Raw genomic sequence first — 222,405 nt, 5'->3', positions numbered from 1 at the left:
CCGCGCCGCCGAATGGACCCCCCGCATGGACGAAACCACCCGCGAACGCGAATACAAGGACTGGCTCAAAGCAGTCCAGCGCACCATGGGCTGGATCGAAGACAAGGAGTAGCGGCGATGACTCTCCCGCAGACCGTCCCGGCGGCGATACCCGCACTCGGGACGCACCCGACTGCCGGCCACACCCTCGGCCGCGCGGAGACCCGGGATCTGCTCGCCCGGGCCACGTACGACCTCCTGGTCATCGGCGGCGGGATCCTGGGCACCTCGGTGGCCTGGCACGCCGCCCAGTCGGGACTGCGGGTGGCGATGGTGGACGCCGGCGACTTCGCCGGCGCCACCTCGTCCGCGTCCTCCAAGCTCGTCCACGGCGGCATCCGCTACCTGCAGAACGGCGCGGTGAAGCTGGTGGCCGAGAACCACCACGAGCGCCGGGTGCTGGCCCGCGACGTAGCGCCGCACCTGGTCAACCCGCTCCCCTTCTACCTGCCTCTCTACAAGGGCGGCCCGCACGGCGCCGCCAAGCTCGGCGCCGGCGTCTTCGCCTACTCCGCGCTCTCCGGGTTCCGCGACGGCGTGGGCCACCTCATCACCCCCGGCCGGGCGGCAAGGGACGTCCCCGCGCTGCGCACCGAAGGTCTGAAGGCGGTCGCGGTCTTCGGCGACCACCAGATGAACGACTCGCGGATGGCGGTCATGACGGTACGGGCCGCCGTCGGCGCCGGCGCCGTCGTCCTCAACCACGCCGAGGTCACCGGGCTGCGCTTCACCCACGGCCAGGTGACGGGCGCGGATCTGCGGGACCGGCTGAGCGGCGACGAGTTCGGCGTCGACGCCCGGCTGGTGCTCAACGCCACCGGGCCGTGGGTGGACCACCTGCGGCGCCTGGAGGACGCCGCCGCGGCCCCGTCCATCCGGCTCTCCAAGGGCGCGCACATCGTGCTCAAGCGGCGGTCGCCGTGGCGCGCGGCGATGTCGACGTGGGTGGACAAGTACCGCGTCACCTTCGCGCTGCCGTGGGAGGACCAACTGCTGCTGGGCACCACGGACGAGCCGTACGAGGGCGATCCCGCCGCCGTGCACCCGACCGACGCCGACATCGCGCAGATCATCGACGAGGCGTCGCTTTCCGTGCGCGACGACGACCTGTCGCCCGACCTCGTGACGTACGCCTACGCCGGGCTGCGGGTGCTGCCCGGCGGTCCCGGGGGTACGGAGCAGGCCAGGCGGGAGACGGTGGTCACCGAGGGCACCGGCGGGATGCTGTCGGTGGCGGGGGGGAAGTGGACGACGTACCGGCACATCGGCCGGATGGTGCTCCGCAAGCTCGCCAAGGAGCACGGCGGGGCGATCGCCGAGGACATGCAGCCGGTGAAGTCCCTGGTACGGCGCACGCCGCTGCCCGGCGTGGCGAACCCCAACGCGGTCGCGCACCGGCTGCTCGTCGACCGCGACCCGGGCCACCGCATGGCCCCGGACACCGCTCGCCAGCTGGCCACGCACTACGGCTCGCTGTCGTTCGACATCGCCCGTCTGGCCAACGAGAACCCGGACCTGGGCGAGCGCATCCACCCCGACGGGCCCGAGATCTGGGCGCAGGTGGTCTACGCCCGCGACCACGAGTGGGCCGAGACGGAGGACGACGTGCTGCGCCGCCGCACGACGGTGACGATCCGCGGCCTGGACACCGCCGACGTACGGGCCAGGGTGCGGGAACTCCTCGCGCGCAAGCGGGGCTGAGCGCCCCGCCGCGGGCCGGAAGTCCGGAGGGGAGAGGCACCATGGGGGCGCCCCTCCCCTCCCCCGTTTCCGCCTCCCGCCGGACTCCCGCCGGATTCGCCGCCCTCCCCCGCTCCGCTCACCCGGGTCGCAGGCATAATGGAAGCACGCAGACATCGGATGTCTGTGTCAGGGAGGGCGCAAGATGGCGGTCACGGACGAGGCGATCGAGAAGATCAAAGGAATGATCGTCTCCGGCAAGCTGCGGCCGGGCGACCGGCTGCCCAAGGAGAGCGAGCTGGCGGCCGAGCTCGGCCTGTCCCGCAACTCGCTCCGTGAGGCGGTGCGCGCGCTCGCGCTGATACGCATCCTGGACGTACGGCAGGGCGACGGCACGTACGTCACGAGCCTCGACTCCCAGCTGCTGCTGGAGGCGATGAGCTTCGTCGTCGACTTCCACCGCGACGACACGGTGCTGGAGCTGCTCGCCGTACGCCGCATCCTGGAGCCCGCCGCCACCGCGCTGGCCTGCGCCGGCATCGGGGACCCCGAGCTGGACGCGCTGGAGGCGGAGCTGGCGGAGCTGGGCCACGACCCGTCCGTGGAGGAACTGGTCCGCGCCGACCTGGAGTTCCACCGCCGCATCGTGCAGGCGTCGGGGAACTCCGTGCTCAGCTCGCTGCTGGAGGGGCTGTCGGGGCCGACGGCCCGCGCCCGCATCTGGCGAGGTCTCACGCAGGAGGACGCGGTACGGCGCACGCTCACCGAGCACCGGGCGATCCTCGACGCGATGCGCAGCCGGGACGCGGAGGCGGCCAGGTCGTGGGCGACGGTGCACATCGCGAGCGTGGAGCAGTGGCTGCGCCGGACGCTGTGACCCGGGGGCCCGGACGGGAAGGGCCGGACCGCGGCCGCCTGCCGCGCCCGGCCGCCCGGCCTCAGTCCCCGAGGTAGAGCCGGCGGGCGTTGCCGCCGAAGAACGCCTCCCGCTCCGCCGCCGTCAGGTCCGCCACCGCCTCCTCGGCCAGTTCGACGACCCGCCCGTAGTCCGCCGCCAGCGTGCACACCGGCCAGTCCGAGCCGAAGAGGATCCGGCCGGGCCCGAAGACGTCGATCACGTGCCGGGCGTACGGCAGCACGTCCGCCGGCCGCCAGTGCTCCCAGTCCGCCTGCGTGACCAGGCCGGACAGCTTGCAGCTCACGTTGGGCAGCCGGGCCAGCCCCGCGACCAGGTCCGCCCACGGCTGCCACTCCCCCGCCGCGATCTGCGGCTTGCCCGCGTGGTCGAGGACGAACCGGGTATGCGGCACCGCGCGGGCCGCGGCGATCGCCGCCGGCAGCTCGCGCTCCGTCACCAGCAGGTCGTACACGAGGCCAGCCTCGCCCACGAGCCCCAGCGCCCGCAGCACGTCGGGGCGCTCCAGCCACCGCGGGTCGGGCTCCTCCTCTGCCTGGTGGCGCACCGCCCCGAGGCGCGGCGGCGTGCGGCGCAGGGTGTCCGCGTCCAGTCCGGGCGCGGTCAGGTCGAGCCAGCCGCAGACCAGCGCCACCGGCGGGTCCGGCTCCTCGCACAGCTCCAGCGTCTCCTCGTACGACGACGAGCTCTGGACCAGCACCGTGGCGTCGATGCGGTGCTCCGCCAGATGGGGCGCGAGGTCGGCCAGGGTGAACGTGCGCCGCAGCGGGTCGGCCCAGGAGCCGTCCATCCACGGCTGCGGGCGGCGGCTGATGTCCCACAGATGGTGGTGGGCGTCGATGCGCGGCATGGGCTCAGCCTCCGGTGGCCGCGGGCAGCGGCAGGTCGGCGTCGAGCAGCCCGAGTTCGACGAGCGCGAGCCAGAGCGCGTCGGGGATGTCGTACGCGAACATCTCCGCGTTCTCCCGGACGTCCCGGGTGCGGGAGGCGCCCGGGACGACGGAGACCACCGCCGGGTGCGCGAACGGGTAGCGCAGCGCCGCCGCCTTCAGCGGCACCCCGAACTCGCCGCACACCTCGGCGATTCCGCGCGCTCGCTCCACCACCTCGGCCGGCGCCTCGCCATAGTGGAACCGCCCGCCGGGCCGCGGGTCGGCGAGCAGCCCGGTGTTGTAGACACCGCCGACGACGACGGAGGTGCCGCGCCGCTCGCAGACGGGCAGCAGGTCGTCGTACGCGCTCCGCTCCAGCAGCGTCCAGCGGCCGGCGCAGAGCACCACGTCGACGTCGAGGTCGGCGACGAGCCGGCCCAGGTGGTCGCTGAAGTTCATGCCGAAGCCGATGGCGCCGACGACCTTCTCCGCCTTCAGCTCCGCGAGCGCCGCGAAGGCCGTCTCGTACACCTGCGGCAGGTGGTTCTCGACGTCGTGGAGGTACGCGATCTCCACCCGGTCGAGCCCCAGCCGCTCCAGGGACGACTCCAGCGTCGCCCTGATCCCGTCCCGGCTCAGGTCCCACACCCGGCCGCGGGCCGGGGTATCGACGAAGTCGTGGGCGGGCTCGGTCTCCCCCGGGCCGAGGGGCCGCAGCCGCCGGCCGACCTTGGTGGACACGGTGTACGAGTCCCGCGGCCGGCCCGCGAGCGCACGGCCGAGGCGCTCCTCCGACAGCCCGACGCCGTAGTGGGGCGCGGTGTCGAAGTAGCCGTAGCCGTGCGCGAACGCGGTCTCGACGATCTCGGCCGCGGTGGCGTCCGGCATCGCCCGGTAGAGGTTGCCGAGGTTGGCGCAGCCGAGGCCGAGCCTGGGTATGGGGGGCATCCGCCGCCTCTCAGTCCTGTTTCTCGCCGCTGACGAACCGGGAAATGACCAGGGCCACGATGATGATCGCGCCGTTGAGGAACTTCGTCCACTCCGCCGGCACGCCCGCGAGGGTCATCACGTTGATGACGAGCTGGAGCGTCAGCACACCGGTCAGCGCGCCGAAGAGGGTGCCGCGCCCGCCGCGCAGGCTGATGCCGCCGATGACCGCCGCGGCGAACACCTGGAAGATCATGTCCTTGCCCTGGCCGGCGGAGACCGAGCCGTAGTGGCCGGTGTAGAGCACGCCGGCGAAGGCCGCGAGCATGCCGCCGATGGCCAGCACGATCCAGGTGATGCGGTCGACGCGGATGCCCGCGGCGCGCGCCGCCTCGGGGTTGCCGCCGATGGCGTACAGCGCGCGCCCGTGCCGCAGGTAGCCGAGCATCAGCCCGCCGACGGCGTAGAGGCCGAGGCAGACGTAGACGGCGGCGGGCACGCCGAGCCAGCTCTCCTTGCCGAGGTAGGCGAAGGACTCGGGCACCTCGATGATGGACTTGCCGCCCGTGATGCCCTCGTGCAGGCCGCGCAGCATGACCAGCATGCCGAGCGTGGCGATGAAGCCGTTGACTCTGAGCTTCAGGATGAGGAAGCCGTTGAAGAGCCCGATGACGGCGCCGACGAGGAGGCAGAGGAAGATCGACGTGCCGGACGGCAGCAGTTCGATGCCGGTGAACCGGCCGCCCTCCGCGGGCAGGACGAGCCAGAGCGCGATCACCGGCGCGACGCCGATCGTCGACTCCAGCGAGAGATCCATCCGGCCGCTGATGAGGATGAGGGCCTGGGCGAGGACCAGCAGCCCGAGTTCGGTGGACTGCTGGACGACGCCGATGAGGTTGTCGGAGGTGAGGAAGGCGGGCGAGACGATGAAGCCGATCACGCCGAGCACGAAGATGACGGGTACGAGCGAGAAGTCGCGCCAGCGGCCGAGGTCGATCTCCACCCCGCCGAGCTGCAACTGCGGCTTCTTCTCCAAAGCCGCTCCGCCCTCGGCCGCGCCGGCCGGCGGTGCTGTCGACGTAGGCCGTGTCATGCTTGCTGCCCCTTTTCCGGCTGATCCCGCTGGTCGGGTTCAACTGACTGGTCTGGCTGTGCGTGCTGGTCCTGCTGTACGTGCGGGTCCTGCTGGTCCGTGCCGGTGCCGTGGTCCTGCTGCGGGTCGCGGGCCCCCGGTTCGATGCCCTCCATGGCGGCGACCAGTTCCCGGTCGGTCCAGCCGCCGCCGAACTCCGCGATCACCCGCCCGTGGAAGAGCGCGAGCACGCGGTCGCAGACGCGCAGGTCGTCCAGTTCGTCGGAGACGATGACGGCGCCGCTGCCGCCGTCGGCCACCCGCCGGACGACGCCCAGCAGGGCGTCCTTGGACTTCACGTCCACCCCCGCGGTCGGCTTGATCGCCACGAGCACGCCGGGGTCCCGGGCGAGCGCGCGGGCGATCACGACCTTCTGCTGGTTGCCCCCGGAGAGCCCGTCGACGTCCTGTGCGGGACCCGAGGTCTTGATGTCCAGCGACTCGATCATGCGCTGCGCGAACCGGCGGGTGCGCGAGGGCAGCACGGTGCCGTACGGGCCCAGTTGGTCGGCGACGGTGAGCGTGGCGTTCTCCGCGACGCTGCGCCCGGGCACCAGGCCCTGCACGTGCCGGTCCTCCGGTACGTACCCGATGCCGGCCTCCAGCGCGTGCGGCACGCTGCCGGTGCGCACGGCGGTCCCGCGCACCTCGACCCGGCCGCCGTCCGGCGCCCGCATGCCGACGAGGGTCTCGCCGATCACCGTGTTGCCGCTGGCGGCGGCGCCGGCCAGGCCGACGACCTCCCCGGCGCGCACGGCCAGGTCCAGCGGCTCGTACGCACCGGCCACGGCCAGCGCGTGCGCCCGCAGCACGGGCTCGGCGCCGCTCGCCGCCGTCGCCTGCCGCGGCAGCGCGGCGGGACCCCCGGCGCCCGCGGGCGCGCCCTCGCCCGTCATCGCCGCGACCAGGTCCTCCTTCGGCAGCCCGGAGACCGGCGCGGTGAGGATGTGCCGGGCGTCGCGGAAGACGGTGACGGTGTCGCAGAGTTCGTAGACCTCCTGGAGGTGATGGGAGATGAAGAGGAAGGCGACGCCCTGCCGCTGCAGTTCGCGCAGCTTGCCGAAGAGCCGGTCGATGCCGCCGGCGTCGAGCCGGGCGGTCGGTTCGTCGAGGATGATCAGCCGGGCGCCGAAGCTGAGGGCTCTCGCGATTTCCACGAATTGCCGCTGTTCGACGCCGAGATCCTTCGCCCGCGCCGAGGGGTCCACCTCCACGCCGTACGCCGCCAGCAGTTCGCGGGCGCGCGAGCGCAGCCGGCGCCAGTTGATGGCGCCGCCGCCGGTGTAGCGGTTGAGGAAGAGGTTCTCGGCGACCGTGAGGTCCGGGACGATCATGAGCTTCTGGTAGACGCAGGCGACCTTCGCCCGCCACGCCGCCGTATCGCCGAACGGCGGCGCGGGCGCGCCGGAGAAGGTCACGGTGCCGGCGTCGGGCCGCTCCATGCCGGTGAGCACGGAGACGAGGGTGGACTTCCCGGCGCCGTTGCGGCCGACGAGGGCGTGCGCCTCGCCGGCCGCGACCTCCAGGTGCACGCCGTCGAGCGCGAGCGTGGGGCCGAAGCGTTTGACGACGCCGTCGGCGCGTACAGCGGGGCGGGGCGCCGCGGGCACCGCTCAGCCCTGCTTCTCGAGCTGGTTGGCCCACAGCTCGGGGGCGTCGACGTTCTCCTTGGTGACCAGCGGGGCCGGCAACTGGTCCTCCAGGCCGTTCGGGATCTTGACGATCTCCGAGCCGTGGTCGGTCTTGCCCGGCTTGAACTCCTTGCCCTTCAGCGCCTGCTGGGCGTAGAAGAGCGCGTACTCGGCGTAGAGGTCGGCGGGCTGGGAGACGGTGGCGTCGATCTTCCCGGAGCGGATGGCGTCCAGCTCCTCGGGGATGCCGTCGTTGGAGACGATCGTGATGTGGCCGTCCTCCCCGGCGGGCTTGAGCTTCCCCTTCTGCTCCAGCAGCGCGAGGGTGGGCTGCAGGAAGGCACCGCCGGCCTGCATGTAGATGCCGTCGATCGACTTCTCCTTGGCCAGGACGCTCTGCAGCTTGGCGGAGGCGACGTCGCCCTTCCACTCGGTGGGCAGCTCGAAGACCTGCATGTCGGGGTACTTCTCGTCCATGCACTTCTTGAACGCCACCGAGCGGTCGCGGCCGTTGATGGAGGCCAGGTCGCCCTGGAACTCCACGACCTTGCCCTTGCCCTTCAACTGCTCGCCCAGGTACTCGCATGCCTTGATGCCGTACGCCTCGTTGTCGGCCCGTACGACCATGTAGACGTCGCCCTTGTCGGGGCGGGTGTCGACGCTGACGACGGGGATGTCCTCCTCCGCCAGCCGCTCCAGCGTGGAGGCCACGGCGCCGGTGTCCTGCGGCGCCATGATGACGGCGTCGGCGCCCTGGTCGGTGAACGCCTGCACGTTGGCGACCAGCTTGCCGATGTCGTTCTGCGAGTTGGTGATCGGCAGGGCGTCGACCACGCCGTCCGAGACGCCCTTGTTCAGGTACTGGTGGTAGGAGTTCCAGAAGTCGGTGTCGGTGCGCGGCATGTCGATGCCGACCTGGCCGTCGGCTCCGGCCGCGTCGTTGCCGCGGTTGCAGGCGGTGAGCGGGGCGAGGGCGAGGAGTGTGGTGCAGGCCGCGACGGCCGTCGTGCGGAGGCTGCGAGTCAGCATGGGAGTCCCGTCCCGTCGTTCGTCTCGGGTATGCGGCTGGGGGGTTCGGCTCGGGCCGCGGCGGGCCGGGGAGCCGGCCGTGCGGCGTGGGGTGCGGTGTGCGGTGCGTCGCGCATGGAGCTCAGCTCCCCTGGGCCCGCCCGGCCACGGCGCGCCAGACGGGGCCGTCCGGGTAGCGGTGCGCGGCCAGCGACTCGGGGAGCATGCGCGCGGAGAAGCCGGGGGCCTCGGGTGCGCGGTAGCGGCCGTCGAGGACGACGGCCGGGTCGGCGAAGTGCTCGTGCAGGTGGTCGACGTACTCGATGACGCGGTCCTCGCGGGTGCCGGAGACGGCGACATAGTCGAACATGGCCAGGTGCTGCACCAGTTCGCAGAGGCCGACGCCGCCGGCGTGCGGGCAGACCGGCACGCCGTGCTTGGCGGCGAGCAGCAGGATGGCCAGGTTCTCGTTGACGCCGGCCACCCGGGCGGCGTCGATCTGCACGAAGTCGACGGCGCCGGCCTGGAGCAGTTGCTTGAACATCACGCGGTTGGCGACGTGTTCGCCGGTGGCCACCTTCACCGGCTGCCCGGCGCGGACGGCGGCGTGGCCGAGCACGTCGTCGGGGCTGGTGGGCTCCTCGATCCAGTGCGGCGCGTACGGGGCCAGGGCGGTCATCCAGCGCACGGCGTCGGCGACGTCCCAGCGCTGGTTGGCGTCCACGGCGATGCGCACGTCGGGGCCGACGGCCTCGCGGGCGAGCCGCATGCGGCGTACGTCCGCGTCGAGGTCACCGCCGACCTTCAGCTTGATCTGGCCGAAGCCCTCGGCGACGGCTGCCTTGGAGAGCTGGATGAGCTTCTCGTCGGAGTAGCCGAGCCAGCCGGGGGTGGTGGTGTACGCGGGGTAGCCCTCGGCGCGCAGCAGCGCGGCCCGCTCGGCGCGGCCGGGCTCGGCGGCGCGGAGCAGGGCCAGCGCCTCGTCGGGGGTGAGGGCGTCGGAGAGGTAGCGGAAGTCGACGAGGGACACCAGCTCCTCGGGAGACATGCGGGACAGGAACTCCCAGACCGGCAGCCCCGCCAGCCCGGCGGCCAGGTCCCAGGCGGCGTTGACCACGGCGCCCGCGGCCATGTGGATCACGCCCTTCTCGGGGCCGAGCCAGCGCAGTTGGGAGTCGTGGGTGAGGGTGTTGCAGAGCTCGGCCAGCTCGGCGGCGGTACGCGGCGCGGGGCGGCCGACGACGTAGGGCGCGAGGGAGCGGATGGCCGCGGCGGTGACGTCGTTGCCGCGGCCGATGGTGAAGCAGAAGCCGTGCCCCTCGACGCCGGGGTGGTCGGTGCGGATGACGACGTACGCGGCGGAGTAGTCCGGGTCGGGGTGCATGGCATCCGACCCGTCGAGCTCCAGTGAGGTGGGGAAGCGGATGTCGGAGACGTCCACATCGGTGACAGTCGGTCGCATGCAGGCTTCCCTCGCGTCTGGAACATCGGATCTTTCAGCAGTCATCCGATGTATATCCGGGTGGGCTTGCCAACGTCCAGAGGCCGTGAGTGATTATCCGTACTGACGCGCTGCCAACCCTCCTCAAGGTGCACACCTCGGATGAATCGGTACTCGTCCCGCACGGGATACGGCGCGCCGACGGGGAAGCCTTAGGCTGGGGGCCGCATGTTCCGGAGCACGTGGCCACAGGGGCCGGCACAGGGGAAGGAGGCGCTGGGTGATCGAGCTGGAGGGGCTGCCCGAGCTGGTCGATCCGGTGATGATCTGCGCCTTCGAGGGCTGGAACGACGCCGGTGACGCCGCCTCCTCGGCGGTCGGCCATCTCGACCGGGAGTGGAAGGGCGAGGTCTTCGCGTCACTGGACGCGGAGGACTACTACGACTTCCAGGTCAACCGCCCCACCGTCACCCTCCACAGCGGCGTACGGAAGGTCACCTGGCCCACCACGCAGTTGTCCGCGGTGCGGATCGCGGACGCCGACGGGAAGGGCAACCCGCGGGACCTGGTGCTCGTCCGCGGCATCGAGCCCAGCATGCGCTGGCGCTCGTTCTGCAACGAGATCCTGGGCTTCGCCCACGAGTTGGGCGTCGAGCTGGTCGTCCTGCTCGGCGCACTCCTCGGCGACACGCCGCACACCCGGCCCGTACCGGTGACGGGGGTGACCTCGGACCCGGAGCTGGCGGTGTCGATGGATCTGGAGGAGACCCGCTACGAGGGTCCGACCGGGATCGTCGGCATCCTCCAGGAGGCGTGCACGCACGCGGGCGTGCCGACCGCGAGCCTCTGGGCCGCCGTCCCGCACTACGTCTCCCAGCCGCCCAACCCGAAGGCTACCCTGGCGCTGCTCAACCGGCTCGACGACCTGATCGGCGTGCGCATCCCGCTGGGCGAACTGCCCGAGGACGCGCGGGCCTGGCAGTTGGGCGTGGACCAACTGGCCGCGGAGGACAGCGAGGTCGCGGAGTACGTGCAGACGCTGGAGGAGGCGCGCGACACCGCGGAGCTGCCGGAGGCGTCGGGCGAGGCGATCGCCCGCGAGTTCGAGCGCTATCTGCGCCGCCGGGACCCGGGCGCCGGACCGTATCTGCGCGACCTCTCCGGGCCGCAGCCCCTCGCCGACCTCACGGAGCGGGAGGAGTCCCGGGCGCCGGAGGAGCGCGACGGGGACCGCGAGGACGACGGCGGTACGGAGAAGGCGGAGGGCGCCGCGGAGCCGGAGGAGGACGGCGCCGAGAAGGATTCCGGGACCGCCGGGGACGACGGCGAGAAGGGCTCCGGGACGGCCGGGGAGGGCGGGGACACCGGAGACACCGTGGCCGCGGAGGACCCGGACGGCACGGACCGCAGCACCGGCGACGACACCTCCGGCGATGGCGACGCAGACGCCGGGACCGACGACGGCGAGGGCCCCGGCCGCGACGGCGAGGGCGAGGGCGAGGCCGGCGGCAAGGACTGACGCCGCCCCGCCCGCCCCGCTACAGCGCCACGCCCAGCAGCGCGTCCACCGCCCGCGAGACCACGCCCGGCGCCCCCGTGTCCGTACCGCCCCCGGCGCGCTGCAGCGCCGCCCAGCGGTCCACGGCGGCCAGCGCCGCGGGCGAGTCCAGGTCCTCCGCCAGCGCGGCGCGGACCTCCTCCACGAGCCCCTCCGCGGGCGGTCCCTCCGGCCTGGAGACGGCGTCCCGCCAGCGCGCCAGCCGCCGCTCCGCCTCCTCAAGACCGTGGGCGGTCCACTCCCAGTCGGTGCGGTAGTGGTGGGCGAGGAGCGCGAGCCGTACGGCCACGGGGTCGACGCCGTCGCGGCGCACCTGGGAGACGAAGACCAGGTTGCCCTTGGACTTCGACATCTTCTCGCCGTCGAGGGCGACGAGCCCGGAGTGCACGTACGCCTTGGCGAAGGGGAACTCGCCGGTGAGCACCTGCGCGTGGGACGCGCCCATCTCGTGGTGCGGGAAGATCAGGTCGCTGCCGCCGCCCTGCACGTCGAAGGTCATGCCGAGGTGGTCGAGAGAGATGGCGACGCACTCGATGTGCCAGCCGGGCCGGCCGCGGCCGAGGGAACCGCCGTCCCAGCTCGGCTCGCCCTCGCGGGCGGCACTCCAGAGCAGCGGGTCGAGGGGGTTCTTCTTGCCCGGCCGGTCGGGGTCGCCGCCGCGCTCGGCGGACAGCTCCCGCATGGTGGCCGCGTCGAGCCCGGAGACGGCGCCGAAGCGGGGGTCGGACTCGACCGAGAAGTAGATGTCGCCGTCCAGCTCGTACGCCGCGCCGGCGTCGCGCAGTTGCTCCACGAGGGGCACGATCCGCGGTATCGCCTCCACCGCGCCGACGAACTCGCGCGGCGGCAGGTTCCGCAGGGCCGTCATGTCGTCGCGGAACAGGTCGGTCTCGCGGTCGGCGAGCAGGGTCCAGTCCTCGCCCGTCTCGGCGGCCCGGACGAGCAGCGGGTCGTCGACGTCCGTGACGTTCTGGACGTAGTGGACCTCCCGCTTGTTGTCCAGCCAGACGCGCTGCACGAGGTCGAACGCGGTGTACGTGGCCGCGTGCCCCATGTGGGTGGCGTCGTAGGGGGTGATGCCGCAGACGTAGATGCGGGCCTCCGGGCCGGGATCGAGGGTGACGAGCCCTCCGGTCGCGGTGTCGTGGAGGCGGAGGTCGCGGCCGGTGCCGGGGAGCACCGGGACCTCGGGGGCAGGCCAGGCATGCATGTAAACGAGCGTAACCGCCGGTTGCCTGGTGAAACGACCGGGGCGGCGCCAGCCCGCGGTTTCGGACAGCGGTGGGAGGGTTCGTACGGAATATGCCCGCGCGGGCGCCGGCGCGCGGACCGGCGGATCAGACCGGCGGCCAGGGGATGGCCGGCCACTCGCCGCTGGGCTCCGGGTGCCGTCCCGAGGCCAGCAGCGCGGCAATTCGGGCCCGCAGCGCGGCCACCTCCGCCGCCGTGATCAGCGGTGCCAGCCGGGCGGCCAGCGGGCCCTCGGGGGCGAGCCCGGCCGCGAGCCGGTGCAGCACGGCGACGGCCTCGGCGGGCAGCGGCTCGCCGGCCCAGCCCCAGAGCAGGGTGCGCAGCTTGTCGTCGGTGTGGAACGTCACACCGTGGTCGATGGCGTAGAGCCGGCCGCCGGCGGCGGGCAGCAGGTGGCCGCCCTTGCGGTCGCCGTTGTTGATCACGGCGTCGAGCACGGCGAGGCGGCGCAGCCGGACGTCGTCGGCGTGCACCAGCAGCGCGGGGCGGCCCTCGCCGGTCTCGGCGTAGCCCACGGCCTTCCAGCCGGGTCCCGGCTCGTCACCCTCGACGAGGGCGAGCAGGTCCGTGCCGCCGGGCGCCGCCCCCGCCGTGCCGCCCTGGCCGTCCTGCCCGTCCGTCCCGTCCTGTGCGTCCGTCCCGTCCTGTGCGTCCGTCGCGTGCCGCTCGTCCGCGGCCGGGATCCAGAGCTGGCACATGCCCTCGCCGAAGGGCCCGTCCCGCAGCACCGTCGGCGGCACCAGGCCCCAGCCGGTGGCCTCCGAGACCTCGTAGGCCGCGGCCTCGCGCTGCGCCAGCGTGCCGTCAGGGAAGTCCCACAGCGGCCGCTCCCCCGCGACCGGCTTGTACACGCACTCCGCCGTCCGCCCGGCGTGGGCGACGGTGCAGAACAGGACCGCGTTCGACGCACCGCGGATGCGCCCGGCGACGGTCAGCTCGCCGCCGGTGAGCAGCGCGCGGGCCTCGTCGGACGCCAGGGCGAGCGGGCTCACTCCCCCCGGCGGTATCCGTTCTGGCGCGGACATACGTGTCCCTCCGGGTCGAGCGGCAGGCTGCACAGCGGGCAGGGCGGCCGGCCGGCGTTCACCACGTCGTTGGCCCGCTTGGCGAAGGCGCGCGCCATCTGCCCGGTGAGGCGTACGCGCAGCATCGGCGGGCCGTTCTCGTCGTCCTGGAGCAGCGCCTCCTCGGCCGCGGCCAGGTCCTCGTCGGAGTCGGCGTCCAACTCGACGAGGGCCTGCGCCTCGACGACCATCCGCTCGCTCTCCGCGTCCCACGCCAGCGCCATCGTGCCGACCCGGAACTCCTCCTCGATGGGGGCGTCCAGGGGCGCGGTGTCGGTCAGCTCGGCGGGGGCGACGGCCGGCACGTCGCTCGTGCCGCCGCTGCGCCGTACCACCTCGTCAAGAAGCTCGTCGATCCGCTGGGCCAGCGCGGACACCTGCGCCTTCTCCAGTGCAACGCTGGTCGTACGGCCGGACTTGGACGCCTGCAGGAAAAAGGTGCGGCGCCCCGGCAGCCCGACCGTGCCGGCCACGAAGCGGTCCGGCGGGTCGTAGAAGTACACCTCACGCGGCACGTGCTGCTCCGATTGCTCGACTTCTGAACGGGAACCGCTGCGGGCCCGATCCGACCACCCTACTGCGCGAGCTGATCACCGGGGATCAACCGGCTCCGGCACCGCCGCCCACCTCCGCGGCCGACGCGTCCGCCGCGTCCTCCCGCGCCCCCTCCGCCCCCGGCTCCGCCGCGGGAGGCGGCGGCGCGAGGCCGTCGAGCGAGCCGGTGTCGCCGAGCCGCAGCACGAAGGGGCGCAGGGGCGTGTACCGGATCGCGGTGACGGAGGCGGGGCCCACGGCGATGCGCTGGAAGAGGTCCAGGTGCATCCCGAGGGCGTCCGCCACCACGGACTTGATGACGTCGCCGTGGCTGCACATCACGTACAGCGCCTCCGGGCCGTGCTCGGCGAGCACGGTGGCGTTCCAGTCCCGTACCGCCTCGACGGCGCGCGCCTGCATCGCGCGCATCGTCTCGCCGCCGGGGAAGACCGCCGCCGACGGGTGCTGCTGCACGGTGGCCATCAGCGGGTCGTCCGCCAGCTCGGCGAGCTTGCCGCCGGTCCACTCGCCGTAGTCGCACTCCGTCAGCCGCTCGTCGACGTGCACCGGCAGCTCCGGGCGGGCGGCCAGCAGCGGCTTGAGGGTCTCGCGGCAGCGTTCGAGCGGGCTGGTGACCACGGCGGCGGGCGTCAGGGCGGCCAGCCGGGCGGGCAGCGCGGCGGCCTGCGCCGTGCCGCGTTCGTCCAGCCCGACACCCGGGCCGCGGCCGGCGAGCACGCCGTCCACGTTCGCCGTGGACCGGGCGTGCCGGAGCAGGAGGAGGGTGGGCATGGCAGCCAGCGTACGTCCTGCGCGACAGGCGGCACGGTTCGGGAAAGAATGACGGTGTGATCGTCGACTGCGCGCTCTACCGGCACGGCCGGCGCGTGCCCGCGCCCGGAGACGTCGCGGCCGTGCTGGCGCAGGCGCGCGCCGGCGAGGACACGTTCTGCTGGATCGGGCTCTTCGAACCGTCGCGCCAGGAGTTCGACGAGCTGACCCGCGGGCTCGGTCTGCACCCGCTCGCGGCGGAGGACGCGGTCACCGCGCACCAGCGGCCGAAGCTGGAGGTGTACGACGCGGCGCTGTTCTTCGTGCTCAAGCCCGTGCTCTACGACGACAGCACCGACACCATCACCGTCAGCGAGATCAGCACCTTCGTCGGCGACTCCTTCGTGGTCACCGTCCGGCACGGCGAGGCGAACCCCCTCGGCCGGGTACGGGCCCGGCTGGAGGGGCAGCCCGAGGTGCTGGCGCACGGGCCGACGGCGGTGGTGTACGCGGTGTGCGACGCCGTCGTGGACAACTACCTCGACGTCGCGGACGACTTCCACACCGACCTGGAGGAGCTGGAGGCCGAGGTCTTCCAGCCCGGCGGCCGCGACCCCGGTCGCTCGGCGGGGCGGATCTACGACTTCAAGCGGCAGGCGCTGGAGTTCCGCCGCACCACCGGCCCGCTGGCCGACCCGATCGCCCGGCTGGCGGGCGCCGGGCTGCCGTTCGTCAACGAGCGGGCACGGCCGTTCTTCCGCGACGTCGGCGACCATCTCATGCGCGTCAACGAGCATCTGGAGACCATCGACCGGCTGCTGTCCGACATCCTCGCCGCGCACCTCGCGCGGGTGGGGGTGCAGCAGAACGACGACATGCGGAAGATCTCCGCGTACGCCGCCATGGCCGCGGCGCCGACCGTCATCGGCAGCATCTACGGGATGAACTTCGACCACATGCCGGAGCTGCACTGGACACTCGGGTATCCGGCGGTGCTGCTGGTGATGGTGTCCGTGGTGCTGTTGCTCTACGTGTTCTTCCGCCGGCGCGGCTGGCTGGGCAACGGCGGGCGCTGAGGGCCGCGGGCCCCTGGCGGGTGGCGCTCGCGGGTGCCGTTCGCGCCGGGCGCCGTTCGCGTCAGGCGAATTCGGCCGTGGTGCGCGGCGGCGGCCCGCCGAGGGCGTCGCGGAACTCCGGCATCCGCAGCCTCACCATCCGCCGCCAGCCGCCGGCGCGTTCGTACGCGTACACCGCGTCGATGCCCGCGGACAGCAGTGCGCGCCTGGCCCGCGACCACTTCAGGATCCGCCCCATGTGCGCCATCACCGCGTGGCTCACGTCCCGGTACACCCGGATCTCCGCGAGCGCCGCGTCGCGCAGCGCGGCCTGCACGCGGCGGCCGTGGCCGTGCGCGGCCATGGCGAGCAGTTCCTCGTGGCAGTACGCGAGGTGGTTGTCCTCGTCGTAGGAGATCATCCGTACCGCGCGGCCGATGTCCGGGTGGTCGCCGAAGTACTTGAGGAGCATCCGCATCTGGTCCGACGCCCGCTGCTCGGTGACCCTGCTGTGCGCGAGGTACGTGATGAGGTCGGCCTCGGTGAGCTGCCCGTCCCGGCGGAGCCGGTCGTGGGCGAGGCCGATGCCGATGCCCTCCAGCAGCATCGTGTAGTCGGTCTCGGCGGGGACGGCCACCGGCTCCAGGCCGCGCTTCTTCAGCAGGGCGTTGAAGATGCGGCCGTGCTTGTCCTCGTCGGCGCCGTGCCGGGCCACCTTGGGGGCCAGCTTCCGGTACGAGTCGGGGATGAGGGCGGAGATGCGGGCGTTCTCCCAGCCGCCCTGGGCCTCCCCGGCGGCGGCGATGGAGCAGAACAGCCGGAAGGTGTCGTCGTTGTCGAGGATCTCCTGGTACAGGTCCTTGGCCGAGAGCATGTCACCGTCGCCTTTCACTGCCGGAATACACCCGTATCCGAGTGAATGACGCGGATGCGTATGACGCAACACCCGCGGTGCGCACCATCCGCCATGCGGGCGATCCGTAACCGATCCGGTGACGACGCGTTGGTCGAGGTGACAGCCGTGGTGGGGACACCCGAGCCCTCACCACGGCCGTTGTACAGGGGAGAGGGCCCGGCACGCAGGGCCGGAGCCGTGAGGACTCAGGCGAGGCCGGCGCGCTCCAGCGCCTCCACTCCGGCGCGCACGCCCGCGATGCGCTCCTCCCGCGTGAACCCGGACGGCGCCAGCGACAGCGACGTCACCCCCGCCTCGGCGTACGCCCGCATCCGGTCCGCGATCCGCTCCACGGGACCGAGCAGCGTGGTGGCGTCGATCAGCTCCTGCGGCACGGCGGCGGCCGCGCCGGCCTTGTCGCCGGCGAGGTAGGCGGCCTGGATCTCGGCCGCCTCGCGCTCGTACCCCATACGGCCGGCGAGGCGGTTGTAGAAGTTCTGCTTGGCGCTGCCCATGCCGCCGACGTACAGGGCGGTGTACGGGCGGAAGACGTCGGCGAGCGCGGCGATGTCGTCACCCAGGGCCATCGGGACCGTGGGCACGATGTCGAAGCCGTCCAGCTCCTTGCCGGCCTTCGCCCGCCCGGCACGCACGTGGCGCAGGGTGGTCTCCTCGGCGTGCTCGGGCGAGTAGAAGACGAGCAGGGCGCCCTCGGCGATCTCGCCGGTCTGCTCCAGGTTCTTCGGGCCGATGGCGGCGATGTAGACGGGGATGTGCTCGCGGACGGGGTGCACGGTCAGCTTGATCGGCTTCCCTGCGCCGCCGGGCAGCGGCAGAGTCCAGTGCTCGCCCGCGTACGACAGCCGCTCGCGCGACAGCGCCTTGCGCACGATCTCCACGTACTCGCGGGTGCGGGCGAGCGGCTTGCCGAACTCCACCCCGTACCAGCCCTCGGAGACCTGCGGCCCGGAGACGCCGATCCCGAGGCGGAAGCGGCCCTCGGTGAGCGAGTCGAGGGTGGCGGCGGTCATCGCGGTCATGGCGGGGGCGCGGGCCGGGATCTGGAAGATCGCGGAGCCCACGTCGATCCGCTCGGTCTTGGCGGCGACCCAGCTCAGCACGGTGGCCGCGTCGGAGCCGTACGCCTCGGCGGCCCAGCACACGTCGTAGCCGAGGCGGTCCGCCTCCTGCGCGACGGCGAGGTTGTCGGCGTCCATGCCGGCGCCCCAGTAGCCGAGGTTGATCCCGAGCCGCATGCGGGCCTCCCTGCTCTCCGGCGCCTCGCGCCGAGGTTTCGTACCGGTGGGTAATATATCTGTGCGACTCTAGCGCGCCGGTCCCCGCCGCCGCAGCGCGCCCGCCCCAGTAATCTCAACGCCCATGGAGCACAGGCAACTCGGCCGCACGGGCCTTCGCGTCTCCCGCATGGGACTGGGCACCCTCACCTGGGGGCGGGACACCGGGGAGCCGGAGGCGGCCGGGCTGCTGAAGACGTTCTGGGAGGCCGGCGGGACGCTCGTCGACACCGCCGACGTGTACGCGGACGGCGGCGCCGAGCACCTGCTGGGACGCCTGCTGCGGGACCTCGTGCCGAGGCGGGACATCGTCGTCGCCACCAAAGCGGGCAGCGTGCCCGACCCCGAGCGCCGCTTCGACACCTCCAGGCGGCACCTGCTGGGCGCGCTCGACGCCTCGCTGGAACGGCTGGGCACCGACTACGTCGACCTGTGGCAGGTGCACGCCTTCGACCCGTACACGCCGATGGACGAGACCCTCCAGGCCCTCGACTCCGCCATAGCGAGCGGCCGGGCCCGCTACGCGGGCGTGAGCAACTTCAGCGGCTGGCAGCTCGCCAAGGCCGCGACCTGGCAGCTCGCCGGGGCCGGCGGCGGCGCGGGCGCGGCGGGCGGCCGGACGCGGCTGGCGTCGACGCAGATGGAGTACTCGCTGCTGCAGCGCGGGGTGGAGCGGGAGGTGCTGCCGGCGGCCCTGGACCTGGGCGTGGGCCTGCTGCCGTCGTCGCCTCTCGGCCGGGGGGTCCTGACCGGCAAGTACCGCGACGCCACGCCGGCGGGGTCGCGGCTGGCCTCGGAGCACCTGGCGCCGTTCGTCGCGCCGTACCTGGACGAGGAGGCGAGCCGGGTGGTCGACGCGGTGACCACGGCGGCGGACGGTCTCGCGGTGACGCCGCTGGAGGTGTCGCTCGCGTGGGTACGGGACCGGCCGGGGGTGGCGGCGCCGCTGGTGGGGGCGCGCAACGCCGAGCAGTTGTCGGCGGCGTTGTCGGTGGAGGGTCTTACGCTTCCTGACGAGATCTGCCAGGCGCTGGACGACGTGTCGGCGCCCGTGCACCGCTATCCCGATCAGGACTGGAGCACGCTGTGAACGACGCACCGGAGGCCGCGGAGACGGCGGCGGGGGGCGGTACGGAGCCGGGGGCTGCGGGGGACGGCGGCGGGGGCGCGGAGACCGGCGCGAGCGCCGGGAGCGACGCGGGTACCGGGGCCGACGCGAGCACGGCGGGCGGCGGGTCCGGCGAGGGCGGTGGCGAGGAGCGGCCCAGGCGGGCCGCCGCGGCCGTCGAGAGCGGGACGGCGCTGACCGGGAAGGCGGCGGAGCTGCTGGCCGCCGTGCGGGCCGTGGAGCGGGGCGAGCGGGACGCCGCCGCGTTCTTCCCCGCGCCCGCGCGGGCGCCCAGGCCCCGGCCCGTACGGAGCGCTGAGCCGCCGGCCGGGGCCGGGACGGCGCCGGAGGCCGGTGCAGGGGCCGGGGGCGAGCAGGGGGAGCCGGTGCGGCCGCGGGAGCCGAGCGCCGAGGCGGTCGCCGCCGTACGGCAGGTGCTCGCCGGCGCGGGCGCCCCGGAGGATCCCGCGGCGCGGGTCGCGGGGCAGTTCGGCGAAGGCGCGGCGGAGTTGCTGCGTGCGGACCCGTGGCAGTTGCTCGCGGTGCCGGGCGTACGGCCGTCGCAGGCCGACGAGTTCGCGCGGGGGCTGCTGGAGTCCGCGGAGCCCGGCGACGAGCGCCGGGTGGAGGCGCTGGTGGGCTGGCTGCTGGCGCAGGCGGCCCTCAGGGGGCACACCGCGCTGGAGTTCCCGGCGCTGGCGCAGGCCCTGTCGGGGTACGGGGTGCCGGACGCCGAGGAGGCGCTGCGCGAGGCGGCGGCCAGGGGCGGCGTGCTCGTCTTCGAAGAGCGCGAGGAGCCGTCCGCCGCGGCCCCCGTACCGGAGGGCGGGGAGGACGGCGAGGAGGAGGTCCCCGTACGGCTGCTGCTCGGCCTGGAGCGCTACGCGATGGCGGAGGAGGGCCTGGCGGACGGCCTGTCCCGGCTCGTCAGCACGTTCACGCCGCCACCGGGTCCGGCGGAGGAGGACGCCGGCGCGCAGGGTGAGGACGCCGCCGTCCGCGTCGCGGACGCGGGCGCGTGGGAGGCCGCGGCCGCCGCCGCGCCGTCGCCCTCCGCCGCGGAGCTGATCCGCGCCGCCGCGGGCAGCGGACTCGTGCTGCACAGCGGCGGCGAGGCCGCCCGCGCGGAGCCCGCGGCGCTGGTCGCCGCGGCCCGCGCCCTGGGGCTGCGCGCGTACGCGGCGGCCCACACCGACGACGGCCGCGCCCGCCTGGCCGGCCTGCTCGCCGCGGCGGCCACCGGACCGGAGGCCGCCGCCGGGGAAGGCCGCTCCGGCCCCGGGGCGGAGGACCCGGCGTCCGGCGGAGCCGTGACCGTGCGCGGGCTGCTCGCCGGCCGGGAGGGCCCGGGCCGCGACCCGGACGGCCTGCTCGCCGTCGACGTGCTGGCCGTACTGGACGCGCCGCAGCTCGACGCCGAGGCCGCCGCCGCCCTCGTCGAGGCGCTGCCGGACGGCGTGCGGCTGGTGCTCAGCGGCGACCCCGGGCTGCTGGAGTCCGCGGGCCCCGGCCGGGTCTACGCCGATGTGGCCGCCGCGCGCGTCTGCCCGCGGGTGACGTCCCGCACCCCCGACCCGGGACCGATCGGCGAGCTGGTCTCCGGCGTCGGCGCCGGCGAGCTGCAGGCCGTCGCGGCGCCGGGCAAGGAGGTCGTGATCGTCCCGGTGCAGGACCCCGGCGAGGCGGTCCACCGCACGGTGCAGCTCGTCGCCGACTCCGTACCGCGCGCCCTCGGGGTACCCGCCGCGGACACGCAGGTGATCGCCGTGGGGCACGGCGGCGCCGCGGGCACCCGGGTGCTGAACGCGGCGCTGAAGGAACGGCTGAACCCCGGCCCGGGGGCGTTCGGCGGCTTCGACGCGGGCGACCGCGTCGTCTACGTCCCCGCCCCCGGCACCGCCGTGCCGGGACTGGTCACCTCCGGTGACGACGCGGGGCTGCACCTCGACTGCGGCGGCACCGCCGTCGTCGTCCGTCCCGACCGGGTCGCCGAGGCCGTACGGCACGGCTGGGCGCTCACCGCGCACCAGGCGGCGGGGCGGCGCTGGCCCGCCGCGGTGGTCGTGGTGCCCGGGGACGCGGAGGCGGCACTGAGCCGCGCCTGGGCGTACACGGCGTTCAGCCGCGGCGAGCGGCACCTGTCCGTCGTGCACGGCGCGGGCCCCGTGCTGGCCCGGCGCCTCGCGGAGGTGCCGGCCCCGCGGCGTACGACACGGCTGCGCGGCCTGCTCGGCGCCCAGACGCGGGCCTGACCGCAGGACCCGGCACGAAGCCGCGCGAGGCGGCACGAGGCCGCCCGGAGGGCGTCAGGCTGCGCCGGCACGGAAGGCCCGGCGCGTCCGCGCCGGGCCCCGCGGAACGGCGCTCAGCGGCCCGTGTCCACCCGCTCCAGCTCGTCGTCGCCGTCGTCCAGGTCGTCGAGGGCGTCGAGGGCGTCGACCACCCGGTCGTCCCCGCGTCCCCCGGTGTCGTCGTCCTCGATGTCCGCCTCGTCGTCTGCGTCGAAGTCCAGCTCGTCCTCGAACGACGCGCTGACGTCGAAGCGGCAGATGACCAGCTCGGGGTCGGCCTGGTCGAACGGCGCCGACAGCCACTCCCCCGGCTCCGCCGGCTCCTCCGCCGCCGCCACCCACACCGCGGAGTCACCCTCGGAGAGGCCGAACTCCCGGTGCCGCGAGGCGATCTCGTCCGGTTCGAACTCGCCGAAGAGCACGCCGACCGCCGCCGTAAGGCTGCTGCCCACGGCTTCCCGGTCACCGGTCTCGTCCCCGCCCGCGACGTCCGGGTCGAGGTCGGCGATGCGCTGTGCCTGGGCCAGCAGCCGGTGCGGCTCCGCCACGGTGTAGTCCCGGCGCATGAGGACGCTGAGCGCCCCCGGCTCGTCGGGCCCGGTGTAGGCGGGCAGCGTGTCGCTGCTGGGGATCTCGAAGGGGGTCACCTCGTCGTGGACCTCGTACAACACCTCGTCGTACGCCTCGGCTGCCGCTGCCAGCTCCTCGAAGGCGGCATAGACGGCAGAGCCCTCCTCGCCCGACCGGCGCTCGACCGCTTCGAGGTGGCGGTCGATCGCGGCTTTCAGCACCGACGCGGCGGCGCGTACCTCGGCAGCCGTAGGCTGCGCAGCATCAGACATAGTGCAGACGCTATCCGGAGCGAGGCACTTTCCGCACAATGGATGCGATGCCGGAATACGAGTTTCGTGATGTCTATGTGCCGCGGGGAGTCTCACGGGCCGCCGCGGCGAGGCTTCTGACCGACCAAGCCGAGTACGGGCACTGGGAGTTGCACCGGCTCCGGCTGTATCCCGACGGCAGTCGCAGGGCGCGGCTGCGGCGCCGGATCATCAGACAGGTGCGAGCGACGTGGTGACGCCCGCGGGGGCGTATCCCTCGCGTGGACGACCCGCTGACCTGCGGTTTCCACGCGCCCACGGGGCCGGCACCGGATGGTGCCGGACGGTGGCGGAGACGATGAGGACGGCAAGGGGGCGGGTCCGGTTGCCCGGACCCGCCCGCGGCCGTCGACTACTTGATCAAGAATCCGGCGCGATCAGGCCGCCTGCCTGATCGGGCTGCCCGCGTGATCAGGCCGCGGCCGCGCGGGCGCGGCGGTAGAGCACCGCGCCGCCGAGCAGCAGACCGCCGCTGAGCGGGATGAGGGCCCCCACCGGGATCTCGGAGCCGGTCTCCGCGAGCTGCTCCGTCTCCGGGGCGGGCGCGCCGGCCTGCGTCTCGTGGTTCGGCGGGGTGTGGCTCCGGTCCGTGGGCTCGTCGGGACGGTCCGGGGTGACGGGCTGCTCGGGGGTGTCCGGCACGTCGGGACGGTCCGGCTCCTCCGGCGTCGTCGGCGGCTCCTCGGGCTTGGGCGGCTTCGGGGTGTCGGGGACCGCGCCGTTGCCGCACTCGTTGCCGAAGGCGGCGTTGCCGACCCCGACGACGTTGGCGGAGTTGCCGCACGCGTTCACCGGCACGTCCACGGGCGCTTGCGCCGTGTTGCCGGACAGCACGCCCGGGGACTGCGACGACTGGCCCTGGGCCTGGGCCCCGCCGCCGGTGGCGTGGCCGCCGGTCTTCGTGCCTCCGCCGTCGTTGACACACGTGTTGCCGAACGCGGGGTTGAGCAGCCCGCCGGCGTTCACCGTGTTGCCGCACACGTTCACCGGAACGTTCACGGGCGCCTGCACCGTGTTACCGGAGCCGACGCCCGGGGAGTTCGTCGCTGCGCCCTCGGCGCCCGCGTCCGCCTGTGCGGCGGTGGCGCCTGCGGCGACCAGCATGCCGCCTGCGGCGGCGATGGTGAACAGGCCCTTCCTTGCGACATGTCGCATGGGTCTTTCCTGCCTTCTGAGCTCTGAGTACGCGAGCAGGCGGGCCGTCCCCGTCCCGCTCGTCCAAAAGCCCGTCCAGCCCCGGAGCACTGCAGCGCACTCCGGGGCCGTACGGTCGCACCCTTACGGGAGGTTCAACGTCACTTGTTGATGCAGGTGTTGCCGAACGCCGGGTTCAGCAGACCGACGACGTTCACGGTGTTGCCGCAGGCGTTCACGGGGATGTGAATCGGAGCCTGGACGACGTTGCCGGACAGCACGCCCGGGGACTGCACGGCAGCGCCCTGGGCACCTGCGTCGGCAGCGGCGACGCCGGCACCCGCCAGCATCAGACCGCCCGTGGCGGCCGCCGCGGCGACAACCTTCTTGATCATTCTTCCTCCTCGTTGACGGTGCGGCCCCAGCAGCGGACCGCACCCAATGCAACGACGAGGTAGGTGCCGGGCTACGCGCTTATCGTGCCATTCACCCTTTTCAGTCCGATTGACACAGGTGGCCGATTCGACGGCTTGTACCACCCGCTCGCACCGCGCCTCCGCCGCGGAGAAAGTCCAGCTCAGCAGGCGTCGAGAAACCGGTCCAGCACCCGGACGCCGAACTGCAGACCCGCGACCGGGACCCGCTCGTCGACCCCGTGGAACATCCCGGCGAAGTCCAGCTCCGGCGGCAACTGCAGCGGCGCGAAGCCGAAGCAGCGGATGCCGAGGTCGTCGAAGGACTTGGCGTCGGTACCGCCGGAGAGGCAGTACGGCACGGCGCGGGCGATCGGGTCCTCCGCCTTCAGGGCCGTCGCCATGGCCTCGACCAGCGCCCCGTCGAAGGTGGTCTCCAGCGCCTTGTCGGCGTGCACGTCCTCGCGCTTCACGCGCGGGCCGAGGATGCGGTCGAGGTCGGCGAGGAACTCCTCCTCGTACCCCGGCAGGAAGCGGCCGTCGACGTGCGCCGTGGCCTGCCCGGGGATCACGTTCACCTTGTAGCCCGAGCCGAGCATGGTGGGGTTGGCGGTGTTGCGGAGGGTGGCGCCGATGATCTTCGCGATGCCGCCGAGCCTGGCGAGGGTGGCGTCCATGTCCTCGGGGTCCAGCTCGACGCCGAGGGCGTCGCCGAGCTCGTCGAGGAAGCCGCGTACGGACTTGGTCAGCCGCACCGGGAACTCGTGCCGCCCCAGCCGGGCCACCGCCTCGGACAGCTCGGTGATGGCGTTGTCACGGTTGGTCATCGAGCCGTGCCCGGCCGTCCCGTCGACCGTCAGGCGCATCCAGTGCATGCCCTTCTGCGCGGTCTCGATGAGATACAGCCGCACGTCCTCGTTCACGGTGAAGGAGAAGCCGCCGACCTCGCCGATGGCCTCGGTCACGCCCTCGAACAGCTCCGGCTTCGTGTCCACGAGGTGCCTGGCCCCGTAGAGCCCGCCGGCCTCCTCATCGGCGAGGAAGGCGAGCACGACGTCGCGCGGGGGCTTGCGCCCGGTGCGCAGCCGCTCGCGCACGACGGCGAGGGTCATGGCGTCCATGTCCTTCATGTCCACCGCCCCACGCCCCCAGACGCAGCCGTCGGCGACCTCGCCGGAGAAGGGGTCGTGGGTCCAGTCGGCGGCGTTGGCCGGCACGACGTCGAGGTGCCCGTGGATGAGCAGCGCCGGCCGCGAGGAGTCCTCGCCCTCGATCCGCGCCACGGTCGACGCCCGCCCGGGGTGCGACTCGAAGATCTCCGGCTCGAGACCCACCTCGGCCAGCTTCTCCGCCACGTACTCCGCGGCCGCCCGCTCCCCCGGTCCGGAGTGGTCGCCGTAGTTGCTGGTGTCTATCCGGATCAGCTCGCGGCAGAGGTCGACGACCTCGCTCTCCGCGCGCTCGACGGTGCCGCCACGGGCGTTCTCCGGCTGGCTCACGATGCCTCCCTGGCACGTTCGGGGTCCACGCCCCATCCTGCCCCGCCGGACCCCCCGGCCCAACCCGCGGGGTGATCGCGGGCCCCCGCGGGTTTGCTAGGGTGTACCGCGTCGCGGCGGGCTCCGCCCGCGCGGCTTCCACCGGTCCAGGTGGCGGAATGGCAGACGCGCTAGCTTGAGGTGCTAGTGCCCGTATTAGGGCGTGGGGGTTCAAGTCCCCCCCTGGACACGAACCTTATCCCCAACTGGTGTGGCTCAAGCTTGGCCTCCACCCGCACCAGTTGACGTGGGGGTTGATAGATCAACTTCAGGCCGAGGTCCTGGTAGACCTCGGCTTTCGCTTCCGGCTCGACCGGGGTCAAACGGCCCAGGCGTCGCTGGCGCCGGCGGTAGGGCTCGCGACCGCCGGACCAGGGCCTCGAACGCCTCGTTGATCGCAGCGGGCCGCATGCCGTGGCCGGTGCGCGGGCCGGTGAGGGTGACCGGGGCGAAGTCGCAGTCGGCGGCGCCGGGAACCTCCGCCCGCTCGACCGCCCAGTCGTCGAACAACCGCACCACGAGCGGATCGCAGGGCAGCTGGCGGCTGCGGCGGGCCTTCCCTGCGGCCCGGTTGGGGTTGGTCCGCTTGATCACGTGCAGGTGCGTGCCCTCGACCTGGCATCCGGCCCGGCGGCCCGGGATCAGGCGCACATCGGCCAGCCGCAGCCCGGCGATCTCGCCGCGGCGCATGCCCACCCGCACCGCGAGCGCGACGATGAGGCGGTCCCGCGCGTTCAGGCACGCCGTCAGCAACCCGGCGGCCTCCGCCTCCGTCGCGTTCGTCACCGTGCTCTCCGCCCGCGGAACCCGGTGCCGCGAGCTCATCCGCAGCCGCAGCCCGGGGGCATCCCCGCGTACTTCATCGGGCAGATCGCGGTCATCGACCACCCGGTAGAGCGCATCCAGCGTGGTCGCCGGCAGCACCTTGAGGCTCACCAGGTGCTTGGAGAACTCCCGCACGGCGGCCAGCACGGTGTTGATTCCGCGATGGGCCGCGCACCACCGGCGCCCAGCCCCGGCAGCACGAGCGGGTTCTCCGGGTCGAAGTAGCGCGGCCACAGCACGAACCGTCCCAGGTAGCCGGCCGCTGCTTCGACTCCGAGCCGCGCGGTCGCGCACCAGGTCAAGACCAGCCCGATCGCGCCGGCGTTGGTCTCGGTCGTCCCCCCGGCGCCGCCCTGCGCGACGTGAGGGAACAGCAGCTCGTCGGCTTCGCGCACCCGCAGCTCGTCGCAGTCCAGCACCGTGTGGTAACGCTCCCCCGTCGGGAGCTGCACGCGGAACCGCCGGTACGGGCGGCGCCAGGCGGCTCGCCGACCGGCGGCGGTGACCAGCGCATCCCGTCCCGCGCCAGACCGGCACCTGCCTCCACACCCACGCTTCGTCCCTGCCCTCACCGGCTCCTCCACGAGCGGAGCAGGACGGTAGCGGGCACACCCGAGACGGCCCAAACGACGTGCGCGACAACCTGCCGGAAGGCGTCGCGCACACCCTCCCAGACCCGAAGGAGCGATAGTGCACGACACTTCACGAGACCCGACGAAACCCGTGAAGAGGGCCGACGTAGCCCTCGCCCCCGGCGGCCGACGCCATCGGATGCGGACAATGTTCGTCGACCGCGGATGCCGTTGCGCCGTAACGGTGTGGTGCGGGTGTCTCTGTGGGGGACGCAGCCACCCTTCGGTCAGGCGTAGGTGTCGTTCTCCTCCCGGGCCTTGACCGCGGCATCAGTGAGGTGGTCGAGGAGGTCGTGCAGGGCGGCCAGGGTCGGCTCATCCGTGAGCCTGCCATCGGTGATCTTCCTCGTGGCGATCGGAATGCGCAGGTCCTGTGGGATCACCTGGGCACCCATCACGGTGAGGGTCTGCGACAGCCAGGAGCGGGCGTTGTCGCCGCCGGTGATCGCGGTGGATGCGCTGACCAGGGCCACCGGCTTGGCCGCGATCTCGCCGCCGCCGACCAACCACTCCAGCGCGTTCTTCAGCACGCCGGAGGTGCCATGGGCGTACTCGGGGCTCACGATGAGTACGCCGTCGGACAAGCCCACCGCGGAGCGTAGGTCCGCGACGATTCCGGGCAGCGCGGTCTGCTCGACGTCCGCGTTGAAGAAGGGCAGACGGCCCAGGTCCGGCCAGACGACGAGTTCCCGCGGGGAGACGGTCATGTCGACCGCTGTGCGCAGCACGGACGCGTTGAACGACCCGGAGCGCAGACTGCCGCAGAGACCGAGGATCCTCACGCCGATCAGCCTGCGTTCCTGAAGGTCACCGGGAGGGAGGAAAGGGCCCGGGAGACGGTGGACGGGCGGTAGGAGGGCTCCCCGTCCAGGGCCAGCCCGGGCAGTTTCGCGAACACCAGCGGTACGGCGATGCGCGCCTCCAGACGGGCCAGCGGCGCCCCCAGGCAGTGGTGGATGCCGTGGCCGAAGGCGAGGTGCGAGCGCTCGCCGCGGGTCACGTCGAACAGCTCCCCGTCCGGGTAGCGGTCCGGGTCCCGGTCGGCGGCGGCCACGCTCAGCGCCACCGCCTCGCCCGCCGGGATGGTGACGTCCCCGACGGTGACCGGCTTGCGGGTGAAGCGCCAGATGGCGTTCTGGATGGGGCCGTCCCAGCGCAGCACCTCTTCCACCGCTTCCGCCCAGCGGTCGGGCTCCCGCTGGAGCAGGGCGAGTTGGCGGGGGTGGCGCAGCAGCGCCAGGACGGTGCTGCCGAGCAGGTTGACGGTGGTCTCGTGGCCGGCGGAGAGCAGCAGTGCCAGCATCGAGACGAGTTCGTCTTCGCTGAGCCTGTCGTCCTCGTCGCGGGCGCTGACGAGCGCCGAGGTCAGGTCGTCGCCGGCCTCGGTGCGCTTGCGCGCCACAAGGGTGCGCAGTGTGTCGTGGACCTCCTGGAAGGCGGCCATGGCCGCGTCCCGGCTGTCCTCGTCGTTGCTCATCACCGCTTCCACCGCGTGCCGCAGCCGCTCCCCGTCCTCGGCGGGCACGTCCAGCAGCTGCCGGATGACCTCCATCGGCAGCAGTGCGGCGAACTCGGTGGTGAGGTCGGCGCGCCCGGAGTCCTCGCCGCGCCGCCGCAGCAGGCCGTCGAGCAGCCCGGTCGCGGTCGCCTCGATGCTCGGAGCGAGGGCCTCTATGCGGCGCGGCGTGAATGCCTTGGAGATCAGGGCCTTGAGCCGGGTATGGCGGGGCGGGTCCGAGACCAGCATGTGGTCGCCCATCCCGATCACCACGTCACCGGTGATCGGGACTCGCTGCTCCTGGAAGGCCGTCCAGGTGCCGGCCATGTCCTTGGAGTAGGAGTCGTTGTCGAGGAAGGCGCGGCGGCAGTCGTCGTACGAGGTGAGCAGCCATGCCTCGACGCCGCCGGGCAGGGTCACCCGGTGCGCCCGGCCCTCCTCGCGCAGCCCGGCGTACGCCGGGTAGGGGTTGGCGACGAACTCGGGGGTGAACAGGGCGTCGGCTGCGTGCGGACAAGCGGTCATGAACGGTCCATTCGGGAGGCGGGGGTCGGCGCGGGCGGGGTCACCAGGTGACGGGGAGCTCACGGACCCCGTAGAGCACCATGTCGTGACGGAAGGGCAGTTCGTCGAGGGAGCGGGTCGGGCGCAGCCCGGGCAGCCGCCGGAACAGGCCGCCGAAGACCTCGGTGAGTTCGACGCGGGCGAGCGTCGCTCCCACGCACTTGTGGAAGCCGTGGCCGAAGGCGAGGTGCTTGCTGTTGTTCACCCGGCGGATGTCGAACCTGTCGGCTTCCTCGAAGACGTCCTCGTCGCGGTTGGCCGCGTTCAGCATCACCAGGACGCCGTCCCCCGCCCGGATCTGCTGGCCGCCGACGACTACGTCCTCGGTGACGCCGCGCGGCAGCCCCGCGTGGTTGATGGACAGGTACCGCAGCATCTCCTCGACCGCGCCCGGCAGCAGCGTGTCGTCGCGCCGCAATGCCTCCAGTTGATCGGGGTGTTCGAAGAGGGTGACCGTGCCGATGCCGATGATCTGGGCCATGGTGTCGTAGCCGCCGAGCAGCAGCAGGGCGGCCATGCCGACGAGTTCCTCGTGGGTGAGGCCGCCGTCGGCGGACCGGGCGACCATGCGGCCGAACAGGTCCTCGGACGGCTCCTTCTCCTTGGCGGTGACCAGCCGGTCGAAGTAGCCCATCAGCTCGCCCGCCGCCTGCACCGCCTGCTCGGGGGTGCTGGAGCGGTCCAGTACGGTGTCGGTAAGCGACACGAACAGCACGTGGTCCTCGAAGGGGACGCCGAGGATCTCGCAGATCGTCATGGCGGCCATGGGCAGCGCGAACTCCCGGACCAGGTCGCCCGACGTGCGGTCGTCGGCAGTCATGCGGTCGACCAGGCCGTCGAGGATGCGGCGCATCGTGGGCCGCAGCGCCTCCATCTGGTTGATCAGGAACTCGCGGGTCACGGTACGGCGCAGTCGTCCGTGGTCCGGCGGGTCGGCCTGCATGAAGAAGCCCTGCGGTGGGGGCACGTCCCCGGTGACGTAGGTGGGGAAGCCCGGCGTGCGGGGGTCCGAGCTGAAGGCTCGGTCGGTCAGCACGGCCCGTACGTCCTCGTAACGGGTGACGACCCAGGCGGTGTCCCCGCGGGGAGTGCGCACCTGGAAGACCGGGCGTTCGGCACTGAGTGCACGGTACTGGGGCGGCGGGTCGAGGGGGTGCTCGCGTGGCATGGGGAAGTCGGGCAGGACAGCGGTCATCGCGGCTACTCCTGGCGTGGTGGCGGGATGTGCGGGGACAGGCGGCTCACCGCGCGGCGATAAGCGGCATGAGGGCATCGGCCAGCGGGGCGAGGGAGGTGTTGTCCCACATGATGGTCGCCTCCACCTCGATGCCGTAGTGGTCCTCGATCTCGGCGGAAAGGCCGAAGAGGTACACCGAGTCCAGGCCGTAGTCGTTGAGCGGGACGTCGGGGTCGATCTCCGCCGCCGGGCGTCCGGTCTGGGCCGCCACCCGGTCGCGGAGCCAGTCGATGACCTCGGCGACGGCCGACTGCGAGGTCTCGGTGGTGAGTTCGGACATGGTTCCTCCTGGGCGGTTCAGGCCCCGGTGGGGCGGCAGTCGAGGTCGAAGGTGAGGCCGGCGTCGAGGCGCCGGAGGAGTTCCGCGTGCAGCGGCTCGGCGAGGTGGCGCGGCAGGGGCTCGCGGTGGTGGTCCAGGTGGGCGCCGAGCCGGTGCAGCAGGGCGAGCGGGACGGCCGGGTTCGCGGCGCCGGGCGCGGTCTCCTTCGGGCAGCACCACCAAGTGTTCAGGCACGCAGACGCGGCCAGGACACCGGTCCAGCGAGTGGTGAGACCGAAGGCGTACGGGGGCGCGTCGGGCCCGATGAGGGTGGGGGCGAGACCGGCCGCGTCCTGGGTCAGCGCCGCCAGCTCCGCGCACCAGGCGCTGCCGGAGGCGGCGAGCGGGTCGTCCGCTGCCGCGGCGCCGGCGGCCGTGACGAGCGAACGGGCCAGTGGATCGCGGCCGCCGGCCGAGACCGCGAGGTCGCCGAAGGACAGGCCGGGCAGCGGCCGGTCGGCGCGGAAGGTGTCCGCGGGCAGCGCGGCGGCGGTATCGGAGCGCCAGCCGCGGCGCGCGGTGAGCGGCAGCTGCGGGAGCAGCGCGGACAGGCAGGAGACCCGAGAGGCGTGTCCGAACGCCGACGGCTGCACGTCCCGTAGCAGCTTCTGGAAGAGCGGCTGTTCACCGTCGCGCAGGTAGAACTGCGAGCCGAGCAGCTCCGACAGGCGGCTCACGGCGCGGATCAGGACCGTCGGCACGAGGGCCTTGACGGCGCTCGCGTAGACGCCCGCCTGGGCCGGCGCGGTGTGGGCGGCCCGGGCGGCGACCATGGTGAAGGTGTCCGTCAGCAGCAGGTCGGCGAAGACCTCCGTGAGGATCGACCGGGACAGCGGCAGATCCGCCGCGCGGGCGCCGTAGAGTGCGCGTCCGCGGCTGCCGCGCAGGGCGGTGCGCAGGGCGGTGTCGAGCAGGCCGATCGTCATGCCGGGCAGGGCGATGCGGGTGAGCTGGAACGAGCGCAGGGCGGTCTCCACGCCCTGCCCCGGGTGCCCGACGACGCTGTCGTCGGGCACCGGGCAGTCGGTGAACTCGACGCCGCCGAGTTGCACGCCGCGCATGCCTACGGTGGCGAACCGGTCCAGGTACCGTACGGCGCCGGCGGGCAGGTCCTCTGCGTCCAGGAGCAGCTGGGAGTGGCTGCGGCCGCCCTGGGCCGGGTCGGTGCGGGCGAAGAGCACCATGGTCTCGGCCCGCCGCAGGTTGGCCACGACCTCCTTGCGCCCGTTCAGGCGCAGCCGCCCGTCGGGTCCGGGAAGGGCGGTGAGGCCGGCCCGGGTGAGGTCGTTGCCGTGGTCGAGCTCGTGGTACGCGCAGGCCGCCCGGGCGCCGGACAGCAGCCGCCGGGCGAGGCGGGCGCGCTGTCCGGCGCTGCCGGCCGTCCACACGTTGACGGCGGCCATGAAGGAGCCGGCGCCGTAGCCGAGGCCCAGGCACGGGTCGCGCCGGTAGACGGTCCGCATGACGCGGACGAGGTCGTCGAGGCGGCCGAGCCGCCCGCCCAGCTCGACGGGGACGAAGTGGGCGTTCAGCCCGTACGCGGTCAGCAGTTCCTCACCGGCCCGGAGCATCTCGCCTCGTTCGTCGGCGGCCAGGACCGCGGCGCGGCCGGCCGGGTTCGCCGGGTCGCCGGCGTCCCCGAAGAACCTCTCCAGCCTGTCGGCGTCCCCGCCGCCGGCCGTCCCCGCCGCCGGCCGTGGTACGGGCTCGCCCACCGTGTTCGCCTCGGTCATGCGATCAGCTCCCCCGTCGGCTCGGCGAGTACCGCCACCGCCGGTTCGTACGCCTCCTGCGGCGCCTCGTGGCCCGGCCGCAGCAGTTCCAGGGCCCGTTCGAGGGCGGCGGTCAGGAGGGTGGCGCGCCGCGGGTCCCCGGGGTCCGCGAGCAGAAGGTGGGCAGCCGCGGCACCCGCGTAGCAGCGTTCGTAGCGGCGGGCCGCCCCGAACGCCTCGGGGGGTGCGTCGCGGCCTGCGGGCCGCAGGGCCGCCATGGCGTCCGCGACCGCCGCCGTCTCCTCGGCCAGCGCCCCGGCCAGGTCGCGGACCCGCCCCGGCAGGGTGCCCGCGGCGGCGAGCGCGGCGATCCGGCCGGCGACGGCGGGCAGCGCTTGCACCACGCTGCAGCCGGTACGGCTCACCAGCCGCAGCGCCCCGAAGTCCAGCGGGGGGACCGGACCGGCGGAGACGGCGGACGCGAGCCCCGCGCCGTCGTGCTCGCCGCTGGCGATCCGCCGGGCGAGCACGGGGAACTGGCCGATCAGCGCAGAGCGGTTCACCGCGGTGCTGCCGTCGAAGACGGCCACGACGCGATGGTCCCGCTCCAGCTTCTGGAAGCGGCCGTGCTCGTGGTGGCCGGTCAGGAAGCCGCGGGCGCCGAGGAGTTCGGCGAGGTCGTCGACGGCGAGCTGGACGATATCCGGCACGCCGGCCTTGACGACCGCCGACACCACGCTCATCTCACCGGTCAGGCAGTGCACGGAGCGCGCCGCCAGCAGCGAGGCGGCGTCGGCAAGCACGAGGGAGGCCGCGGCCCGCCCGAGCACCCGGCGGGCCAGCGGGAGCCGCAGCAGGGTGGTGCCGTACAGGGCGCGCCCGGCCGCGAACGCGTGGGCCAGCCGCAGCGCGTGCTCACCGGCGCCCAGCGACAGGGAGGTGCACACGGTCCTGGTCAGCTGGAGGGAGCGCAGCACGACGTCCAGGCCCTCACCGACCCGGCCGGTCAGGGCGTCTTCTGGTACGTACGCGCCCTCGAAGCGGACGCCGCTGATGTCAGCGCCCCGGATGCCGTGCGTGGGCTCCTTGGGCAGGGGCCGCCAACTGCCCGGCGCAAGCACCTCCTTGTCGACGAGGAACAGGCTGAACCCGCGCGGCCCGCCCGCGGGCGCCGTACGGGCCAGCACCGAGACGAACCGGCCGCGGGTGGCGTTGTTGACCGGCCACTTGGCGCCGTCGAGCCGCCAGCCCCCGTCCGGCGCGGGCTCGGCCGTCAGCTCGCCGGCCAGCAGGTCGCTGCCGTGCCCGGGCTCGGTCAGCCCCCAGGACACCACCGCGCCGTCCAGGACCCGGGCGGCGAGAACCCGCCGCTGGCCGTCCCGGCCCGCCACCCAGGTCGGCACCGAGCCCAGGAAGGTCTTGCCGTGTGCGACGGCGACGGTCACGTCCCGGCGGGCCACAGTGCGCAGCGCCGCGATGAGCTCCGGCAGGCCGCCGGGCGCGCCGCCCAGCCCGGCCGGCACGTAGGCGCGGGCGATGCCGCAGGCATCGAGGACCGCGGCGGCCTCGGTGGGGAACTCCTCCCGGTCGTCCAGCCGGGCGATGGCCGCCGGGTGGAACGGCCCGTCGGCCGCAGCCTCCATGGCCCTCTCCAGGCGGCCCGGCAGGCCGGTGGGCCAGTCAGCCGCGCCGCCGCTCACGCGCCCTCCCCGCTCACCAGCGCGCCCACCGCCGCCTCCAGATGAGTGTGGACGGGGGTGAGGGCGCCGTCGAGGAACAGCCGCCGCATCTCGGCGCGCTGCACCTTGCCGCTGGTCGTCTTGCGGACGGCACCCGGCCTGAGCAGGACCAGGCCGGCCGTGCGCACCCCGAACTCCTGGTAGACCGTGGTGCGCATGTCCCGGGCCAGCGCCTGGTACTGCTCGTCGGTGAACCGGCCGCGGACCTCGTGCAGCACGACGACCTCCTCCTGCGGTACGGACACGGTGAACGCGGTGCCGGCCAGCGTGGCGAGCGCGGGGTGCCGCAGCCGCAGTGCGTGCTCGACGTCCTGCGGGTAGAGGTTGCGGCCGTGCACGATCAGCAGGTCCTTGCTGCGCCCGGTCACATAGATCTCACCGTCCTGCAGGGCGCCCAGGTCGCCCGTGCGCAGGAAGGGGCCGGCGCCGTCCGCGGTACGGGCGCCGAAGGTCTCCTCGGTGGCATCCGGGCGGCCCCAGTAGCCCGTGGCCACGCTGGGACCGCGCAGCCATATCTCGCCCGTGGTGCCGTCGGGCAGCACCGTGCCGCCCTCGTCCACGATCTGTACCTCGAAGTCCGGTACGTCCCCGCAGCCCACCAGCTCGCGGACCGGCCCGCTGGGCAGCGGGGGCTGCAGGACGTGCTTCTCCAGGGCGTCGGAGTCGACGGCGGTGATCCGGGGCGGCCGGCCGGCCAGGCCGGACACGTACACGGTCGCCTCGGCCATCCCGTAGCAGGGGGCGAGGGCCTCGGCGCGGAACCCGGCAGGGGCGAAGCGGTCGGCGAAGTCGCGCACGGTGGACGGCTGGATCGGCTCCGAGCCGTTGGCCGCGAACCGCCACCCGGACAGGTCGAGCTGTTCCAGCTGGGCGTCGGTCACCCGGCGCACGCACAGCTCGTAGGCGAAGTTGGGCGCGGCCGAATACCCGAGGTCGTAGCGGTCGATGAGGTTGAGCCACTGGTGGGGGCGTTTGAGGAACGCCATCGGCGACATCAGCGCACAGCTGCTGCCGAGGAACAGGCTGGGCAGCAGCTGCCCCATCAGGCCCATGTCATGGTAAAGCGGTATCCACCCGCCGAAGTTGGTCTCTTCGGTCAGCCCGAGGGCGCGGCGCAGGCTGTCGGCGTTGTGCAGCAGGTTTCCGTGGTCGACCATGACGCCCTTGGGGTCGCCGGTGGACCCGGAGGTGTACTGGAGCATGACGAGGTCGCGGTGGGCGGCCGCGGGGTCGCGCCAGCGGTCGGCGGCGCCGAAGTACGCGCCGTCGCTTGCCGCCACGGTGAAGTCGAGGCCCTCGGCCTCGAGCCAGCGGCGAGCCTCGTCGACCTGCCCGGTGTCGGTGAGCGCCACGCTCACCCCGGCGTCCAGCGCGATGCCGGTGACCCTGCGCTGCTGGTACTGGAACTGACCCGGCATCGGCGAGGGCACCGCGATGGTGCCCGCGTACACGCAGCCCAGGAAGGCGGTGACGAAGGGCAGGCCCGGCGGGTGCAGCAGCAGGACGCGGTCGCCCGGCGCGCAGCGTTCCTGTAGCCAGGAGGCCACCCGGCGGGCCTCCGCGTCGAGCGCCGCGTAGTCGAGGGTGCGGGCGCCGTCGGCCGCGTCGTGGTCGTGGACGAAGGTGACCGCGGCGCGGCCGGGCCGTTCGCCGGCGTGGCGGCGCAGCAGGTGAACGGCGCTGGGCTCGTCCGGCAGCAGGGGTTCGGTCACGGGGCTTTCCTCTCCGCGGTCCTCTCCGCACGCGCGGGCAGGAAGTGGGTGGCTTCGAAGTGGTCGAGGTAGCGGCTGACGAGTTCGAGCCCGGGCGGCAGGCAGGTGATGCCCGAGCCGGTCAGCGCCGCCCGCAGGTTGGCGGTGCCGAAGACGGGTCGGCTGCCCCGGTAGCCCAGGTCCTCGGCCGGCTGGTCGGAGCCGAACAGGGGGAGGAAACGGGCGAGTTCGTTCTGCTCGCCGCTTTCGACGGCCCGGGTCAGTTCGGCGTACCAGTCGGCGTACGAGAGCCTGCGCAGCGGGTACCCGCACTCGTCGAGCAGGTCGACCAGCCGGTCCCAGGCGAGCGGACGGCCGCCCGGCAGGTTGAAGGCGGTGCCGTGGCCCTGTCCGCCGAGTGCGACGTGTGCGACCGCCGCGGCGCAGAAGTCGACCGGGGTCATCTCCAGGAACACGTCGAACTCCAGGGCCGCGCCGAGCTGGACGCACCCCTTGAGAGTGGCGTTGAGGAACGTGTCCTCGGCGCAGGCGCCGGTGGTCTGGGCGCCGGTGATCTGGCCGGGCCGGTAGACGCAGGTGGGCAGGCCCCGTTCGTGGGCCTGCGCCATCATGCGGTCGCCCACCCACTTGGTCTGCCGGTATCCGCCGACCACACCCTCGGGGCCGGTCGCCGCATCCTCCGGCCAGCGGTGCTCGCCGGGGCGGCCCGGATACACCGCGAGGGAGGAGATGTAGTGCACCGGCTTGATCAGGTGCCGGGCGGCGAGCCGCAGTACCTCCTGGGTGCCTAGCACGTTGACCGGCTTGAGCCGCCGGTACGGCAGCGCGTAGCTGGACCATGCGCCGTTGTGGACGATCATCTGCACGTCGCGGGCGAGGCGCCGGTATGTACCGTGGTCGAGGCCGAAGTACGGCCGGGCGAGGTCGCCGGGCACCCCGGTGAACCGGCTCTCGTCGCCGTCGCGCCACACCCCGTACCGCTCCATCGCCGTCCGGACCCGCCCCGCCGCTTGCCGCGGCGTGTCCGCGCGCACCAGGACGTACAGGTGGGCGCCGGACCGGTCGAGCAGCTCCCGCATCAGGAACGCCCCGGTGTAACCGGTTCCGCCGGTGAGCAGGACTGTGGTGTACGGCGCCGGGGCCGGTGGGGCGGCGTCGTCCGCCGGGGCGATGTCGGCGGGCAGGACGGCCTCCGCCGCCAGGTCCGTGCCGGAGATCGACCGCGGGTGCCGGCCGCCGTCCACTGTGGGCGCGGGGCCGTCCTGGGCACCGATGTGGCGGGCGAGACGTCCCAGGGTCGGGTGGTCGAACAGGCTGCGCAGGCTCACCTGGAGCCCGGTCGCCGCGCGCAGCCGGGCCGCCGTCTGGGCCGCTGCGAGGGAGTCGCCGCCGAGTTCGAAGAAGTTGTCCTTCTGGCCGACGCGGCCGACACCGAGCAGATCGGCCCAGATGTCGGCGAGCAGGATCTCCAGGGGCGTCTGCGGCGCGACGTAGGCGGTGCCGGCGCTCTCGCCGTCGGACACCGCGGGCAGCCGGCCGCGGTCTACCTTGCCGTTGGGCAGCTTGGGCAGCTCGGGCAGGACGACGAAGCGGGACGGGACCATCGCCTCCGGCAGCTGGTCGGCGGCGAACTCCCGCAGCCGGGTGCGGAAGGCGGCCCAGGCCGTCTGGGCCAGCGGATCGTTGGCCAGGGGCGGGGTGGGTGCGTTCACGGTCCCTACTGCTTCCTCGGCGGCCGGTCCGCCGGGTCGGATGCGGTCCGTCGCGGTGCGTGCCGTGCCTCGGCCCGGGGCTCGAAGACGACGTCGAACTCCCCGGTGCCGCCGGGCCGGGACGGCAGCAGCCGGACGGTACGGCCGTGCCGGTCGGCCAGCTCCGCGAGGTCCTCGGGGGCGACACCCTGGTCGGCCGATGCCTCCCACAGCGCGCGTTCCAGCCCCCACGCGGTCTGGTCCGGGGCCTGCCCGCGGCGCAGCAGGGACAGCGCGGCGAGGGGGCGTACCAGGCGTTCGTCGGGCAGACCGGTGACGGTCAGGGCCCGGTTCGCGGCGGTGCCCGCCAGCAGTTCCGCGAGGGCGCAGGGGCCGGGAAGGTCTGTCCACGGCAGCCGTTTGCCGTCGGTGTCGTCCGGGGCCCGGCGGGGGCCGTACAGCGTCACGTCCCAGCGGAAGCGGGTCAGCTCGTTGGCGTGGCGGCCGCGCTTGAGCTCGATGCGCAGGCCGAGTCCGGCGGCTGCGGCGAAGTCCTCGAAGAAGCCGGGGGTCAGGCACAGTTCGCGTTCCTCGGCGAGCGCGCGGGCCGAGGCGGCGGCCACCTCCCGGGCCGGGGCCAGCGGCGGCGCCAGGCGCAGCTGGGTGTCCGCGTGGAAGGCGGGCAGCAGCGCCAGGTCCCGGACGTCGCCGACGAAGACGGCGCCCTCGGGGCCGGCGACCCGGACCGCCTCGGTGAGGACGCGGCGCAGGTAGTCCGGGCCCGGGAAGTACTGCACGACGGAGTTGAACAGCACCAGGTCGGCGTCGGCGTCGGGCAGTTCGGCGAGGAGCGTGGCCTCGGCCTGGCGCAGGGTCACGTGCCCCGGCAGCGCCCCGTCCCGGGCGACCGAAGCGGCCGCGGCTGCCAGGGCCGACGGGGAGAGGTCGAGCCCCAGGTATGAGCCGGCGCCGGGGGCGAGACGGCGCAGGTACAGGCCGACGCCGACGCCGACGTCCACGATCCTGGCCCCGCCCGGCCTGTCCGCTCCGCCGATCCGGCGGATGCGGTCGACGGTGTGTCCGAGCCATTCCCGCATCTCGTGCACGGGTATGGGCCGCTTGGTGTAGCTGCTCAGCCAGCCGGCGAAGTCACTCGTGTCCTCCGTACCGGAGCCGGCGGGGCTCTGCTCGGCAGCCGGGTCACCGTTCTCAGCATCCGTGCCGGTGGTGTCGTCGGTGCCGGCCGGGCCGTCCGTGCGGGGGCTGTACGCGCCCTCCCACACGTCCCGCCAGCGGTCCACGTGCGCACGCTCGCCGTCGCCGTCCCCGGTACGAGCGGCCAGGGCCACGTAGGCGACGAGTTCCGCCCCGCCGCCCGCGGGCTGCGTGGCGACGACGGCGACCGAGGCGGCCTCCGGGTGGCGGGAGAGGACGCTCTCCACCTCGTCCGGCTCCACCCGGTGTCCGAGGATCTTCACCTGGCGGTCGATCCGGCCGAGGAACTCCAGCAGCCCGTCGGCCCGCCACCGCACCCGGTCCCCGGTGCGGTACCAGCGGCCTTCCACCGTCGCGACGAACCGTTCGGCGGTCAGCTCGGGCCGGTCCAGGTATCCTACCGCGACGCCGTCGCCGCCGATCCACAGCTCGCCGGCGACGCCGACGGGAGCCTCGCGGCCCTCCCCGGCGGCCACCCGTACGGTCGTGTTGGCGATCGGCCGGCCGATCGGCAACGCCGTAGCGTGGAGGTCCCGTTCGCGGTCGAGTTCGTGGACAGTCGACCAGATGGTCGTCTCGGTCGGGCCGTACATGTTGAACACCCGGACCGAGGGCAGCGCCGTCAGCAGCCGCCGGGCCAGCCCGGAGGGGAACGCCTCGCCGCCCACCAGCAGGGCTCGCAGCGGCAGCAGCGCGGCCAGCGCCGCCGGTTCGGCCGCCACCGCCGCGAGGAACGACGGGGTCGCCTGCACCAGGGTGACGGCGTGGCGGCCGAGGAGGTCTGGCAGGGAGTCCTCGCCGTCGGCGGGGGTGAGCCGTTCGATCATCCGCTCGCCGCCGACGACGACGGTTGCGCCGCGGGTCAGCGGCCACAGCAGTTCGAGCACGGAGATGTCGAACGAGATGCTGGTGAGCGCGAGGACGACGTCCTCACCGCCGAGCCCGATCCGCCGGTCCATGCCAGCGAAGAAGTTGGCGACGTTGCGGTGCAGCAGCACCGTCCCTTTGGGGCGGCCGGTCGAGCCGGAGGTGTAGATGACGTACACCGGGTCGTGAGCGCGGGGGCCCTCGTCCAGCGGCCCGGCGGGCCGGGCGGCGATGAGCTCCGCGTCCCGGTCGAGCCGTACGACGGTGCAGGCGGCCGGGTCCTCCGCCCCGCCGGCCTCGGAGACCAGGCCGTCCAGGGCGGCGTCCGCGGCGATGTAGCGGAGCCTGTCGGCGGGGAACCCCGGGTCCATGGGGACGTACGCGGCGCCCGTGCGGGCGATGGCGAGCAGGGTGACGACGAGGTCGGCCGAGCGCCCTATGCTCACGCCGATCCGGCTGCCGCGCCGGGCGCCGCCCGCCCGCAGGTGGTGGGCGAGCCGGGCGGCGCGCTCGTCGAGTTCGGCGTAGCTGAGGCGTTCTCGACCGTCGACGAGTGCGGTGGCCCGCGGAGCGGCGGCGATCTGCCGGTCGATCAGCCCGCTGACGGTCGCGCCGGTGTCGTAGGGCACCGCCGTGTCGTTCCAGCCGTCCACCAGGGCCTGTTCGTCCGTGCTGCGCAGTTCCGCGACCGGGGGCGCGGAGGGGTCGGCGGCGAGCGCGTCCAGGGCACGCCGGTAGTAACCCGCCAGGCGGTCGCAGAAGTCGGGATCCAGCAGGGAGGTGTCACAGTCCAGCCAGAGCCGCAGCCGGCCGCCGGCCGGGTCGACCAGGAAGTTCACGGCGAGCGGGAAGTCGGTTTCGGCGATGCCGAAGCCGTCCTGGATCGCCGACTCGGAGCCCCACCGCTGGTGGAAGTCCATGAAGTTGACGTACGAGTCCAGCGCGAGGTCCGGGTGGTCGCGCAGGACGCGGGCGTAGGGGTAGCGGCGGTGCGGCAGCGTGCGCTGCTCGTGCGCGTGGACACGGTGCGCCAGGTCCAGCCAGGAACCGCCGGACACGGTCAGACGCATCGGCAGCGTGTTGAGGAACACGCCGATCGCCTGGTCCCCGCCGTATACCTCCAGCCGGCCGTGGGCGACGACACCGGTGAGGATCTCGTCGCCCGGTGCCACCGTGTTCAGCACGACGGCGTGGGCGGCGGCCAGCAGGGACTTCGCGGGGAGCCCGGCGGCCCGTGCCGCTTCGGCGATGCGGGCGCCGGTCGACTGCTTCAGCGGCACGTCGAACCGTCGGTGCCGGGCGCCGGGCGGGTGGCCCGTGGTGCGGGTGGGCAGCGGTGCGGGTTCGGCTCCCGCCAGTTCCTCCGCCCAGAAGGCGCGGTGCTCCGGCTGCTCCGCCGCCCGCTGTTCCGCGGCGACGAACTCCCGGAAGGTGGAGGGGATCTCGGGCAGGAACAGGTCTTCGTGGGCGAGCGCGGCCCGGTAGCGGGCGACGATCTCGTCGAGCATCGCCGCGTCGCTCCAGCCGTCCAGCACCACATGGTGTTCGACCACGCCCAGTTGGAATGATCCCTCGTCCAGCGGGTGAGCGGTGAAGGCCAGCAGAGGGGCAGCGGTCAGATCGAAGTCGTGGTGCTTGGCCGCGTCGGCCCACTCGGCGAGCCGGGCGTCGCGTTCCCCGGCGCCCGCGCCGCGCAGCGCCCCGTCGACGGTGAGGGGGACCCGTACGTCACGGTGCACCAGTTGGAGCGGTTCGCCGAAGCCGGTCAGGTGGAAGGAGCTGCGCAGCGCCGGGTGCCGCCGGACCGTGGCGTCCAGGGCGGCGCGCAGTGGCCGCTCGTCGAAGGGCAGTCCGACGCGGATGCTGGTGACCACCCGGTAGACGGAGGAGTTCTCCTCGTACGCGGCGTGGAACACCATGCCGGACTGCATGCTGCTGAGCGGGTGGGCGTCGTCCAGGCCCTCGGGCAGCCGGTCCCGGTCGGCCGCGGACAGCAGCGAGAAGGGCCGGGTGCCGGGGACGGCCGGGGCGTGCGGCCGGGTGCGGCGGGCCAGGGCGCGTACGGTCGGCGCGTCGTACAGGTCCGGCAGGTCGAAGGTGTGCCCGGCGTGTTCCAGGGCGGTCCGCAGCCGGATGCTGAGCAGGGAATCGCCGCCCAGGGCGAAGAAGGAAGTGTCGACGTCGACGCGGGGGGTGCCGAGCACCGCCGCGAAGGCGTCGTGGACCCGCTGCTCGCTCTCGTCACGTGGTCCGGCCCGATCCGCCGCTGCGGACGGGCCGGTGCCGCCGGGGGAGGGGCAGGGGGCGGGAAGCGCGCGCCGGTCCACCTTGCCGTTGGGGGACAGGGGGAGGGCGTCGAGCAGCACGATCGCGGACGGCACCATGTACTCGGGCAGCCGCGCGGTCAGGGCCGCCGTCAGCTCCTCCGCACCGGTACCGGGGGCCACGGCGTGGGCGAGCAGCCGGTGCTGCCCGTCGGTCTGCCGGGGCGCGGTGACGACGGCCTGTTCGACCCCGGGCAGGGCCAGCAGCGCCGACTCGACCTCGCCCGGCTCGATGCGGAAGCCGCGGATCTTCACCTGGTGGTCGATCCGGCCGCGGTACTCGACCGTGCCGTCCTCGTGCAGCACGGCGAGGTCGCCGGTGCGGTAGAGCACGCCGCCGCCCGGCGTGTACGGGTCGTCGACGAAGCGCTCCGCGGTCTGCGCGGGCCGGTTGAGGTAGCCGGCGGCAACCTGGACGCCGCCGATGTGGAGCTCTCCGGGCAGGCCGAACGGCAGCAACTCGCCGCCCGGGTCGAGGACGTACAGGCTGGTGTTGGCGACGGCGCGGCCGATCGGCACCGGACCTTCCGCGTGCCGCTCGGTGCATCTGAGGTGGGTGACGTCGACGGCGGCCTCGGTCGGCCCGTAGAGGTTGTACAGGCCGGGGGCGCCGGCCGAGGGTCCGTACACGGCGAAGAACCGGGCCACGGTCTCCGGCCGCAGCGCCTCGCCGCTGCACACCACGCGGCGCAGCCCCGTCAGTCCGGCCGCGCCGGGCTCGGCCAGGAAGAGGTCGAGCATCGGCGGCACGAAGTGCAGGGTGGTCACACCGTGGTCCCGTACGGAGGCGGCGACGGCCCGGGGGTCGCGGTGGGCGCCGGGGGCGAGAAGGTGCAGCCGGGCACCGGCAAGCAGGGGCCAGAAGAACTCCCAGACCGACACGTCGAAGGTGAACGGCGTCTTCTGCAGCACGCACTCTCCGGCTTCGAGGGCGTACTCCTCCTGCATCCACAGCAGGCGGTTGACCACGCCGCGGTGGGCTATGGGGACGCCCTTGGGGGTGCCGGTCGAGCCCGACGTGTAGATGACGTACGCGATGTCGGCGGCGCTACCGGTGGGCAGCGGGTCGCCGCCGGATGGCAGGGCGGGCAGCACCTCGTCGACGGCGACAACCCGTATACCGGCACCGGGCGCTCCGTCGGCGAGCCGTGCGATGGTCAGGACGGTGGTGACGGCCGCGTCCTCGATCTGGAAGGCGACGCGCGCCGCGGGCAGTTCGGGATCCAGCGGCAGATAGGCACCACCGGCCATGAGGACGGCGAGCAAGGAGACGACCAGGTGCACCGAGCGCTCCTGGTATACGCCGACGACCGTTCCAGGTGCCACGTCGCGCTCGCCCAGGTGGTGGGCCAGCCGACGGGCGTGGTCGACCAGTTGGCGGTAGGTCAGCGTCGTCGTGCCGTCGGTGACGGCCACGGCGTCGGGGGTGCGACGGGCCTGGGACTCGATCAGTTCGTGCAGCCGGGTGTCCAGGGGGTAGTCGCGCCGGTACGGGGCACCCGCGGCGAGTACGGCGCGGCGCTCTTCGTCGTCGGTCAACGGCAGTCGTCCCACCTGCAGGTCCGGGTCGGCGAGCGCCGTGCGCAGCAGGGTGAGCAGCCGACGGGTGTGGGCCGCGGGGGCGCCGGGCGGGTGCAACTCGGGGTTGGCGTCGGCGTTCAGCCGTACCCGGGTGGCGCGGGCGTCGGAGAAGACGTCGAAGCGCAGGTCGTCGACCGGGCCGGAGGACAGGTGGTGCGCGGTGCTCGGCATGTCCCCGAAGAAGACCTCGGCGTCGAAGGTGACCACGTTGACGGTGGTTCCGGCGAGCGGCTCGCGGCGTCCTTCGGGGAACAGCTCCCGGTGCAGCCACTCGCCGCGGAAGCGCTGGTGGCGCAGGGCGAGGCCGAGTTCCCGCGACGCCCCGGCGGCCAGTTCGGCGAAGGAGGCGGAGCGGGGCACCGGGATACGTACGGGCAGTTCGTTCGTGAACATGGCCGGGGTGCCGAGTGCCCCGCTGCTGGGGCGCGCGGGCAGCGGCACCCGCAGCAGCGTTTCCTCGGTGCCGGTCAGCCTGCCCTGGTAGGCGGCCACGGCCGCCACGAACAGCGCGGAGGGACGGACCCCCAGCCGCCGGGCGGCGTCCCGCAGCAGCGCGGTGTCGGCCGGTACAAGATCGGTGGTGCGGCGCAGCAGCCCGCCTGCTGCGCCGGTGCGCCGGTCGCCCAGGCTCACAGGGGCAGGGCGGTCGGCGAACCGGTCGAGCCAGTAGGCACGGTCGCGTACGAAGGCGGGCGTGTCCGGGTAGGCCCCGTCCGCAGCGACCAGGTCGCGCAGCGGCAGGGGGCGCGCGGCGGGTGGTGCGGCGCCGGAGGCGAGCGCGGTGTACACCGCGGCGATGCGCCGGACATGGACTGTGTGGCCGAGTCCGTCCATGACCACGTGGTGGTAGCGCAGGTAGAACAACGAGCTGTCCGCGGACTCCCGGATGAGCACGTGCCGGATCAGCGGGTCGGCCGTCAGCTCCACCGGCCGGGAGAGGTCCTCGCGCATCCAGCCCTCGGCCGCGGCCCGGGGGTCCTCGGTAGCCGTGAGGTCCAGCACGTCGAGGGCGTGAGCTTCGGCCGGGGGCAGTACGGTCTGGCCGGGACTGCCGTCGTCCTCCAGCCGCACGCGCAGCGCATCGGCCTCGCCGAGTGCGACCGCGACAGCCTGGCTGAGCAACCCGGCGTCGACAGGACCGTGGATCTCCAGATAGCTGGCGCAGTTGTACCGCGGGTTCGCTGGGCTCAGCTGCTGTGCGGCCCACACGCCTGACTGCGCGGCCGTCAATGGAAGCATGTCGATCGTGACTCTTCCCCCGTAGTAATCGCTCTGAGGCTGGCTGACGCGCCTCGGGCCGTTCAAAGCTGCCAAAAGATCTGCGAATCATCTACTACTTGTTCGAGTAGTTGACGAGTGCGAGGAGGCTGGGGTAAATCGCTGCGACGGATCCGGAATCCGTCCAGCATCGGGAATCAGGTCCGGAGTTGGCCCTCTGTCAGTTAATGTCGGTCGCCGTACCACGCACCCAGGGGGAGAAATGGAGCTGCACGGCCGTGTCTATGAACTAAGCGTCATGTATGGACGGTTGCACCGGATGCGGCATGAGCAGAGTGGACTGATTCTGCTCAATGGCCCGAAGGGCTGCGGAAAGACCGTTTTGTTGGATCGCATTACGGACACTGCGCGGCGGGCCGGCTTCGACGTCGTGAACGGCCGCATGGCGCACCGCAAGAAGTTGCTATTGGCAGCTTCTTTTGGTTTTCTGGCGTTCTCCAGTCCGGACCAGCCGGACAACCCCGCGTCCGGGCCGGACCTGCTGGAAGAAGCCCTCGGTGCGGAGCTGCCGGCGCACGGTCGGACCGCGGCCCGGCCCGTGCTCGTCGCCCTGGACGATGTGTCCTGGGGTGATCCCCACGTCCAGGCCGCGCTGCGCGGGCTGCCCGCCGCGTTGCCGACCCGTCCGGTGCTGTGGCTGTTGTCGGGCACCGGAGGTCCCGCCCCGCATGTGCCGATCCAGCACCCGGACGCGGTCGGCCTCGCTCTCGGTCCGCTGAACGGCCGAGACGCGCTGCGGATGGCAGCGGAGCGGCTCGGTGGAGCACCAGACGAATTGATACAACGCCTGGTCGCGGCCTGCGGCGGGCATCCCGCGCTGCTGGGGGCGGTGCTGGATGAACTGGTCGCCGACGGCGGTTGCCGCGTATGCGGCCGGGTTGCCGCCCTGGTGCCGGCAATGCTTCCGCCACGGGTCGTGACCGCTCTGCTGCGCACGGACCCCCGACTGTCCGGCCCGGCCCGGGACCTCCTCCACGCGGTCGCGGCCAGGAGGCTCCCGCCGCGGATGAGTGAACTGCTGCGCCTCCCGGCCAGTCAGGCAGTCTCCACGCTGGCTTCCGCGCAGGAGGCGACGGAGGCCGGCGTGCTCGTCCTCGACGGCGACCGACTGCACTTCCGCCACCCCCTGCTCCAGCAGGCCGCCGAGCTGCTGCACTACGAGCGGCCGGCCGCACGGGCGGGCGAACTGCTGAGCCCCACCGAGGAGGCCGTCACGCGGCTCGTCGCCGCAGGCCTAACGAACCGTCAGATAGCGTCCCGAATCAATCTGTCACCGCACACCGTCAACTTCCACCTCCGGAAGATCTTCCAGAAGCTCGGCGTCTCCTCGCGCGTCGAACTGGTGGGGGCCCGTCTCCACCTGCTAGACCCCGCGTCCGACGCCGGCCACCCACCCCCCGCCCCCGAGAGCAGGCCCGCGCATGCAGGATGACAAGACAGTCGCCGTAACCGACCGGGGCAAGACGGCGGACCCCCCCGCGGGCGGCAGTGACGGCCCGCCGCCGCTGCCGCCCGCCCAGGTCAGGGCAATGATCCTGGTCGCGATGGCTGCCACGTTCATGGCGATGATGGACTCCTACATCGTCAACGTTGCCATCCCGTCCATCCGCTCGGACCTCGGCGCCTCGGTCTCCGCCGCCGAGATGACCGTCGGCGGCTACATCCTGGTCTACGGGCTGTTCCTGGTCACTGGCGGCCGCCTCGGCGACATCGTGGGCTACAAGCGGATGTTCCTCGCCGGCCTCGGGCTGTTCACCGTCGCCTCGCTGTGCTGCGGCGTCGCGCCCAGCCCCGAGACCCTCATAGCGTTCCGCTGCTTCCAGGGCTTCGCGGCGGCCCTGTTCTTCCCTCAGATCCTCTCCATCATCCAGACCTCCTTCGAGGGGGCCCGGCGCGACCGGGCCCTCGCCTTGTTCGGCGCTACCATTGGGCTGGCCGCGATCACCGGCCAGTTGATCGGCGGCGTCCTGGTCCACCTCGACCTCTTCGGCTGGGGCTGGCGGCCGATTTTCCTGGTCAACCTGCCGCTTGGCCTGGCCGCCATCGCCGGTGCCGCGCTGACCATGCCCGGCGTCCGCAGCCCTCAGCGGCCCCGGCTGGACCTGCCGGGCGTCGGCCTGCTCACGCTGGCCCTGCTGCTGCTCTCCTTCCCGCTGGCTGAGGGCCGTACGGCCGGCTGGCCCCTGTGGAGCTACGCGATGCTGGTGGCGTCCGTGCCGTGCTTCGTCGCGTTCGGCTGGTGGCAGCGCCGGCTGTCCGACGGCGGCGGCCAGCCCTTGATCAGCCCGCCCCTGCTGCGGCTGCGCGCGTACCGCTCCGGCAACGCGCTGTTCTTCGCGTTCTTCGCCTGCAACGCCGGGCTGTTCTTCGTCCTCGCCGTACAGTTGCAGAGTGGACTCGGCTACTCGGCCCTGGAGTCCGGCCTGCTGTTCGCCCCGCTGGGCATCGCGTTCACAGCCACCTCCATGGCCTTGCCCAGGATCATGCCGCGGCTCGGTCTGCACGTCCTGACCGCCGGATACGGCCTCAACGCACTCGGCTACCTGCTCCTGCTCCTCACCACGCTGGCCGTCGGCGACTCGCTGTCGGGCCCGATCCTGATCCCCGCCCTCGTCATCATCGGGGTGGGACAGGGCCTGGGCGTCAGCCCGCTGCTCGGCGCCGCGCTCACCGGCGTACCGCCGCAGGAGGCCGGCAGTGCGGCGGGCGTGCTGGAGACCGTGGGCCAGCTCGGCATGTCCCTCGGCATCACCCTGGTGGGCCTGGTCTACTTCAGCACCCTCGGCGACGGGATGTCGCAGCACGAGTACGTGCACGCGTTCACCGTGACGCTGGTGCTCAATCTGGCGCTGTCCCTGCTCGCCCTGGCGTTCGTGCCCCCGCTGCGCAAGACCGCGGCCGCAGCCCAGGCGGCCCACTGAGCCGCCGTGTCCCGCCGCCGACTCGTCGACCGCTTCTCCGGGGAAGGAAGTAAGGAATCCTGTCGAGGGTCTGATCGGCGAGCTCAGAATCCTGGCGGCGCATCGCCACCCGCTACAACAAGACCCTCGACGGTTCCTTTACTCCGCCGGTGACCAGGGAGCGGAGCGCACGTGCGCGATGCTGCGGCGGTCACGGCCCTCCGGAGGCCCGCCGGCCGCCTTGCCCACGGCGACTATGGAGACGATCACCCAACCCGGATTCGGGTCAAGCTCCTTGGTGAGCCCTTCCAGGTCGAAGGCCCGGAACTGGTGCGCAGCCAGCCCCATGGCCTGGGCCTGAACAGTCATGTGGGCGACGGCCTGGCCGAGGTCGTAGTCCGCGAACTCGGAGTAGAGCAGCTGCGTGTCATCCACGTACCGGCGTGCAAGCGTGACGACGAGCAGGCCCGCATCCGTCGCCCAGCGGGCCGAGCTCGGCGCAAGGTGAGGGAGCACCCGGTCGTGCTCCGGCTCACGCGGCCTGCCGGTGAAGAAGGCCCACGGCTGAGAGTTCCCCGCCGACGGCGCCCACCGTGCGGCTTCCAGCAGCAGCCCGAGGGCTTGGTCGTCGACAACCGCCGACGGATCGAACCGGTAGGGGCTGAAACGCCCGGCAAGCAGTGGGTGTATGCCGCTGGCGGGTTCCTGGGGATGTTGCATGGTGTATTGGCCTGGGAGGTTGTGAACGCGGCTGATGGGAGGTTTGTCGCCGAGTGCGGTTGGCTGCGGTGGCGGTTGTAGGTGTGCAGCCATTTTGGCAGTACTCGGCGGCGTTCGGTCTCGGTTCGGTGGGTGGGTGTGCAGGCCCATTCGTCGAGCAGGGTGCGGTGGCCCTCGGGGAGTATCGGAACGGAGAACAGCGGTAGCGAAATGATCTCGGTTCCGGTTTGGTGGCGTTCCCGCGGTTGCGTGCAGGGCGCCCGTGGCAGTCAGCGGGTGTGGATCGTCACGTCCAGGCGGTCCTCCGTCCTCGGGAGACTGGTGAAGTAGTCGTAGTTGCCGCCCTGGTCACCGTGGCAGCTTTCGGCGCCGCCCTTGTGTATGCCGTAGGCGATCCGCTTGCCACCGCTCGGCCGGTACCACCCGCCGCCGCTGTCACCCGGGCAGGCGTCGTGGCCCACGACGCGTATGTAGCCGTTGCCGACGACGCCGTCGATCGTGCCGCAGTCGCTGCCGTTCTCCGGGTTGTGCTGGGCGGACAGGCACACGATCTGCCCGTTCTGGATGCCGGACTCGCTCGTCAGCCGGCCGGTCACGGGGTCCGGATCGTCGTGGTCGCCGGGATTGTAGAGCCAGCCCAGCGGCGAACTCAGCCAGTGGGTGTTCTCCACCCGGGCCCTGGCCACGTCGGTCCCGGAGTCATTGTCGAAGACCACCCGGTCGAAGTTCCCGATCGTCCAGTTGCTGTGCTTGAGCCGCTCACCCTTCTCGCCGCAGTGACCCGCGGTGATCGCGAACTTCCGCTTCGGGTGATCGTTCTCGTAGGCCGTGAAACCCAGCGAGCAACCCACGTCGGGACTCTTCACCGAGATGCCGCCGCGCAGCGGCTTGCTGCGGTCGGCCCGCGAATTGCAGACCTCGTCGACGATCGGAAGCCCTGACGGATCGGTGGTGCTGCGCGGCCTGATCTGAAAGGTGTCCGGCACCGCCATGGTCTCGTTGCGTGCGGCCTTGAGATCGGCGGGTGCCAGGCCGGCCACCACCCGGTTCGCCTCCACGTCCACGGCCGCGTCGCCCTTGGCGGCCCCGCCCAGCGCGCGGTGCTCACCGGCGCGCGCCTGCTCGGCCTCGGCGGTGAGCCGCGCGTAGCTGTAATCCACCTGGTGCACCTCTGCCTTGACGCCGCTGTCCACGGCGAGCGCGGCGAAGCGGTCGGCCGCCTCGGCTGTGGTCGCCTGCAGGTGCTGGGTGTCGGTCGCCCCGTCGTACCAGGAGCCTCCGAACGTACCGGCATTGTCCCTGGCCAGTCGGGTGATGAGGGCGACCCGCCCGTCCTCGGCCTGGATGCGACGCCATGCCTCCTCGTCGCTCACCCCGGGGAATCTCTCCTGGAACGCCCGGACGGCACCGGGATTTCCTGCGGCGGCCGGGCTGTCGGCGGCGCCCGCCCCGGTGATGTCACCGCTGCCGGCCTCCCAGATGACCGCACTGGCCGGTGTCAGGTAGAACATGGCTCCGGCGGATGCCACGCCCGCCACCAGTGCGAGCGTCGTCCGCCGTCTGCCCCGTCCCTTAGCCATAGTGCCCCCTCGCTTCTTCCTATTTCTTCTGCCGGTACGGACGGAGAACACGGCTGGTCCTGCCGCATATCGAGCGGGACCGGCGCCGGGGGCCGTCCCCGGACATGGACGTGCGGCCGACGATCAGGTGTGGCTGTCGATCCACTTCTCGTACTCCGGCACGGCCACCCCCACGTCGGGATCGGTGGCGCACTCTCCGTCGCCCAGGCCGCGACTGACCACGCCGACGAGTTCCCAGCGGCCACCGGTCTTCTGCAGCCCGGGTGACCCGGAATCGCCGCTGCACAGGCCGGCCTCTGGCTCCGGGCTGTTGCAGAAGTCGCCCTCGGCGATGTCCCACTCCGTGCCGCCCATGCAGTCGGAGTCCGCCGTCACGGTGGTGTCGAGCTGGTTGAGGTAGCGGGGCGAGATCTCGTTGCCGAAGTACGGGTCCCCCCAGCCGTACCAGCGCAGGGCGCTTCCGGGCGCGCCCACCTCGTTCGCGATCCGGACCGGCTCCTGGTCCACCGGCCGGGCGAGTTTGAGCAGCGCGAGGTCCCCCTTCTGCAGCTCGGACCCGCTGAACCAGTCGGGGTGAACCTCGATCTCGTCGACGCCCACGAAAGTGCCACCGCTGAGCCGGTCGTTGGACCCGACCCTGGCGTGGAAGTTCTCGGGCGCGGTGACGGCGCCGGTGTCGCGGTCACTGACGCAGTGGGCGGCGGTGAGCACGTACCGCTCATCTATGAGGGAGCCGCCACAGCGGAAGGTGAACTCGCCGCTGTCCCGCAGCATCTCGATCGCCGTGATGAACGGCACGGGCCCGGTGGCCTCGGTGCCCCCGACGATCGCGCCGGCGGTCCCGTGGAAGGCGGCCAGCAGTCCGACGGAGAGCGCGGCCGAGGCCCCGCCCCGTATCAGTGCCCGCCGGCCTCGTACGGGAGATACCTGGCTCATATGGATTCCCTCGTGTGGCTTGGCTGTGAGTGTGTGCAGCGTGCCGCACCCACCTGGTGTGGCACCTTGAAGAAACCTGACCAACCCGTCCGGCTGAACAACGGCGGGCGGAAGATCCTCCGGAGCCTCGACAGCGACAGCACCCGATCTGCGTCACGGCCGTTGTCGAGGATCACCAGATCCCGCGCCGACCGGTCAGCAGGCTGCGGAACAGCCCTGCACGCGTCTGTGCCCCCAGCGCAGTGCCAACGCGGTCCTCCCCACCCCGGCCACGGGTTAGCCGTGGGCGGCTTGTCGTTTCGCCGTGCGGTGTGCCGCGGTGTCTTCGGGGGAGGCCGTCCATGGCCCGGCGGGCGAAGGCCAGGAGATCCCGGGCTTTCCCGCCCGTGATCGGCCTGCGCGAGTTGCTCCAGCGCCTCAGCGCAGGCCGACGGGAGCGGCGGCGGTGGAGTTCGACACGGGGTGATCTGCGCGTCGTCGTCAGCTTGCGGCCGGTGTCCTGGCGTCCGCAGAGCCGTGCTCCGGGGCGTAGAGCTGATCCGTCGCCGCAGCCGGGGGGTGAGCGTCGGCGCCCGGCACGTCGTTCACCGAGACCCGGCCTCCGGGCAGGACCAGGGCGACCAGCGCGGCCAGTACGTAGAGTCCGATCACGGTGAGCAGGCCGCCGATGACCGCGTCGGTCGGTGGCTTGCCTCCCTCGAGCATGGCGAAGTAGACGGTCGCGACGATCGCGATGCCGGTGGCGACACCGACCTGGATGGAGGTGTTCATCATCGAAGAGGCCGCACCCGAGGCCGTCTTCGGGATCTTGGCAAGCACGATGGTCATGAGCGTGCCGGCGACCATCGCCAGGCCCAGACCCGCCACGACCATGCCGGGTGCCAGGTGCCACCACTCCAGCGAGCCGGCGTAGCGGTCCACAGCCGCTGCGGTGAGCGCCATGCCGACGGTGATCACAGTGCAGCCGAGCAGCACCACCAGCCGGCCGAGGGCCATCAGCTTCGGCGCCACGGCCGAACCGATGCCGACGCCGGCGGTGAACGTTGCCAGGGCGACCGCTGTACGCAGCGGGGAGTACCCCTCGCCCTGCTGGAGATGGACGGTGAGCACGAGTTGGTAGGCCATGCCGGAGAAGAACAGCACGGCCACCAGGAGTCCGCCGACCGCGCCACGGTGCCGGAACAACTCGGGGTCGATGACCGGCGAGCCACCACGCCGCTTGACCCGGCCCTCGTAGCGGACGAACAGCCACAGCACCGGCGGCGACGCAGCCATCAGGACGAAGACCCACCACGGCCAGTCCAGCTCCCGCCCCTGCACCAGGGGGAACAGCAGCAAGAGCAGGCCAAGGGTCGCGATCAGGCTGCCGGGCACGTCGACGCTCTCACGCTGCGCACCGTGCGACTCACGGGTCAGGAACGCCGCCGCCACGAAGGCGGCGATTCCCAGCGGCACGTTGATGAAGAAGACGGGCCGCCAGTCCAGGCCGAACAGGTCGGCCTCCAGAAGCACCCCGCCGAGTACCGGGCCGCCGATGCCGCCGACGGCGAAGGTCATCCCGTAGACCGACATGGCCTTCGGCTGCTCCGCCCGCGGAAAGTCGCCCTGCAGCATGGCCAGCACCTGGGGCACCATCATCGCGGCCGCGGCACCCTGGAAGAAGCGTGAGGCGATGAGCATCTCGGGGTTCACGGACAGGCCCGCGAGGGTGGAGGTGACCACGAAGCCGGCCAGTCCGGTCAGGAGCCGCCGCCTGCCGAACCGGGGCTACACGCTGGCGTTCGCCGCGGCCACTATTTTGCCTTCGCGGGTATGTCAATGTCCGTCTGGGGCGAGGTCGTGGCGGCCGTCGTCGCCGGGTGGTTCACCGCGCAAGCCGCCGGTGGAGCAAGGCCGGGACCGGGCCGCCCGCGAGTGCTTCAGATCGGATGCCGAGGACGGCCCCGGTCAGTCCCGGACGGCACGCACCGACGCCTGCGGTGGATCACCGCAGGCGCTCCGAGGCACCCTGGGGACCACCGGACAGGTGCCGGCGTGAGTCCGGCGGGAGCGAACGAGCGCTGCTCACCGCTCGGCCGGGTGGACGTCGACACCGTCCCCCGCGGCGATCAGCCCCGCGTAGCCGTTGACTTGCTGCGGAGCGATGCCCGGCACGTTGCCGAGGACCCGACCGGTGCGGGCGTCCCGCACCACCAGTCCCTCCCCCGCCTTGAGGTACAGGCGGTCCTCGTACGAGGCCGAGACCCTGCCCTCCCACTTCCCGTGCCGGAGCCGCCACAGAACCTCTCCGCTGGTGGCGTCCAGGCCGATCGCCCCGCCTCGCTCCTCGTCTCCTTCGTCCCCCTCGCCGTTCGAAGCGAGAACCACCGTCGTGCCGCCTTCGCCCTCCCAGCAGGACATGCCGCTGACCAGGCCGTCGTCACGGGTGTGGGTGACGTCGCCGCTGTCCATCTCGATCAGGAGCGGACCCCGGTCGTCGTCGAAGTCCTCGACGGCCAGCCACGGGCCGCAGGGGGCGATCGAGGCGTACTTCGAGATGTCCTCGCTCCAGGTGTGCGCGCCGTCGGTCAGCACCGCCCCCAGCAGGCGTATCCCGCCGCCGTCCGGGAAGGACATGCCCGCCAGGTCGTCGCCGGAGCCCGCCATGGCCAGGAATTCGTCCTCCTCCCAGACGAGTTCCGGACCGTCGAGGTCGATTCCCAGCGAGCCCAGCACGCGATCTGCCTTTGCCACCTGGACGACTGCCGTGCCGTCATGGGCGTGGAGCACCGGAGCAGAAAGCCCCTCGGCGTTCTCTCCCGCCAGGACGCCCGGCTCGACGAGAAGACCCCACAACCGCTCGCCCGTCTCGGCGTTCGCCGCCAGGATCTCCACCGCCGGGTCCTGCCGCTCCCCCTTGACGGGGACCGCGGCCACGACCGCCGGGGTACCGCCTATGCGGGTGAGCAGCGGTCGCGGAAGCCTGCGCTGGGCACCCTGCTTCTCCAGCTCTGCGGCCCGGTCCTCATCCCGCCGCCCGGCTGACTCCGGCCACGCCTCGTGCAGCGGCTGCCGCCGAGGTTTCAGGCGCGTGGTCTCGTCCCCGGTGGCCAGGTCGACCAGGGTCAGGCCCGTCTCGCCCGCGACCCACGCGTTCTGCCGGTGCAGCGCGACGGGCGGGTGCCGCACCGGTCCGGTTTCGAGGGAGAAGGCAGCCTCGGTCGCGAACGCCGTGGCGGGGGGCGGCTCCTCGGCTTCGCCGGAGGTATCGGACGACTGCGGGGGGTTGCGGCGCTCGTGGCCGTCCCCGTCGCCACCACCGCATCCGGCAGCTATCAGGGACAGCAGCGCAACAGCGGCCAGGGCACGGAAGGAGATTGCCGTACGTGTGCTCATGGGGGTTCGTCTCTCCCTCATACGTGTGCTCGTGCCACGGCGCCGAGACGGCTGGTCGGCCACGGCCAAGACCGGCAAGCGTAGTAAGCATCGCCGGACAGAACCTTGATGAAATCTGACAGGGCCGGTGGGCGGCCCATCGGCGGTGGTGACCTTCTCATTTCCGGTTGCCGGGGAGCCGCCCCGGCAGCGGACGTGGGTCGGATCTGCCGGGAGCGCGTGATCAATACGCTATCGGCACCCGCTGGTGCGGAACCTTGACGAATTCCGACCCGGAGTCACCCGGCGGCGGACGGAATTGACCACCACACGCAGATCTGATCACCGCCCGTTCCGTTCCGCCGATTCAGCGCGCAGATCGGAAATGTTCTTGGCGGCCTGTGTCAGATTCTTCTCGGGGACCCGACCCCGCCGAGTTTTTCGTGCCGTTCCGGTCACGTGTGCCTCCTTTCGACGAAACGACGATGTCCCGGTCTTCACCGCCCATCGTTCCCGCCGCGTCTTGACGGACCCGCTGCCCAAACCTTGACGGCTCCCGCCATGGTTCTGGGGTGGCACCGGCCGCGGCTTCGTTCTCAGGTCATGAATCCCGCCTCCCGGTACGCGCGTGCCGTGCCGGGATGGAGCGGGGCCGGACGTTGCGCCAGGCGGTGGCGGGGTTGAAGAGGGCCAGCGAGGGATGTGGCGGGCGGGTGGTCGCGGGCGCCGAGGAGCAGGCGGGTGAGGGCGTACGCCGTGCCGGGAGCCAGGTCGGCGGCGACGACGAGGACCGTCTCATCTGCTCCGCCCACAGTCCGCGCAACCCGGCCAGCGGGGTACCGCGCCACAACGCGGCGGCCTCGCCGAGCAGTTCTGCCGACCGCACGGGGTCGCCCGTCTGCTTTTGCCGGGCCTGGCGGACCAGACTCCGGGCGCGGTGCAGATCCGCGTTCGCGTCGTCGGGGGTCAGCACGTACCCGCCGTTGTCCCGGCGGATCTCCGGCGCCGGTGTGCTGCCCTCTGCCGCCTGCCGCAGCGGGCGGCGCAGCCGCGAGACGTAGGTGCAGACGGCGTCGCGCATGTCGTTCGTGGGCTCGTCGCGCCACACCCGCGCGATCAGTGTCTCCACCGGCACCAGCCGCCCCGGGGTCATCGCGAGCACGGCCATGACGCACCGCTGCCGGGGCGGCCCGAGGGAGTAGCGGCGGTCGTCGCCGCCACGCAGTTCGACCGGTCCCAGCAGTCGCAGGTCGGGCATCCCCGGTCAGCCTTCTTCTCGCACACGGGCGTGCGTCCCGCGCTCCTCGGCCGGCGGTCGCTCCGGTTCCCGCTCTTCGGAATCGGGGTGCCGGCCGGCCGGCTGATACTCCACACCACCACACCAGATGCGGCGGATGTTCCGGGTGGCGCGGATGTCGGCCAGCGGATCGCCGTCGACGAGGACCAAGTCGGCCCGTAGCCCCGCCTCGACGGAACCGCGGTCGGTGAGGCCGAACGCCCGAGCCGCCAGTCCCGTCGCCGCGCGGAGCGCCTCGGCGGCACTCAGCCCGGCGTCGACAAGCAGCTCCAGCTCGTGGTGGAGGCTGGTGCCGCCCTCGGGATTGAACGGCACTCCGGCGGTGTCGTTGGTATCGGTGCCTGCGACGACGGGAACCCCGGCCTGCTGGAGCAGAGCGACGCTGCGGGAGATGCCCGCGAAGGCCCCCGGCCGGCCGATGCCCGCCGCGATGCCCTCCATCATGGTGAGGGTGGGCACCACGATGCAGCCCTCGGCCGCGAGGCGGTCCACGACCGGGCGATCCAGCGGCGCGCCGAGCGGGAGGTGGGTGACGATGTCCGCGCCGGCGTCGAGAGCCTGGAGGACGGCATCCCGGGACGTCGCGTGCACCACGACCCGGACGTTGCGGGCGTGCGCCGCGCGGACGAGCGCCGTGACGGTCGGCTGGTCCGGACCGCCGTCGCCCGGGTCGGCGATGATCTTGATGTAGTCGCTGCCCTCGGCCAGCCGCGCGGCGACGAACGGCTCGGCTTGGCCGGGATGGGTCACCACCGCGTCGGCCGGCATCGTGGGGATACGTGCGTGCAGACCGCCGGGCCCGATCGCCGGGATGCCCGCGCTGAGCACGTCGGCCCCGCGCGGCGTGTCCCGCAGTGCGGCCATCCGTTGCGCGGGGTAACTCGACATGTCCAGGGCCGTGGTGACGCCGTACGCGCAGAGCCTCTCCGGAGTCTGGCGGCCGCCGAGGTGGACGTGCGCATCGATCAGGCCCGGCAGCAGCACGCATCCGTCGGCTGTCACGACGTCGCCGCCGGAAGGGTCGGTGTCGTCGTCGGTGCCGATCACGCCGTCGGCGATGACGACATTGCGTGGTTCGGACAGCCGTCGGCCGTCGAAGACCCGTACGCCGGTGATGGTGGCTCGATCCGTCATGACCTTCTTACCTTTTTCTGCCTCGGCGCTTGCGTGTGCGTGGGGGTGGGTGGTGGGGATGGTCTGGAGGGGTGGCGCATGCGGAAGGACCACCACAAGGCGGTGAGCGCCGTGAGTCCGGTGAGGAAGGCGGCATAGCCGATGCCGCTTCGGCCCGCCAGTCCGTAGCCGAGCGAGCCGACGAATCCGCCGGCGCTGATGCCCAGGTAGATGGTGCTCTGGTGCAGACCGAGGACGACGGGGGCCGACTCCGGCGCGGTGGCGACGACCCGGATCTGCTGCGGAACGTTCACCATCCAGTGCAGCATCGCCCAGGCACCGATGCTCAGCAGCGCCGGCGGCATGGCGACCGCTGCCAGCGGGACCACCAGCACCGCCACGACCAGTCCTGGAGCCACCACCGCGATCGTCCGGTCAGGGCCGAAGCGGTCAGCCAGCCGCCCGGCGAGCAGGTTGCCGGCCACGGCGCCGGCACCGAAGACGAGCAGCGCCGGGAACAGACGGTCCGGGTCGCCTCCGGTGGCTTCCAGGAGTACCTGGTCGATGAAGTTGTAGACCGTCCAACTCGCCGTCAGGCACAGCCAGGTCGCCAGCAGCGTGGCCAGCACCTGCCGGTCGCGCAGCGGTGCGACGCGCGCGGCGAGCGGTACCGCGGGGGAGCCTCCGAATGCCGGCAGCAGCCGGATCGCGGCCATGGGCAGCACTGCGGCCAGGGAGAGAAGGCCGAGCACGAGCCGCCAACCGGTCTCGCCGCCCAACCAAGCGCCGAGCGGAAGGCCGAGCACGAGCGCCGTCGTCAGCCCGCCCACCACCACGGCCACGGCACGTCCTTGCCGGTCGCCGGGAGCCAGGCGGCGTGCGACCGCGAGCGCGTTGGCGGTGTACACCCCGGCGCCCACGCCGGCGAGCACGCGCGCCGCGACCGCACCCGGGAAGTTCGCCGCGACCGCGGTCAGGCCGTTGCCGGCGCCGAACACGGCCAGCGCCACGAACAGCAGTTGCCGTGGCGGCCGATGCCCGGCCAGCGCGGTGAGCACCGGGCCGCCGAGCGCGTAGGCGAGCGCGTACACCACGACGAGCTGCGCGGCGGCCGTCCGGCTGACGTCCAGGTCCGCGCCGATGCGTCCGAGCAGGGGCGCGATCACGAACGTCGAGACCCCGACAACGAAGTTGCCGGAGGCGAGCACCAACAACTTCGCCTTCACGGGACCTCCCTCGCCGGCACAGCCGGTGACCACCGCCAGGACAGTTGAATACTTCAACTACCTCGCCAGCCTACCCGACTGGTTGAAAGCTTCAACTGTTACTCTTCAGGTCATGAGCGGCACACGGTGGCTGGACGACGATCAGCAGCGCTCCTGGCGCTCCTACGTGGAAGGATCGGCGCTCCTGGTGGACGTGCGCGACCGGCGGCTGCGCAGCCGTCACCACCTCTCGCTGGCCGACTTCGAGATCCTGATGCGGCTCTCCGAAGCCCCCGGGGGCCGTATGCGCATGGCCGAACTCGCCGAGCTCTCCTACTACTCGCGCAGCCGGCTCTCGCACACGGTCTCCCGACTGGAGGCCCGCGGGCTCGTCCGGCGAGGCGACGACGCGGACGACAAGCGCGGCGTGGTCGCGTCGCTGACCGGAGCCGGGCAGGCGCTGCTGGTCGAGGCCGCCAAGGACAACGTCGAGACGGTGCGCGAGCACTTCGTCGACCTGCTCAGCCCGGCCGACCTGGAGACGATCGGCCGGGCGTTCCGGACCGTAGCGGCCAAGATCCACGAGTCCGCCGGGGAGCAGGCCGGACGATCCGCGAGCCCGCGTGGCCAGGCCACGCCCGGGACGGAGTAGCCGCCGCCGGGGACTGCGCGGCGGCCCGTGTGCCGTCGGGGTCCGCGGGGCCCTCTCCCTCCTGCCTCTCGACGGGCTTCGCAGCGTCGAGCGCGGCGGCGAGACCGGTCGCGGACTTGCCGCTCAACTTCTTCTCGATCGAGGGGCCGTCCGCGCCCTCGTCCGCATGCTCGGCCTTCTGGGCGGTCGTCTCGGCGCCCTCGGACTCGCCCTTTCCGATCCACCCGTCGTCGTACGGGAGCACGGCGTTCTCGTCCAGGCCATTCCATTTCCCGGGGACGGTCTCGCCGTCGACGGTGACCGCAGGCTCCCACGGGATGGCCATGAGGTAATGGTGCCCGACCTCGATACGCGGCTGTCCCTCCACCGCCATCGGGACCTTCCCGTTCTCGTCGAACGCCCAGCCCGCCGCCGGCCAGGCGAACCCGGCTTCCGGCGCCGGCCTGGCAGCGCCGGAGCGGGAGCACACCGTGTCCTCGACCTCAAGGGCGACCTCGCGCGGGATGTCACCCGCACCCATCTCCACCTCGTCCTCGTTCGCCGGGAGTTCTGTCTCCGCGGTGGCGGTGACGACCACGACATGGTCGGCGGGCACGAGACAGGACAGCACACACCGGCGACGGCGGCCGCGACCGACGAGAGAGCATTCTTCGCATGGCCGGCCAAGACCGGCAGACGTCGCGGATCGCGAGCCCGTCGGGCCCGATGAGGTCGTGGGGCTCCGGGGCTGCGGCACACCCTCACGGGGACCGTCAGGAGGTGGTTGCCGGGTGCGGGTCGCCGAGGTAGGGGAACCGGTCCAGGGTGTCGGTGTGCGGCGTCAGGCCGGTGGGCGGCGCCTCGTTCTTGGTGAGGAACGCGACGCGGATATCGATGACGTCTTCCGTGAATGTCCGGCCATTGGGATACGCAGCGGGCATGGAGGGGTTGAAGTGCAGCACGTCGGGCAGCAGGCCGTGCTCGTCGAGCGCGACGATCGCCTCCTGGCGCGAGTAGCCGCCGGTGTGGCCGAGCAGGTGGACGAACTGGTCCGTCCACCTGGCCCGGTCGTTGACCGGCTCGCTGGCGTTGTACTCCTCCTTCGTGTCGTCGGTGTTGAAGAAGCTGCTCATTGACGGGTGTCCGGCGCGGTCCGCGTGAACGAGTTCACCGTCGCGCAGGACGCTGCACCGGCCCCAGATGTGCAGCTCGTGATCGGGGGCCAGTTGTGCGGTCGGCAGTTCGATGGCCATGGAGAAGACGTTGGCCCTGGCGTTGGAGTCGACGCCGGTCCACGGGGATTTTCCGCCCAGATGCGGCGCGGTGAAATTCCGCTTGCCGGTGGTGTCGAACAGGTTCTTGATTCCATCGAAGTCGAAGAAGAAGGCGTCACTGCGGCTGCCGGCAGCCACCTTGTAGTCGCCGCTGCTGACCACATTGGCCTGAGGGCCGAAGGAGACGGCGGCGTCCGACACGATCTTGGTGCCGACCGCCTCGGGCCTGCGGGACTCCGCACCGGTTGCCATGAAGACGCTGTATGTCTGCGAGCCGTCGGATGTCGGCGGGCTGAAGACCCAGCTGAAAGCGTGGTCGGTCAGGTAGTCGCCGTCGTTGTCAATGTTCAGGCGGTACACAGCGTCGGGGTGCATGGCGTCTGCCTGGGGATTGGCGTTGAGGATGAGAACAGTCCTGGTCGGATCGCCGGGTGCCCCGAAGGCGTAGAGGTCGCACAGATCGAGGCGCTGGTCGCCGAGTGGTGGCCCGAGGCTGAGGCCGGTGAAGTGGTTGGACATGTCAGGCCCTCACATTGTCTGCCCGTCGGAAACCGCTAGAGCCCTCGAACGGCCGTTCTGGGACCGTGAGGTGCACCCACACCTGGGGTGCATTCACGCTATCCGCCAGAGCAGTCCGGCCGTCGAAAGCGAAGGTGCGGCAGTCAATCAACACCCGAACGGCTCACCGGCAAGGACCTGCACTGCGCGGACCTGACCAGTGCTCACCTGCTTGGCGCAATTCAGAATCGGCGCCCGGCGAGGAATACGATCCCGCTGGACAGGACGCGACGGGCAAGAGGGCATCCGCACGGCTCTGCGCTACGCGCGGCAGGCGCCCCCTCACCCGGGCCGGCCCCGCTCTGCCGGTTCCATGACGATCCTGATAGGTGCGATTGCCCCGGCGCAGTGCCGGAGCGTCCGGGTCCTCCCCCGCCGTGTGCCGCTACACCCGGCGCAGCCGGGAGACATAGGTGTACAGCACATCACGCGCGGCGTCGGTCGGCTCGTCGCGCCAGACGTTCCTGATCAGCGTCTCCACCATGACCGGCCGCCCCGCAGACATCGCCAGCACGGCCAGCACGCACCGTTGCCGCGGTGGCCCCAGCGCGTACTGCCGGCCGTCCGCCCCGCGCGGTTCCACCGGGCCCAGCAGCCGCAGTTCGGTCACTTCGTCGCTCCTCCGTTGCTCTGCCACCGCTCGTCGGGCTACGGCAGCGCGCCTGTCCGGCGCTCCCCGTACGAACCGCAAGAAGCCACCCTGGTGATGCCGGGGAGGCGCGTCGCGCCTCTGGCCGCGCGACGCCGTCCTCCGCAGGGGTCAGTCCCTTCTGGGGCGGTCGGGTGGGCGGGGGCTCCGGGGCCTTCTGCGCCGCGCACGATCACAGAGGACACGGTCATCTCCTCAAAGGATGTCGATCTCACCGGCGAGTGTGGGGGGCAAGAAGTCACCAACGTGGTCTCATGGCGATCCGGCCTCCGGCAGTGGTCTGGTTGCCTGGCCTGGCGTTTCACAGAAGGGGATGGAGTGTAGCCGGTCACGGGGCGGTCCGCGACGGCTTCACGGACGTCACCCCGCTACCGTACGACGGTGCCGCGGCCGGTCTTCCCGGCGCGTCATTTGGTCCGGTGGATTGCGTCGTCTTTGGTCCTGGAGGGCTCGCCGCGGCCCGTTCCAAGGTGGGCTCATGAAAGACGCGGTCGAAGCCACGTCCGGCGTACTCGGGCAGCCGGGACCGCTGGACATCGGCACCCCGGCGGGTGCCCGGCTCCTCATCGAAGCCGTCGAGCTGGTCGCGCATCACGCTGAGGCGGTCGCCGAGGGACCGGTGGCGCCCGCAGAGCCGGACAGCGGACGGATCCGCGACTGGCTCGCCGGCCACGACTTCAGCGGACCCCGCCCGGCGGGTGAGGTGCTCGCGGAGGTGACCGCCGCGCTGCGACGCTGGGGAGTACACGCCACGCACCCGCGCTATCTGGGCCTGTTCGTCCCCACGCCCACGTGGTGGGGCGTCGCCGGCGAGCTGGTCGCCGCCGGCGTCAACCCGCAGCTCGCCGCATACGAACACGCCCCGGCCGCCGTCGAGATCGAACGGCACGTCCTGCGCTTCCTCGCCGGCCGCCTGGGCCTGCCGTCCGCCGCGGACGGCAGCTTCACCACGGGCGGCGCGGAAGCCAACCTCACCGCCGTCGTCGTCGCCCTGACCCGGCACTTCCCCGCCTACCCGAACGCCGGACTCACCGCCCTGCGGGGTCAGCCGGTGCTCTACGCCTCAGCCGAGAGCCACCTCGCCTGGCTGAAGATCGCGCAGATGACCGGGCTCGGCCGGCGCGCTGTGCGACTCGTTCCTGTCGACTCCGCGGGACGGATGGACATCGCCCGGCTCCGCATGCTCTACGACGGGGACGTCGCGGCAGGACGGACACCGTTCCTGCTCGTCGGCACCGCCGGCACCACCGGCGGCGGCGCCGTGGACCCGCTGCCGGAACTGGCACGGCTCGCCGCCGCCTGGGGCCTGCACTTCCATGTGGACGCGGCCTGGGCCGGGGCGGCGGCGCTGTCCGACCGGCTGCGTCCCCTCCTCGCGGGCGTGGAGCGGGCCGACAGCGTCACCGTCGACGCGCACAAGTGGCTCTCCGCTCCCATGGGCGCGGGCCTCTTCCTCACCGCGCACCCCGGTGCCCTGGCCGAGAGCTTCCGGGTGAGCACCGGGTACATGCCCCCGGACAGCGACACGGCGCCGGACCCGTACCGCACCGGTGTGCAGTGGTCGCGCCGGTTCGCGGGGCTGAAGGTGTTCCTTGCGCTGGCCGCGGCGGGCCGGGGGGCCTTCGCCCGGCAGGTGGAACGCGACACCGAGCTGGGGAACCTGCTCGCCCGGCGGCTGGCGGAGGACGGCTGGCCACGGATCAACGACTCCCCGCTGCCGGTGGTCTGCGTCGCCGATCCCGGCGCCGAGGCGCACGGCCCCGACCGCAGCGACGCGTGGCACGCGGCGGTGGTCGCCCACGTCGTACGCGGCGGGCGGGCGTGGATCAGCCGCGTACGTCTCGACGGCCGACCCGCGATCCGGCTGTGCGTCACCAGCCACCGCACGCGCGCCCACGACATCGAGACCGCTGTGGCCGCACTCGGCGAGGCCCGCGCGGCCACGCCGTACTAGCGGCCCCTCTCTCTTTGGTCAAGGGGATAGGTGTCTGGAACGATGTGCGCCCGTGCATGCCGGTGATCAGGTTGCGGGGGTGAGGAGTTCGAGACGGCGCGTCCGGGCTCCGTGGCCACGGGTTCCTGCGGAACGGCTTGACGCTTTGCTCTCGGGTCTCAACCCGGCTCACCCGCACGCCTTCCCGGCCATCAGCCAGAGGGTGCGTGCTTGTGCAAGGCCGCACTGGCACGGAACCGAAGTCTTCCGCAACGGTCCCTGTCCTCCTCCGTAGCGCCGTCGCCGCAGCAGCAGTGCCGGGCCAGCCAGCTCAGATCCTGCGGATCGAGCCAGAGAGGAAGACGACCTCGTGCGGCTTCGGCCTGCGGATCAGTGGGCTCTGGGGCGTTCACGGGCCCGACTCTACGTGCCGATCCCGACGAGGGCGCCGATGTGTCAGAGAGAAGCTGCAACAGGATCGTCAGAACGACGGCGAATAGCACGGCGGCGACCGTACCTGCGATGGCGAACTGGACCGGATGTGCCTCGTACCAGGGCACCATGCCGGGGTAGACCGGGGAGAGTCGGGGCGACCCGCAACTGGTCGGCGGCCCTCGGGATCGACTTTCACGAGGTGCGCATCGAAACCAACGCGCACAGCGTGACCTTACGCACCGGGCGGCGCAACGGATTCGCGCATCCGTACCGGCATGGGCACGCGGTGGGTCCGTTGGTCCGGGCCGACCCCCTTGTGGTGCCGCTCGATCTCGGTGAAGAGAACGTCGACGGCCTTTCGGCCGAGTTCGTAGTGCTGCAGTGCCACCGTGGTGAGTTTGGGCCGGATCCATGTGGCGATGGGATGGTCGTCGAAGGAGATCACGGAGACGTCTGCGGGCACCTTCAGACCGTGGTCGTCCAGGGCCTGGTACGCACCGAGCGCGATCCGGTCGTTGAGGCAGATCAGGGCACGCGGATGTACGTGGCCGAGCAGTTCCCTGGTGGCTTCGTAGCCGTGCTCGGGCTGCCAGTCGGCGCAGACCCGACCGCTGGCGAGCTCGACCTTCGCCCGGCTGAGGACCTCGCGGATACCGGTGAGCCGTTCGACGCCGGCGAGCGCTTCCGGCGGTACGTCGCGCACCCGGGGACCGGCACCGATGACGTGTATTCCGTCGCGGTGGCCGGCGTCGAGCAGGACTCGCGCGGCGGCGCGGCCGGCCTCGACCTCGTCCGGCAGGACCGACGGCAGCGTGGACGCCTGTTCTGCAACGGCGTTGAGCAGGACCGCAGGACTGCTGGCAAGCCCTTCGGGGACCTGCACGGCCCGCGTGAACATCGAGGCCAGGATGATGCCGTCCACCTGGCGGTCCTGCATCGCCTGGAGCAGCCCGCCTTCGAGGTCGGTCTCGCCCTCGGTCTCACCGATGAACAGCATCACGCCGCGCTCCCGCGCGGCTTCGAGCGCCCCCTTGATCATGTCGCCGGCGAGCCGTGAGGTCGCGACGGTGTCGGAGACGAAGCCGATCGTCCGGCTCTTACCGGTACGCAGGCCGACGGAGACGATGTTGGGCCGGTACTGCAGTTCGTCGGCGGCCTTGAGGACCTTCTGCTCGACCCCCTCGGAGATACGCAATTCGCGGCCCCGCCCGGAGAGGACGAGCGACGCCGTGGTTGGCGATACACCGGCCCGCCTGGCGACATCGGCCAGCGTGACGCGTCCTGGACTCACCGAGAGACCTCCCCCGCATTGACCCGGTACAGAAGCTTGACACGGGACGGCGCACGCCATGACACTAACCGCGCTAATCCGATTTAGCAACCAGCCGCGAGACGCCGATCGCCTTCGATCCTCCCGACATCCCGCCCGCCTCCGGGGCGTCCCCTGTCCAGAGCCGGAGGCACCTCCACCCTTCTACGAGGGAGACGCCATGTCGCGTCGTACGAGCCGCAGTCACACCGCACTTGGACTGGTCGCGCTGACGGGCGCCCTGCTCGCTGCTGCCTGCAGCGGGCCGGGAGACGACAGCGGTCCCGAGCAGACCGAAACGAAAGACGCCGTGGCGGGTGCCCCCTCCTGCGGCGACGAACCGATCACGATGCAGGGCTACTTCGAGACCGGATTCCCGATGCCGAAGGCGCTCACCGACGAGTTCACGAAGCAGTATCCGAATGTCAGGTGGAACATCCGTGAGGACCAGTTCGCGGTGATCACGCAGAACGCGCCGCGGCTCCTTGCCGAGAACCCGCCGGACCTGATGCGGCTCCCGCAGCTTTCCGAGCTGGTGAAGGACGACCTGCTGAAGGACCTCGACGGGTATGCGAAAGCCTTCGGCTGGGACAAGTGGCCCGAGGGCCAGTTGGAGCAACTGCGCCTCGGCCCCGGCGGGCGCCCGCGGGGAGAGGGGCCGCTCTACGGGATGGGCCTCAACTTCAGCATGACCGGGGTGTTCTACAACGAGAAGCTGGCCGAGCGGATCGGGATGACGTCCCCGCCGACCTCGCTCGCCGAGTTCGACGGTGCGCTCGAGAAGGCCGAGAAGGCCGGCGTGACACCGATCGTGCAGTTCAACGGCGGCGCCACCGGCGGTTTCGCGTTCCCCCTCCAGAACCTGATGGCGGCCTACGGCGATCCCGGCCCCATCAACGAATGGATCTTCCAGAAGGAAGGCGCCACGATCGATACACCGCCGAACCGCGATGCGGCACGGCACTTGGAGAAATGGGTTGAAGCAGGCTATTTCGACCCCGACGGCAACGCGATGGACTACGCGAAGATGATGAGCAAGTTCATCGCCGGTGACGGACTGTTCATGTTCAACGGCGACTGGGAGTCCGGCAACCTGGACAAGCAGATGAAGGGCGACGCGGGCTTCTTCCTCTTCCCTCCGGCGGCCGAGGGCGGGAAACCTGCCACGATGTCGGCGCCGCTGACCTTCGGCATCGGGAAGAACGCAAAGAACGCCGACTGCGCGGCGTTCTTCCTCGACTGGGTGGCGACCGACGACAAGGCCCGCGCCATCGCCGTGGACGTCGGCGGCTCGCACCCGATGGGCCTGCCCGATGCCTCCATGCCGGAGACGGAGAAGGGGACGGTCACCGCAGAGACCCTGGCGGCGGGGGCTGAGATCGCCGCAGCCGACGGTGCGATGGACTTCATCGCCAACGCCACGGGCTCCATCTACGCCGAGAGCTGGACCCCGCAGTTGCAGAAGCTCGCCGCGGGTGAGGTGACCTCCCGGCAGTTGCTGGAGGCGGTCCAGAGCGACTACGAGCGACAGGTCGAGGACTGACGCCGATGGCACGCGCGATCCCCGGCCGTGCGATCGGGATGGCGAAGACTGCGACGGCGGCGAAGACGAACGGCAGGGCCGTCCGCCGGCCGCGGCACCGCTCCCGGCAGAAGGCTGCGTGGCTGTTCACCGCGCCGGCCCTGGTGGCCTACGCGGTCTTCGTCCTGTACCCGATGGGCCTGACGATGCAGTACTCGCTGTACGACTGGGACGGCGTCGGACCGTCCACCTGGGTCGGGCTCGACAACTACGCGCAGGTCTTCACCGATCCCGAGCTGCTCGACACGATTCTCCACGCATTCGAGTTGATCCTCTACTTCTGCGCGGTCCCGGTGGTCTTGGGTCTGGCGATCGCGAACACCATCCGCGGTATCGCGACGACGCGCCTCGCGCTGGCCGCCAGGACCGTGCTCTTCGTCCCCCAGGTCATCCCGCTGGTAGCCGCGGGTATCACCTGGAGCTGGCTGCTGGCCTCGGACGGTCTGGTCAACCAGGTGCTGTCCGCGGTGGGACTCGGCGGCGTCACCCGTGCGTGGCTGGGCGACTTCGGCACCGCGCTCCCAGCGGTGGGCGTGATCGGTGCCTGGGTCCTGCTGGGTCTCTGCACGCTGCTGCTCCTCGCCGGAATGAGCAAGATCGACCCGACGCTGTACGAAGCCGCGCGGATCGACGGCGCGGGACCGCTGCGGGAGTTCTTCTCGATCACCGTACCGAGCCTCCGGCAGGAGATCGGCGTCTGCGTCACCGTCACGGTCATCGCGGCCCTGGCCAGCTTCGACATCATCTACATCTCCACGCAGGGCGGCCCGGGCAACTCGACGATGGTTCCCGGCCTGCAGATCTACCGGCTGGCGTTCTTCAGCCGGGAGGTGGGCCTGGCCTCCGCCCTGGCCGTGGTGCTGATGGTGCTGGTGCTGGCGTGCGTGCTGCCCATCCAACGACTCACACGGGAGGCCCGGTGATCGTCGGGCGTCGCGAGGTCTGGACCGGAAGGCTGTTCCTCGTCTTGCTGATGACGGTGACCGTCGTCCCGTTCATCAGCCTCTTTGTCACCGCCCTGCACCCCGCCGGGAGCTACCCGCAGGGACTGCAGTGGCCGAGCGACCCGCAGTGGGGCAACTTCGCGGAGGCGTTCCGGCTCTCGAACATGGGCGAGCTGCTGAAGTCGAGCGCGCTCATCGTGGTCGGTGTGGTGCCTGTCGCCGTGGTGCTGGCGACGATGGCGGGCTTCGCCATCGGCCACCTCAGGATGGTGGGAGCCCGCGCGGTCTTCCTTCTGTTCGTGTTCGGCCTCACCCTCCCCTACGAGGGCATCATCACCCCGCTGTACTACCTGGTCCGCGACATGGGCATGCTCAACACCAGGTGGGCGATCATCCTGCCGCTCATCGGGCTCTTCATGCCGTTCGCGATCTTCTGGATGCGGGCGCACTTCATCAACGTCCCCGACGAGCTCTCCGAGGCGGCCGAGATCGACGGCGCCAACGTGTGGCAGTTGTTCTGGCGCATCCATGTCCCCCTGGCCATGCCGGCGATCTCGTCGCTCGCGATCCTGCTGTTCCTGTGGACCTGGAACCAGTTCCTGCTCGCCATCGTGCTCGTGGACGATCCGACCAGCCGGACCATGGCCGGCGCGCTCGGAGCCTTCCAGGGCCAGTGGGGGACCAACATCCCCCTCCTGTGCGCGGGATCGCTGCTCATCCTGGCACCCACACTGATCATCTTTCTGATCTTCCAGCGTCGTTTCGTAGCAGCCCTGCTGCAGGGCTCGGTGAAGGGTTGAACCAGCCAGTGGTAAGCATCATGGAGACGAACGCGACCGCGGAGCCGCGCGAACCGGCTGCGGCACAGGCCCCGGCTGCCGGGGTGGGTGAGAGGTGAGCGGGACCCGGCCCACCCGATGGACCCGCCACCATCTCGACGCGCTCGTCGAGTCCCCGGCGACCACCGCACCACCTGCCCCCGCGGCGCCGCGGCCCCGCGTGTTGCCGCACCACGACATCTGGGACGCGTGGCCGCTGCAGCAATCCGACGGCGCTCCGGCCGTCGTCCACGGCGCCGGGCTCTGGATGGCGCTCTCCGCCCCGGCCGCGGGACATCCGGAGCATCGCCACGACCACGCCCGCATCCGGCTCCTGGCCAGGTCGGATGAGCGCTGGGACGACCTCGGGCACGTGTTCGCCGCCGGCACGTCCCTCGGCAGCCGCGAATGGTCAGGCTCCGCGGTCATCCGGCCAGACGGCACGGTGTCGGTCTTCTACACCGCGGCGGGCCGGGCCGGAGAATCCCGCCCGACCTTCCGCCAGCGAATCGTCGAAGCACGGCCGGAACTGCTTACCGGCGGGCAGGCCGTCGAACTCGAGCAGGGCGTCGAGCATCGCGAAGTCCTGCGTTCCGACGGCCGCTCCTACGAGCCGGCGGACGAGTTCGACGGCGGTCCGGGGCGGATCAGGGCCTTCCGCGACCCCAGTTGGTTTCGCGACCCCGCAGACGGGCGCGAATATCTCCTCGTCGCCGCCTCCGTACCCGGGCCCGAGGGCTTCATGGGTGCGGTCGCCATCGCCCGAGCAGCCTCCGGTGGCTGGGCCCTGCTCCCGCCCCTGCTGGTCGCGGACGGCGTCAACCACGAGATCGAACGCCCGCACGTCGTGGTCCACCGGTCGCGGTACTACCTCTTCTTCTGCACCACCCGCCGGTCGTTCCACCCCGCGGGCTCCGCGCCGACAGGTCTCTACGGCTTCGTCGCTCCCACACTGTGGGGCCCTTACGAACCTCTCAACCGGTCCGGTCTGGTCATCCAGAACCCTTCCGCACAACCCGACCAGGCCTACGCCTGGCTCGTCCTCTCCTCGCTCCGGGTGACGAGCTTCCTGAACTACCGGTCCGCCAACGGCAAGGATCCTGCCCAAGCGGGGCCCGACGAAGCACGGGCCGGTTTCGGCGGGACCTTCGCGCCGATGCTCGATCTCGCCCTTGAGGGGACCAGCACCCGTGTCCTCCGTGCGCCGCGCGAGGAGGAATGGACCGCGGGCGACCAGCCCCACCCGGCGTCCTGAGAGCCGGCCGGCCGCGGCGGAAGCGGAGCCGATGGCTGCCCGACCCGGAACCCGCCGCGGAGCACGAGGGGTTGGGGTTGTGGACCGAATCAGGTCCCCGGCCCGCCCGGCTACGTTTCCCCAAAGTGCATGTGGCGCCGGGATCCGGGAGCGAAGTCGGAGAGGCCGCGGCAATGACGGATGGGCCGAGCGCCGCGCCTATACGGTTGAGGGTTGTCAGAGGAGTGCTGGGAGCGGTCGGCGGCCTGATGGTGGCCACCTGGTGAATCTTCTCCGGTGTGTGGAGGGCAGAGTACGTATCCTGCATGCAGGGCCCGGCGCTTGTGGGCTGCGTGATGGTGCTGGCGGGCCCCGTCTGCATTGTCGTCGCCGTAGAGCGCCTGCTCGATGTGTCCGTCCCGCACAGCGCACGTGTCTGGAACTACCGACGGCTGGGCTGTACGCCGACAAGATGCCGGGGTCCGGCTACGACAGGCGTGGTGCCGCCGGCGGCTTCGACACCGGCGCCGACGGGACCCGGGCCGACAGGGCCCGGGCCGACTTGCCCCGGGCCGCCGCGGACACCGGCTCGGGCCCGGGGCCGGCCAGGCCGATCGCCGCCGGGGCGGGTGCCCTCGCGGCGGCCACCGGGGATCTGTCAACAAACAGACAAAGAGGTCAGTAGTGCGCTCCGGTTTCAGGGAGCCCGTCCGGGGAACCCGGGCCGAGATCGGCCTCCGGCACCGCACAGCGAAGGGACACCCATGACGTACCACCCGAACGGTCAGCGCTCCGCCGCGCAGCAGGCGCTGCACACCGTCGCCGAGAACGGTCCGGACCAGGAAGCGCTGCACACGCTCGCCGAGAGCCGGGTGCTGCTGCCCGACCCGGAACCCGCCGAGGAGCCCCCAGGGCAGGCGCAGGCGCTGAGCCTGCCGGTGGTGGAGCAGGGCGACGGCACCCGGCTGGTGCCGGTCTTCACCTCTCCCGACCGCCTGGAGCAGGTCTTCCCCGAGATCGAGCGCTACAACGCGGTCGAGCTCGGCGACCTCGCCCGCGGCTGGCCCGCGGACGGCCCGTCGCTGGTCGTCGATGCGGGCACGCCGGAAGAGATGGCCCTGACGGCCGAGGGTGTGCGGGAGCTGCTGGGCAAGGCCTGAACGGGGACTTCGGCGTACGCCACCCGTGGGGCACCGGATTGAGCATGCGCCCCGCGGGGCATTCGGCGTGGGTCATGTCGTCATCGAGGAGGTCGCCATGCCCGTCGCCACGTTCTGCCTGGTCGCGGTGGACTGCCCGGACCCGCTCCGGCTGGCCCGGTTCTACCGGGGACTGCTCGGGGGCGAGGTGAGTTCGCGCGGCGACGACTGGTACGACCTCCTCGCGCCGGACGGCACCCGGCTCGCCTTCCAGCGCGCGCCCGGACTGCGCCCGCCGAACTGGCCAAGAGCGGACGACAACTCGCAGCAACTGCACCTGGATCTGCGGGTCACCGACATCGAGGCGGCCGAACGGCACGCGCTGGAGCTGGGCGCCCGGCCGCTGGACACCGACGACGACGGGGGCAGGCGCGACTTCCGCGTGTACGCGGATCCGGCGGGGCACCCGTTCTGCTTCGTCTCCGGGTCGTAGGCGCCGGCACCGTGCGCGGGCGCGGCACACGGTCCGGCCCCGCCGCTCGGCCGAGGACCGAGGGCCGGGGCCGGACCGTTCCGCTCGCCGCCGATGCGCTGCCGCTCCCCGTCATACGGGCCGGGCGGCCTCCGCGTCGACGAGGTTGCGGGCCGCCGCCGCGATCGCCTCCGCGTCGATGCCCGCCGCCGAGAGCTGCTGCGCTCCCGTCGCCGAGCCAGGCATGGTCCGTACCGCCAGCCGGGCGAGCCGCGGGACGGCGCGGCCGTCGGCGAACGCCTCGGCCACCGCGTCACCCAGGCCGCCCTCCGGGCGGTGGTCCTCGACGGTGAGGATCCGGCCGGTCAGCTCCGCCGCCGCGCGCAGGGCGACGACGTCGATTGGCTTGACGGAGTACAGGTCGAGCACGTGCGCCCCGATGCCCTCCGCGGCCAGCAACTCGGCGGCGACCAGCGCCTCGTGCACGGTGACCCCGGCCGCGGCGATGGTCACGCTGTCACCGGGCGTGGCGCGGAGCAGCTTGCTGCCGCCGATCGGGAAGTCCTCGTCGGGTCCGTAGAGGACGGGCCGGGCGCCGCGCATGGTGCGCAGGTAGCGCACGCCGGTCAGCTCCTCGCCCGCCATGGCGGCGACGAGCCGCGCGGTCTGGTTGGCGTCGCAGGGGTGCAGCACCGTGCTGCCGTGCACGGCGCGGAACATCGCCAGGTCCTCCAGGCCCATCTGCGACGGGCCGTCCTCGCCGATGGCGACGCCGGCGTGCGAGCCGACCAGGCTGAGGTTCGCCCGGCTGACCGCCGCCATGCGCACGAAGTCGTGGGCGCGGGTGAAGAACGCCGCGAAGGTCGCGGCGAACGGCATCCAGCCGCACGCCTGCATGCCGACGCCCGCCGCGACAAGTTGCTGCTCGGCGATGTAGCACTCGAAGTACCGGTCGGGGTGCTCCTTGGCGAAGAGCTCGGTGCGGGTGGAGTCCCCGACCTCGCCGTCCAGGGCGACGACGTCCGGCCGCGCCGTGCCGAGCGCCGCCAGCGCCTGCCCGTACGCGTCCCGCGTGGCCACCGGGTCCCCCACGTCGTACCGCGGCAGCAACGGACGCGGCGCCGCCGCGCGCGGCGGCGCGACGGCGGGCGGCGGGGTGTGCGGCTCGACGCGCAGGTCGCCGGTGCCGCCCAGTTCGGCGATCGCCGCCTCGGGGTCCGGCAGGGGCTTGCCGTGCATGCCCTCCCGGTTCGCCACGGAGGCGACTCCGCTGCCCTTCACCGTACGGGCGAGTACGACCGTCGGCCGGTCGGCCACGTCCGCGGCCTCGCTGTAGGCGGCATCCACGGCGGCGACGTCGTGCCCGTCGACCTCGATGGTGTGCCAGCCGAACGCCCGCGCCCGGCGGGCGTACGCGTCGAGGTCCCAGCCGTGCCGGGTGGGCCCGCGCTGGCCGAGCCGGTTCACGTCGACGATCACGGTGAGGTTGCCCAGATGCTCGTATCCGGCGTGCTCGAACGCCTCCCAGACCGAGCCCTCGGACAGCTCGCTGTCGCCGCACAGCACCCACACCCGGTACGGCAGGTGCGCGAGCCGCTTGCCCGCCAGCGCCATGCCGACGCCGATGGGCGGTCCCTGCCCGAGCGATCCGGTGGCCACGTCGACCCACGGCAGCATGGGCGTCGGATGCCCCTCCAGCCGGCTGCCCAGCTTCCTGAACGTCAGCAGTTCCTCGTCGTCGACGGCGCCGACCGCCTTGAACGCCGCGTACAGCAGCGGCGAGGCATGCCCCTTGGACAGGACCAGGTGGTCCGCGCCGGGGTGGTCCGGGCGGTCGACGTCGTAGCGGAGATGCCTCGCGAGCAGCACGGCCATCAGGTCGGCCGCGGACATCGACGAGGTCGGGTGGCCGGATCCGGCGGCGGCAGCGGCCCGTATCGCGTCGACGCGCAACTGGCGACCGAGTGCGAGGGAGAGGTCCGGATCCACATCGACGGAGGTCATGTCGTGCTCCTTGTCCGAGCGGTGTGTGCTGTCCCGGCCCGCGGGCACGGCGGCGCGCCAGTCCGGTCACGTACGCGCCGTGCCCGGGTCGGACATTCCGGGTACCACGCCGCGGCGGGTCCTAACGGCCGCTCTCGCGCCGGCGCCGGACGGGCCACCGTGGGTGGCGGTGGGGTCGCCGAGCGCGATCCGGCGGCGGGGCTTCGGCGGGGCCGGCGACCGTTCGTGCGGTGTGCCGTACCGGCGTATTCTGGAACAGGCCGTAGGAGCCCTGTTTGCATCAGACGGCGTCGGGCAGGCGGCCCGCGTGCTTCGGATCAGGGGCACGCCGCAAGAGTTCACGGTCACCCTGCCGCCGCCGTCGCTCCCCTCAATCGAACGCGCACGACCCGTCCGAGGGAGGCCCCCGTGGCACACGTCCGGACAAGGAGAAAGCACCCGCACCACGACGCACCCGACACCTCCGCGCAGTTCCGCCGGCTGGCCGGGATGCCCGAGGGGCCGGACAAGAAGGCCCTGCGGCAGGAGGTCGTCCGCGCATGGATGCCGATGGCCGCGCGGCTGGCCCGCCAGTTCAGGAACCGCGGCGAGGCGCTGGAGGACCTGGAGCAGGTCGCGCACCTCGGCCTGGTGAAGGCGGTGAGGCGGTACGACGCGGGACGCAGCAGTGCCTTCGAGAGCTTCGCCGTGCCGACGATCGTCGGTGAACTGAAGCGCCACTTCCGTGACCACATGTGGGGCGTCCACGTGCCCCGCCGGGTCCAGGAGCTGCGCAACCGCGTCCGCAGCGCGGGGCTGGCGCTGGCCGTCACGGCAGACGACCGGTTCCCGGCGATCGCGGACATCGCCGAGGCGGCGGAGCTGACCGAGGAGGAGGTGCGTACGGGCCTGGAGGCGTGGGAGAGCTACGCCACGCTCTCCCTCGACGCCGCCCTGCCCGGCGCCGGGGACGGCTACTCGCTCCTGGACACGTTCGGCAGCACCGAGCCCGGCTTCGACCAGGCCGTGGACCGCGAGGCCGTGCGACCGCACCTGAGCCGGCTGCCGGAGCGCGAGCGCGAGATCCTCTATCTGCGCTTCTTCTGCGACATGACGCAGCGCGGCATCGCCGAACACCTCGGCATCTCGCAGATGCACGTCTCCCGGCTGATCAGCCACTCGTGCGCGCGCGTCTGCGAGCGCGTGGAGGCCGACCAGGCGGCCGCGGGCCGGACGCCCGCCCCGGATCCGCTCGGCTCCGCCACCGCCGCGTAGCACCGCCCGGCGGCGGTAGCGAGGTGGGGCGGCCCTGGTCACGTACGGCCGGTCGATCGCCTCCTCACCGCGCCACCTTCCCGCCGCCGGGTGGAGGGAAGGCGACCGGGTAGTCCTCGCCCGCGTCGGCCGACCGGCTCACCGCCTCCCAGGCGGCGGCCGCCCCGGTACGCAACTGCGCGTCTTCTACCAGACCGACCCCGAGCTCTCCCACTCCGTCGTGGTGCAGCCGCGGCTGACCGACATCCTCTCCGCGCTGCTCACCGGCTACGCGGACCGTGGCGGCCGTTGAGAGACTGCTCGCCTCCCCCGGGAGCGCACCCGCCTGTTCAGAGCGGGCAGTCACCCCCGGCTGCCCGGAAGGAGCCGGAAACCCGTGCAAGCCATCACCGTCCGCGACCGTGACGCCGGCCCGGCAGGGATGACCCTGACCGGCCTGCCCCCTCCGCACGCCGCCGAGAACGACGTCATCGTGAAGGTGTACGCGGCCGGGTTCACCCCAGGCCGGCGCACCCCCGGGAAGACGATCATCCGGGTCGCCGACGACGACTGATCCTCGTCACCGTCCTCAGGCAGGCCCCAGGGGCCGCCCCGGCGCGAGGTCAGGGCTTGCGGCCCACCGCGCAGACCCGCCAGGGCGCGACCGGGCGGTTCTGGCCGACGGCCGCGTCCTCGGGGCGCCACTGGGCGCAGGGGACGACGCCCGGTTCGAGGATCTCCAGGCCGTCGAAGTAGCCGGCGACGTCGGCGTGGGTGCGGAGCGTCTGCGGGTCCACGCTCGCCTCGTTCCACATCTGCAGAACGCCGTCCACCTCGCTGCTCACGCCCTTGACGGGGTGGGCGAGCGCCAGATAGCTGCCGGCGGGGACGGCCGCGACGAACCGGCGCACGACCTCGCGCGCCTCCGCGTCGTCGACGACGAACTGCACGATCCCCAGCATCATCACGGCGACGGGCCGACCGAAGTCCAGGGTCTTCGCCGCCTGTTCGAGGATGGCCGCCACCTCGCGCACGTCGGCGTCGACGTAGTTGGTGGCGCCCTCCGGGCCGCTGGTGAGCAGCGCCTCGGCGTACCGCAGGACGAGCGGGTCGTTGTCGACGTAGACGACGCGGGACTCCGGCGCCACGTCCTGCGCGACCTCGTGGGTGTTGTGGTTGGTGGGAAGTCCGGCGCCGAGGTCGAGGAACTGGCGGATCCCGGCGTCGGCGGCGAAGTGACGCACCGACCGCGTCAGGAAGCCGCGGTCGGCCCGCGCGGCCTCCACGACGTCGGTCACGACCTCCGCCATCTGATCGCCGACTTCACGGTCGACCTCGTAGTTGTTCTTGCCGCCCAGCCAGTAGTCCCAGACGCGCGCCGAGTGCGGCCGCTGCTGGTCCAGTGACCTGGTTCCGTCGGGTAAGTGCTGCTCGGACATGATCGGCGCTCCTCGTGCGTTCGAATTCGGGCCGGACCCGCACCAGTGTGCCGTGGGAGCCGGTCCCCGTCCGGCACTCGGTCCAGGGAGCCGGATCCGGCGCGAACCCTGCCGTCTGCCGCGCCGCGCGGCGTCCGTGCGTCACCTGGTGAGGCGGGCGGGGTGGTCGATGCGGGTGAGCTTGTGCGGGTTGCGTACGACGTAGATCCGGGTGATCTTCCCGTCCGCCAGCTCCAGGCTCACCGCCGCCGGCTCCCCGTCGAACTCGACCCGGCCCGCGGGGGCGCCGTTGAACCAGACGGCGGCCGTCGCCAGCGCCGCCCGGTTCGCCGTCGCGAGCAGCTTCGCCACCGTGTGCGCGCCCCGGATCGGCGTCAGCGCCGCGGCCACGATCCCGCCGCCGTCCGCGACCAGGACCACGTCGGGCGCCATGACCGCCAGCAGCTCCTGCAGTTCACCGGTGTGCAGCGCTGCCAGGAAACGCTCCACCACCTCCCGCTGCTCGGACGGGCTGACCCGCACCCGCGGCCGGCGGGCCGCCACGTGCCCGCGGGCCCGCCGGGCGATCTGCCGCACGGTGGCCGCCGGCTTCCCGACGGCCTCGGCGATCTCGCCGTACGGCATGTCGAAGACCTCGCGGAGCACGAACACCGCCCGCTCGGTGGGCCCGAGCGTCTCCAGCACGGTGAGCATCGCCATCGACACGCTCTCCGCGAGCACGACGTCCTCGGCCACGTCGTGCGTGGTCAGCAGCGGCTCCGGCAGCCACTCGCCGACGTAGTCCTCGCGCCGCCGCGCCAGCGTCCGCAGCCGGTTGAGGGACTGCCGGGTGACGGTCCGTACGAGGTACGCCCGCGCGTCCCGCACCTCCGACCGGTCGGCGGCGGCCCACCGCAGCCAGGACTCCTGGAGGACGTCCTCCGCGTCCGCCGCCGAGCCGAGGATCTCGTAGGCGACGGTGAAGAGCAGGCTGCGGTGGGTGACGAACGGGTCGTCGGGCGCCGTGGTCATGCCCGGCCGGCGGCTTCCGTGCGGCCGGCCAGCGGGATCTCGCACGACTCGGAGAAACCCTGCGAGGTGACGCCGTGGGCGGTGTTCGCCCGTGTCGACAGATTGACGAACCCGACGAACGCGGTCAGCTCCACGAGTCCCGCGGCGCCGAGCTGCGCCAGCAGGCTCGCGGCCTGCGCGTCGGTGACGGCGGTCGGCGTCACCGACATCGCCTCCGCGTACGCCATCACCTCGCGCTCCAGCGGCGAGAACACGTCCGAGTCCCGCCACCGCGGCACCTGGCTGGCCTTGGCCGGATCCAGATCCTCGTTCCGCGCCTGGAAGTAGCCGACGTCGAGGCACCAACTGCACCCGACGAGGGCGGCGACCGCCATGTGGGCGAACGACTTCAGGCTCGCGTCGACGGCGCGCCAGGAGGCCGCCTTCGCGGCGAACTCCAGATTGTCGACGGCCACGTCGGGGTGGTTGAACAGCACCTCCACGGGCTCGGGCAACGCGCCGAACTGCTTCACCATGGCCTCCCGCATCTCGCCGGGAAGCTCCGCCCTGGGAACACGCAACGTCACGATCTCTCCTCACTCAAACGATCCGGTCCCCATCCAGACACCGCCCACCTCCCGGGCGTGACACCCGCGGGACGGGCCGGTGCTCGGGTCCGGCCGTCCGAGCTCAGTTCTGCTCGGCGACGACAGCGTCGTGCAGCCGCGCCGCGGCCGTATCCAAGAGCTTCGCGGTCAGTTCATCATCAGGTGCCACCAGCGGTCGGACGGCGGGGCCTTGCCCCCGTCGTCCAGGTACTCCTTCTCCGTCTCCACCGGACCCACGTCCCAGTCGCGGCCGAAGTCCGACTTTCGCGGCAGGGCCTGCCTGATGCCCTGCTTGCTCAGCGGCTCGGCCCGGTCCTCGTCCTGAGCCGCGGGGGAGGACGGGCGCGAATCCTCCTCCGCGCCGGGACCGTCATCGCCTGCTCCGCCGCAAGCCGTCACCAGCAGCACCACCGCTGCCGCTGCCGCTCGAACGCCCCCGTACGCGGCGAAGTCCCCACCCGTCCGCACCTTCCGCCCATGTCCGAAAAGCCATGAACATATCACCGCGGGCCCGGCAGGGGCGTGCCGGAAAAGCGGCTCAGGGGTCCGGTTCGGATTCCAGGTCCGTCACCTTCGCCGCCGCCCTGTCGGCCGCTCTGCGGGATTCGCGGGTGGCCCGGGTCGTGGCGGTCAGGGTGCGGCGGGCGTGGGTGAGGGCTTCGCGGGCGTCGGATTCGGCCCTCTCGGCGCTGCGCAGTTGCTCCGTCAGGTCGGCGACGCGGGCGGTGGCCTCTTCGAGGCGGGATTCCGCCCTGTCCCGCTGCAATTCGTCGCGGCGCAGGGCCTTGTCCTGATCGCGGGCCTCCCGCTCGGCGGCCTTGGCTTCTCTGCGGGCCCGGGTCAGCTCCTCGGCGCGGGCCTTCGCCGGGTCCTCGACGAGCTTGAGATGGCGCTTGCGGGCCGGGCGGCGGGAGGAGGTGGGCGCGGGGGCGGTGGTCGCGGTGCCCGGGAAGCCGGGGCGGGTGGTGAGGGGCTTGGCGAGGCGGCCCGCGGCCCACTCGCGGGCCGCGTCCGGGTCGGCGAGGACGGCGTGAAGGGTCGTCTCCACCTCGTGCTGGACGGCGTCGCCGACCGGCTGGCCGGCCTCGGCCGCGAGCCGGCGGGCCTCGCGGGCGAGTTCGGCGACCAGCGCGTTGCGCTGCCGGGTCAGTTCGCGCAGTCGGTCTCCCGCGAGCCGGTCCTGGGCCGCGCGCAGCCCCTCGCCGAGCCGCTGCAGCGCGTCGACCTGGTCGGGCGCCGAGCGGACCAGCAGGTTGCCGGCCCAGGCGGCGAGCGTCGGCTTGCGCAGGGCGGCGATCTGCCTGGCGAGCGCCGGTTCCTTGGCCGTACGCGCCGCGGCGACGTGCCGACCGCGGGCGGCGACGAACTCGCCCGGCGGCAGCCCGTACAGCTCGTCCGCGACGCTCTCCAGGTCCATCGGTCCCATTCTCCTCCCGGTTCACCCGCGATGCTTCTAAAGGAACCTTTCTAAAGGTACCTTTAGATGCATGCCGGACCGCATCGACCTCACCGACGCCCGCGCCCTGCGCGCCTACGCCCACCCCACCCGGATGGAGCTGGTCGGCCTGCTCCGCCGGCACGGGCCGCTCACCGCCACCCGGGCCGCGGAGCTGACGGGGGAGTCCGTCGCCGGGTGTTCGTACCATCTGCGGATGCTCGCCAAGTACGGGCTCGTCGAGCAGAGCGGCGGCGGGCGGGGGCGGGAGAAGCCGTGGCGGGCCACGGCGCGTACGACGCACTGGGAGGCCGCGTACGACGACCCGGCCGCGACGGAGGCCGTCGGGGACCTGACGATGGCGCAGGTCGACGCGTACGTGCGGAAGCTGGGCGCCGCGCTCGCCGTCCGCCACCGGCTGCCGCGCGCGTGGCAGGCGGCGGAGTACTCCGGGGACTGGAGCCTCTACCTCACGCCCGAGGAGCTGACCGGGCTGACGGAGGAGATGACCCGGCTGCTCTCGCGCTACGACGACCGCTTCGCGGACCCGGCGCGGCGCCCGGAGGGGGCGAGGCTGGTGAGCCTGCTGCGCCTGGCCTTCGTCGACCCGCCAACCGGGCCGGACACAGAGGACACCGCAGACACGGCAGACACGGCAGACACGGCAGACACGCCTCCCCCGCCCGCCCCGGAGCACCGCCCCGGGCCCCCGCACCCCTCGTCGTGAGCCGCCCCGCCCTCCCCGGGCTGCTCCGCGACCGCCCCTTCCGCCGCTACTGGGCCGCCCAGAGCGTCTCCCTCCTCGGCGACGAGGTCCACCGCATCGCCCTCCCCCTCGCCACCGTGTCGCCGTCGCAGCACCAGCTCGGCCACCGCGTCCCGCAGGGTGAGGATCTCCGCCATGCCACCCTTCATCCCGGGTGTGCGTCCTGCGCACGAGCGTTCGTCAACGCCGGGCCGGGTCTGGGGCCAGCCGGCCGCGTATGTCAACGGCCCGGCACCCGGGGCCCGCGCGGCGTGCGGGGGCGCGCGGCGTGCGGGGGCGCGCGGCGCCACTACGCTGATCGACGATGTTCAGTCCCGAGGGCCCGACCCTTCTCGAGCTGACCGTGCAGGCGATGTCCTCCACGGAACGCGGCTACGACCTGCTGGCGCCGAAATTCGACAGCTCCCCGTTCCGCACCCCCGACCGCGTGCTGGACGCGTTCGCCGCCGCCGTCGAGCCGCTGGGGCCGTTCGTGCACGGCCTCGACGTCTGCACCGGGACGGGCGCGGGCGCGGGGACGCTGCGCCGGCTGTGCAAAGAGCGGGTCGTCGGCGTCGACTTCAGCGCCGGAATGCTCGCCGAGGCGCGGCGCGCGTACGCGGACGCCGCAGACCCGCCCTCGATGCGCTGGGTGCGTGCGGACACCCTGGCGCTGCCTTTCGCGCCCGCCTTCGACCTCGCCGTGAGCTTCGGCGCCTTCGGCCACTTCCTGCCCCGCGAGCGCCCGGCGCTCTTCTCACAGGTCTTCCGGTCGCTGCGCCCCGGCGGATACTTCGCCTTCCCCGTCCCCGCGCCGCAGCCGGTCGGGTCCCGGGGGTACTGGGCGCTGTGGGGGTTCGACACCGCGATGCGGGTCAGGAACGCGCTGTGGCGCCCGCGGTTCGTCATGTACTACCGCACGTTCCGCCTGCCGGACGTGCTGGCGGACCTGGAGCGCACCGGGTTCACCGTGGCGACGGCCGCGCTGGAGGATCTGGGGCGGCGGCCTGACGGCAGTCCGCGCGCCCGTGCGGTCTTCGCGCGGCGCCCCTGACCCGTCCGGACGGCTCGTACGGCCCGACCGGCCGACGGGAGTAACGGCCGTGTTCCAGAGGCATATTCAACTTTGACAATCGCTTTCCCTGTACACGTTGACTCCTTCGATGCGAGACTGAAGGGCGCGACCTGATCATCCCTGGGAGCCCGATGCACGCGCCAAGCATGTCGGAGACGAACTCTCTGCCGGCCCCGTCCCGAGGCGGCCCCACCGTCCGCCGCATCATCCTCGGCAACAACCTGCGACGGCTGCGCGAGCAGCGCGGCATCACCTTCCAGGCCGCGGCGCGCACCATCGGCGCCTCGCAGCCCAAGCTGAGCCGGCTGGAGCTGGGCCGGGGCGGCTGCAAGGAACACGACATCGCCGCCCTGCTGACGCTCTACGGGGTGGAGGACGAGGCCGAGCGCGAGCACTACCTCGCGCTGGCCCGCGGGGCCAACACCACCGGCTGGTGGCACCAGTACAGCGACGTGACGCCCGCCTGGATGGAGACGTTCCTCGGCCTTGAGGAAGCCGCCTCGCTGATCCGCTCCTACCAGGCCCAGCGGATCCCGGGCCTGCTGCAGACCGCCGACTACGCGCGGGCGTTCGCCCAGGTCGCGTACCCGAACGCGGACGAGGCGGCCATAGAGCGCCACGTCGACCTGCGGCTGCGCAGGCAGCAGATCCTGGGCCACGCCGACCGGCCGGCGCGCTACTGGGTGGTCCTCGACGAGGCAGCGCTGCGCCGCCCGCTCGGGGGGCGCACGGTGATGCGCGCGCAGATCAAGCACCTGCTGGGGATCCTGGGGCTGTCGAACATCACGGTCCAGGTCGCCCGCCTCGCCACCGGCCGCTTCGCGGCCGTGGTCAGCCCGCTGACGATCCTGCGCTTCGCGGAGCCGGACCTGCCGGACGTGGCGTACATCGAGCAACTGACCAGCGCCCTCTACCTCGACAAGCGCAACGATGTCGAGCGGTACCTGCTGACGATGGACGGGCTCTGCGCGGCGGCGGAGAAGCAGGAGTCGAGCCAGGAGATGCTGGAGCAGTTGCTCGCCGAGTACTGACGCCGGCGCCCGGGGATCAGGCGGCGGGCGCGCCGAACCACCGCGGCAGGTGGTCGAGGAGGCCGGCCTGGTCCTCACCGGCCCAGGCGACGTGTCCGTCGGGGCGGAGCAGCACGGCGGGGACGTCCAGTTCCGCTGCGGCGTCGACGACGTGGTCCACGCGGTCCGCCCATCCCGCGACGGAGAGACGGCCGGTCCGGTCGAGCAGGAGGCCGCGGCCGGCGCGCGTCAGCTCGTACAGCCGGCCCTCGCTCAGCGGCATGTCCCGTAGCCGGCGGCCCAGCAGTTCGTGGCCCGGGCCGAAGTCGTAGCGGATGCCGATCGCCATGACCCTCTCGATCAGATACCGGTGGACCTCCCCGAAGTCCATGAGATCGGCCATCAGCCGGCGCACGGCCTGCGGCCCCGGCTCGGTGGACATCAGCTCCATCTGCGCCCGGGTGAAGTCCAGTACCCCGGCGGCCACCGGGTGGCGCTCGGCGTGATAGCTCTCCAGCAGCCCTTCAGGGGCCCAGCCGGCGAGCGCCGCGGCGAGCTTCCAGCCGAGGTTGAACGCGTCCTGAACGCCGAGGTTCAGCCCCTGCCCGCCCACCGGCGGGTGGACGTGCGCCGCGTCACCGGCCAGCAGCACCCGGCCCACCCGGTACCGCTCGGCGAGTCTGGTGGCGTCGCCGAAGCGGGAGAGCCAGCGCGGGGAGTGCACACCGAAGTCGGTGCCGGCGACGGCGCGCAGCTGCGCCCTGAACTCGTCGAAGGCGGGCGGCACCGAGCGGTCCTCGGCCACCCCCGCGGCCGGCACGCCGACGCGGTACGCCCCGTCCGGCAGCGGCATGAGGCCGAACCGGAGCTGCGTCCTGCGGACTTCTGCCATCACGGCGGTCACCGTCTCCGGCGACGCGGTCAGCTCCATCTCGCCGAGCAGGGTGTCGACCCGGCTGGGCTCGCCGGGGAAGCCGACGCCGAGAAGCTTGCGCACCGTGCTGCGGCCGCCGTCGCAGCCGACGAGGTAGCGGGCGCGCAGCGGTTCCGATCCGGCCACCTCCACGGTCACGCCGTCCCCGTCCTGGCTCAGCCCGGTCACCTCACGGCCGCGGCGGATCTCGGCGCCCGCCTCGGCGGCGTGCTCCTCCAGCAGCCGGTCGGTGAGGGTCTGCAGGAGGCCGAGGACGTACGCGTGCGCGCTGTCCAGGCGATCCGGCGCGGGCTTGGCGATGCCGGCGAAGAAGCCGCCGACCGGGTAGCGCGTGCCCAGCGCGAGGAACTTCTCCAGCAGGCCGCGCTGGTCCAGCACCTCGATGCTGCGCGCGTGCAGCCCCAGCGCCCGCACGACCTTCGTCGGCTCCCGCTCCTTCTCCAGCACCACCACGCGCACGCCGTGCAGCCGGAGTTCGGCCGCCAGCATCAGCCCGGTCGGGCCGCCCCCGGCGATGATCACGTCGCTCATGAATCTCCCGTTTCCGCAGGTCCTGGCTTCGGCGGAGATTCTGCAACAAACCGTGGGGCTTGCCGCAAGCCCCGGGGTGCGCTATACGTTGAGAGTGGCAAGGAGCGCATGCTCCTTGCCGTTCGCCGTTTCCGGCACCTTCGCGTACGTGCCGGGCGGCGGCGGCCGGCGCTCAGATGACCTCCATGACCTCCGAGAGCGGGCGGCGCGGCGTCGTCGGGCCGCGGGGCCCGTAGCCGATGCGCAGCACCATCTGGACCTGGCCGACGTCGGTCAGCGGGTCACGGACGAGCGCGCGCAGGTCGGACCACTCCAGCGCCTCACTCGTCAGCGAGACCGCGAGCCCGGCGCGGGTGGCCGTCAGCAGCACCCGCTCCAGCGCCTGGCCCGCACGCAGCCACTCGGCCGGGCTGTCGTGCGCGGTGCCGAGCAGGGCGATGTTCGGCACGCTCTCGAAGGGGGCGCTGGTCCGGCCGGGCGGCTCGGTGCGGCCGGCGAAGTCGCGCATCGGGGCGGTGCCGCCCCGGCGCCGGGGGCCGTACGCGTAGCCGGGGACGCCCTCGTCCGCGGTGTCCGGCCACGGGTGCGTCCAGCGGGCCAGCTCCTCGGCACGGTCGGGCGTCTCGGCGTCGCGTACCTCGGCGTCCTGCACCAGCTCCAGCAGGGACGCCGCATGCCAGGCGTCGGGGAACACCAGCTTCGCGCCCTCGGTACGCGCCGCCTCGACGAGGTCAGCCAGATCGGCGGGCGGTACGGGCCTCTCCGCGAACGGCCAGCGGCTGGAGTGCCGGCGGGGGATCTGCTCGGCCAGTGCGGCGAGCGCCGCGTCGGTCTCCTCGCCGGGCTCCGCGCCGGTGAGCCGGACGGAGGCGAGCAGCAGCGGCTCGTGCTCGGCCGGGAGCAGCTCGGTCCTGGTCCGCCAGCCGGCGGCGGCCGCGGCGGCCCGCAGGTTGCACAGGGCCGCGCCGCAGCCGACGTGGAGGGAGCGCCGCTCGGGGTCGGCGGCGGGCATGGCGCGCTCCATGTCGGCGCGCATCTCGACGGTGCGGTGGCCGAGGTGGCAGCGGAAATGCCACGGCTGTGCGTTGTGCATGGAGGGCGCGGCGGTCGCGGCGTGTACGAGTTCCGCGGCCCCGGTGGCGTCCAGTGCTCGCGCGGCCATGCTCACCAGCGTAGGGCCGCGGCCCGCGGCTCACGAGTCGAGCGGCGGCGGCCCCGCGGGGACCGCCCGGCGGACGGGCGGCGGCCCACGGGCGCGGCCGTCCGGTCCCCCGCGCCGGCCCGGTCCGCGGCCGCCGTGCGGCGGGCGGCCCCGGCGCCTCAGTCCCCCCGCGCTCCCTCCAGCGCCCCGAGCAGCGCCCGGGTGCACACCTCCCGGACCTCCGCCCGCGACGGCTCCCCGCGCTCCAGCCAGTCCAGGACCGCCGCCGTGACGAACGCCAGCCAGCCGTGCACCGCCAGCCGCAGCGCCGCGGGGGCGGGCCCGTCGATCAGCCCGGCGGCGGCCTGGGCGTCGAGCACCGCGACGATCCGGCGCTCCTGCTCGGCGAGGAGCTGCTCGTGGATCTCGTGGATCTCCCGGTCCCCGGTGGCCGAGGCGCGGTGGAAGGCGCGCAGGCCGCGCGCGTGCTCCTCGGCGTAGCGCAGGTACGCCTCCAGCCCCTGCTGCACCTGCCGGCCGACGGGGGTGTCCGGGTCCGGCTCGGTCATGCGCAGCAGGTGCTCGCCCTCGTGCCGGATGACGGCCGCGTAGAACTGCCGCTTGGTCGGGAAGTAGTGGTAGAGCAGCCCGCGCGAGACGCCGGCGCGCTCAGCGACCGCCTCGATCCAGACGTCGTCGAAGGGCCGCTCGGCGAAGAGTTCGGCGCCGATCCGCAGCAACTGCCGGCGCCGCTCCTCGGTGCCCATGCGGGTGCGCGGGCGCCCCGTCTGCGTACCCCGAGCGCCGGAACGAGCCATCGCGCCACCTTACTTGACACCGGTTCAGCACTGCCGCACGCTGCTTACTGAATCGAGTTCAATAAGGGAGGGCACGATGGCGACGCCGTTCTTACGCACCCGTCCCGCACCCTGGCCGGAGCTGAGCCGCATCCCCCGCCCCCGCCACCGGCTGCCGGTGGTGGGCGACGTCTTCGGCCTCGACCCCGGCACGCCCGTACAGGACTCGCTGCGGCTGGCCCGGGAGCTGGGGCCGATCTTCCGGCGCAAGATCTTCGGGCTGGAGATCGTGGTGGTCTCCGGCGCGGACCTGGTCGCCGAGTTGGCGGACGAGTCGCGGTTCACCAAGCGCGTCGTGCTCGCGGTCTACAACCTGCGCGAGGTGGGCGGCGACGGCCTCTTCACCGCGCACAGCCACGAGCCCAACTGGCAGCTCGGCCACGACATCCTCGCGCCCGCCTTCACCCGCGAGGCCATGGAGCGCTACCACCCGGTGATGCTCGCGATGGCCTCCCGGCTCACCGCCGCCTGGGACGCGCACGCCGCCGCGGGCACCGCGGCCGACGTCTCCGCCGACATGACCAAGCTGACCCTGGAGACCATCGCCCACACCGGCTTCGGCTACGACTTCGGCTCCTTCGAGCGCACCGAGCAGCACCCCTTCGTCGCCGCCATGGTCCGCTCCCTGCGCCACGCCCAGGGCGCCGACGTGCCCCGGCCGTTCAGCCCGGTGAAGAACCGCGTTCCCGGCCGCGGCAGCGCCGACGCCGCGTATCTCACCTCCGTCGTCGACCGGGTCGTACGGGAGCGCACCGCGCGCGCGGACCCGGAGGCGCAGGACCTGCTCGGGCTGATGCTCCACACCCGCCATCCGCGCACCGGGGAGCGGCTGTCGCCGGAGAACATCCGGCACCAGATACTGACGTTCCTGGTCGCCGGGCACGAGACGACCTCGGGCGCGCTCTCCTTCGCGCTGTACTACCTCTCCCGTCACCCCGAGGTGACGGCCCGGGCCCGCGCCGAGGTGGACCGGGTGTGGGGGCCGGCCGGGGATCCGTCGTACCGGCAGGTGAGCAAGCTGCGCTACGTGCGCCGGGTGCTGGACGAGTCGCTGCGGATGTGGCCCACGGCGCCCGCGTTCACCCGCGCCGCCCGTACGGACACGATGCTGGGCGGCGTCCACCCGATGCGGGCCGGCGCGTGGGCCCTGGTCCTGATCCCGGCCCTGCACCGCGACCCGGCGGTCTGGGGCGAGGACGCCGACCGCTTCGACCCGGACCGCTTCCTGCCTGAGCGGGTACGGGCCCGGCCCGGGCACGTCTTCAAGCCCTTCGGCACCGGCGAGCGGGCGTGCATCGGGCGGCAGTTCGCGCTGCACGAGGCGACGCTCGTACTGGGGCTGCTGCTGCGCAGGTACGAGCTGCGCGCCGACCCCGGCTACCGGCTGGACATAGCCGAGCGGCTGACGCTGATGCCGCGCGGGTTCACGCTGGCGCCGGTGCGGCGCCGGCCCGCCGCGCCCCGGGCGGCGCCGGGCACCGCGGCGGAGCCGGCGGGATCACCGGGCTGACGCGCCCGACGACTCGCCCGCGGAGACGCGCTCGTGGTCCTCTTCCTCGTCGATGCCGCCGGGCAGCGGCGGGGCGGTGCTCGGCTCCCCGGACTCGGTGCCGGGCCCCTCGGACGGGCCCTCGGTGGTCGGCCCGGGACTGCCCGTGGGCTCGGCGCTGGGGCTGCGGGAGCCGCTGGGCGACGGCGGGTTGAAGTGGTCCCGCGGCGGCTGCGGCAGCTTCCGGTCCTCGCCGGGCCGCGCGCCGACGGGCCGCTCGAACCACAGGTCGGTGTTGACGTCCACGATGACGAGCCTGGACAGCGCCTGCTGCGCCGGGGTGACCACGACGGTCCGCGACGGCCGGTAGCCGCGCCAGCCCGTGCCACCGTAGCGGTCGTTGCCGCTCAGCTTCTCCGGCGCCGTCAGCGGGCTGCCGCTCGCGCACCGCACCCGCGGTACCCCCTTGTCGTCGACCATCACCGCGGTGCCTGCCTGGAGCACCGACTGGAACGGGCTCGCCTCGCCGTCCGCGAAGCCGTGGCCCGTGAGGCGGGTGTCGGAGCGCAGCAGCACGGAGGTGAGTTCGCGCAGGAAGCCCGGCAGATCCCCCTCGTCGACCCGCAGGGTGCGGGCGAACGCCGCCTGCTTGCCGGCGTCGCGGCCGAGGAAGGCGATCTGCTTGTCGACGTCGCAGCTCGCGACGTTCCGTACGCCGCCGTAGAGCCCGGCCTTCCCGCCCGGCACCGACTGGTGCCTGCTCGGCTCCGCCGGCGGCGGGCTGTCGGGCGTCGCGGCGGTGCGGGAGGGCGACGGCGCGGCGCCGTCGGGCGTCGCGGTGCTCGGGGTGAACGGGTCATGCCCGCGGTCGGCGACGGGCTGCAGCACCAGCTCCGCCGCCGCGTCGGCGGCGGAGGCGCTGCCGCCCTGCCCGGGCAGGGCGCAGGACGCGGCGGTGACCGAGAGGACGAGGACGGTGGCCGCGGCGCCGGCGAGGTGCGCGGAGCGCGGCAGCCGCGAGAGCCGCGGCGTGGGGCGCGCGGGGCGCGGGGCACGGCGCGGCGGCAGCGGTGCACGGCGCGCGGAACGCAGACGGGGCACGTGGGTCTCCCTCTCGGGGGCCGGGTGGACACCTTCCGAGGCCATTGTCTGAATTGTTACCAAGGTGTGCGCAAGCTGAGAGCCGCCATCGGCGCGACGCCGCCCGCGCGCCGCGTGCCGGGGCGCCGCCGGTACCGTTGAGGTGGGAGAACAGCCGATCGGCGACCGCCGCGAGCGGAGGGAGCATCGCGCATGACCGAACGCAAGCCCCCGGGTGTGAGCTTCGAGTCCTGGATCGACCGGCAGATCCGGGAGGCGGCCGAGCGCGGCGAGTTCGACGACCTCCCGGGCAAGGGCAAGCCGCTCGCGGATCTCGACCGGCCGTACGACGAGCTGTGGTGGGTCAAGGCGAAGATGGCGCGCGAGCAGTTGTCCGCGCTGCCGCCCTCCCTCGCCGTCCGCAAGGAGGCCGAGGCCGCGCTCGCCGCCGTGACCAGGGCGCGGAGCGAGCGGGAGGTGCGCGAAATCGTCGCGGAGGTCAACGAGAAGATCCGCGCGGCGCACCGCGCGCCCGCCGTCGGCCCGCCGCTGAGGCTCGCCCCGCTGGACGCCGACACGCTGGTACGCGAGTGGCGTGAGGGGCGCGAGGGACGCAAGTAGGGCCTCCGGAGCGACCGGAAGCTGAGCCTCCGCGAGCCCTCAACGCGCGTGGGAGCGTCGATCGTTGGTGGTAGGGTCCCCCTCGAAACGTCAAGCCGTACGCAAGCGCACGGGGTAGACGCAGTCCGGGGGGAACTGATCCGTAGGTCACCCCTGCGCGGCCATTCGCCGTCCCGACCAGACGGCGCGGCAGTCGGACGCCCGGCCATACCCCGGATACGGGCGTCTCGCACCGCTTCCGGCCCGGCTTCCGCCACGGCGGACCCGGCAGCCGGACCCGTCCACCCCCGCCGGGTGAAGCGGCCCCGGGACACTGCGTGCCCGCCCCGCCACCGCCTCCGGACGGCGCTGCTCATCGGCACCAGTCGTCCGAGAGGGGGGAGCCGGTTGACCACCCGACGGCAGTTCCTCGCGGCCGCGGCCGGGGGCGCCGGCGGCGCGGCCCTGACCCCCGCCCCGCTCGCCGCCGCGCCGGGCAGCCCGCGCGGCGACCGCCCCAACATCGTGCTGATCGTCGCCGACGACCTCGGCTACGGCGAGCTGGGCTCGTACGGTCAGCGGCTCATCCGCACCCCCCACCTGGACCGGCTCGCGGACGAGGGACTGCGGTTCACCGCCGCGTACGCCTCCGCGCCGGTCTGCGCGCCGTCGCGCGCCTCGCTGCTGACCGGCCTGCACAGCGGCCGGGCCCGGGTGAGGGAGAACCCGATGCGCGGCATCCAGCCCTCCATCGGCGACGCCGACACCACGGTCGCCGAGCTGCTGCAGGCCCGCGGCTACCGCACGGCGTGCATCGGGAAGTGGGGCTTCGGCCCCGAGGAGCCGGACCAGCACAGCCACCCCAACTACCGGGGCTTCGAGGAGTTCTACGGCTATCTGACGCACCGGCACGCGCACTACTACTTCCCGCAGTACCTCTGGCACAACAGCCGCCGCGTCCCGCTCGCGGGCAACGGGGAGGGCGGGCGCGGGACGTACGCGCCCGAGCAGTTCTCCCGGCGCGCCCTGCAGTTCATCCGCAGCCACGCCGAGGAGCCGTTCTTCCTCTACCTCTCCCCCAACGTGCCGCACGCCCCGAGCACCGTGCCGGACACCGGCGAGTACAGCGACACGGACTGGAAGCCGGAGGACAAGGGGCACGCCGCGCAGGTCGCCAACTTCGACCGGATGGTCGGCCAGGTGATCGAGGAGCTGTACGCGCGCCGCATCGCCGAGGACACCGTGGTGATCGTCACCAGCGACAACGGCCGGCACGAGGAGGGCGGCGTGACGCCGGCGCTCTTCCAGCGCGAGCAGGGGCTGCGCGGCTACAAGCGGAATCTGTACGAGGGCGGCATCCGGGTGCCGTTCATCGCCTGGTCCCCGTACCGCATCCGGCGGGGCGTCGTGAACCGGCCGACGCCCCACATAGACCTGCTGCCCACCCTCGCCGAGCTGGGCGGCGCCCCCGCGCCCCGGGACGTCGACGGGCTCTCCCTCGCCCCGCTGCTCACCGGCACCGGGCCCGCGCCCCGGCACGAGTTCCTGTACTGGTACCGCAACGAGCGGGCCTCCACGCCCCTGGCCCGCGCCGCCGACCACGACCGGATCGGCCGGATCTCCGAGGCGGTGCGCGCCGGCGACTGGAAGGCGGTGCGCTTCGCACCCGGCAAGGACCGCAGGGCCCCGGCCGACCGCTGGCAGGTGGAGCTGTACAACCTGGCGGACGATCCCGCCGAGTCCGTCGACCGGGTCGCGGACCGGCCGGACATCGCCGCCCGGCTGGTGCAGGTCATGCGGCGGGAGTGGCGCGACACGTACGACCGCGAGCCCTTCGGCGTACGCATCGCCGCCCCGCCCTACGCCGAGCCCGGCCGGGTGCTGACCGTCACCGCCACCCTGCACAACGGGTCCGGCAGCCCGTGGACCGAGCCGCGGGTGCAGTTGCAGGTCCCGGAGGGCTGGAAGGTGCGCGCCGCGACCCGCAGGCCGCGCGGCCGGCTCGCGCCGGGCGCCGAGGTGGTCACCCGCTGGCGGGTGACGCCGCCGAAGGGCGCCCCCGCGGGCCGCTGGGAGCTGCGCGCGCGGGCCGCCGCGCGGTGCGCGGGCGCGCCGCTGACGTACCGCACGCGGCAGGCGCTGCTCACCCCGCCGGCGAAGGGCGGCTACTTCGGCGACCTGCCCTGGCTGACCTGAGGAGCCCGTGCCGTACGGACCGGGCGGCGCCCGGCGCGTACGGCACGGAGGGCCGCGCGGTCAGGGGCGGGGGATGTTGCGGAGGTTGGAGCGGGCCAGGTCGAGCATCGTGCCGACGCCGCCCTCCAGCACCGTGCGCCCGGCGGCCAGCGCGAAGCCGCGCACCTGCTCCAGCGTGATCCGCGACGGGATCGAGAGCGCGTTGGAGTCGGTGATGAGCTCGACCAGCGCGGGGCCCTTCGCCGCCAGCGCCTCCCGCAGCGCGCCCTCGATCTCCCCGGGCTTCTCCACCCGCCAGGCGGGGATGCCGACGCCCCGGGCGATGGCGGAGAAGTCGACCTTGCTGTGGTCGGTGCCGTACGCGGGCAGGCCGTCGACCAGCATCTCCAGCTTGACCATGCCGAGCGAGGAATTGTTGAACAACACGGTCTTGACGGGCAGGTCGTGCTGCTTGACGGTGATCAGCTCGCCGAGCAGCATGCCGAGGCCGCCGTCGCCGGAGAGCGAGATGACCTGGCGGTCGCGGTCGGCGCTGGCGGCGCCGATGGCGTGCGGCAGGGCGTTGGCCATGGAGCCGTGGGTGAAGGAACCGATGACGCGGCGGCGGCCGTTGGGCGTGAGGTAGCGGGCGGCCCAGACGTTGTTCATGCCGGTGTCGACGGTGAACACGGCGTCGTCCGCGGCGAGCGTGTCCAGCAGCCGGGCGGCGTACTCGGGGTGGATCGGGACGTGCTTGTCGACGTTCGAGGTGTACGCCTCGACGACCTTGGTCAGCGACCGCTCGTGCTTGCGCAGGGTGGCGTCGAGGTAGCGGCGCTCGCGCTTCTCGCGCAGCAGCGGCTGCACCGCGTCCAGGGTGGAGGCGACGTCGCCGTGCACGGCGACCTCCAGCGGCGTACGGCGGCCGAGGCGGGTGGCGTCGATGTCGATCTGGACGGTCTTGCCCTGCGGCAGAAAGGCGTCGTACGGGAAGTCGGTGCCGAGCATCACGACGAGGTCGGCGTCCTGGAGCGCGTCGTAGCAGGCGCCGTAGCCGAGGAGGCCGATCATGCCGACGTCGTACGGGTTGTCGTACTGGATCCACTCCTTGCCGCGCAGCGTGTGCCCGACGGGCGCCTTGACGGTCTCGGCGAGCCGCATCACCTTCGCGTGCGCCCCGCGGACGCCCGCGCCGGCGAAGAGGGCGACGCGGTCGGCGCCGTTGAGGGCGTCCGCCAGCTCGCGCACGGTCTGCGGGTCGGGGACGATGGCGGCCGGGCGGGCGCAGGGGACGGTGTGCCCCGTGGGTTTGGCGGCCGGCTTGTCGGCGATGTCGCCGGGCAGGACGAGCACCGCGACCTCGTTGGCGCCGACGGCGTGCTGGGCGGCGATCCGGGCGATGCGGGGCATCTGCTCGGGCTGGGAGATCAACTGGCAGTAGCCGGACGCCTGGTCGAAGAGCTTCTCCGGGTGGGTCTCCTGGAAGTAGCCGCTGCCGATCTGGGTGGACGGGATGTGCGAGGCGATGGCGAGGACGGGGGCGCCGCTGCGCTGGGCGTCGAACAGGCCCTGGATGAGGTGGGTGTTGCCGGGGCCGCAGGAGCCGGCGCAGGCGGCGAGCTCCCCGGTGACCTGCGCTTCGGCGGCGGCGGCAAAGGCACCGGCCTCCTCGTTCTGCACGTGGATCCACTCGATGACGCCGTCGCTGCGGCGGATGGCGTCGACGAGCGGGTTGAGGCTGTCGCCGACGACGCCGTAGATGCGCTTCACGCCGTACTGGAGCAGGACCTCCACGAGTTGGTCGGCAACCTTGGCACTGCTCATCGCGCTCTCCTCGCGTCGGCTCCGCGTCGTCCGGGACAACGTGTTCGATCGTAAGCGATCACCGTGGAAGTGGGCGGATGGGACGTCACGGGGCATCCTGGCCGCGGAGCAGGCGCGCGGGCTATAGTCCGAAACTAGCATCGCTAGTTTTGATGAGGAGGCCCGCCGTGCGCACCGTCCACTTCGCCGCCGCCCGCCGCACGCCGATCGGGAAGCTGCGCGGCTCGCTGTCCGCCGTACGCCCCGACGACCTCGCCGCGGGGGTGATCCGCGGGCTCCTCGACGGCGTTCCCGCGCTCGACCCGGCCCGTATCGACGACGTCTACTGGGGCGCCGCCAACCAGGCGGGCGAGGACAACCGCAACGTCGCCCGCATGGCCGCCCTCCTGGCCGGCCTGCCCGAGTCGGTCCCCGGCGCCACCCTCAACCGTCTCTGCGCCTCCGGCCTGGAGGCCGTCACCACCGCGGCCCGCGCCATCGCCGCGGGCGAGGCGGACGTGGTGCTGGCCGGCGGCTCGGAGTCGATGAGCCGCGCGCCGTTCGTGCTGCCCCGGCCGGACGAGGCGCTGCCGCGGGCGATGGCGACGGCCGACACCCGGCTGGGCTGGCGGCTGGTCAACCCGCGGATGCGGGACCTGCACGGGCTGCTCGCGATGGGCGAGACCGCGGAGGAGGTCGCCGGGAAATACGGGGTGGGGCGGGCGCGGCAGGACGAGTTCGCGCTGCGCAGCCACCGGCGGGCCGCGGCGGCGCGGGCGGCGGGCCACTTCGACGCGGAGCTGCTGCCGGTCGTACGGCCCGAAGGCGCCGCTCCGGTGACGGCGGACGAGTGCATCCGGGAGGACACCTCGGCCGCGCAACTGGCGAAGCTGAAGCCGGTGTTCCGGGAGGGCGGCAGCGTGACCGCGGGCAACTCCTCCCCGATGAACGACGGGGCCGCGGCGCTGCTGCTGGTGAGCGAGGAGGCGCTGGCGGAACTGGGCCTGGAATCCCTCGGCCGGTACGCGGCCGGCGCCTCGGCCGGCGTCCACCCCGACGTCATGGGCATCGGCCCGGTGCCGGCGACCCGCAAGGCGCTCGACCGGCTGGGCTGGTCGGTGGCGGACGTGGAGACGGCCGAGCTGAACGAGGCGTTCGCGGCGCAGTCGCTGGCGTGCGTGGACGAGCTGGGACTGGACCCGGAGACGGTCAACCCGGACGGCGGGGCCATCGCGCTGGGCCACCCGCTGGGCTGTTCGGGTGCGCGGATCCTGACGACGCTGCTGCACCGGATGGCGCGTACGGGCGCGCGGCGGGGGCTGGCGACGATGTGCGTCGGGGTGGGGCAGGGCTCGGCGGTGCTGGTGGAACGGGCCTGAGACCGGCCCCGCGCCGCGCGGGGCGCTACTCCCCCACGCCCTTGGCCGCCCAGGTCTCCCAGCCCGACGGCGGGTTCCCGAGCACGGCCGCCCGGCGCCGTGACGCCGCCTCCTCGTCGGTGTGCAGCGCGTGCGCAAGCCGGCCGGTGCCCTCCCCCGACTCGGCGAGCGCGCGGATCACCGCGTCCCGCGTGCCCTCGACCCGGGGCGCGATGTGCTCCAGGTCGCGCAGGGCGGAGTACCAGTCGCCCGGGATGGGCGCGGGGCGGCCGGCGTCGCGGGAGTTGACGCCCGTACGGAGCATGCCGAGGGCCCACAGGCAACTGTCGACGATCTCCGCCAGCAGCCGCACCTCGCGGGTGAGCACCCTGGTCTCCTCGGGAGTCAGCCGGACCGTGAACTCCAGTCCGTCGTCCCCTTCCGGCGCGCGGTAGACGACCGTCATCCTGACCCCCTAGCGGCATGCCCGGGCAGTGCGGTGGCTGCACTCTATGCACCGCCGACGTGCCCCGGGAAGCCGCAGGGCACGGCTGACGCACAATGGCTCCCATGGATCTCCGCATCTTCACAGAACCGCAGCAGGGCGCCTCGTACGACACCCTCCTGACCGTGGCCCGCGCCACCGAGGACCTCGGCTTCGACGCCTTCTTCCGCTCCGACCACTATCTGAAGATGGGCGACGTGAGCGGCCTGCCCGGGCCGACGGACGCCTGGGTGACGCTGGCGGGCCTGGCCCGCGAGACCCGCCGGATCCGGCTCGGCACGCTGATGACCGCCGCCACGTTCCGGCTGCCGGGGCCGCTGGCCATCCAGGTGGCGCAGGTGGACCAGATGTCCGGCGGGCGGGTCGAGATGGGCATCGGGGCGGGGTGGTTCGAGGACGAGCACGCCGCGTACGGGATCCCGTTCCCGAAGGAGAAGTTCGCCCGGCTGGAGGAGCAGCTCGCGATCGTGACGGGGCTGTGGGGCACGCCGACCGGCGAGACCTTCAGCTACTCCGGCACGCACTACGAGCTGCGGGACTCCCCCGCGCTGCCGAAGCCGGTGCAGGCGCCGCTGCCGGTGCTGATCGGCGGCATGGGCCCGAAGCGCACCCCGGCGCTGGCGGCCCGCTACGCGGCGGAGTTCAACGTGCCGTTCAGCTCGGCGGCGGACACCGAGCGGCAGTTCGCCCGGGTCCGCGAGGCGGCCGAGGCCGCCGGCCGGTCGCCGTCCGACCTGGTCTACTCCAACGCGCTCGTCGCCTGCGTCGGCAAGGACGACGCGGAGGTGGCGCGCCGGGCGGCGGCCATCGGCAGGGAGGTGCCGGAGCTGAAGGAGAACGGCCTGGCCGGCACCCCTGCGGAGGTGGTCGAGAAGCTCGGCCGCTACGCCGCGGCCGGCTCGCAGCGCTTCTACCTCCAGATCCTCGACCTGTCCGACCTGGACCACCTGGAGCTGATCGCCGCCGAGGTGCTGGCGCAGGTGTCGTGACCCGGGGGCGGCGGCCAGGACCGTGAAACCCCTGGCGGGCGGCGGCGGGCGGAGCAGCCGCCGCCGCTCCGGGAGGGGCCGCGGCCCGCGTGGTTCGGCCGGGCGGTGGAGCGCTGCCGCGCGCTCGTGCTCGACGGGAATCCGAACCCGCTCGACGTGCTCCACTCCCCGCCGCCGAGCGCCGCACGCCGCCCGGCGCGGAACCGCGCGAGCCCAGCCCGGCGTTCCCGTCCCGGCAGGTCCACCGCACGTTCGGCCGCTCTGCGTACCGCCGGCTCGCCCCGGGCCCGCGCACGCCGCGAGCGTACCGGCGAGCCCGCGGGCCCGCTCCCGGAGTTCCGGGACCGGCCCGCGTGGAGTCCCCGGCTCGCCCCGGTCCGCCACCGCGGCCTCCCCACTTCATGACCCCCGGCCCGCCCAGCGCCGTGGCCGCACTCCCGACGCCCGGCTCGGGCGGGGTTGACACCGCATAACGCTTGCCGCCGACCTCTTGACCTTCCTCCCGGCCAACTTCTATGTTCACCGGCAAGAGGTAGAACGTAGGACCTCCCACGACCCCGCCTTTCCCCGGGACAGGGACAGGCGCGGCGCCATCTCCTTGTTTTCCCCTCCTGGAGGCACCGTGAGCGACGTATCACCAGAGCCGGGCGTCGACCGCCGGCGAGTGTTGCAGTACGGCGGGGCGCTGAGCGCCTTCGGCGTCATGGCGCCGGCGCTGGCCGCCTGCTCGGGAGGTCCGGACTCGACCTCGGACACCGGCGGGGGCGGCGGCGGGGACTCCGTCACCGCCGTCATCGGGTACGGCAACGACCAGAGCTGGGACCCCACGCTGACCGCGTCCGCGTTCTCCGTGGCGGCCAACCACCACATCTTCGAGGGGCTGCTCGACACCGACCCCATCACCCGCGAGCCCTACCCCGCGCTGGCGACCGAACTGCCCGCCGACACCGGCGCCGGCACCTGGTCGTTCACCCTGCGCTCCGGGGCCACCTGGCACGACGGCAAGCCGGTCACCGCCGACGACGTGGTGTTCACCTTCGACCGGATACTCGACACCGAGACCCAGACCCTCGCCCACGGGTTCTTCGCCGGCTGGCTGAAGGAGGTGAAGAAGACCGGGGACGACACCGTCGACCTGGTGCTCGCCTTCCCCTTCCCGGACGGGCTGTCCCGGCTCACCCTGGCGAAGATCCTCCCCAAGCACATCCTCGGCAAGTCCGGCGCCTGGAAGGACCTCGACACCGGCCTGCCCGAGGTCACCGTGGGCTCGGGCCCGTACAGGATGACGGCCAACCAGCCGCTGTCGAACACCTCCTTCGAGGCGTACGCGGACTACAACGGCCCGCGCAAGGCGAACTTCAAGAAGATGAACTGGCTGTCCATCGTGGACGCCGCCCCCCGGGTCGCGAAGATCTCCGGCGGGAGCGCCGGCGCGCAGATCTCCGACAACATCCCGTACGCCAACGTGAAGCAGTTGGAGCAGGACGGCCTCACCGTCGAGGGCGGGGCCGGCATGAACCACATGTTCCTGCTCTTCAACACCGAGCGGGCGCCCTTCGACGACGTACGCGTGCGCCAGGCGCTGCACTACGCCATCGACACCGACAAGATGATCGAGGCGGGCCTGAAGGGCTACGGCAAGGCCGCCAGCTCCTTCCTCGACGAGGGCAACCCCACGTACCGCAAGGCCAAGACCGTCTACGGCCACGACCCGGACAAGGCCAAGGCGCTGCTGGAGGACGCCGGGGTCAGCGGGCTGAAGGTGACGCTCATGGCGTCGACCGTGAGCTGGATCGCGGACTGCATCCCGACCATCAAGGAGTCCTGGGACGCCATCGGCGTGGAGACCACGCTCGAACCGCAGGAGACCTCCGCCCTCTTCACCAAGCTGGACCAGAAGGCGAACTACCAGGTCGTCGCCTCCGCCTCGAACCCCAACCAGCTCGGCATCGACGCGGATCTCATCCTCCGCTACAACTACACGGCCGAGAACGTCTGGATGGACTACGCCCGCTGGTCCCAGGCGTCCGAGGCCAAGCAGTTGTTCCGGCTCATGGACGCGGCCACGCGCGAGCCGGACCAGGAGAAGAAGAAGCAGATGACGCAGGAGTACCTGGACGTCATCGCGGAGAACGCGGTCATCTACCCCGTGGTCCACACCGAGCTGGTCACCGCCTGGGACGACGGCAAGATCACCGGGATCCAGCCGCAGCCCTACCCCGGCATCAACCTCCTCAAGGCCAAGCCCGCGTAGGGCGGGGCCGCCACGGTCGGTCAAGGCCAGGGTCCGTCTTCACTCTCCCGTCTGCGGCTGGGGGTACCGCCCACGCGCGCGCAGCACGCTGTGGGGGAGGAGCCTGGCACGCACGCTCGCCGCGTTGTCGGGATCGACCGAAGAGGCCCGCTATGCGGACGCCCCTCCGCCTTGCGATCGCACGCACCACCCCCTACGCCCGGGGGGCGTGGGCGGTGCCCCCTGCGCCGCCCGCCCCACGGGCGAACGACGCGAGATCGAAGACAGACCCTAGGAGCTCACGTACGTGGCCCAGATCGCCAGGATGCTGCTACGCCGCATCGCCCTGCTCGTCCCGCTGATGCTCGGGATCGTGCTGTTCGTCTTCCTCGTCATGCGCTTCTCGGACATCGACCCGGCGGTGGCGAACTTCCAGGGTGCCAACCCCACCGAGCAGCAGCTCGAGGAGTACCGCGAGGAGCACGGGCTCAACGACCCCCTGCCCGTCCGCTACGCCGCCTTCGTCGGCGACCTGCTCAAGGGCGACATGGGGCTCAGCGCGCTCAACGGTCGGCCGGTCATCGACCAGGTGACCACCGCGCTGCCCCTGACCATGCAGCTCACCTTCCTCGGGCTCGTCCTCGCGATAGTGCTGTCGGTGCTCTTCGGGGTCACGGCCGCGATCTACCGCGACCGCATCCCGGACCAGGTGATCCGCATCGTCTCGCTGATCGGCGTCGCCGCGCCCGCCTTCTGGGTGGCGCTGCTGCTGATCCAGTACCTGGCGGTGGACTGGGGGTGGTTCCCCTCCGGGGGGTACGTCAATCCGGGCGACTCCTTCACGGGCTGGCTCAAGACCATGACGCTGCCGGCCATCGCGCTGTCGCTGCACGTCGCCGCGCAGCTCACCCGCATCGTCCGCACCGCGGTGGTGGAGGAGCTGGACAAGGACTACGTGCGCACGGCGATCGGCAGCGGACTGCCGCCGGTCGTCGTGGTCGGTCGCAACGTGCTGCGCAACGCCCTGGTCAACCCGCTGACCGTGCTCGGCCTCCGGGTGGGCTACCTGCTCGGCGGCGCCGTCGTGATCGAGACGATCTTCTCGCTGCCCGGCATGGGCACGTTGATGATCAATGCGGTGAAGAACGGCGATCCCGCGGTCGTGCAGGGCGTGGTGCTGACCGTCGCCGTCGCCTTCGTCGTCGTCAACCTCGTCATCGACATCCTCTACCTGCTGGTCAACCCCCGACTGAGGAGTGCCGCCTGATGCTCGCCACCCTCGGGGGCCGCCAGAAGCTCGCGGAGCGGCTGTCCCGGCCCGGCCTGCGGCTCCGCGGGCTCAGCCGGCTGCCCTGGACGTCCCGGATCTCGCTGGGCCTGCTCACCCTGGTGGTGCTGGTCGCGGTCTTCGCGCCGCTGCTCGCCCCGCACGACCCGCTGGACCAGCAGGCGCAGGCCGGCGGCACCGGACACCCGTCCGCCGACCACTGGATGGGGCAGGACAGCCTCGGCCGCGACATCCTCAGCCGGCTGATGTACGGGGCCCGCTGGTCGCTGATCATCGGGCTGGGCGCCACGCTGCTCGCGCTGGTCGCCGGGGCCGTGCTCGGGGCGATCGCCGCCACCTCCCGCAAGGCGGTGGACGAGTTCGTCATGCGCTGCCTGGACATCGTCATGGCGTTCCCGGGGATCGCGCTGGCCGCGGTGCTCGTCGCCGTCTTCGGCGGCAGCATCCCGGTGCTGGTGTGCGCCATCGCGTTCCTCTACGTGCCGCCGATCGCGCGGGTCGTCCGGGCCAACGTGCTGGACCAGTACGGCGAGGACTACGTGACCGCGGAACGGGTCATCGGGGCCCGTACGCCGCACATCATCGTCAAGCACGTCGCCATCAACTGCGCCGCGCCGATCCTGGTGTTCTGCACCGTGCAGGTCGCCGAGGCGATCGTCTTCGAGGCGTCGCTGTCCTTCATCGGCGCGGGCGTCCGCCCGCCGGACCCGTCCTGGGGCAGCGTCATCGCGGACGGCAAGAACATGGTGCTGCTCGGCGGCTGGTGGGCCACGGTCTTCCCGGGCCTGCTGATGCTGCTGACCGTGCTGGCGCTCAACATCCTCTCCGAGGGTATCTCGGACGCCTGGGCGGCGCCCGCCTCCCGGCGGTCCGAGAGCGTGGCGGTCAAGGAGGCCGGCGCCGAGGACCGGATCGAGGCCGCCGCGCCCGGCACCGGCAAGGTGCTGGAGCTGCCGGGTCTCGCCGAGGCCGCGCGCAGGCTGCGCGAACGGGCCCGGCCGCTGCCCGGCGGCGAGCCGGTGCTGGCGGTGAGGGACCTGGCCATCGGCTTCGACCAGCGGCACGCGGGCGTGGACATCGTCGACGGCATCAGCTTCGACGTCAGGCCCGGCGAAGTCCTCGGCCTCGTCGGCGAGTCGGGCTGCGGCAAGTCGCTGACCGCGCTGACCGTGATGGGCCTGGAGCCGGCCGGCGCGCGGGTGCGCGGCAGCGTCGTCTTCGACGGCCGGGAGCTGGTCGGCCTGCCGATGCGGATACGCCGCAAGCTGCTCGGCCACGAGATGGCGATGATCTACCAGGACGCGCTCAGCTCGCTCAACCCGGCGATGACGATCCGCGCCCAGCTCAAGCAGTTGATCCGGCGCGGCGGCACGCGCACCGCGACCGAACTGCTGGAGCTGGTGGGCCTGGACCCGGAACGTACGCTGCGCAGCTATCCGCACGAGCTGTCCGGCGGGCAGCGGCAGCGGGTGCTCATCGCCATGGCGCTGTCGCGCAACCCGAAGCTCATCGTCGCCGACGAGCCGACGACCGCGCTCGACGTCACGGTCCAGGCGCAGGTCATCGAGCTGCTGCTGCGGCTGCGCGAGGAGCTGGGCTTCGCGCTCATCCTGGTCAGCCACGACCTGGCGCTGATCTCCGACGTCACCGACCGGGTGGTCGTCATGTACGGGGGGCAGATCGTCGAGACCGGCGTCACCGCCGACCTCGTCGAGGCGCCCTCCCACCACTACACCCGCGGGCTGCTGGGCTCGGTGCTGTCGCTGGAGTCGGCCCAGGAGCGGCTGACGCAGATCCGCGGCGTCGTACCCTCCCCGGCCGACTTCCCGGCCGGCTGCCGGTTCGCCGACCGCTGCCCGATGGCGAGCGGCCGGTGTCTGGACACCGCGCCGGAACTGGTCGGCGAGGAACGCAAGCACGAGGTGGCGTGCCACCACCCGGCGGTCGAGCCGGCGGTCGCCGCCGTGGGCGAGGCGGAGAAGGAGGCGCTGCGATGAGCGCAAAGGACAGCGGCGGCCCGGGGTCGATCGGCGAGCTGGCCGGCGAGCCGCTGGTCGAGGGCGATGGGCTGGTCGAGGGCGGCGGTGCGCCGCCGGCGCTCGTCACCGTACGGAACGCGCATGTGGTGCACCGGGCGCGCACGGGCGGCCTGTTCGCCCGCGACCGGGTGTACGCGCTGACCGGCGCGGACCTGACGATCGCCGCGGGCGAGACGGTCGGCGTGGTCGGCGAGTCCGGCTGCGGCAAGTCGACGCTGGCGAAGGTGCTGGTCGGGGTGGAGGAACCGACGGCGGGCACGGTGGAGTTCCGGGGCCGCGACATCTGGAAGATGGACGGCGGCGAGCGGCGTACGGCCATCGGCACCGGCGCGGGCATGATCTTCCAGGACCCGTCGACCGCCCTCAACCGGCGGCTGCCGATCCGGCAGATCCTCCGTGATCCGCTCGACGTGCACCACCGCGGCACGGCCGCCCAGCGCACCGAGCGGGTCCGGGAGCTGATGGCCCTCGTCGGCCTGCCGCCGGTGCTCGCGGACGCGCTGCCGGGCCAGTTGTCCGGCGGCCAGCGGCAGCGGGTGGCGATCGCCCGGGCACTGGCGCTGGAGCCGGACCTGGTGGTGGCCGACGAGCCGACGTCCGCACTGGACGTGTCCGTACGGGCGCAGATCCTCAACCTGCTGCTGGACCTGAAGGAGCGGCTGAACCTGGCGCTGGTGTTCGTCTCGCACGACATCCAGACGGTGCGGCGGATGAGCGACCGCGTCATCACCATGTACCTGGGCAGGATCGTGGAGGAGGCGCCGGCCGTCGCGCTGGGCTCCGGCGGCGACTCCCCGGCGGAACACAGCACGGACACCGCCCGGCACCCCTACACGCGGGCGCTGTTCTCGGCGACGCCGGGGCTCCTCGACCCCATCGACCCGATCCCGCTCGCCGGCCCCGTGCCGTCGGCGACCCGGCCGCCGAGCGGCTGCCCGTTCCGTACCCGGTGCTGGAAGGCCACGGCGGAGTGCGCCGCGGCCATGCCGGAGGTCACGCAGGCGGCGCAGTCCCACCGGTTCCGCTGCCACCACCCGGTGGCCGCCGGGGAGAGCACCCGTGATCTCGTGATCCAAGCGAAGGAGAGCGCATGACCCGTCCCACCCACCTGACCGGCGTCGTACCGCCCGTCTGCACCCCCCTGACGCCGGACGCCGAGGTGGACACCGCCTCGCTGATCAGGCTGGTGGACTTCCTCGTGGCGGGGGGCGTCGACGGGCTCTTCGTGCTCGGCTCGTCCTCGGAGGCCGCCTACCTCAGGGACGAGCAGCGCAGGGCCGTGGTGGACACGGTGGTACGGCACGTCGGCGGCCAACTGCCCGTACTCGCCGGCGCGATCGACATGACGACGCCGCGCGTGCTCGACCACGCCCGCAGCGCGCTCGACGCCGGCGCGGACGCGCTCGTCGTCACCGCGCCGTTCTACACCCGCACCCACCCGGCGGAGATCGACCGGCACTTCCGCGAGGTCGCCGGCCGCACCGGCGCGCCGGTCTACGCCTACGACCTGCCGGTGTCCGTGCACACCAAGCTCGGCCACGACCTGGTGCTCCGGCTCGCCGCCGACGGGGTGCTGGCCGGGCTGAAGGACTCCAGCGGCGACGAGACGGGGCTGCGCCGCGTCATCGTCGGCGTCCGGGACAAGGTCGCGGGCTTCTCCGCGCTGACGGGCTCCGAGACGATGGTGGACAGCGCGCTGGCGATGGGCGCCCACGGCGTCGTCCCGGGCCTGGGCAACGTCGACCCGCACGGCTACGTGCGGCTGTTCCGCAGCGCGCGGGAGGGCGACTGGGAGTCGGCCAGGACCGAACAGGAGCGGCTGCTCGCCCTCTTCGGGATGGTCAGGAGCGGCGACCCGGCGCGGATGGGCATGAGCTCGTCGGCGCTCGGGGCGTTCAAGGCGGCCCTGCATCTGCGCGGGGTCATCGACTGCCCGGCGACGATGCTGCCGCAGATCCCGCTGGACACCGAGGAGGTACGGCGGGTGGAGAAGCACCTCGCCGCGGCGGGGCTGCGCTGACGGGGCTCCGGTGCCGTACGCCGGCGGGAGGGGCGGGCCAGGGGATGGCCCGGCGCCCTCCCGCCGGTTTTCTGCTCCCCCCGGCGGCGACCGGCCGGCCGCCAGGCACCGCCGGTCGCCGCCGGGGGCGTCAGCCGCCCAGGCCCTGTCTGGCACATAGCGCCGTCCGCCCTCTGGGCGGGCTCCCCCACAGCGCGCAAGCGCGCGTGGGCGGTACCCCCAGACGCAGGCGGGATTTGTCAGACAAGGCCGAGGTTCCGCAGGTCCAGGCGGCGGAACTCGATGGTCTCGTACGACCCGGCCGCGCCCGTCTCGTACAGGACCCCGATCGTCTGGCCGTTGACCTGCACCAGGTCCGAGTACGCCGCCGGCTGCTGCGACAGCGTCGTCACCTTGGTGAAGTTGCGCCCGGCGTCGTCGCTGCGCCAGACCGCCAGCTTCTCGCGCTTGGCGGGGTTCGAGGGCCCGGAGAAGAGCAGCGGCGCGTGCCGGCCCACGGGCTGGAGCACGCTCGCCTGGACGACCGGCACCTCGTCGAGGTCCGGCTGCACCCGGTACGGCCGGTCGAGGGTCGCGCCGCCGTCGCTGGAGTAGGCGTCGAGGCGGTTGCCGGGAGAAGTGCCGTTCTGGTCGCGGGTGCTGAAGTACAGGCGGCCGTCGGGCAGTTCGGCGGCGATGTTCTCGTTGCTGTTGATCTCGCCCTCGTACTCGTCGTCGACGAAGCCCATCTTCCAGGAGCGGCCGCCGTCGTCGCTGTAGATGGCGTGGGCGCCGTAGTACCGGGCCTCCTGCCCGGTGTCCGCGGAGCCGGCCGGCGGGGCGGTGGAGTGGTTCGAGGGGATGACGAGCCGGCCGCGGTTCGGCCCCTGCTTGAGGGCGACGGCGTGGCCGGGACCGGTCGCGTACCAGCGCCACTGCGGCAGCTTGACGTCGGCGGTGATCTCCCGCGGCGCGTCGAACGTGCGGCCGTCGTCGGTGGAGCGCTGCACGAAGACCCGCCGGCTCTGCTCGGCGGTGACCTCGCCGCGCATGATCTGCGCCTCGGTGACCTTACCGCTGTTGTACGAGGTGACGAGCACCAGGTCGCCGGTCTCCGGGTCGACGACGGGCGCCGGGTTGCCGCGGGTGTCGCCGCCGCCCGCGGCGACGACGGACATCGGGCCCCAGGTGCAGCCGCCGTCCTCGGAGCGGCGGACGACGACGTCGATGTTGCCGGTGTCCCCGGCGCCGCCGACGCGGCCCTCGGCGAAGGCGAGGAGGGAGCCGCCGCGGGTCTTCACGGTGGCGGGGATGCGGTACGTGTCGTAGCCGCCCTCGCCGGATCTGTAGGGGACGGAGGACGTGCAGCGGGCCTGGCCGGACGCCGTGGCCCCGGCGTCGGCCGCCGCCGTGCCGGGGCCCGCGGCCAGGGTGCCGAGCAGGGCGGTCGCGGAGAGGAAGAGGAGGCTTGTCGAGGTGCGCATGCGGCGACTCCGAAGTCATGGGACGTAGGAGGTGGGATGTCCGATCGCAAAACGTAGAGGGCGCGGCGGCCCGAGGCAAGACCCCGGACGCCGGGAAAGATCGCACCAACGCACGGGAGTCCAGGTGTTCGTGTGCGATCGTGAGCGGGAATCGAGCCTGTTGGACAGGGGAAACGGGCCCCGGGAGGCGCGGACACCGAGCGGGCGGAACGGGCAGGCGGAGGAGGCCGGGTGGCGAGCACGGGCGAGATACGGCGGGCGCGGTACGCCGTCGCGGCGGTGTTCGCCGCGCACGGCGCGGTCACCGGCAGCTTCGCCACCCGGGTCCCCTGGGTGCAGGACCACGCCGGGATCAGCGCCGGGCAGCTCGGTCTCGCGCTCGCCATGCCCGCCCTCGGTGCCGCCAGCGCGATGCCGCTCGCCGGCCGGATCAGCCACACCTTCGGCGCCCGCCGCGCGCTGCGCGGGCTGATGGTCATGTGGTGTCTCGCGCTGGTGCTGCCGGCCCTCGCGCCCGGGCTCGCGACGCTCTGCGCGGGCCTGTTCGTGTACGGCGCGACCGCCGGCATGGCGGATGTCGCGATGAACGCGCTCGGCGTCGACGTGGAACAGCGGCTCGGCCGCTCGATCATGTCCGGGCTGCACGGCATGTGGAGCGGCGGCGCGCTCGCGGGCTCCGCGGCCGGCACCGTCGCCGCGCACACCGAGCTGGACGGCCGGGTCCACTTCGCGCTCACCGCCGCCGTCCTCACCGCGGTCTCGGCCGTCGCCTGCCGCTGGGTGCTGGAGCCCGTCGCGCACGCCGACGAGGAGCCGCCGCCGCACTTCGCGCTGCCACCGCGCTCGGCGCTGCTCATCGGCGCGGTCGGGTTCTGCGCGGTGTTCGCCGAGGGCGCCAGCCTGGACTGGTCGGCGGTCTACCTGCGCGACGAGATGGGCTCCTCCCCCGGCCTCGCCGCCGCGTGCACCACGGGCTTCGCGCTGACGATGGCGGTGGCCCGGCTGGTGGGCGACGCGGTCGTCGAACGCCTCGGCCCGGTGCGCACGGTGCGCGCGGGCGGGATGCTGGCGACGCTCGGCGGGGTGCTCATCGTCACCTCGTCCGCCGCGGCGCAGGCGATGGCCGGGTTCGGGCTGCTGGGGCTGGGCATCGCGGTCGTCGTGCCGGTGGTCTTCGCGGCGGCGGCCCGGTCCGCCCACGCGCCGAGCCAGGCGATCGCGGGGGTGGCGACGATCATGTACGCCTCCGGGCTGATCGCCCCGGCGGCGATCGGGCAGGTCGCCGACGCGACGTCGCTGACCGTGTCGTTCGGGCTGGTGACCGTGCTGGCCACCGGGCTCATCGCGGGCGCGGGGCTGCTGCGCGGGCAGCGCTCAAAGACGCGGGCCAAGGCGCCCGGCGCCGTACCGGATCCGGCGCCCGCGCCGGGCACGGACATGTAGGCGGGTGGCCGAGCCCGTACGGGCCCTCAGCCCACCGCCTTCGCCGCCGCGCGGCCCGCGGCCCGGCCGGAGAAGAGGCACCCGCCGAGGAACGTGCCCTCCAGCGCGCGGTACCCGTGGACGCCGCCCCCGCCGAAGCCGGCGGCCTCCCCGGCCGCGTACACGCCCGGCAGCGGCTCCCCGCCCTCGGCGAGCACCCGCGAGGACAGGTCCGTCTCCAGCCCGCCGAGGGACTTGCGGGTGAGGATGTTCAGCCGTACGGCGATGAGGGGGCCGTTCTTCGGGTCCAGGAAGCGGTGCGGGGAGGCGGCGCGGATGAGCTTGTCGCCGAGGAAGTTGCGGGCGCCGCGGAGGGCGGTGATCTGCATGTCCTTCGTGTAGGCGTTGTCGATCTCGCGGTCGCGGGCGGTGAGCGTGCGGCGCAGCGCCTCCTCGTCGATGAGCTTGTCGCCGGTCAGCTCGTTCATCCTGCGGACCAGGGTGGCGAGGTCGCGTTCGACGATGAAGTCGACGCCGTTGTCCATGAACGCCTGCACGGGCGCGGGCGCCCCGGAGCCGGCCCGGCCCAGCACGTCGCGGACGCTCTTGCCGGTCAGGTCCGGGTTCTGCTCGCTGCCGGAGAGCGTGAACTCCTTCTCGATGACCTTCTGGCTGAGGACGAACCAGGTGTAGCCGTGGCCCGACTTCATGATGTGCTCCAGCGTGCCGAGCGTGTCGAAGCCCGGGAACAGCGGCACCGGCAGCCGGCGGCCGGTCGCGTCCAGCCACAGCGACGAGGGTCCCGGCAGGATCCGGATGCCGTGCCGGGCCCAGATGGGGTTCCAGTTCTCGATGCCCTCGGTGTAGTGCCACATCCGGTCGCGGTTGATGAGCCGGCCGCCCGCCGCCCCGGCGACGTCGAGCAGCAGCCCGTCGACGTGCGCGGGGACGCCGGAGAGCAGCTTCTCCGGCGGGGTGCCGAGCCGCTCCGGCCAGTGGGCGCGGACGAGGTCGTGGTTGCCGCCGATGCCGCCGGAGGTGATGATCACCGCCTGGGCGCGCAGCTCGAAGGTGTCGGCCACCTCCCGGCCGCTCGCGGTGCCGCGCGGGGCGTCGCTGGGTTCGAGGATGTCGCCGGTGACGGTGTCGACGGCGCCGCCGCTGCGGGCCAGCCCGGTGACGCGGTGCCGGAAGCGCATGTCGACGCGGCCGAGTTCCGCGGCCTCGCGCACCCGCCGCTCGAAGGGGGCGACGACGCCGGGCCCCGTGCCCCAGGTGATGTGGAAGCGGGGTACGGAGTTGCCGTGGCCCTCCGCGTCGTAGCCGCCGCGCTCGGCCCAGCCGACGACCGGGAAGAACGACATGCCCTGGGCGCGCAGCCAGGCGCGCTTCTCGCCGCTGGCGAAGTCGACGTACGCCTCGGCCCACTTGCGCGGCCAGTGGTCCTCGGCGCGGTCGAAGCCCGCGGTGCCGAGCCAGTCCTGCCAGGCCAGCTCGCGGCTGTCGCGGATGCGCAGCCGGCGCTGCTCGGGCGAGCCGACGAAGAACAGGCCGCCGAAGGACCAGTGCGCCTGGCCGCCGAGAGCCTGTTCCGGCTCCTGGTCCAGCAGGATGACCTTGCGTCCCGCGTCGGCCAGCTCCGCGGTCGCGGCGAGTCCTGCGAGCCCCGCTCCGATCACGATGACGTCGGCGTCGTAGACCATGGCTGCCGCCCCTCCGAAGGTTACCGGTCGGTTCAGATCCTGTTGACCGGGCGCCCGCCCGTCAACCGCCGGACGCCGGCCACTTTCCCCGCCCGCGGGCGGGGCGGGTCGGCCGCGGGGTGCGCGGGGGCGTTCGGTTAGGGTCGAGGCCGTGAGCGACCCGGAACGTCCGTCCGCCGTGCGGTTGTGGTTCTCGCCCCGGCGGCTGCGTGCCGAGGGCCGCACCCCGGACTACCGCTTCTCGCTCGCCAACGAGCGGACGTTCCTCGCCTGGGTGCGGACCGCGCTGGCGCTCGTCGGCGGCGGCATCGCCGCGGACCAGTTCCTCACCGAGATGTCCCGCCCCTTCCGTACGGCCATCGCCGCCGTGCTGCTCGCGGGCGGGGCGGTGTGCGCGGTTCGCGCCGTCAACCACTGGATCCGCTGCGAGCGCGCGATGCGCCGCGGCGAGGACCTGCCGGAGTCCCGCTTCCCCGGACTGCTCGCCGTGGGCACGGCGGTGGCGGCGGCGGTGCTGATCGTCGTGGTGCTGGTCGGGGCCGGGCGGTGAGCGGCGCCCGGGACCCCGGGGCGCAGCCGGAGCGGACGCGCCTCGCGTGGCGGCGTACGACGCTGGCGTTCGCGGTCGTGGTGGTGCTGGAGCTGCGTCGGGTGGTCGTCGAGGGGGGCTCCGCGGGCGGGTACGCGGGGCTGTCGCTGGCGCTGTGCACGTGGCTGGTGTTCCTGGCGGTGGGCCAGCGGCGGATAAAACAACTGGCCGCCGCCGCACCGGCGGCGATGGCGCCGGGCCTGGCGCTGGGCGCGGGCCTGTGCCTGGTGGCGTCCGCGACGTCCGCGGCCGTGCTGCTCATCTGACGCCGCCGTGGCCGCCGTCCGCACGCTCCCGTCCGAACGCCCCGCGTCCGCTTCCGGGTCGCCGACGGGCCGCCGTCCCCGCCCGCGCCCGGTCCTAAGCTCGCAGGCGGCACCGCGGTGCGGGCAGGAGTTGTCGTGAGGGGGGCATGCGCATGGGCGTCACCGTGCCGCTGATCGTCGTGATGGGGGTGTCCGGCTGCGGCAAGACCACGGTGGGCCGGGAGCTGGCCGAGCGGCTGAACGTGCCGTACGCGGACGGCGCCGACATCGGCCGGGAGGCCGGCCTCTCCCCCGCCCTCGGCGAGCCGTCCGACGAGGCCGTCGCCGGCTGGCTCCGCAGACGGGCCGCGAGCGGCGGCGTCGTCAGCAGGCCCGCGCTGCGCCGCCGCGACCGCGACCGGCTCGCGGCGGCCGTGCCGGGGCTGTACTTCCTCCATCTGGACGGCTCGCGGCACCTCGTCGGCGCCCGGCTGGCCGAGCGCAAGGAGCTGTTCGTGCCGCACGACGTCCTGGACGCCCAGTTCGCCGCGCTCGAACCGCTGGCGCCCGACGAGCACGGGGCGGCGGTCGGCATCGACGGCACCCCGGCGCAGATCGTGGACCGCGCGGTCGACGCCGCGCGCACGCCGTACAGCGTGCAGCTCGCCACCGGCGTGCACGCCTACATCCAGCCGGACGGCGGCTGGTGCCTGAGCAACGCGGGCTTCGTCAGCGACGGCACGACGACGCTGCTCGTCGACACCGCCGCCACCGAGCCCCGGGCGAAGCTGCTGCGGGAGGCGGTCCTGGCCAGCGGGGCGCCCGACCCGGCGCTCGTGGTCAACACCCACCACCACGGCGACCACACGTACGGCAACAGCGTCTTCGCCCCCGCCACGGTCGTCGGCCACGCCGCGTGCCGGCAGCAGGTGCTCGCGGCGGGGCGCCATCTGGAGCTGCTGTGGCCGGAGGTGGAGTACGGGGACGTGCGGCTGACGGCGCCGGGCATGACGTACACGGAGTCGATGACGCTGACCGCGGGCGGCACGGAGGTCCGGCTGCTGCACCCGGGCCCCGCGCACACGGTCGGCGACACGGTGGTGTGGCTGCCGGAGCAGCGGGTCGTGTTCGCCGGGGACATAGCACTCTGCGGCGGTACGCCGTTCGTCGCGTTCGGCTCGCTCGGGGGGTCGCTGCGGGCGCTGGAGCACCTGCGGTCGCTGGGCGCGGAGACGGTGGTGCCGGGGCACGGTCCGGTGACGGACGCGGGCGTGTTCGACGCGGTGGAGCGGTATCTGCGGTACGTCGGCGAGCTTGCCGCGCAGGGGCGCGCGGCGGGCCGGACGCCGCTGGAGACGGCGCGGGCCGCGGACCCGGAGGCGTTCGCGGAACTGCGGGAGCCGGAGCGGCTGGTGGCGAACCTGCACCGGGCGTACAGCGAGCTGGCGGGCGAGCCGGAGGGCCGGCCGCTGGACGCGGCGGCGTACTTCGCGGACATGGCGGCGCTGAACGGCGGCAAGATGATGCCCTGTCACGCGTAGCGCCTGCGGCGCGCGCGGCGGGGCGGCGGCGACGCGGGACGGTACGGGATCCGGCGGGAGCCGGGGCCGGGTACGTCACGCCGCGGTGGGCGCGGCCCGGTGGGCTCGGGACGCACGGTCCCGGCTTCGGCGCGAGTGCCGGCTCGGCGCGTAGCGCCGCGCGTGCCCGCGGCCGGCGCTCCGCGCGTCCCGTTCACCGGGCCTGGACGCCATACCGACCGGTCGGCATTATGGGGGCCGGGTCCGCGCCGCCGGGTCCGCCGCCGACCGCCGCCCCCGGAGGGACCCGCATGAGCGACGACCACCCGCCCGGCCTCGACCCCGACGCGCTGCGCCGGCACCTCGACGCGCAGCTCCCCGGGCTCGTCCGCGGCGGGCTCCGCGCCCGGCTCGTCGAGGGCGGCAGGTCCAATCTCACGTACGACGTCACCGACGGCACCGGCCGCTGGGTCGTCCGACGCCCCCCGCTCGGCCATGTCCTCGCCACCGCCCACGACATGGCCCGCGAGCACCGCGTGCTCACCGCCCTGCACCCCACCCCCGTCCCCGTACCGCGGACCCTGCTCCTCTGTACCGACGAGACCGTGCTCGGCGCCCCCTTCTACGTCATGGAATACGTCCCCGGCACCGTCTACCGCACCGCGGGGCAACTCGCGCCGCTCGGCCCCGCGCGCACCCGCGCCGTGGTCGAAGGACTCGTCGACACCCTGGTCCGCCTCCACGAGGTCGACCCGGCCGAAGCCGGCCTGGCCGGCTTCGGCCGTCCCGACGGCTTCCTGGAACGCCAGCTCCGCCGCTGGGGCAAGCAGCTCGACGCCTCCCGCAGCCGCGAGCTGCCCGGCATCGACGAGCTGCACGACGCCCTCGCCCGCGACCTGCCGCCCGCCGCCGCACCCGCCGTCGTCCACGGCGACTACCGCCTCGACAACGTCCTCGTCGACGCCGCCGGCACCGTGACCGCCGTCCTGGACTGGGAGATGTCGACGCTCGGCGACCCGCTCACGGACCTCGGCCTGCTCGCCATGTACAGCGCCCCCGCCGGCGCCGACTCCCCCATCGCCACCACCGCGGACGCCCCGGGGCACCCGGCCGCCGCCAAGATCGTCGCCCGCTACGCCGCGCGGTCCGGCCGCGACGTCTCCCGCGTCGCGTGGTACACGGCCTTCGCGTACTTCAAGCTCGCCGTGATCCTGGAGGGCATCCACTACCGCTTCACGCTCGGCCAGACCGTCGGCGCCGGCTTCGACCGCATCGGCGAACTCGTGCCCCGCTTCATCGCGGGCGGCCGCACCACTCTGCAGGAAGGCTGACCGGCCATGGACTTCGCACCCGACGCGCGCACCGAGGAACTGCGCGAGCGCCTGCTCGCGTTCATGACCGAGCACGTCCTCCCCGCCGAGCCCGTCGCCGCCGCGCAGCTCGCCGGGGAAGACGACCCGTGGGCGCACCCGCCCGTCGTGGCCGAGCTGCGTGCCGAAGCGCGCAGGCGCGGGCTGTGGAACCTCTTCCTCCCCGACACCGTGTACGGGGCGGGCCTGACGAACCTGCAGTACGCGCCGCTCGCCGAGATCACCGGCCGCAGCCCGCACCTGGCGCCGCTGGCCCTCAACTGCAGCGCGCCGGACACCGGGAACATGGAGCTGCTGGCCCAGTTCGCCACCCCGGAGCAGCGCGCGCGGTGGCTGGAGCCGCTGCTGGAGGGGCGTATCCGCTCGGCGTTCGCGATGACCGAGCCGGCCGTCGCCTCCTCCGACGCCACGAACATCGAGACCAGGATCGAGCGGGACGGCGACTCGTACGTCCTCGACGGCCGCAAGTGGTACATCTCCGGGGCGATGAACCCCGACTGCGCCGTGTTCATCGTCATGGGCAAGACCGACCCGCACGGCACCGATCTCCGCCGCCAGCAGTCCATGGTCCTCGTCCCGCGCGACACCCCCGGCCTCACCGTCCGCCGGACCATGCGCGTCTACGGCTTCGAGGACCGTCTGCACGGCGGCCACGCCGAGATCGTGCTCGACGGCGTACGGGTCCCGGCGGCGAACCTCGTCGGCGAGGAAGGCGGCGGCTTCGCCATCGCGCAGGCGCGGCTGGGTCCCGGCCGCATCCACCACTGCATGCGGCTGATCGGCATGGCGGAGCGGGCGATCGAGCTGATGTGCCGGCGGGCGGTGGAGCGTTCGGCGTTCGGCAAGGAGCTGGCGCGGCAGGGCGTGGTGCAGACGTGGATCGCGGACGCGCGGGTGGCGGTGGAGCAGTTGCGGCTGCTGGTGCTGAAGACCGCGTGGCTGATGGACACGGTCGGCAACCGCGGCGCGCACACCGAGATCCAGGCCATCAAGATCGCCGTGCCGCGGGAGGTCACCGGCATCCTGGACCGCGCCGTCCAGTTGCACGGCGCGGCGGGCGTCAGTCAGGACACGCCGCTGGCCGAGCTGTGGGCGTCGGCGCGCACGCTGCGGCTGGCGGACGGGCCCGACGAGGTGCACCAGCGGTCGCTGGCCCGGCGCGAGCTGCGGAAGTACGCGCGGGGCGGGTGAGCGTGCGCCGTACGGGCGGGGGCGCGCGGCTTGGTACGGCCGCGGCCTTCCGGGGCTCCGGCGTTACGGCCGCAGAGCGCGCATGAGCAGTTCCGCCATCCGGTCGCCGATCTCCCGGGCCGACATCGGCCCGTCCGGGCGGTACCAACTGCCCAGGTGGTGCAGCGCGCCGAAGTGGTAGTCGACCACCAGGTCGGCCGGGGTGGCGGTGGAGAACACGCCGCCGGCCTGGCCCTCCTCGATCAGGCCGCGGAAGCGCTCGTGGTAGCGGCGCCGCTCGGCCCGTACCTCCTTGTACTTCTCCGGGCTCAGCATGTGCATCGAGCGGAAGAAGATGAGGGCGTCCTCGTGGTGGTCGACGGTGGTGACGACCACGTCCGCCGCCGCCTCCCGCAGCCGCTGCTCGACCGGGGCGTCCAGCGCCGCGAAGTGGTCGAGACGCTGCTGCTGGAGCCGCAGGAGGCGGCCGTAGATCTCGTGCAGGAGATCGTCCTTGGAGCCGAAGTAGTGGTAGAGGGCGCCCTTGGTGACGCCCGCGGCCTCGACGAGCTCCTGCACGGAGGTGCGGTCGAACCCCCGCTCCGCGAAGAGCCTCGTGGCGGCGGCGAGCAGCCGCTCCGGCACCGTCCCGATGTTCCCGCCCGTCGTCGTCGCCATGTCCTCGCCCTTCGTCGTCCCGGCCTCCAGTGTCGGTCCCGGCACCCCGGCCCGTCCCGGGCTCCCGGAAGGCCCCCGGCCCGCCCGGGTCAGTCCCGGCCCTCCTCCAGTGTCCGCTGCAGCTTGTTCATGCCGCTCAGCCAGCGGTCCGGGTCGGTGGCGCGCAGCGCGCTGTAACCGGCGACCTCGGGGTGCGGCAGGATCAGGAAGCGGTCCTCGGCGATGCCGGCCAGCACGGCGTCGGCGACCTGCTCCGGCTCGATCGCGCCGGGGGCGAGCACGAGGTCGCCCGCCGCGCCGGTGGCGCGGAGCATGTCGGTGCGTACGCCCTGGGGGCAGACCGCGTGCACGGAGATGCCGCGGTGGCGGTACGTCAGCGAGAGCCACTCGGCGAAGGCGAGCGCGGCGTGCTTGGTGACGGCGTACGGGGCGGCGGCGACCATCGACAGCAGGCCGGCGGCCGAGACGGTGGCGACGAACCGGCCCCCGCCGCGCTCCAGCCACTCCGGCACCAGTTCGCGTGCGGCGCGCACGTGGGCCATGACGTTGACGTCCCAGGCGGCGGACCACTCGTCGTCCGGGGTCTCGGGGCCGCCGCCGGTGGCGAGGCCGGCGTTGGCGCAGAAGAGGTCGATGCCGCCGAGCGCCGCGCGGGCGGCGGGTACGGCGTCGGAGGCGTCGCCGGGCAGCGCGACGCCGCCGATCTCGGCGGCGACGGCGCGGGCCCCGGCCTCGTCCAGGTCGTTGACGGCGACGCGGGCACCCTCGGCGGCGAGCCGCCGCGCCAGTGCGGCGCCGATGCCGGCGGCGCCTCCGGTGACCACTGCCCGCGCGTCCCGCACGCTGCCCACGGTGCCCGCCTCCCCACGGTTGCCGGTACCGCGCAGACTAACCGGTCGGTATGCCGAGGGGGAAGGTCGCGGGTGCGCGCCGCCCCCGGTACGGGGCCGTTGACACGGCCCCGTACCGCGACGATGCTAAGCAGTCGCTTAGACGATCCCGACGCACCCGCGCCCGCCCCGGGAGGCACGCCATGGCAGAGCCCCGCACGTTCACCTCGGTCGACGAGCTGAAGGGCGCGGTGGGCGAGGAGTTGGGGTACACGGACTGGGTGGAGATCGACCAGCGGCGCGTCGACCTGTTCGCCGAGGCGACCGGGGACCACCAGTGGATCCACGTCGACCCGGAACGGGCGGCGGCGGGCCCGTTCGGCGGGACCATCGCGCACGGCTACCTCACGCTCTCGCTGCTGCCGCTCTTCGGCCCGCAGCTCATCGACGTCACGGGCGTGCGCATGGGCGTCAACTACGGCACGAACAAGGTGCGTTTCCCCGCGCCCGTGCCCGTGGGCTCCCGGCTGCGGGCGTCCGCGACGATCACGGACGTCGCCGAGGTCACGGACGGCGTGCAGCTCGCCGTGCGGTACACGGTCGAGCGCGAGGGCGGCGGGAAGCCGGTGTGCGTCGCGGAATCGGTGGTCCGCTACTCCTTCTGACCGCTCCTCCGACCGATCCGCTCCGGCCGGCTACTTCCGGGCGCTCCGCTTCGCGGCAGGCGGCGCGGCCGGTGCCGCGACCATCCGGCCGACCAGGTCCGCGTAGAGCGCCGCCAGCTCTTCCGGCGGCCTGCTGCCCGACGCGCTGAACCACCGGGCCACGTCCACGCACAGCGACAGCACGGCCAGCGCCGTCCCCGGCACGTCGGCCACCGCGAACTCGCCGTCCCGTACGCCGTCCTCGATGATCCCCCGCACCAGCCTGTCGATGTCCCGCCGCAGCGCGACGATCTCCGCGTAGTGCTCCTCGCCGAGCGCCGCCAGTTCGTACTGCACCACGCGCGCCGTCGTGTGGTGCTCCGCGTGCCAGCGCGCGAAGGCCCGTACGGCGCGCGCCAGCCGCTCCCCTGCCGGGCCCCCGGACTCCGCCGCCGCGGCGATGATCGCCCGCGCCCGCTCGTGGCCGACCCGGCTGATCCGGAAGAGCAGCTCTTCCTTGGTCTTGAAGTGGATGTACAGCGCGGCAGGGCTCATCCCGGCGCGGCCGGCGATGTCGCGGGTGGTGGTGGCGTGGTAGCCGCGCTCCGCGAAGGCCTCGACGCCCGCGGTGAGCAGCCGCTGCGCCGCCTCCGGCTCGACGCCGCCCCAGGCCGCGGGGTCCTGGACGTCCTGCATGCTCGCTCTCCGCTCTCCCGGGTGCAGCGGAGAACACCCTACCGCCGACGCTGAGCAAGCGCTTAGGGCCGTACGGGCCGGGAGTGACACCCCGCGCCCGGCCGCGGCGGACCCGCGGACGCGGCCCGTGACCTCGCGGTTAGCGCTGCTAGTTTCCGCTGCACGCGCCCTAAAATGTGCCGCATGGCCCGCCCCCGCAAGCCCCTGCTGAGCCGCGAGCGCATCGTCACGGCGGCCCTCGCCCTCGTCGACGCCGAGGGGCTGCAGGCCGTGTCCACCCGGCGGCTCGCGGCCGAGCTGGGGGTGAGCGGCCCCTCGCTCTACAACCACTTCACGACGAAGGACGAACTGCTGGACGCCGCCGTCGACGCCGTGGTCGCCGAAGTCGACCTGTCGATGTTCGCGGACGGCCTGCCGTGGCCCGAGGCGCTGCTGGCCTGGGCGAGGTCGTACCGGGCGGCGCTGGCCGCGCACCCCAACATCGTGCCCGTGCTCGCCCAGGGCCCCGGCCGCAGGCCGGCGGCGCTGCGGCTGGCGGACGCCGTCTTCGGCGGCATGGTCGACGCCGGCTGGCCGCCGGCGCAGGCCACCCGGGTCGGCGCGCTCATGCGCTACTACGTGGCCGGATCCGCGCTCGGCTCGTTCGCGGGCGGCTTCGTCGCCGACCCGGCGGCGTACGACCCGGCGGACTACCCGCACCTCGGCCGGGCGCACCTCCTGGCGGAGCACCGCCAGGAGGTGGACGAGGGCGCGTTCGAGACCGGGCTGCGGGCGCTCGTGGACGGGCTGAAATTGCAGTTCGCCCAGCTCAGCGGGGAGCCGTCGGCGTGACGCGGGCTCGGCGCGGGGGTGCCGCCCGGCGGGCCGCGGGCGGGGCTATGATCCCGCAATGGCCGACCTGGTACGCGTGATCTACCGCAAGTACGACGGCACCCTCCACTGGAACTCGACCATGCGCCGCCTCGGCGAGGACGAGCACGGCGTGTGGCTCGGCCAGCCCGCGGGCGGTACGACGCGCAATGGCACCGGCCCGCCCGTGGTCTTCGAGTGCGCGCACGTGGCCCTCTTCCCCCGCGACGCCTGGTGGACCGCCGAGTTCAACGCCCCGCCGCGGCGCACCGACCTCTACGCGGACATCACCACGCCGCCGCGGTGGCGCTCGGCCGCGGAGGTCACGATGGTCGACCTGGACCTCGACGTCGCCCGGCGGCGCGGGGAGCGCGAGCCGCGGCTGCTGGACGAGGACGAGTTCGCCGACCACCGGGTGCGCTACGGCTACTCCGAGGAGACCGTCGCGCGGGCGACGGCGTCGGCCGCGTGGCTGATGGCGGCGGTGGCGGCGGGCACGGAGCCGTTCGCCGGGGCGTACCTGCACTGGCTCGAACAGGTGGCGGAGGGCTAGGGTCTGTCTTCACTCTCGCGTCGTTCGCCCGTAGGGCGGGCGGCGCAGGGGGCACCGCCCACGCCCCCCGGGGCGGGGGAGTCCGGTGCGTGCGATCGCAAGGCGGAGGGTCGATCGCGTAGTGGGCCTCTTCGGTCGATCCCGACAACGCAGCGAGCGTGCGTGCCAGGCTCCCCCACAGCGCGCTGCGCGCACGTGGGCGGTACCCCCAGCCGCAGACGGGAGAGTGACGACAGACCCTAGGACCGGCCGCGCGCACCGGCCGGCGGGTTACCGGCGCGTCGGGAGGCGTGAATTCGCAGGTCCGGTGGAGGTGGGCCGACCTACCATGGCGGGCATGGCCCAGTCGAACACCTTCGTACGCCCCCGCCCGCCACGCCCCCGCGGTCGCCGATGAGCGCCGGGACGCCGGACGCCCCGGTGGCCGATCCGCTGCGCGGGCCGACGCTCGCGGAGCTGCGCCGGCGGACGTCGGTGAAGTGGCGGGCGTATCCGCCCGACGTGCTGCCGCTCTGGGTCGCCGAGATGGACACCCGGCTCGCCGCGCCCGTCGCCGAGGCGGTGCGCACGGCGGTCGACCTGGGCGACACGGGGTACGCGACCGTCGAGCCGTACGCGGAGGCGGTGGCGGAGTTCGCCGGGAGCCGCTGGGACTGGCGGGTGCCGACGGAGCGGATCGCCCTCGTGCCGGACGTGATGCGCGGCATCGCCGAGGTGCTGAGGCTGGTCACGGCCCCGGACGACGCCGTCGTCGTCAACTCCCCGGTCTACCCGCCGTTCTACGCCTACACCGAGCACCTGGGCCTGCGCGTGGTCGAAGCGCCGCTGGGCGAGGACGGGCGCATCGGCTTCGCCGCCCTGGCGGAGGCGTTCGCCTCCGCGCGCGCCGGCGGCCACCGCGCGGCGTACCTGCTGTGCAGCCCGCACAACCCGACCGGCACCGTGCACACCGCCGCCGAGCTGGCGCGGGTCGCCGCGCTCGCCGGGGAACACGGGGTGCGGGTCGTCGCCGACGAGATACATGCCCCGCTGGTGCCGCCGGGTGCGCGGCACGTCCCGTATCTGACCGTGCCCGGCGCGGAGCGCGGCTTCGCGCTGCTGTCGGCGTCCAAGGCGTGGAACCTCGCGGGGCTGAAGTCCGCGGTCGCCGTCGCGGGCGAGGAGTCGGCGGGCGAGCTGGCGCTGCTGCCGCAGGAGATGTCGCACGGAGCGAGCCACCTCGGTGCCCTCGCGCACGTGGCCGCCTTCCGGCACGGCGGCCCGTGGCTGGACGCGCTGCTCGCCGGTCTCGACGAGAACCGGCGGCTGCTCGGACGGCTGCTGGCGGAGCGGCTGCCGGGGGCGGAGTACCGCGTTCCGGACGGTACGTTCCTGGCCTGGCTCGACTGCCGCGCGCTGGGGCTCGGGGACGACCCCGCGGCGGTGTTCCTGGAGTACGGACGGGTGGCGCTGGCGTCGGGCATCCCGTTCGGCACGGGCGGCGCGGGGCACGCGCGGCTCAACTTCGCCACCTCGCCCGAGGTGCTGACCGAGGCGGTGGACCGGATGGCCACCGCGGTGGAAACGTCACCCCAGCCGGGAGGCAGGCCATGACCGACGACACGACGGCGGACCGGCAGGACGGCAAGGCGGCCGGCGAGCGCGGCCGCGGGGCGCGGCGCGGAGACCCGGGCGCGGGAGCGCGTGCGGGCACGGCGGCGACGCCCGCGGCCCACCCGCCCGTGCACGCCTTCCGGGACGACGCCCTCGGCGCGCACGACGCCGTCGCCCTCGCCGCGCTCGTCCGCGACGGCGAGGTCGGTGCCGGGGAGCTGGCCCGGGCCGCGGTGGAGCGGATCCGGCTCGTCGACCCCGAGTTGCACGCCGTCGCCGTCCCGGCCTTCGACACGTACGAGACGGACGGCGCGGCCACGGGACCGCTCGCGGGCGTACCCACGCTGCTCAAGGACAACACCGACTACGGCGGTCTCCCCACCGGCCACGGCAGTGCGGCCTTCACCCCGCACCCCGCGCCGCGGCACGCGCCGTTCACGCGCCAGTTCCTCAGCACCGGCATGACGTTCCTCGGCAAGACCCGGCTGCCGGAGTTCGGCTTCAACGCCAGCACGGAGTACGAGGACGGCGAGCCGGTCCGCAACCCCTGGCACACCTCGTACTCCCCCGGCGGCTCGTCGGGCGGCAGTGCCGCGCTCGTCGCCTCCGGCGCCGTGCCGATCGCGCACGCCAACGACGGCGGCGGCTCCATCCGCATCCCCGCCGCGTGCTGCGGGCTCGTCGGCCTCAAGCCGACCCGGGGCCGGGTCGTCGCCAACGAGACGGGCCGCAGGCTGCCCATCGACATGGTGGGCGACGGGGTGCTGAGCCGCTCCGTGCGCGACACCGCGGCGTTCCTCGCCGCGGCCGAACGGCACTGGCGCAACCCGCGCATGCCCCCGCTGGGCCTGGTCGAGGGCCCGGGGACGCGCCGGCTGCGGATCGGCCTGGTGGCCGAGTCGCCGACCGGCGCGCCGACGGACGCGGCCACGCGCGCGGCCGTGGCGGCGGTCGCCACCGCGCTGGCGGGGCAGGGGCACACGGTCGAGACCTACGCGCTGCCGCTCGACGGCCGCTTCGAGCAGGACTTCATCGCGTACTGGGGGATGCTCGCGTTCCTCGCCGGCGCGGGCGGCCGGTTCGTGTACGACCGGCATTTCGACGCGCGCCGGATGGACGGCCTGAGCAAGGGCCTGCGGTCGACGTACGTGCGCCGCATGCACACCACCCCGGCGTTCCTGCGCCGACTGCGCCGCGCGGCGGACGAGGCGTACGACGCGGCGCTCACGCGCTACGACGTGCTGCTGTCCCCGGTGCTGGCGCACACCACCCCGCGCCTGGGCCACCTGTCGCCGAACGTCCCGTACGAGGAACTGCTGAACCGCCTGCGCGCGTACGTGGCGTTCACCCCCATCAACAACATCAACGGCGGCCCCGCGATCTCCCTCCCCGCCCCCGCCACCGAACCGGCACCGGCGGACGGTCTGCCGGTGGGCGTGATGCTCTCGGCGGCCCACGGCGACGAACGCACCCTGCTGGAACTGGCCTTCGCCCTCGAGGCCGACCTGCCCTGGCGCCGCATCCAGGACGCCTGAGAGAACGAGGAAAGCCGGATGGTCTTCGGAAAGCGGGTGAAGCTGCGGGCGTTCGAGCCCGCTGAGGCGGACGCGCTGTGGCGGTGGAACCACGACCCCGACGTGATGCGCTGGATGGACGACGGCTACGCCGCGTCGCTGGCGCGGGTCCGCCGGAACCTGGAGGAGCGCGCCCCGAACGCGTACGGAGACGTGCTGTACGCGGTCGAGGTGCTGGCCGACGGCGCGCTGATCGGCCTCGTCCGGCTGCGCGACGCCGAGCCGGAGACGGGTCTGGCCGCGCTGGACGTCTACCTCGGCGAGAAGGAGTACTGGGGTCGCGGCTACGCCACCGACGCGGTGCGCGCGCTCTGCCGCTTCGGCTTCGAGGACATGCGGCTGCACAAGATCTCGCTGACGGTGGTGACCGAGAACCACGCGGCGATCAGCGTCTACAAGAAGGTGGGCTTCGTGGAGGAGGGTCGGCTGCGGTCCGTGTTCCGGCGGGACGGGCGCTGGTACGACCAGTTCACGATGGGGCTGCTGGAAGGCGAATTGGTCGACGGCCGTCCCTAGTGTCTGTGGTCAATCTCCCGTCTGCGGCTGGGGGTACCGCCCACGCGCGCGCAGCGCGCTGTGGGGTGGGCGGGGTTCAGCCGCAGTCGGCCTCTCTCGCGCCCGCCGACCAGCGGACGCCGCCGAGGAGGTGGCGGACGAAGTCCGGCTCGGCGGTGTGGCCGCCACGATGGGGAACGACTGGCCGCCCTCTACTCCTGGCCTGGTAGAAGGCGTTCGGGGCCCGCAAGGGATATAAGTGGCGAACTACCACACTCCATTACATACTAGGAAAAGGTGCCACAAGGCACAGTGCTGGATAGGGCCGCCCGACCACCCGCCGTCAACCGACACCACACGTGGTCGACCCGGCATTCCGCGACGGCCGGCGGGCGGCTGGTCCGGCCGAGAACTCCTCGCGTTGGGCATCCATCCGAAAGCCGGGCCCGCATGGGTCCACCCCCCACACGAATGGACTACATATGAAGAACTCGCGCAGCAGGAAGACCGCCGCTGCCGCCGCCGGTGCCTGCATATTGTCCCTGGCCGTGGCCGTCCCCGCCTCCGCAGAGGGCACGGCGCAGAAAGACACCGAGGTGTCCGTCTTCCACGGTGTTCCGGGCCTCACCGTCGACGTGTTCGCCAACGGGGACGAATTGGTCCCCGACTTCAAGCCCGGCACCCTGACCGAGCCGCAGCCGCTGGCTCCCGGCACCTACGACATCGAGGTCTTCCCCGACGGGGAGGGCCCCGACGGCGAACCCGCCATCCAGAAGAGCATCGAGGTCCCGGCCGGGGCGAACGCCACGATCGCGGCCCACCTCAACGCGCAGGGCGACCCCACGCTCACCGCGTTCGTCAACGACACCTCCAAGGTCCCGGCCGGCGAGTCGCGGCTGACCGTCCGCCATGTGGCTGCAGCACCCGCCGTGGACGTCCGCGCGGACGGCAAGCCGGTCATCGAGGGCCTGACCAACCCCAACGAGAAGTCGCTCAAGGTGCCCGCCGGCACGGTGAGCGCCGATGTCGTCCTGGCCGGGACGGACACCGTGGCCATCGGCCCCGCCGACCTCAACCTCGCCGAGGGCACCAACACCATCGTCTACGCCTGGGGCAGCGCCGAGGACGACAACCTGGCACTGAAGACGCAGACGATCAGCGGCGTGGATTCCGCACCGCGTGGTGCGAGCGCCGGTGAGAGCGGCGCGATGGCCGGCGACAACGAATCCGCCGCCGTCTGGTTCGCCTCGGGGACCACGGGTGCCGTCGCGGTTGCCGGTCTCCTGGCCTCCCGCCGCCGGCGCAGCAGGAGCAACTGACAGACGGGCATGCGTTCCTCCACCGCGGGCGCGCGCCTCTCCGCGGCGGCCGTCGGGGCCGCCGCGGTGGCCGCCGCCGTCCTGTCGGCGCTGCCGGTCTGGTCCCTGTGGCCGACCGGTGCCCCGGTGCCGCCGGACTTCGGCGACCGGCCGGGGCCCCGGGAGCCCGCGGCCGTCCCCTCGTCGGCGGCCTGGGAAAGGGGACCCGGCACGGCGGAGGACGGGGCCGGCCCTGTACCCGAGCCGACGGCGCTGCGCGTACCAGAGGTCTCGCTGCACACCCGGGTGAGGGACGTCGGCGTCGAGGACGACGGCACGGTGGAGGTCCCCGCCAACACGGGACAGTCCGGCTGGTACCGCTACGGCCCCGCGCCGGGTGCCTCCGCCGGGTCCGCCGTCCTCGTCGGCCATGTGGACGACCGCACCGGCGACCTGGGCGCTTTCGCCAAGCTGTACGAGGTCAGGAAGGGCGACGAGGTCACCGTCGCCCGCGAGGACGCGCCTCCCGTGCAGTACGAGGTGGCGGCCCGCGAAGTGGTCGACAAGGACAGGCTCCCCGTCGAGGTGTTCCGGCGCCACGGGCGGCCGGTCCTGACCCTGGTCACCTGCGCGCCCCCTTACGATCCCGCGCGCGGCGGCTATCAGCGGAGCCTGCTGGTATACGCCGTCCCCGTCCAGGAGCGCGGCTAAGCCCCGCAGGACCGGGTGCCGGGAAGGGTGGTTCTGCGTGCCGCCCGTTCACCGGCCGCCGCTTCCCCCGTCCGGGAAGTGAGGACACCGCGGACCGGCCGTCAGGGCGCCGCCTCCTTTCCGCGCGCCGGCACGGCCGTCACGTCATCCGGCTGACCGCGGAGGGCGGACGGCGGCGGGCGCTCAGAACAGCACGAGCGCCCGGCCCCCGCGACCCGCCAGCATCGCGTCGAACGCCGCCGGGATGCCGTCGAGCCCGATGCGGGCGGTGACGAGCCCGCCCAGGTCCAGTTCCCCGGTGCGTACGTGCGCGGCGATGGCCGGCAGGTCGCGGGCCGGGTCGCTGTTGCCGTAGACGCAACCGGAAAGCGTGCGGCCGAAGTAGAAGAGCTCCAGCGCCGAGAACGACACCCGCTCCTCCTGGCCGCCGATGCCGACGACCGTCGTCCGCCCGCCGCGCCGCGTGCTGGACCAGGCGGTGCGTATCGACTCCGCCCGGCCGGCGCACTCGATCGCCACGTCGGCGCCGATCCCGGCGGTCAGCGTACGGATCCGCTTCGCGGTGTCGCGCTCCCCGCCCGGCGCGGCGAGGACGAAGTCGGTGGCCCCGGCGGCGCGCGCCAGTTCCTCCTTCGCCGGCGACACGTCCACCGCGACGAGCGGCCCGGCGCCCGCGATCCGGGCGGCCTGGAGCACGGCGAGCCCCACGCCGCCGGCGCCGAAGACGGCGACCGACTCCCCGGCCCGTACCGCGGCAGCGTGGTGCACGGCGCCCCAGCCGGTGAGGACGGCGCAGCCGAGGAGCGCGGCGTCGGCCAGCGGTACCCCGGCGGGCAGGGGCAGTACGGCGCGGGCGGGCACGACGGTCTCCTCGGCGAAGGCGGCGGTGCCCAGGCCCGGGTAGAGGCCGGCGCCGTCGCGGGTGGCGTACGGCTCGGCCGCGGCGGCGCCCGCGGCGGCGCAGAGCCACGGCTCGCCGAGCCCGCAGTAGTGGCACGCGCCGCAGGACGGTGCCCAGTTGAGCACCACCTCGTCGCCCACGGCCACGCCGGTGACGCCCTCGCCGACCGCGACGACGGTGCCGGCGCCCTCGTGGCCGAGCACCGCGGGTACGGGCTGGCGCAGCGTGCCGTTGGCGAGGGAGAGGTCGGAGTGGCAGACGCCGGCGGCGGCGAGCCGGACGCGCACGTGTCCGGCGCCCGGGGCGGGGAGGTCGATGTCGGCGAGTTCGAGCGGGGAGCCGATCGCGGGCAGGACGGCGGCGCGGGTCATCGGGGGCTCCGTATCTCCGGGTGGCGGCGGGGTGCGTACGTCAGAACTGCAGCGACTTGGTGTGCAGGAACTCCGCGAGCCCCGCCACCCCCAGCTCGCGGCCGATACCCGACTGCTTGTGGCCGCCGAACGGCGCCAGCGGGTCGAACTTCCCGCCGTTGACGACCACCGTCCCGGTCTCCATCCGCCGCGCGAACGCCGCCGCTTCCGCATCACTGGCCGCCCACACGGCGCCGGCCAGGCCGTAGACCGTGCCGTTGGCGATGCGCAGGGCGTCGTCCTCGTCCTCGTACGGCATGATCGCCAGCACCGGACCGAAGATCTCCTCCTGCGCGATGGTCATGCCGGGGGTGACGTCGGCGAAGACGGTGGGCCGGACGTAGTAGCCGCGCTCGCGCCCCTCGGGCGCCCCGGGCCCGCCGGCGAGGAGCACGGCGCCTTCTGCGGTGCCGCGCTCGATGTAGCCGCGGACGCGCTCGCGCTGTACGGAGCTGACGACGGGCCCGAGGCGGGTGGCGGGGTCGCGGGGGTCGCCGGGCGCGTACTTGGTCAGGGCGGTGGTGGCGAGGGTGAGCGCCTCGTCGTACGCGTCCCTGTGGACGAGCATCCGGGTCCAGGCGGTGCAGGTCTGGCCGGAGTTGGCCATGACGTTGGCGACACCGGCGCTGACGGCCCTGGCGAGGTCGGCGCCCGGCAGGATGACGTTCGCGGACTTGCCGCCCAGCTCCAGCGCCACGGGCTTGACGGCCGCGCCCGCCGCCGCGGCGACGGTCCGCCCGACGGCGGTGGATCCGGTGAACGACAGGAAGTCGGTGCCGGGGTGCTCCACCAGCGCCCGGCCGGCCTCGGCGCCGTACCCGGTGACGACGTTGAGGACGCCGGGCGGGAAGCCGGCCGCGGCGACGGCCTCGGCGAAGATCCGGGCGACCAGCGGGGTGTTCTCCGCGGGCTTGAGGACCACGGTGCAGCCGGCTGCGAGCGCGGGGGCGGCCTTGGCGACGATCTGGTGCAGCGGGTAGTTCCACGGCGTGATCGCGCCGACGACGCCCACGGGCTCGTGCAGGACGGTGGCGGTCCCGGCCTTCTCCTCGTACGGGTACGAGGCGCCGATCCGCGCGTACGAGGCGGAGACGGCGACCGGCACCGCGGCGTGCACCTTCCGGCTGAACGTCAGCGGCGCGCCCAGCTCCGCGGTGACCGTCGCGGCGATGTCCTCCGCCCGGGCGGCCAGCACGTCGCCGAGCGCCCCGACGCGCGCGGCCCGGTCGGCGGGCGGCGTCGCCGCCCAGCGGGGGAACGCGGCGCGGGCGGCGGCGACGGCGGCGTCCACGTCGGCCGCGGTGCCGGCCGGCACGGTGGCGATGACCTGCTCGTCGGCGGGGTCGACGACCTCGATGACACCGTCGCCGGCGGCGGGCTGCCAGCGGCCGTCGATGAACATGCCGTCGTGAGCCTGCATCGGTACGTCTCCCGGTGGGTCGGCGGTGTGCCTACGCCACCAAACTAGCGCCGGTAGTTTTCGGCGCCCAGGCCGTCCGGGCGTGCGGTGGGTCACGCGCGCCGGGTGGCGCCGCCCGCGTGCACCTGAGACCATTCCTATGGTTCCCCATAGGAATGGTGACGGGAAGACGGGCGGTACCCCATGACCAGCAGCGCAGAGCAGGAGCGCGCCGAGCGGGCGCGCAAGACCGCCGAGGGGCTGACGTACCTCTCCGGCTTCGGCAACCAGCACAGCAGCGAGGCGATCCCCGGCGCCCTGCCCACCGGGCGCAACTCCCCCCAGCGCGCCCCCCTCGGGCTCTACGCCGAGCAGTTGTCCGGCTCCGCGTTCACCGAGCCCCGCGCCCGCAACCGGCGCTCCTGGCTCTACCGCATCCGCCCCTCCGCCGCCCACCCCCGCTTCGTCCGCGCGGACAACGGCGCCCTGCGCACCGCCCCGTTCACCGAGGCGGTCCCCGACCCCAACCGGCTCCGCTGGAACCCGCTGCCCGAACCCCCGCCAGGCACCGACTTCCTGGCCGGCCTCTGGACCCTCGGCGGCAACGGCGACGCCGCCCAGCGCACCGGCATGGCGATTCACCTCTACGCAGCCAACGCCCCCATGGACCGCGTCTTCTCCGACGCCGACGGCGAACTCCTCGTCGTCCCCGAGCGCGGCGGGCTGCTGCTGCGCACCGAACTCGGCCTGCTGCACGCCGAGCCGGGACACGTCGCCCTCGTGCCCCGCGGCGTCCGCTTCCGCGTCGAGCCGCTGACCGCGGGCGCCACCGTGCGCGGCTACGTCTGCGAGAACTACGGCAGCCCCTTCGTCCTCCCCGAACTCGGCCCCATCGGCGCCAACGGCCTGGCCAACCCCCGCGACTTCCTCGCGCCCGTCGCGGCGTACGAGGAGACGGAGGGCCCGGTCGAGGTCGTCAGCAAGTTCTGCGGCAACCTGTGGGGGGCCACGTACGACCACTCCCCGCTCGACGTCGTCGCCTGGCACGGCAACCACGTCCCGTACGTCTACGATCTGCACCGCTTCAACGTCATCGGCACCATCAGCTACGACCACCCCGACCCGTCCATCTTCACCGTCCTCACCTCGCCCTCCGACACCCCGGGGCTCGCGGGGGTCGACTTCGTCGTCTTCGCGCCGCGCTGGCTCGTCGGGGAGGACACCTTCCGCCCGCCGTACTTCCACCGGAACGTGATGAGCGAGTACATGGGCCTCGTCGAGGGCGCGTACGACGCGAAGACAGCCGGGCCGGGAGGTTTCGTGCCCGGCGGCGGCTCGCTGCACAACATGATGTCCGCGCACGGGCCCGACCAGGAGACCTTCGACCGGGCCTCGGCCGCCGAGCTGAAGCCGCAGAAGATCGACGACGGGCTGGCGTTCATGTTCGAGACCCGCTGGCCGGTCACGCTCACGCCGCAGGCGCGGGACGCCGAGCACCTCCAGCAGGGCTACGACGACGTGTGGCGGGGGCTGCTGCGGCAAGCAGGGGGTCTGGGGGGTTCCCCCAGAGGACACGGCAGGCCATGACCGGTCTCTTCGCCCCCGACTCCCTCCAGCTCAACCGCAAGCTGCCGCTGTGGTACCAGGTGTCGCAGTCCCTGCGCGCCTCCATCCTCGGCCGCCCCCCGGACGCGCCGCTGCGGCTGCCGACGGAGGAACAGCTCGCCGGGCACTACGGCGTCAGCGTGCTCACGCTCCGCCAGGCCCTCAAGGAGCTGGAGGAGGAGGGCCTGATCACGCGGCACCGGCGGCACGGCACGTTCATCGAGGCCACCGCCCGGCACACCGCCCCCGTCCGGCTGCTGGGCTCGGTCGACGCGATCGTCGCCCAGCAGTCCGGCGACCGCACGACCCTCCTGGCCCACGGCCCCGCCCCGGTCCCCGCGGACCTCGCCGGGTACTTCCCGGACCTCGCCGAGGCCATGACGTACCGCCGGCTGCGCCACGACGGCGCCACCGGCGAGGCCACCAACTGGGCCGACAACACCGTCCACCCGGAGGCGGCGGCCCGCATCGACCCGGCGGACCTGGAGCGCTGGCCGATGACGAAGGTCCTCCGCGACCGCGCCGGCATCCGCATCGCCCGCATCACGGACACGGTCACCGCCACACTGGCGGAACCGGAGACGGTCGAACTGCTCGGCGTCCCGCTGCTGAGCCCGATCCTGCACTACACGGGCGTCTCGTACGACGACGCCGGCAGGGTGGTGGACGTGGCCAGGATCCGCTACCGGGGCGACCGGTTCTCGTTCAGCGTGACCCTGGAGGCGCCGTAGCTCCGCAACGGCCCGCGAGCCACCAGTCGTCGGCCGGCCGCGAGCGGCGGGACGGTGACGGCGTCCGGGGTGTCGCACCGGGATCGTAGGATGCGAAGCGCCCTGCGGGGGCTCGGAGTCGAGGGGAGGTCGCGGGATGGGTGGTTCGGCGGACGGCGGTCCCGCCGTGGCGGAGCCCGCCGCGTCCGCGGAGGAGCCGCCGGCGGAGGAGCGGGCCGTGCACGGGGAGTCCGCGGCGGACGCGGCCCCGGCGGCGCGGGGGTCCGTCGTCAGGCCGCGGGCGTCTGTGGAAGGCGGCGCGTCGCCCGCCCCTTCCCGCGAGCCCGCCGAAGGTGACTCCGCCCCGCTGCTCGCCGATCTCATGCCCTGGGGCGTCGCCCCGCTGCGGCTCGGGCGGGGGTGGGTCATGGCGCCCGACGCCGCCTCGCTGCGGCGGCGGTGGGATGCACTCGTACGGGCCGAAGGCGACGAGCGGGACGCACTCTTCCGGGCGACGCGGGCACGGACGACGCACAGTGCCGTGGCGCAGTTGCCCGGCCGGGCCGCCGGGACCGGGCGGCTGGCGCGGGAGGCGGGGCCGTGTCCCGAGCCGGTGCGGGTGCTGCACGGGGCGTACGACCGGCAGTGGCTGATCCCGGACAACCGGCTGCTCGACGCCGCCCGGCCCGAGTTGTGGCGCGTCGCGGACGACCGGCAGTTGTTCGCCGTCGAGGCGGGGTACGTCACGCCGGGGCCCGGCGGGTCCCGCGGGCTCGCCGTGGTCGCGTCCGCACTGCTGCCGGACGGCCGGTCGCCCGCCGGGCGGCCGGGCCGGATCCGGCCGCTCTACCGGCGCCCCCGCGGCCGGGAGCCCAATCTCCCGCCGCGGCTGCTGCGCTGGCTGGGCAGGCGGCTGGGCGGCAAGGTCGGTGCCGAGGACGTGTTCGCCTGGGTGCTGGCCGCCGGGCAGGCCACCCCGCGCGGGTGCGCGGTGCCGCTGACCGCGGACCCGGAGGTGTGGCGGGCCGGCGTGGAGCGCGGGCGGCGGCTGCTGGAGGTGCAGCTCCGCGGCGCCCGCGGCGGCGGAAGGCCCCGGCTCCCGGGCGGCCGGCGGCCGTACGTGCGGGCGGCGCTGCCGGCGAGGCCCGCGGAGGTGTCGTACGACCCGGAGGAGGAGGCGCTGCTCCTCGGCGAGGGCCGCATCTCGCCGGTGCCGCGCGGCGCGTGGGAGTTCACGGCGGGCGGCGTCCCCGTGCTGGAGCAGTGGCTCGCCGCACGCCTGGAGCCCGCCGAGCCCGGGACCCTGGCGGCGATACGGCCGGCGGCGTGGCCGCAGGAGTGGACGTCGGAGCTGCTGGAGCTGATCACCGTGCTGGCGCTGCTCGCGGAGGCGGCGGACCCGGGCGCGGACGAGGCGCGGGGCACGGACGGCTCGTACACCGGGGAGATCACCGCGGAGATCACCGCGGCCGAACTGCACGAGGCGGGCATCCTTCCCGCCCCGGCCTCGGCCCGCCGCCCCGCGTCGGTGCTGGACCACCACGAGGAGGGCCCGGAGGGGCAGTTCGCCCTGATCTGAGCACGCGGCGGGCGTGCGGCTGGTCGCTCGCGCGGCGTTCCACCGCCACAGGCTCCCTACCGGTCCCGTCGACGACGTCCCGTGAGCGGACTGCCCCGCGAACGGCCTTCGGCCGAGCCGATACGCGCCCTGGGCCGTGCGCCCGGTCGGCGCGGACGACGCGCAGGGACTGCTGCCCGGCTCCAGCGGCCCGCGGACCGCCCGGGGAGGCACAAGGCAGCGGAACGTCATCTCAAGGCGGGGACGCCTTTCAAGAGGGCGCCGGGCAGCGTCGGCCGCCCTGGCAGGACCCCGTCACTCCGGCCCGCCGGAGGGCTCGAAGCCGTCCAGCACCCGTCCCAGCAACCGCCGGAACGCCGCCTCGTGGTCCCCCGGTTGCGGCGCCTGGGCCAGGGTCGCGGCCAGGTGGGGATACTCGCCCGTCGCCAACTGCCGCGCCAGATACGCCCCCCGGACCGCCTCTTCCTCCGCCTCGGTCCACGGCAGCGCGCGGGCCCGTTCCGCAAGCGCGATCTCGAACGTGACGTAGCTGGTCACCGACGCCGTGACCATCGCGACCAGCTCCATCTTGGTGCCCGGCGGCACGTCCAGGCCCGCCAGGGCGGCGAGGAACCGGTCGAGGTAGCGCAGCGCGTGGGGCGTGAACCCGTACGCGGTGGTCGAGGTGAGCCGCGGCAGCCAGGGGTGCCGGCGCATCAGGTCCCGCGACTGCTCCGCCAGCGCCAGCACGTCGGCGCGCCAGTCGCCGGTGAGGGGCACCGACAGGTCGTACTCGGCGCTGACCGCGTCGACCATCAGCTCGTGCAGGTCCTCCTTGCGCGGCACGTAGTTGTAGAGCGACATGGTGCCGCTGCCGATCTCGGCGGCGACGCGGCGCATCGAGACGGCGTCGAGCCCGTCCGCATCGGCGATGCGGACCGCGGCGGCGGCGATCGCGGCGCGGCTGTGCGCCGGGCGCGGGCCGCGGCCCGCGCGCTCCGGGCGGGTCCAGATCACCTCGGGTGCGGCGCCGCGCGCCGTCCCGTCGGCGGCTCGTCCGCTCGCTGCCATCGCTGCCTTCCTCGGGGCCGTCGGGTGCCGGTTTACGTACAGCGTACTGAGTCGGCTATGCTCGGCCGCATGACAACTACGTACGCTGTACTTAGTAAGGCGCTGGAGAAGCGCTACGGCGACGTCCACGCCCTCCGCGGCCTCGACCTCGCCATCCCCGAGGGCACCGTCTGCGGCCTCCTCGGCCCGAACGGCGCCGGCAAGACCACCGCCGTACGCGTGCTGACCACACTCGTCGCGCCGGACGGCGGCACCGCGCGGGTCGCCGGGTACGACGTCGCCGCCGAGCCGGCCGCCGTGCGCCGGGCCATAGGCGTCACCGGGCAGGCCACGTCCGTGGACGACGACCTGTCCGGGCGCGAGAACCTGCGCCTCTTCGCCCGGCTGCTGCGCCTGCGCGGGCCCGCGGGACGGGAGCGGGCGGACGAGCTGCTGGAGCGGTTCGGCCTCGCCGAGGCCGCCGGCCGGCCGGCCCGCACGTATTCCGGCGGCATGCGGCGGCGGCTCGACCTGGCCGCGAGCCTGCTCTCCCGGCCGCGGGTGCTCTTCCTCGACGAGCCGACCACCGGGCTCGACCCGGCCAGCCGCGGGCAGATCTGGGCGGCGGTACGGGAGCTGGCGGCGGCGGGCACGACGGTGCTGCTCACGACGCAGTACCTGGAGGAGGCGGACCGGCTGGCCGACTCGGTGGTGGTCGTCGATCACGGCCGGGCGGCCGTCACCGGCACGCCGGACGAACTGAAGCAGCGCGTGGGCGCGTATGCGGAGGTGGTCGTGGCCGACGACGCGGCGCTCGCGGCGGCGGCCGTGGTGCTCGGGCCGCTGACCGGCGGCGAGCCGCGGCTGGACGCGGAGCGGCGCGCGGTGGGGGCGGCCGCGTACGACCCGGAGCTGACGCTGCCGCGCGTGGTGCGGGAGCTGGACGCGGCCGGGGTGCCGGTGGTCGACGCGACCCTGCGCCGGCCGACGCTGGACGAGGTGTTCCTCCGGCTCACCGGGGCGGACGCCGCCGGGACGGCGAAGGACGGCTCCGGGACCGCGCGGCACGCGAAGGAGGCGGCGGCGTGAGCGACCTCGCGTACGACGGCATGGCCATCGTCGGCCGCCAGTTGCAGCGCGCCCGGCGCAACCCCGCGCTGCTCGTCATCACCCAGGTGATGCCGCTGACGCTGCTGCTCTTCTTCGGCTACGTCTTCGGCAACTCGGTCTCACTCCCCGGCGACGCCGACTACCGCACGTACATCGTCCCGGGCCTCTTCGCCACCACCGCCGCCGGCGGCCTGGTCACCGGCATGCTCCAGGCCGCCGTCGACACCGGCCGCGGGGTGACGGAGCGCTTCCGGGCGCTGCCGATCAGCCGGGCGGCGGTGCCGCTGGGGCACGCGGTGGCGGACGTGCTGCTGTTCGCCGCCGGGCTGGTGCCGCTGGTCGCGGTGGGCTACGCCGTGGGCTGGCGGAACGACGGCTCCGCGGCGGCGACGGCGGGGGCGCTGGGGCTGCTGCTCCTGCTGCGGTTCACCTCGGCGTGGATCGGGATCCACCTCGGCATGGCGGTGGGCAACGAGGAGGCAGCGGGGCAGTTGGCGAGCACGACGTTCATGCTGCAGTTGCTCTCCAACGCCTACGTACCGACCCACGGCATGCCGGGGTGGCTGCGGGCGGTGGTGGAGTGGAACCCGCTCAGCGCGTACGTCACCGCCGTACGGGACCTGACGGGCAGCGCGCCGCCGGGGCTGGACGACGCGCCGGGCCCGGCGTGGCCGATGACGCATCCGGTGGCGGCGGCGCTGGTCTGGTCGGTGGTGCTGCTGGCCGTCTTCGTACCGCTGGCGGTGCGGCGCAGCGCGCGGGGACGGGGCTGAGACGCGCCGCTCCGGGTCCGCTCGGGTGGGGGCGAACGGACGCGGGCAGCGATCGGGCGGGCGCGGCATGCCGGGTCGCCGCGCCCGCCCCGATACGGGCTGTCTGTCAGCTCCGGCGGTTGCCGAAGAGGGTGCGCCGCAGCTTCCGCAGCGGGGCGAAGAGGGAAACGCGCGCCATACGACCCGGCTTCGCGGCCCTCTCCTCGCGCGCGGTCAGCTCACGCATCAGCATGGTGGCGCTGTCCGTGTCCCCCTGGGGGGCGGCGGGTCCGCCGAGCACGGCGAGATGCCGGTCGACGCGTGCCCGCGACGCGGTGCTCCCGCAGTTGATCGCAGGAACTCGCGCTTTGCCGCGCATTGCTATCTGATCCATGACACTCCCCACCCTTACGAGGGCTCCCGGCCCGGGCAGGCTAACCCTATCGTCTGCCTGCGTCACATGCGCATCCCCCACAAGGGAATCATCCCCAATTCCCGGCCCAGAACGCGGTCTTGACCTGGAGAACCGTTTCATCTGGCTGGAATACGCCCCTCGACGGTGGATCGCGTTCCGCTTCTCCCGGTTCCTCCGGCCCTACGGCGCCGGGGACGCGGACTCGTCCGCCGGCGCGTCGACCGGCCAGGAGTACCAGGAGCCTTCGAGGGTGTCGTAGTCGTACAGCGGGCGGCCCTTGAGGGAGCTGGTACGGAACGGGGCGCCCTGGTCGTCGATGCGTACGGCCCCGGACTCGTCACCGCTGCTCCACTCGACCTCCAGATACCAGCCGACGTCGTAGTCCTCGGTGTCGGCGTGGATGAGGAGGGACAGCGGCTCGTCGTCGGTGACGCGGAACGGCAGCGCCGGAGGGTCCCATGTGTGCGTGGAGTCGCCGCCCTGCCGGGGCTTGAGGACGGGGCGGGGCTTGTCGAGATCGACGCGGTACGCCGCCTGGGTGACCTCGCCGCCGCAGCCGCTGGACATCGCGAACGCGCTCCACGGCAGCGGAGCGCCGGTCGAGGTCTTGCGCACGTGGACGGCGTTGATGGTCACCGGCTCGTCGCCGCGGGGCTCGATGGCGGTCTCGATGTTCGTGGTCCCGCCGTGGACGGCGCCCTGGCTGGAGGCCCACGCCTCGGCGTCCTGCGCCACGGGCGGGGGCGGCACGTCGTCGGGCGACTTGTCGATGAGGTAGCGGTGGTCGCAGCCGTTCGACCAGACGTGGGAACGGACGGACCAGGCGAGGGGGGTCCGCACGGCGGGCGTGTCCTTGCCCGCGGTTCCGGCCCCGCCCCTGCGGGGCGTGGCACCGGGGGTCGCGTCCGCCTCCGCACCCTCACCACCGCCGGCGGGCGCGGGCTTGCGCCGCTCGGAGGGCTCGGCGGACCGCTCCTTCTCCGCGCTCTCGCCCCCCTGTGCACCCCCGCCACCGCGGCCCCCGTCGGCCAGGACCCCGCTCGCGGGCCCGGTGTCGCCGTCGGCGCGGCCTTCGCCGGTGGACCCGCTGGAGGCGGCCACGAACGCCACGAGCGCGGCAGCCGCCACCCCCGCCCCGGGCACCCCCACCCGCCGCCACCGCCGCGCCCACCGCGGCCCGCGGCCGTCGCGCGAGGACGGGGAGGCGCCACGGGCGGAGTCGCGACCGGGGCGCAACTTGCCGGAAAGACGACGGATTTCGCCGGAGCCGGAGTCGCTTGCGCCGCCGCGGACCTCGCGGGCGGGAGAGCCGAGGGGCGCGGAAGCCGACGCGTCACCGGCGCCGCCCGCACGGGCGGCATCGCCACGGGGAGCGGCAGCCGAAGGCCCGTGGGTGGCCACGCCGGTGCCCCCGGCCACGGAATGCTGCACCGCGGAGTCCGCTACGTCGCCGGCACCGCCCCCGGCGGAGCCCGCGCCACCACGGACTCCACCAGAACCCGCACGTACGTCGGCGCCCCGCGCGGCTATGCCGCCAGAGGCCATGGGCCGCTCGGCCGGCGCGGCCGAGTCCGGCGCCTCACCGGCGCCGGAGTCCCGTCCGTCCGCGCCGCCGGAGGCGGAGGGCCGTGCGGCTGAAGCCGCCCCGGCCGCAGCGGAGCCGCGCCCTTGCGCGGCGCCCGGCGGCGAAGGCACCGTTGCGGTTGCGTCGTTCGCGGCGGGACCCGCCGCCGGGGGCTTCGCCTCGTTCACCTCGCCGGTGGCACCGCCACGTGCCGCCTCCGCTGCCGCGCCGGACCGGTCGCCGACTCCGCCACCCGCCGCCGCGCCACTGCCCGGCCTCGCTCCGCGCGACCGGCGTCCCGCTTCTCCCTCGCTCATGCCCGCCCCAGGCGCACCGCGGGCTCCACTGCCCCGCGCACCCGGCCGTGCGCCAGCCGGCCGGCCCTCCGCTCCCCCGCGGCTCGAGCCCGCCGGCGGCTCCCCCGCCGCCCACGACGGAGCCGACCCGCGGCGCGTGCCGTTGACGCGGTGCCAACGGCGGTGGAGTTCCACCAGTTCTTCCGGGGTCGCGCCACACAGGCGTGCGAAGCGTTCCGCCGGGGCATAACTCGATGGGACCGCGTCGCCGTTGCAGTAGCGGTGGAGGGTCGACGTACTCACGTGGAGGCGCGCCGCAAGCGACCCGTAACTGCGCCCCGAGCGCTGCTTCAACTCGCGCAACAGCGCCGCGAACTTCTCCGTCGCCGCGTCTTTCACGTCCCGCCCCCGTTCCGACGCGTTCCACCCTAGTCCTGTCCGCGCTGGTCGGTGGCCGGATTCCCGTTCCAGCTTCCCGTTTCCACCGCGATCGCTTGCGGCCGGTTCCCCCGGGTCCGCAGGCTTGTCACCAGCACCAAGCCAAGCCCCAGCACCGAAGCGGCGCGGCGCCGGGCGGAGTACGGGGGTATCCGCTCGGCGCCGCGCGACGGCCTCCCGGGCCGGGTCGGTTCGCGGGCGGCTCCGGGTGCGGTCTGCGTACGTCGTCGGCTCGGCCCTTGGTGGGCCTCGTCGGCCGGGTCGCTGCGCGCCGACCGTCCGCCCGGCGCCGTACCCGCGAGCACAACGGCCCGGCCCGGGTGACGAGGCCCCAGGTTCGGCGTGTACCCCCGAGGACCCGGACCGGGTCCCGAGCCCGGTGGGGTCCTACGCGCCGGCGTAGGCGGCGCGCAGCGCCTCTTCCACCGCGGTCAGCGCGGTTCCGTGGTCGAGTCCGAGGCGCTGCGCCCGCTGCGCGTACACCTGTGCCGCCGCGGCCGCCTCGCGCTGCGCGGCGTCGCCCGCGGCGGCCACGTAGCTGCCGTGCCGGCCGCGGGTCTCGATCACCCCGTCGCTCTCCAGCGCGCGGTACGCCTTGGCGACGGTGTTCGGGGCGAGGCCCAACTGCTCGGCGAGGCCCCGGACGGTGGGCAGCTTGGTGCCGGCCGGGAGGACGCCACCGCGGGCCTGGGCGGAGATCTGGGCGCGCACCTGCTCGTACGGTGCCTCGGGCGCCTGCTGGTCGACGATAATCTGGATGGTCACGGACTCATTGTGGTCCGCGGGGCGAAATTCGCACGACAGCGGCACCCCCGTCGCCGTACGGTGCGGCGCCATGAGTGTGCTCGTACGCGACTTCCGCCCCGAAGACGCCGACGCCGTCGCCGAGGTGCAGCGCGCGGCGGTGCCGTTCCTCGTCACCACTCCCGAGTCGGTCCGCTGGAACGTGGCGTCCGCGCCGCCGGAGAAGCGGCTGCGGGCGCTGGTCGCCGAGGTCGGCGGGAAGGTCGTCGGCGAGTGCGAGGCGTTCGTCCAGTACGACAGCAGCACCCCGGGGCAGGGCATCGCACAGCCGTACGTGCACCCCGGGCACACCGGCCGCGGCGCCGGTTCCGCGCTGGTCGCGGCGGCCGAGGCGCATCTCGCGGCGCGCGGCGTGACCACCGTCTACACCTGGGTGTACGACACGGAGCGCGACCTCGGCTTCGCCGAGCGGCGCGGCTACCGCCGGGGGCGCACCGGCCGGATCCTCCACCTCGACCTGCGCGCCGCGCTCCCGCCGCGGCGCGAGCCGGCCGCGGACGTGGAGCTGCGCGCCTTCGCGGACTTCGACGATCCCCGGCCGCTGTACGAGGCGGACGCGGAGGCGGCGCTGGACGAGCCGAGCGACACGCCGGCCGACGCCATGTCGTACGAGCACTGGCTCGACCACACCTGGCGCGAGCCGCTGCTCGACCGCGACCTGACGATCGCCGCCCTGGTCGACGGCGAGGTGGCGGCGTTCAGCCTGGCGGAGACCGACGGGCGCACGCGCTATCTGTCCGGGATGACCGGCAGCCGCCGGGCGTTCCGCGGCCGGGGGCTGGCGAAGCTCGCCAAGCACGAGTCGCTGCTGCGGGCGCGGGCGGCCGGGTACACCGACGCGTTCACGGGCAACGACAGCGGCAACGAGCCGATGCTCGCGATCAACCGCTGGTTCGGCTACGAGCCGTTCCTGACCGAGCTGCGCTGCATCAAGGACCTCTGAGGGCCCCGCCCGGCGTCACGGCGGGCCCGCCGTCTGCGGCAGCACCACGGCCCGGTCCGGTATCCGCGGGTCGTATGCCAGGGGGTCGTCCGCCTCGTGCCAGTGCACGACGAACCGCTCCCCCGCCCGGTACGCCTCGAGCCCCGCCCGGCACGACGCCACCAGGTCGTCGGGAAGCGCGTCCAGCGGATACCAGCCGATCTCGGCGCACTTGTCCGGCTCCGCATTCACCACCCGGGCGCCGGGCGGCAGTTCCGCGGCGAAGAACCATCCCATCCTCGACCGGCCCGCCGGCGGCTTGTGCTGCATGACCAGCGCCACCGCGACCTGCTCCGGGGCGAGCACGAGGCCGATCTCCTCGGCGGCCTCGCGCAGCACCCCGGACCGTACGTCCTCGCCGTCCTCCAGATGGCCGCTGGGCATGTTCAGCAGGCCGTCGGCGTAGCCCGTGCCCGCCCGGCGGGCGAGCAGCACCTCCGGCGCGGGGGCGCGCCGGAGGAGCAGCAGGTGCACGTCCACGATCTCCCGGTGGCGGTCGGGGCGCTCCAGCCGGGCCACGCGCTCTCGCGGTGCGCCGTCGGTCACTTCTGCGCTCATGCGCCGATCCTCGCAGCCGCCACTGGACACCTGCTTGGCGCTCAGCAGTCGTAGAGCGCGCTCCCGTGGACCGCCTCGCAGTAGCGCACGTGCAGGTGGTTGTCGTGGTTGGCGTACTGGGTGACCAGGCCCTCGGAGATCAGCTGCGGATCGTTGAAGAAGATCAGCTTGATGTGCCCGGGGGCCGAGGCGCGGATGGCCTTGACCAGGTCGCGGGTCGCCGCGCGGTCGTACGCGGCCGACTGCCAGGTGATACGCCCGGCGGTGCACTGGGCCGAGTCCGTGCGGATCGGCCAGACGTCGAAGTCGAGCCCCAGCTCGTGGCTGGCGTGGCCCGGGATGTCGCCGCCGTGCTCGAACCCGCTGTCGCCGACCGGCAGCTTGCCGTTGCCGGTGCCCGCGAAGGAGGCCGCGGCGGCCTCCAGTTGGGCGACGGCGGCGGAGGTGCCCCAGTGGGCGTTCGCGTTGCCGTCCGGGCTCTGGCCGCACATCGTGCTGCCGAAGCTGGTGTTCTCGTAGTGCCAGAGCAGGTTCTTCCAGGTGACGGGACCGACGATGCCGTCCACGCCGATGCCCGCGTGGCCCTGGAAAGTGCGTACGGCCGCGGTCGTGGCGGCGTCGAAGGTGCCGCTGACCGTGAGCCCGGCGCCGCGCTTGGCGTTGAGCGCGGCCTGGAGGGCCCTGACGGCCCCGCCGGTGTCGCCCTGGCGGATCGTGGGGGTGAGCGCGCCCCAGGTCTGCGGTCCCACGATGCCGTCGACGCCGAGGCCCTTGACGCTCTGGAACTGGCGCACCGCCGTGTTCGTGGCGGGGCCGAACACTCCGTCGGGCGAGACCGAGATGCCCTGTCCGGTCAGCAGGTGCTGCAGCGCCAGGACGTCGGTGCCCCTGTTGCCGCTGCTCTGCGTCGGGAAGGCGGCCTGGGGGTACGCGTACGCCGGGGAGCCGAGGCCCAGGAGCAGGGCGGCCACGGTGGCGACCAGGGCGGCCAGCCGGAACAGCGGTCTGTTCTTCCGTTTCTTCGTCTTCTTCATCTTCTTCATCTTCTTCATCTTCTTCATCGCGTTCTCCTCCGCGGAATCGCCGGTCACTTGCCTGCCTGCAGCGCGCCCCAGGTCGCGGGTCCCACGATGCCGTCCACGCCGAGCCCGCGGCTGGTCTGGTAGTCGCGTACGGCCGTCTGCGTGCCGGAGCCGAAGATGCCGTCGATGCCGACGGTGCGGCCGAGCGCGGCGGTCAGGGCGCGCTGGAGCCGGGTGACGGCGTCGCCGGTGGAGCCGTTCTGCAGGGTGGGCGTGGTGCCGCGGGCCAGCAGCGCGGTCCAGGTGCGGGGGCCGATGATGCCGTCCGCGGTGAGGCCCCTGGCGGTCTGGAACGCCTTCGTGGCGGTGACGGTGCCGGCGTCGAAGGTGCCGGTCGGGGTGGCGCCGCCGGGGTCGTGTCCCGCGGCCTCCAGGAGGCACTGGGCGGCGTCGACCAGGGCGCCCGTCGAGCCGGAGCGGATGGTCCCGTAGGCGTTGAAGCTCAGGTTGGCGGTGGTGCAGGTGACGGGCGGCGGGGTGCCCTTGCCGACGTCGAGGTAGTTGCGGTCGATGTGCAGGCGCTGGCCGCCGTACGTCTCGTAGACCTCGCCGACGTACTGGTGGATGCGCTGGTGGCCGGCCCAGTAGGAGTCCGGGACGTACGATCCCGCGTCGGTGTCGGCGACGCCGTTCCACCACGCGAACCACAGGTGGTCCACGCGCAGGTAGCGGGCGTCGTCGTAGACGCTGGCCGCGTCCCGGATGCCGGAGGAGGCGCTGGAGTACAGGCCGGAGAGGTAGCCCTTGGCGTGCAGGCCCTCGGTCCAGCCGGAGACGTAGCTCATGACCGCGGCCTTGCAGGAGGCGGTGGAGGTGTAGCCCTCGATGTCGGAGTAGAGCGCGCTGCCGGCCGGGATGCCGAGGCTCTGGGCGGCGGTCACCGAGGCGTTGGCGGCGCTGACGCCCTGGGCGCGGGCGGTGACGGGGTCGGACGACATCTTGTTGGAGAAGTTGCTGCACGGCGCCTGGCGGCCGACGTCGATGGGGATGAGGTGCCAGCCCTTGTTCGTCTGGTTCGTCACCCAGCTCGCGGTGAGGTTGGGCTGCGCGCAGGCGCGGGTGGCGCCGGAGATGTAGACGCCCACGGCGCGGTACGGGGAGCCGGCGAGCCAGGCGTCCATCGTGGTCTGCGACGGCGCGGCGCAGGCGTCGAAGCCCTGGCCGCGGAAGTCGCCGGGCTGCGGCCCCGCGGCGGCCGTCGGCGCGGCGGCGCCCCCGGACGCGGCTCCGGCGGCGGGCAGTTCGGTGCGCTCCGCGCCGGCCGTCAGCTCGGCGCCGGCGAGGACGCCGCGTACCAGGTCCTCGGTCGCGGGGCCGTGCGCGGCGGTGACCAGGACGCCCGCGTCCTCGACGGCCACCTGGATCGCGCCGTCGCGGGACTTCGCCGCAGGCGCCGTCGCGCTGCCGCGCGGGGCGACGGCGGTGGCCGCTGTGGTCTGCCGCGCGGCCCCGGCGTCGATCGGCTCCACGACGAGCCCGGCGGTGCGGCCCTTGAGCCCGGGCGCGCAGGAACTCTGGTCGCCGGGCTCGCCGAGGTAGACGGCGGGGCGGTCGAAGCGGATGCACGCACCCGGGTCGGCGGCGAGGTCGACGACCCGCCAGCCGGCCGGGACGGTGACCTCGTAACCGCGGTAGTCGACGGTTCTGCCGGTGCCGGGCGGGGACCCGGCGGCGGCCGGGCCCGCGGCGGTGAGCCCGCCGAGGGTGACGAGGGCCGCCAGGCCGGCGAGCAGGGGGCGCCAGGACCCCGTACGGCTGGGTGACATCGCGAATCGCTCTCCTACTGCGGTGGGGTTCCGGGGAACTCCGTGCGGGCTCCGGTCGCGGGACGGCACTGCGGCACGTGTCTACGCGACGACCGGAGCGCGGCGGTTGCGCGACGGTTGCGCGGCTGCTGCCCGCGGCGACCGCGGGTGCCGGGCAGGGCCGTTGCCGTGGGGGCGACGCGGCGGACGAGGGCCCGGCTGCCCGGGCTGAGGGCCGGTGGTGGCGGTAGGTACACCGCCGGGCGGGCGGGCAGGGCCATGGTGGGGCGTCCCGGCCGTTCCTAGCGTTGCCGGCATGGAAGACATGGCTGACAACGGAGAACAGCTCGGCACCAGGCCCACGGGCGGTACGGACGCGTCCGGCCGTCGCAGCCCTTCGCGGCGGTTCGCCCTGCGAGGGCTCGCGGCCTCGGCGGGCGGCGCGGCGCTCGCCGCGGGGGTGGGTACGGGGACCGCACGGGCGGCCGGTGCCGGGCGGCGGCGCGACGGAGTGCGCACGTACGTCCTCGTCCACGGGACGCACAGCGCCGGCGCGTTCTGGACGGAGATCGGGCGGGAGCTGGCGCTGCGCGGGCACCGCGTCGTGGCCGTGGACCAGCCGCTGCACGGCACCGAACGGTTCGTACCGGAGGCGTACCAGACGCAGGATCTGGCGGCTCTCGCGACGGAACCCTCCCCGGTCGCCGCGCTGAACCTGGACGACTTCGAGGCGCGCGTCACCGGCGCCGTACGCCGGGCCGCGCGCCTCGGCGGGCCCGTGGTGCTGGTCGGGCACAGCATGGGCGGCCTGTCGGTGAGCCGCGTCGGGAACGCCGTGCCCGAACTCCTCGACCACATCTGCTACATGGCCGCGTTCTGCCCGAGCCGCACCATGCCGTCGCTGGACGTCTGCGCCGCCTCACCGGAGGGGCAGGACGCCATCAGCCCGGTGGAGCAGGTCGTCGGCGATCCGGAGAAGCTGGGTGCGCTGCGGCTGAACTGGCGCAGCGCGAACCCCCGTGACCTCGCGGTCTTCAAGGAGATGATCTGCGCGAACTACACGGACGGCGCGTTCCTGCGGGTGCTGGAGGGCATGCAGACGGACGAGTCGCTGACGGCGTACGCCGGGCGGGCGGTGGGACGCAGGCACACGTGGGGGCGGGTTCCCCGCACGTATCTGCGGTTCGGCAACGACAGGACCGTGGCCACCGCGCTCCAGGACCGCATGATCGCGGAGGCCGACGCACTCACCCCGCACAACCGCTTCACGGTCCACGACTTCCCGGACGCCGGCCACCTCGGCCCGGCCGATCCCGCCCCCGTGACCGACATCCTGCACGGGCTGCCGCTTTCCTGACCCGGCGGCGCGGCGGCCACCTCCGCACGCCTCAAGGCGGTGTGAGGTCGTCGAGTTGTGCGGTGAGGCCGGGGTGGGCGGTCAGGTGGGGGCGGGTGGCGGCGAGAGGCCGGACGAGTTCGGCGGGGTCGTCCTGGGCCAGCGCCGCATGGAGCCGGCTGAGCGGGAGGCGGGCCGTGGCGGGCAGGTCGGTCAGGGCGGCGATCTGCCCGGCGATACGGCGCAGGTCGGCCGCGTGGTCGCGGGCCCAGGCGGCGACGGTGCGTTCCGCGGCGCGCCGTTCGCGGGTGGCCTGGACACGCTGCTCACCGGTGGTGCCGGCGGGCCCGGGGCGGCCGCGGAGGTAGCGCCGCTCGGCGGCCTGGCGGCTGGCGACCCCGAGCGGATGGGCCAGGTCGGCCCAGCTCGCCCCGGCGTCGCGGGCGGTTTCGATCAGGCCGGTCTCCCATCCGGCGAGCTGCTCGCGCACCTGCCGCAGCAGCACCAGGGAGGCGAGCGCCTGCTCCGGCCCGGGACCGGGAGCGTCAGGGGCGTCCGGGGACTCGCGCTGGGCGCCCCGCACGGCGTCGTCGATGGCATGCAGAGCTGCCGCGGCGGCGAGGAACGACGCCGGGCTCTGCGCGTTCGTGCTGGTCAGGGACGGCTCGTCGGCTGCAGTCACGGACACTCCTCTCCTCGTCATCAGATGGACGACACCATGTTTGTCATCCATTGGATGACATGGTACAACGGTGTCAGTGAGGCGCATTGGCAGCAACTGCCTGAACCTGCTGGAGGTGTTTTCACGATGTTGATGCGCACTGACCCCTTCCGCGAGCTGGACCGCCTGGCGCAGCAGCTCATGGGCCCGGGCACCTGGTCCCGCCCCTCGCCGATGCCGATGGACGCCTACCGCGACGGCGACGAGTATGTGGTGGCCTTCGACGTCCCGGGCGTCACCGCGGACGCGATCGAGATCGACGTCGAGCGGAACATGCTCACCGTCAAGGCCGAGCGGCGCCCGGCGGCGAAGTCCGGCGACGTGCAGATGGAGCTGTCCGAGCGGCCGCTGGGTGTCTTCTCCCGCCAGATCATGCTCGCCGACACCCTCGACACCGAGCACATCCAGGCCGACTACGACGCGGGCGTGCTCACCCTGCGCATCCCGATCGCCGAGCGCGCCAAGCCCCGCAAGATCACCATCGGCTCGGGCCGCAAGGAGATCCCCGGCTGATCACCGTCCGGAGAGGTGCGGAGGGCGGAACTCCCCGCCCTCCGCACCTCCCTGAGCAGTCCGCGGCCAGACGGGGGCGGCCCCCTGCTGCCGCGCGGACTTCAGGGGCGCGATCCTGCTCCCGCCGGCCATCACCCGCCCTGCGGCCGTCCCGAGCCACGTGACCATCCCGCACGCCCGGTGCCAGAACACCGGCCACGAACAGAAAGGCGAATCACCCCAGTGATCTCCGACCGGCACGTACCGCCCCAGCGACCGTACGGGACGGCGTACGAGCAGATGCTGGAGAGGGTCCGCTACGAGGGCGCCTACCCCACCCGTGAGAGGGCCGACGAAGCCGTCCGCCTCGTTCTGGCCGGACTGGGGCGCCAGCTCACCGGCGAGGAACGTGTCGACCTGGCCGGCTGCCTGCCCGTGGAAGCAGCGCGCGTGCTGACCGCGCAGATCCCCGACGTCCGGCCCCTGACCGGCTGGGACTTCGTCGAGGACCTCGCCGCAGGCACCGGCGCTTCCCTGGCGACCACGCGCTGGGACGTCGGCTCCGTCTTCTCCGTCGTGGCCGCCTACGCGCGCCCCGACCTGATAACCCGCATCCTCCGTCAGGTCCCCGCCGGCTACGCCCTGTTGTTCGGCCGCGCCGAACTCGCACCGGCCGCGGCGGCGAACCGTTGACGGCTCAGCGGACGGGTTTGTCCCAGTTCAGTGAGTACCGGCGCAGTACGTGCCGAGTAGAGCGAAGGGTGCGTCAGGCGCGCTGTGCCCCGACTGCGCCGCCGTCCCTACGATGAGGTGATGACGACGGAGCTGTGGCACATCACCGAGCGGGCGCGCTGGGAAGCCGCACGGCGGACCGGGGTGTACGAGCAGTCGACCCGCGGCCGCACCCTGGCCGAGGAGGGCTATATCCACTGCTCACTTCCGCACCAACTCGCGCCGGTGGCACAGGCGCTCTACGGCACGCGCCCGGAAGAGGACCCGGTGGTGCTGGTCATCGACGCCGGCCGGCTGTCCGCTCCGGTGCGTTTCGAGGCGGCGGAGCCCGGCGGCGAGGAGTTCCCGCACGTATACGGCCCGATCCCCGCCGACGCGGTCGTCCGGGCCGATCCCTGGCCCGCCCCCCGGTAACCGGGCACGGCCCGCGGCGCCCGGCGAAACCGCGAATGAACGCAGAAGCGGCCTTCGGCGCTGTGGCTCCGGGGGCCGCCCGACTCCTGCGCGCTCACCCGCATCGACGTCGCCCGCTGACCAACGATCTTCACCACGGACAACCGGCCCGAAAGCCGCAAGTCTCCTCAACCTCAACACCGTGAACGGGGCCTCCCGAATACGGACCTGGGAAGTGCCCGCCGGCACGGACGCCGCAAACCCCGCCGCACCGGGGTCCGCACTCAGCCCCGACGGCACGACACTGGGCTACTCCGGCCCGGAACCACGCACCGGAAAGCCGTACCGCCTGGTCCTCCAGGACACACACGCCGGAAGAATCCGCCGTTCCGTCGTCCTGGACGCCCCGGGCGGCGGCCCGGTCGCCGCGCTCGCGTTCAGCAAGGACGGCCGGACCCTCGCCGCGAGCAGAAACGCATCCGAGGACCACCCCGACTGGTCCACCGACATCATCGACACCGCAACGGGCCGCGTATCCCGCACCCTGACCGACGTCGGCGGATCCGGAGCGGCACTCGGCGGCTCCGGCGACGACTTGGTCCTCGTCACGACATCGAGCGACAGAGTCGACCTGCGCACGGGCCGGGCAACGCGCAATGCCCTGCGAAACACCGACCTGTACACCGTCACGTTCAGCCCCGACGGAAAGACCCTGGCCGTCAGCGACCCCACCGGCATCGCCCTCTGGAATGGGGACGCCACCCAACGCCTGGGCCGCATGCCCGGCCGCCCGGTCACGCCCCTGCGGTTCTCCCCGGACGGACACTCCCTCGCCGGCGTCGAAGACTCGGAGCGGCTCCGGCTCTGGGACGTACCGTCCCGCCGACCGCTGGGCGCGGCCCTGCCAGGAAGCGGAGACACCCTCCACGACGTGGCCTTCGACGACCAGGGAAGTCCCTGAGAGGTCCCTGGCGCCCGTGCTTCCGATCAAGGGGTTCGCATCGTCACGGCTCAACGCGCTTGCCTCCCCTGCGAACCCCTGCCACCTTGACATGTACCGCCCAGTACAAGGATGGTGACGCCGAAGCAGCTCACGACGACCGTGACCAGGGGACGGTGTGATGCGCTATCGGGTCCTCGGCAGGCTCGACGTCTGCAACGGCACGCGGCGGATCACGCTGAACGCCGCGAAGCAGCGTGCGCTGCTCGCCCATCTGCTCATCAACGCGGGCCGGTTCGTCCCCGCCGACGCGCTCATCGCCGAGCTGTGGGGCGACGACGTACCGGATTCGGCCGCCAAGTCGCTCCAGGTCTACGTGCACCGGCTGCGCCGCGCCCTGGGCGGTGACCCGGAGACGCTGCACACCCGTCCCGGCGGCTACGAGCTGGGCATCGAGCCCGACGGCACCGACGCCGCCCGGTTCGCCACCCTGGCCGCCGCCGGACGCGCGGAGCTGGCCGACCGGCGCCCCGCCGCCGCCGTGGAGACGCTCACCGAGGCGCTGGGGCTGTGGCGCGGCCCGGCGTTCGCCGACGTGCCGGCCACCGATGCCGTACGGGCCGAGGCCGCGCGGCTTGAGGAGAACCGGCTGACGGCCTGGGAGGACCTGGCCGACGCGAAGCTGGCCGTCGGCCGGCACCCGGAACTGGCCGCGGAGCTGGGCGCACTGCTCGCGCAGCATCCGCTGCGGGAGCCGCTGTGGGGCCGGCTGATGCTGGCGCTGCACCGCGCCGGGCGGCGCTCGGACGCGCTGCGGACGTACGCGCGGGCCCGCCGGACACTCGCGGACGAGCTGGGCGTGGAGCCGGGGGCGCAGTTGCAGGAGGTGCACGCGGCGGTGCTGGCGGGCGGCCCCGAGCCGGCGCCGCGGCCCGAGGCCGCGGAGCGGCCGGCGTACTGCCAACTGCCGGCGCGCATCCCGGACTTCGTGGGACGGCGGGAACAGTTGGTGCAGGTGCTGCGGTGGCTGGGGCAGCCGGAGGGGGCGGCGGACCGCGAGGCCCCCGGCCTCGACGCGTGGCAGGTCGACGCGCGTCACCCCGCGCCGCGCACGGTCCTCGTCACCGGGGTCGCGGGCGCCGGCAAGTCCACGTTCGCGGTGCACGCGGCGCATCTGCTCCGCGACGCCTTCCCCGACGGCCAGTTGCACGCCGACCTGCGGACCGCCGCGGGCCACCCGGCCGACACCGGCGACGTGCTGGCCTCCCTGCTGAAGACCCTCGGCATGACCGGCGCCGGCATCCCCGAGAGCCTGGAGGAGCGGGTCCGGCGCTACCGCGCGGAAATCGCCGACCGCCGCGTGCTCGTCGTCCTCGACAACGCGGGCTGCGAGCGGCAGATCCGCCCCCTGCTGCCCGGCACCGGCGACAGCGCCGTGCTCGTCACCAGCCGCGCCGCCCTCGCCGGCCTCGAAGGTGCGCTCCGCGTGGAACTGGGCCTGCTCAGCGACGCGGAGGCGCTGGAGTTGCTGGCGCGGGCGGCCGGCGACGACCGAACCCGCCGCGACCCCGCGGTCGCCACGCGGATCGCGGCGCAGTGCGGCAACCTGCCGCTCGCGCTGCGCATCGCGGGCGCCCGGCTGGCGACCCGGCGGCACCTGTCGCTGCCGCGGCTGGCGGATGCGCTTGCCGACGAGCGGCGGCGGCTGGACGAGCTGGTCGCGGGCGACCTGGAGGTACGGGCCAGCGTCACGCTGGGCTACGCGGCCCTCGACCCGGCGGCGCAGCGGGCGTTCCGGCTCCTGGGCCTGCTGGACGTGCCGACGGTGCCGGGCTGGGTGGTGGCCGCGCTCCTCGGCGACGCGCCGGCCGGTACGGACGAAGACGGCAGGGCCGGAGACGGCGTAGGCGGAGACGGTACGGCCGGAGGCGACACGGTGCGGGGCGCGCGGCCCGCGGCCGATCCCACGGCCCTCGCCGAGCGGTCCCTCGACGCGCTCGTCGACAACCACCTCGTCGAGGTCCACACCGCGGAACCCGCCGCGGAACCCCGCTACCGCCTCCACGACCTCCTGCGCCTCTACGCCCGCGAGCGCGCCCACGCCCAGGAGCCGCCCGCCGAACGCGCCGCCGCGCTCGGCCGCGTCCACACCGCCTACCTCGACCTCGCCCGCCGCGCCGACGACGCCCTGTCCTCCGGCTTCTCCGGCCGCGTCCAGGCGCCGGCCCCCGGCCACAGCCCTCCGGCGGCCGAGGCGGCCCGGGTCGCGGCGGAGCCGCTGGCCTGGCTGGAGGCCGAACGGACCACGCTGCGCGCCCTGGTCCGCCAGGCGGCCGACGCCGGCGAGGCGGGCACCGCGTGGCGGCTGGCGGCGGCGCTGGCGGCGTTCTTCGAGACGTCCGCGCACTTCGACGACTGGCGCGAGACGCACCGGACGGCGCTGGCGGCCGCGACCGCGGCCGGCGACCGGCTCGGCGTCGCCGTCCTCCACCGCAACCTGGGCGAGCTGGAGACCGTGCAGGACCACTACGGCGAGGCGGTGGTGGCGTTCAAGCGGTCGCTGAAGGAGTTCGCGGCGCTGGACCGCCCGCGCGCGCTCCCCCGCGCGAAGCCGGGCGACGGCCCCCGCGACCCGGCGCGCGGCCCGGCCCGCGACGGCCGTCAGGACACCGGCGGCCACCACCCCGCCGAGTCCGCCGCGGCGGCGGGCCTCGGCGTGCTGCTGCGGCTGCGCGGGCAGTACGCGCAGGCCGCCGCCTGTCTGCGGCGCGGCATCGAGCGGGCCAGGGCGGGCGGCAACGTGCGGTCCGAGGCGTACGCGCGCTGCGGCCTCGGCACCGTCCATCTGGAGTGCGGCGAACCGGGCGCCGCCCGGCGCGAGTTCGACCTGGCGCTGGCCCTCGCGCAGCAGGACGGCTACCGGCACGGCGAGGCGTCCGCCGAGCGCAACCTCGGCCTCGCGGACCTCGCCGTCGGCCGCGTGCACGCGGCGGCGGCGCGGATGCTGCGGAGCTGCGAGCTGGCGGTGGAGAGCGGCGACCGGGTGGGCGAGGTGCACGCGCTGCAGTGGCTCGGGCATCTGACGGACGTGGCCGGCGAACCGGCACGCGCGGAGCGGATGCTCGACGAGAGCCTGGCGGCGTACCGGCGGTTCGGCGAGCGGTTCGGCGAGGCACTGACGCTGCGCGCGCAGGCGGACCTGCTGCTGCACGCGCACCGGCCGGCGGAGGCCAAGGCGACGGCGCGGCAGGCGCTGTCGATCTGGCGGCACCTCGACACCCCGTACTGGACGTCGCGCACGCTCGACGTGCTCGCCGCCGCGCACGCGGCGGCGGGCGGCGCGGGGGGTGAGGTGGCGGCCGCCAGGGTACGTCGTCAGGCCTCGGCTCTACGCGCGTCAGTCGGCCTGCCCGCGGCCCTCCGGGCCCCCGTCGCCGCAGGCCGCCGTCTCGGCGGCCACCTCACCCCGCCCCCGGAGCCGCCCCCGTCCTTCCGCACCCCGCGCGACCCGCTGCGGGTGGCGGCGGAGAGCCGCTGAGCCCGCGGGCGGGGCGGGAGCACCCCGCCGCCCGCGGCGGCGTCAGGCGTACAGGCCGCGCATGCGTACCGACAGACAGGTCACCGAGCCCTCCAGCTTCTCGAACTCGCTGATGTCCACCGGCACCGGCGTGTAGCCCAGCTCCTCGTACAGCGCGGCCGTCTGCGGCGCACTCGCCGCCATCAGCAGCGCGCCGCCGCCCAGGAGGATGACGTGCGCCCCGGCCGCCTCCGGCACCTCGATACGGCCCGGGAAGAGCTCCGGTGTGTCGATCAGCCCGGCGTGGGTGGCGAAGGTGCCGTCCGGCAGGGCGGTGATGCCGGACTTCAGGTGCAGCACCTTGGTGACAGGGACGGTGACGACGCGGGCGCCGAGCGGTTCGAAGCAGGCGCGGAGCTGCCGGATGCCGTCGGTGTTGGTGCGCCCGCCGAGGCCCACGTAGAGAGTGTCGCCGACCTTGAGCACGTCGCCGCCGTCGAGCGTGCCGGGCGCGTGGACCCGGTTCACGGAGCAGCGCATGAGGCTCACCGCGGCCTCGACGCCGGGGGTCTCCGGCTTGCGGGAGTCGGCGCCGGGGCGGGTGACGAGGGCGACGTTCTTGTACATCACCACCGTGTCCTCGACGAAGACCGCGTCAGGGCAGTCGTCCGCGGGCTCGACCTCAACGGTCTCCCAGCCGTGCAGTTCGAGGGCGGCGACGTAGGACCGCCACTGGGCGAGGGCCCGGTCCGCGTCGACCGGCGTGCGGTCGATGTGCGTGACCAGGCCCTCGGCGAGACGGGGTCCGGGACGGCGTACGAGAGCTTTCCTGCTGCGCATGGAGCAGGTCTACCACGCCCTTCAGTGGCTGTGACCGCCGCCGTCCGCCTCGTCCTGCCCGCTCTCCGCGTCCTGCTCGCCGTCCGCGCCGCCGCCCGCGGTGACCGTGAAGGCCGCGGTGCGCACCTCGCCGTCGTGCTTGAAGTCGAGGAACAGGCGGTACGAACCGGTGCTGGGCGCCGTCGCGGAGAAGGCCACCTCGGGGCCGGGCTCCGTGCTGCCGTCGCCGGGCTCGCCGTTGGGGTGGACGTGCAGGTACGCCAGGTCGCCGGCGCGGAGCGCGACGAGGTGCCCGTACGCGCCGAGGTACGGCTGGAGGTCGGTGACCGGCTTGCCGTCCTTCTCGACGGAGAACTCCACCTCGCGGGCGGAGCCCGGCGTCAGGGCGCCGTCCAGCGTCACCTCGTACCCGTCGACGGTCGCCGTCCGCTCCGGCTCGGCGAGCGCCGCCGGACGGTAGTCCCCGGCGACGGCGAGGTCGCCGCCCAGGGTCAGGCCGTTCTCGGGGCCGCCGGTGGGCACGAAGTCGGCGAAGACCCGGTAGTCACCGGCCTTGGGCAGTTCGACGGGCGTGCTCCAGGTGCCGGCGGCGTCGCGGACGGGGTGGAGGTGCCGGTACGTACCGAGATCGCGGGAGGCGACGATCAGGTGCAGCTCCTTGCCGTGCTCCCGCTCGTACGAGGTCACGGGCTCGCCGTCCGCGCCGCGCACCGCGAAGCGCAGTTCGGCGGGGCTGCGGGCGTCGATCCGCCGGGTGTCCAGGTCGAGCGTGTAGCCGGACTCGGAGAGCTGGAGGCCGCCCGCGGCGGGTCCCGCGTCCTCGCCGTGGCCGCCGCCGTGCCCGTCCCCCTTCTCTCCCGCGTCCTTTCCCGCTTCTTCCCTGGCGCCCGCGCCCGTGTCCGCGGCGTGTCCGCCGTGGGCCGGGGCGGTGTCCTCGTCGGTGACGGGCCCCACGGCGCTGCCGACCCCGTACGCCCCGGCGAACGCGACGGCCAGCGCACCTGCGAAGAGTCCGGCCCTGGCTGCGGTGTTCATCGCTCGCTCCTCTCGGTCGGCCCGTCCCTGCGACCGGCCCTCGACACTGGCGACGATACCCCCTAGGGGTATAAAGTCAAGCGAGGGCGCCGCTTGCGTGGGATACGGGTCAGGGGTATACATGGTGTCGGAGGATCTAATACCCCCTGGGGGTATAGCGAGCCACGAGGAGCAGTGATGACCACCACCACGCCTGGCAGGACGGCCGAGGTCGAACTCGCGATCGGCGGCATGACCTGCGCCTCCTGCGCCGCACGGATCGAGAAGAAGCTCAACCGTATGGAGGGCGTCGAGGCCACCGTCAACTACGCCACCGAGAAGGCCAAGGTCACCTTCGCCGGCGACGTGGCGGTCGACGACCTGATCGCCACCGTCGAACGTACCGGTTACACCGCCGCACCGCCCGCCCCCGCCGGCCAGGACGCCGGCGACGGCACGGCGGACGGCACCGGCGGGCAGGGCCCGCCGGACGAACTGCGGACGCTGCGCCAGCGGCTCTTCGGCTCCCTGGCGCTGTCGGTGCCGGTGATCGCGATGGCCATGGTCCCGGCCCTGCAGTTCGAGTACTGGCAGTGGCTCTCGCTCACGCTGGCCGCACCGGTGGTGGTCTGGGGCGCCTGGCCGTTCCACAAGGCGGCCTGGACCAACGCGCGGCACGGCGCGGCCACCATGGACACGCTGATCTCGGTCGGTACGACCGCGGCGTTCCTCTGGTCGCTGTGGGCGCTGTTCTTCGGCACCGCGGGCGAGCCCGGCATGACCCACCCCTTCGAGCTGACCATCGCCCGCGGCGACGGCTCCGGCAACATCTACCTCGAAGCCGCGGCCGGCGTGACGACGTTCATCCTCGCCGGGCGGTACTTCGAGGCGAAGTCGAAGCGGAAGGCGGGCGCGGCGCTGCGCGCGCTGATGGAGCTGGGCGCCAAGGAGGTCGCGGTGCTGCGGGACGGCCGCGAGGAGCGGGTGCCCGTGGACCTGCTCGCGGTCGGTGACCGCTTCGTGGTCCGGCCGGGCGAGAAGATCGCCACCGACGGCACCGTCGTCGAGGGCACCTCCGCCGTCGACGCCTCCATGCTCACCGGCGAGTCCGTGCCGGTGGAGGTCACCGTGGGCGACGCCGTCACCGGCGCCACCGTCAACGCCGGCGGCCGGCTGGTCGTGGAGGCCACCCGGGTCGGGTCGGACACCCGACTGGCCCGGATGGCCCGCCTGGTCGAGGACGCCCAGAACGGCAAGGCCGCCGTGCAGCGGCTCGCGGACCGGATCTCCGGCGTCTTCGTGCCCGTCGTCATCGCCCTGTCCCTCGGGACGCTGGGCTTCTGGCTGGGTACGGGCGACGGGATCGCCGCCGCGTTCACCGCCGCGGTCGCCGTGCTGATCATCGCCTGCCCCTGCGCCCTCGGCCTGGCCACCCCGACCGCCCTCATGGTCGGCACCGGACGCGGCGCGCAGCTCGGCATCCTCATCAAGGGCCCCGAGGTGCTGGAGTCGACCCGCAAGGTCGACACCGTCGTCCTGGACAAGACCGGCACCGTGACCACCGGCACCATGACCCTGCACGCCCTGCACACCGCGGGCGGCGAGGACGAGGAGACGGTGCTGCGCCTTGCGGGCGCGCTGGAGCACGCCTCCGAGCACCCGATCGCCCGGGCGGTGGCCGCGGGGGCGACCGACCGCCTCGGTACGCTGCCGGTGCCCGAGGACTTCGCCAACGTGCCCGGGCTCGGCGTCCAGGGCATCGTCGAGGGCCACGCGGTCCTCGTCGGGCGGCAGCAGCTCCTCGCGGAGTGGGCGATCACGCTGCCCGCCGGACTCGCCGCCGCCAAGGAGCGGTCCGAGCAGGCCGGGCGCACCGCGATCGCGGTCGCCTGGGACGGCGAGGCCCGCGCCCTGCTCGAAGTCGCCGACGCGGTGAAGCCCACCAGCGCGCAGGCCATCAAGCGGCTGCGGGACCTGGGCCTGACCCCGATCCTGCTCACCGGCGACAACACGGCCGTCGCGAAGACCGTCGCCGCCGAGGTCGGCATCGACGAGGTCATCGCGGAGGTCCTCCCCGAGGACAAGGTCGACGCGGTCAAGCGGCTGCAGGCCGAGGGCCGTACGGTCGCGATGGTCGGGGACGGCGTCAACGACGCCGCCGCCCTCGCCCAGGCCGACCTGGGCCTGGCCATCGGCACCGGCACCGACGCCGCGATCGAGGCCGCCGACCTCACCCTGGTCACCGGCGACCTGCGGGCCGCACCGGACGCCATCCGGCTCGCCCGCTCCACCCTGTCCACCATCAGGACCAACCTCGGCTGGGCGTTCGGCTACAACACCGCGGCCCTCCCCCTGGCCGCCGCGGGCCTGCTCAACCCGATGCTCGCGGGCGCGGCGATGGCCTTCTCCTCCGTCTCGGTGGTCGCCAACAGCCTCCGGCTGCGGCGCTTCCGGCCGCTGGGCTGAGAGCCGCCGCACCGGGGACCGGTGACGCCGCGCCGCCCGACGGGCCGAAACGGCCCGTACGGGCGGCGCGGCGTTTACGCGTGGCCTGCGGACGGCCGGAGGTGCCGGCCGCCGACGCACCGGGGGTCTCCGCCGGACGCTTCCGGTGCTCCCGCCGTCCCGGCGAGCACTGCCGCGTCCGCGGCATACGCTCGTACCCGAGCCGCGGGTCGCGCCCGCGGCGACGGGGTACGGTGCCCTCCGCGGACGCGCGGCAGCAGGGTGCGGCGCGGGGCTGAGGGGGAGGAAGGCGTCGTGGAGATGAGGGAGACGGAAGAGTCGCGGGAGGCCGGGGCGGCCCGGCCGGTGGCCGGGGCAGAGACGTCCTGGGAGCTGTTCCCGGCGCTGCGTACCGCGCCGGAGCGGGTCGCGCTGCGCTTCGGCGGCACCGTCCTGACGTACGGCGAGCTGGCCGCGGCGGCGGACGGCGTCGCCCGGCGGCTCGGCGGTGCCCGGCGGGTGGCGGTCTGGGCGACGCCGGAGCCCGCGACGGCGGTGGCGGTGACGGCGGCGCTGGTGGCGGGCATCGCGGTGGTGCCGCTCAACCCCCGTACCGGGGTGCGGGAACTGGCGCACATCGTGACCGACAGCGAACCGGAGCTGGTGCTCGCGGCGCCCGGGGCGGAGCTGCCCGAGGCGCTGGCGGGGGTGGCGCGGGTGGACGTGGCCCCCGGGACCCCCGGTTCCGAACCCGGGTCCGCGACCCCCCGGCCCGCGCCCGCGCCGCCCGGCCCCGGCACCCCCGGGCTCGTCGTCTACACCTCCGGCACGACCGGGCCGCCCAAGGGCGTCGTCCTGCCGCAGCGGGCGCTGGCCGCGACCCTCGACGACCTCGCGGAGGTCTGGGGCTGGACCGAACGGGACACGGTCGTGCACGCGCTGCCGCTGTTCCACGTGCACGGGCTGGTCCTCGGCGTGCTGGGCCCGCTGCGCCGCGGCGGCGCCGTGCACCACGTGGGGCGGTTCGCCCCGGAGACGGTCGCGGCGGCGCTGGCCGCGGGCGGCACGATGCTGTTCGGGGTGCCGACGATGTACCACCGGCTGGCCGACGCCCTCGACGCCGAACCGGCGGCCGCCCCCGGGGCACCGTCCGGTACGTCCCTGGCCGCCGCCCTCGCGGGTGCCCGGCTGCTGGTCTCCGGCTCCGCCGCGCTGCCGGTCGCCGACCACCGCCGGCTGACCGCCGCGACCGGCCGCCGGGTCGTGGAGCGCTACGGCATGACGGAGACGCTGATGAACACCAGCGTCAGCCCCGGCGACCCGGACGCCACCGGCAGCGTCGGCGTGCCCCTGCCGTCCGTCGCCGCCCGGCTCGTCGACGACGCGGGGGCCGAACTCACCGCGTACGACGGGGAGACGGTCGGCGAGATCGAGGTCCGCGGCCCGAGCCTCTTCACCGGCTACCTCAACCGCCCCGAGGCGACGGCGGCGGCGTTCCGCGACGGCTGGTTCCGCACCGGCGACATGGCCGTACGGGACGCGGCCGGCCGCTTCCGCATCGTCGGCCGCCGCGCCACCGACCTCATCAAGTCCGGCGGCTACAAGATCGGCGCCGGGGAGATCGAGAACGCGCTGCTCGAGCACCCGGCCGTCGCCGAGGCGGCGGTCACCGCCGAGCCCGACCCGGACCTGGGCGAGCGCATCGTCGCCTGGGTGGTCCCGGACGGTGCGGCGCCGCCCGCCGCGGAGCTGTCGTCGTACGTGGCCGACCACCTGGCCCCGCACAAGCGCCCCCGCAAGATCCACTTCCTCGACGCCCTCCCCCGCAACGACATGGGCAAGGTCCTCAAGCGCGCCCTGGGCGGCTGACCGCGCCCGTCAACTGCCCCGCCCCCGCTCCTTCCACCCCGCCGCCGGCGGCTCCGCCGCCAGGGTCGCGGGCCTGACGGCCTCGGGGCCGAAGCGCCTGCGGGCCCGGTCCGCGGCCGCCTCGGCGCGGCGGGCGCGGACGTCGCCGGGGTCCAGCGAGAGCTGCCGGTACGCGCCGGCCGCCGGCAGCAGGTGGTCGGCGCTGAGCGCGTACGCCCGTACCCGGGCCCGCTGCAGCCCGAGGGCGGCCAGCAGGCCGAGGGCGGTGGCGGCGAGTACGGGCGAGTGGTCGGTGGGTTCGGCGATGGCCCGGGTCCGCGTGGTGGAGCTGCGGTCGGCGTACCTCACCACGAGGGTGACGCGGCCGGTGACCTGCCCCTCCCCGCGCAGCCGCTGGCCGATCCGCTCGGCGAGCCCCAGGACGGCCCTGTGGTGCCGTACGGGATCGAGGCAGTCGGCGTCCAGCACCAGCTCCGCCGACAGGGACGCCGCCGGTTCCGCGGGGGTGACCGGGCGCGGGTCGTAGCCGCGGGCGCGGTCGCCGAGCAGGCGGGCCTGGTTGACGCCGAGGAGCCGCTGCAGGGTCACCGCGGGCAGGTCGGCGATCTGCCCGACGGTGTGCAGGCCGTACCGGCCGAGCTTCTCCGCGGTCGCGCGGCCGACCCCGGGCAGGGCGGCGACCGGGCGCGGGTACAGCCACTCCGCCGCCCGCCCCGTGGGCACGGTGGTGGTCTCCCCGGGCGCGGACGCGTCGGCCGCCATGGCCGCGAGCATGCGGTTGCCCGCGAGTCCGGCGCTGCTGTCGATGCCGTAGAGGGCCTTCAGTCTCATCTTCACGAGCTGGACCGCGTCGTAGGCCGACAGGTCGAAGTACCGGAGCGCGGACGTCAGATCGAGCTGGACGGCGTTCGGCGGCATCTCCTGGACGTGGGGCGTGACGCCGCCCATCAGCTCGACGATGTCCGCGTACTGCTCCTCGCTCGGCGAGGCGTGCAGATGGAGGTGCGCGATGTGCCGTCGGCGGGCGGTCATCCCGCGCTCCCCGGGCTGCGGTGGCCGAGCTTCTTCAGGTCGGCCGACCGGCTGCCGGCGGGCTGCAGGTCGGCGTACGGGTGCAGGCGGGCGCCCGCGGTGCCGTCGGTCAGGGTGCGGCCCGGCTGGGCGGGCGTCGGGTGCGGCCGGTCCTCACCCAGGAGGGCGAGCGCGGCCTCGGGTCCGTCGTCGCGGCGGGCGGCGGCGATCCGGTCCAGGTCCCAGGCCATGGTGCCGACGACGGTGCGGCGGGTGCCGCGCACCTGGACCGTGCCGCGGACCAGCAGCAGGCCGCTGTGGAAGACGGTGTGCGCGCAGGCCGGGTGGGAGTCCTCGAAGAACGCCAGGTCGACCAGGCCGGAGCCGTCCTCCAGCGTGACGAAGATGATGCGCTTGCCGCTGGCGATCGGCGGGGTCTGGGTGGAGGCCCGCACGCCGGCGACGAGCACCTGCTGCCCGGGGCGCAGGCCGGCGAGGTGGGCCGCGTCGGTCGCGCCGATCTCGCGCAGCAGCCGGTGGTGGTGTTCCATCAGGTGCTTGGAGACGTCGATGCCGAGGGTGTCGAGTTCGGCGCTCAGGGTCTCGCGGCCGGTCATCTCCGGCAGTCCGCTCGGCTCCGTGCCGCCGACCGCGTCCGTGCCGAGGGGCAGTTGGCCGTCGGCCGCGAAGCGGGCCCGGGACTGCCGGTGCAGCTCGTCGATCTGGAGGAGGAGGTCGCGGCGGGTGGAGCGGCCGTCATCGGGACCGCCGAGGCCGTCGAGGGCGCCGATCCGGGCCAGGCGCTCGGCGACCGGCCTGCTGGGCCGGGCCCGCTGCCAGAAGTCCGACAGCGACGCGTAGGGCTGCCCCTCCTCGATCCGTACGCCCTCGTCCTCGCTGATGCCGTGCACCGCGGCCAGCGCGAGCCGCACCCCCCACCGGTCCGTGTCGGTCTTCTCCACGGTGTGCTTCACCTTGGAACGGTTGACGTCGACGGGCAGGAGGGGGACACCGCGCCGGCGGGCGTCGGAGACGAGGACGCGCTTGGGCCACATGCCGGGGTCGTGTTCGAGGAGGCCGGCCAGCAGGAACGCCGGATAGTGCGCCTTGAGCCAGGCGCTCTGCAGCGCGGGGACGGCGAAGGCGACCGCGTGGGCCCGGCAGAAGCCGTAGGCGCCGAAGGCCGCGACGGTCTTCCAGACCTCGTCCCGTACGGCCGTAGTGTAGCCGCGCGCCCGCGCCCGCCGGTGGAACCAGTCCCTGATCCGGGGCAGCCGGTCCTCGTCCCCGAGCGCGCGCCGGGCGATCTCCCCCAGGGCCCGGTCGCATCCGGTCATCACCCGGAAGGTCTCGATGATCTGCTCGTGCCAGATGGTCACGCCGTACGTGTCGGAGAGCACCGGTTCGAGGTCCGGATGGGCGTACTCGGGTGCGCCGCCGTGGCGGGCGGCGACGTAGCGCTCGGGCATGCCGCCGGCGACAGGGCCCGGGCGGAAGAGGCTGATGTCCGCGATGACGTCCTGCGGGTCGCGGGGCTTGAGCCGGGAGAGCAGGTCCTGCTGGCCGGGGGACTCGAGCTGGAACAGGCCCAGGGTCTCGCTGTCCTGGATGAGCTTGAACGCGAAGACGTCGTCGAGCGGCACCTGCCCGGGGTCGTCCAGGTCGATGTGGTCGCCCGTCGCCTGGGCGATCTCGGCGACGGCGTGGGCCATCGCGGACTGCATGCGTACGCCCAGGACGTCGAGTTTGATGTTGCCGAGGTCCTCGATCTCCTCCTTCGCGGCCATGGCCATGGGGTAGTCGCCCTGCGGGGTGGGCTGCACCGGCAGCCGGTCCAGGAGGGTGGCGTCGCTGATGACCACGCCGCAGGGGTGCATGGCCATGCCGTGGACGAGGGCGTCGAGACCTTCCGCGAGCTCCCACAGCGGGCCGTACCGGTGCGCCTCGGCGGCCAGTTGCCGCAGTTCGGGCAGTTCGGCGAGGGCGCCGGTGATGTCGGCGGCCCGCAGGTGCGGGAAGCTCTTGGCGATCCGGTCGACGTCGGCGGGCGCGATGCCGAGGGCGAGGCCGGCGTCCCGCAGCGCCCTGCGGGCCCGGTAGGTCTCGGGCATCGCGGTGACCGCCACCCTTTCCTTGCCGAACCGGTCGAAGATCACGTCGTAGCACTCCAGCCGGCGGGCCGACTCCACGTCGATGTCGATGTCGGGCAGCGACGTGCGCCGCACGCTCAGGAAGCGCTCGAACAGCAGCCGGTGGTCGAGGGGGTTGGCCGTGGCGATGTCCAGGACGTGGCAGACCAGCGAGCCGGCGCCGGAGCCGCGGGCCGCGACCCGGATGCCCTTGGCCCGGATGTCGGCCACGACCTGGCCGACGGCGAGGAAGTACGAGTCGTAGCGGAGCGTGGAGATCGCTTTCAGCTCCTCATCCAGTCGGGTACGGGCCTCGGGGTCGCGGTCGAGGCCGCGCCGGGCCATGCCTGCCTCGCACCGCCGGCGCAGCAGCCGCGCGGCGCCGTCCGCCCCGGGCCCGGCGCCGAAGAGCGCCGGCTCCGGGAAGTGCGGCCGCCCCAGCCCGAGGTCCGCCCCGGGGTCGATCGTGCACGCGGCGGCCGTCGCGGCGGTGTCCGCCATCAGGCGGCGTGCGCGCCGTACGTCCGCTCCCGCGCACTCGGCGACCAGCCGCGCGACCGCCGCCATCGCCCGCTCGTCCTTGAGCCAGCGCTGCCCGCTGTCCAGCCGGCGCCAGTCGATCGGCCGCAGCAGCCGCGCGGCGTCCAGGACGTCCGCGAGCCGGTGCTGGCCGGGGTCGGCGTAGCGGACGGCGTTGGAGAGCACGACGGTGGTGCCCGTACGGTCGCCCAGCGCCAGGGTGCGGGCGGCGAGGCGCAGCGACCCGGGCCCGAGACCCGCGCGCTTGTGGGCGACGGCCTCCAGCCGGAGCCCGGCCCCGAAGACCTCCCGCCACGGCGCCAGCAGCCTCGCCGCGACGTCCTCCCGCCCCACCGCCAGCGCCCGCACCGGCTCGGAGAGCGGCCCGAGCAGGGCGACCAGGCCGGGGCCGCCGTGCTCACGCAGCGCCTGCCACGGCACCACCGGCGGGCTGCCGCCGGTCGCACCCGCGTGGGCGGCGGACACGATGCGGCACAGCCGCGCCCACCCCGCCCCGTCCCGCGCGAGCAGCACGAACCGCAGCGGCGGCTCGGCCACATGGCCACCGCCCCGCGCCGGGGTACGCCGCCGCAGCGCGGGCGGCGGCGGTGCCACGCCCGCCGCCGCCAGATCGACCCCCAGCACCGGCCTGACCCCGGCCCCGGCGCAGGCCCGTACGAACCGGACGGCACCCGTGACGGTGTCCCGGTCGGTCAGCGCGAGGGCTCCCATGCCGCGCTCGGCGGCGCGCCGGACGAGGTGTTCGGGATGGGCGGCGCCGTAGCGGGCGGAGTAACCGGACGCGACGTGCACGTGGGCGAAGCCCACCATGCCGCACCTCCATCACTCCACCCCGTTTCGGACTTTTATCCCGATCAGTTCTCTCGTACGTTCGTTCGAATATCCTAGCTCTCCCAAGTCCGCCCGGCGAACGCTCCGGATCGCGCAATCTCCCAGCTCGGAGGGGCCGCGAAGGCCGCCGGCGCCGCGCTTTCCGCCATCTCCGCGGCAGGGCGGGCCAGTTGGGCGCACACGGGCCCGCACATGAGATGCGTCACTCGCCCGGCGCGGCCACCGCCCCGCCTCCATCCGGCGACATCCTGATTGGACTAGACCAATAAGAACGTTTCAAGCTTCCCTTGCCCCCCTCTCACCAGGGGTTTTCGATTTAATTGGTGTAGACCTCTTGACCCTTGAGTGCGCGCGCACCTACGTTCCGGTCGATCCCCCCGCCCCCGGACCCCACAGCCGGCCGCCCGTGCACCGCCATGCCAAGGACCGACCGCTGCCCACCCGCCCACCCATCTCCGGGAGTAGACGATGTCCGCACCGTCCGAAGAGCAGACCGTCCGCCGCAGAACCGTCCTCGCCGCCGCCGGGTCCGCCGCCCTCGTCGCGGCCTCCGCCACCCCGGCCCTGTCCGCACCGGCACCCGCGGCCGCCCCGGCCGCCGCCGACGGACCTGCCGCCGACGCCGCCTGGCCCGACCCCGCGCGCGACGTCGCCAGGGACGGCACCGCGACCGCGTCCAGCGTCTACGACCGCGACCCGGCGAGGTTCGCCGCCGCGCACGTCAACGACGGCGACCTGAGCACCCGGTGGGGCTCCAACTCGCCCGAGAACGGCTATCCCGACCCCAGCCGCGAATGGGTGCAGATCGAACTCGCCGAGCCGAGCCCGGTGCACCACGTGGTGATCCACTGGGAGACCGCGCGCGCCGCGCACTACCAGATCCACGTCTCCGACGACGGCGAGACCTGGCGTACCGCCCGCGACGTCCCCGACGCCCCGGGCGGCCGGGAAGTCCTCGAACTCGGCCTCACCACCGCCGTCCGCTACGTGCGCATGCAGGGCGTCGCCGTGGCCACCGGCTGGGGCTACTCGATCTTCGCCATGGAGGTCTGGAACGGCCCGCGCCCGGGCGTCGGCCTCCCCGCGGGCCGGGTGATCCCGGTCCCGGTCGCGCAGACCTCGCAGCCGGACGCCCGCCCCTTCGTGCTGGACCGCCGCAGCCGGATCGTCGCCGCCGACCCGAAGGCCCGGGCCGTGGCCGGGCTCCTCACCGGCTACCTGCGCCCGGCGACCGGCTACCCGCTGCCCGTGGTCACCGGCCCGGCCCGGGACGGCGACATCACGCTGCTGCTCGGCCGCGCCCACGCCCCGTCCCGGGCGCGGCTGGCCGTCGCCGAGGGCTACACCCTGGCCGCCGGCGAGCGCGGGGTGCGGATCGCGGCGGCGACCCCGCACGGACTGCTCAACGGCGTGCAGACGCTCCGGCAACTGCTGCCCCCGTGGATCGAGAGCGACACGGCAGGGCCCGGCCCGTGGACCGTCGAGGCGACCGAGATCCGCGACCACCCCCGGTTCGCGCACCGCGGCCTGATGATCGATCCGGCCCGCAACTTCCTGGAGGTCCGCGAGGTCAAAGAACTCATCGACGGGCTCGTCCAGTCCAAGGGGAACGTGCTGCACTGGCACCTCACCGACGACCAGGGCTGGCGGGTCGAGATCGACTCCTGGCCCCGGCTCACCGAGGTCGGCGGCGGGATGTCCATGCCCGGCGGGCGGACCGGCTTCTACACCAAGGACCAGATCCGGGACGTCGTACGGTACGCCGCGGAGCGGCACGTGCAGGTCATCCCCGAGATCGAGATGCCCTCGCACACGACGGCGGCCAGGACCGCGTACCCGCACCTGAGCGGCGCCGGCGGCTACCTGGCGGATCTGGAGACCACCTACGCGTTCGTCGACGACGTGCTCCGCGAGGTCGCCGCGCTCTTCCCCTCCCGGTACGTCCACCTGGGCGCCGACGAGTCGGACATGCCGCACGACCAGTACGTACGGTTCCTGCGCCGGGTCGAGGGCATCGCCCGCGGCCACGGGAAGACCATGATCGGCTGGTCGCCGAGCTGCGGGGTCGGCCTGGACACCGAGACGGTCCACCACTACTGGCAGGACCAGAGCCGGGAGATGTCACGGGAGTGGTTCGACCCGCGCCGCCCGGTGCTGCTCTCCCCGACCCAGCAGACGTACCTGGACTACCCCTACCCGACGTACGACACCCGGCGCGCGTACTCGTGGAACCCGTCCGACCTCACCGACGGCTGGACGGGCGCCAAGGTGCAGCGCGACTACGGGCTCAACAACGAGGACATCATCGGCATCGAGGCGCCGATCTGGGGCGAGCGGATGCTGCGCGGCCTGCCCGACGTGCAGTACCAGGTGTTCCCGAGGCTCCCGGCGATCCTGGAGAAGGCGTGGTCCCCCGCCGAGGTCACCGAGGACGCCGAGGGCGTGGTGGCCAGGACCGGAGTGCAGGGCGCGCGCTGGCTCTTCGCCGGCCGGAACTTCTGGGCGGACCCGGGGGTGCGCTGGGAGCCCGCGGCCGTCGGCGCCGATCTGCGCGCCGACCGGGACGGCACCGTGAGCGGCGCGGTGGCGCGGCTGGCGCTGCCGGGGGTGGCGCCGGCCGGGGTCACGGCGACGGTCGAGTGGGGCGACGGCACCACGGGCCCGGCCACGGTCACGGGCGACGCCCCGGGCGACCGCCAGATCAACGGCGTCTACCGTATCGAGGCCGGCCACCGCTATGCCCGCCGCGGCACCTACCGGGGCACCGTCCACCTCACCACCCCGACCGGCAGGACGACCGCCCGCTTCACCGCCACCCACGGCTGACGCCGCCCCCCGGGTCCGCCGGCGCCCAGCGGGGCGCCGGCGGACCGTGCCGCGGTGCATGTCGTCGGCGTACGCGGCCGCCAGGCGCAGCGCGAGACGGTCCTGGTCGACGGCACCGCCGCCCTCGGCGAGTTCGCGTACGAGAACGAGCGCCTGAGCGGTGTCGTCGCTCCACCGCCACACCTCTTCCCGGGGCAGCGTCCGCGCCTCCAGGGCCGCCGGTCCCTCCCGGCGCAGGATGCCGAACCAGCGGTCACCGAAGGCGTCACCGAAGGCGAGCCCGTGCAGCGAATCCAGCACGGGGGCAGGCAGGTTGGTCACCGGGGCAGTATCGCAGCGAGACGTCGCTCCCCCACCCGGGTTCTCGGCAGGGCGCGGTCCTCGGCCCTGTCTGACAGATCCCGCCTGCGTCTGGGGCACCGCCCACGCGCGCTTGCGTGCTGTGGGGGAGCCCGCCCAGAGGGTGGACGACGCTATATGTGCCAGACAGGGCCTAGTGGCCCGTCGGGCGGATGAGGCCCGTTTCGTAGGCGAAGACCGCCGCCTGGGTGCGGTCGCGCAGGGACAGTTTGGTCAGGATGCGGCCCACGTGGGTCTTCACCGTCTGCTCCGCCACCACCAGCCGCTCGGCGATCTCCGCGTTCGACAGGCCCTGCGCGATCAGGCTCAGGACCTCCGTCTCGCGTTCCGTCAGGCCGCCGACGCGGTCCTTGAGCGGGGTGCGCGGGGTACGGGTCAGGCGGGCGAACTCGGTGATGAGGCGGCGGGTGACCGCCGGGGCGAGCAGGGCGTCGCCGGTGGCGACGACCCGTACGGCGTGGGCCAGTTCCGCGGCCGAGGCGTCCTTCAGGAGGAAGCCGGACGCGCCCGCGCGCAGCGCCTCGTACACGTACTCGTCGAGGTCGAAGGTCGTCAGGATCAGCACCCGGACGGCCGCGGACGGCGGCTCGGTGAGGCGGCGGGTGGCCTCGATGCCGCCGAGGCCGGGCATCCGGATGTCCATCAGGACGACGTCCGGGCGCAGTTCCGCGGTCTTCGCGACGGCGTCGGCGCCGTCCACCGCCTGGCCGACGACCTCGATGCCGGGCTCGGCGTCGAGCAGCACGGTGAAGCCCTGGCGCACCATGACCTGGTCGTCGGCGATCAGCACGCGGATGTTCGTCACGGGGTGTCCTCACCGTCCGGGATGGCGGGGCTGGCGGGGGCGGCGGGTACGGGCGCCGCCGCGGGCAGTATCGCGGTGACCTCGTAGCCGCCGTCGGGGGTGGTGCCGGTGGCCAGTTCGCCGCCCAGCATCGCGGCGCGCTCCCGCATCCCGAGCAGCCCGTGCCCCGCCCCGGCCCAGGGCGGCGCGGCGCGCTCGGGCGCGGTGTTGGTGACGCGGACCGTGAGCCCCGCCGGGTGGTAGCCGATCTCGACCAGGGCGCGTGCCCCGGGCGCGTGCCGGGCCACGTTGCTGAGCGCTTCCTGCACGATGCGGTACGCGGACAGCTCGATGCCCGGCGGCAGCGGGTACGGCTCGCCGGTGGTCCGGATGCCGGCGTCCACCCCCGCGCGGCGTACGGCGGCGGCGAGTTCGCCGAGGCGGTCGAGGGTGGGCTGCGGGGCGTGGCGTACGTCGTGGGGGCGCAGGGCGGCCGCGCCCGGCGACGGGTCGTCGGCGCGGAGCACGCCCAGCACCCGGCGCAGTTCGGTCAGCGCCTCGACGGCGCTCGCGCGGATCCCCGCCAGGTTCTCCTTCAGCTCCGCCGGCGGGTCCCGCACGAGATGCGGCGCGACCTGCGCCTGGATGGAGATCACCGACATGTGGTGCGCGACGACGTCGTGCAGTTCGCGCGCGATCCTGGTGCGCTCCTGGAGCAGCACGCGCCGGGCCCGTTCCTCCGCGGTCAGCTCCTCCTGCGCCGCCAGTTCGGTACGGGCCACCCGGCGCCCGCGCAGCGCGACGCCGGCACCGACGGGGAGGGTGAGGACCAGGACGGCGAACGGCACGCCCTCGGTGTCGCCGAGGAAGCCGTAGCCGAGGCCCACCAGCACGCTGATCACCAGCGTCTCGACGGCGATCCGCGGCCGGCACCGCAGCGCCACCGCGAAGAGCACCGTGGCCTGGAGCACGAGCCCGGTGCCGGTCCACGGGAACATCGCGCCCGCATCCGAGCCGGAGGAGACGATCGCGTACCGCGCGACCACCACCATGGCCACCGTCATGATCCACCACGCGAGCACCGGCCGGACCAGCGCGATCAGGAACGCCGCCGTCTGCAGCGCGGTGAGCAGGGCGGCGATGCGCGTGCCCATGCCGTAGCCGAAGGCGTACTGGTTGGTGGCGGCGATCTGCAGCGCCGCCAGCCCCAGCACGACCGGCACGACCAGCGCCGGCAGCCACTCGCGGAGCCGGGAGCGCTCGGCCGCGGCAGCCGGTTCCGTACGCGGCGGCGGGCTGACGGCCGTCGTCCACAGGTCCGCGCGCAGGACCCGCAGGGCCGTACGAAGCCACCCCGCGACTCGCTCTGCCATCGTCCCCTCCTTCACTCGCCCCACCTTAGGTACCTCGCCTGCCGGGCCCGGCCCCTCTCGTACGGGTGGAAGGCGGCCCGGCACACCAGCAGCACCGCCGCGAACAGGGGCAGCCACGGCAGCCGGGCCGCCACCCAGCCGCCCCCGTCCGGCAGCGTGTGCAGCCCCGGCAGCGCCCCGCCGGCAAGCAGGCCGAGAGCCGAGACCGCCATCATCGCCGTCTGGTGCCAGAGGAAGACCGTCATCGCCGACAGATTGAGCAGCGCCACCGCCGCCCACGCGGCCGGCCGCCGCAGCGCCCGGCGCAGCGGCCCGAGCAGCAGCAGCGCGCCGCCGCACTGGGCGAGGCCGAAGGTCACGGCGGCGAGGGTCGGCGGATCGAGGTTGGAGACCGCGGCGCCGGGCACGCCGACCATGGCGGCGGGGTAGCCGGCGGCCAGCACCAGCCCCGCGGTCGCGGCGGCGCCGCCGCCGAGCAGGGCGCACGCCGTCCGCCGTCCCGGCAGCCCGCGGCGGGCGCCGCGCGCGCCCAGCGCGTACGGGACGAGCCACCCCGCGGCGACGTTCACCCACCCCAGCGCGGCGGGCCCGTCGAAGCCCAGCCGCCACAGGTCGACGCAGCCGGTCACGGCCAGCGGCCACAGCGGGTGCAGCCGCGCGGCCGGCGGGGTCGCGGCGGTCAGCACGGCGAACACCAGCAGGAACCACAGCGGCGACAGCGCCAGCTTGCCGAGGGTCCGTACGGTCGCGTACCCGGCGCCCGACGCCAGCAGCACGCCGAGGACCACCGCCCACACCGCGAGCACGGCGGCGACGGGCCGGAAGAGCCGGTCGAGCCGGCCGCGGAGCCAGCGGGCGTAGGGGATGCCGGCGGCGCGGGCGGAGGCGTGGCCGCGGGCGGCGACGTAGCCGCCGACGAAGAAGAAGACGGCGAGGGTCTGCAGGGCCCAGGAGACGGGCGCCAGCGCGGGCATGTAGTGCAGCGGGCTGGCGGCGCGCACGGTGCCGCTGTCGACGACGAGGGCGGTGACCAGCCAGTGCCCGAGCACGACGCCGAGGATGGCGAGCGCCCGGAGGGCGTCGATCCCGCGGTCGCGGGTGGCGGGGGTGGCGGCGTCCACACGGAGGAGGAGGTCACGCATGGGCGCCGCCGCGGGTCTGGAGAGCGGGGGCCCGGGCGTACGGGAAGGGCGGGCGCGGCGTCGGCGGGAGCGCGGTCGCGGCATGGTGCCGGGCGGCCGGGCCGGGTCCGTGGGCGTACGGGCGCGGGAGAGCCGCGGTCACCGCCGCGTGCGGCCCGGCGGCCTCTCCCGGCACGCCCGGACGTGCGCAGGCTGCCTCCCCCCGCACGATCCCGGCCATGCTCCGCAGCGGTACGGAGCCGGGGGTGAGGTAGTCGCTGTGGCCGCCCGCGCCCGCGGGGAAGGGGCAGGCGCCGAAGGCCGGTGAGACCGGGTCCCGGCCGAAGCCGAGGACCGTCACGAGCAGCGGGATCCGTACGTGCGGCACCTTGCCCACCCAGTCGTCCGCACCCCGCCCCGCCCACACCGCGGCGGGCGTGCGCAGGCCGGCGGCGGTGTCCGCGCCGACCCCCGGGCTGCCGTACAGCACGATGTCCGCGACCCGCAGCCCGGCGGCGGCGCGGCCGCAGACCACCGAGCCGTACGAGTGGCAGAGCAGTGAGATCCGGACGCCCGGACGGGCGGCGGTCAGCGAGCGGACGAAGGCGCGGAGCCGGGGTGCGGCGGCCTCGGCGCGGTCGGCGGTGAGCGACTCGGGGCTGAGCGTGCTCGGCGTCGCGTAGCCGAGCCAGGCGACGACGGCGTCCGGTCCGCCGCCGGCCGGGTCCGCGCGCAGTTCGCCGTGGAGCGCCTCGGCGCCCGCGCGGAAGCGCCCGTACGCGTCGAGGCCGGTGTCGGCACCCGGGACGAGGACGGCGATCCGCCCGGCGCGGGCCAGATCGCCGAACACCTCGGCGCTGCGCCCGCCGTCGCGGCCGTCGAACGAGACGAACCGCCGCCCGGGCGCCGCCATGGCACGCAGCGAGTCGGCGCGCCGCCGGTCCCCGTGGGCGGCGGCCATCCGCGCGGCGGCGCGGATGCCGTCGCGGTTGGCGGCGTACCGCTGCGCGAGGGCGGCGGGAGTCGCGGCCCTCACCTCGAACGGCACGCCGGGCGCCGGCGCCGGCACGGCGGCGGGCCGCGCCGCGGCGGCCACGGGCAGCGCCACGGAGGCCGCGACCACCGCGGCCAGCACCCCCCGCCGCAACCGCGCACCGCGGGTGCGGCCCGCGGTGGTTGGGGACCCGGCGTCGGAAGCACCGCCTCCGCGGGACCGGGAGCCGCAGAGCCGGGCGCCACAACGCTCCCGGGCCCGCGGCCGGATCACCGGCCGCCCCGCACCCCGGTCGCCCGCGTCCCGCGGACGTCCCTCACGGACTGCTGACCGCCGTCCCGACCCCGCACCGCGCACGTCCGGTTCGCAAGGTCGGGGGCGTGCCATAGCGGGTCCTCTCACCGGGGTGTGTTCCGGTGAGAAAGCTAGGAACCGGCGGGCCTCGTCGGCGTCCCGCCGGAGAGCCCACCTGGCGGGTAGCTCTCAGGTATGACGGGTACGGGCGGCGCGCCGCCGCCCGCGCTCAGCCCCGCAGCACCGCCCGGTCGACCAGCGTGACCAGCGGCACCTCGAACTCCGCGCGCTGCGTCTCAGGCCGCGCCGCCAGGTAGCCCCGTACCCGCGCGAGCAACTGCGCCCGCTCGTCCTCCGGGAGCAGCAGCAGCCGCGAGTGGGTGGCGACCATCGCGGTCAGCGAATCGCGCGTGTACCGCAGCCGGTTGGGGAACCGCTGCCGCTGCACCGGCTCGAACCGCTCGTGGGCCGGCACCTCCACCTCGTCCGCCAGGTCGGCGAAGCACGCCTCACCGCGCGTGACCTCGTCGAGGCCGGTGATCCAGTCCACCTCGCGGTCGCCCCCGTTCCACAGCCCGGCGACCACACCGCCCGGCCGCAGCACGCGGGCGATCTCCGGCAGCGCCCGCTCCGGGTCGAACCAGTGGAAAGCCTGCCCCACCAGCACCGCGGTCACCGAGGCGGCCGGCAGCGGGATCCGCTCCGCCGTCCCCTCGTGCACCGGCACGTCCGGCAGCGCGCGCCGCAACTCCGCCCGCATCGCCGCGTCCGGCTCGACGGCCGTGGTCGGCACCCCCTCCGCGACCAGCGCGGCGGTCAGCTTGCCGGTGCCGGCCGCGAGGTCCAGGACGTGCGGTCCTTCGCGGTCCGCGACCGGTGCCAGGGCCCAACGGACCGCGGCCGCCGGGTAGTCGGGGCGGAACTCGGCGTAGGCCGCGGCCTGGCCGCCGAAGGAGGAGGCGCGCCGCCGGTGCAACTCGTGGTCCGTAGTCATGATCGGTACGGTACGCGGTGCGCGAAGACGCCGGAGAGACGTTCTCCACGAGCCGCCGGGCACGGGACCCGCCCTGGGAGCCCCGGGCGCCGCCGCCGTACGATCCCCCCATGCCACGCGCGCGCACCGAACCCGCAGCGGACGCCGAGGCGGGCGCGGACGCCGAGGGCTGGCCCACCGCGCCCGGCACGACGGCGCTCAGCGTGCCGCTGCCCGAGGTGGACTCCGTCGTACGGAACTGGCGCGCCCGCTACGACACCGCCGCCGCCCACGGCGGCACCGCCCACGTCACCGTCCTCTACCCGTTCCTCCACCGCGCCCGCGTCGACGCGCCCGTACGCACCGCGCTGCGGCGGCTGTTCGCCGGCCACGAGCCGTTCGAGGTGACGTTCGCGCGCTGCGCCCGCTTCCCCGGGGTGCTGTACCTCGTCCCCGAGCCGGACGACCCGCTGCGGGCGCTGACGAAGGCGGTCGTCGAGCAGTGGCCGGAGCACCCGCCGTACGGCGGCCTCTTCGGCGACCTCGACCCGCACCTGACGGTCGCCAACGGCGGCGGCGACGCGGTGCACGCGGCGATCGAGGCGGACCTCGCGCCCCGGCTGCCGGTGGCGGCGCGGGTACGGGCGGTGGACCTGGTGGCGTACGACGGGCGGCGGTGGCGGGAGTGGCTGCGCTTCCCGCTGGGCGGCCGGGAGCCGGGGCACGGCGGATAGGGGCGTACGCCGGGGACGTACGGGACCGCCCGCAGCTCAGGCCCCCGCGGCGCCCGCGGCCTCCGCGGTCCCCGAACGCCGCTCGTACGCCTCCCTGGCGTCCAGCAGTTCGTCCCAGTGCTCCGCCGCCCACGCGCACGCCGCCCGCAGCGGCTCCAGCATGCTCCGCCCCAGCGGCGTCAGCGCGTACTCCACCCGCTGCGGCGGCCCCTCGTACACCGTCCGCGCCACCAGCCCGTCGCGCTCCAGGGACCGCAGCGACCGCGTCATCATCTTGGGCGTCACCCGCCGCAGCGGGACGCGGAGTTCCGAGTAGCGGCGCGGCCCGCCCTCCAGGCACGCGAGGATCAGGCCGCCCCACTTGTCGCCGAAGCGGAACGGCAGTACCGACGACGGGCACAGCTCGTCGAACATGTCGGGGCGCAGCGGCTCGCTCATCCCGCCAGCGTAGGCGGCGCCCCCGGTATCCCGGAGGAAACCGGGGGCCCGGTTAGCGTGCGGCGGACGACGACGGCCGAGCAGCGGGAGGCAGCGGATGGGCAGGATCGTGGTGTACGGGGCGGGCGGCAGGGCCGGTCGCCGGGCGGTGGCGGAGGCGCGGAGGCGCGGGCACGAGGTGGTGGCCGTGGTGCGGGACCCGGCGAAGCACGCGGGCGTCGCGGGCGAGGGCATACGGCTGGTGGCCGGCGACGCGGCGGACGCGGAGGCGGTGGCCGCCACGGCGGCCGGCTGCACGGCGGCGATCGCCGCGGCGGCGGTCTACGGGGAGGGCACGGACCCGGACGCCTTCTTCCGCGCCTCGGCGAAGGCGCTGGTGGCCGGTCTCGGCCGGGCGGAGGTGCCGCGGCTGGTGCTGGTCGGTCTGGCGTCGCTGCTGCCGGACGCGACGGGCCGCCGGATGCTGGACGACCCGGCGTTCCCGGCGGAGTTCCGCCCCTTCTGCGAGGCGCACGCGGCGGGTCTGGACCTCCTCCGTACGGCGCCGCCCGGGCTGGACTGGCTCTACGTCAGTCCCGCCGGCGACTTCGACCACGACGCCGGCCGCACGGAGGGCGGCTACCGCGTCCACCCCCACGGCGACGCGGGGGCACGCATCTCGTACCCGGACTTCGCGGTCGCCCTGCTGGACGAGGCGGAGTCGCCCCGCCACAGCCGTACGCACCTGGCGGTGACCGGGGCCCCCTGACGGGCCGCGGGCGGGGCCGTCCCGGTCACCGCGCTCCCGGACCCCGCGCTCCCGGACCCCGCGCTTGCGTCACCGCGCCCGGTCCCGGAACACGTGCCGGTACGTCCGCGGAGACACCCCCGTCTGCCGGGCGAACTGGTGCCGCAGGTTCGCCGCGCTCCCCAGCCCCGCGCGCCGTGCCACCGCTTCCACCGGCACGTCCGTGGTCTCCAGCGGCTCCTGCGCCAGCCGGACCCGCTCCTGCAGCAGCCACTGCAGCGGGGTGACGCCGAGGGTGTCGCGGAACCGGCGGGCGAAGGTGCGCTCGGCGAGGTGCGCGGTGCGGGCGAGCGCGGCCACGGTCAGCGGCTCGTGGAGCCGGGCGCGGGCCCAGTCGAGCACAGGTGCCAGCCCGTGGCCGGGCGCCGCGGGGCGGGCCGGGGCCGGCGGCAGCCTGGCGTACTGGGCCTGGCCGCCCTCGCGGTGCGGGGGTACGACCATGCGCCGGGCGACCTCGTTGGCGACGGCGGCACCGTGGTCGCGGCGGACGAGGTGGAGGCAGAGGTCGACGGCGGCGCCGGTGCCCGCGGAGGTGAAGACGGGGCCGTCCTCGCAGTACAGGGCGTCGGCTTCGACGCGGACGCCGGGGAAGCGGTGGGTGAAGTCGGCGGCGTTCATCCAGTGCGTCGTCGCGCGGCGCCCGTCCAGCACGCCGGCCGCCGCCGGTACGTACGCACCCGCGCACAGCGTGACGATCCGCTTGCCCGCCTCGTACGCCTTCCGCACCGCGGCGACGAGGCCGGGCGGCGGGTCGAGCTGGAGGCTGCGGGTCAGCCCGGGGATGAGCACGGTGTCGGCCTCCGCCAGGTCGGCGAGGCCGTACGGGCTCTGCAGGAGCAGCCCGGGCGCGGTGGCCAGCGGCCCCGGCTGGGCGGCGCACAGGCGCAGCTCGTACCAGGGGTCGACGAGGTCGCTTCGGTCGAGACCGAAGACCTCGCAGGGGACGGCGAGTTCGTAGGCGGGGGTGCCGTCCGTGACGGCGACCCCGACGACGTGGCGGGGCACCGGGGGCTTCGGCGGCGGAGACATGGCAGGAATTTAGCGCAGGGAGGCATTTCTGCCCATGGCCGCGCGGGGTGCGGACGGGCGAGGCTCCGGTCATGGCCGACACGACCAGCGGCGCCGCCCCGGCGGCCGGCGCCGAGCCGCCGCACGCCGCGGCCCCGGTACGCCCGGGGCGTACCCCGGGACGCCCGGGGGGCCGCGGCCCGGAGCCCGCGTCTCCGGGCCGCGCGCACTCCCCCGGCGGCCTCACCGCGGCGCAGGGCACCGCGATGTACGTCGGCGCCGTCCTCGGCACCGGCGTCATCACCCTGCCCGCGCTCGCCGCCGACACCGCCGGCCCCGCCTCCCTCGTCGCGTGGGCCGCGCTCGTCCTCGTCTCCGTGCCGCTGGCCGCCACCTTCGCCGCCCTCGGCGCCCGCCACCCGGACTCCGGCGGCGTCTCGACGTACGCCAGGCTCGCCTTCGGCGAGCGCGCCGCGACGGTGGTCGGCTGGTGCTTCTTCCTCGCGATACCGCCGGGCGCCGCAGCCGCCGCGCTCTTCGGCGGCGCGTACGTCTCCGCCGCCCTGGGCGGCGGCACGGCGACGACCACCGCCACCGCGGCCGGGCTGATGGCCGCCGTCACGGCCGCCAACGCCGCGGGGCTGAAGGTGACGGGACGGCTGCAACTGGCGCTCGCGGTGCTGCTCGTCGTCCTGCTGCTGACCGCGGTGCTGCTGTCGTTCCCCCATGCCCGTACCGACAATCTGCGGCCCTTCGCACCGCACGGCTGGACCGCCGTCGCACCGGCCGCGGCGCTGCTGGTGTGGAGCTTCGCGGGCTGGGAGGCGATCACGCACCTGGCGGGCGAGTTCCGCCGGCCGGCCCGCGACCTGCCGCGCGCGACGGCCGCGGCGGTCGCGCTGGTCGGCGTGCTGTACCTGTCCGTCGCCTTCGCCGTCGTCGCGGTGCTCGGCCCGGCCGCGGCGGACTCGGACGCGCCGCTGGGCGACCTCATGGCCCGCGGCCTCGGCGGCCCGGCCCGCCATCTGGCGGCGGGCGCCGCGCTGCTCCTCACCCTCGGCGTCATGAACGTCTACTACGCGGGCGCCGCCAAGCTCGGCGCCGCCCTCGGCCGCGACGGCGCGCTGCCGGCGAAGCTGGCGCGGGGCAGTGAGGCCGGGGAGGTGCCGCGGCGCAGCCTGGCGGTGATCTCGGCGCTGGCGTTCGCGGCGCTGGCGGCGGTGACGCTGACGGACACCGGCACGAAGCCGCTGGTGCTCTTCACCACGGGCTCGTTCACCACGGTGTACGCGGTGGGGGTGGCGGCCGCGTTCCGGCTGCTGCCGCGCGGCAGCGGCGGGCGGAAGGCGGCGGTGCCCGCGCTGGTCGCGGTCGGGGCGCTGCTGGTGGCCTCGGGCCCGTACCTGCTGTGGCCGCTGGCGGTGACGGCGGGGGCCTGGCTGTACACAAGACGCCGCCGGCCGGCGACGGGGGCCGGTCCGTCGGCACACCGGTAAGGACCGGGTGCCTGTGGCACCCGGTCCTTACCGGCACGTTCGCTCGATCGCCGACCGCTCGGCCGGCGACCGTCCAGCCGCGGACCGCTCAGTCGAAGTTCAGGTCGCCGGTGCGCGTCCGCTTCAGCTCGAAGAAGTTCGGGAACGACGCCATGGCCACCGCCCCGTCGAAGATCCGCACCGCCTCCTCGCCCCGCGGGATGGCGGTCATCACGGGCCCGAAGAACGCCACGCCGTCGATGTGGATGGTCGGCGTGCCGACGTCCTCGCCGACCGGGTCCATGCCCTCGTGGTGGCTCTTGCGCAGCGCCTCGTCGTACTTGTCGCTCTCCGCCGCCTCGGCCAGCTCGGCCGGCAGGCCCACCTCGGCCAGGGCGTCCTTGACGACGGTCTCGTAGTCCTTCTCGCCCCCGTTGTGGATGCGGGTGCCGAGCGCCGTGTAGAGGTCGCGCAGGACGTCCTCGCCGTGCTGCTGCGCGGCGGCGATGCAGACCCGCACCGGGCCCCACGCCTTGTCGAGCAGCTCCCGGTACCACTCCGGCAGGTCGCGGCCCTCGTTGAGCACGGACAGACTCATCACCCGGAAGCGCAGGTCGATGTCCCGCTGCCGTTCCACTTCGATGATCCAGCGCGAGGTTATCCACGCGAACGGACAGGCGGGGTCGAAGTAGAAGTCGACCTTGGGCTTTTCACCGGCGGCAGCCGCCATGGGCCATCTCCCTGCTGTGGTACGGATAGTCGCGACGTTGACGCGAACGTCAACGCCGGACATCCCCGCCGCATTCCGAGGAGCCGCCATTTTCCCCGACACCCCGGCGGTCCTGCTGCTGACCGGCGTCCAGGCCGCCGGCAAGTCCACCGTCGCCCAGTTGATCGCCGAACGGCTGCCGCGCTCGGCGCACGTCCGCGGCGACGTCTTCCGCCGGATGGTCGTCGGCGGACGCGCCGAGATGACGCCGGAGGGATCGCCGGAGGCGCTGCGGCAGTTGCAACTGCGGTACGGGCTGATGGCCCGCACCGCGGACGCGTACGCGGCGGCGGGGTTCACGGCGGTGGCCCAGGACGTGGTGCTGGGCGCCGAGCTGCCGCGGACCGCGGCGCTCTTCCGTACGGACCCGCTGCTCGTCGTCGTCCTGGCACCGCGCCCGGCGGCGGTGGCGGCCCGCGAGGCGGGGCGGGCGAAGACGGCGTACGGGCCCGCGTGGGGCGTACGGGAGCTGGACTGCGTGCTGCGCGACGAGACCCCGCGCCTCGGGCTGTGGCTGGACACCTCGGACCAGACGCCGGCGGAGACGGCGGACGAGATCCTGGCCCGCGCCTGGCAGGAGGCCCGCGTCGAGCGCTGACGCGCCCCGCGCCGAGCGCCGGCACCCGTACGGGCGCCCCGCCCCCGGGTGCCGCGCCGCCCTGCTCTCAGCGAATCCCCCCGCGCGCCGCCGCACCGCCCGGCACCCTGGTCGCATGCCCGAGACCGTCGCCGTACTCTCCGACATCCACGGCGTGCTGCCGGCCCTCGAAGCCGTGCTCGCCGAACCCGACGTACGCGCCGCGGACGCCGTCGTGCTCACCGGCGACCTCGCCGCGGGACCGCTCCCCGACCGCACCCTCGACGCCCTGACCGCGCTCGGCGACCGCCCACTGGGCGCTGCTCGGCCCGGGCGGCGCGGCGCTGCGGCGAACGGCGTACGACTACGGGGCGGCCTGCGCCCGCATCGCGGCGGAGTCCGGCTACGCGGAGGCGGCGGCGTGGGCGGACGCATACGTGTGGGCACGCAACTCCGCGGAGGACGCACTCGCGGCCTTCAGTGACTGACCGCGCTGCGCGGACCGCCGGACGCCGCCCGCCGACCGCGTCGGGCCGGCACTCCGCAGGGTACGGCCCCGTACCTCCGGTCCCGTGACCGCACGAACCGCGACCCCGCCCGTTCAGTCCTCCCGGTCCTCCCCGTCCTCCCGGTCCTGCTGCGGCGGCTCCAGTTCCTCGGCCGTCGCCGCGTCCCCGGGGCTCCCCAGCTCCCTCTTCTCGACCATGCCCAGCGGGTCGATCGGGTCCAGGGGCGCCGGTACGTCGTCGTTCTCGCCTTCCTCCGCCCCGGCCCCCGCGCCGTCCGCCGCCGCAGGCGGCCCGCCGGCGGCCGGGGCGCCTGCCGGACCCGGCCCGGCCAGGCCGGACTGCGCCCGCTCCAGGAACCGCAGCAGCTCCACCGGGAACGGCAGCACCAGGGTCGAGTTCTTCTCCGCCGCCACGGCGCCCACCGTCTGCAGCAGCCGGAGCTGCAGCGCCGACGGGTGGTCCGCCATCTGCTCCGCCGCCTGCGCCAGCTTCCGGGACGCCTGCAGCTCCGCGTCGGCGTTGATGACCCGCGCGCGCCGGTCCCGCGCCGCCTCCGCCTGCCGGGCCATGGAGCGCTTCATGGTCTCGGGCAGCGACACGTCCTTGATCTCGACCCGGTCGATGGTCACGCCCCACTCCACGGCCGGGCTGTCGATCATCAGCTCCAGGCCCTGGTTGAGCTTCTCGCGGTTGGAGAGCAGGTCGTCCAGCTCGCTCTTGCCGATGATCGACCGCAGCGAGGTCTGCGCCATCTGGGAGACCGCGAAGCGGTAGTCCTCGACCTGGATGACGGCGTCGGCCGGGGCCACGACCTTGAAGTAGACGACCGCGTCGACCCGGACCGTCACGTTGTCACGGGTGATGCCCTCCTGGGCGGGGATGGGCAGGGTCACGATCTGCATGCTGACCTTACGCATCCGGTCGACGAACGGAACGATCATCACGAAACCCGGGCCGCGCAGCCCGGGCCTGAGCCGCCCGAGCCGGAAGACGAGCCCCCGCTCGTACTGCTTCACCACCCGGGCTCCCGCCATCAGGTAGATGGCCCCGAGGCAGACGATGGTCACCGCCGCTGCGATCAGTGCCTCGATCATCACGGCTCCCTGCGTTGCGTGCGAGTCGGCCGATCTCCGTCAACGGTAGCCCCGCCGCCGCGCCGGAGACACTTTTCGGAGGAACCCTCCGGATATCGCGGCCGGGCGCACCCGTCAGGCCCGGAAGACCGCACCGCCCCCGCCCGGTGGGGGTCCGGGCGGGGGCGGCGGCCGGGGCGCTCAGGCCCCGTGCGTCGGGTTCGGCAGACGCCCCGGGGTCAGTAGACGCTCACCCCGTAGGCGTTCAGCGCCTCCACGACCGGCTGGAAGAAGGTCGTGCCGCCGGTGGAGCAGTTGCCGCTGCCGCCGGACGTCAGGCCGAGGGCCGTCGTGCCGGAGAACAGCGGGCCGCCGGAGTCGCCGGGCTCTGCGCACACGTTGGTGCGGATCATGCCGTAGACGATGTCGCCGCCGCCGTAGTTCACGGTCTGGTTCAGCGCCGTGACGCTGCCGCCGTGGAGGCCGGTGGTGGAGCCGCTGCGCTGCACGGACTGACCCACGGTCGCGTTGGCGGCACGGGTGATGTCCTGGCTGCTGCCGTTGTACAGGTTCACGGTGCCCGGGTGGGTCTGCGAGGTGTTGCTGTACCGGACCAGCCCGTAGTCGTTCGTCGGGAAGCTCGACCCGACGGTCGGGCCGATGGTGGTGGTGCGGCCGGAGTTGCTGTACCAGGTGCCCGCACCGTCGGTGCAGTGGCCGGCGGTGACGAAGTAGTACGTGCTGCCGCTGCGGACGTTGAAGCCCAGCGAGCACCGCCAGCTTGAGGCGTAGATCGCCTGGCCGCCGTTGATGTAGCTCTGGAGCTTGCCCTTCATGCGCTCGATCCGCAGGGCGCCGGCGTCGGCGCCCGCGGTCCGCTTGATGCGGGCCACCTCGGCGTTGGTCACGGTCTCGTCGATGCTGACGACGAGGGTGCCGGTCTTCTTGTCGACGCCCCAGGCGGTGCCGCCGACGTCGGCGGCGAGCACCGCGTCGTCGGCTCTGGCCAGGGTCGCGGCGCTGAAGCCCTCGGGGGGCTGGGCGGCGCCCGCCGCCGGTACCGCGAGCGCGGCGCCGGCCAGGGCGGCGGTCAGCGCGGCGACCAGCCGCAGTCGCTTCTTGGTGCCGCTCAGTGGGGGTGTGCGCTTGATCCTCACTCAATCCTCCGAGTGTGCTCGGGGACCCGCCGGCGGGCAGGTCCGTGAGGCGCAGCCACGGGGCGGAGAAAACACAGAAGGGCTCGCCCGGCCGGCATGTGCGCCGGCCGTGGGGGTGTGGCCCCTTATTTTCGTCGTGCCCCTGACAAGCGCTGCTGAGAGTATTCAGACGATGGCAGGTGTGCACAAGTAGGCACTGGCACATGTTGGCGCAAACGCGCCCCCGGCCCCGCCCGACCGGCCAGGCCGGGCCGCCTGCCACTCGATCAGCGCGGAAACCACCCGAGCGGAGGCCGAAACACCCTTCCGGCCCCGCGGATATCTCCTGTCACCCCGTCAGGCCCCCTGCGCTGGGGGAACTCTGACGAACCGACAGCCGTTTCTGTGCCAGTACTGTCACGAACCCGGCCCGTGCCCTCTATCTGATTGGCACATCATCCGCATCATGGATGACCATAGGTGAGCGGACAGACATCCCCGGACTCCGGGGACAGCCCACGCCGCGGGAGAGAGAGGAGGCGTCATGGGATCGGTACGCAGGGCTAGTGCCTGGCTCGGCCTCGTCGACGACAACGAAGACGAGCGCTACTACGACGGGTACGAAGACGACAGCTCGGACACCCCCCAGGGAGACGCCGCCTGGACGACGGACCCGCGCGTGCGCGTGGCGTCCCAGGTCGCCCAGGAAAAGGGCCGCCGTATCGCCACCGTGTCGCCGGACGGGTTCCGCGACGCGCGCGGAATCGGCGAGCTCTTCCGCGAGGGCGTCCCCGTCATCGTGAACCTCACGATGCTGGAGGCCGCCGACGCCAAGCGCGTCGTCGACTTCGCGGCCGGGCTGACCTTCGGACTGCGCGGCTCGATCGAGCGGGTGGCGACGCGGGTCTTCCTGCTGACCCCCGCGGAGTACGCGATCGTCCCGGGCGAAGTGCCCCGCTCCACGCAGGGCGGGTTCTTCAACCAGAGCTGACGCGACGGCCGTTGCGAAACGCCGCAGAAGAAGACAGCGGAAGACCGGGGCTGGGCGGTACGGCTCAGCCCCGGAACGCGTCCAGCCCCGTCAGCGCCTTGCCCAGCACGAGCTGGTGCATCTCCACCGTGCCCTCGTACGTCAGCACCGACTCCAGGTTCGTGGCGTGCCGCATCACCGGGTACTCCAGCGAGATGCCGTTCGCCCCGAGGATCGTGCGGGCCGTCCGGCAGATCTCGATCGCCTCGCGGACGTTGTTGAGCTTGCCGAAGCTGACCTGTTCCGGCCGCAGCGTGCCGGCGTCCATCCGCGTGCCGAGGTGGTGCGCGAGCAGCACGCCCTTGTGCAGTTCCACGGCCATGTCGGCGAGTTTGGCCTGGGTGAGCTGGAAGCCGCCGATGGGCTTGCCGAACTGCTCGCGGGTACGGGCGTAGTCGAGCGCCGCGTCGAAGGAGGCGCGCGCCGCGCCCATGGCGCCCCAGACGATCCCGTAGCGGGCGTGCGTCAGGCAGCTCAGCGGGCCGCGCAGCCCGGTGGCCTCCGGCAGCACCGCGTCGGCGGGCAGGCGCACTTCGTCGAGGACCAGCTCCGCGGTGACCGAGGCGCGCAGCGACCACTTGTGCCTGATCTCGGGCGCGCTGAAGCCGGGCGCGTCCGTCGGCACGGCGAAGCCGCGGATGCCGTCGTCGGTACGGGCCCACACGACGGCGACGCCGGCCACCGAGCCGTTGGTGATCCACATCTTGCGTCCGGTCAGCACCCAGTCCGAGCCGTCGCGCTTCGCGTACGTGCGCATCCCGGCCGGGTCGGAGCCGTGGTCCGGCTCGGTCAGGCCGAAGCAGCCGATGACCTCGCCGGTGGCCATCCGCGGCAGCCACCGCTGCTTCTGCTCCTCGGAGCCGAACCGCCAGATGGCGTACATCGCGAGCGAGCCCTGCACGGAGACCAGGGAGCGGATGCCGGAGTCGGCGGCCTCCAGCTCCAGACAGGCCAGCCCGTACTGCACCGCGGAGGCGCCGGCGCAGCCGTAGCCCGTGAGCGACATACCCAGGGCGCCCATCGCACCGAGCTCGCGGGCCAGTTCGCGGATGCCGGGCAGCTCGCCGCGCTCGTACCAGTCGGCGATGTGCGGCAGCACGCGGTCGGCGGCCCAGCCGCGCACGGTGTCGCGGACGGCGATGTCCTCGGGGCCGAGGAGGTCGTCAACTCCCAGCGGATCGGCGGGGTTGAACGGCGGCGTAGTGCTTGAGCCCATGGCTGTCGTCCTCCGGCGGTCCCTCGGGGTCACGGCCCGACGCTACTTGCGCGTATTCGGCGTCGTCCACCCTCCCCGCGCGCGGCGTGACCTCTTGCACACGCCGTAAGCGGGCGGGCCGCGCACCCCGCTCCCACACCCGGCCGCCGCCGTCCCGCACGCCGACCGCCGCACCCCGCTCCCGGCGCACCCCGGCCGGGGCCGCGGAACCGGCGCCCGCCGCCTCGCCCGCCGCCTCGCGGGCGTCGTTCGCCGGGCCGCCGCCCGCCTCGCCGGGCTCACCGCACTCCATCGACCGCGGCAGCCGCAGCGCCGTGAGCGCGCCGAGCAGCAGCAGCCCGGCGCTGACGGCCAGCGTGACGTGCATGCCCTGCACGAACGCGTCCCGCGCGGCGTCCCGCAGCGTGGCCCCCGCCGCGCCGCCCAGCCCGGCCGCGGTCTCGTACGCCTCGCCGAGCGAGTTGCCCGCCGCGTCGGTGGCGCTCGACGGCACGCCGGGCACGGTGCCGAGCGCGGGCCGGTAGACGGCGTTCATGACGCTGCCGAGGAGCGCTATGCCGATGCCCGCGCCGAGCTGGTACGAGGTCTCGCCGATGGCCGCGACCCCGCCGGCCTGCTCCGCGGGCGTCTCGCTGAGCATCGACTCGTACGCGCCGAAGATGGTCGTCTCCAGCCCGTACCCCAGCAGCACGAAGCCCGCGCACAGCACCAGCGGCCGGTCCTCCTCGCCCAGGCTGATCAGGCCGGTGACGGCGACGGCGGTGACCAGGAAGCCGAGGGCGACCATGGCGCGCGGGCCGAGCCTGGCGACCATCCGGGAGCCGGCGAGGCCCGCGGCCACGGCGGCGACGGTCAGCGGGATCAGCCGCAGCCCGGTCTCCAGCGGGCTGAGGCCGAGGACGAGCTGCATGTACTGCACGGCGACGAGCTGGAGCCCCACGAGGGCCAGCAGCGCGAGCACGATGCAGCCGACGGCGGTGCCGAAGGACCGGCAGGAGATGACGTCGAAGTCGACGAGGGGGTGGGCGCGGCGGCGCTGCCTGCGGACGAAGAGGACGAGCAGGGCGCCGCCGAACACCAGCGGCGCGACGACGGCCGGGTGCAGCGGCCCGTCGCCCGCGCCCGCCTGCTTGAGCGCGAGGACGACGCCGAAGAGGCCGACGGCGGCGATCAGCGCGCCGAGGACGTCCCAGGGGCCCGCCCGGTCGGCGGTGGACTCCGGCAGCAGCCAGCGGCCCACGGGCACGGCGATCACCATCAGCGGAATGTTGATCAGGAAGACCGAGCCCCACCAGAAGTGCTCCAGCAGGAAGCCGCCGAGCAGCGGCCCGATGGCCGCGCCCACGGCCGCGGTGGCGCTCCACAGCCCGATGGCCGCGGCGCGCTCGCGGCGGTCGGGGAAGACCTGGCGCAGGATCGACAGCGTGGCCGGCATGATCATGGCGCCGCCGACGCCGAGGAGGGCGCGGGCGGCGATCAGCACGTGCGGGTCGCTCGCCGCGGCGGCGAGCGCGGAGGCCAGGCCGAAGATCGCGTAGCCGAGGAGCAGCACGCGGCGGCGGCCGACGCGGTCGCCGAGGGTGCCGAAGAGGATCAGCAGGGAGGCGGCGACGAGGGGGTAGGCGTCGACGATCCACAGCAGGTCGACGGCCCCGGGCTTGAGGTCTTCCGTGAGCGCGGGGACGGCGACGTGCAGGACGGTCGCGTCGAGGGCGACGAGCAGCAGGCTGGAGCAGAGGACGGCCAGCACGGTCCAGCGTCCGGCGCCGCCGCCGTGGGCGCCGGGAGCGTCCCGCGGCGGGCTCGTGGCCGTGGCCGTCCCTGACATCTACGCACCTCCCGGACTCGCGCGAGTCGACAGCGTACGCGAGTCCTCCGGATGCAGGCGGCGGCACTACCCGTTGAGGTGACGGCGCCCCGGGTTGCGGCGGAGGCAGACCCTCCCCGGGCCCGGCGCCTTCCCGCCCCCCGCTGTCCCCTCCGGTCCCCGCGCGCCGGGTCCGGTCCCCCCGCGCGCCGCAACGGCTCCGCTGACGTGCCATGATTGCGCGCCCCCGGTCCGGGAAGTCACTGGTTGAGGGCATTGCGCACGATGCGTGACGCCCGTCACATCACGGCCCGGCCGGCCGCCAGGCGAACGGTCCGCAACGGTACGGCGAATCTCCGATAAACGGAGGAGCGCGAAAAACAATTGACCGATTGGCCGCACTCAGATATTCCCAGAAAGCGGAAGACATGAGTCCTGAAATGGCAGTGGGGTAACCGCCGTTGACGACACAGCCCACATCACATAGGCGTTACAAATCCGGGGGATTGGTCAATCCACCGCAGTCGGCGATGTAGCGTCGATTCCGTGCGAACCGAAGAGAGACCTCCGCAGGGAGCGGAGCGTCCGACCACACACGGCGGCTGGCAGCCGCGTATGACCAGGACCCGGCTGTGGCTGTTCTGGTCGTCGCTGGCCGTCTACGCGGGGATCGTCGCGGCCGTCGTGACCACGTCGTGGCTGGTGCACCTCGACTGGCAGCTGATGCTCTTCCGGCCGTACAAGCAGTGGCCGGAGTTCCACGCCTTCCTGGACTACTTCGTGGTGCTCGGGCAGCGCGCCCCCACCGCCGTCGCCGTGCTGGCCTGGCTCGGCTGGCGCGCCTGGCGGCAGCACACCCTGCGCCCGCTGTTCATGCTGGCCGGCTCGCTGCTCCTGCTGAACGTCACGGTCGGCGCGGCGAAGATCGGCATGGGCCGGCTCGGCCCGCACTACGCCACCCAGATCGGCTCGAACGAGATGTGGGCGGGCGGCGATATATTCCCTTCGGGTCACACCGCGAACGCCGTCGTGACCTGGGGTGTCGTGGCCTATCTGGCGACGACGCCGGGCGCCCGCAGGACCGCCTCCGTGGTCTGCGCGATGGTGGCGCTGGGCGTCGGCGGCACGACCGTCTACCTCGGTACGCACTGGCTGAGCGACGTGCTCCTCGGCTGGGTCGCCGGCCTGCTCGTGCTGCTGGCCCTGCCCTGGTTCGAGCCCGGCGTGGCCCGCGCGGAGGCGTGGCTGCTGCACCTGCGCGACCGGCTGCGCGGCTCCCCGGCCGCCGGGCCGCCCGCGCCCGCGTCGCTGTCGCCGCTGGCCACGCGCGTGTCGATCGTCTCGCAGCGCCCCACGGGCACCGGCTCGCCGAGCACCAGGGAGATGGCCCGGGTCACGGGCTCCGGCACCGCCGCCCGTCCCGACACCTGGCCGCACCTGGCGCCGCGTCCGCACACCACGCGGCACGAGCGCCCTCCCGTCACCCCGGCGGGCCACCGCCGCCCGCCGCAGTCGGACCGCCCCGGCGGCCGGCCGCAGGCACGCGCGGGCGGCTGACCCGCCCCCAGGCCCTGTCTGGCAGATCCCGCCTGCGTCTGGGGGTACCGCCCACGCGCGCGCAGCGCGCTGTGGGGGAGCCCGCCCAGAGGGCGGACGGCGCTCTGTGCCAGACAGGACCTAGCCGACCCAGGAGCGCGTGACCCGGCCGTCCTGGACGGTGAAGTTGAGCCGTCCGCCCATGAACTCCATGGTGATGATGGCCCCCGGGGGCAGCGAGCGGACGGTGGTCCAGCCGCGGTCCCTGGCCCGTTCCTCGGCGTCGGCAGCGGCCAGGCCGACGTAGCTCTCGGGGTCGTCGTCGGGGTTCGGGGACGGTGTCGGCAGGTTCGGTGGAGTCGCCATGGCGCCCACGCTATGCCCCCTGGTCACGGCCGCGGTAGGGCGGCGGACCACGGGGATGTCCCGGCCCTGTTCACCGCGGGTCACACTTCTGTCACAGCGCCCGCGGCCCGCCGGGAGGCCCGGAGGAGGGCCCGTACAGGCGTCCGGGAGGCACCTCCTGACGGGCTATCGGGAATTGCTGTCAGGGCCGCTAATCGCACCTGCTGTTTACCCGCCGGGCCCCCTGGAATTCATCGATTTTCCCCCGGACGGCGGCGTCCGGTGTCAGCTCCGCATAAACCCTCGGATGGCCTCTTCGCGACACACCGGGCGAACGCGCGTAGCACGCCGGATCCGTACACCGGTGGCACCGTCGTGCCGTGGACGCGCGCGTCGTCACACGTGACCTACGAGCGGAAGGTACAGAGACGATGGGGACGACAGAGGCGGCACCGGCACCGGCACCTGCTCCCCCGCGCGCACGACGGCACGGCTCGGTGGTCGTGGACTGGCTGACCACCACGGACCACAAGAAGATCGGGCACCTCTACCTCATCACCTCGTTCGCCTTCTTCCTCTTCGCCGGCCTGCTCGCGATGGTGATGCGGGCGGAGCTGGCCAGGCCGGGGATGCAGATCCTCAGCCACGAGCAGTTCAACCAGTCGTTCACGATCCACGGCACGATCATGCTGCTGCTCTTCGCCACCCCGACGTTCGCCGGGTTCGCCAACGAGATCATGCCGCTGCAGATCGGCGCGCCCGACGTGGCGTTCCCGCGGCTGAACATGCTGTCCTACTGGCTGTTCCTCTTCGGCGGCCTGATCGTGCTGAGCAGCTATCTGACGCCCAGCGGGCCCGCGGACTTCGGCTGGTTCGCGTACGCGCCGCTGAACGGCCCGGTGCACTCCCCCGGCGTGGGCGCGGACCTGTGGATCATGGGGCTGGCGCTGGCGGGCTTCGGCACCATCCTGGGCGCGGTCAACTTCCTCACCACGATCGTCACGATGCGCGCGCCCGGCATGACGATGTTCCGGATGCCGATCTTCACCTGGAACACCCTGTTCACCTCGATCCTCGTGCTGATGGCGTTCCCGGTGCTGGCCGCGGCGCTGCTGGTGCTGGAGTCGGACCGGCGGTTCGGCTCGGTCGTCTTCGACGGGTCCGTGGGCGGAGCGCTGCTCTGGCAGCACCTGTTCTGGTTCTTCGGCCACCCGGAGGTCTACATCATCGCGCTGCCGTTCTTCGGCATCATCAGCGAGATCATCCCGGTCTTCTCCCGCAAGCCGATCTTCGGCTACGTGATGCTGGTCGCCGCCACCGTCGCGATCACGGGTCTGTCGATCATGGTCTGGGCGCACCACATGTTCGCCACCGGGGCGGTGCTGCTGCCGTACTTCTCCCTCGCGTCGTTCCTGATCGCGGTGCCGACGGGGGTGAAGTTCTTCAACTGGATCGGCACGATGGTCAACGGCTCGCTGTCGTTCGAGACGCCGATGCTGTGGTCGATCGGGTTCCTGGTCAGCTTCCTCTTCGGCGGTCTCACAGGCGTCCTGCTGGCCTCGCCGCCGCTGGACTTCCACGTGACGGACACGTACTTCGTCGTCGGCCACTTCCACTACGTGGTCTTCGGGACGGTGGTGTTCGCGACCTTCGCGGGCTTCTACTTCTGGTGGCCGAAGTTCACCGGGAAGATGCTGGACGAGCGGCTGGGCAGGATCCACTTCTGGACCCTGTTCGTCGGCTTCCACGCCACGTTCCTCGTGCACCACTGGCTGGGCGTGGAGGGCATGCCGCGGCGGTACGCGGACTACCTCGACGCCGACGGCTTCACCACGCTCAACACGATCTCCACCATCGGCGCCTTCCTGCTCGGCGCCTCCACGCTGCCGTTCCTGTACAACCTGTGGCACACGGCCAAGGAGGGCGAGAAGGTCGACGTGGACGACCCGTGGGGCTTCGGCCGCTCCCTGGAGTGGGCCACGTCGTGCCCGCCCCCGCGGCACAACTTCAAGACGCTGCCGCCGATCCGCTCCGAGTCCCCGGCCTTCGACCTGCACCACCCCTACGCCCTCGCCACGGAGCGCCGGGACGAGACGGATCAGCGGAACCGGCGGGACGAGCAGGGGGCGCGGGAACCGTAGCGCGGGCGAGGGCGGACGGGCTCCGGCGGGCGGCCCTCAGGCGGCCACCGCCTCCTCCCGGGTGCGGCGGGCGTACAGACCGCCGAGCACCGTGCCGGTCAGCGGCAGCGTCGGGCGGTGGACGTGCAGGCGGGCGAAGAGGCCGTCGTAGCGCTCGGCGGCGCGCGCCGGGTCGAAGCGCGCGGCGTTCGCCAGCGCCGCGGTGCCCATCTCCTGGCGCAGGTCCTCGTCGCCGATGAGCCGCAGCAGCCCGCGGGCGACGGCCGCCGGCTCGCCCGGCGGCACGAGCAGGCCGTCCTCGCCGTCCTCGATGATCTCCCGCGGGCCGAGCGGGCAGTCCGCCGCGACGACCGGCAGGCCGCCGCGCATGGCCTCGGCGATGGTCAGCCCGAACGACTCCAGCGTCGAGGTGTGCGCGGCGATCGAACTCTTCGGCCACTCCGGCTCCAGCGGGTGCACGGTGCCCATGAGGAGGACGTGGTTGTAGAGGCCGAGCCGGTCGATCTGGGCGCGCAGCGCGTCGTGGCGGGGGCCGTCGCCGTAGATGCGCAACTGCCAGTCGGGGCGCGCCCTGACGACCCGGGCGAACGCCTTGACGAGGTGGTTGAAGTGCTTGAGGGGCGCCAGCCGGCCGGCGGCCATGACGCACCGGGCGGTGTTGTCGGACGGCGCCACCGCCGGCGCCGGGACGCCGTTGGGGATGGCGGTCACCACCACGCCCGGGAGCCGCAGGTGCTCGCGGTACGCGCGGGCATCGGCCTCCGTCATGGTGACGACGGCGTGCAGCCGCGGGTACGCGGCGCTCAGTGCCACCCGCAGCTCCCGGGGGTGGGTGGTGAACGTCAGGTGCTCCTGGCCGACGCGCAGCACCCCGCGGCGGGTGTGGCGGGCGACGACGACGTTGAGCCCGGGGCGGGTGCCGATGACCGCGTCGGCGTCGAGGTGCCGCAGATGCCCGGCCAGCAGCCGGTCGGTGAGCGCGCTGTACTGGTGGTAGCGGCCGTCCGCGCGCGGGTAGTGGCGCGCGGAGCGGGCGTAGTCGGGATGCCCGCCTGCGTAGCAAGGGCTGTCGGGGCGCTCGTCGACGAGGGCGCGTACGGGCACGTGCGGCCCGGCGTCGAAGACCGGCTCATCCTTGTGGCGGAAGACCGAGACGATCTCCACGTCGTGCTGCTCGGCGAGCGCGCGGGCGAGGGTGAAGGTGGTGCGCACGGTGCCCCCGACGGCGTACGCGTTGCTGATCAGAAAGGAGATCCGCATGGTGTACCTCGGGACGGGTGCGGGCAGTCCCCTGAAAAGCGTCGCACAGCCGCGGCCAACCGGCATCACGGCAGGTCAGAGCCGGTATGGGCGGGTGGTGCGGCCGGTCAGGGCCGGTACGGGAGCTGCGGCACCGTGAAGCAGTTCTCCGTCATCTCGCCCTGGGTGACCCACCCGCCGTCGCCGCCGTCCGCGTCGTCCTGCCAGCGGGCCGCCGACACGCACGTGGGCCGGGTCTTCGGCGGCTCCGGCACCTGCTCGAAGCGGGCGGGCAGCAGCAGCCCGCCGGCGTCGTAGGGCTCGGCGCGGTTCATGAAGTCCTCGACGCACGCGCGCGTCAGATCCTCGCCGCACGACTTCGCCGCGTCCGCGAACCACATCGCGGCGGCCCAGCCCTCCAGTTGCCACTGCGAGCGGGCGTCGGTGCCGGCGTAGCGGTCCATGCCGTCGCGGAACGCCTTGACCGCCGGTTCTTCCGTGTCCTCGTAGTTGCGGCTGGAGCCGGTGACCCAGAGGGAGTTGCGGCAGCGCTCGGCGTCCGCGTAGTCCTCCCGGACGCTTGAGTTCCAGTTCTGCACGTTGGTGACCTTCGCGGTCAGCTCCACGCCGGCCTCGTCGAGCGCCCGGCACAGCTTGGCGTTGCCGCCGGTGTCGACGGCGTCGAAGACGAGGTCGACACCGCGGGCGCGCAGGTCGGCGGCGACCGCGTCGAAGTTCGGCAGCGAGAAGTCGACCTGCTCGGTGACGACGTCGTAGCCCTCGGCCTCCAGACCGCTGGTCACGCTGCGGGCGTACGCGGCCGAGGCCGCCTGGTTGTACGAGACGACCGCCGCGGTGCGGGCGCCGTGCTCCCGCTTGAAGTAGCGGTAGACCTCGGTGCCGCCGTACAGGTCGCCGCCCCAGCCGGGCTTGCCGCCGGTGCGCGGGGCGCGGCTGCCGTAGATGCCGTACAGGTGCGGATACGTCTCGTACGCGGCGCCGATCGGCTGGCCGCCGATGTCCGGCACGCCGGCGTCGCTGACCTGCGGGGCGCCAGCGTAGTTCAGCGAGGTGGTGGCGACGAGCGCGAACACCTTCTCCTTCAGCACCAGCTCGCGTACGCAGTCGCTGTTGCCCAGGCTGCTGCCGCCGTCGTCGCAGGTGACGACCTCGACGGGCCGGCCGCCCACGCCCCCGCGCGCGTTCAGCGCCTCGAAGTACGCCAGCGCACCGTCCTGCGGCCCGCTGAACGCGTCGCCCACCGGGCTCGTCTCGCTGGCGATGACGCCGACCCTCACCGGCTCCCCGCGCGCCTCGCCCGACGACGCGGCGCCGCCGCCCCGCTCCGCGGACCGCCGGGTGAACTCGCTCTCGGGTACCCTGCTGCCGCACGCCGCGGCCAGCAGCACCAGCGCGGCCGCCGCCAGCGCGGCACCCCCCGGCCTCCTCACCCCGGGCCTCCTCAGCTCAGCATCCGGGGCCCGGCGATCCGCTCATCTCGACCAGGGTGCAGATGGCCCGCTTCGACACCTTCCACGAGCCGTCCTGGAGCACCGAGATGCCCGTGGCGCCTGGCACGACCGTCTCGCCCTTGAGCGCGATGTCGTACGTCACCTCCGCCTCCTCCGCGGAGTCGAACTCCACCCCCGTGACCTCGGCGCCGACCTGCTTCCACCGCTTGTCGTCGGAGAACGCCGTCATCAGCGGCCGCATCGCCTCGCCGTCCTCCAGCACCGCCAGCTTCGCGTCGGCGTCGGAGTCCGGCGAGAAGAACGTCGTCCAGTTCTCCTCGATCTCCTTCTCCGCCGCCGCCGGATCGGCCGGTTCCGCGCCGCCCGCGCCGTCGTCCGCGTCCTCGCCCGCCTCCGCCGCCGGGCTGCTCTCCGGCTCCTGCGCGCTCGGCGTCTTGTCCGGTGTGCCGGCGCCACCGCCGTCGTCCCCGCAGCCGGCCGCGCCCAGCCCCGTGAGCAGTACCGCCGCGGCCAGCCACGCGGCGCTGCGCGTGCGTGCTCCTCGGGTCATCCGTCCTCACCCCTGAACGTCGTCATGCGTCGAGTGTCCCGCCGTTCGGTCGGCTCTACTGCGGAGTAGAACCACACACGGCATAGTGCATCCCAAGCGGCGGCGATGCACAGGGGGCAGAATGCGGCAAACCGGCCCGGCGCGCGGGCACTCGCTGAAGGCCATGGCCCTGCAGTGGGGCAGTTGGGCCGCGCTCGCCGCCGGGGCCGTGCTGTGCGCCGCCGGCTGGTACGGGGTGTCGGGAGAGCGGTTCGCCGAGCGGCAGATCCCGTATCTGGCGTCGTGCACGATCCCGGGGGCGGCGCTGATCGTCGCCGGGGCGGTGCTGCTGTCGCGCGGCGACCAGGGGCTCGCGGCGGCGCGGGTCGAGGAGTTGTACGGGCTCCTGGTGGCGGCGGACGGGGACGACGCGGGCGCCTCCGCAGGTCCCGCGCCGGCTCTCGCGGAGCCGGGCGCGGCGGGCCCGTATCTGGCGGTGCCCGGCGGGACGCTCTACCACCGGCCAGGCTGCCCCCTCGTCGACGGCAAGACCGGCGCCGTACCGGTCGCGGATCCGGCGGAAGCCGCGGGTGAGGAACGGGCGCGGACACCGTGCCCTGTCTGCGAGCCCCGCCCCGGGGGCGCCGCCGCGCCGGAGGCGTGAGGTGTCGCTCACGTACGAACTGACGCTCGCCGGGCTCGCGGTGGGCAGCGCCGCGGCCCTCTCGGGCATCGGCGTCGTCGTCACGTACCGCGCCACCGGCGTGCTCAACCTGGCGCACGGCGCGGTCGCGATGGTCACCGCGTACGTCATGCGCCAGCTCGCCGTCGGCTGGAACTGGCCGCTGTGGGCGGCGGCGGCCGTCAGCCTGCTCGTCGTCGCGCCCGGCATCGGGCTGCTCATGGGGCGGTTCGTCTTCCGGCCGCTGTCGGTGCTGCAGTCGGGCGCGGCGGGCGCGGGCGGCGCGCAGGCGCTGGTGGCATCGCTCGGGGTGTTCGTGCTGCTGATGGGCGCGGCGGGGCTGCTGTGGGGTACGGGTGCGCGCACCGACGCGCCCGAACTGCTGCCGTCCGACCCGTGGGTGCAGCTCGGTACGGCGGTGGTACTGGCGAGCGCGGTCGCGGCGGTCACCCGGTGGACCCGGTTCGGGCGGGAGCTGCGCGCGGTGGTCGACAACCGGCGGCTCGCCGCGCTCAGCGGCATCGACGCCGACCGGGTCGCGGACGCCGGCTGGGCGTTCGGCACGTTCACCGCGGGCGTCACGGGCGTGCTGCTGGCGCCGGAGTACCGGCTGGACCCGTACGGACTGCCGCTGCTGGTGATGGCCGTCATCGGGGTCGCGGTGGCGGCCGGGCTGCGGAGCCTGCCGGCGGTCGTGGCGGTGGCGCTGGCGGTCGGCGTGGCGCAGGCGCAACTGACCCGGCTCCATCCGCCGGGCTGGGGCGAGCAGTTGGTGCAGGCGCTGGGCGCGAACCTCTTCGCGGTGCTGCTGCTCGTCGCGGCGCTGGCGCTGCCGCGGCTCCGGGCCGGTTCGGGCGACGGCTTTCTGCGGGTGCCGGCCGACACCCTGGACTCGGCGGGCGACGGGCGGACGTGGCTGGTCGCCGGGGTGCTGTTCCTGCTGCCGCTGGGCTTCGCGGGCCCGGACCTCACCACGTCGGTCCAGGTGCCGGCGCTGGCAGTGGTGCTGCTGTCGCTGGTGGTCGTCACGGGGCGGGGGGGCCAGGTCTCGCTGGGCCAGGCGGCGTACGCGGGGCTGGGGGCGCTGTTCACGGCGCTGCTGGCGGCGGGGCGGTTCCCGGGGCTGCCCGCACTGCCGGAGCTGGTGGCGCTCGGCGTCGCGGTGCTGCTGGTGGCGCCGGTGGGGCTGCTCACCGGGTACCCGGCGATCCGGCGGCGGGGCCTGGCGCTGGCGCTGGTCACGCTGGCGGTGGGGGTGGCGGTGAGCCGCTTCGTCTTCGCGCAGCCGTACGCGACGTCGGGTCTGACCCTGGGCCGCCCCGCGGGCTTCACCGGGGACCGGGCGTACTACGTGCTCGAACTCCTGCTGCTCGCCGCCGCGGTGGCGGCGGCCGGGGCCCTGCGCCGCGGCCGCCGGGGCCGCGCGCTGGCGGCGATACGGGACCACGAGTCCGGCGCCGCGGCGGCGGGCGTCGCAGTGCCGGCGCTGAAGGTCACCGCCTTCGCGGCGGGCGCGGCGCTGGCCGCCCTGGGCGGCGGCATGCTGGCCATGGGCGCCCGCGCCTTCGACCCCAACGCCTTCGACCCCGTGCGGGGCCTGCTGTGGTTCGCGGCGGTGGTCGTGCTGGGCGCGGACAGCATGCTGGGCGCGCTCCTGGCCTCGGCCCTGCTGGTCGGCCTGGACGCGGGCACCCGCGGGGGCATGGCGGCGGCGGTGATCGGCATCCTGGCGGTCCTCCTGGGCCGCTTCCCCGGCGGCCTCTTCGAGGCCCTCCGCACGGCGGCGGTCCGCCGGCTACGGCCCCCGCGGCTGACCCCGCTGGGGTTGCGCGTACGCACGAGCCTGTCCGGCGCGGCACCGCCTCCGGCGGGATTCGCGGGCACGGCACCGGCGGACCCTGTCTCTGCCGGACCACCACGGGCACGTACAGGCGGCAGGACGAACTCCGGGTCACGCCCGCCACGAGCCGCGGACGCACCCGCAGCCCCAGCGCCTCCGGCGCGCGGAACGGCCGGTGCCGGCGCGGAGCGCCCGGGGTCGGCGGGACAGGCCCGGACCCCGGGCGAGCGGATCCCACCCGGGCCCGCCGCAGGCGAAGCGCCTACGCAGGCAGAGCCGGCCCCCGGCCGTGCAGACGTACCCCGGCCCCGTAGGAGCGAAGCCCCGCAATCACCGCACCCTCTGCGCCAGTCCACCGCCGGCCGCGAGCCGCCCGGCCCAGGGAACCGGAGCCTCACCCTGCGCCGTCGCAGGCAGCACGGCCGTCCCCCGCCCGGCCGCCACCCCGCCGTCGTGTCCGGTGCGCCCGCCGCGGGCGAAGACGTGCTCGCCGCCCGGGGGGTCTCCGTTTCGTACGGGGACTTCACCGTGCTCTCCGGGGTCGATCTGCGGGTCGAGGCCGGGCGGGTCACCGCGCTCGTCGGGCCCAACGGGGCCGGGAAGTCCACCCTCTTCCACACCCTGGCCGGGACGCTGCGGCCGCGGGCCGGACGGGTGGTGCTGCAGGGGCGGGACGTGACGCGGCGCAGCGCGCACGTGCGGTCGCGGCTCGGTCTTGCGCGGACCTTTCAGCAGCCCGCCGTCTTCTCCTCCCTCACCGTCGCCGAGAACGTCGCCGTCGGCGCCGAGCAGGGCCCTGTCCGCGACCCCGCCGCCGCCGACCGCGTGCTGCGGCTCCTCGGCCTCGACGGGCCGCTGCGCGACATGCCCGCCACGGATCTGCCCACCGGCACCCTGCGCCGCGTGGAACTCGGCCGCGCCCTCGCCGGCGGTCCCCGCGTGCTGCTCCTCGACGAGCCCGCAGCGGGACTCGACCTCGGCGAGACCGCCGCGCTCGTCCGCCTCCTGCGCGCGCTCGCCGCCGACGGCATGGCCCTGCTCGTCGTCGAGCACGACCTCGGCCTCGTCGGCGAACTCGCCGACACCGTCTACGCGATGGCCGCAGGACGCATCGTCGCCTCCGGCACCGCCGCCGGCGTGCTCGCGGCCGCCGGCGCAGGACCGGTCCCCGGCCGGGACGCACCCGCGGAGGCCCCGTGACCGTCGAGATCGCCCTCCACCGCGCCCGCGTCCGCTACGGCCCGCTGGAGGCCCTGCACGGCATCGACCTCCCCGTGCCCGCCGGCCGGCTCACCGTCCTGCTCGGCCGCAACGGCTCCGGCCGGACGACCGCGCTGCGCGCCCTCGCCGGTACGGTGCCGCTGGCCGCGGGCCGCGTGGTGTGGCGCGGCGAGGACGTCACGCGGATGCCCGCGTACGCCCGCGCCCGCCGCGGCCTGTCGCTGACCCCCGAGGTACGCGCCGTCTTCGGCTCGCTGACCGTCGCGGAGAACCTGCGGCTCGCCGTCCCCGGCGGGGACACCGGGCCCGCGCTCGCCGCGTACCCGGAGCTGGCGCGCCTGCTGCCGCGCCGCGCCGGCACCCTCTCGGGCGGCGAGCAGCGGATGCTGGCCGTCGCCCGCGCGCTGCTGTCCCCCGCCCGGCTCGTCCTGCTCGACGAGCCGGGCCAGGGGATGTCGGCCGCGGTGGCAGCCCGTACGCACGAACTGCTCGGCGGGCTCGCCGCCACCGTCGTCGTCGCGGAGCAGAGCCTGCCGCCCGGCCTTGCGGCCGCGGCGACGGTGGTGCACGAACTCCGTCGCGGCAACGTGGTGTTCAGCGGCGAGCCCGCCGAAGCCGGGGCGCCGTGGCACACGGCGGCCCGCTGAGGGATCCGTCAGACGTGCAGCCGCTGGCCCGGCAGGATGACGTCCGGGTCGGCGCCGATGACGTCGCGGTTGGCCTCGTAGACCTCGCGCCACGGCGTGCCGTGCGCGGCGGCGATGCGGCTGAGCGTGTCGCCGGGCCTGACGGTGTAGTTGCCGTCGCCGCGCTTCACCGGCTGCCGCTGCTCCCCGCCGCGGTCCGCCCGCTGCTCGGCGCGCGGCTGCGGGCGGGGCTGCTCCTGCTGCTCCGGCTCCGCGACCGCGGGTGCCCCGCCCGACGCGCCGGCCTGGACGGAGCAGTGCGGCCAGGCGCCCCAGCCCTGCGCGGCCTGCACCTTGGTGGCGACGGCGATCTGCTGCTCCCGGCTGGCCCCGTCCGCGGTGGCCGCGTAGGCGGTGCCGCCGTACGCCTCCCAGGTGGAGGCGGCGAACTGCAGCCCGCCGTAGTACCCGTTGCCGGTGTTGATCGCCCAGTCGCCGCCGCTCTCGCACTGCGCGATACGGTCCCACACCCCGCTGTCCGCGGCGCCCGCGGGCGCGGCGGCGGCGAGGAGGGCGAGGGGGGTGAGGAGCGCGGCGGCTCCGGTGACGACGGCGGCGTTCCGGCGGGTGCCGCGTGTGCTGCGTGTCCTGCTGGCGCTGATGGTGGTGCCTGCCTCACTGGTCGTACGGTCACTGCGGGTGGCGCGCATGTCGCCCTTCGGGAAAGGCATTCGTTCCTCTCGGTGGACCCGGGTCCCCTGCCCGGGCGGTGCTCGGTGCACGCGGCGGCCGAATCTAGGCACGCTTGTCGGGCGTAATCAACCAAGACCCCGTCATTCGAGGCCAGTTGCCGGTTACCGCGAGTATCGATCAATACCGGACAGGTCGCCGCGCCGGTCAAATCCGGCTTTGTCTGGTAAATCTTCGGTCGCACTGTGGCTCGCCTCACGGCACCAATCCGCGTGATTCGCAGATCAGTTGACTCACAGTGAGAATTTCCGGTCGTCTCCCTACGGTCCGTAGATCCCGTTCCGGCAATCGCCGCCCGGGGCGTGACTCCGCACACAGGTCGTCCGTTGTGCCCAGATGAACACGCACCACGACGACGAGGAGCGACTCGTGCCCCGCATGCTCGAAGTGAGCGACGCCGTACGCGCCGAGATCGGCGACGAGGAGGCGGACCGGCTCGTCGCCGGCGAGTCCGCCCCCGGCACGTACGACTGCACCTCCTGCCGCGCCCCCGGCGACTGCGCGCAGGAGCAGACGAGCACCGTGCTCTTCGTGGGCGAGGAGACGGCGGTGCTCGCCTTCGCCCACGCCACCTGCATCCCCTCGCAGGTCGTCCCGGTCTCCGAGGACCAACTGCAGGGCGCCGTACGCTCGATCACCGCGGACGAAGGCCCGGCGCCGGCACACGCCCCCGCGCCCGCGCCCGTGGAGGCGCACGCCCCCGCCGCCCTCGCGCCCGCGGTCTCCCCCGCTCCCCCGGTCCCCGTCCCCGCGGACGCCCCCGCCGCCTCCCTCGCCGCGGTCGCGCCTCCGGCGGCACCCGGGGCACCCGCCGCCCCGGCGGCGTCCGGCGGCGACCACGCCGAGGCGCAGGCCGTCCTCGGCGTCACCTGCGGGCTGGTGATGTGCGGCGACGACGCCCGCCCCGCGCTGGTCGTCGAGCCCACCGCGCCCGTCGTCCGGCCCGGCTCAGAGGGCCCGGGGGACGACTTCCTGCCGCTGCTCATCGAGAGCGGCTTCCTGCCCGTGATGGACATGGTCAAGCCCCCGGCGCCGGTGACCGGCTGGTCCGTGCTGCTCGTCACCGGCCACCTGCACGCCGTGATGCAGCCCGGCACCGCGGGTCAGCCGCCGACCGCCTGGTGGCAGGCGCACCAGCCGCTGCACGTCTCGGACGGCTGGCGGGCCGCCGCGGCGAAGGAGCAGGAAGTGCTGGTGTATGCCGCGCCCGCCGGGGCGATCGGGCGGCAGCCGCGGGAGGACCTGCTCGGCGAGGCGCTGGCGCAGGCCGCCGCGCGCGGGCTGCTCGTCGGCGCGGCGATGCCCCTCACCGGGACCTGATCCCCAAACCCGAACGGAGCATCGGTACCTGATCGGAGCAACGCGTACCCGCATCCCTCCGTACCGCGCCTTCGTTGCACAAAGTGTGCACCGATACCACGCGATTCCCGGCATGCGCCCCGCCCACGAGCCCCACGCGGCCGCCCGCCCGTCGGGGACGCCGATCTACGACGCCCTCTTCGCCGAGTACCGCCGGCTCTTCCGGGCGCTGCCCGGGGACCGCTCCGGCGAAGAGCAGCTCCGCTTCGACGCGATCATGAACTCCCGCCCGTCACTGCCGTCCACCGGGCGCCTGCGACCGCACGTCCACGTGCACCGCCACCGCGCGGCGGACGACTAGCCTCGACGGCCGGTCGGCAGGCCCGGGCCGCCGCCCCACCGTCCCGTGCCGCGTACGCCGCCGTGCGGGTACGCGGCACCCGCAGCCCACGGGAGCCGGGGCCGCTACTTCTTGCGGCCCCGCTTCTCCCGCACCCGTACCGAGATCCGGATCGGGCTGCCCTCGAAGCCGAACTCCTCGCGCAACCGCCGCTCGATGAAGCGCCGGTAGTTCGCCTCGATGAACCCCGACGCGAAGAGCACGAACCGCGGCGGCCGGGTGCCCGCCTGGGTGCCGAAGAGGATCCGCGGCTGCTTGCCGCCGCGCACCGGATGCGGCTGCCCGGCCACCAGCTCGCCGAGGAAGGCGTTGAGCCGGCCCGTCGGCACCCGCGTCTCCCAGCCCGCCAGCGCCGTCTCCAGCCCCGGCACGAGCTTCTCCATGTGCCGTCCGGTACGGGCCGAGACGTTGACCCGCGGCGCCCACTGCACCTGCACCAGGTCGCGCTCGATCTCGCGCTCCAGGTAGAAGCGGCGCTCCTCGTCCAGCAGGTCCCACTTGTTGTACGCGATGACCAGCGCCCGCCCGGCCTCGACGGCCATGGAGATGATCCGGGTGTCCTGCACGGTCAGCGTCTCGCCCGCGTCCACGAGCACGACCGCGACCTCCGCCTTCTCCAGCGCGGCGGCGGTGCGCAGCGAGGCGTAGTAGTCGGCGCCCTCCTGGAGGTGGACGCGCCGCCGGATGCCCGCGGTGTCGACGAAGCGCCAGGTCTTCCCGCCCAGCTCGATCAGCTCGTCCACCGGGTCCCGGGTGGTGCCCGCGACGTCGTCCACGACGACGCGGTCCTCCTTGGCGAGCTTGTTGAGCATCGACGACTTGCCGACGTTCGGCCGCCCGATGAGCGCCACCCGGCGCGGGCCGCCGAGCCCGCCGGCGAACGACTGCGCGGGCGCGTCCGGCAGCACGTCGAGCACCGCGTCGAGCATGTCGCCGGTGCCGCGGCCGTGCAGCGCGGAGACCGGGTGGGGCTCGCCGAGGCCGAGCGACCACAGGTACGCCGCCTCCGACTCGCCCGACTGCCCGTCGACCTTGTTGGCGCAGAGCACCACCGGCTTGCCGGCCCGGCGCAGCATCTTCACGACGGCCTCGTCGGTGTCCGTGGCGCCCGTCTGCGTGTCCACGACGAAGACCACCGCGTCCGCGGTCTCCACCGCGTACTCGGCCTGCGCCGCGACCGAGGCGTGGATGCCGAGGACGTCCTGCTCCCAGCCGCCGGTGTCGACCACCTTGAACTGCCGGCCCGCCCACTCGGCCTCGTACGACACCCGGTCGCGGGTGACGCCGGGACGGTCCTCCACGACGGCCTCGCGGCGGCCGATGATGCGGTTCACCAGAGTCGACTTGCCGACGTTCGGCCGGCCCACGACGGCCACCACGGGCAGCGGGCCGTGCCCGGCCCGCGCCAGGTCGCCCTCGACCTCGTCGAGGTCGAAGCCCTCCTCGGCGGCCAGCTCCATGAACTCGGCGTACTCGGCGTCGCCCAGCTCCCCGTGCTCGTCGCCGTGGGCCGGGCCGTCCGGGCCCTCCTCCGGGGAGATGCCGGTCTCGCTCATCACGTTCCTCGTCCTTGCGTTCTCGGCCGCGTACGGCCCGGTCGGCCGGGCAGCGGCCTTCACGTCTGCTCTAGCGGCCAGTGTCGCGCCTGGCGGCGGCCAGGTGCGCGGTCAGCCGGTCCTGGATGCGCAGCGTCGCCTCGTCCATCGCCTTGCGGGTCCGCCGCCCGTCCGGGGACCCGGCCTGGAAGGGCTCGCCGAAGACGATGTCCACGTGGGAGCGGACCGGCGGCAGCGCCTTGACCACGCGGCTGCGCCGTTCCGCCGTGCCGAGCACCGCGACCGGCACCACCGGGGCGCCGGAGCGCACCGCGAAGTACGCGAGACCCGCGCGGATCGAGGAGAAGTCGCCCTCTCCCCTGCTGCCCTCCGGGAAGATCCCGAGCACCCCGCCCTCGTCCAGCACGCCCAGCGCGCGGGTGATCGCACCCCGGTCGACCGTGGTGCGGTCGATGGCCACCTGGCCGATGTTGCGCAGGTACCAGCCGACGATCCCGACGAACGCCTCCTGCTTGATCAGGAAGTGCACGGGACGCGGCGAGGTGCCCATGAGCAGCGGGCCGTCGACGTTGTGGGAGTGGTTCCCGGCCAGGATCACGGGCCCGCTCGCGGGCATCCGCCAGGCGCCCAGTATCCGCGGCTTGAAGTAGCCGTGCATGACGGGCGCGGACATCCGCCGCCCGACGAGCGCACCCCGTGTCTCCGGCACCGCGCCGGCCGGTTCTGTCACCGACCCTGCTGCTTCTCTTCGACGAGGGTCACGACGCACTGGATGACCTGCTCCAGGGTCAGCTCCGTCGTGTCCACCTCGGTGGCGTCCGCCGCCTTGGCGAGCGGGGAGACCTTGCGGCCGGAGTCCGCGGCGTCGCGCCGGGCCAGCGACGCCTGCGTGGCGGCCAGGTCGCGGGCCTCCCTGCCCTTCAGCTCGCCGCTGCGGCGCGCGGCCCGTACCTCCTCGGACGCGGTGAGGAAGATCTTCACGTCCGCGTCCGGCAGCACCGTCGTGCCGATGTCCCGGCCCTCGACCACGATTCCGCCGCTCTTCACGGACTCGGCGGCGATCGACCGCTGCAGCGCGGTGATCCGCGTCCGCACCTCCGGGACCGCGCTGACGGCGCTCACCGCGGCGGTGACCTCCTGGGTACGGATCGGGCCCGCGGCGTCCGCGCCGTCGACGGTGATGGTGGGCGTCCCCGGGTCCGTACCCGAGACGATCTGCGGCTTCTCCGCGGCGGCGGCGATCGCGGCGGCGTCGGCCACGTCCACCCCGTTGGTCAGCATCCACCAGGCGGCGGCCCGGTACTGGGCGCCGGTGTCGAGGTAGCGCAGCCCGAGCCGGGCGGCGACGGCCCGGGACGTGCTCGACTTGCCCGTACCGGCGGGGCCGTCGATGGCGACGATCACGGGGGCCCGCTGGGCCCTGGCAGCGCTGTCCACGGGGCGTACGACACCCTTCCTGAGGTCGACGACGAGGTGAAGCCGAACTTTGTGCGGCACTAGGTTACTGCTACCTGAACGGGCCTTGGTCACTGCCTCAAGGGCCACCCGCGCTCCCGCAGCGCGGCGGTGAGCGCGTGCGCGGCCGGGGGCTCGACCATGAGCTGCACCCGCCCGGCCTGCTGGCCGGTGGCGTGCTCGATGCGGACGTCCTCGATGTTGACCCCGGCGGCGCCCGCGTCGGCGAAGATCCGGGCCAGCTCGCCCGGCCGGTCGCCGATGAGCACGGTGACGGTCTCGTAGTCCGCGGGGGCGGCGCCGTGCTTGCCCGGCACCCGCTCGCGGCCGGCGCTGCCGCGGCGCAGCACGTCCTCGATGCCGGCCGCGCCGGTGCGGCGCTTGGCGTCGTCCGCGGCCTGGAGCGCGCGCAGCGCCCGTACCGTCTCGTCGAGGTCGGCGGCGACCTCGGCCAGCACCTCGGCGACCGGGCCCGGGTTGGCGGAGAGGATGTCGATCCACATCGCCGGGTCCGAGGCCGCGATGCGCGTGACGTCCCTGATGCCCTGCCCGCAGAGCCGGACCGCGGCCTCCTCGGCGTCCCGGAGCCGGGCGGCGACCATGCTGGAGACGAGCTGCGGGGTGTGCGAGACGAGGGCGACCGCGCGGTCGTGGGCGTCGGCGTCCATCACCACGGGCACGGCGCGGCAGAGCGCGACCAGTTCGAGCGCGAGGTTCAGCACCTCGGTGTCGGTGCTCTCCGCCGGGCTGAGCACCCAGGGGCGGCCCTCGAACAGCTCCGCGGAGGCGGCCAGCGGCCCCGAACGCTCGCTGCCGGCCATGGGGTGGCTGCCGATGTAGCTGGTGAGGTCGCCGCCCAGCTCCTCGAGGGTGCGGCGGGGGCCGCTTTTGACGCTGGCGACGTCGAGGTAGCCGCGGGCGGCGCCGCGGCGCTGGGCGTCGGCGAGCGTGCGGCCGGTGAGCGCGGGCGGCACGGCGACGACGGCGAGGTCCACGGGCGCTGCGGGCGGCTGGTCGGTGCCGGCCCCGAGGGAGGCGGCGGTACGGGCCTGGTCGGCGTCCTCGTCCTGGAGATGGACCGTGACACCTCTGCGGGACAGCGCCAGGGCGGCGGAGGTGCCGATGAGGCCGGTGCCGATGACGAGGGCGGTACGCACGGCGCAAGGATACGCGGCGGCCGCCCCGCGGGGCGCGGGGCGGCCGGTGCTACGGGCGTACGGGCCGGGCGGGCCGGGCCGTCAGAGCCCGACCTCCTTCATCAGCATCCCGACCTCGGTGTTGGTCAGCCGGCGCAGCCAGCCCGACTTCTGGTCGCCCAGCGCGATCGGGCCGAAGCGGGTCCGCACCAGCTTGTCGACGGGGAAGCCCGACTCGGCGAGCATCCGCCGCACGATGTGCTTGCGCCCCTCGTGCAGCACCACCTCGACGAGGTAGTTCTTGCCGGTGTTCTCCACCACCCGGAAGTCGTCCGCCTTGGCGTAGCCGTCGTCGAGCCGGATGCCGTTCTTCAGCCGCTTGCCCAGGTCGCGCGGGAGCGGGCCCTGGATCGCGGCGAGGTAGGTCTTCTTCACGCCGTAGCGGGGGTGGGTGAGGCGGTGGGCCAGCTCGCCGTGGTTGGTGAGCAGGATGATGCCCTCGGTCTCGGTGTCCAGGCGGCCGACGTGGAAGAGCCGGGTCTCCCGGTTGTCCACGTAGTCGCCGAGGTTCTGCCGCCCCTCCGGGTCGTCCATGGAGGAGACCACGCCGACGGGCTTGTTGAGGGCGAAGAAGAGATACGACTGCGTGGCCACGGTCAGCCCGTCGACCTTGATCTCGTCCTTCTCCGGGTCGACGCGCAGCCCCTGCTCGGTGACGATGCGCCCGTTGACCTCGACCCGCGCCTGGTCGATCAGCTCCTCGCAGGCGCGCCGCGACCCCATGCCGGCCCGCGCCAGCACCTTCTGCAGCCGCTCGCCCTCGGGCTCGCCGAACGTCTTCGGCAGCGCACGCTGCGGCTTGGTGTGCCGGGCCCTGGCCCGCTCCTCCAACTGCGCGTCGTACTCGCGGGAGCGCGCGGGCCTGGCGGGCGCGCCGCCGCGCCCGCGGCCCCCCTTCCCCGGGCCGCCCGGGCGCTCGCCCTGGGGGACACCGGACTTCTCGTACCGCCGCTCCTCCGGGCGGGGCCGTCCCCGCTCCTCGGAGCGGGGACGGCCCTGCCGGCGCTGTTGCGCGTCGCGCTTGCCGCCCGCCCCCCGGGGGTCGGAGCCCGAGGGCTTCCTGCTGTTCCTGCCGCCGCTGCTTCGCATCTACCGTCAGTCCGTTGGTTGGTCAGGTCTCGTCGTCCACGTCGAACGATGGGACGCCCTCCTGGGACTCGCCCTCCACCGCGTCCGCATCCGGGAGGAACGGGGCGAGCTCGGGGAGCTCGTCCAGACCGCGCAGGCCCATCCGCTCCAGGAAGTAGTTCGTCGTCCTGTACAGGATCGCACCTGTTCCGTCTTCCGTGCCCGCCTCCGCGATAAGCCCGCGCTGGAGCAGCGTGCGCATGACGCCGTCGCAGTTGACGCCGCGGACGGCGGAGACGCGGGAGCGGGAGACCGGCTGGCGGTAGGCGACGACCGCGAGGGTCTCCAGCGCGGCCTGGGTGAGGCGGGACTGCTGGCCGTCGAGGACGAAGCCCTCGACGGCGGGCGCGTACGCGGCGCGGGTGTAGAACCGCCAGCCGCCGGCGACGTGGCGCAGGTCGAAGCCGCGGCCCTGGACGGTGTACTCGTCGGACAGCTCACGCAGGGCGTCCGAGATCTCGCGGGGGCGGCGGTCGAGGACCTTGGCCAGGTGCCCGGCGGTGACGGGCTCGTCGACCACCATGAGGACGGCTTCGAGGGCCGGACGCAGCGGGAGCCCGGCGGTGGGGCTCGCCTCCGCCTCCTTCTCCGCCTCCGCCTCCTTCTCCGCCTCCTTCTCCGGCCGCGCGGCCGCGGCTGCCGTCTCCGCCACACCGGCCGCGCCGGACACGTCCGCCACTGCGTCGCTCATCGCTCGTCCTCGCCTTCGCCTTGGTTCCCGCCGGCCGCGTCCGCGTCGCCGGACGCCGTGTCGAACTCGTCGGTGACCACCGGCACCACATCCTCCCGCCCCGTCCACCGCACCGTCAGCGGCTCCAGCGCGCCCTCCTGGTCGAGGGCCACCGCCCGCTCCCGGTACAGCTCCAGCAGCGCCAGGAACCGGGCGACGACGGTCAGCGGGTCGGGGGCGTCGGCGATCAGCTCCTGGAAGCTGACCGAGCCGTGCTCGCGCAACCGGGAGACGACGACCTGCGCCTGTTCCTGCACGCTGACGAGCGGGGCGTGGATGTGGTCGACGTAGACCTGGGGCACGGGCTTGGGCTGCATCGCCTTGACCGCGAGCCGGGCGAAGCCCTCCGGGCCGATGCTGATGACCACCTCGGGCAGCAGCTCCGCGTGGTGCGGCTCCAGCCCGACGGTACGGGGGTGGAGCAGCGACTCCTCCTCCAGCCGGCGGTGGAAGATGCCCGCTATCTCCTTGTACGCGCGGTACTGCAGCAGCCGCGCGAAGAGCAGGTCGCGGGCCTCCAGCAGCGCGAGGTCCTCCTCGTCCTCCACCTCGGCGGCCGGCAGCAGGCGGGCGGCCTTGAGGTCGAGGAGGGTGGCGGCGACGACGAGGAACTCGGTGGTCTGGTCGAGGTCCCAGTCGGGGCCCATGGCGCGGATGTGGGCCATGAAGTCGTCGGTGACGCGGTGCAGGGAGACCTCGGTGACGTCCAGCTTGTGCTTGGAGATGAGCTGGAGGAGGAGGTCGAAGGGACCCTCGAAGTTGGCGAGCCGGACCCGGAAGGCACCGTCGTCGGGGTCGTCGCCGCCGGGCTCGGCGCCGGGTTCCGGGGCGTTCCCGGGGCCGGTCGCGGGGCGGGACTGAGCGGCGGGCTCCGGAGCGCTGTCCGGTTCCGGTACGGGGCCGGGCGCGGGCTCGCGATCGGTTTCGGGCTCGGGGTCCCGGCCGGGTTCGGGGGCCGGCTCCTCCGCCGGGTCCGCGCCCCCGGGTCCCACCGGTGCGGGCTCGGTCTCCGGCTCGGGGTCCGGCCGGCCCGGCGCCGGGCCCGGCTCGTCGGGCCGCGGGGCGGGGCCCGGGATGGGCACCGGCGGCCCCGGCACGGGTGCCGGTTCCGGCTGGGGCAGGGGCATCGGCTCGGGGTACGGCTCGCGCACCGGATCCGGTTCCACGGGCCGCGGTGCGGGCTTGGTGGGCGTCGCGGCGACCCCGGGGCCGCGACCGAGGGAGCGCCGGGCGGTACGCGCCGGGCGCTGCGGGTCGTCGTGCCTGTCGTCCATCGCTCGCAGCGTATCGCCCGGAGCGGTGCCCGCCCGGTTGCCGTGGACGTCGGGGCGGCGCCCAGGAGGTCCGGTACGGGCCGCCGGGACCTGCTCCGGCCGGAAGCGTACGGCGGGGGCGTCAGCGGCCGCGCAGGCGGCGTACGAGGATGCTCGCGTCGCCGCGCGACTCCAGGTCGGCCAGCACCACCGCCACGGCCTCGCGGACGATCCGGCCGCGGTCCACCGCGAGACCGTGGTCGCCGCGGAGCACGAGCCTGGCGTGCTCCAGGTCCATCAGCTCCTCGGCGGAGACATAGACCGTGATCTTCTCGTCGTGCCGCTCCCGGCCGCTGGGCCGGCGCGCCGCGCCGCGGCCCCGGCCGCGCCTGGGCTGGGCCGCCGCGGCCGAACCGCCGCTCTGCCGCGCGGACTTCGCCCGCGCCTGGGCCGCGGGCTCCCGCTCGCCCTGCCGGGCCCTGCCCCCGGGGGCGGCCTCGGTGCCGGCCTCCCGGCCGCCGTGCTCGGTCGCCTCGGGGTCCCGCCGGGCCGCGGGGGCCGTGGTGCGCTTGGGTCCCGGAGCCGCCGGGCCGGCCTTGCCGCCGGTGCCCGTGCGGGCCCGCGGGTCCTCGCCCGTACCGCCGGAGTGGCCCGCGTCGTCCGGGCCCGCCTCCTCGCCGCCGGCGCCGGCCTCGGCTTCCTGGCCCGCCGCCTCCGCGTCGCCCTCGCGGCTCGGCGCGGGTACGCGCGGACTGCCGCCGGGCGCCTCGCCGTTGGCCCGCTGCCGGTCCGGCTGCGGCGTGGACGACTGGAGCGCGGTCCCCCCGGTGGTACGGAAAAGCTCGTCGGCCCCGGGCAGGCTCACTCGGCGTGGCACCGGGCGAGCACCTCCCTGGCGAGCTGACGGTAGGCGGCCGCGCCCACGGAGTTCGAGGCGTACGAGGTGATGGGCTCGCCGGCCACGGTGGTCTCGGGGAACCGGACGGTGCGCCCGATGACCGTGTGGTAGACGTGGTCGTCGAAGGCCTCGACGACACGCGCCAGCACCTCGCGGCTGTGCACCGTCCGCGAGTCGTACATCGTGGCGAGGATGCCGTCCAGCTCCAGCTCCGGGTTGAGCCGCTCCTGGACCTTCTCGATCGTCTCGGTGAGCAGCGCGACGCCGCGCAGCGCGAAGAACTCGCACTCCAGCGGCACGATCACCTTGTGCGCCGCGGTCAGTGCGTTGACCGTGAGCAGACCCAGCGACGGCTGGCAGTCGATGACGACGTAGTCGTACTCGGGCAGCAGCGGCTTCAGCGCGCGCTGCAGCGTCTGCTCCCGCGCCACCTCGCTCACCAACTGCACCTCGGCGGCGGAGAGATCGATGTTGCTGGGCAGCAGGTCCATGTTGGGCACGGCCGTCTTGAGCAGTACCTCGTCGGCCGACATGCCCCGCTCCATGAGCAGGTTGTACACCGTGAGGTCCAGCTCCATCGGGTTGACCCCGAGGCCCACGGAGAGCGCGCCCTGCGGGTCGAAGTCCACGAGCAGCACGCGGCGGCCGTACTCGGCCAGCGCCGCGCCCAGGTTGATGGCCGACGTGGTCTTGCCGACGCCGCCCTTCTGGTTGCACATGGCGATGACCTTCGCCGGGCCGTGGTCGGTGACCGGGCCCGGGATGGGGAAGTACGGCAGCGGGCGGCCCGTGGGACCGATGCGCTCCCGGCGCTGCCGGGCGGCGTCCGGGGCGAGCGTCGCGGCGTACTCGGGATCCGGCTCGTAGTCCGCGTCCGGATCGTAGAAGTGACCTTCTGACAGGTCCTCGAAGTCGGAGGTGGCGGATGCGGCGAGACGTGTGCTGTCCTCGCCACCGCTCTGGCTGCCGGTCATGGCGTTCACGTGATGACCGTCCATGCTCTGGTATACGTTTCCGCCCTGGTGTGCGTGTGCCGAGAAGGTGTGGACGGCGACGGAGCCGACAGGCGCCTCCACCCCCGAGGGTCCGTGGCCCCGCGCAGGCGTGCCTGGACGACCACCCCCGGGAGCAAATGTCGACTCATTCACAAGTCGTCCTACCTCCTTGGTGACCAGGGCACTTCTCGATTGGTCAGCGTGGCACCATGCCGACGATTGGCGACTCTATGGCGTGTCGGGGTCCCGCAGCAACACAATCCCGCAGACAGAGCACGATGTGTCGGGTGCGGAACACCACTTCGGGCGCCCTTTGCGGCGGTACGGCGGCCGGCCGAACCGCTGGTGACAAGGTTCGGCCGGTGAACCGGAGTTGACAGTGTCGCCGATGTGGTCGACGTGCCGCGCACCTGCGCGAAATCAGCCAAGCACGCGCGCGAGTTCGGTCGCCGGAAGACCGTGCGCTTCCGCCACGGGACCGTAAACGACCTGCCCTTCGTGGGTGTTGAGGCCGAGCGCGAGCGCCGGATCGGCGCGCAGCGCGCCCCGCCAGCCGAGGTTCGCAAGCTTGACGATGTACGGGAGCGTGGCGTTGGTCAGCGCGTACGTCGACGTGTTGGGCACCGCGCCGGGCATGTTGGCGACGCAGTAGAAGACCGATTCGTGCACCCGGAAAGTCGGTTCCGCGTGCGTGGTCGGACGCGAATCGGCGAAGCAGCCGCCCTGATCGATCGCGATGTCGACAAGGACACTCCCTGGCTTCATCCGCGACACCAGCTCGTTGTCGACGAGCTTGGGGGCCTTCGCGCCCGGGATGAGCACCGCGCCGATCACCAGGTCGGCCTCCACCACGGCCTGCCCGAGGGCGTAGGCGTTGGAAGCCAGGGTGCGCACCTTCGTGCCGAAGACCTTGTCCGCCTCGCGCAGCTTGCGCACGTCGGTGTCGAGGAGCGTGACGTGGAAGCCCATGCCGACGGCGATCTGCGTGGCGTTCCAGCCGGAGACGCCGCCGCCGATCACGACCGCCTGGCCCGGCGCCACGCCGGGCACGCCGCCCGGCAGCACGCCGCGGCCGCCCTGCGAGCGCATCAGGTGGTACGCGCCGACCTGGGGCGCGAGCCGGCCGGCGACCTCCGACATCGGGGCGAGCAGCGGCAGTTGCCGGTCGGCCGTCTCCACCGTCTCGTACGCGATGGCGGTGGTGCCGGACTCCAGCAGCGCGTCGGTGCACGGGCGGGAGGCGGCGAGGTGGAGGTAGGTGAAGAGCACCTGGCCCTTGCGGAGGCGCTGGTACTCCTCCGCGATCGGCTCCTTGACCTTCAGCACCAGGTCCGCCGCGGCCCACACGGCATCGGCCGTGGGCAGGATCTCCGCCCCGGCCGCGACGTACTCCTCGTCCGGGATGGACGAGCCGACGCCCGCGCCCTGCTCCACGACGACCTCGTGGCGGTGGCGGACCAGCTCGTGGACTCCGGCGGGCGTGATGGCCACCCGGAACTCGTTGTTCTTGACCTCGCGTGGAATGCCGACCTTCACGATGGATCACGGTCCTTGGGGTGAGGGAACTCGTCAGGCCCCGGTCGGGGTGCCCGCCGCGGCTTGGCCATTCTTAATGAAGGAATCCTCTGAGTCCAGCCTTTGAAACAGGCACATTTCTGCGATGTGTCGATGGATTCACAGGTCTGCGGCGGCCGGTCGGGGCGCCGGCCCCGCCTTCGGACCCTCCCCGGCGGGCTCGGACCCCTCCGCCGGGACGGTCCCGGCGGCGGCCTCCACGGGCTGCGGCACGGGTTCCGCGGGGTCCTCCGGAACGGCCGCGGAGCCGGTCCCGCGCTCCCCGTCCCCCGGAGCGTCGCCGTGCTGCGGCCCGGCGGCGGGCTCCGGTACGGGCTCCGCGGCGGACCCGGCCACGGGCGCGGGCCCGGGGTCGTCCGCGCGTTCCGCTTCCGCCTCCGCTACGGCCACGGCGGCGGCCCGCACCGCAGCCGCCTCCGGCACCTGCTCCGCCAGCCGTCCCGCCGCCGCCCGGTGCAGCTCCGCGGCCTCCGGGTCGCCCGCGCCGTCGACGAGGTCCGCCAGCCGCAACTGCACCGCCGTCCGCAGGGCGGTATCGCCCGAGAGCCGCGCCACGTCCACCGCGCGCGTGCACGTCCTGATGGCCTCCCGCGGATACCCCGCGTACTGCTGCACCCGCGCCACCTCGCCCAGCGCCCGCGCGTGCCCGCCGACGTCCCCGAGCCTGCGGTGGGCCGCCGCCGCCGCGCGCCACTCGCGCAGCGCCCAGCCCCAGGCCCCGGCGTACGTGTGCACCGCGCCCAGCCGGGCCCGCAGCCGCGCCTCGTCGGCCAGCTCGCCCCGCGTCTGCCGCAGCGCCAGCGCCCGCCCGAACCAGTCCGCCGCCCGGCCCCAGTCCCGCAGTTCCTGGTACGCCGCCCCCACCGACTCCAGCGCCCGCCCCACCGGCTGCGGGTCCCGCACCTCGCGCGCCGCCGCCAGCGCCCCCCGGTACCGGCCCAGCGCCTCGTGCGGCCGCTCCGCGCGCAGGTCCAGGTCGCCCAGGTTGAGCAGCGCCGCCGCCTTCTCCCACACCAGCCCGCGCCGCTCGGCGACGCCCAGCACCAGCTCGTGCAGCCGGTACTGCTCGGGCGCCGCCTCCGCCTCGCCCCGGTGCGCCGCCAGCGCCCGCGACAGCGCGGCCACCAGCCGCCGCGCCAGCGTGTCCAGCTCCCCGTCGGCGACCGCGATCCGGGCCGCCGCCAGCAGCGAGGGCAGCCGGCTGCCCAGCCACGCGGCGGCGGCCTCCGGCGACGGGAAGCGCAGCGCCCGCGGGAGCCCCCCGAGCCGGGTGTGCACCGCGGAACCCGGAGGCTCCGTGACGGCGCGGCAGGACTGCAGCAGGCGTACATAGCGCTCCAGCATCCGCGCCCGCGCGAAGAGCATCTCCTCCCGGCCCACGCCCGCCTCCAGCACCCCGCGCAGCAGCGGCTGCAGACAGCCGGGCACCTCGTACTGCGTGAGGTTCGCCCGGTCCGGTTCCGGCACCTCGCGCAGCAGGCCCTGGCCCGCGCAGTCCGCGAGCGTGGTGCGGGCCGCGGCGACGGTGCACCCGGCGAGCGCCGAGGCGGAGTGGGCGTCGACGACGCCGACGGGCGCCAGCGGCAGCAGCCGCAGCAGTTGCGCGACGGACGGCGGCAGCGATTCGTATACGAGCCGGAACGCCCGCGCCAGCGCCTTCGGCCCGGACGGCCGCCCGGCGGACCCCTCGGTGCTGTCGCCCTTGCGGCGCAGCTCCCGTACGGCGTCGGCGACGCACGCCTGCGGGTGCCCGGCGAGCCAGCCGCCGGCGAGCACCAGCGCCGCGGGGTGTCCCGCGCACTCCTCGGCCAGTACGTGCGTGGCCTCGGGGTCGCAGGCGATGCGCGTCTCCCCCGCGTACGTGGCGATCAGCGCCAGCGCCGCCGTGGGCTCCAGCCCGCCCAGGGTGCACGGCCGCACGTCGGGCACGCCCTTCAGCGGGCCCTCGGCGACGGCGACGACGAGGCAGTCACGGGACTCGGGAACCAGTGCGAGCAACTGCTCGGGGGCGGTGACGTCGTCGAGGACGAGCACCGTGGAGCGCTCGGCCAGCGCGGCGCGCAGCTCGGCGGCGAGGTGGTCGGGGCCCGCCCCGGCGACCGGCGGGACGCCCAGGGCGTCGAGGAGGTCGCGTACGGCCCGCTCCAGCGGGACCGCCACACCGCCCGGCCCCGAGAGCCGCGCGGTGTGCACGCCGCCCGGGTAGTCGCCGGCGACGCCGCGGGCCAGCTCGGCGGCGAGCGCGCTGCGCCCGGAGCCGGGCCGCCCGGCGATGAGCAGCACCCGGCCGCGCGGGGCGGGGCGGCCGGCGAGGGTGTCGAGCCCGGCGCGGGCGATGTCGGCGCGCAGGGAGTCCAGCTCGCGGGTCCTGCCGACGAACCGGTGGGGGGCGGCCTGTTCCGTCACGCCGGTGAGCGTAATTCACCCAGCGTGAAGGCCGTGTCACGTGACGGCACATGGCCGAACGCCGGAACGAAAATCACCGCATCGGATCAACCGCCCGGCGGCCCCCCACCTGCGCCGTTCAGGGCGTGAACGGGCGGGCCGGCCAGGGGGCGTTCGCGGGGCGCAGCGCGTCGGGACCGCCGTCCGCGCGTGCCGCCTGGAGCGCCAGCACGCCCAGCATCAGGCAGTTGTTGTGCAGGTCCCCGGCGAGGGCGCCGCGCACCAGATCGGCCACCGGGACGCGGTCGATCATGAGGTCCAGCTCCTCGCCGTGGGCGGCGTAGCGCTCCCCGTCCGCCTCGGTCACCCCGCGGGCGAGGAAGACGCGCACCGCCTCGTCGCAGCCGCCGGGCGTGGTGTACACGTCGACCAGCACACGCCAGTCGTCGGCCCTGAGGTGCGCCTCCTCGTACAACTCGCGCTGGGCGGCGCTGAGCGGGTTCTCGCCGGGCACGTCGAGGAGCCCCGCGGGGATCTCCCAGAGCTTGTGCCGTACGGGGTGGCGGTACTGGTTGAGCACCAGCACGCGGTCGTCGTCGTCGAGGGCGAGGATGGCGACCGAGCCGGGGTGGACCTGGTAGTCGCGGCGGGCCACGGTGCCGTCGGGCATCACCACGTCGTCCGTGCGCACGGAGGTCTTGGCGCCCCTGAACGGCGTCTCGGAGGCGACGATCTTCCACTCCGCCGCCGCGTCCTTCAACTGCTCCGCCATCACTTGCCCCCCTCGCGCACGGCGGCCACCGGCTTCTGCGCACCCGCGTGCGCGCCGTGCGGGCCGGCCTGCTGCTGCACCCCGCCCTGCTGCTGCGCTCCCGTTTCCCTCGCCGCCTCGTGCCTGGCGACGGCGGCCTTCAGCAGCCCGGCGAAGAGCGGATGCGGCCGGGTGGGCCGCGAGCGCAGCTCGGGGTGGGCCTGGGTGGAGACCAGGTACGGGTGGACCTCGCGCGGGTACTCCACGTACTCCACCAGCTTGTTGTCCGGGGAGGTGCCGGAGAACGAGAGGCCGGCCTTCTTCTCCAGCTCGCTGCGGTAGGAGTTGTTGACCTCGTAGCGGTGCCGGTGGCGCTCCTCGACGTACGGCTGGTCCGCGTACGCCTCCCGTACCACCGAACCCTCCGCCAGCTTGGCGGGGTAGAGGCCCAGGCGCATCGTGCCGCCCATGTCGCCCTCGCCGGCGACGATGTCGAGCTGCTCCTCCATGGTGGAGATCACCGGGTCGGTCGCGGCCTGGTCGAACTCCGTGGAGTTCGCGCCCGAGATGCCCGCGAGGTTCCGCGCCGCCTCGATGACGATGCAGTGCAGGCCGAGACAGATGCCGAGCAGCGGGACCCGGTTCTCCCTGGCGTAGGTGATCGCGCCGATCTTGCCCTCCACGCCGCGCTCGCCGAAGCCACCGGGGATGACGATGCCGTCCACGTCGGCGAGGTGCTCGCGGGCACCCTGGGGCGTGCGGCAGTCGTCGGACGTGACCCATTTGATCTTGGCGCGGGCGTTGTTGGCGAAGCCGCCCGCGCGGATCGCCTCGGTGACCGACAGATAGGCGTCGGGCAGGTCGATGTACTTGCCGACAAGGGCGATCGTCACCTCGTGCGCAGGCTCGTGCACGCGGCGCAGCAGGTCGTCCCACTCGGTCCAGTCCACGTCCCGGAACGGCAGGTCCAGCTTGCGGACGACGTACGCGTCCAGACCCTCCGCGTGCAGCACCTTGGGGATGTCGTAGATCGACTTGGCGTCGATGGCGGCGACGACGGCGGCCTCGTCGACGTCGCACATGAGCGAGATCTTCCGCTTGATCGCCGCCGGCACCTCGCGGTCCGCGCGCAGCACGATCGCGTCCGGCTGGATGCCGATGCTGCGCAGCGCGGCGACCGAGTGCTGGGTCGGCTTGGTCTTCAGCTCGCCGGACGGGCCGATGTAGGGCAGCAGCGAGATGTGGACGACGAACACGTTGTCCCGGCCGACCTCGTGCCGCACCTGGCGGACGGCCTCCAGGAACGGCAGCGACTCGATGTCGCCGACGGTGCCGCCGACTTCCGTGATCACCACGTCCACGTCGTCGGAGGACATGCGCCGGATCCGGGACTTGATCTCGTTGGTGATGTGCGGGATCACCTGCACCGTGTCGCCCAGGTACTCGCCGCGGCGCTCCTTGGCGATCACCGAGGAGTAGACCTGGCCGGTGGTGACGTTCGCCGAGCCGTCGAGGTCGACGTCGAGGAAGCGCTCGTAGTGCCCGATGTCGAGGTCGGTCTCGGCGCCGTCGTTGGTGACGAAGACCTCGCCGTGCTGGAAGGGGTTCATCGTGCCCGGGTCGACGTTCAGATACGGGTCGAGCTTCTGCATCGTGACCCGCAGCCCGCGCGCCTTGAGCAGAGCACCCAGGCTGGAGGCGGTGAGCCCCTTGCCGAGCGAGGAGGCGACGCCTCCCGTGACGAAGATGTGCTTTGACGTCGTGGATGGCATGGCCAAGAGGGGCTCCCGTGGTCGCTGATGAAGTGCGTGGCGGGGTGCCCCAGATCGAGGTGGGTCGCTCGGCGAGCGCCGCCGCCACATGCCCGGCCGGCCCTCCGCTCCACGGGCTACCAGGGTATCAGTGATCCCCTGGTCAGCGCCCGCGGCCGACCGCCGTCCCTCCGCCCGACCCGATCGGGCGAGGCGGAATCCGCGACCGTGGCGCACGCGCGCACGCGAAGGCTTTATCCTCTGCGGAACGCACTTCTAGCTGGAGAGGCACGTGGCCGGGCGGATCGAGGATTACGCACTTCTGGGCGACATGCAGACGGCAGCGCTCGTCCGTCGCGACGGCACGGCCGACTGGCTCTGCCTGCCCCGGTTCGACTCCCATGCGGTGTTCGCCTCCCTATTGGGGACCGAGGAGCACGGCTTCTGGCGCCTCGGTCCCGCGTACGCCCCGGAGTCCACCCCGCCGCCCGCCACCCGGCGGCGCTACCGGGGCGACTCGCTGGTGCTGGAGTCCGAGTGGGACACCCCGCGCGGCACGGTCCGGCTGATCGACTTCATGCCCCCGCGCGACAGCGCCTCGCCGCAGCTCATCCGCATCGTGGAGGGCGTCACGGGCCGGGTGCCGATGCGCTCCGCGCTGCGGATGCGCTTCTCCTACGGCCGGATCGTGCCGTGGGTGCACCAGACCGAAGACGGCCGCACCGTCGGCGTGGCCGGTCCCGACTCGGTGTGGCTCGACGCCCCGGTTCCGACGTACGGCCGCGACCTCACGACGTACTCCGACTTCACCGTCGGCCCCGGCGACCGTCTTGCGTTCACGATCAGTTGGCAGCCCTCGCACCGCGAGCCGCCGCAGCCCGCCGACCCCGAGGCGTCGCTCACCGCCACCGAGGACTTCTGGCAGGAGTGGACCGAGCACTGTACGTACCACGGTCCCTACCGGCACGCGGTGATCCGCTCGCTGATCACGCTCAAGGCCCTGACGTACGAGCCGACCGGCGGCATCGTCGCCGCGCCCACCACCTCGCTGCCCGAGGACGTCGGCGGCGTGCGCAACTGGGACTACCGCTTCACCTGGCTCCGCGACGCGGCCATCACGCTGTCGTCCCTGCTGCGCACCGGGTACCACGAGGAGGCCCGCGCCTGGCGCGAGTGGCTGCTGCGGGCGGTCGCGGGCGACCCGGAGAACCTGCAGATCATGTACGGCATCGCCGGCGAGCGCGAGCTGGGCGAGTCGGAGCTGGACTGGCTGCCGGGGTACGAGGGGTCCCGCCCGGTGCGCGCCGGCAACGGCGCGGCGGGGCAGTTGCAGCTCGACGTCTACGGCGAGGTCGTCGAGGCGCTGCACCTCGCCCACATGACGGGCCTCACCCGCAACGACTACGCCGCGCTGCTGCAACTGAAGATGATCCGCTGGGTCGAGGACAACTGGGACCGCCCCGACGAGGGGCTGTGGGAGGTCCGCGGCCCGCGGCGGCACTTCGTCCACTCCAAGGTGATGACCTGGGTGGCCGTCGACCGCACGATCAAGCTCATCGAGTCCGGCGAGGCGGACGGCCCGCTGGAGCGCTGGCAGCGGCTGCGCGACGACATCCACCGGGACGTGTGCGAGAAGGGCTACGACCGGCAGCGCAACACCTTCACGCAGTCCTACGGCTCGCAGGAACTGGACGCCTCGCTGCTGCTGATCCCGCAGGTCGGCTTCCTGCCGCCGGACGACAAGCGCGTCATCGGCACCATCGAGGCCATCCAGCGCGAGCTGGGCACCCCCGACGGCTTCATCCGCCGCTACCCGACGGCGGGCGACGAGACCGGCAGCGACGGGCTGCCGGGCGACGAGGGGGCGTTCCTCGCCTGCTCGTTCTGGATGGCGGACGACCTGGCGATGATCGGCCGGGTGCAGGAGGCGCGGCAGTTGTTCGAGAAGCTGCTGGCGCTCCGGAACGACCTGGGGCTGCTCGCGGAGGAGTGGGACCCGCGGCTGCAGCGCCAAGTGGGCAACTTCCCGCAGGCGTTCAGCCACGTGCCGCTCATCGACACGGCGCTGCGGCTGAGCGCGTCGGGGGCGTACGGGTAGCGCTCCCCGCGGGCGCGTGGCCGCCGCCCCCTTCGTTCGCATGACCGCCCGGTCCGCGCCCATCAGACCTCGCCGTACGTCATCAACTCGTCGTAGATCGACAGGACCTGGGTGACGGTGTCGTCCTCCGTCGGCCAGGTGCCGGCCTGGGCGCGGCCCGCGGCGGCCAGGGCCGCGCGGCGGGCCGGGTCGTGGAGCAGGGCCGCCACCGCGTCGGCGAGCGCGCGGGCGTCCCCGTACGGCACCAGCTCCGCCGCGTCGCCGACGAGTTCGGGGACGCCGCCGACCGCCGTGGCCACCAGCGGGGCGCCCGCGTGCAGCGCCTCCTGGGCCAGTACCGGGCGCGCCTCCCACGGGCTGGAGAGCACCGCGACGTCCGCGGCGGCCAGCAGCCGGGGCAGGTCGTCGCGGCGGCCCAGGAGCCGTACGGGCAGCTTCTCGGCGTCGATGCGGCGCTGGAGCTTGGCGCGGGCGGGGCCCTCACCGGCGACGGCGAGCAGCGGCTGCTCCGGCAGCGCCTGCCACATGCGGGCGGCCTCCAGCAGCGGTTCGTGGGTGGTGGACGCGTCGAGCGGGGCGGCGGTGAGCACCAGGGGCCGGTCCTGGGCGCCGAGTTCCGCGCGCACCTGCTGCTTGCGGAGCGCGGCGCCGTCGCCGCCCGGGTGCGGGTGGCGGGGCGCGGGGACGGCGATGGGCGCGAGCCGCGCGTCGCGCGCGCCGCGCCGGCGGGCGCCGTCGACGAGGTCGGTGGTGGCGCCGAGGACGACGCGGGCGGTGCGGGACACCCGTCGTTCGAGGAGCGGCATCATCCGGCCCCGTACCCCGTCCGGATCGCTCCGGGTGTGCCAGGTGACGACCAGCGGCCTGCGCTGGCCCAGGATCGTCGAGCACGCCATCAGCCCGCACTGCAGGCCGTGCGCGTGGACGAGGTCCGCACCGGCGCAGGCCGCGCGCAGGGTGGTGGCCGTGCAGAGCGGCGCGGTGGCCAGCCCGCCGCGCTCGGGGAGCCGCGCGACGAGGGCGCCGGCGGCGGCGAAGCCGTAGCGTTCGGCGGCGGCGGGCGTCGCGACCACCGTGACCCGGATGCCGCGGGCCACCAGCCCGGCCGCCAGCGAGCGCACATGGACCCCGCTGCCGCCCTCGCCGCGGCCGACGAGCTGCACGGCGTGCAGCGCGGTCGGGCCGTGGGGCGGTGCGGGGGTGCTGCTCACTGGGCCGGAACTCCTGTCCGTGGCGTCGCAGGGCCTGCCCAGGATGCCACTCCCGAGGAGGGGCCGGACCCGGCTCGGCGCCGTCAACCGCTCTGTACGGGCGTACAGGTCAGACATGCACCACCCTTCCGGGCGATGCCCCGCACGCCCGTCGTGCGCCGGTACGACCCGCGAAGGGGGCGGACAGCACGGTGCATTCCGCCCAACCACCCCGATAGACGCATCCCGCACACGCCGGGTTGCCCCACGGCACCCGTTCGGCCCACACGTGGCCTCCCGCCCCGTGCGTAGCCCGGGTCACACCGCCGCCTCCGGACGGCCGCGCGCTACTCCGCCCCCGCGCGGGCGGCGGCAAGCAGCTCTTCCGCGTGTGCGCGCGCCGTCTCGGAGTCCTCCTGGCCCGCCAGCATGCGCGACAGCTCCCGCACCCGCGCCTCGCCGTCCAGGACGGTCACGCCGCTGCGCGTGACCGAGCCGTCGCTGGTCTTCTCCACCAGCAACTGCCGGTCGGCGAAGGCCGCGACCTGCGGCAGGTGCGTCACCACGACGACCTGCGCGCCGCGCGCCAGCCGCGCGAGCCGGCGGCCCACCTCGACGGCCGCCTTGCCGCCGACGCCCGCGTCGACCTCGTCGAAGAGGTACGTCGGCACGGGGTCGGAGCCGGCGAAGACCACCTCGACCGCGAGCATCACGCGCGACAGCTCGCCGCCCGAGGCGCCCTTGGCGATCGGCCGCGGCGGTGCGCCGGGGTGCGGGGCGAGCAGCAGCTCGGCCTCGTCGACGCCCGTGGGGCCGTACGCGACGTTCCTGCCGCCGATCTCCAGCCCGTCGGCGTCGGCGGCGACCTCGGTGCGGCGCAGGTCGACCGTCACCCGGGCGTGCGGCATGGCCAGCTCGGTCAGCTCCGCGGTGACGGCGGCGCCGAAGCGTTCCGCCGCGTCACCGCGCGCCTCGGTCAGCGCCTCCGCCAGCAGCGCCAGCTCGCCGCGCAGGGCGTCGCGCTCGGCGGTCAGCTCCCCGATGCGCTCGTCGTCGCCGTCGAGCTCGGCGAGCCGGGCGGCGCCCGCCTCGGCCCAGGCGAGGACCGCGGAGACGCTGCCGTCGCCGGCCTCTCCCCTGCCGCCCGCGGGCTCGTGGCCGTACTTGCGGGAGAGGTGGGTGAGGACCGAGCGGCGCTCCTCCACCGCGGCCAGCCGCAGCGGGTCGGCGTCGATGCCGTCGCCGTACGCGGCCAGCTCCTGCGCGACGTCGCCGAGGAGGATGCCGACCTCGGTGAGCCGGTCGGCGAGCCCGGCGAGCGCCGGGTCGTGGGCCCGTACGGCCGCCAGGGCGCGCTGTGCACCCGCGACGAGTGTGCCGGCGTCGACGGCCTCGGGGTCCGCCGGGTCGCCCGCGAGCGCGGCGTGTGCGGCGGCGGAGGCGGCGGCCAGCGCCTCCGCGTGGCCCAGCCGTTCGGCCTCGGCGGCCAGCTCGACGTCCTCGCCGGCCCGCGGCTCCGCGGCGGCGACCTCGTCGAGCCCGAAGCGCAGCAGATCCGCCTCCTGCAACCGCTCACGCGCGCGGGTGGTGATCTCGTCCAGCTCGGCGCTGACGGCGCGCAGCCTGCGGTACGCCGCCGCGTACTTGGCCAGCGGCGCGGCGACCGCGTCACCCGCGTACCTGTCGAGGGCCTGCCGCTGCCGCGCGGGCTTCAGCAGCCCCTGCTGGTCGGTCTGGCCGTGCACGGCGACGAGGTCCTCGGCCAGCTCGCCGAGGAGCCCCACGGGGACGCCGCGGCCGCCCAGGTGCGCCCGGGAGCGGCCTTCGGCCGAGACCGTACGGCTGATGAGCAGGGCGCCGTCGTCCAGCTCGGCGCCGGCGTCCTCGGCCCGTACCGCCGCGGGCGAGCCTTCGGCCACGGCGACCCGGCCCTCCACGACAGCGGACCTGGCGCCGATGCGTACGAGCGCGGCGTCCGCACGCCCGCCGAGCAGCAGCCCGAGGCTGGTGACGACCATGGTCTTGCCGGCGCCGGTCTCGCCCGTCACGGCCGTGAAGCCGGGCGACAGCTCGACGACCGCGTCGTCGATGACGCCCAGGGACTGGATCCGCATCTCCTCCAACACGGTACGACCATACGAGGTTCCGGCCCCGGGTCGCGAGGGGCGTCGTGATCAGGGTCCGGGCCGGCGGCGCGACCGGGCCGTCCCGCCGGGCCGCGGCGGCGGGCGGAACGACCGCGCGTGGGACGGGCCGCGCGTCAGTTCGGCGCCCCGCGCCAGCCCGCCACCGGCAGCGCGAACTTGGCCACCAGCCGGTCCGTGAACGACGCGTGGTGCAGCCGCGCCAGCCGCACCGGGACCGCGCCGCGGCGCACCTCGACGCGCGCCCCGGAGGGCAGGTCGACCGTGCGGCGGCCGTCGCACCACAGCACGCCGTGCTGGTTGTTCGGCTGCACCTCCACCGCCAGGATGGAGTCCGGCGACGTCACGAGCGGCTTGGCGAAGAGCGCGTGCGCGCTGATCGGGACCATCAGCAGCGCCTCCACCTCGGGCCAGACGACGGGTCCGCCGGCCGAGAAGGCGTACGCGGTCGATCCCGTCGGCGTCGCGCAGACGACGCCGTCGCAGCCGAAGCGGGAGACGGGCCGGCCGTCGACCTCGGTGACGACCTCGAGCATCCGCTCGCGGGCGGCCTTCTCGACGGACGCCTCGTTGAGCGCCCAGTCGGCGTGTACGGTCCTGCCCCCGTTCCGTACGAGGACGTCGAGCGTCATCCGCTCCTCGACCTCGTACTCCCTGGTCACCACGCGGTCCACGACCTTGTCGAGGTCGTCCCGCTCGGCCTCGGCGAGGAAGCCGACGCGGCCGAGGTTGACGCCGAGCATCGGCACGCCGGACCTGCGGGCGAAGGCGGCGCCGCGCAGCAGCGTGCCGTCCCCGCCGAGCACGATCAGCAGCTCGCAGTCGTCCATCACCCCCGGGCCCGCCTCCACCAGCTCCGCCTCCGGCGGCAGCGGCAGGTCGGCCGCCTCGCCGGCGAGGACGCGCACGCCGACGCCGCAGCGCAGCAGGCCGCGCACGACCAGCTCGGCGCTGCGGATCGCCGCCGGCCGGCCGGTATGGGCGAGCAGGAACACGGTGCGGTCTGTCATCGGGGCCCCTCCGCCACGGCACGTGCCACGTCCTCGGGGTCCAGCGCGGGCGCCCCGGCGCGCAGCCACAGAAAATACTCGACGTTTCCCTTCGGCCCGGGCAACGGGCTGGCCGTCACACCGAGCACCCCCAGCCCGAGCGCCGCCCCCCGCTCCGCGACCCCGCGCACGGCCTCGGCGCGCAGCTCCGCGCTGCGCACCACGCCGCCGCTGCCCAGGCGCTCCCTGCCGACCTCGAACTGCGGCTTGACCATCAGCACGAGGTCCGCGTCGGACGTGGCGCAGCGCACCAGCGCGGGCAGTACGAGCCCGAGCGGGATGAACGACAGGTCGCCGACGACGAGTTCGGCGGGCTCGCCGCCGAGCTGGTCGAGGGTCAGCTCGCGGACGTTCGTACGGTCCCGGACGGTGACCCGCTCGTCGCTCTGCAGCTTCCACGCGAGCTGTCCGTAGCCGACGTCCGCGGCGACGACGTGCGCGGCGCCGGCGCGCAGCAGCACGTCGGTGAAGCCGCCGGTGGAGGCGCCGGCGTCCAGGGCGCGGCGGCCGGCGACGCGCAGCCCTTGAGGCTCGAACGCCGCGAGCGCGCCGGCGAGCTTGTGGCCGCCGCGGGAGACGTAGTCGGGGTCGGCGTCGTCGGCGACGACGACGACGGCGGCGGACGTCTCGACCTGGGTGGCGGGCTTGCTGGCGACCAGGCCGCCGACGGTGACCCGGCCCGCGGCGATGAGCCGCCCGGCGTGCTCGCGCGAGCGGGCCAGCTCGCGGCTCACCAGCTCGGCGTCGAGCCGGCGCCGCCGGACACCGCTCACGGGTTCCCCGGCCGGTACGGATGCGCGCCGGGGCGGGGCGGTGTGGGGCCGTGCGGCGCGGGCGGCGGCGGGCCGGGGCGATGCTGCTGGGCGTACGCCGCGGGGCCGGCCGGTGCCTGCACGGGCGGCGGGGGCGGGCCCTGGGTGCGGTCCAGCTCCTCCAGCGCCTCGCGCATCCGGCCGTGGGCGTCCTCGTAGACCTCCAGGTGGCTGCCGGTCGGCAGCTCGTCGGCGTCCGCGAGGCGGTCGAGCGCGGCGTCGACGTCGGCGTTGCCGGTGGGGGTGCGCGCGATACCGAGCGGCACGGGCCCGGCCTCGACGGGCTCAGGCTCGACCGCATCGGGTTCCGGTTCCGGTTCCGCTTCCGGCCGTCTCTCCCCCTCCGGTCCGGTTGCGGTCCGCGCGGGCGGGCCGGCCGATTCCGCGGCATCCGCCACGTCCCCGCCGCCCGGCTCCGGCCACTGCGCCGCCGGCTGCCGCACGTACGGCGGCGCGGTCGCGGTCTCGGGCTGCGCTGCGGGCATCGGCGTCGGCTCGCTCATGCCACAGACCGTACCCCGAACCACTGTCAGGACCCCGGTCAGACCCAGCCGTCCGCGCCCGCCCGCGCCTTGCGCGCCGCCGGGACGACCAGCGGCGTGCCGGTCTCCGGGGCGGCGATCACCTGGCACGTGAGCCCGAAGACGCGCTCGACGAGCTCCGCGTCCACGATGTCGTTCGGCGCCCCCTCCGCCACGATCCGCCCGTCGCGCATGGCGATCAGGTGCGTGGCGTACCGCGCGGCGTGGTCGAGGTCGTGCAGCACGGCGACCAGCGTGCGCCCCTGCGTCTCGTGGAGTTCGGCGCACAGGTCCAGGACGTCGATCTGGTGCTGGATGTCGAGGTACGTCGTCGGCTCGTCGAGCAGCAGCAGCGGCGTCTGCTGCACGAGCGCCATCGCGATCCACACGCGCTGCCGCTGCCCGCCGGACAGTTCGTCGACATAGCGATCCGCCAGCTCCCCGACCCCGGTGGCGGCCATCGACTCCCGGACGGCCCGCTCGTCCTCCCGCGACCACGGCCGCAGCAGCCCCTGGTGCGGGTAGCGCCCGCGGGCGACGAGGTCGCCGACCGTGATGCCACCGGGTGCCACGGACGACTGCGGCAGCAGCCCGAGTGTCCGCGCCACCTTGCGCGCCGGGAGCGTGCCGATCGCCTCGCCGTCCAGCAGCACCGCTCCGGTGCGCGGCTTCAGCATCCGCGCCAGCGCCCGCATCAGCGTCGGCTTGCCGCAGGCGTCGGGCCCGACGACGACGGTGAACGGGGCGTCCGGCACGGCCACCGACAGGTGCTCCGCGACGACCCGGCTGTCGTAGGGGAGGGTGACGTTCCCGGCGGCGAGACGGCTCGCTTCGGGACTCCTGTCCGGCGTACGGTCGGCCATATCCGACCCGCCCGTCGTTCCGCGGCGAGCAGCCAGAAGAGGTAGACGCCGCCGAGCACGCCGGTGACGACGCCCACGGGCACCTCGTCGGCGCCGGAGGCGCGCTGCGCCGCCCCGTCGGCGACGATCAGCAGCGTGGCCCCATGAGCGCGGCGGGCGCCAGGCGGGGACCCGGCGCGTGGGTGAACCGGCGGGCGAGCCGGGGCGCGGTGAGGGGACGAAGGCGACGGGCCCCGCGGCGGTGCCGGCGAGCGCGAGGCGTCCGTGCCAGACCTGGTCCAGCGGCATGGGCTTGGGGCCGATGGCGAGGCTGGCCACGCAGACGAGCAGCAGCGCGGCGCAGGAGGCGGGCAGTCCCGCGGCGCGCGGGGAGAACCACCGGCGGCGGGGCGGGGCGTCCTTGACTCCGTTGTCCGTTCGGGGAGCGGCGTCGACCAACGCGCGATTAGGTTAACCTGACCAAACGGTGGAGTGGGGGCGCGCTCACAGACCGAGGCGGGCCAGCGCCTTCCCCGGGTCGAGGCCGCAGGAGCCCTCCCCCGCATACGTCCACGCCGCCGCGCACAACGCCCGCAACCCGTCCAGCGGTTGGCCCTCGCCGTCGAGGCGCAGCCCCGGCTCCGTACCGCCCGCGGACGCGCTCCAGCCGCCGCACCGCGCGACGACACCCTCGCCGTCGCCGCCCGCCACCGCCACCTCCGGCTGCGCGGCCGCCAGCCCGCGCAGATCCGCCGCCACGTACGCCGGCCGGTGTCGCGGCTCCGCCGCGAGCAGTCCGGCGGCGCCCGTCACGCCGGTCAGCACCAGCAGCGCGTCGACGCCGCCGTTGTACGCGCCCTCGATGTCCGTGTCGAGCCGGTCGCCGACCACCAGCGGCCGCCGCGCGCCCGTCCTGATGATCGTCTCCCGGTGCATCGGCGGCAGCGGCTTGCCCGCCACCCGCGGCTCGGCGCCCGTGGCCAGCCGCACCACCTCCAGCGCCGCCCCGTTGCCCGGCGCGATGCCGCGCGGGGTGGGAATGGTCAGATCGGCGTTCGACGCGAACCAGGGCACCCCGCGCTGCACCGCGAACGCCGCCTCCATCAGCCGCCCCCACGGCATCGCGGGACCGCCGTGCCCCTGCACCACCGCCGCCGGATCGTCGTCCGCCGACTCCACGACGAGCAGCCCGTGCTCCCGCAGCGGCCCGTACAGCCCCTCCCCGCCGACCGCCAGCACCCGTGCCCCCGGCGGCACCTCCTCGGCCACCAGCCGCGCCACGGCCTGCGCCGAGGTGATCACGTCCGCCGGCTCCGCGGGCACGCCCATCGCGGTCAACTGCCCCGCGACGACGGCCGCGGGGCGGGAGGCGTTGTTCGTGACGTACGCCAGCCGCATGCCGCGCTCCCCGGCGCCGCTCAGCGCACCGGCCGCGTGCTCGACGGCCACGCCGCCGATGTAGACGACCCCGTCGAGGTCGAGCAGCGCCGTGTCATATGCCGTGCACAGCGGCTCCGCGCAGACATCGGTACGGGTCCTGACGGGCTGGCTGGTCACGGCGGCGGCTCCTCGGACGGGCGATATCCACGGCTCGATCATCGCGCATCGGCCACGGCACATACGATCCGGTCCATGCAGCGTTCACCCGGTCTCGACCTCCGCCCCTTCCGCGGGCTGCGCTACGCGCCGTCCCGGGTGCGCAGCCTCGCCGCCGTCACCTCCCCGCCGTACGACGTCGTCGTCCGGCCCGACGGGCTGCACCACCTGGAGACCGCCGACCCGTACAACATCGTCCGCCTCATCCTCCCCCAGGACGGCGACCCCGCCACCCGCCACCGCCTCGCCGCCGACACGCTGCACCGGTGGCGCGCGGAAGGCGTGCTCGTGCCCGACCCGCGACCCGCGCTCTACGTGTACGAGCAGCGCAGGGGCGACCTGCTGCAGCGCGGCGTCGTCGGGCTGCTGGCGCTCAGCGAACCGGCGGACGGCGTCGTGCTGCCGCACGAGGACGTGATGGAGGAGATCGTCGCCGACCGCGCGGGCCTGATGCGCGAGACCGCCGCCAACCCCGAGCCGCTGCTGCTGTCGTACCGCAGTGACGGCGCGGCCACCGGCACGGCGGCCGTCGTCGCCCGTACCACGGCGCGCACCCCGCTGCTGGCCACGACGACGGACGACGGCTTCGCGCACCGGCTGTGGGCGGTGACGGACCAGGAGGAGATCGCGGCCGTACGCGCGGACCTCGCGCGGCGGCAGGCGCTCATCGCGGACGGGCACCACCGCTGGGCGACGTATCTGCGGCTACGGGCCGAACGGCCGGCACCCCCGGGCGAGACGGGGCCGTGGGACTACGGGCTGGTCCTGCTCGTCGACACGGCCCGCCACCCGCTCGTGGTCCGCGGCATCCACCGCGTCCTGCGCACGCTGCCGCCCGCAGAAGCCCTGCGCCTCGTCGGCGACGGCGCCCGCGTCCGGCGCCTCGACGCACCGCTGCCCGCGGCGCTGAGGGAGCTCGAAGGGACGGAGGGCAACGCGTTCCTCCTGGCGGGCGAGGACGGCCTGCACCTGGTCGAGCGCCCGGACCAGGACCTGCTGGCCCGTACCGTACGCACCGACCGCCCGGCGGCATGGCGCACCCTGGACGCCACGGTGCTGCATGCCACGCTCATCGAGCACGTCTGGCGACTTCCCGACGACCCCGAGCACATCGGCTACGTCCACGAGGCCGCGGCCGCCGCCGCCCAGGCGGCGCGCCTGGGCGGGACGGCGGTGCTGATGAAGCCGGTGGCGGAGGACCTCGTACGGGAACTCGCGCGGGACGGGGTGATGATGCCGCGCAAGTCCACGTCGTTCGGCCCCAAGCCGGCCACAGGACTGGTGCTGCGGGCCCTGGACCTGGGGTGAGTCAGGCGCGGGGCTCGTCTCCGTCCTCGTCTTCTTCCTCATCGTCGTCGACGGCGGGGTCGTCCTCGTCGGTGAAGTCGGCGCCGCTCACCTCGGCAGCAGCCTCCGCGTCCTCCTCGACCTCATCCGCGGCGTCCCCCTCGATCTCCTCCGAGTCGGGGTCGAGCGCGTCGGTGAACTCGATGCCGTCCAGCTCGGCCAGCCGGTCGGAGGCGTCCGTGAGCCCTTCGTGGTCGGCCTCGACGGCCTTCGCGAACCACTCCCGCGCGTCCTCCTCGCGCCCGACCTCCAGCAGCGCGTCGGCGTAGGCGTACCGCAGCCGCGCGGTCCAGGGGTGCACGGCGGTCGACGCCAGCTCCGGGCTCTGCAGGGTGACGACGGCGGCATCGGGCTGCCCCAGATCGCGCCGTGCCCCGGCGGCGACGAGCCGCATCTCCACCTGACCGGCCTTGTCCAACCGCTGCACCTCGGGCTCCCCGGCCATCGCCAGCGCCCGCTCCGGCCGGCCCATGCCGCGCTCGCAGTCGGCCATCACCGGCCAGAGGTCGGGACGCCCGCTCATGCGCCGCGCGGTCCGGAACTCGGCCAGCGCCTCCTGGTACTTCTCAGTGTGGTACGCGGCGAAGCCGGCCGCCTCCCGCACGGCCCCGACGCGGGACGCGAGCCGCAGCGCCACCTTGGCGTGCTCATAGGCCCGGGGTGCGTCCTCGTCGAGCAGCCGGGCGACCATGACGAGGTTCTTGGCCACGTCGTCGGCAAGCGTCTTGGGCAGGCTCTGCAGCTCCTGCCGCACGGCCTTGTCCAGCTCAAGCCCGGTGACGTCCTCGGGAATGGACAACCGCCGCACGGGCGGCCGCTCCCCCTCCCGCCGCGGCCCCCGCGCCCGATCATCCCGCCGCTCAAACCGCTGCCCACGCCCGTACCCGTCACGCCGGGGCCCGCGGGAACGGTCGTCGTCACGACGGAAGTCACGACGAGGCCGCTCGTCACCACGGCCGAAATCACGCCGCGGGCGGTCATCATCGCGCCGGAAATCGCGCCGGGGCCGGTCATCGTCACGCCGGGGCCCACGGGGACGGTCGTCATCACGCCTGAAGTCACGACGAGGCCGGTCATCGTCACGCCGAGGACCGCGCGAGCGGTCGTCATCACGACGGAAATCGCGGCGCGGCCGATCGTCATCACGGCGGAAATCGCGCCGGGGCCGGTCATCGTCACGCCGGGGCCCACGGGGACGGTCGTCATCACGCCTGAAGTCACGACGAGGCCGGTCATCGTCACGCCGAGGACCGCGCGAGCGGTCGTCATCACGACGGAAATCGCGGCGCGGCCGATCGTCATCACGGCGGAAATCACGCCGCGGCCGGTCATCGTCACGCCGGGGCCCACGGGGACGGTCGTCATCACGCCGGAAATCCCGCCGGGGACGGTCGTCACCACGCCCGAAGTCACGACGAGGCCGATCGTCATCACGGCGGAAGCCTCGCGCCCGGTCGTCCCCACGGCGGTCATCGTCACGCCGCGGCCCACGGGGACGGTCGTCGTCACGACGGAAATCGCGCCGCGGCCGGTCGTCCTGCCGCCGCGGCCCACGCCCCTGGCGGTCGCCGTCCGTACGACGCGGACCGCCGCGACGGTCTCCGTCACGCCGGTCGAAACCACGTCCGTCACCGTCACGACGCCGGCCGCGGCCGTCACGGTCCTCGTCACGCCGGTCGGGCTCGTTGGTGGTCATCACTACGCCTCTCTCACTCCCGGTCTCACCGGAACGAAAAAACAAAAAAGGACCCTTGGTCCCAGCGCTCACGCTGGGACCAAGGGTCCTCAATAATTGTTCGGCGGTGACCTACTCTCCCACACGGTCCCCCATGCAGTACCATCGGCGCGGTCGGGCTTAGCTTCCGGGTTCGGAATGAGACCGGGC

The 222,405-nt window shown here is 73.9% G+C and carries 180 protein-coding genes, 1 tRNA gene, 1 rRNA gene and 10 pseudogenes; 79 read left to right on the top strand and 113 right to left on the bottom strand.

Annotated features, from left to right (window positions below):
- Positions 1-117 precede the first annotated feature (117 nt).
- Together FB457_RS23300 and FB457_RS23295 are read left to right on the top strand one after the other, a co-directional pair.
- Positions 118-1,740 carry a glycerol-3-phosphate dehydrogenase/oxidase gene (locus tag FB457_RS23300; RefSeq protein ID WP_145783116.1) on the top strand — a complete coding sequence of 541 codons (1,623 nt, stop codon included), beginning with the start codon at positions 118-120 and terminating at the stop codon, positions 1,738-1,740.
- 184 nt (positions 1,741-1,924) lie between these two features.
- A complete protein-coding gene (locus FB457_RS23295) occupies positions 1,925-2,596 on the top strand; it encodes a FadR/GntR family transcriptional regulator (RefSeq protein WP_047014861.1) in 672 nt (223 codons plus the stop codon).
- A gap of 61 nt (positions 2,597-2,657) precedes the next feature.
- Here the strand turns inward: FB457_RS23295 and FB457_RS23290 are convergent, their stop codons facing one another.
- From FB457_RS23290 to FB457_RS23265, 6 genes are all read right to left on the bottom strand, one after another.
- Positions 2,658-3,485: an amidohydrolase family protein gene (locus FB457_RS23290; protein WP_047014862.1), complete on the bottom strand. Its 828-nt coding sequence runs from the start codon at positions 3,483-3,485 to the stop codon at positions 2,658-2,660.
- A 4-nt stretch (positions 3,486-3,489) separates the two neighbouring features.
- Complete coding sequence (locus FB457_RS23285; RefSeq protein WP_145783114.1) at positions 3,490-4,455, bottom strand: aldo/keto reductase; 966 nt, start codon at positions 4,453-4,455, stop codon at positions 3,490-3,492.
- Between the two features lie 10 nt (positions 4,456-4,465).
- A complete protein-coding gene (locus FB457_RS23280) occupies positions 4,466-5,527 on the bottom strand; it encodes an ABC transporter permease (protein WP_486589111.1) in 1,062 nt (353 codons plus the stop codon).
- Positions 5,524-7,176: a sugar ABC transporter ATP-binding protein gene (locus FB457_RS23275; protein WP_047014865.1), complete on the bottom strand. Its 1,653-nt coding sequence runs from the start codon at positions 7,174-7,176 to the stop codon at positions 5,524-5,526. Before FB457_RS23275 ends, FB457_RS23280 begins: the two co-directional genes overlap by 4 nt.
- A 3-nt stretch (positions 7,177-7,179) precedes the next feature.
- Positions 7,180-8,226, bottom strand: a complete 1,047-nt coding sequence (locus FB457_RS23270) for a sugar ABC transporter substrate-binding protein (RefSeq protein WP_145783112.1) — start codon at positions 8,224-8,226, stop codon at positions 7,180-7,182.
- 121 nt (positions 8,227-8,347) lie between these two features.
- Complete coding sequence (locus FB457_RS23265) at positions 8,348-9,667, bottom strand: enolase C-terminal domain-like protein (protein WP_047014867.1); 1,320 nt, start codon at positions 9,665-9,667, stop codon at positions 8,348-8,350.
- Between the two features lie 259 nt (positions 9,668-9,926).
- Between FB457_RS23265 and FB457_RS23260 the strand changes: the two genes are divergently transcribed.
- Positions 9,927-11,165, top strand: a complete 1,239-nt coding sequence (locus tag FB457_RS23260; RefSeq protein ID WP_145783110.1) for a PAC2 family protein — start codon at positions 9,927-9,929, stop codon at positions 11,163-11,165.
- 19 nt (positions 11,166-11,184) lie between these two features.
- Here the strand turns inward: FB457_RS23260 and mshC are convergent, their stop codons facing one another.
- The 4 genes from mshC to FB457_RS23240 form a co-directional block, all read right to left on the bottom strand.
- Positions 11,185-12,414, bottom strand: a complete 1,230-nt coding sequence (mshC, locus tag FB457_RS23255) for a cysteine--1-D-myo-inosityl 2-amino-2-deoxy-alpha-D-glucopyranoside ligase (RefSeq protein WP_047014868.1) — start codon at positions 12,412-12,414, stop codon at positions 11,185-11,187.
- A gap of 127 nt (positions 12,415-12,541) precedes the next feature.
- The gene (locus FB457_RS23250; protein WP_145783108.1) at positions 12,542-13,480 is read right to left on the bottom strand and encodes an SCO1664 family protein; all 939 of its coding nucleotides are present in this window, start codon (positions 13,478-13,480) and stop codon (positions 12,542-12,544) included.
- Positions 13,444-14,034, bottom strand: coding sequence for a DUF3090 domain-containing protein (locus FB457_RS23245; protein WP_047014870.1), 591 nt, complete (start codon positions 14,032-14,034; stop codon positions 13,444-13,446). Before FB457_RS23245 ends, FB457_RS23250 begins: the two co-directional genes overlap by 37 nt.
- An 85-nt stretch (positions 14,035-14,119) precedes the next feature.
- The gene (locus FB457_RS23240) at positions 14,120-14,845 is read right to left on the bottom strand and encodes a histidine phosphatase family protein (RefSeq protein WP_047014871.1); all 726 of its coding nucleotides are present in this window, start codon (positions 14,843-14,845) and stop codon (positions 14,120-14,122) included.
- Positions 14,846-14,901: 56 nt separating this feature from the next.
- Between FB457_RS23240 and corA the strand changes: the two genes are divergently transcribed.
- Positions 14,902-15,900, top strand: a complete 999-nt coding sequence (gene corA, locus FB457_RS23235; protein ID WP_047014872.1) for a magnesium/cobalt transporter CorA — start codon at positions 14,902-14,904, stop codon at positions 15,898-15,900.
- Positions 15,901-15,961: 61 nt separating this feature from the next.
- Here corA and FB457_RS23230 read toward each other — a convergent pair whose 3' ends face one another.
- Positions 15,962-16,753: a ferritin-like domain-containing protein gene (locus tag FB457_RS23230; protein ID WP_145783106.1), complete on the bottom strand. Its 792-nt coding sequence runs from the start codon at positions 16,751-16,753 to the stop codon at positions 15,962-15,964.
- A gap of 227 nt (positions 16,754-16,980) precedes the next feature.
- The gene (locus FB457_RS23225) at positions 16,981-18,030 is read right to left on the bottom strand and encodes an LLM class F420-dependent oxidoreductase (protein ID WP_145783103.1); all 1,050 of its coding nucleotides are present in this window, start codon (positions 18,028-18,030) and stop codon (positions 16,981-16,983) included.
- 124 nt (positions 18,031-18,154) lie between these two features.
- Between FB457_RS23225 and FB457_RS23220 the strand changes: the two genes are divergently transcribed.
- Both FB457_RS23220 and FB457_RS23215 read left to right on the top strand, forming a co-directional pair.
- A complete protein-coding gene (locus FB457_RS23220) occupies positions 18,155-19,159 on the top strand; it encodes an aldo/keto reductase (RefSeq protein WP_047014875.1) in 1,005 nt (334 codons plus the stop codon).
- On the top strand, positions 19,156-21,429 hold the full coding sequence (locus FB457_RS23215) for a helix-hairpin-helix domain-containing protein (RefSeq protein ID WP_486589110.1): 2,274 nt from the start codon (positions 19,156-19,158) through the stop codon (positions 21,427-21,429). Before FB457_RS23220 ends, FB457_RS23215 begins: the two co-directional genes overlap by 4 nt.
- Positions 21,430-21,542: 113 nt before the next feature.
- Here FB457_RS23215 and FB457_RS23210 read toward each other — a convergent pair whose 3' ends face one another.
- Positions 21,543-22,310 (bottom strand): hypothetical protein, encoded by a 768-nt coding sequence (locus FB457_RS23210; protein WP_186462034.1) that lies wholly within the window; start codon positions 22,308-22,310, stop codon positions 21,543-21,545.
- Between the two features lie 47 nt (positions 22,311-22,357).
- Between FB457_RS23210 and FB457_RS23205 the strand changes: the two genes are divergently transcribed.
- The gene (locus tag FB457_RS23205) at positions 22,358-22,546 is read left to right on the top strand and encodes a DUF5703 family protein (protein WP_026276372.1); all 189 of its coding nucleotides are present in this window, start codon (positions 22,358-22,360) and stop codon (positions 22,544-22,546) included.
- 214 nt (positions 22,547-22,760) lie between these two features.
- Here the strand turns inward: FB457_RS23205 and FB457_RS23200 are convergent, their stop codons facing one another.
- The 3 genes from FB457_RS23200 to FB457_RS23190 all read right to left on the bottom strand — a co-directional run bounded on the left by FB457_RS23200 (position 22,761) and on the right by FB457_RS23190 (position 25,431).
- Positions 22,761-23,504, bottom strand: a complete 744-nt coding sequence (locus FB457_RS23200; protein ID WP_173534821.1) for a chaplin — start codon at positions 23,502-23,504, stop codon at positions 22,761-22,763.
- Between the two features lie 140 nt (positions 23,505-23,644).
- A complete protein-coding gene (locus FB457_RS23195) occupies positions 23,645-23,878 on the bottom strand; it encodes a chaplin (RefSeq protein ID WP_047014879.1) in 234 nt (77 codons plus the stop codon).
- A 182-nt stretch (positions 23,879-24,060) separates the two neighbouring features.
- Positions 24,061-25,431, bottom strand: a complete 1,371-nt coding sequence (locus FB457_RS23190) for a M20/M25/M40 family metallo-hydrolase (protein WP_442814270.1) — start codon at positions 25,429-25,431, stop codon at positions 24,061-24,063.
- A 108-nt stretch (positions 25,432-25,539) separates the two neighbouring features.
- On the opposite strand from FB457_RS23190, the gene FB457_RS23185 reads away from it, so the two are divergent.
- Positions 25,540-25,624, top strand: a tRNA-Leu gene (locus FB457_RS23185).
- 26 nt (positions 25,625-25,650) lie between these two features.
- Here FB457_RS23185 and FB457_RS23180 read toward each other — a convergent pair.
- The 11 genes from FB457_RS23180 to FB457_RS23130 all read right to left on the bottom strand — a co-directional run bounded on the left by FB457_RS23180 (position 25,651) and on the right by FB457_RS23130 (position 44,589).
- A complete protein-coding gene (locus FB457_RS23180) occupies positions 25,651-26,406 on the bottom strand; it encodes a site-specific integrase (protein WP_145783099.1) in 756 nt (251 codons plus the stop codon).
- Positions 26,367-26,711, bottom strand: a complete 345-nt coding sequence (locus FB457_RS23175; RefSeq protein WP_145783097.1) for a hypothetical protein — start codon at positions 26,709-26,711, stop codon at positions 26,367-26,369. The genes FB457_RS23180 and FB457_RS23175 overlap by 40 nt, the downstream gene beginning before the upstream one ends.
- Before the next feature lie 407 nt (positions 26,712-27,118).
- Complete coding sequence (locus FB457_RS23170; protein WP_047014881.1) at positions 27,119-27,673, bottom strand: NADPH-dependent FMN reductase; 555 nt, start codon at positions 27,671-27,673, stop codon at positions 27,119-27,121.
- Positions 27,674-27,678: 5 nt separating this feature from the next.
- Positions 27,679-28,914, bottom strand: coding sequence for a cytochrome P450 family protein (locus tag FB457_RS23165; RefSeq protein WP_047014882.1), 1,236 nt, complete (start codon positions 28,912-28,914; stop codon positions 27,679-27,681).
- Between the two features lie 40 nt (positions 28,915-28,954).
- On the bottom strand, positions 28,955-30,148 hold the full coding sequence (locus tag FB457_RS23160; RefSeq protein WP_145783095.1) for a cytochrome P450: 1,194 nt from the start codon (positions 30,146-30,148) through the stop codon (positions 28,955-28,957).
- 46 nt (positions 30,149-30,194) lie between these two features.
- Positions 30,195-30,470, bottom strand: coding sequence for an acyl carrier protein (locus FB457_RS23155; protein WP_047014884.1), 276 nt, complete (start codon positions 30,468-30,470; stop codon positions 30,195-30,197).
- 17 nt (positions 30,471-30,487) lie between these two features.
- Positions 30,488-32,242 (bottom strand): acyl-CoA dehydrogenase family protein, encoded by a 1,755-nt coding sequence (locus FB457_RS23150; protein WP_078898147.1) that lies wholly within the window; start codon positions 32,240-32,242, stop codon positions 30,488-30,490.
- Positions 32,239-33,864, bottom strand: a complete 1,626-nt coding sequence (locus tag FB457_RS23145; RefSeq protein ID WP_107086192.1) for an acyl-CoA dehydrogenase family protein — start codon at positions 33,862-33,864, stop codon at positions 32,239-32,241. The genes FB457_RS23150 and FB457_RS23145 overlap by 4 nt, the downstream gene beginning before the upstream one ends.
- A gap of 53 nt (positions 33,865-33,917) precedes the next feature.
- A complete protein-coding gene (locus tag FB457_RS23140) occupies positions 33,918-35,672 on the bottom strand; it encodes a fatty acyl-AMP ligase (RefSeq protein ID WP_145783094.1) in 1,755 nt (584 codons plus the stop codon).
- Positions 35,669-37,384 carry a thioester reductase domain-containing protein gene (locus FB457_RS23135; protein ID WP_047014886.1) on the bottom strand — a complete coding sequence of 572 codons (1,716 nt, stop codon included), beginning with the start codon at positions 37,382-37,384 and terminating at the stop codon, positions 35,669-35,671. Before FB457_RS23135 ends, FB457_RS23140 begins: the two co-directional genes overlap by 4 nt.
- Before the next feature lie 5 nt (positions 37,385-37,389).
- A complete protein-coding gene (locus FB457_RS23130; protein ID WP_145783091.1) occupies positions 37,390-44,589 on the bottom strand; it encodes a non-ribosomal peptide synthetase in 7,200 nt (2,399 codons plus the stop codon).
- 241 nt (positions 44,590-44,830) lie between these two features.
- Between FB457_RS23130 and FB457_RS23125 the strand changes: the two genes are divergently transcribed.
- Positions 44,831-46,060, top strand: coding sequence for a helix-turn-helix transcriptional regulator (locus FB457_RS23125; protein WP_047014888.1), 1,230 nt, complete (start codon positions 44,831-44,833; stop codon positions 46,058-46,060).
- On the top strand, positions 46,050-47,549 hold the full coding sequence (locus FB457_RS23120; protein WP_253911154.1) for an MFS transporter: 1,500 nt from the start codon (positions 46,050-46,052) through the stop codon (positions 47,547-47,549). The genes FB457_RS23125 and FB457_RS23120 overlap by 11 nt, the downstream gene beginning before the upstream one ends.
- Positions 47,550-47,687: 138 nt before the next feature.
- Here FB457_RS23120 and FB457_RS23115 read toward each other — a convergent pair whose 3' ends face one another.
- The 8 genes and pseudogenes from FB457_RS23115 to FB457_RS23080 all read right to left on the bottom strand — a co-directional run bounded on the left by FB457_RS23115 (position 47,688) and on the right by FB457_RS23080 (position 57,754).
- The gene (locus FB457_RS23115; RefSeq protein ID WP_047014889.1) at positions 47,688-48,248 is read right to left on the bottom strand and encodes a nitroreductase family protein; all 561 of its coding nucleotides are present in this window, start codon (positions 48,246-48,248) and stop codon (positions 47,688-47,690) included.
- 269 nt (positions 48,249-48,517) lie between these two features.
- Positions 48,518-49,828, bottom strand: coding sequence for a S1 family serine peptidase (locus tag FB457_RS23110; RefSeq protein WP_145783089.1), 1,311 nt, complete (start codon positions 49,826-49,828; stop codon positions 48,518-48,520).
- A 123-nt stretch (positions 49,829-49,951) separates the two neighbouring features.
- Positions 49,952-50,764, bottom strand: a complete 813-nt coding sequence (locus FB457_RS23105; protein ID WP_145783087.1) for a trypsin-like serine protease — start codon at positions 50,762-50,764, stop codon at positions 49,952-49,954.
- A gap of 480 nt (positions 50,765-51,244) precedes the next feature.
- A pseudogene (locus FB457_RS23100) lies at positions 51,245-52,516 on the bottom strand (MFS transporter); the annotation flags it as partial.
- A 312-nt stretch (positions 52,517-52,828) separates the two neighbouring features.
- On the bottom strand, positions 52,829-54,139 hold the full coding sequence (locus FB457_RS23095; RefSeq protein WP_047014891.1) for a hypothetical protein: 1,311 nt from the start codon (positions 54,137-54,139) through the stop codon (positions 52,829-52,831).
- A 580-nt stretch (positions 54,140-54,719) separates the two neighbouring features.
- Entirely contained in the window at positions 54,720-55,376 is a 657-nt protein-coding gene (locus FB457_RS23090; protein WP_145783083.1) for a winged helix-turn-helix domain-containing protein, read from the bottom strand.
- Positions 55,377-55,382: 6 nt separating this feature from the next.
- Positions 55,383-56,549, bottom strand: coding sequence for an amidohydrolase family protein (locus tag FB457_RS23085; protein WP_145783081.1), 1,167 nt, complete (start codon positions 56,547-56,549; stop codon positions 55,383-55,385).
- On the bottom strand, positions 56,546-57,754 hold the full coding sequence (locus FB457_RS23080) for an MFS transporter (RefSeq protein ID WP_047014893.1): 1,209 nt from the start codon (positions 57,752-57,754) through the stop codon (positions 56,546-56,548). The genes FB457_RS23085 and FB457_RS23080 overlap by 4 nt, the downstream gene beginning before the upstream one ends.
- A 112-nt stretch (positions 57,755-57,866) precedes the next feature.
- Between FB457_RS23080 and FB457_RS23075 the strand changes: the two genes are divergently transcribed.
- Entirely contained in the window at positions 57,867-58,385 is a 519-nt protein-coding gene (locus FB457_RS23075) for a MarR family winged helix-turn-helix transcriptional regulator (protein WP_047014894.1), read from the top strand.
- Positions 58,386-59,137: 752 nt separating this feature from the next.
- On the opposite strand, the gene FB457_RS23070 is transcribed toward FB457_RS23075, so the two are convergent.
- Together FB457_RS23070 and FB457_RS23065 are read right to left on the bottom strand one after the other, a co-directional pair.
- Positions 59,138-60,157, bottom strand: a complete 1,020-nt coding sequence (locus FB457_RS23070; protein ID WP_047014896.1) for a DUF4331 family protein — start codon at positions 60,155-60,157, stop codon at positions 59,138-59,140.
- Positions 60,158-60,581: 424 nt separating this feature from the next.
- Entirely contained in the window at positions 60,582-60,806 is a 225-nt protein-coding gene (locus FB457_RS23065) for an AfsR/SARP family transcriptional regulator (RefSeq protein WP_047014897.1), read from the bottom strand.
- A 517-nt stretch (positions 60,807-61,323) separates the two neighbouring features.
- Here FB457_RS23065 and FB457_RS23060 point away from each other — a divergent pair.
- Positions 61,324-62,799 (top strand): pyridoxal phosphate-dependent decarboxylase family protein, encoded by a 1,476-nt coding sequence (locus FB457_RS23060; RefSeq protein WP_052770227.1) that lies wholly within the window; start codon positions 61,324-61,326, stop codon positions 62,797-62,799.
- A gap of 568 nt (positions 62,800-63,367) precedes the next feature.
- Positions 63,368-63,448, top strand: a pseudogene (locus FB457_RS36360) (YxiG-like protein); the annotation flags it as partial.
- Here the strand turns inward: FB457_RS36360 and FB457_RS23050 are convergent.
- Entirely contained in the window at positions 63,446-64,504 is a 1,059-nt protein-coding gene (locus FB457_RS23050; RefSeq protein WP_047014898.1) for a LacI family DNA-binding transcriptional regulator, read from the bottom strand. The pseudogene FB457_RS36360 and the gene FB457_RS23050 overlap by 3 nt on opposite strands.
- A 199-nt stretch (positions 64,505-64,703) precedes the next feature.
- Between FB457_RS23050 and FB457_RS23045 the strand changes: the two genes are divergently transcribed.
- From FB457_RS23045 to FB457_RS23015, 6 genes are all read left to right on the top strand, one after another.
- On the top strand, positions 64,704-66,065 hold the full coding sequence (locus tag FB457_RS23045) for a type 2 periplasmic-binding domain-containing protein (protein WP_145783077.1): 1,362 nt from the start codon (positions 64,704-64,706) through the stop codon (positions 66,063-66,065).
- Positions 66,066-66,070: 5 nt separating this feature from the next.
- Positions 66,071-67,027, top strand: a complete 957-nt coding sequence (locus FB457_RS23040; protein ID WP_486589109.1) for a carbohydrate ABC transporter permease — start codon at positions 66,071-66,073, stop codon at positions 67,025-67,027.
- The gene (locus FB457_RS23035; RefSeq protein WP_047014900.1) at positions 67,024-67,848 is read left to right on the top strand and encodes a carbohydrate ABC transporter permease; all 825 of its coding nucleotides are present in this window, start codon (positions 67,024-67,026) and stop codon (positions 67,846-67,848) included. Before FB457_RS23040 ends, FB457_RS23035 begins: the two co-directional genes overlap by 4 nt.
- Before the next feature lie 94 nt (positions 67,849-67,942).
- A complete protein-coding gene (locus FB457_RS23030) occupies positions 67,943-69,121 on the top strand; it encodes a glycoside hydrolase family 68 protein (protein ID WP_145783071.1) in 1,179 nt (392 codons plus the stop codon).
- 743 nt (positions 69,122-69,864) lie between these two features.
- Positions 69,865-70,260 carry an SseB family protein gene (locus FB457_RS23020; protein ID WP_047014902.1) on the top strand — a complete coding sequence of 132 codons (396 nt, stop codon included), beginning with the start codon at positions 69,865-69,867 and terminating at the stop codon, positions 70,258-70,260.
- Positions 70,261-70,357: 97 nt separating this feature from the next.
- Entirely contained in the window at positions 70,358-70,732 is a 375-nt protein-coding gene (locus tag FB457_RS23015) for a VOC family protein (RefSeq protein WP_047019775.1), read from the top strand.
- Positions 70,733-70,843: 111 nt separating this feature from the next.
- Here the strand turns inward: FB457_RS23015 and FB457_RS23010 are convergent, their stop codons facing one another.
- The gene (locus FB457_RS23010) at positions 70,844-72,715 is read right to left on the bottom strand and encodes a transketolase (protein ID WP_047014903.1); all 1,872 of its coding nucleotides are present in this window, start codon (positions 72,713-72,715) and stop codon (positions 70,844-70,846) included.
- A 408-nt stretch (positions 72,716-73,123) separates the two neighbouring features.
- Here FB457_RS23010 and FB457_RS23005 point away from each other — a divergent pair, with 408 nt between their 5' ends.
- Entirely contained in the window at positions 73,124-73,969 is an 846-nt protein-coding gene (locus FB457_RS23005) for a SigB/SigF/SigG family RNA polymerase sigma factor (RefSeq protein ID WP_047014904.1), read from the top strand.
- A gap of 64 nt (positions 73,970-74,033) precedes the next feature.
- Here the strand turns inward: FB457_RS23005 and FB457_RS35340 are convergent, their stop codons facing one another.
- Positions 74,034-74,183 carry a hypothetical protein gene (locus FB457_RS35340; RefSeq protein ID WP_186462033.1) on the bottom strand — a complete coding sequence of 50 codons (150 nt, stop codon included), beginning with the start codon at positions 74,181-74,183 and terminating at the stop codon, positions 74,034-74,036.
- 162 nt (positions 74,184-74,345) lie between these two features.
- Between FB457_RS35340 and FB457_RS23000 the strand changes: the two are divergent.
- Positions 74,346-74,474, top strand: a pseudogene (locus FB457_RS23000) (NADP-dependent oxidoreductase); the annotation flags it as partial.
- 97 nt (positions 74,475-74,571) lie between these two features.
- On the opposite strand, the gene FB457_RS22995 reads toward FB457_RS23000, so the two are convergent.
- The 5 genes from FB457_RS22995 to FB457_RS22975 all read right to left on the bottom strand — a co-directional run bounded on the left by FB457_RS22995 (position 74,572) and on the right by FB457_RS22975 (position 78,402).
- Positions 74,572-75,387 carry an SAM-dependent methyltransferase gene (locus FB457_RS22995; protein ID WP_047014905.1) on the bottom strand — a complete coding sequence of 272 codons (816 nt, stop codon included), beginning with the start codon at positions 75,385-75,387 and terminating at the stop codon, positions 74,572-74,574.
- Positions 75,388-75,528: 141 nt separating this feature from the next.
- Positions 75,529-76,398: an RNA polymerase sigma-70 factor gene (locus FB457_RS22990; protein ID WP_047014906.1), complete on the bottom strand. Its 870-nt coding sequence runs from the start codon at positions 76,396-76,398 to the stop codon at positions 75,529-75,531.
- Positions 76,395-76,964 (bottom strand): carboxymuconolactone decarboxylase family protein, encoded by a 570-nt coding sequence (locus tag FB457_RS22985; protein ID WP_047014907.1) that lies wholly within the window; start codon positions 76,962-76,964, stop codon positions 76,395-76,397. Before FB457_RS22985 ends, FB457_RS22990 begins: the two co-directional genes overlap by 4 nt.
- A gap of 168 nt (positions 76,965-77,132) precedes the next feature.
- Positions 77,133-77,384, bottom strand: coding sequence for a hypothetical protein (locus FB457_RS22980; RefSeq protein WP_164492513.1), 252 nt, complete (start codon positions 77,382-77,384; stop codon positions 77,133-77,135).
- Positions 77,385-77,523: 139 nt separating this feature from the next.
- Positions 77,524-78,402, bottom strand: coding sequence for a hypothetical protein (locus tag FB457_RS22975; RefSeq protein WP_145783066.1), 879 nt, complete (start codon positions 78,400-78,402; stop codon positions 77,524-77,526).
- A 70-nt stretch (positions 78,403-78,472) separates the two neighbouring features.
- Here FB457_RS22975 and FB457_RS22970 point away from each other — a divergent pair, with 70 nt between their 5' ends.
- From FB457_RS22970 to FB457_RS22955, 3 genes are all read left to right on the top strand, one after another.
- Positions 78,473-79,147 (top strand): ArsR/SmtB family transcription factor, encoded by a 675-nt coding sequence (locus FB457_RS22970; protein ID WP_486589108.1) that lies wholly within the window; start codon positions 78,473-78,475, stop codon positions 79,145-79,147.
- 343 nt (positions 79,148-79,490) lie between these two features.
- The gene (locus FB457_RS22960) at positions 79,491-80,219 is read left to right on the top strand and encodes a class I SAM-dependent methyltransferase (protein WP_047014910.1); all 729 of its coding nucleotides are present in this window, start codon (positions 79,491-79,493) and stop codon (positions 80,217-80,219) included.
- A gap of 167 nt (positions 80,220-80,386) precedes the next feature.
- Positions 80,387-81,271, top strand: coding sequence for a helix-turn-helix domain-containing protein (locus tag FB457_RS22955; RefSeq protein ID WP_047014911.1), 885 nt, complete (start codon positions 80,387-80,389; stop codon positions 81,269-81,271).
- A gap of 16 nt (positions 81,272-81,287) precedes the next feature.
- Here FB457_RS22955 and rox read toward each other — a convergent pair whose 3' ends face one another.
- The 3 genes from rox to FB457_RS22940 all read right to left on the bottom strand — a co-directional run bounded on the left by rox (position 81,288) and on the right by FB457_RS22940 (position 84,674).
- Complete coding sequence (gene rox, locus FB457_RS22950) at positions 81,288-82,715, bottom strand: rifampin monooxygenase (protein ID WP_047014912.1); 1,428 nt, start codon at positions 82,713-82,715, stop codon at positions 81,288-81,290.
- A 172-nt stretch (positions 82,716-82,887) separates the two neighbouring features.
- Positions 82,888-83,877: an Acg family FMN-binding oxidoreductase gene (locus FB457_RS22945; protein WP_047014913.1), complete on the bottom strand. Its 990-nt coding sequence runs from the start codon at positions 83,875-83,877 to the stop codon at positions 82,888-82,890.
- 158 nt (positions 83,878-84,035) lie between these two features.
- Positions 84,036-84,674 carry a TetR/AcrR family transcriptional regulator gene (locus FB457_RS22940; protein ID WP_186462032.1) on the bottom strand — a complete coding sequence of 213 codons (639 nt, stop codon included), beginning with the start codon at positions 84,672-84,674 and terminating at the stop codon, positions 84,036-84,038.
- 76 nt (positions 84,675-84,750) lie between these two features.
- On the opposite strand from FB457_RS22940, the gene FB457_RS22935 reads away from it, so the two are divergent.
- Positions 84,751-86,223 (top strand): cytochrome P450, encoded by a 1,473-nt coding sequence (locus FB457_RS22935; protein ID WP_145783064.1) that lies wholly within the window; start codon positions 84,751-84,753, stop codon positions 86,221-86,223.
- On the opposite strand, the gene FB457_RS22930 is transcribed toward FB457_RS22935, so the two are convergent.
- Complete coding sequence (locus FB457_RS22930; RefSeq protein WP_145783062.1) at positions 86,212-87,303, bottom strand: DUF6777 domain-containing protein; 1,092 nt, start codon at positions 87,301-87,303, stop codon at positions 86,212-86,214. The two genes, FB457_RS22935 and FB457_RS22930, sit on opposite strands and share 12 nt — an antisense overlap.
- A 192-nt stretch (positions 87,304-87,495) precedes the next feature.
- Between FB457_RS22930 and FB457_RS22925 the strand changes: the two genes are divergently transcribed.
- On the top strand, positions 87,496-87,903 hold the full coding sequence (locus FB457_RS22925) for a DnaJ family domain-containing protein (protein ID WP_047014917.1): 408 nt from the start codon (positions 87,496-87,498) through the stop codon (positions 87,901-87,903).
- Between the two features lie 387 nt (positions 87,904-88,290).
- Entirely contained in the window at positions 88,291-90,078 is a 1,788-nt protein-coding gene (locus tag FB457_RS22920; RefSeq protein ID WP_145783060.1) for a sulfatase-like hydrolase/transferase, read from the top strand.
- 60 nt (positions 90,079-90,138) lie between these two features.
- On the opposite strand, the gene FB457_RS22915 is transcribed toward FB457_RS22920, so the two are convergent.
- Positions 90,139-91,881 (bottom strand): pyruvate dehydrogenase, encoded by a 1,743-nt coding sequence (locus tag FB457_RS22915; RefSeq protein WP_145783058.1) that lies wholly within the window; start codon positions 91,879-91,881, stop codon positions 90,139-90,141.
- Positions 91,882-92,048: 167 nt separating this feature from the next.
- Here FB457_RS22915 and FB457_RS22910 point away from each other — a divergent pair, with 167 nt between their 5' ends.
- Positions 92,049-93,239 (top strand): thiolase family protein, encoded by a 1,191-nt coding sequence (locus FB457_RS22910; protein WP_047014920.1) that lies wholly within the window; start codon positions 92,049-92,051, stop codon positions 93,237-93,239.
- A gap of 25 nt (positions 93,240-93,264) precedes the next feature.
- Here the strand turns inward: FB457_RS22910 and FB457_RS22905 are convergent, their stop codons facing one another.
- Positions 93,265-93,684 carry a hypothetical protein gene (locus FB457_RS22905; protein ID WP_047014921.1) on the bottom strand — a complete coding sequence of 140 codons (420 nt, stop codon included), beginning with the start codon at positions 93,682-93,684 and terminating at the stop codon, positions 93,265-93,267.
- 104 nt (positions 93,685-93,788) lie between these two features.
- Between FB457_RS22905 and FB457_RS22900 the strand changes: the two genes are divergently transcribed.
- From FB457_RS22900 to FB457_RS22875, 6 genes are all read left to right on the top strand, one after another.
- On the top strand, positions 93,789-94,712 hold the full coding sequence (locus FB457_RS22900; RefSeq protein WP_047014922.1) for an LLM class F420-dependent oxidoreductase: 924 nt from the start codon (positions 93,789-93,791) through the stop codon (positions 94,710-94,712).
- A gap of 703 nt (positions 94,713-95,415) precedes the next feature.
- Entirely contained in the window at positions 95,416-96,966 is a 1,551-nt protein-coding gene (locus FB457_RS22895; RefSeq protein WP_486589113.1) for an ABC transporter substrate-binding protein, read from the top strand.
- A 304-nt stretch (positions 96,967-97,270) separates the two neighbouring features.
- Entirely contained in the window at positions 97,271-98,212 is a 942-nt protein-coding gene (locus FB457_RS22890) for an ABC transporter permease (RefSeq protein WP_486589112.1), read from the top strand.
- The gene (locus tag FB457_RS22885) at positions 98,212-100,230 is read left to right on the top strand and encodes a dipeptide/oligopeptide/nickel ABC transporter permease/ATP-binding protein (RefSeq protein WP_145783056.1); all 2,019 of its coding nucleotides are present in this window, start codon (positions 98,212-98,214) and stop codon (positions 100,228-100,230) included. The genes FB457_RS22890 and FB457_RS22885 overlap by 1 nt, the downstream gene beginning before the upstream one ends.
- Positions 100,227-101,366, top strand: coding sequence for an oligopeptide/dipeptide ABC transporter ATP-binding protein (locus FB457_RS22880; protein ID WP_047014926.1), 1,140 nt, complete (start codon positions 100,227-100,229; stop codon positions 101,364-101,366). Before FB457_RS22885 ends, FB457_RS22880 begins: the two co-directional genes overlap by 4 nt.
- Positions 101,363-102,292, top strand: a complete 930-nt coding sequence (locus FB457_RS22875) for a dihydrodipicolinate synthase family protein (RefSeq protein WP_047014927.1) — start codon at positions 101,363-101,365, stop codon at positions 102,290-102,292. The genes FB457_RS22880 and FB457_RS22875 overlap by 4 nt, the downstream gene beginning before the upstream one ends.
- A gap of 239 nt (positions 102,293-102,531) precedes the next feature.
- Here the strand turns inward: FB457_RS22875 and FB457_RS22870 are convergent, their stop codons facing one another.
- Positions 102,532-103,755 (bottom strand): sialidase family protein, encoded by a 1,224-nt coding sequence (locus tag FB457_RS22870; protein ID WP_047014928.1) that lies wholly within the window; start codon positions 103,753-103,755, stop codon positions 102,532-102,534.
- A 231-nt stretch (positions 103,756-103,986) separates the two neighbouring features.
- Between FB457_RS22870 and FB457_RS22865 the strand changes: the two genes are divergently transcribed.
- Entirely contained in the window at positions 103,987-105,198 is a 1,212-nt protein-coding gene (locus tag FB457_RS22865) for an MFS transporter (protein WP_145783054.1), read from the top strand.
- A gap of 26 nt (positions 105,199-105,224) precedes the next feature.
- Here FB457_RS22865 and FB457_RS22860 read toward each other — a convergent pair whose 3' ends face one another.
- Complete coding sequence (locus FB457_RS22860; RefSeq protein WP_047014930.1) at positions 105,225-106,880, bottom strand: FAD-binding dehydrogenase; 1,656 nt, start codon at positions 106,878-106,880, stop codon at positions 105,225-105,227.
- A gap of 151 nt (positions 106,881-107,031) precedes the next feature.
- Between FB457_RS22860 and FB457_RS22855 the strand changes: the two genes are divergently transcribed.
- The 5 genes from FB457_RS22855 to FB457_RS22835 all read left to right on the top strand — a co-directional run bounded on the left by FB457_RS22855 (position 107,032) and on the right by FB457_RS22835 (position 111,795).
- A complete protein-coding gene (locus FB457_RS22855; protein WP_047014931.1) occupies positions 107,032-107,430 on the top strand; it encodes a YidH family protein in 399 nt (132 codons plus the stop codon).
- A complete protein-coding gene (locus FB457_RS22850) occupies positions 107,427-107,735 on the top strand; it encodes a DUF202 domain-containing protein (protein ID WP_047014932.1) in 309 nt (102 codons plus the stop codon). Before FB457_RS22855 ends, FB457_RS22850 begins: the two co-directional genes overlap by 4 nt.
- Positions 107,736-107,887: 152 nt before the next feature.
- Entirely contained in the window at positions 107,888-109,255 is a 1,368-nt protein-coding gene (locus FB457_RS22845; RefSeq protein WP_047019777.1) for an MBL fold metallo-hydrolase, read from the top strand.
- Between the two features lie 290 nt (positions 109,256-109,545).
- Positions 109,546-110,565, top strand: a complete 1,020-nt coding sequence (locus FB457_RS22840) for a phosphotransferase family protein (protein ID WP_145783051.1) — start codon at positions 109,546-109,548, stop codon at positions 110,563-110,565.
- Positions 110,566-110,571: 6 nt separating this feature from the next.
- Complete coding sequence (locus FB457_RS22835; protein ID WP_145783049.1) at positions 110,572-111,795, top strand: acyl-CoA dehydrogenase family protein; 1,224 nt, start codon at positions 110,572-110,574, stop codon at positions 111,793-111,795.
- A 63-nt stretch (positions 111,796-111,858) separates the two neighbouring features.
- Here the strand turns inward: FB457_RS22835 and FB457_RS22830 are convergent, their stop codons facing one another.
- Complete coding sequence (locus tag FB457_RS22830; protein WP_047019778.1) at positions 111,859-112,452, bottom strand: TetR/AcrR family transcriptional regulator; 594 nt, start codon at positions 112,450-112,452, stop codon at positions 111,859-111,861.
- An 89-nt stretch (positions 112,453-112,541) separates the two neighbouring features.
- On the bottom strand, positions 112,542-113,303 hold the full coding sequence (locus tag FB457_RS22825; protein ID WP_145783047.1) for an SDR family NAD(P)-dependent oxidoreductase: 762 nt from the start codon (positions 113,301-113,303) through the stop codon (positions 112,542-112,544).
- Between the two features lie 182 nt (positions 113,304-113,485).
- On the opposite strand from FB457_RS22825, the gene FB457_RS22820 reads away from it, so the two are divergent.
- Positions 113,486-113,947: a MaoC family dehydratase gene (locus tag FB457_RS22820; RefSeq protein ID WP_047014936.1), complete on the top strand. Its 462-nt coding sequence runs from the start codon at positions 113,486-113,488 to the stop codon at positions 113,945-113,947.
- A 30-nt stretch (positions 113,948-113,977) separates the two neighbouring features.
- Here the strand turns inward: FB457_RS22820 and FB457_RS22815 are convergent, their stop codons facing one another.
- Positions 113,978-114,622: a TetR/AcrR family transcriptional regulator gene (locus tag FB457_RS22815; RefSeq protein ID WP_047014937.1), complete on the bottom strand. Its 645-nt coding sequence runs from the start codon at positions 114,620-114,622 to the stop codon at positions 113,978-113,980.
- Between the two features lie 183 nt (positions 114,623-114,805).
- On the opposite strand from FB457_RS22815, the gene FB457_RS22810 reads away from it, so the two are divergent.
- The 5 genes from FB457_RS22810 to FB457_RS22790 all read left to right on the top strand — a co-directional run bounded on the left by FB457_RS22810 (position 114,806) and on the right by FB457_RS22790 (position 119,707).
- The gene (locus tag FB457_RS22810; RefSeq protein ID WP_047014938.1) at positions 114,806-115,453 is read left to right on the top strand and encodes a TetR/AcrR family transcriptional regulator; all 648 of its coding nucleotides are present in this window, start codon (positions 114,806-114,808) and stop codon (positions 115,451-115,453) included.
- Positions 115,454-115,511: 58 nt separating this feature from the next.
- On the top strand, positions 115,512-116,024 hold the full coding sequence (locus FB457_RS22805; protein WP_145783045.1) for a ribonuclease FAU-1 family protein: 513 nt from the start codon (positions 115,512-115,514) through the stop codon (positions 116,022-116,024).
- A gap of 393 nt (positions 116,025-116,417) precedes the next feature.
- On the top strand, positions 116,418-117,617 hold the full coding sequence (locus FB457_RS22800) for a MalY/PatB family protein (RefSeq protein ID WP_047014940.1): 1,200 nt from the start codon (positions 116,418-116,420) through the stop codon (positions 117,615-117,617).
- On the top strand, positions 117,614-119,152 hold the full coding sequence (locus FB457_RS22795) for an amidase (RefSeq protein WP_047014941.1): 1,539 nt from the start codon (positions 117,614-117,616) through the stop codon (positions 119,150-119,152). Before FB457_RS22800 ends, FB457_RS22795 begins: the two co-directional genes overlap by 4 nt.
- 18 nt (positions 119,153-119,170) lie before the next feature.
- A complete protein-coding gene (locus tag FB457_RS22790; RefSeq protein ID WP_145783043.1) occupies positions 119,171-119,707 on the top strand; it encodes a GNAT family N-acetyltransferase in 537 nt (178 codons plus the stop codon).
- Positions 119,708-119,789: 82 nt separating this feature from the next.
- On the opposite strand, the pseudogene FB457_RS36355 reads toward FB457_RS22790, so the two are convergent.
- A pseudogene (locus FB457_RS36355) lies at positions 119,790-119,873 on the bottom strand (ThuA domain-containing protein); the annotation flags it as partial.
- 295 nt (positions 119,874-120,168) lie between these two features.
- Between FB457_RS36355 and FB457_RS22780 the strand changes: the two are divergent.
- Positions 120,169-121,005 (top strand): DUF4397 domain-containing protein, encoded by an 837-nt coding sequence (locus FB457_RS22780; protein ID WP_047014943.1) that lies wholly within the window; start codon positions 120,169-120,171, stop codon positions 121,003-121,005.
- A gap of 9 nt (positions 121,006-121,014) precedes the next feature.
- Complete coding sequence (locus FB457_RS22775) at positions 121,015-121,695, top strand: class F sortase (protein ID WP_047014944.1); 681 nt, start codon at positions 121,015-121,017, stop codon at positions 121,693-121,695.
- A gap of 183 nt (positions 121,696-121,878) precedes the next feature.
- Here the strand turns inward: FB457_RS22775 and FB457_RS22770 are convergent, their stop codons facing one another.
- Together FB457_RS22770 and FB457_RS22765 are read right to left on the bottom strand one after the other, a co-directional pair.
- Entirely contained in the window at positions 121,879-122,967 is a 1,089-nt protein-coding gene (locus FB457_RS22770; RefSeq protein ID WP_047014945.1) for a Zn-dependent alcohol dehydrogenase, read from the bottom strand.
- Positions 122,968-123,007: 40 nt separating this feature from the next.
- A complete protein-coding gene (locus FB457_RS22765) occupies positions 123,008-124,426 on the bottom strand; it encodes an aldehyde dehydrogenase family protein (protein WP_047014946.1) in 1,419 nt (472 codons plus the stop codon).
- A gap of 183 nt (positions 124,427-124,609) precedes the next feature.
- Here FB457_RS22765 and hmgA point away from each other — a divergent pair, with 183 nt between their 5' ends.
- From hmgA to FB457_RS22750, 3 genes are all read left to right on the top strand, one after another.
- Positions 124,610-125,992: a homogentisate 1,2-dioxygenase gene (gene hmgA, locus FB457_RS22760; RefSeq protein WP_145783041.1), complete on the top strand. Its 1,383-nt coding sequence runs from the start codon at positions 124,610-124,612 to the stop codon at positions 125,990-125,992.
- Positions 125,989-126,741, top strand: coding sequence for a GntR family transcriptional regulator (locus FB457_RS22755; RefSeq protein ID WP_047014948.1), 753 nt, complete (start codon positions 125,989-125,991; stop codon positions 126,739-126,741). The genes hmgA and FB457_RS22755 overlap by 4 nt, the downstream gene beginning before the upstream one ends.
- A 136-nt stretch (positions 126,742-126,877) precedes the next feature.
- Positions 126,878-128,299, top strand: a complete 1,422-nt coding sequence (locus FB457_RS22750; protein WP_145783039.1) for a type ISP restriction/modification enzyme — start codon at positions 126,878-126,880, stop codon at positions 128,297-128,299.
- Positions 128,300-128,593: 294 nt separating this feature from the next.
- On the opposite strand, the gene FB457_RS22745 is transcribed toward FB457_RS22750, so the two are convergent.
- Positions 128,594-129,349, bottom strand: a complete 756-nt coding sequence (locus tag FB457_RS22745) for a TetR/AcrR family transcriptional regulator C-terminal domain-containing protein (RefSeq protein ID WP_047014950.1) — start codon at positions 129,347-129,349, stop codon at positions 128,594-128,596.
- A gap of 69 nt (positions 129,350-129,418) precedes the next feature.
- Here FB457_RS22745 and FB457_RS22740 point away from each other — a divergent pair, with 69 nt between their 5' ends.
- Both FB457_RS22740 and FB457_RS22735 read left to right on the top strand, forming a co-directional pair.
- On the top strand, positions 129,419-130,417 hold the full coding sequence (locus FB457_RS22740; RefSeq protein WP_486589107.1) for an ATP-binding cassette domain-containing protein: 999 nt from the start codon (positions 129,419-129,421) through the stop codon (positions 130,415-130,417).
- A complete protein-coding gene (locus tag FB457_RS22735) occupies positions 130,414-131,211 on the top strand; it encodes an ABC transporter permease (protein ID WP_145783035.1) in 798 nt (265 codons plus the stop codon). Before FB457_RS22740 ends, FB457_RS22735 begins: the two co-directional genes overlap by 4 nt.
- A 106-nt stretch (positions 131,212-131,317) precedes the next feature.
- Here FB457_RS22735 and FB457_RS22730 read toward each other — a convergent pair whose 3' ends face one another.
- The 4 genes and pseudogenes from FB457_RS22730 to FB457_RS22720 form a co-directional block, all read right to left on the bottom strand.
- Positions 131,318-131,584, bottom strand: a complete 267-nt coding sequence (locus FB457_RS22730; protein ID WP_078898157.1) for a hypothetical protein — start codon at positions 131,582-131,584, stop codon at positions 131,318-131,320.
- A 201-nt stretch (positions 131,585-131,785) separates the two neighbouring features.
- The gene (locus tag FB457_RS36350; protein ID WP_253911676.1) at positions 131,786-132,754 is read right to left on the bottom strand and encodes a hypothetical protein; all 969 of its coding nucleotides are present in this window, start codon (positions 132,752-132,754) and stop codon (positions 131,786-131,788) included.
- Between the two features lie 957 nt (positions 132,755-133,711).
- Positions 133,712-133,864 (bottom strand): annotated as a pseudogene (locus FB457_RS36345) (helix-turn-helix domain-containing protein); the annotation flags it as partial.
- A gap of 426 nt (positions 133,865-134,290) precedes the next feature.
- The gene (locus FB457_RS22720) at positions 134,291-134,668 is read right to left on the bottom strand and encodes a GntR family transcriptional regulator (protein WP_047014955.1); all 378 of its coding nucleotides are present in this window, start codon (positions 134,666-134,668) and stop codon (positions 134,291-134,293) included.
- Positions 134,669-134,738: 70 nt separating this feature from the next.
- On the opposite strand from FB457_RS22720, the gene FB457_RS22715 reads away from it, so the two are divergent.
- On the top strand, positions 134,739-135,650 hold the full coding sequence (locus FB457_RS22715) for a GNAT family N-acetyltransferase (RefSeq protein ID WP_047014956.1): 912 nt from the start codon (positions 134,739-134,741) through the stop codon (positions 135,648-135,650).
- Positions 135,651-135,665: 15 nt separating this feature from the next.
- Here FB457_RS22715 and FB457_RS22710 read toward each other — a convergent pair.
- The 3 genes and pseudogenes from FB457_RS22710 to FB457_RS22700 all read right to left on the bottom strand — a co-directional run.
- Positions 135,666-136,256, bottom strand: a pseudogene (locus tag FB457_RS22710) (NUDIX hydrolase); the annotation flags it as partial.
- Between the two features lie 32 nt (positions 136,257-136,288).
- Positions 136,289-137,308 carry a peptidoglycan-binding domain-containing protein gene (locus FB457_RS22705; RefSeq protein WP_486589106.1) on the bottom strand — a complete coding sequence of 340 codons (1,020 nt, stop codon included), beginning with the start codon at positions 137,306-137,308 and terminating at the stop codon, positions 136,289-136,291.
- 26 nt (positions 137,309-137,334) lie between these two features.
- A complete protein-coding gene (locus FB457_RS22700; protein WP_145783029.1) occupies positions 137,335-139,095 on the bottom strand; it encodes a glycoside hydrolase domain-containing protein in 1,761 nt (586 codons plus the stop codon).
- A 304-nt stretch (positions 139,096-139,399) separates the two neighbouring features.
- On the opposite strand from FB457_RS22700, the gene FB457_RS22695 reads away from it, so the two are divergent.
- Positions 139,400-140,431: an alpha/beta fold hydrolase gene (locus FB457_RS22695; RefSeq protein WP_145783125.1), complete on the top strand. Its 1,032-nt coding sequence runs from the start codon at positions 139,400-139,402 to the stop codon at positions 140,429-140,431.
- 31 nt (positions 140,432-140,462) lie between these two features.
- Here FB457_RS22695 and FB457_RS22690 read toward each other — a convergent pair whose 3' ends face one another.
- Complete coding sequence (locus FB457_RS22690) at positions 140,463-141,092, bottom strand: hypothetical protein (protein ID WP_047019781.1); 630 nt, start codon at positions 141,090-141,092, stop codon at positions 140,463-140,465.
- 126 nt (positions 141,093-141,218) lie between these two features.
- On the opposite strand from FB457_RS22690, the gene FB457_RS22685 reads away from it, so the two are divergent.
- The 5 genes from FB457_RS22685 to FB457_RS22665 all read left to right on the top strand — a co-directional run bounded on the left by FB457_RS22685 (position 141,219) and on the right by FB457_RS22665 (position 147,226).
- Complete coding sequence (locus FB457_RS22685; protein WP_047014959.1) at positions 141,219-141,644, top strand: Hsp20/alpha crystallin family protein; 426 nt, start codon at positions 141,219-141,221, stop codon at positions 141,642-141,644.
- Positions 141,645-141,866: 222 nt separating this feature from the next.
- Positions 141,867-142,316 carry a DUF2267 domain-containing protein gene (locus FB457_RS22680; protein WP_047014961.1) on the top strand — a complete coding sequence of 150 codons (450 nt, stop codon included), beginning with the start codon at positions 141,867-141,869 and terminating at the stop codon, positions 142,314-142,316.
- A gap of 120 nt (positions 142,317-142,436) precedes the next feature.
- Positions 142,437-142,769 (top strand): DUF952 domain-containing protein, encoded by a 333-nt coding sequence (locus tag FB457_RS22675; protein WP_047014962.1) that lies wholly within the window; start codon positions 142,437-142,439, stop codon positions 142,767-142,769.
- 214 nt (positions 142,770-142,983) lie between these two features.
- Positions 142,984-143,709, top strand: coding sequence for a WD40 repeat domain-containing protein (locus FB457_RS22670; protein WP_145783027.1), 726 nt, complete (start codon positions 142,984-142,986; stop codon positions 143,707-143,709).
- A gap of 160 nt (positions 143,710-143,869) precedes the next feature.
- Complete coding sequence (locus FB457_RS22665) at positions 143,870-147,226, top strand: BTAD domain-containing putative transcriptional regulator (RefSeq protein ID WP_145783025.1); 3,357 nt, start codon at positions 143,870-143,872, stop codon at positions 147,224-147,226.
- A 42-nt stretch (positions 147,227-147,268) separates the two neighbouring features.
- On the opposite strand, the gene ddaH is transcribed toward FB457_RS22665, so the two are convergent.
- Both ddaH and FB457_RS22655 read right to left on the bottom strand, forming a co-directional pair.
- Positions 147,269-148,045, bottom strand: a complete 777-nt coding sequence (gene ddaH, locus FB457_RS22660) for a dimethylargininase (protein WP_047014965.1) — start codon at positions 148,043-148,045, stop codon at positions 147,269-147,271.
- A gap of 21 nt (positions 148,046-148,066) precedes the next feature.
- Positions 148,067-149,080 (bottom strand): hypothetical protein, encoded by a 1,014-nt coding sequence (locus tag FB457_RS22655; RefSeq protein WP_145783023.1) that lies wholly within the window; start codon positions 149,078-149,080, stop codon positions 148,067-148,069.
- A gap of 177 nt (positions 149,081-149,257) precedes the next feature.
- On the opposite strand from FB457_RS22655, the gene FB457_RS22650 reads away from it, so the two are divergent.
- A complete protein-coding gene (locus FB457_RS22650) occupies positions 149,258-151,525 on the top strand; it encodes a heavy metal translocating P-type ATPase (protein WP_047014967.1) in 2,268 nt (755 codons plus the stop codon).
- Positions 151,526-151,825: 300 nt separating this feature from the next.
- Entirely contained in the window at positions 151,826-153,373 is a 1,548-nt protein-coding gene (locus FB457_RS22645) for an AMP-binding protein (protein WP_486589105.1), read from the top strand.
- A gap of 9 nt (positions 153,374-153,382) precedes the next feature.
- Here the strand turns inward: FB457_RS22645 and FB457_RS22640 are convergent, their stop codons facing one another.
- Both FB457_RS22640 and FB457_RS22635 read right to left on the bottom strand, forming a co-directional pair.
- Positions 153,383-154,405, bottom strand: coding sequence for a DinB/UmuC family translesion DNA polymerase (locus FB457_RS22640; protein WP_145783019.1), 1,023 nt, complete (start codon positions 154,403-154,405; stop codon positions 153,383-153,385).
- On the bottom strand, positions 154,402-157,863 hold the full coding sequence (locus FB457_RS22635) for a DNA polymerase III subunit alpha (protein WP_145783017.1): 3,462 nt from the start codon (positions 157,861-157,863) through the stop codon (positions 154,402-154,404). The genes FB457_RS22640 and FB457_RS22635 overlap by 4 nt, the downstream gene beginning before the upstream one ends.
- Before the next feature lie 489 nt (positions 157,864-158,352).
- Between FB457_RS22635 and FB457_RS22630 the strand changes: the two genes are divergently transcribed.
- On the top strand, positions 158,353-160,710 hold the full coding sequence (locus FB457_RS22630) for a family 20 glycosylhydrolase (protein ID WP_145783015.1): 2,358 nt from the start codon (positions 158,353-158,355) through the stop codon (positions 160,708-160,710).
- Here the strand turns inward: FB457_RS22630 and FB457_RS22625 are convergent.
- From FB457_RS22625 to FB457_RS22600, 6 genes and pseudogenes are all read right to left on the bottom strand, one after another.
- Positions 160,666-161,010: pseudogene (locus FB457_RS22625) on the bottom strand (ADP-ribosylglycohydrolase family protein); the annotation flags it as partial. The gene FB457_RS22630 and the pseudogene FB457_RS22625 overlap by 45 nt on opposite strands.
- Positions 161,011-161,203: 193 nt before the next feature.
- Positions 161,204-161,875, bottom strand: coding sequence for a response regulator (locus FB457_RS22620; RefSeq protein WP_047014971.1), 672 nt, complete (start codon positions 161,873-161,875; stop codon positions 161,204-161,206).
- The gene (locus FB457_RS22615; protein ID WP_145783013.1) at positions 161,872-163,227 is read right to left on the bottom strand and encodes a histidine kinase; all 1,356 of its coding nucleotides are present in this window, start codon (positions 163,225-163,227) and stop codon (positions 161,872-161,874) included. Before FB457_RS22615 ends, FB457_RS22620 begins: the two co-directional genes overlap by 4 nt.
- 11 nt (positions 163,228-163,238) lie before the next feature.
- Positions 163,239-164,369, bottom strand: coding sequence for an acyltransferase family protein (locus FB457_RS22610; protein ID WP_047014973.1), 1,131 nt, complete (start codon positions 164,367-164,369; stop codon positions 163,239-163,241).
- A gap of 193 nt (positions 164,370-164,562) precedes the next feature.
- Positions 164,563-165,483, bottom strand: a pseudogene (locus FB457_RS22605) (alpha/beta hydrolase); the annotation flags it as partial.
- 382 nt (positions 165,484-165,865) lie between these two features.
- Positions 165,866-166,630: a class I SAM-dependent methyltransferase gene (locus FB457_RS22600; protein ID WP_047014974.1), complete on the bottom strand. Its 765-nt coding sequence runs from the start codon at positions 166,628-166,630 to the stop codon at positions 165,866-165,868.
- A 110-nt stretch (positions 166,631-166,740) separates the two neighbouring features.
- Here FB457_RS22600 and FB457_RS22595 point away from each other — a divergent pair, with 110 nt between their 5' ends.
- The gene (locus tag FB457_RS22595) at positions 166,741-167,343 is read left to right on the top strand and encodes a 2'-5' RNA ligase family protein (RefSeq protein WP_047014975.1); all 603 of its coding nucleotides are present in this window, start codon (positions 166,741-166,743) and stop codon (positions 167,341-167,343) included.
- Between the two features lie 36 nt (positions 167,344-167,379).
- Here FB457_RS22595 and FB457_RS22590 read toward each other — a convergent pair whose 3' ends face one another.
- Entirely contained in the window at positions 167,380-167,781 is a 402-nt protein-coding gene (locus tag FB457_RS22590; RefSeq protein WP_047014976.1) for a winged helix-turn-helix transcriptional regulator, read from the bottom strand.
- 97 nt (positions 167,782-167,878) lie between these two features.
- On the opposite strand from FB457_RS22590, the gene FB457_RS22585 reads away from it, so the two are divergent.
- Entirely contained in the window at positions 167,879-168,529 is a 651-nt protein-coding gene (locus FB457_RS22585; protein ID WP_047014977.1) for an NAD(P)-dependent oxidoreductase, read from the top strand.
- Between the two features lie 69 nt (positions 168,530-168,598).
- Here FB457_RS22585 and FB457_RS22580 read toward each other — a convergent pair whose 3' ends face one another.
- Positions 168,599-169,597: a helix-turn-helix domain-containing protein gene (locus FB457_RS22580; protein WP_145783010.1), complete on the bottom strand. Its 999-nt coding sequence runs from the start codon at positions 169,595-169,597 to the stop codon at positions 168,599-168,601.
- Between the two features lie 71 nt (positions 169,598-169,668).
- Here FB457_RS22580 and FB457_RS22575 point away from each other — a divergent pair, with 71 nt between their 5' ends.
- A complete protein-coding gene (locus FB457_RS22575) occupies positions 169,669-171,072 on the top strand; it encodes an amino acid permease (protein ID WP_145783008.1) in 1,404 nt (467 codons plus the stop codon).
- An 88-nt stretch (positions 171,073-171,160) separates the two neighbouring features.
- On the opposite strand, the gene FB457_RS22570 is transcribed toward FB457_RS22575, so the two are convergent.
- Positions 171,161-171,781 carry a mycothiol-dependent nitroreductase Rv2466c family protein gene (locus FB457_RS22570; RefSeq protein ID WP_047014979.1) on the bottom strand — a complete coding sequence of 207 codons (621 nt, stop codon included), beginning with the start codon at positions 171,779-171,781 and terminating at the stop codon, positions 171,161-171,163.
- A 37-nt stretch (positions 171,782-171,818) separates the two neighbouring features.
- Here FB457_RS22570 and FB457_RS22565 point away from each other — a divergent pair, with 37 nt between their 5' ends.
- Both FB457_RS22565 and FB457_RS36340 read left to right on the top strand, forming a co-directional pair.
- On the top strand, positions 171,819-172,418 hold the full coding sequence (locus tag FB457_RS22565) for an AAA family ATPase (protein WP_486589104.1): 600 nt from the start codon (positions 171,819-171,821) through the stop codon (positions 172,416-172,418).
- A gap of 115 nt (positions 172,419-172,533) precedes the next feature.
- Positions 172,534-172,707: pseudogene (locus tag FB457_RS36340) on the top strand (metallophosphoesterase family protein); the annotation flags it as partial.
- Positions 172,708-172,998: 291 nt separating this feature from the next.
- Here FB457_RS36340 and FB457_RS22555 read toward each other — a convergent pair.
- Together FB457_RS22555 and FB457_RS22550 are read right to left on the bottom strand one after the other, a co-directional pair.
- Positions 172,999-174,000: an SPFH domain-containing protein gene (locus FB457_RS22555; RefSeq protein WP_145783006.1), complete on the bottom strand. Its 1,002-nt coding sequence runs from the start codon at positions 173,998-174,000 to the stop codon at positions 172,999-173,001.
- Positions 174,001-174,218: 218 nt separating this feature from the next.
- A complete protein-coding gene (locus FB457_RS22550; RefSeq protein ID WP_047014981.1) occupies positions 174,219-175,136 on the bottom strand; it encodes a S1 family peptidase in 918 nt (305 codons plus the stop codon).
- 523 nt (positions 175,137-175,659) lie between these two features.
- On the opposite strand from FB457_RS22550, the gene FB457_RS22545 reads away from it, so the two are divergent.
- Complete coding sequence (locus FB457_RS22545) at positions 175,660-176,106, top strand: cell division protein SepF (RefSeq protein ID WP_047014982.1); 447 nt, start codon at positions 175,660-175,662, stop codon at positions 176,104-176,106.
- A gap of 64 nt (positions 176,107-176,170) precedes the next feature.
- Here the strand turns inward: FB457_RS22545 and FB457_RS22540 are convergent, their stop codons facing one another.
- Positions 176,171-177,361 carry an acyl-CoA dehydrogenase family protein gene (locus tag FB457_RS22540; RefSeq protein WP_047014983.1) on the bottom strand — a complete coding sequence of 397 codons (1,191 nt, stop codon included), beginning with the start codon at positions 177,359-177,361 and terminating at the stop codon, positions 176,171-176,173.
- The gene (locus FB457_RS22535) at positions 177,309-179,189 is read right to left on the bottom strand and encodes an MFS transporter (protein WP_047014984.1); all 1,881 of its coding nucleotides are present in this window, start codon (positions 179,187-179,189) and stop codon (positions 177,309-177,311) included. The genes FB457_RS22540 and FB457_RS22535 overlap by 53 nt, the downstream gene beginning before the upstream one ends.
- 594 nt (positions 179,190-179,783) lie before the next feature.
- Between FB457_RS22535 and FB457_RS22530 the strand changes: the two genes are divergently transcribed.
- The gene (locus tag FB457_RS22530) at positions 179,784-180,725 is read left to right on the top strand and encodes a phosphatase PAP2 family protein (RefSeq protein WP_047014985.1); all 942 of its coding nucleotides are present in this window, start codon (positions 179,784-179,786) and stop codon (positions 180,723-180,725) included.
- Between the two features lie 120 nt (positions 180,726-180,845).
- Here FB457_RS22530 and FB457_RS22525 read toward each other — a convergent pair whose 3' ends face one another.
- A complete protein-coding gene (locus FB457_RS22525) occupies positions 180,846-181,070 on the bottom strand; it encodes an I78 family peptidase inhibitor (protein WP_047019786.1) in 225 nt (74 codons plus the stop codon).
- A gap of 410 nt (positions 181,071-181,480) precedes the next feature.
- Here FB457_RS22525 and ctaD point away from each other — a divergent pair, with 410 nt between their 5' ends.
- Complete coding sequence (ctaD, locus tag FB457_RS22520) at positions 181,481-183,190, top strand: aa3-type cytochrome oxidase subunit I (RefSeq protein WP_173534822.1); 1,710 nt, start codon at positions 181,481-181,483, stop codon at positions 183,188-183,190.
- A gap of 36 nt (positions 183,191-183,226) precedes the next feature.
- On the opposite strand, the gene FB457_RS22515 is transcribed toward ctaD, so the two are convergent.
- From FB457_RS22515 to FB457_RS22505, 3 genes are all read right to left on the bottom strand, one after another.
- Positions 183,227-184,450, bottom strand: a complete 1,224-nt coding sequence (locus FB457_RS22515; RefSeq protein ID WP_047014987.1) for a glycosyltransferase family 4 protein — start codon at positions 184,448-184,450, stop codon at positions 183,227-183,229.
- A 107-nt stretch (positions 184,451-184,557) separates the two neighbouring features.
- Positions 184,558-185,880: an ABC transporter substrate-binding protein gene (locus FB457_RS22510; protein WP_047014988.1), complete on the bottom strand. Its 1,323-nt coding sequence runs from the start codon at positions 185,878-185,880 to the stop codon at positions 184,558-184,560.
- A 16-nt stretch (positions 185,881-185,896) separates the two neighbouring features.
- Positions 185,897-186,451 (bottom strand): MTB12 C-terminal domain-containing protein, encoded by a 555-nt coding sequence (locus FB457_RS22505; protein WP_047014989.1) that lies wholly within the window; start codon positions 186,449-186,451, stop codon positions 185,897-185,899.
- 208 nt (positions 186,452-186,659) lie between these two features.
- On the opposite strand from FB457_RS22505, the gene FB457_RS22500 reads away from it, so the two are divergent.
- The 3 genes from FB457_RS22500 to FB457_RS22490 are packed head-to-tail and all read left to right on the top strand — an operon-like array spanning position 186,660 to position 190,820.
- Positions 186,660-187,094 carry a hypothetical protein gene (locus FB457_RS22500; RefSeq protein ID WP_145783122.1) on the top strand — a complete coding sequence of 145 codons (435 nt, stop codon included), beginning with the start codon at positions 186,660-186,662 and terminating at the stop codon, positions 187,092-187,094.
- A gap of 1 nt (position 187,095) precedes the next feature.
- Positions 187,096-190,152: an ABC transporter permease subunit gene (locus FB457_RS22495; protein ID WP_145783004.1), complete on the top strand. Its 3,057-nt coding sequence runs from the start codon at positions 187,096-187,098 to the stop codon at positions 190,150-190,152.
- Positions 190,149-190,820, top strand: coding sequence for an ATP-binding cassette domain-containing protein (locus FB457_RS22490; RefSeq protein ID WP_145783003.1), 672 nt, complete (start codon positions 190,149-190,151; stop codon positions 190,818-190,820). The genes FB457_RS22495 and FB457_RS22490 overlap by 4 nt, the downstream gene beginning before the upstream one ends.
- Before the next feature lie 8 nt (positions 190,821-190,828).
- Here the strand turns inward: FB457_RS22490 and FB457_RS22485 are convergent, their stop codons facing one another.
- The gene (locus FB457_RS22485; protein WP_047014993.1) at positions 190,829-191,530 is read right to left on the bottom strand and encodes a LysM peptidoglycan-binding domain-containing protein; all 702 of its coding nucleotides are present in this window, start codon (positions 191,528-191,530) and stop codon (positions 190,829-190,831) included.
- A 355-nt stretch (positions 191,531-191,885) separates the two neighbouring features.
- Here FB457_RS22485 and FB457_RS22480 point away from each other — a divergent pair, with 355 nt between their 5' ends.
- Positions 191,886-192,869, top strand: coding sequence for a hypothetical protein (locus FB457_RS22480; RefSeq protein ID WP_145783001.1), 984 nt, complete (start codon positions 191,886-191,888; stop codon positions 192,867-192,869).
- Positions 192,870-192,981: 112 nt separating this feature from the next.
- Positions 192,982-193,209, top strand: coding sequence for a hypothetical protein (locus tag FB457_RS22475; RefSeq protein WP_047014994.1), 228 nt, complete (start codon positions 192,982-192,984; stop codon positions 193,207-193,209).
- Between the two features lie 104 nt (positions 193,210-193,313).
- Here FB457_RS22475 and der read toward each other — a convergent pair whose 3' ends face one another.
- The 13 genes from der to pyrG form a co-directional block, all read right to left on the bottom strand.
- Positions 193,314-194,804, bottom strand: coding sequence for a ribosome biogenesis GTPase Der (gene der / locus FB457_RS22470; protein ID WP_047014996.1), 1,491 nt, complete (start codon positions 194,802-194,804; stop codon positions 193,314-193,316).
- A gap of 70 nt (positions 194,805-194,874) precedes the next feature.
- Positions 194,875-195,477, bottom strand: a complete 603-nt coding sequence (locus FB457_RS22465; RefSeq protein ID WP_047019788.1) for a lysophospholipid acyltransferase family protein — start codon at positions 195,475-195,477, stop codon at positions 194,875-194,877.
- A 53-nt stretch (positions 195,478-195,530) separates the two neighbouring features.
- A complete protein-coding gene (gene cmk / locus FB457_RS22460) occupies positions 195,531-196,241 on the bottom strand; it encodes a (d)CMP kinase (RefSeq protein ID WP_047014997.1) in 711 nt (236 codons plus the stop codon).
- Positions 196,242-196,330: 89 nt separating this feature from the next.
- Positions 196,331-197,416 carry a prephenate dehydrogenase gene (locus FB457_RS22455; protein WP_047014998.1) on the bottom strand — a complete coding sequence of 362 codons (1,086 nt, stop codon included), beginning with the start codon at positions 197,414-197,416 and terminating at the stop codon, positions 196,331-196,333.
- 81 nt (positions 197,417-197,497) lie between these two features.
- Entirely contained in the window at positions 197,498-198,544 is a 1,047-nt protein-coding gene (locus FB457_RS22450) for a pseudouridine synthase (protein WP_047014999.1), read from the bottom strand.
- A gap of 22 nt (positions 198,545-198,566) precedes the next feature.
- Positions 198,567-199,274, bottom strand: a complete 708-nt coding sequence (scpB, locus tag FB457_RS22445; RefSeq protein ID WP_145782999.1) for an SMC-Scp complex subunit ScpB — start codon at positions 199,272-199,274, stop codon at positions 198,567-198,569.
- On the bottom strand, positions 199,271-200,587 hold the full coding sequence (locus FB457_RS22440) for a segregation/condensation protein A (protein WP_145782996.1): 1,317 nt from the start codon (positions 200,585-200,587) through the stop codon (positions 199,271-199,273). Before FB457_RS22440 ends, scpB begins: the two co-directional genes overlap by 4 nt.
- A gap of 121 nt (positions 200,588-200,708) precedes the next feature.
- On the bottom strand, positions 200,709-201,431 hold the full coding sequence (locus tag FB457_RS22435; RefSeq protein WP_145783120.1) for a hypothetical protein: 723 nt from the start codon (positions 201,429-201,431) through the stop codon (positions 200,709-200,711).
- Positions 201,428-202,612, bottom strand: a complete 1,185-nt coding sequence (locus FB457_RS22430; protein WP_078898162.1) for a ParA family protein — start codon at positions 202,610-202,612, stop codon at positions 201,428-201,430. The genes FB457_RS22435 and FB457_RS22430 overlap by 4 nt, the downstream gene beginning before the upstream one ends.
- Positions 202,613-202,879: 267 nt before the next feature.
- Positions 202,880-203,995: an alanine dehydrogenase gene (ald, locus tag FB457_RS22425; RefSeq protein ID WP_047015003.1), complete on the bottom strand. Its 1,116-nt coding sequence runs from the start codon at positions 203,993-203,995 to the stop codon at positions 202,880-202,882.
- Positions 203,996-204,133: 138 nt separating this feature from the next.
- A complete protein-coding gene (locus FB457_RS22420) occupies positions 204,134-206,440 on the bottom strand; it encodes a tetratricopeptide repeat protein (RefSeq protein ID WP_047015004.1) in 2,307 nt (768 codons plus the stop codon).
- Between the two features lie 118 nt (positions 206,441-206,558).
- Complete coding sequence (locus tag FB457_RS22415; protein WP_047015005.1) at positions 206,559-207,191, bottom strand: NUDIX domain-containing protein; 633 nt, start codon at positions 207,189-207,191, stop codon at positions 206,559-206,561.
- Positions 207,191-208,942, bottom strand: coding sequence for a CTP synthase (pyrG, locus tag FB457_RS22410; protein WP_047015006.1), 1,752 nt, complete (start codon positions 208,940-208,942; stop codon positions 207,191-207,193). The genes FB457_RS22415 and pyrG overlap by 1 nt, the downstream gene beginning before the upstream one ends.
- Before the next feature lie 271 nt (positions 208,943-209,213).
- Here pyrG and FB457_RS22405 point away from each other — a divergent pair, with 271 nt between their 5' ends.
- Positions 209,214-211,019, top strand: a complete 1,806-nt coding sequence (locus tag FB457_RS22405; protein ID WP_107086087.1) for a glycoside hydrolase family 15 protein — start codon at positions 209,214-209,216, stop codon at positions 211,017-211,019.
- A 62-nt stretch (positions 211,020-211,081) separates the two neighbouring features.
- Here FB457_RS22405 and FB457_RS22400 read toward each other — a convergent pair whose 3' ends face one another.
- The 8 genes and pseudogenes from FB457_RS22400 to FB457_RS22365 form a co-directional block, all read right to left on the bottom strand.
- Complete coding sequence (locus FB457_RS22400; protein WP_047015007.1) at positions 211,082-212,230, bottom strand: glycosyltransferase family 4 protein; 1,149 nt, start codon at positions 212,228-212,230, stop codon at positions 211,082-211,084.
- A 326-nt stretch (positions 212,231-212,556) separates the two neighbouring features.
- Entirely contained in the window at positions 212,557-214,323 is a 1,767-nt protein-coding gene (gene recN, locus FB457_RS22395) for a DNA repair protein RecN (protein WP_145783118.1), read from the bottom strand.
- A 146-nt stretch (positions 214,324-214,469) separates the two neighbouring features.
- A complete protein-coding gene (locus FB457_RS22390) occupies positions 214,470-215,363 on the bottom strand; it encodes an NAD kinase (RefSeq protein ID WP_145782994.1) in 894 nt (297 codons plus the stop codon).
- Positions 215,360-216,175, bottom strand: a complete 816-nt coding sequence (locus tag FB457_RS22385; RefSeq protein WP_145782992.1) for a TlyA family RNA methyltransferase — start codon at positions 216,173-216,175, stop codon at positions 215,360-215,362. Before FB457_RS22385 ends, FB457_RS22390 begins: the two co-directional genes overlap by 4 nt.
- The gene (locus FB457_RS22380; protein WP_047015011.1) at positions 216,172-216,717 is read right to left on the bottom strand and encodes a hypothetical protein; all 546 of its coding nucleotides are present in this window, start codon (positions 216,715-216,717) and stop codon (positions 216,172-216,174) included. Before FB457_RS22380 ends, FB457_RS22385 begins: the two co-directional genes overlap by 4 nt.
- Before the next feature lie 38 nt (positions 216,718-216,755).
- Positions 216,756-217,598 (bottom strand): ABC transporter ATP-binding protein, encoded by an 843-nt coding sequence (locus tag FB457_RS22375; protein ID WP_145782990.1) that lies wholly within the window; start codon positions 217,596-217,598, stop codon positions 216,756-216,758.
- Positions 217,598-217,853 (bottom strand): annotated as a pseudogene (locus FB457_RS36335) (iron chelate uptake ABC transporter family permease subunit); the annotation flags it as partial. The pseudogene FB457_RS36335 and the gene FB457_RS22375, both read right to left, overlap by 1 nt.
- Before the next feature lie 228 nt (positions 217,854-218,081).
- Entirely contained in the window at positions 218,082-219,176 is a 1,095-nt protein-coding gene (locus FB457_RS22365) for an HAD hydrolase-like protein (protein WP_047015013.1), read from the bottom strand.
- Positions 219,177-219,209: 33 nt separating this feature from the next.
- Between FB457_RS22365 and FB457_RS22360 the strand changes: the two genes are divergently transcribed.
- Positions 219,210-220,481 carry a DUF1015 family protein gene (locus tag FB457_RS22360; RefSeq protein ID WP_145782988.1) on the top strand — a complete coding sequence of 424 codons (1,272 nt, stop codon included), beginning with the start codon at positions 219,210-219,212 and terminating at the stop codon, positions 220,479-220,481.
- Between the two features lies 1 nt (position 220,482).
- Here the strand turns inward: FB457_RS22360 and FB457_RS22355 are convergent, their stop codons facing one another.
- Positions 220,483-221,229, bottom strand: a complete 747-nt coding sequence (locus FB457_RS22355) for a tetratricopeptide repeat protein (protein ID WP_486589103.1) — start codon at positions 221,227-221,229, stop codon at positions 220,483-220,485.
- On the opposite strand from FB457_RS22355, the gene FB457_RS36330 reads away from it, so the two are divergent.
- Positions 221,164-222,312 carry a hypothetical protein gene (locus FB457_RS36330; RefSeq protein ID WP_486589102.1) on the top strand — a complete coding sequence of 383 codons (1,149 nt, stop codon included), beginning with the start codon at positions 221,164-221,166 and terminating at the stop codon, positions 222,310-222,312. The two genes, FB457_RS22355 and FB457_RS36330, sit on opposite strands and share 66 nt — an antisense overlap.
- A 2-nt stretch (positions 222,313-222,314) precedes the next feature.
- On the opposite strand, the gene rrf is transcribed toward FB457_RS36330, so the two are convergent.
- Positions 222,315-222,405: ribosomal RNA gene (rrf, locus tag FB457_RS22345) — 5S ribosomal RNA — on the bottom strand; the annotation flags it as partial.

The organism is Streptomyces sp. CNZ287 (genome assembly GCF_007827615.1).
The sequence above is the reverse complement of the archived record's forward strand: the minus strand, read 5'-3'. Positions and strand labels throughout refer to the sequence as shown.

Excerpts from the sequence above, each read along its gene's own strand:
- FB457_RS22465 (WP_047019788.1), bottom strand. The coding sequence starts at position 195,477 with ATGTCCGCGCCCGTCATGCACGGCTACTTCAAGCCGCGGATACTGGGC.
- FB457_RS23040 (WP_486589109.1), top strand. The coding sequence starts at position 66,071 with ATGGCACGCGCGATCCCCGGCCGTGCGATCGGGATGGCGAAGACTGCG.
- FB457_RS22380 (WP_047015011.1), bottom strand. The coding sequence starts at position 216,717 with ATGAGCGAGCCGACGCCGATGCCCGCAGCGCAGCCCGAGACCGCGACC.
- FB457_RS23280 (WP_486589111.1), bottom strand. The coding sequence starts at position 5,527 with ATGACACGGCCTACGTCGACAGCACCGCCGGCCGGCGCGGCCGAGGGC.
- FB457_RS23150 (WP_078898147.1), bottom strand. The coding sequence starts at position 32,242 with ATGACCGAGGCGAACACGGTGGGCGAGCCCGTACCACGGCCGGCGGCG.
- FB457_RS22975 (WP_145783066.1), bottom strand. The coding sequence starts at position 78,402 with ATGGACCTGGAGAGCGTCGCGGACGAGCTGTACGGGCTGCCGCCGGGC.
- rox (WP_047014912.1), bottom strand. The coding sequence starts at position 82,715 with ATGAGCGACGTGATCATCGCCGGGGGCGGCCCGACCGGGCTGATGCTG.
- FB457_RS23095 (WP_047014891.1), bottom strand. The coding sequence starts at position 54,139 with ATGAGCACACGTACGGCAATCTCCTTCCGTGCCCTGGCCGCTGTTGCG.
- FB457_RS22995 (WP_047014905.1), bottom strand. The coding sequence starts at position 75,387 with ATGTCCGAGCAGCACTTACCCGACGGAACCAGGTCACTGGACCAGCAG.
- FB457_RS22360 (WP_145782988.1), top strand. The coding sequence starts at position 219,210 with ATGCAGCGTTCACCCGGTCTCGACCTCCGCCCCTTCCGCGGGCTGCGC.
- mshC (WP_047014868.1), bottom strand. The coding sequence starts at position 12,414 with ATGCATGCCTGGCCTGCCCCCGAGGTCCCGGTGCTCCCCGGCACCGGC.
- FB457_RS23125 (WP_047014888.1), top strand. The coding sequence starts at position 44,831 with ATGGAGCTGCACGGCCGTGTCTATGAACTAAGCGTCATGTATGGACGG.
- FB457_RS22475 (WP_047014994.1), top strand. The coding sequence starts at position 192,982 with ATGCGCCCCGCCCACGAGCCCCACGCGGCCGCCCGCCCGTCGGGGACG.
- FB457_RS22845 (WP_047019777.1), top strand. The coding sequence starts at position 107,888 with ATGGGCGTCACCGTGCCGCTGATCGTCGTGATGGGGGTGTCCGGCTGC.
- FB457_RS22570 (WP_047014979.1), bottom strand. The coding sequence starts at position 171,781 with ATGGCGGCTGCCGCCGGTGAAAAGCCCAAGGTCGACTTCTACTTCGAC.
- FB457_RS23160 (WP_145783095.1), bottom strand. The coding sequence starts at position 30,148 with ATGACCGCTGTCCTGCCCGACTTCCCCATGCCACGCGAGCACCCCCTC.
- FB457_RS22610 (WP_047014973.1), bottom strand. The coding sequence starts at position 164,369 with ATGCGTGACCTCCTCCTCCGTGTGGACGCCGCCACCCCCGCCACCCGC.
- FB457_RS23010 (WP_047014903.1), bottom strand. The coding sequence starts at position 72,715 with ATGACCTCCGTCGATGTGGATCCGGACCTCTCCCTCGCACTCGGTCGC.
- FB457_RS22530 (WP_047014985.1), top strand. The coding sequence starts at position 179,784 with ATGACCAGGACCCGGCTGTGGCTGTTCTGGTCGTCGCTGGCCGTCTAC.
- FB457_RS22960 (WP_047014910.1), top strand. The coding sequence starts at position 79,491 with ATGTTCAGTCCCGAGGGCCCGACCCTTCTCGAGCTGACCGTGCAGGCG.
- FB457_RS23165 (WP_047014882.1), bottom strand. The coding sequence starts at position 28,914 with ATGACCGCTTGTCCGCACGCAGCCGACGCCCTGTTCACCCCCGAGTTC.
- FB457_RS22555 (WP_145783006.1), bottom strand. The coding sequence starts at position 174,000 with ATGATCGAGGCACTGATCGCAGCGGCGGTGACCATCGTCTGCCTCGGG.
- FB457_RS23090 (WP_145783083.1), bottom strand. The coding sequence starts at position 55,376 with ATGCCCGACCTGCGACTGCTGGGACCGGTCGAACTGCGTGGCGGCGAC.
- FB457_RS23240 (WP_047014871.1), bottom strand. The coding sequence starts at position 14,845 with ATGCCCACCCTCCTCCTGCTCCGGCACGCCCGGTCCACGGCGAACGTG.
- FB457_RS22830 (WP_047019778.1), bottom strand. The coding sequence starts at position 112,452 with ATGGCGACGACGACGGGCGGGAACATCGGGACGGTGCCGGAGCGGCTG.
- FB457_RS22740 (WP_486589107.1), top strand. The coding sequence starts at position 129,419 with ATGACAACTACGTACGCTGTACTTAGTAAGGCGCTGGAGAAGCGCTAC.
- FB457_RS23130 (WP_145783091.1), bottom strand. The coding sequence starts at position 44,589 with ATGCTTCCATTGACGGCCGCGCAGTCAGGCGTGTGGGCCGCACAGCAG.
- FB457_RS22590 (WP_047014976.1), bottom strand. The coding sequence starts at position 167,781 with ATGAGCGAGCCGCTGCGCCCCGACATGTTCGACGAGCTGTGCCCGTCG.
- FB457_RS22695 (WP_145783125.1), top strand. The coding sequence starts at position 139,400 with ATGGCTGACAACGGAGAACAGCTCGGCACCAGGCCCACGGGCGGTACG.
- der (WP_047014996.1), bottom strand. The coding sequence starts at position 194,804 with ATGAGCGAGACCGGCATCTCCCCGGAGGAGGGCCCGGACGGCCCGGCC.
- FB457_RS22545 (WP_047014982.1), top strand. The coding sequence starts at position 175,660 with ATGGGATCGGTACGCAGGGCTAGTGCCTGGCTCGGCCTCGTCGACGAC.
- FB457_RS22685 (WP_047014959.1), top strand. The coding sequence starts at position 141,219 with ATGTTGATGCGCACTGACCCCTTCCGCGAGCTGGACCGCCTGGCGCAG.
- FB457_RS22935 (WP_145783064.1), top strand. The coding sequence starts at position 84,751 with ATGGCGACGCCGTTCTTACGCACCCGTCCCGCACCCTGGCCGGAGCTG.
- FB457_RS22440 (WP_145782996.1), bottom strand. The coding sequence starts at position 200,587 with ATGGACGACAGGCACGACGACCCGCAGCGCCCGGCGCGTACCGCCCGG.
- FB457_RS22945 (WP_047014913.1), bottom strand. The coding sequence starts at position 83,877 with ATGGCCGCGCGAGCACTGGACGCCACCGGGGCCGCGGAACTCGTACAC.
- FB457_RS22525 (WP_047019786.1), bottom strand. The coding sequence starts at position 181,070 with ATGGCGACTCCACCGAACCTGCCGACACCGTCCCCGAACCCCGACGAC.
- FB457_RS22900 (WP_047014922.1), top strand. The coding sequence starts at position 93,789 with ATGGATCTCCGCATCTTCACAGAACCGCAGCAGGGCGCCTCGTACGAC.
- FB457_RS22810 (WP_047014938.1), top strand. The coding sequence starts at position 114,806 with ATGGCCCGCCCCCGCAAGCCCCTGCTGAGCCGCGAGCGCATCGTCACG.
- FB457_RS22775 (WP_047014944.1), top strand. The coding sequence starts at position 121,015 with ATGCGTTCCTCCACCGCGGGCGCGCGCCTCTCCGCGGCGGCCGTCGGG.
- FB457_RS22540 (WP_047014983.1), bottom strand. The coding sequence starts at position 177,361 with ATGGGCTCAAGCACTACGCCGCCGTTCAACCCCGCCGATCCGCTGGGA.
- FB457_RS22815 (WP_047014937.1), bottom strand. The coding sequence starts at position 114,622 with ATGCAGGACGTCCAGGACCCCGCGGCCTGGGGCGGCGTCGAGCCGGAG.
- FB457_RS22860 (WP_047014930.1), bottom strand. The coding sequence starts at position 106,880 with ATGGTCTACGACGCCGACGTCATCGTGATCGGAGCGGGGCTCGCAGGA.
- FB457_RS22675 (WP_047014962.1), top strand. The coding sequence starts at position 142,437 with ATGACGACGGAGCTGTGGCACATCACCGAGCGGGCGCGCTGGGAAGCC.
- FB457_RS22390 (WP_145782994.1), bottom strand. The coding sequence starts at position 215,363 with ATGACAGACCGCACCGTGTTCCTGCTCGCCCATACCGGCCGGCCGGCG.
- FB457_RS22615 (WP_145783013.1), bottom strand. The coding sequence starts at position 163,227 with ATGGCAGAGCGAGTCGCGGGGTGGCTTCGTACGGCCCTGCGGGTCCTG.
- FB457_RS22790 (WP_145783043.1), top strand. The coding sequence starts at position 119,171 with ATGGTCTTCGGAAAGCGGGTGAAGCTGCGGGCGTTCGAGCCCGCTGAG.
- FB457_RS22415 (WP_047015005.1), bottom strand. The coding sequence starts at position 207,191 with ATGGCGGAGCAGTTGAAGGACGCGGCGGCGGAGTGGAAGATCGTCGCC.
- FB457_RS22970 (WP_486589108.1), top strand. The coding sequence starts at position 78,473 with ATGCCGGACCGCATCGACCTCACCGACGCCCGCGCCCTGCGCGCCTAC.
- FB457_RS22655 (WP_145783023.1), bottom strand. The coding sequence starts at position 149,080 with ATGAACACCGCAGCCAGGGCCGGACTCTTCGCAGGTGCGCTGGCCGTC.
- ctaD (WP_173534822.1), top strand. The coding sequence starts at position 181,481 with ATGGGGACGACAGAGGCGGCACCGGCACCGGCACCTGCTCCCCCGCGC.
- FB457_RS22650 (WP_047014967.1), top strand. The coding sequence starts at position 149,258 with ATGACCACCACCACGCCTGGCAGGACGGCCGAGGTCGAACTCGCGATC.
- FB457_RS22880 (WP_047014926.1), top strand. The coding sequence starts at position 100,227 with ATGAGCGCAAAGGACAGCGGCGGCCCGGGGTCGATCGGCGAGCTGGCC.
- FB457_RS22795 (WP_047014941.1), top strand. The coding sequence starts at position 117,614 with ATGACCGACGACACGACGGCGGACCGGCAGGACGGCAAGGCGGCCGGC.
- recN (WP_145783118.1), bottom strand. The coding sequence starts at position 214,323 with ATGCGGATCCAGTCCCTGGGCGTCATCGACGACGCGGTCGTCGAGCTG.
- FB457_RS23070 (WP_047014896.1), bottom strand. The coding sequence starts at position 60,157 with ATGTCCAACCACTTCACCGGCCTCAGCCTCGGGCCACCACTCGGCGAC.
- FB457_RS22955 (WP_047014911.1), top strand. The coding sequence starts at position 80,387 with ATGTCGGAGACGAACTCTCTGCCGGCCCCGTCCCGAGGCGGCCCCACC.
- FB457_RS22485 (WP_047014993.1), bottom strand. The coding sequence starts at position 191,530 with ATGCCTTTCCCGAAGGGCGACATGCGCGCCACCCGCAGTGACCGTACG.
- FB457_RS22645 (WP_486589105.1), top strand. The coding sequence starts at position 151,826 with ATGAGGGAGACGGAAGAGTCGCGGGAGGCCGGGGCGGCCCGGCCGGTG.
- FB457_RS22730 (WP_078898157.1), bottom strand. The coding sequence starts at position 131,584 with ATGGATCAGATAGCAATGCGCGGCAAAGCGCGAGTTCCTGCGATCAAC.
- FB457_RS22765 (WP_047014946.1), bottom strand. The coding sequence starts at position 124,426 with ATGCAGGCTCACGACGGCATGTTCATCGACGGCCGCTGGCAGCCCGCC.
- FB457_RS22705 (WP_486589106.1), bottom strand. The coding sequence starts at position 137,308 with ATGAAGAAGATGAAGAAGATGAAGAAGATGAAGAAGACGAAGAAACGG.
- FB457_RS22990 (WP_047014906.1), bottom strand. The coding sequence starts at position 76,398 with ATGACCACGGCGCCCGACGACCCGTTCGTCACCCACCGCAGCCTGCTC.
- FB457_RS23075 (WP_047014894.1), top strand. The coding sequence starts at position 57,867 with ATGAGCGGCACACGGTGGCTGGACGACGATCAGCAGCGCTCCTGGCGC.
- FB457_RS23020 (WP_047014902.1), top strand. The coding sequence starts at position 69,865 with ATGACGTACCACCCGAACGGTCAGCGCTCCGCCGCGCAGCAGGCGCTG.
- FB457_RS23285 (WP_145783114.1), bottom strand. The coding sequence starts at position 4,455 with ATGCCCCCCATACCCAGGCTCGGCCTCGGCTGCGCCAACCTCGGCAAC.
- FB457_RS23060 (WP_052770227.1), top strand. The coding sequence starts at position 61,324 with ATGAAAGACGCGGTCGAAGCCACGTCCGGCGTACTCGGGCAGCCGGGA.
- scpB (WP_145782999.1), bottom strand. The coding sequence starts at position 199,274 with ATGAGCGACGCAGTGGCGGACGTGTCCGGCGCGGCCGGTGTGGCGGAG.
- pyrG (WP_047015006.1), bottom strand. The coding sequence starts at position 208,942 with ATGCCATCCACGACGTCAAAGCACATCTTCGTCACGGGAGGCGTCGCC.
- FB457_RS23120 (WP_253911154.1), top strand. The coding sequence starts at position 46,050 with ATGCAGGATGACAAGACAGTCGCCGTAACCGACCGGGGCAAGACGGCG.
- FB457_RS22450 (WP_047014999.1), bottom strand. The coding sequence starts at position 198,544 with ATGCGAAGCAGCGGCGGCAGGAACAGCAGGAAGCCCTCGGGCTCCGAC.
- FB457_RS22820 (WP_047014936.1), top strand. The coding sequence starts at position 113,486 with ATGGCAGAGCCCCGCACGTTCACCTCGGTCGACGAGCTGAAGGGCGCG.
- FB457_RS23220 (WP_047014875.1), top strand. The coding sequence starts at position 18,155 with ATGGAGCACAGGCAACTCGGCCGCACGGGCCTTCGCGTCTCCCGCATG.
- FB457_RS23110 (WP_145783089.1), bottom strand. The coding sequence starts at position 49,828 with ATGGCTAAGGGACGGGGCAGACGGCGGACGACGCTCGCACTGGTGGCG.
- FB457_RS22700 (WP_145783029.1), bottom strand. The coding sequence starts at position 139,095 with ATGTCACCCAGCCGTACGGGGTCCTGGCGCCCCCTGCTCGCCGGCCTG.
- FB457_RS22770 (WP_047014945.1), bottom strand. The coding sequence starts at position 122,967 with ATGACCCGCGCCGCCGTCCTGCCCGCGATCGGCTCCCCGCTCGAACTC.
- FB457_RS22535 (WP_047014984.1), bottom strand. The coding sequence starts at position 179,189 with ATGTCAGGGACGGCCACGGCCACGAGCCCGCCGCGGGACGCTCCCGGC.
- FB457_RS22745 (WP_047014950.1), bottom strand. The coding sequence starts at position 129,349 with ATGGCAGCGAGCGGACGAGCCGCCGACGGGACGGCGCGCGGCGCCGCA.
- FB457_RS23300 (WP_145783116.1), top strand. The coding sequence starts at position 118 with ATGACTCTCCCGCAGACCGTCCCGGCGGCGATACCCGCACTCGGGACG.
- FB457_RS22925 (WP_047014917.1), top strand. The coding sequence starts at position 87,496 with ATGACCGAACGCAAGCCCCCGGGTGTGAGCTTCGAGTCCTGGATCGAC.
- FB457_RS23290 (WP_047014862.1), bottom strand. The coding sequence starts at position 3,485 with ATGCCGCGCATCGACGCCCACCACCATCTGTGGGACATCAGCCGCCGC.
- FB457_RS22835 (WP_145783049.1), top strand. The coding sequence starts at position 110,572 with ATGGACTTCGCACCCGACGCGCGCACCGAGGAACTGCGCGAGCGCCTG.
- FB457_RS22940 (WP_186462032.1), bottom strand. The coding sequence starts at position 84,674 with ATGGCTCGTTCCGGCGCTCGGGGTACGCAGACGGGGCGCCCGCGCACC.
- FB457_RS22580 (WP_145783010.1), bottom strand. The coding sequence starts at position 169,597 with ATGTCTCCGCCGCCGAAGCCCCCGGTGCCCCGCCACGTCGTCGGGGTC.
- ddaH (WP_047014965.1), bottom strand. The coding sequence starts at position 148,045 with ATGCGCAGCAGGAAAGCTCTCGTACGCCGTCCCGGACCCCGTCTCGCC.
- FB457_RS22750 (WP_145783039.1), top strand. The coding sequence starts at position 126,878 with ATGGGTGGTTCGGCGGACGGCGGTCCCGCCGTGGCGGAGCCCGCCGCG.
- FB457_RS23045 (WP_145783077.1), top strand. The coding sequence starts at position 64,704 with ATGTCGCGTCGTACGAGCCGCAGTCACACCGCACTTGGACTGGTCGCG.
- FB457_RS23085 (WP_145783081.1), bottom strand. The coding sequence starts at position 56,549 with ATGACGGATCGAGCCACCATCACCGGCGTACGGGTCTTCGACGGCCGA.
- FB457_RS22365 (WP_047015013.1), bottom strand. The coding sequence starts at position 219,176 with ATGATCGAGCCGTGGATATCGCCCGTCCGAGGAGCCGCCGCCGTGACC.
- FB457_RS23145 (WP_107086192.1), bottom strand. The coding sequence starts at position 33,864 with ATGGAGGCTGCGGCCGACGGGCCGTTCCACCCGGCGGCCATCGCCCGG.
- FB457_RS22585 (WP_047014977.1), top strand. The coding sequence starts at position 167,879 with ATGGGCAGGATCGTGGTGTACGGGGCGGGCGGCAGGGCCGGTCGCCGG.
- FB457_RS22755 (WP_047014948.1), top strand. The coding sequence starts at position 125,989 with ATGACCGGTCTCTTCGCCCCCGACTCCCTCCAGCTCAACCGCAAGCTG.
- FB457_RS23115 (WP_047014889.1), bottom strand. The coding sequence starts at position 48,248 with ATGCAACATCCCCAGGAACCCGCCAGCGGCATACACCCACTGCTTGCC.
- FB457_RS22375 (WP_145782990.1), bottom strand. The coding sequence starts at position 217,598 with ATGGCCGACCGTACGCCGGACAGGAGTCCCGAAGCGAGCCGTCTCGCC.
- hmgA (WP_145783041.1), top strand. The coding sequence starts at position 124,610 with ATGACCAGCAGCGCAGAGCAGGAGCGCGCCGAGCGGGCGCGCAAGACC.
- FB457_RS22595 (WP_047014975.1), top strand. The coding sequence starts at position 166,741 with ATGCCACGCGCGCGCACCGAACCCGCAGCGGACGCCGAGGCGGGCGCG.
- FB457_RS23295 (WP_047014861.1), top strand. The coding sequence starts at position 1,925 with ATGGCGGTCACGGACGAGGCGATCGAGAAGATCAAAGGAATGATCGTC.
- FB457_RS23015 (WP_047019775.1), top strand. The coding sequence starts at position 70,358 with ATGCCCGTCGCCACGTTCTGCCTGGTCGCGGTGGACTGCCCGGACCCG.
- FB457_RS22480 (WP_145783001.1), top strand. The coding sequence starts at position 191,886 with ATGAACACGCACCACGACGACGAGGAGCGACTCGTGCCCCGCATGCTC.
- FB457_RS23210 (WP_186462034.1), bottom strand. The coding sequence starts at position 22,310 with ATGTCTGATGCTGCGCAGCCTACGGCTGCCGAGGTACGCGCCGCCGCG.
- FB457_RS22780 (WP_047014943.1), top strand. The coding sequence starts at position 120,169 with ATGAAGAACTCGCGCAGCAGGAAGACCGCCGCTGCCGCCGCCGGTGCC.
- FB457_RS22915 (WP_145783058.1), bottom strand. The coding sequence starts at position 91,881 with ATGAGCAGTGCCAAGGTTGCCGACCAACTCGTGGAGGTCCTGCTCCAG.
- FB457_RS23250 (WP_145783108.1), bottom strand. The coding sequence starts at position 13,480 with ATGTCCGCGCCAGAACGGATACCGCCGGGGGGAGTGAGCCCGCTCGCC.
- FB457_RS22885 (WP_145783056.1), top strand. The coding sequence starts at position 98,212 with ATGCTCGCCACCCTCGGGGGCCGCCAGAAGCTCGCGGAGCGGCTGTCC.
- FB457_RS22505 (WP_047014989.1), bottom strand. The coding sequence starts at position 186,451 with ATGACCCGAGGAGCACGCACGCGCAGCGCCGCGTGGCTGGCCGCGGCG.
- FB457_RS22890 (WP_486589112.1), top strand. The coding sequence starts at position 97,271 with ATGCTGCTACGCCGCATCGCCCTGCTCGTCCCGCTGATGCTCGGGATC.
- FB457_RS22515 (WP_047014987.1), bottom strand. The coding sequence starts at position 184,450 with ATGCGGATCTCCTTTCTGATCAGCAACGCGTACGCCGTCGGGGGCACC.
- FB457_RS23265 (WP_047014867.1), bottom strand. The coding sequence starts at position 9,667 with ATGCGACCGACTGTCACCGATGTGGACGTCTCCGACATCCGCTTCCCC.
- FB457_RS23155 (WP_047014884.1), bottom strand. The coding sequence starts at position 30,470 with ATGTCCGAACTCACCACCGAGACCTCGCAGTCGGCCGTCGCCGAGGTC.
- FB457_RS22630 (WP_145783015.1), top strand. The coding sequence starts at position 158,353 with ATGTCCGCACCGTCCGAAGAGCAGACCGTCCGCCGCAGAACCGTCCTC.
- FB457_RS22665 (WP_145783025.1), top strand. The coding sequence starts at position 143,870 with ATGCGCTATCGGGTCCTCGGCAGGCTCGACGTCTGCAACGGCACGCGG.
- FB457_RS22895 (WP_486589113.1), top strand. The coding sequence starts at position 95,416 with ATGGCGCCGGCGCTGGCCGCCTGCTCGGGAGGTCCGGACTCGACCTCG.
- FB457_RS22870 (WP_047014928.1), bottom strand. The coding sequence starts at position 103,755 with ATGCGCACCTCGACAAGCCTCCTCTTCCTCTCCGCGACCGCCCTGCTC.
- FB457_RS22905 (WP_047014921.1), bottom strand. The coding sequence starts at position 93,684 with ATGACGGTCGTCTACCGCGCGCCGGAAGGGGACGACGGACTGGAGTTC.
- FB457_RS22840 (WP_145783051.1), top strand. The coding sequence starts at position 109,546 with ATGAGCGACGACCACCCGCCCGGCCTCGACCCCGACGCGCTGCGCCGG.
- FB457_RS23105 (WP_145783087.1), bottom strand. The coding sequence starts at position 50,764 with ATGAGCCAGGTATCTCCCGTACGAGGCCGGCGGGCACTGATACGGGGC.
- FB457_RS22715 (WP_047014956.1), top strand. The coding sequence starts at position 134,739 with ATGAGTGTGCTCGTACGCGACTTCCGCCCCGAAGACGCCGACGCCGTC.
- FB457_RS23270 (WP_145783112.1), bottom strand. The coding sequence starts at position 8,226 with ATGCTGACTCGCAGCCTCCGCACGACGGCCGTCGCGGCCTGCACCACA.
- FB457_RS23225 (WP_145783103.1), bottom strand. The coding sequence starts at position 18,030 with ATGCGGCTCGGGATCAACCTCGGCTACTGGGGCGCCGGCATGGACGCC.
- FB457_RS23195 (WP_047014879.1), bottom strand. The coding sequence starts at position 23,878 with ATGATCAAGAAGGTTGTCGCCGCGGCGGCCGCCACGGGCGGTCTGATG.
- FB457_RS22800 (WP_047014940.1), top strand. The coding sequence starts at position 116,418 with ATGAGCGCCGGGACGCCGGACGCCCCGGTGGCCGATCCGCTGCGCGGG.
- FB457_RS23190 (WP_442814270.1), bottom strand. The coding sequence starts at position 25,431 with ATGGGGCGTGGACCCCGAACGTGCCAGGGAGGCATCGTGAGCCAGCCG.
- FB457_RS22875 (WP_047014927.1), top strand. The coding sequence starts at position 101,363 with ATGACCCGTCCCACCCACCTGACCGGCGTCGTACCGCCCGTCTGCACC.
- FB457_RS22600 (WP_047014974.1), bottom strand. The coding sequence starts at position 166,630 with ATGACTACGGACCACGAGTTGCACCGGCGGCGCGCCTCCTCCTTCGGC.
- FB457_RS23200 (WP_173534821.1), bottom strand. The coding sequence starts at position 23,504 with ATGCGACATGTCGCAAGGAAGGGCCTGTTCACCATCGCCGCCGCAGGC.
- FB457_RS22635 (WP_145783017.1), bottom strand. The coding sequence starts at position 157,863 with ATGGTGGGCTTCGCCCACGTGCACGTCGCGTCCGGTTACTCCGCCCGC.
- FB457_RS22805 (WP_145783045.1), top strand. The coding sequence starts at position 115,512 with ATGGCCGACCTGGTACGCGTGATCTACCGCAAGTACGACGGCACCCTC.
- FB457_RS23205 (WP_026276372.1), top strand. The coding sequence starts at position 22,358 with ATGCCGGAATACGAGTTTCGTGATGTCTATGTGCCGCGGGGAGTCTCA.
- FB457_RS22575 (WP_145783008.1), top strand. The coding sequence starts at position 169,669 with ATGGCCGACACGACCAGCGGCGCCGCCCCGGCGGCCGGCGCCGAGCCG.
- FB457_RS23230 (WP_145783106.1), bottom strand. The coding sequence starts at position 16,753 with ATGCTCTCGGCCAAGGACCTGTACCAGGAGATCCTCGACAACGACGAC.
- FB457_RS22640 (WP_145783019.1), bottom strand. The coding sequence starts at position 154,405 with ATGACCGCCCGCCGACGGCACATCGCGCACCTCCATCTGCACGCCTCG.